Origin of the sequence: Halobacteriovorax marinus SJ (assembly GCF_000210915.2) — a bacterium.
Taxonomy (GTDB): domain Bacteria; phylum Bdellovibrionota; class Bacteriovoracia; order Bacteriovoracales; family Bacteriovoracaceae; genus Halobacteriovorax; species Halobacteriovorax marinus.
Map to the genome: position 1 here is coordinate 2,474,930 of NC_016620.1, position 230,686 is coordinate 2,705,615.

At 36.6% G+C, this 230,686-nt stretch carries 227 protein-coding genes, 5 tRNA genes and 1 pseudogene (2 of these 233 cut by a window edge); 85 read left to right on the plus strand and 148 right to left on the minus strand.

Features of this window, described 5'->3' with window-relative positions; genetic code table 11:
• Window positions 1-402, plus strand: the end of a protein-coding gene (locus BMS_RS11735; RefSeq protein ID WP_014245040.1) for a M14 family zinc carboxypeptidase. 951 nt of this gene lie to the left of the window's left edge; 402 of the gene's 1,353 nt are visible here — the last part of the coding sequence; its start codon lies beyond the left edge, outside the window; the stop codon is at window positions 400-402.
• A 102-nt stretch (window positions 403-504) separates the two neighbouring features.
• Window positions 505-1,416, plus strand: a complete 912-nt coding sequence (locus tag BMS_RS11740; protein WP_044557564.1) for an ATP-grasp domain-containing protein — start codon at window positions 505-507, stop codon at window positions 1,414-1,416.
• Between the two features lies 1 nt (window position 1,417).
• On the opposite strand, the gene BMS_RS11745 is transcribed toward BMS_RS11740, so the two are convergent.
• The gene (locus BMS_RS11745; protein ID WP_014245042.1) at window positions 1,418-1,957 is read right to left on the minus strand and encodes a YceI family protein; all 540 of its coding nucleotides are present in this window, start codon (window positions 1,955-1,957) and stop codon (window positions 1,418-1,420) included.
• 189 nt (window positions 1,958-2,146) lie between these two features.
• On the opposite strand from BMS_RS11745, the gene BMS_RS11750 reads away from it, so the two are divergent.
• Together BMS_RS11750 and BMS_RS11755 are read left to right on the plus strand one after the other, a co-directional pair.
• Window positions 2,147-3,637: a SulP family inorganic anion transporter gene (locus BMS_RS11750; RefSeq protein ID WP_044558113.1), complete on the plus strand. Its 1,491-nt coding sequence runs from the start codon at window positions 2,147-2,149 to the stop codon at window positions 3,635-3,637.
• Between the two features lie 195 nt (window positions 3,638-3,832).
• Window positions 3,833-4,120, plus strand: coding sequence for a hypothetical protein (locus BMS_RS11755; RefSeq protein ID WP_014245044.1), 288 nt, complete (start codon window positions 3,833-3,835; stop codon window positions 4,118-4,120).
• 4 nt (window positions 4,121-4,124) lie between these two features.
• Here BMS_RS11755 and BMS_RS11760 read toward each other — a convergent pair whose 3' ends face one another.
• Both BMS_RS11760 and BMS_RS11765 read right to left on the minus strand, forming a co-directional pair.
• A complete protein-coding gene (locus BMS_RS11760; RefSeq protein WP_014245045.1) occupies window positions 4,125-5,087 on the minus strand; it encodes a succinylglutamate desuccinylase/aspartoacylase family protein in 963 nt (320 codons plus the stop codon).
• A 9-nt stretch (window positions 5,088-5,096) separates the two neighbouring features.
• Window positions 5,097-6,014 carry a RimK family alpha-L-glutamate ligase gene (locus BMS_RS11765; protein WP_014245046.1) on the minus strand — a complete coding sequence of 306 codons (918 nt, stop codon included), beginning with the start codon at window positions 6,012-6,014 and terminating at the stop codon, window positions 5,097-5,099.
• Window positions 6,015-6,241: 227 nt separating this feature from the next.
• Here BMS_RS11765 and BMS_RS17075 point away from each other — a divergent pair, with 227 nt between their 5' ends.
• Both BMS_RS17075 and BMS_RS11775 read left to right on the plus strand, forming a co-directional pair.
• Window positions 6,242-6,697, plus strand: a complete 456-nt coding sequence (locus tag BMS_RS17075) for an SET domain-containing protein-lysine N-methyltransferase (protein ID WP_014245047.1) — start codon at window positions 6,242-6,244, stop codon at window positions 6,695-6,697.
• Entirely contained in the window at window positions 6,690-7,085 is a 396-nt protein-coding gene (locus BMS_RS11775; RefSeq protein WP_014245048.1) for an SET domain-containing protein-lysine N-methyltransferase, read from the plus strand. The genes BMS_RS17075 and BMS_RS11775 overlap by 8 nt, the downstream gene beginning before the upstream one ends.
• Here BMS_RS11775 and BMS_RS11780 read toward each other — a convergent pair whose 3' ends face one another.
• The 3 genes from BMS_RS11780 to BMS_RS11790 form a co-directional block, all read right to left on the minus strand.
• Window positions 7,086-7,796: a Bax inhibitor-1/YccA family protein gene (locus BMS_RS11780; protein ID WP_014245049.1), complete on the minus strand. Its 711-nt coding sequence runs from the start codon at window positions 7,794-7,796 to the stop codon at window positions 7,086-7,088. It abuts the gene before it with no gap.
• 16 nt (window positions 7,797-7,812) lie between these two features.
• Complete coding sequence (locus tag BMS_RS11785) at window positions 7,813-8,544, minus strand: YebC/PmpR family DNA-binding transcriptional regulator (protein ID WP_014245050.1); 732 nt, start codon at window positions 8,542-8,544, stop codon at window positions 7,813-7,815.
• A 75-nt stretch (window positions 8,545-8,619) separates the two neighbouring features.
• Window positions 8,620-9,159 carry a GNAT family N-acetyltransferase gene (locus BMS_RS11790; RefSeq protein WP_014245051.1) on the minus strand — a complete coding sequence of 180 codons (540 nt, stop codon included), beginning with the start codon at window positions 9,157-9,159 and terminating at the stop codon, window positions 8,620-8,622.
• A 166-nt stretch (window positions 9,160-9,325) separates the two neighbouring features.
• Between BMS_RS11790 and BMS_RS11795 the strand changes: the two genes are divergently transcribed.
• Window positions 9,326-9,610 carry a hypothetical protein gene (locus tag BMS_RS11795; RefSeq protein ID WP_014245052.1) on the plus strand — a complete coding sequence of 95 codons (285 nt, stop codon included), beginning with the start codon at window positions 9,326-9,328 and terminating at the stop codon, window positions 9,608-9,610.
• A gap of 21 nt (window positions 9,611-9,631) precedes the next feature.
• On the opposite strand, the gene hmpA is transcribed toward BMS_RS11795, so the two are convergent.
• Window positions 9,632-10,843: an NO-inducible flavohemoprotein gene (gene hmpA / locus BMS_RS11800; protein WP_044557566.1), complete on the minus strand. Its 1,212-nt coding sequence runs from the start codon at window positions 10,841-10,843 to the stop codon at window positions 9,632-9,634.
• Between the two features lie 136 nt (window positions 10,844-10,979).
• Between hmpA and BMS_RS11805 the strand changes: the two genes are divergently transcribed.
• A complete protein-coding gene (locus BMS_RS11805) occupies window positions 10,980-11,411 on the plus strand; it encodes an RrF2 family transcriptional regulator (protein WP_014245054.1) in 432 nt (143 codons plus the stop codon).
• Window position 11,412: 1 nt separating this feature from the next.
• Here BMS_RS11805 and BMS_RS17515 read toward each other — a convergent pair whose 3' ends face one another.
• Window positions 11,413-12,180: a DUF3703 domain-containing protein gene (locus tag BMS_RS17515; protein ID WP_162137850.1), complete on the minus strand. Its 768-nt coding sequence runs from the start codon at window positions 12,178-12,180 to the stop codon at window positions 11,413-11,415.
• Between the two features lie 137 nt (window positions 12,181-12,317).
• Between BMS_RS17515 and katG the strand changes: the two genes are divergently transcribed.
• Entirely contained in the window at window positions 12,318-14,435 is a 2,118-nt protein-coding gene (gene katG / locus BMS_RS11815) for a catalase/peroxidase HPI (RefSeq protein WP_014245056.1), read from the plus strand.
• A gap of 34 nt (window positions 14,436-14,469) precedes the next feature.
• Here katG and arsH read toward each other — a convergent pair whose 3' ends face one another.
• The 5 genes from arsH to BMS_RS11840 all read right to left on the minus strand — a co-directional run bounded on the left by arsH (window position 14,470) and on the right by BMS_RS11840 (window position 17,239).
• Window positions 14,470-15,162: an arsenical resistance protein ArsH gene (gene arsH / locus BMS_RS11820; protein ID WP_014245057.1), complete on the minus strand. Its 693-nt coding sequence runs from the start codon at window positions 15,160-15,162 to the stop codon at window positions 14,470-14,472.
• Window positions 15,150-16,181, minus strand: coding sequence for an ACR3 family arsenite efflux transporter (arsB, locus tag BMS_RS11825; protein WP_014245058.1), 1,032 nt, complete (start codon window positions 16,179-16,181; stop codon window positions 15,150-15,152). The genes arsH and arsB overlap by 13 nt, the downstream gene beginning before the upstream one ends.
• A complete protein-coding gene (locus tag BMS_RS11830) occupies window positions 16,178-16,609 on the minus strand; it encodes an arsenate reductase ArsC (protein ID WP_014245059.1) in 432 nt (143 codons plus the stop codon). Before BMS_RS11830 ends, arsB begins: the two co-directional genes overlap by 4 nt.
• A gap of 10 nt (window positions 16,610-16,619) precedes the next feature.
• Entirely contained in the window at window positions 16,620-17,015 is a 396-nt protein-coding gene (locus BMS_RS11835) for a MerR family transcriptional regulator (protein ID WP_044558117.1), read from the minus strand.
• Between the two features lie 148 nt (window positions 17,016-17,163).
• A tRNA-Gly gene (locus tag BMS_RS11840) sits at window positions 17,164-17,239 on the minus strand.
• Between the two features lie 186 nt (window positions 17,240-17,425).
• Between BMS_RS11840 and BMS_RS11845 the strand changes: the two genes are divergently transcribed.
• Both BMS_RS11845 and BMS_RS11850 read left to right on the plus strand, forming a co-directional pair.
• The gene (locus BMS_RS11845; RefSeq protein ID WP_044557568.1) at window positions 17,426-18,790 is read left to right on the plus strand and encodes a hypothetical protein; all 1,365 of its coding nucleotides are present in this window, start codon (window positions 17,426-17,428) and stop codon (window positions 18,788-18,790) included.
• 155 nt (window positions 18,791-18,945) lie between these two features.
• Window positions 18,946-20,142 (plus strand): hypothetical protein, encoded by a 1,197-nt coding sequence (locus BMS_RS11850; RefSeq protein ID WP_014245062.1) that lies wholly within the window; start codon window positions 18,946-18,948, stop codon window positions 20,140-20,142.
• A 66-nt stretch (window positions 20,143-20,208) separates the two neighbouring features.
• Here the strand turns inward: BMS_RS11850 and BMS_RS11855 are convergent, their stop codons facing one another.
• From BMS_RS11855 to BMS_RS11870, 4 genes are all read right to left on the minus strand, one after another.
• Window positions 20,209-20,580: a VOC family protein gene (locus BMS_RS11855; protein ID WP_014245063.1), complete on the minus strand. Its 372-nt coding sequence runs from the start codon at window positions 20,578-20,580 to the stop codon at window positions 20,209-20,211.
• 44 nt (window positions 20,581-20,624) lie between these two features.
• Entirely contained in the window at window positions 20,625-22,511 is a 1,887-nt protein-coding gene (locus BMS_RS17080) for a PAS domain-containing hybrid sensor histidine kinase/response regulator (RefSeq protein ID WP_014245064.1), read from the minus strand.
• Between the two features lie 279 nt (window positions 22,512-22,790).
• Window positions 22,791-23,168, minus strand: a complete 378-nt coding sequence (locus tag BMS_RS11865) for a cupin domain-containing protein (RefSeq protein WP_014245065.1) — start codon at window positions 23,166-23,168, stop codon at window positions 22,791-22,793.
• A 74-nt stretch (window positions 23,169-23,242) separates the two neighbouring features.
• Window positions 23,243-23,318 (minus strand) — tRNA-Phe (locus BMS_RS11870).
• Window positions 23,319-23,416: 98 nt separating this feature from the next.
• Here BMS_RS11870 and BMS_RS11875 point away from each other — a divergent pair.
• On the plus strand, window positions 23,417-24,208 hold the full coding sequence (locus tag BMS_RS11875) for an alpha/beta hydrolase (RefSeq protein ID WP_014245066.1): 792 nt from the start codon (window positions 23,417-23,419) through the stop codon (window positions 24,206-24,208).
• Here the strand turns inward: BMS_RS11875 and BMS_RS11880 are convergent.
• From BMS_RS11880 to BMS_RS11915, 8 genes are all read right to left on the minus strand, one after another.
• Window positions 24,201-25,547 carry a hybrid sensor histidine kinase/response regulator gene (locus tag BMS_RS11880; RefSeq protein WP_083885984.1) on the minus strand — a complete coding sequence of 449 codons (1,347 nt, stop codon included), beginning with the start codon at window positions 25,545-25,547 and terminating at the stop codon, window positions 24,201-24,203. The two genes, BMS_RS11875 and BMS_RS11880, sit on opposite strands and share 8 nt — an antisense overlap.
• Before the next feature lie 100 nt (window positions 25,548-25,647).
• The gene (locus BMS_RS11885) at window positions 25,648-26,055 is read right to left on the minus strand and encodes a hypothetical protein (protein ID WP_044557570.1); all 408 of its coding nucleotides are present in this window, start codon (window positions 26,053-26,055) and stop codon (window positions 25,648-25,650) included.
• 71 nt (window positions 26,056-26,126) lie between these two features.
• A complete protein-coding gene (locus BMS_RS11890) occupies window positions 26,127-27,146 on the minus strand; it encodes an epoxyqueuosine reductase (protein ID WP_014245067.1) in 1,020 nt (339 codons plus the stop codon).
• 2 nt (window positions 27,147-27,148) lie between these two features.
• Window positions 27,149-28,828, minus strand: a complete 1,680-nt coding sequence (gene pyk, locus BMS_RS11895) for a pyruvate kinase (protein WP_014245068.1) — start codon at window positions 28,826-28,828, stop codon at window positions 27,149-27,151.
• 73 nt (window positions 28,829-28,901) lie between these two features.
• On the minus strand, window positions 28,902-30,842 hold the full coding sequence (locus BMS_RS11900) for a hypothetical protein (RefSeq protein WP_014245069.1): 1,941 nt from the start codon (window positions 30,840-30,842) through the stop codon (window positions 28,902-28,904).
• A gap of 131 nt (window positions 30,843-30,973) precedes the next feature.
• Window positions 30,974-32,026 (minus strand): DsbA family protein, encoded by a 1,053-nt coding sequence (locus BMS_RS11905; protein ID WP_044557571.1) that lies wholly within the window; start codon window positions 32,024-32,026, stop codon window positions 30,974-30,976.
• 53 nt (window positions 32,027-32,079) lie between these two features.
• Window positions 32,080-33,843: an ATP-binding cassette domain-containing protein gene (locus BMS_RS11910; RefSeq protein ID WP_014245071.1), complete on the minus strand. Its 1,764-nt coding sequence runs from the start codon at window positions 33,841-33,843 to the stop codon at window positions 32,080-32,082.
• Complete coding sequence (locus tag BMS_RS11915; protein ID WP_014245072.1) at window positions 33,815-35,458, minus strand: ATP-binding cassette domain-containing protein; 1,644 nt, start codon at window positions 35,456-35,458, stop codon at window positions 33,815-33,817. The genes BMS_RS11910 and BMS_RS11915 overlap by 29 nt, the downstream gene beginning before the upstream one ends.
• Before the next feature lie 142 nt (window positions 35,459-35,600).
• Here BMS_RS11915 and BMS_RS11920 point away from each other — a divergent pair.
• Window positions 35,601-35,675, plus strand: a tRNA-Val gene (locus BMS_RS11920).
• Between the two features lie 20 nt (window positions 35,676-35,695).
• Window positions 35,696-36,556 (plus strand): hypothetical protein, encoded by an 861-nt coding sequence (locus BMS_RS11925; protein ID WP_014245073.1) that lies wholly within the window; start codon window positions 35,696-35,698, stop codon window positions 36,554-36,556.
• On the opposite strand, the gene BMS_RS11930 is transcribed toward BMS_RS11925, so the two are convergent.
• Window positions 36,546-37,667 carry a hypothetical protein gene (locus BMS_RS11930; protein ID WP_014245074.1) on the minus strand — a complete coding sequence of 374 codons (1,122 nt, stop codon included), beginning with the start codon at window positions 37,665-37,667 and terminating at the stop codon, window positions 36,546-36,548. The genes BMS_RS11925 and BMS_RS11930 overlap by 11 nt on opposite strands.
• Window positions 37,668-37,837: 170 nt before the next feature.
• Here BMS_RS11930 and BMS_RS11935 point away from each other — a divergent pair, with 170 nt between their 5' ends.
• Window positions 37,838-38,911 (plus strand): branched-chain amino acid aminotransferase, encoded by a 1,074-nt coding sequence (locus BMS_RS11935; RefSeq protein ID WP_044557574.1) that lies wholly within the window; start codon window positions 37,838-37,840, stop codon window positions 38,909-38,911.
• Between the two features lie 53 nt (window positions 38,912-38,964).
• Here the strand turns inward: BMS_RS11935 and BMS_RS11940 are convergent, their stop codons facing one another.
• Both BMS_RS11940 and BMS_RS11945 read right to left on the minus strand, forming a co-directional pair.
• Window positions 38,965-40,293: a putative Na+/H+ antiporter gene (locus tag BMS_RS11940; protein ID WP_014245076.1), complete on the minus strand. Its 1,329-nt coding sequence runs from the start codon at window positions 40,291-40,293 to the stop codon at window positions 38,965-38,967.
• A 146-nt stretch (window positions 40,294-40,439) separates the two neighbouring features.
• Complete coding sequence (locus BMS_RS11945) at window positions 40,440-40,688, minus strand: ferredoxin (RefSeq protein ID WP_014245077.1); 249 nt, start codon at window positions 40,686-40,688, stop codon at window positions 40,440-40,442.
• A 199-nt stretch (window positions 40,689-40,887) separates the two neighbouring features.
• On the opposite strand from BMS_RS11945, the gene BMS_RS11950 reads away from it, so the two are divergent.
• Together BMS_RS11950 and queC are read left to right on the plus strand one after the other, a co-directional pair.
• Window positions 40,888-42,657: a phospho-sugar mutase gene (locus BMS_RS11950; protein ID WP_014245078.1), complete on the plus strand. Its 1,770-nt coding sequence runs from the start codon at window positions 40,888-40,890 to the stop codon at window positions 42,655-42,657.
• A 16-nt stretch (window positions 42,658-42,673) separates the two neighbouring features.
• Window positions 42,674-43,375, plus strand: a complete 702-nt coding sequence (queC, locus tag BMS_RS11955; RefSeq protein WP_014245079.1) for a 7-cyano-7-deazaguanine synthase QueC — start codon at window positions 42,674-42,676, stop codon at window positions 43,373-43,375.
• On the opposite strand, the gene BMS_RS11960 is transcribed toward queC, so the two are convergent.
• The 5 genes from BMS_RS11960 to dnaE are packed head-to-tail and all read right to left on the minus strand — an operon-like array spanning window position 43,372 to window position 51,009.
• Window positions 43,372-43,938 (minus strand): tetratricopeptide repeat protein, encoded by a 567-nt coding sequence (locus BMS_RS11960; RefSeq protein WP_014245080.1) that lies wholly within the window; start codon window positions 43,936-43,938, stop codon window positions 43,372-43,374. The genes queC and BMS_RS11960 overlap by 4 nt on opposite strands.
• 1 nt (window position 43,939) lies before the next feature.
• Window positions 43,940-44,992, minus strand: a complete 1,053-nt coding sequence (locus tag BMS_RS11965) for a quinone-dependent dihydroorotate dehydrogenase (RefSeq protein WP_014245081.1) — start codon at window positions 44,990-44,992, stop codon at window positions 43,940-43,942.
• Between the two features lie 11 nt (window positions 44,993-45,003).
• Entirely contained in the window at window positions 45,004-45,936 is a 933-nt protein-coding gene (locus BMS_RS11970) for a hypothetical protein (RefSeq protein ID WP_014245082.1), read from the minus strand.
• 4 nt (window positions 45,937-45,940) lie between these two features.
• Window positions 45,941-47,362, minus strand: a complete 1,422-nt coding sequence (locus BMS_RS11975) for a hypothetical protein (protein WP_014245083.1) — start codon at window positions 47,360-47,362, stop codon at window positions 45,941-45,943.
• Window positions 47,363-47,382: 20 nt separating this feature from the next.
• Window positions 47,383-51,009, minus strand: coding sequence for a DNA polymerase III subunit alpha (gene dnaE / locus BMS_RS11980; protein ID WP_044557576.1), 3,627 nt, complete (start codon window positions 51,007-51,009; stop codon window positions 47,383-47,385).
• 214 nt (window positions 51,010-51,223) lie between these two features.
• Between dnaE and BMS_RS11985 the strand changes: the two genes are divergently transcribed.
• The 3 genes from BMS_RS11985 (at window position 51,224) to BMS_RS11995 (ending at window position 53,936) form a co-directional block, all read left to right on the plus strand.
• The gene (locus BMS_RS11985; protein ID WP_044557577.1) at window positions 51,224-51,676 is read left to right on the plus strand and encodes a hypothetical protein; all 453 of its coding nucleotides are present in this window, start codon (window positions 51,224-51,226) and stop codon (window positions 51,674-51,676) included.
• A gap of 193 nt (window positions 51,677-51,869) precedes the next feature.
• Window positions 51,870-52,763 (plus strand): hypothetical protein, encoded by an 894-nt coding sequence (locus BMS_RS11990; protein WP_014245086.1) that lies wholly within the window; start codon window positions 51,870-51,872, stop codon window positions 52,761-52,763.
• A 123-nt stretch (window positions 52,764-52,886) separates the two neighbouring features.
• Complete coding sequence (locus BMS_RS11995) at window positions 52,887-53,936, plus strand: DUF3943 domain-containing protein (RefSeq protein WP_014245087.1); 1,050 nt, start codon at window positions 52,887-52,889, stop codon at window positions 53,934-53,936.
• 32 nt (window positions 53,937-53,968) lie between these two features.
• Here BMS_RS11995 and guaA read toward each other — a convergent pair whose 3' ends face one another.
• The 5 genes from guaA to BMS_RS12020 all read right to left on the minus strand — a co-directional run bounded on the left by guaA (window position 53,969) and on the right by BMS_RS12020 (window position 59,884).
• Window positions 53,969-55,537, minus strand: coding sequence for a glutamine-hydrolyzing GMP synthase (gene guaA / locus BMS_RS12000; protein WP_014245088.1), 1,569 nt, complete (start codon window positions 55,535-55,537; stop codon window positions 53,969-53,971).
• A 7-nt stretch (window positions 55,538-55,544) separates the two neighbouring features.
• Window positions 55,545-57,014, minus strand: a complete 1,470-nt coding sequence (gene guaB / locus BMS_RS12005; protein ID WP_014245089.1) for an IMP dehydrogenase — start codon at window positions 57,012-57,014, stop codon at window positions 55,545-55,547.
• 156 nt (window positions 57,015-57,170) lie between these two features.
• Window positions 57,171-58,310, minus strand: a complete 1,140-nt coding sequence (locus BMS_RS12010) for a hypothetical protein (protein ID WP_044557578.1) — start codon at window positions 58,308-58,310, stop codon at window positions 57,171-57,173.
• Window positions 58,276-58,989: a tetratricopeptide repeat protein gene (locus tag BMS_RS12015; protein WP_014245091.1), complete on the minus strand. Its 714-nt coding sequence runs from the start codon at window positions 58,987-58,989 to the stop codon at window positions 58,276-58,278. Before BMS_RS12015 ends, BMS_RS12010 begins: the two co-directional genes overlap by 35 nt.
• 100 nt (window positions 58,990-59,089) lie before the next feature.
• Window positions 59,090-59,884, minus strand: coding sequence for an ABC transporter substrate-binding protein (locus BMS_RS12020; RefSeq protein WP_044557579.1), 795 nt, complete (start codon window positions 59,882-59,884; stop codon window positions 59,090-59,092).
• A 147-nt stretch (window positions 59,885-60,031) separates the two neighbouring features.
• On the opposite strand from BMS_RS12020, the gene BMS_RS12025 reads away from it, so the two are divergent.
• Window positions 60,032-62,284 (plus strand): cytochrome c biogenesis protein CcdA, encoded by a 2,253-nt coding sequence (locus tag BMS_RS12025; RefSeq protein WP_014245093.1) that lies wholly within the window; start codon window positions 60,032-60,034, stop codon window positions 62,282-62,284.
• On the opposite strand, the gene BMS_RS12030 is transcribed toward BMS_RS12025, so the two are convergent.
• Both BMS_RS12030 and BMS_RS12035 read right to left on the minus strand, forming a co-directional pair.
• Window positions 62,281-63,309, minus strand: coding sequence for an NAD(P)H-dependent glycerol-3-phosphate dehydrogenase (locus tag BMS_RS12030; protein ID WP_014245094.1), 1,029 nt, complete (start codon window positions 63,307-63,309; stop codon window positions 62,281-62,283). The genes BMS_RS12025 and BMS_RS12030 overlap by 4 nt on opposite strands.
• A 33-nt stretch (window positions 63,310-63,342) precedes the next feature.
• Window positions 63,343-63,603: a DUF493 family protein gene (locus BMS_RS12035; RefSeq protein ID WP_014245095.1), complete on the minus strand. Its 261-nt coding sequence runs from the start codon at window positions 63,601-63,603 to the stop codon at window positions 63,343-63,345.
• A 124-nt stretch (window positions 63,604-63,727) separates the two neighbouring features.
• Between BMS_RS12035 and BMS_RS12040 the strand changes: the two genes are divergently transcribed.
• Both BMS_RS12040 and BMS_RS12045 read left to right on the plus strand, forming a co-directional pair.
• The gene (locus tag BMS_RS12040) at window positions 63,728-64,813 is read left to right on the plus strand and encodes a substrate-binding domain-containing protein (protein WP_014245096.1); all 1,086 of its coding nucleotides are present in this window, start codon (window positions 63,728-63,730) and stop codon (window positions 64,811-64,813) included.
• On the plus strand, window positions 64,800-66,902 hold the full coding sequence (locus BMS_RS12045; protein ID WP_014245097.1) for a sensor histidine kinase: 2,103 nt from the start codon (window positions 64,800-64,802) through the stop codon (window positions 66,900-66,902). The genes BMS_RS12040 and BMS_RS12045 overlap by 14 nt, the downstream gene beginning before the upstream one ends.
• Here the strand turns inward: BMS_RS12045 and BMS_RS12050 are convergent, their stop codons facing one another.
• Genes BMS_RS12050 through kdsB form a run of 4 tightly spaced genes read right to left on the minus strand, consistent with a single transcriptional unit; the run spans window position 66,903 to window position 70,610 of the window.
• Window positions 66,903-67,463, minus strand: coding sequence for a KdsC family phosphatase (locus BMS_RS12050; protein ID WP_044557580.1), 561 nt, complete (start codon window positions 67,461-67,463; stop codon window positions 66,903-66,905).
• Entirely contained in the window at window positions 67,453-68,262 is an 810-nt protein-coding gene (gene kdsA, locus BMS_RS12055) for a 3-deoxy-8-phosphooctulonate synthase (protein WP_014245099.1), read from the minus strand. The genes BMS_RS12050 and kdsA overlap by 11 nt, the downstream gene beginning before the upstream one ends.
• Window positions 68,252-69,859, minus strand: a complete 1,608-nt coding sequence (locus tag BMS_RS12060; protein ID WP_014245100.1) for a CTP synthase — start codon at window positions 69,857-69,859, stop codon at window positions 68,252-68,254. The genes kdsA and BMS_RS12060 overlap by 11 nt, the downstream gene beginning before the upstream one ends.
• Window positions 69,837-70,610 (minus strand): 3-deoxy-manno-octulosonate cytidylyltransferase, encoded by a 774-nt coding sequence (gene kdsB / locus BMS_RS12065; RefSeq protein WP_014245101.1) that lies wholly within the window; start codon window positions 70,608-70,610, stop codon window positions 69,837-69,839. Before kdsB ends, BMS_RS12060 begins: the two co-directional genes overlap by 23 nt.
• A 74-nt stretch (window positions 70,611-70,684) precedes the next feature.
• On the opposite strand from kdsB, the gene BMS_RS12070 reads away from it, so the two are divergent.
• The 4 genes from BMS_RS12070 (at window position 70,685) to purB (ending at window position 74,724) form a co-directional block, all read left to right on the plus strand.
• On the plus strand, window positions 70,685-71,044 hold the full coding sequence (locus tag BMS_RS12070; RefSeq protein WP_014245102.1) for a hypothetical protein: 360 nt from the start codon (window positions 70,685-70,687) through the stop codon (window positions 71,042-71,044).
• 81 nt (window positions 71,045-71,125) lie between these two features.
• Window positions 71,126-72,589: a TolC family protein gene (locus BMS_RS12075; RefSeq protein WP_014245103.1), complete on the plus strand. Its 1,464-nt coding sequence runs from the start codon at window positions 71,126-71,128 to the stop codon at window positions 72,587-72,589.
• Window positions 72,589-73,350 (plus strand): hypothetical protein, encoded by a 762-nt coding sequence (locus BMS_RS12080; RefSeq protein ID WP_014245104.1) that lies wholly within the window; start codon window positions 72,589-72,591, stop codon window positions 73,348-73,350. Before BMS_RS12075 ends, BMS_RS12080 begins: the two co-directional genes overlap by 1 nt.
• Window positions 73,351-73,398: 48 nt before the next feature.
• Entirely contained in the window at window positions 73,399-74,724 is a 1,326-nt protein-coding gene (gene purB / locus BMS_RS12085; protein WP_014245105.1) for an adenylosuccinate lyase, read from the plus strand.
• On the opposite strand, the gene BMS_RS12090 is transcribed toward purB, so the two are convergent.
• Both BMS_RS12090 and BMS_RS12095 read right to left on the minus strand, forming a co-directional pair.
• Entirely contained in the window at window positions 74,719-75,792 is a 1,074-nt protein-coding gene (locus BMS_RS12090; RefSeq protein WP_014245106.1) for a mannose-1-phosphate guanylyltransferase, read from the minus strand. The genes purB and BMS_RS12090 overlap by 6 nt on opposite strands.
• 56 nt (window positions 75,793-75,848) lie before the next feature.
• On the minus strand, window positions 75,849-76,505 hold the full coding sequence (locus tag BMS_RS12095; protein ID WP_014245107.1) for an SPOR domain-containing protein: 657 nt from the start codon (window positions 76,503-76,505) through the stop codon (window positions 75,849-75,851).
• A 352-nt stretch (window positions 76,506-76,857) separates the two neighbouring features.
• Here BMS_RS12095 and BMS_RS12105 point away from each other — a divergent pair, with 352 nt between their 5' ends.
• From BMS_RS12105 to BMS_RS12120, 4 genes are all read left to right on the plus strand, one after another.
• A complete protein-coding gene (locus tag BMS_RS12105; protein WP_014245109.1) occupies window positions 76,858-77,097 on the plus strand; it encodes a hypothetical protein in 240 nt (79 codons plus the stop codon).
• Between the two features lie 2 nt (window positions 77,098-77,099).
• Complete coding sequence (locus BMS_RS12110) at window positions 77,100-77,687, plus strand: hypothetical protein (protein WP_044557582.1); 588 nt, start codon at window positions 77,100-77,102, stop codon at window positions 77,685-77,687.
• A gap of 117 nt (window positions 77,688-77,804) precedes the next feature.
• Window positions 77,805-78,266 carry a hypothetical protein gene (locus BMS_RS12115; protein ID WP_014245111.1) on the plus strand — a complete coding sequence of 154 codons (462 nt, stop codon included), beginning with the start codon at window positions 77,805-77,807 and terminating at the stop codon, window positions 78,264-78,266.
• Entirely contained in the window at window positions 78,250-78,555 is a 306-nt protein-coding gene (locus tag BMS_RS12120; RefSeq protein ID WP_044557583.1) for a hypothetical protein, read from the plus strand. Before BMS_RS12115 ends, BMS_RS12120 begins: the two co-directional genes overlap by 17 nt.
• 81 nt (window positions 78,556-78,636) lie before the next feature.
• Here the strand turns inward: BMS_RS12120 and BMS_RS17935 are convergent, their stop codons facing one another.
• A complete protein-coding gene (locus tag BMS_RS17935) occupies window positions 78,637-78,765 on the minus strand; it encodes a hypothetical protein (protein WP_267890245.1) in 129 nt (42 codons plus the stop codon).
• Window positions 78,766-78,841: 76 nt separating this feature from the next.
• Between BMS_RS17935 and BMS_RS12125 the strand changes: the two genes are divergently transcribed.
• Window positions 78,842-80,143, plus strand: a complete 1,302-nt coding sequence (locus tag BMS_RS12125) for a hypothetical protein (protein WP_157868282.1) — start codon at window positions 78,842-78,844, stop codon at window positions 80,141-80,143.
• The gene (locus tag BMS_RS17085) at window positions 80,140-81,249 is read left to right on the plus strand and encodes an ATPase, T2SS/T4P/T4SS family (protein ID WP_014245114.1); all 1,110 of its coding nucleotides are present in this window, start codon (window positions 80,140-80,142) and stop codon (window positions 81,247-81,249) included. The genes BMS_RS12125 and BMS_RS17085 overlap by 4 nt, the downstream gene beginning before the upstream one ends.
• Here BMS_RS17085 and BMS_RS12135 read toward each other — a convergent pair.
• From BMS_RS12135 to BMS_RS12145, 3 genes are all read right to left on the minus strand, one after another.
• On the minus strand, window positions 81,197-82,279 hold the full coding sequence (locus tag BMS_RS12135; protein ID WP_014245115.1) for an aspartate kinase: 1,083 nt from the start codon (window positions 82,277-82,279) through the stop codon (window positions 81,197-81,199). The genes BMS_RS17085 and BMS_RS12135 overlap by 53 nt on opposite strands.
• A gap of 3 nt (window positions 82,280-82,282) precedes the next feature.
• Window positions 82,283-83,968 carry an energy-dependent translational throttle protein EttA gene (gene ettA / locus BMS_RS12140; protein ID WP_014245116.1) on the minus strand — a complete coding sequence of 562 codons (1,686 nt, stop codon included), beginning with the start codon at window positions 83,966-83,968 and terminating at the stop codon, window positions 82,283-82,285.
• 97 nt (window positions 83,969-84,065) lie between these two features.
• Complete coding sequence (locus BMS_RS12145) at window positions 84,066-84,869, minus strand: hypothetical protein (protein ID WP_014245117.1); 804 nt, start codon at window positions 84,867-84,869, stop codon at window positions 84,066-84,068.
• Window positions 84,870-84,934: 65 nt separating this feature from the next.
• Between BMS_RS12145 and BMS_RS12150 the strand changes: the two genes are divergently transcribed.
• The 3 genes from BMS_RS12150 to BMS_RS12160 all read left to right on the plus strand — a co-directional run bounded on the left by BMS_RS12150 (window position 84,935) and on the right by BMS_RS12160 (window position 87,607).
• Window positions 84,935-85,216 (plus strand): hypothetical protein, encoded by a 282-nt coding sequence (locus tag BMS_RS12150; RefSeq protein WP_014245118.1) that lies wholly within the window; start codon window positions 84,935-84,937, stop codon window positions 85,214-85,216.
• Between the two features lie 4 nt (window positions 85,217-85,220).
• Window positions 85,221-86,438, plus strand: coding sequence for a class I SAM-dependent rRNA methyltransferase (locus BMS_RS12155; protein ID WP_014245119.1), 1,218 nt, complete (start codon window positions 85,221-85,223; stop codon window positions 86,436-86,438).
• Window positions 86,439-86,515: 77 nt separating this feature from the next.
• Window positions 86,516-87,607 (plus strand): porin family protein, encoded by a 1,092-nt coding sequence (locus BMS_RS12160; protein WP_014245120.1) that lies wholly within the window; start codon window positions 86,516-86,518, stop codon window positions 87,605-87,607.
• A gap of 34 nt (window positions 87,608-87,641) precedes the next feature.
• On the opposite strand, the gene BMS_RS12165 is transcribed toward BMS_RS12160, so the two are convergent.
• The 11 genes from BMS_RS12165 to BMS_RS12215 all read right to left on the minus strand — a co-directional run bounded on the left by BMS_RS12165 (window position 87,642) and on the right by BMS_RS12215 (window position 96,548).
• Window positions 87,642-87,947 (minus strand): hypothetical protein, encoded by a 306-nt coding sequence (locus tag BMS_RS12165; protein WP_014245121.1) that lies wholly within the window; start codon window positions 87,945-87,947, stop codon window positions 87,642-87,644.
• Window positions 87,948-88,076: 129 nt separating this feature from the next.
• Window positions 88,077-88,448 carry a hypothetical protein gene (locus BMS_RS12170; RefSeq protein WP_044557584.1) on the minus strand — a complete coding sequence of 124 codons (372 nt, stop codon included), beginning with the start codon at window positions 88,446-88,448 and terminating at the stop codon, window positions 88,077-88,079.
• Between the two features lie 151 nt (window positions 88,449-88,599).
• Complete coding sequence (locus BMS_RS12175) at window positions 88,600-89,124, minus strand: 4Fe-4S binding protein (protein WP_014245123.1); 525 nt, start codon at window positions 89,122-89,124, stop codon at window positions 88,600-88,602.
• Window positions 89,121-90,254 (minus strand): NADH-quinone oxidoreductase subunit D, encoded by a 1,134-nt coding sequence (locus BMS_RS12180; RefSeq protein ID WP_014245124.1) that lies wholly within the window; start codon window positions 90,252-90,254, stop codon window positions 89,121-89,123. The genes BMS_RS12175 and BMS_RS12180 overlap by 4 nt, the downstream gene beginning before the upstream one ends.
• A 1-nt stretch (window position 90,255) precedes the next feature.
• The gene (locus tag BMS_RS17940) at window positions 90,256-90,960 is read right to left on the minus strand and encodes an NADH-quinone oxidoreductase subunit C (protein WP_014245125.1); all 705 of its coding nucleotides are present in this window, start codon (window positions 90,958-90,960) and stop codon (window positions 90,256-90,258) included.
• Entirely contained in the window at window positions 90,953-91,459 is a 507-nt protein-coding gene (locus BMS_RS12190) for an NADH-quinone oxidoreductase subunit B (protein ID WP_014245126.1), read from the minus strand. Before BMS_RS12190 ends, BMS_RS17940 begins: the two co-directional genes overlap by 8 nt.
• Before the next feature lie 135 nt (window positions 91,460-91,594).
• The gene (locus tag BMS_RS12195) at window positions 91,595-92,563 is read right to left on the minus strand and encodes a hypothetical protein (protein WP_157868283.1); all 969 of its coding nucleotides are present in this window, start codon (window positions 92,561-92,563) and stop codon (window positions 91,595-91,597) included.
• 32 nt (window positions 92,564-92,595) lie between these two features.
• Complete coding sequence (locus tag BMS_RS12200) at window positions 92,596-94,287, minus strand: hypothetical protein (protein WP_014245128.1); 1,692 nt, start codon at window positions 94,285-94,287, stop codon at window positions 92,596-92,598.
• Entirely contained in the window at window positions 94,281-94,889 is a 609-nt protein-coding gene (locus BMS_RS12205; RefSeq protein WP_014245129.1) for a lipoprotein, read from the minus strand. The genes BMS_RS12200 and BMS_RS12205 overlap by 7 nt, the downstream gene beginning before the upstream one ends.
• A 15-nt stretch (window positions 94,890-94,904) precedes the next feature.
• Complete coding sequence (locus BMS_RS12210) at window positions 94,905-95,594, minus strand: hypothetical protein (protein WP_014245130.1); 690 nt, start codon at window positions 95,592-95,594, stop codon at window positions 94,905-94,907.
• Between the two features lie 9 nt (window positions 95,595-95,603).
• Window positions 95,604-96,548 carry an LPP20 family lipoprotein gene (locus tag BMS_RS12215; protein WP_014245131.1) on the minus strand — a complete coding sequence of 315 codons (945 nt, stop codon included), beginning with the start codon at window positions 96,546-96,548 and terminating at the stop codon, window positions 95,604-95,606.
• Between the two features lie 241 nt (window positions 96,549-96,789).
• On the opposite strand from BMS_RS12215, the gene BMS_RS12220 reads away from it, so the two are divergent.
• From BMS_RS12220 to BMS_RS12235, 4 genes are all read left to right on the plus strand, one after another.
• A complete protein-coding gene (locus tag BMS_RS12220; RefSeq protein ID WP_044557587.1) occupies window positions 96,790-98,286 on the plus strand; it encodes an OmpA family protein in 1,497 nt (498 codons plus the stop codon).
• A 162-nt stretch (window positions 98,287-98,448) separates the two neighbouring features.
• Window positions 98,449-99,237 carry a hypothetical protein gene (locus BMS_RS12225; RefSeq protein WP_014245133.1) on the plus strand — a complete coding sequence of 263 codons (789 nt, stop codon included), beginning with the start codon at window positions 98,449-98,451 and terminating at the stop codon, window positions 99,235-99,237.
• A gap of 12 nt (window positions 99,238-99,249) precedes the next feature.
• Window positions 99,250-99,744: a hypothetical protein gene (locus BMS_RS12230; protein ID WP_096910009.1), complete on the plus strand. Its 495-nt coding sequence runs from the start codon at window positions 99,250-99,252 to the stop codon at window positions 99,742-99,744.
• Window positions 99,745-99,799: 55 nt separating this feature from the next.
• On the plus strand, window positions 99,800-100,477 hold the full coding sequence (locus tag BMS_RS12235; RefSeq protein WP_014245135.1) for a PilZ domain-containing protein: 678 nt from the start codon (window positions 99,800-99,802) through the stop codon (window positions 100,475-100,477).
• Here the strand turns inward: BMS_RS12235 and BMS_RS12240 are convergent.
• From BMS_RS12240 to BMS_RS12255, 4 genes are all read right to left on the minus strand, one after another.
• On the minus strand, window positions 100,474-102,309 hold the full coding sequence (locus BMS_RS12240) for a DUF2341 domain-containing protein (RefSeq protein WP_162137852.1): 1,836 nt from the start codon (window positions 102,307-102,309) through the stop codon (window positions 100,474-100,476). The two genes, BMS_RS12235 and BMS_RS12240, sit on opposite strands and share 4 nt — an antisense overlap.
• A gap of 116 nt (window positions 102,310-102,425) precedes the next feature.
• Window positions 102,426-102,986 (minus strand): hypothetical protein, encoded by a 561-nt coding sequence (locus BMS_RS12245; RefSeq protein WP_014245137.1) that lies wholly within the window; start codon window positions 102,984-102,986, stop codon window positions 102,426-102,428.
• Window positions 102,987-102,989: 3 nt separating this feature from the next.
• Window positions 102,990-103,592: a pyridoxamine 5'-phosphate oxidase gene (gene pdxH / locus BMS_RS12250; protein WP_014245138.1), complete on the minus strand. Its 603-nt coding sequence runs from the start codon at window positions 103,590-103,592 to the stop codon at window positions 102,990-102,992.
• A gap of 62 nt (window positions 103,593-103,654) precedes the next feature.
• Window positions 103,655-105,616, minus strand: a complete 1,962-nt coding sequence (locus BMS_RS12255) for a hypothetical protein (RefSeq protein ID WP_014245139.1) — start codon at window positions 105,614-105,616, stop codon at window positions 103,655-103,657.
• A gap of 175 nt (window positions 105,617-105,791) precedes the next feature.
• Between BMS_RS12255 and BMS_RS12260 the strand changes: the two genes are divergently transcribed.
• The 3 genes from BMS_RS12260 (at window position 105,792) to BMS_RS12270 (ending at window position 108,156) form a co-directional block, all read left to right on the plus strand.
• Window positions 105,792-106,307 (plus strand): L,D-transpeptidase family protein, encoded by a 516-nt coding sequence (locus BMS_RS12260; RefSeq protein ID WP_014245140.1) that lies wholly within the window; start codon window positions 105,792-105,794, stop codon window positions 106,305-106,307.
• Window positions 106,304-107,524, plus strand: a complete 1,221-nt coding sequence (locus tag BMS_RS12265; protein ID WP_014245141.1) for a hypothetical protein — start codon at window positions 106,304-106,306, stop codon at window positions 107,522-107,524. Before BMS_RS12260 ends, BMS_RS12265 begins: the two co-directional genes overlap by 4 nt.
• 86 nt (window positions 107,525-107,610) lie before the next feature.
• Window positions 107,611-108,156, plus strand: coding sequence for a pentapeptide repeat-containing protein (locus BMS_RS12270; protein ID WP_014245142.1), 546 nt, complete (start codon window positions 107,611-107,613; stop codon window positions 108,154-108,156).
• Here the strand turns inward: BMS_RS12270 and BMS_RS12275 are convergent.
• The 9 genes from BMS_RS12275 to BMS_RS12315 all read right to left on the minus strand — a co-directional run bounded on the left by BMS_RS12275 (window position 108,153) and on the right by BMS_RS12315 (window position 117,836).
• Entirely contained in the window at window positions 108,153-110,132 is a 1,980-nt protein-coding gene (locus BMS_RS12275; protein ID WP_014245143.1) for an ATP-binding protein, read from the minus strand. The two genes, BMS_RS12270 and BMS_RS12275, sit on opposite strands and share 4 nt — an antisense overlap.
• Before the next feature lie 99 nt (window positions 110,133-110,231).
• Window positions 110,232-110,501, minus strand: coding sequence for a TMEM165/GDT1 family protein (locus BMS_RS12280; protein WP_014245144.1), 270 nt, complete (start codon window positions 110,499-110,501; stop codon window positions 110,232-110,234).
• 4 nt (window positions 110,502-110,505) lie between these two features.
• On the minus strand, window positions 110,506-110,856 hold the full coding sequence (locus tag BMS_RS12285; RefSeq protein ID WP_014245145.1) for a hypothetical protein: 351 nt from the start codon (window positions 110,854-110,856) through the stop codon (window positions 110,506-110,508).
• Entirely contained in the window at window positions 110,856-111,227 is a 372-nt protein-coding gene (locus BMS_RS12290) for a hypothetical protein (RefSeq protein WP_014245146.1), read from the minus strand. Before BMS_RS12290 ends, BMS_RS12285 begins: the two co-directional genes overlap by 1 nt.
• 36 nt (window positions 111,228-111,263) lie before the next feature.
• Window positions 111,264-111,340: transfer RNA gene (locus tag BMS_RS12295), tRNA-Arg, on the minus strand.
• Between the two features lie 5 nt (window positions 111,341-111,345).
• Complete coding sequence (locus tag BMS_RS12300) at window positions 111,346-112,317, minus strand: DUF368 domain-containing protein (protein ID WP_014245147.1); 972 nt, start codon at window positions 112,315-112,317, stop codon at window positions 111,346-111,348.
• Window positions 112,317-114,848 carry a type I DNA topoisomerase gene (topA, locus tag BMS_RS12305; protein ID WP_052590680.1) on the minus strand — a complete coding sequence of 844 codons (2,532 nt, stop codon included), beginning with the start codon at window positions 114,846-114,848 and terminating at the stop codon, window positions 112,317-112,319. The genes BMS_RS12300 and topA overlap by 1 nt, the downstream gene beginning before the upstream one ends.
• Window positions 114,849-114,930: 82 nt before the next feature.
• The gene (locus BMS_RS12310) at window positions 114,931-117,063 is read right to left on the minus strand and encodes a LysM peptidoglycan-binding domain-containing protein (protein ID WP_014245149.1); all 2,133 of its coding nucleotides are present in this window, start codon (window positions 117,061-117,063) and stop codon (window positions 114,931-114,933) included.
• On the minus strand, window positions 117,063-117,836 hold the full coding sequence (locus BMS_RS12315; RefSeq protein WP_014245150.1) for a tetratricopeptide repeat protein: 774 nt from the start codon (window positions 117,834-117,836) through the stop codon (window positions 117,063-117,065). Before BMS_RS12315 ends, BMS_RS12310 begins: the two co-directional genes overlap by 1 nt.
• A 68-nt stretch (window positions 117,837-117,904) precedes the next feature.
• Here BMS_RS12315 and BMS_RS12320 point away from each other — a divergent pair, with 68 nt between their 5' ends.
• Genes BMS_RS12320 through BMS_RS12330 form a run of 3 tightly spaced genes read left to right on the plus strand, consistent with a single transcriptional unit; the run spans window position 117,905 to window position 119,254 of the window.
• On the plus strand, window positions 117,905-118,174 hold the full coding sequence (locus BMS_RS12320) for a hypothetical protein (RefSeq protein ID WP_044557589.1): 270 nt from the start codon (window positions 117,905-117,907) through the stop codon (window positions 118,172-118,174).
• Complete coding sequence (locus tag BMS_RS12325; protein WP_014245151.1) at window positions 118,171-118,515, plus strand: hypothetical protein; 345 nt, start codon at window positions 118,171-118,173, stop codon at window positions 118,513-118,515. The genes BMS_RS12320 and BMS_RS12325 overlap by 4 nt, the downstream gene beginning before the upstream one ends.
• A 28-nt stretch (window positions 118,516-118,543) precedes the next feature.
• Window positions 118,544-119,254 carry a substrate-binding periplasmic protein gene (locus BMS_RS12330; protein WP_014245152.1) on the plus strand — a complete coding sequence of 237 codons (711 nt, stop codon included), beginning with the start codon at window positions 118,544-118,546 and terminating at the stop codon, window positions 119,252-119,254.
• On the opposite strand, the gene BMS_RS12335 is transcribed toward BMS_RS12330, so the two are convergent.
• From BMS_RS12335 to BMS_RS12350, 4 genes are all read right to left on the minus strand, one after another.
• Entirely contained in the window at window positions 119,255-121,015 is a 1,761-nt protein-coding gene (locus tag BMS_RS12335) for an ABC transporter ATP-binding protein (RefSeq protein WP_014245153.1), read from the minus strand.
• A 1-nt stretch (window position 121,016) separates the two neighbouring features.
• Entirely contained in the window at window positions 121,017-122,114 is a 1,098-nt protein-coding gene (locus BMS_RS12340; protein WP_014245154.1) for an endonuclease/exonuclease/phosphatase family protein, read from the minus strand.
• A gap of 134 nt (window positions 122,115-122,248) precedes the next feature.
• Window positions 122,249-122,725 (minus strand): thioredoxin-dependent thiol peroxidase, encoded by a 477-nt coding sequence (gene bcp / locus BMS_RS12345; RefSeq protein ID WP_014245155.1) that lies wholly within the window; start codon window positions 122,723-122,725, stop codon window positions 122,249-122,251.
• A 9-nt stretch (window positions 122,726-122,734) separates the two neighbouring features.
• Window positions 122,735-123,505 carry a hydroxyacylglutathione hydrolase gene (locus BMS_RS12350; protein WP_014245156.1) on the minus strand — a complete coding sequence of 257 codons (771 nt, stop codon included), beginning with the start codon at window positions 123,503-123,505 and terminating at the stop codon, window positions 122,735-122,737.
• Between the two features lie 70 nt (window positions 123,506-123,575).
• Here BMS_RS12350 and BMS_RS12355 point away from each other — a divergent pair, with 70 nt between their 5' ends.
• Entirely contained in the window at window positions 123,576-124,832 is a 1,257-nt protein-coding gene (locus tag BMS_RS12355) for a M48 family metallopeptidase (RefSeq protein WP_014245157.1), read from the plus strand.
• Between the two features lie 194 nt (window positions 124,833-125,026).
• On the plus strand, window positions 125,027-125,254 hold the full coding sequence (locus BMS_RS12360) for a hypothetical protein (protein WP_014245158.1): 228 nt from the start codon (window positions 125,027-125,029) through the stop codon (window positions 125,252-125,254).
• A gap of 4 nt (window positions 125,255-125,258) precedes the next feature.
• Here BMS_RS12360 and BMS_RS12365 read toward each other — a convergent pair whose 3' ends face one another.
• Window positions 125,259-125,720: a methylated-DNA--[protein]-cysteine S-methyltransferase gene (locus BMS_RS12365; RefSeq protein WP_014245159.1), complete on the minus strand. Its 462-nt coding sequence runs from the start codon at window positions 125,718-125,720 to the stop codon at window positions 125,259-125,261.
• Between BMS_RS12365 and BMS_RS12370 the strand changes: the two genes are divergently transcribed.
• Entirely contained in the window at window positions 125,719-126,357 is a 639-nt protein-coding gene (locus BMS_RS12370) for a type 1 glutamine amidotransferase (protein WP_014245160.1), read from the plus strand. The genes BMS_RS12365 and BMS_RS12370 overlap by 2 nt on opposite strands.
• Here BMS_RS12370 and BMS_RS17090 read toward each other — a convergent pair.
• The gene (locus BMS_RS17090) at window positions 126,349-127,095 is read right to left on the minus strand and encodes a GAF domain-containing protein (protein ID WP_052590683.1); all 747 of its coding nucleotides are present in this window, start codon (window positions 127,093-127,095) and stop codon (window positions 126,349-126,351) included. The genes BMS_RS12370 and BMS_RS17090 overlap by 9 nt on opposite strands.
• A gap of 9 nt (window positions 127,096-127,104) precedes the next feature.
• Window positions 127,105-127,959, minus strand: coding sequence for an alpha/beta fold hydrolase (locus BMS_RS12380; RefSeq protein ID WP_014245162.1), 855 nt, complete (start codon window positions 127,957-127,959; stop codon window positions 127,105-127,107).
• Window positions 127,960-128,047: 88 nt separating this feature from the next.
• Between BMS_RS12380 and BMS_RS12385 the strand changes: the two genes are divergently transcribed.
• The gene (locus BMS_RS12385; protein WP_014245163.1) at window positions 128,048-128,431 is read left to right on the plus strand and encodes a hypothetical protein; all 384 of its coding nucleotides are present in this window, start codon (window positions 128,048-128,050) and stop codon (window positions 128,429-128,431) included.
• Window positions 128,428-128,856 carry a gamma-glutamylcyclotransferase gene (locus BMS_RS12390; RefSeq protein WP_014245164.1) on the plus strand — a complete coding sequence of 143 codons (429 nt, stop codon included), beginning with the start codon at window positions 128,428-128,430 and terminating at the stop codon, window positions 128,854-128,856. The genes BMS_RS12385 and BMS_RS12390 overlap by 4 nt, the downstream gene beginning before the upstream one ends.
• Before the next feature lie 3 nt (window positions 128,857-128,859).
• Here BMS_RS12390 and BMS_RS17945 read toward each other — a convergent pair whose 3' ends face one another.
• Window positions 128,860-128,988, minus strand: coding sequence for a hypothetical protein (locus BMS_RS17945; protein ID WP_269448228.1), 129 nt, complete (start codon window positions 128,986-128,988; stop codon window positions 128,860-128,862).
• Window positions 128,989-129,316: 328 nt separating this feature from the next.
• On the opposite strand from BMS_RS17945, the gene BMS_RS12395 reads away from it, so the two are divergent.
• A complete protein-coding gene (locus BMS_RS12395) occupies window positions 129,317-129,757 on the plus strand; it encodes a Co(2+)/Mg(2+) efflux protein ApaG (protein WP_014245165.1) in 441 nt (146 codons plus the stop codon).
• On the opposite strand, the gene BMS_RS12400 is transcribed toward BMS_RS12395, so the two are convergent.
• From BMS_RS12400 to lipA, 5 genes are read right to left on the minus strand one after another with little or no spacing between them, the layout of a single operon-like run.
• The gene (locus BMS_RS12400) at window positions 129,741-130,511 is read right to left on the minus strand and encodes a DUF2797 domain-containing protein (protein ID WP_044558130.1); all 771 of its coding nucleotides are present in this window, start codon (window positions 130,509-130,511) and stop codon (window positions 129,741-129,743) included. The two genes, BMS_RS12395 and BMS_RS12400, sit on opposite strands and share 17 nt — an antisense overlap.
• Before the next feature lie 23 nt (window positions 130,512-130,534).
• Window positions 130,535-131,224, minus strand: coding sequence for an alpha/beta hydrolase (locus BMS_RS12405; protein ID WP_014245167.1), 690 nt, complete (start codon window positions 131,222-131,224; stop codon window positions 130,535-130,537).
• Window positions 131,225-131,881 carry an endonuclease III gene (gene nth / locus BMS_RS12410; RefSeq protein WP_014245168.1) on the minus strand — a complete coding sequence of 219 codons (657 nt, stop codon included), beginning with the start codon at window positions 131,879-131,881 and terminating at the stop codon, window positions 131,225-131,227.
• A gap of 32 nt (window positions 131,882-131,913) precedes the next feature.
• Entirely contained in the window at window positions 131,914-132,663 is a 750-nt protein-coding gene (locus tag BMS_RS12415) for a lipoyl(octanoyl) transferase LipB (protein WP_014245169.1), read from the minus strand.
• The gene (gene lipA, locus BMS_RS12420; RefSeq protein ID WP_014245170.1) at window positions 132,663-133,634 is read right to left on the minus strand and encodes a lipoyl synthase; all 972 of its coding nucleotides are present in this window, start codon (window positions 133,632-133,634) and stop codon (window positions 132,663-132,665) included. Before lipA ends, BMS_RS12415 begins: the two co-directional genes overlap by 1 nt.
• 246 nt (window positions 133,635-133,880) lie before the next feature.
• On the opposite strand from lipA, the gene BMS_RS12425 reads away from it, so the two are divergent.
• From BMS_RS12425 to BMS_RS12440, 4 genes are read left to right on the plus strand one after another with little or no spacing between them, the layout of a single operon-like run.
• On the plus strand, window positions 133,881-134,306 hold the full coding sequence (locus tag BMS_RS12425; RefSeq protein ID WP_014245171.1) for a hypothetical protein: 426 nt from the start codon (window positions 133,881-133,883) through the stop codon (window positions 134,304-134,306).
• Window positions 134,307-134,349: 43 nt separating this feature from the next.
• Window positions 134,350-134,565: a membrane protein insertion efficiency factor YidD gene (yidD, locus tag BMS_RS12430; protein WP_014245172.1), complete on the plus strand. Its 216-nt coding sequence runs from the start codon at window positions 134,350-134,352 to the stop codon at window positions 134,563-134,565.
• The gene (locus BMS_RS12435; RefSeq protein ID WP_014245173.1) at window positions 134,543-135,931 is read left to right on the plus strand and encodes a D-alanyl-D-alanine carboxypeptidase/D-alanyl-D-alanine-endopeptidase; all 1,389 of its coding nucleotides are present in this window, start codon (window positions 134,543-134,545) and stop codon (window positions 135,929-135,931) included. The genes yidD and BMS_RS12435 overlap by 23 nt, the downstream gene beginning before the upstream one ends.
• 9 nt (window positions 135,932-135,940) lie before the next feature.
• Window positions 135,941-136,384 (plus strand): 6-pyruvoyl trahydropterin synthase family protein, encoded by a 444-nt coding sequence (locus tag BMS_RS12440; RefSeq protein ID WP_014245174.1) that lies wholly within the window; start codon window positions 135,941-135,943, stop codon window positions 136,382-136,384.
• A gap of 6 nt (window positions 136,385-136,390) precedes the next feature.
• Here BMS_RS12440 and BMS_RS12445 read toward each other — a convergent pair whose 3' ends face one another.
• On the minus strand, window positions 136,391-137,317 hold the full coding sequence (locus BMS_RS12445) for a MerR family transcriptional regulator (protein ID WP_044557590.1): 927 nt from the start codon (window positions 137,315-137,317) through the stop codon (window positions 136,391-136,393).
• A gap of 86 nt (window positions 137,318-137,403) precedes the next feature.
• Between BMS_RS12445 and BMS_RS12450 the strand changes: the two genes are divergently transcribed.
• The 6 genes from BMS_RS12450 (at window position 137,404) to BMS_RS12475 (ending at window position 143,880) form a co-directional block, all read left to right on the plus strand.
• Window positions 137,404-138,777, plus strand: a complete 1,374-nt coding sequence (locus tag BMS_RS12450; RefSeq protein ID WP_014245176.1) for a TIGR01777 family oxidoreductase — start codon at window positions 137,404-137,406, stop codon at window positions 138,775-138,777.
• Window positions 138,778-138,794: 17 nt separating this feature from the next.
• Window positions 138,795-139,325 carry a lipocalin family protein gene (locus BMS_RS12455; RefSeq protein ID WP_014245177.1) on the plus strand — a complete coding sequence of 177 codons (531 nt, stop codon included), beginning with the start codon at window positions 138,795-138,797 and terminating at the stop codon, window positions 139,323-139,325.
• Between the two features lie 18 nt (window positions 139,326-139,343).
• Window positions 139,344-140,303 carry a YbgA family protein gene (locus BMS_RS12460; RefSeq protein ID WP_014245178.1) on the plus strand — a complete coding sequence of 320 codons (960 nt, stop codon included), beginning with the start codon at window positions 139,344-139,346 and terminating at the stop codon, window positions 140,301-140,303.
• The gene (locus tag BMS_RS12465) at window positions 140,300-141,604 is read left to right on the plus strand and encodes a cryptochrome/photolyase family protein (protein ID WP_014245179.1); all 1,305 of its coding nucleotides are present in this window, start codon (window positions 140,300-140,302) and stop codon (window positions 141,602-141,604) included. Before BMS_RS12460 ends, BMS_RS12465 begins: the two co-directional genes overlap by 4 nt.
• Window positions 141,605-142,231, plus strand: coding sequence for a flavin reductase family protein (locus tag BMS_RS12470; protein ID WP_014245180.1), 627 nt, complete (start codon window positions 141,605-141,607; stop codon window positions 142,229-142,231).
• 137 nt (window positions 142,232-142,368) lie between these two features.
• Window positions 142,369-143,880, plus strand: coding sequence for a S8/S53 family peptidase (locus tag BMS_RS12475; protein WP_014245181.1), 1,512 nt, complete (start codon window positions 142,369-142,371; stop codon window positions 143,878-143,880).
• A gap of 1 nt (window position 143,881) precedes the next feature.
• On the opposite strand, the gene BMS_RS17950 is transcribed toward BMS_RS12475, so the two are convergent.
• From BMS_RS17950 to cysS, 5 genes and pseudogenes are all read right to left on the minus strand, one after another.
• A complete protein-coding gene (locus BMS_RS17950) occupies window positions 143,882-144,451 on the minus strand; it encodes a bacteriohemerythrin (RefSeq protein WP_269448243.1) in 570 nt (189 codons plus the stop codon).
• A pseudogene (locus BMS_RS17850) lies at window positions 144,443-144,811 on the minus strand (methyl-accepting chemotaxis protein); the annotation flags it as partial. The gene BMS_RS17950 and the pseudogene BMS_RS17850, both read right to left, overlap by 9 nt.
• A 12-nt stretch (window positions 144,812-144,823) precedes the next feature.
• Window positions 144,824-145,387: a methyl-accepting chemotaxis protein gene (locus BMS_RS12485; protein WP_044557592.1), complete on the minus strand. Its 564-nt coding sequence runs from the start codon at window positions 145,385-145,387 to the stop codon at window positions 144,824-144,826.
• A gap of 73 nt (window positions 145,388-145,460) precedes the next feature.
• Window positions 145,461-147,482 carry a replication restart helicase PriA gene (gene priA, locus BMS_RS12490; protein WP_014245182.1) on the minus strand — a complete coding sequence of 674 codons (2,022 nt, stop codon included), beginning with the start codon at window positions 147,480-147,482 and terminating at the stop codon, window positions 145,461-145,463.
• 6 nt (window positions 147,483-147,488) lie between these two features.
• Complete coding sequence (gene cysS, locus BMS_RS12495) at window positions 147,489-148,952, minus strand: cysteine--tRNA ligase (protein ID WP_014245183.1); 1,464 nt, start codon at window positions 148,950-148,952, stop codon at window positions 147,489-147,491.
• A gap of 101 nt (window positions 148,953-149,053) precedes the next feature.
• Between cysS and BMS_RS12500 the strand changes: the two genes are divergently transcribed.
• Together BMS_RS12500 and cdd are read left to right on the plus strand one after the other, a co-directional pair.
• Entirely contained in the window at window positions 149,054-150,382 is a 1,329-nt protein-coding gene (locus BMS_RS12500; RefSeq protein ID WP_014245184.1) for a dihydroorotase, read from the plus strand.
• Window positions 150,382-150,786 carry a cytidine deaminase gene (gene cdd / locus BMS_RS12505; RefSeq protein ID WP_014245185.1) on the plus strand — a complete coding sequence of 135 codons (405 nt, stop codon included), beginning with the start codon at window positions 150,382-150,384 and terminating at the stop codon, window positions 150,784-150,786. The genes BMS_RS12500 and cdd overlap by 1 nt, the downstream gene beginning before the upstream one ends.
• A gap of 7 nt (window positions 150,787-150,793) precedes the next feature.
• Here the strand turns inward: cdd and BMS_RS12510 are convergent, their stop codons facing one another.
• Window positions 150,794-151,009 (minus strand): hypothetical protein, encoded by a 216-nt coding sequence (locus BMS_RS12510; protein WP_014245186.1) that lies wholly within the window; start codon window positions 151,007-151,009, stop codon window positions 150,794-150,796.
• Between the two features lie 252 nt (window positions 151,010-151,261).
• On the opposite strand from BMS_RS12510, the gene folE2 reads away from it, so the two are divergent.
• Together folE2 and BMS_RS12520 are read left to right on the plus strand one after the other, a co-directional pair.
• A complete protein-coding gene (gene folE2, locus BMS_RS12515) occupies window positions 151,262-152,182 on the plus strand; it encodes a GTP cyclohydrolase FolE2 (protein ID WP_014245187.1) in 921 nt (306 codons plus the stop codon).
• Between the two features lie 46 nt (window positions 152,183-152,228).
• Complete coding sequence (locus tag BMS_RS12520; RefSeq protein WP_044557593.1) at window positions 152,229-153,410, plus strand: endonuclease/exonuclease/phosphatase family protein; 1,182 nt, start codon at window positions 152,229-152,231, stop codon at window positions 153,408-153,410.
• A gap of 4 nt (window positions 153,411-153,414) precedes the next feature.
• On the opposite strand, the gene BMS_RS12525 is transcribed toward BMS_RS12520, so the two are convergent.
• The 11 genes from BMS_RS12525 to BMS_RS12575 all read right to left on the minus strand — a co-directional run bounded on the left by BMS_RS12525 (window position 153,415) and on the right by BMS_RS12575 (window position 167,897).
• Window positions 153,415-154,824, minus strand: coding sequence for a protein-glutamate methylesterase/protein-glutamine glutaminase (locus BMS_RS12525; protein ID WP_052590687.1), 1,410 nt, complete (start codon window positions 154,822-154,824; stop codon window positions 153,415-153,417).
• A 2-nt stretch (window positions 154,825-154,826) separates the two neighbouring features.
• The gene (locus BMS_RS12530; protein WP_014245190.1) at window positions 154,827-156,692 is read right to left on the minus strand and encodes a CheR family methyltransferase; all 1,866 of its coding nucleotides are present in this window, start codon (window positions 156,690-156,692) and stop codon (window positions 154,827-154,829) included.
• Window positions 156,693-156,706: 14 nt separating this feature from the next.
• Window positions 156,707-158,956, minus strand: coding sequence for a methyl-accepting chemotaxis protein (locus BMS_RS12535; protein WP_014245191.1), 2,250 nt, complete (start codon window positions 158,954-158,956; stop codon window positions 156,707-156,709).
• A gap of 28 nt (window positions 158,957-158,984) precedes the next feature.
• The gene (locus BMS_RS12540; protein WP_014245192.1) at window positions 158,985-159,434 is read right to left on the minus strand and encodes a cache domain-containing protein; all 450 of its coding nucleotides are present in this window, start codon (window positions 159,432-159,434) and stop codon (window positions 158,985-158,987) included.
• 156 nt (window positions 159,435-159,590) lie between these two features.
• A complete protein-coding gene (locus BMS_RS12545; protein ID WP_044557594.1) occupies window positions 159,591-160,097 on the minus strand; it encodes a chemotaxis protein CheW in 507 nt (168 codons plus the stop codon).
• Window positions 160,097-162,235 carry a chemotaxis protein CheA gene (locus BMS_RS17095; RefSeq protein WP_014245194.1) on the minus strand — a complete coding sequence of 713 codons (2,139 nt, stop codon included), beginning with the start codon at window positions 162,233-162,235 and terminating at the stop codon, window positions 160,097-160,099. The genes BMS_RS12545 and BMS_RS17095 overlap by 1 nt, the downstream gene beginning before the upstream one ends.
• A gap of 199 nt (window positions 162,236-162,434) precedes the next feature.
• Window positions 162,435-162,509 (minus strand) — tRNA-Val (locus BMS_RS12555).
• An 81-nt stretch (window positions 162,510-162,590) separates the two neighbouring features.
• A complete protein-coding gene (locus BMS_RS12560) occupies window positions 162,591-163,010 on the minus strand; it encodes a VOC family protein (protein WP_014245195.1) in 420 nt (139 codons plus the stop codon).
• Between the two features lie 162 nt (window positions 163,011-163,172).
• A complete protein-coding gene (gene lon / locus BMS_RS12565; protein ID WP_014245196.1) occupies window positions 163,173-165,593 on the minus strand; it encodes an endopeptidase La in 2,421 nt (806 codons plus the stop codon).
• Between the two features lie 368 nt (window positions 165,594-165,961).
• Window positions 165,962-167,272 (minus strand): ATP-dependent Clp protease ATP-binding subunit ClpX, encoded by a 1,311-nt coding sequence (clpX, locus tag BMS_RS12570; protein ID WP_014245197.1) that lies wholly within the window; start codon window positions 167,270-167,272, stop codon window positions 165,962-165,964.
• A 16-nt stretch (window positions 167,273-167,288) separates the two neighbouring features.
• The gene (locus BMS_RS12575; protein WP_014245198.1) at window positions 167,289-167,897 is read right to left on the minus strand and encodes an ATP-dependent Clp protease proteolytic subunit; all 609 of its coding nucleotides are present in this window, start codon (window positions 167,895-167,897) and stop codon (window positions 167,289-167,291) included.
• Window positions 167,898-168,202: 305 nt separating this feature from the next.
• Between BMS_RS12575 and BMS_RS12580 the strand changes: the two genes are divergently transcribed.
• From BMS_RS12580 to BMS_RS12590, 3 genes are all read left to right on the plus strand, one after another.
• Window positions 168,203-168,805: a peroxiredoxin gene (locus BMS_RS12580; RefSeq protein WP_014245199.1), complete on the plus strand. Its 603-nt coding sequence runs from the start codon at window positions 168,203-168,205 to the stop codon at window positions 168,803-168,805.
• 74 nt (window positions 168,806-168,879) lie between these two features.
• Window positions 168,880-169,488 (plus strand): DedA family protein, encoded by a 609-nt coding sequence (locus BMS_RS12585; RefSeq protein WP_014245200.1) that lies wholly within the window; start codon window positions 168,880-168,882, stop codon window positions 169,486-169,488.
• A 134-nt stretch (window positions 169,489-169,622) separates the two neighbouring features.
• Window positions 169,623-169,832, plus strand: a complete 210-nt coding sequence (locus tag BMS_RS12590) for a hypothetical protein (RefSeq protein WP_014245201.1) — start codon at window positions 169,623-169,625, stop codon at window positions 169,830-169,832.
• Between the two features lie 137 nt (window positions 169,833-169,969).
• Here the strand turns inward: BMS_RS12590 and BMS_RS12595 are convergent, their stop codons facing one another.
• The 8 genes from BMS_RS12595 to BMS_RS12630 form a co-directional block, all read right to left on the minus strand.
• Complete coding sequence (locus BMS_RS12595; RefSeq protein ID WP_407635797.1) at window positions 169,970-170,443, minus strand: hypothetical protein; 474 nt, start codon at window positions 170,441-170,443, stop codon at window positions 169,970-169,972.
• A gap of 102 nt (window positions 170,444-170,545) precedes the next feature.
• Window positions 170,546-171,856: a PhoH family protein gene (locus BMS_RS12600; protein WP_044557595.1), complete on the minus strand. Its 1,311-nt coding sequence runs from the start codon at window positions 171,854-171,856 to the stop codon at window positions 170,546-170,548.
• A 156-nt stretch (window positions 171,857-172,012) separates the two neighbouring features.
• Window positions 172,013-173,122 (minus strand): hypothetical protein, encoded by a 1,110-nt coding sequence (locus BMS_RS12605; protein ID WP_014245204.1) that lies wholly within the window; start codon window positions 173,120-173,122, stop codon window positions 172,013-172,015.
• Between the two features lie 6 nt (window positions 173,123-173,128).
• Window positions 173,129-174,094, minus strand: coding sequence for a hypothetical protein (locus BMS_RS12610; RefSeq protein WP_044557596.1), 966 nt, complete (start codon window positions 174,092-174,094; stop codon window positions 173,129-173,131).
• 87 nt (window positions 174,095-174,181) lie between these two features.
• On the minus strand, window positions 174,182-175,399 hold the full coding sequence (locus BMS_RS12615) for a pyridoxal phosphate-dependent aminotransferase (protein ID WP_014245206.1): 1,218 nt from the start codon (window positions 175,397-175,399) through the stop codon (window positions 174,182-174,184).
• A 7-nt stretch (window positions 175,400-175,406) separates the two neighbouring features.
• Window positions 175,407-175,880: a pantetheine-phosphate adenylyltransferase gene (gene coaD / locus BMS_RS12620; RefSeq protein WP_014245207.1), complete on the minus strand. Its 474-nt coding sequence runs from the start codon at window positions 175,878-175,880 to the stop codon at window positions 175,407-175,409.
• Between the two features lie 59 nt (window positions 175,881-175,939).
• On the minus strand, window positions 175,940-176,521 hold the full coding sequence (locus BMS_RS12625) for an RsmD family RNA methyltransferase (protein WP_014245208.1): 582 nt from the start codon (window positions 176,519-176,521) through the stop codon (window positions 175,940-175,942).
• 22 nt (window positions 176,522-176,543) lie between these two features.
• Window positions 176,544-177,143 carry a hypothetical protein gene (locus BMS_RS12630; protein WP_014245209.1) on the minus strand — a complete coding sequence of 200 codons (600 nt, stop codon included), beginning with the start codon at window positions 177,141-177,143 and terminating at the stop codon, window positions 176,544-176,546.
• A gap of 263 nt (window positions 177,144-177,406) precedes the next feature.
• Here BMS_RS12630 and BMS_RS12635 point away from each other — a divergent pair, with 263 nt between their 5' ends.
• A complete protein-coding gene (locus BMS_RS12635; RefSeq protein ID WP_044557597.1) occupies window positions 177,407-180,235 on the plus strand; it encodes a hypothetical protein in 2,829 nt (942 codons plus the stop codon).
• 48 nt (window positions 180,236-180,283) lie between these two features.
• Window positions 180,284-181,915: a ChaN family lipoprotein gene (locus BMS_RS12640; RefSeq protein WP_014245211.1), complete on the plus strand. Its 1,632-nt coding sequence runs from the start codon at window positions 180,284-180,286 to the stop codon at window positions 181,913-181,915.
• Here the strand turns inward: BMS_RS12640 and BMS_RS12645 are convergent.
• The gene (locus BMS_RS12645) at window positions 181,912-183,357 is read right to left on the minus strand and encodes an ATP-binding protein (RefSeq protein WP_014245212.1); all 1,446 of its coding nucleotides are present in this window, start codon (window positions 183,355-183,357) and stop codon (window positions 181,912-181,914) included. The two genes, BMS_RS12640 and BMS_RS12645, sit on opposite strands and share 4 nt — an antisense overlap.
• 195 nt (window positions 183,358-183,552) lie before the next feature.
• Here BMS_RS12645 and BMS_RS12650 point away from each other — a divergent pair, with 195 nt between their 5' ends.
• On the plus strand, window positions 183,553-184,443 hold the full coding sequence (locus tag BMS_RS12650) for a TonB C-terminal domain-containing protein (protein ID WP_014245213.1): 891 nt from the start codon (window positions 183,553-183,555) through the stop codon (window positions 184,441-184,443).
• Here BMS_RS12650 and BMS_RS12655 read toward each other — a convergent pair.
• Complete coding sequence (locus tag BMS_RS12655; RefSeq protein ID WP_014245214.1) at window positions 184,436-184,846, minus strand: hypothetical protein; 411 nt, start codon at window positions 184,844-184,846, stop codon at window positions 184,436-184,438. The two genes, BMS_RS12650 and BMS_RS12655, sit on opposite strands and share 8 nt — an antisense overlap.
• Before the next feature lie 4 nt (window positions 184,847-184,850).
• Window positions 184,851-185,324, minus strand: coding sequence for a hypothetical protein (locus BMS_RS12660; protein WP_044557598.1), 474 nt, complete (start codon window positions 185,322-185,324; stop codon window positions 184,851-184,853).
• Window positions 185,325-185,478: 154 nt separating this feature from the next.
• Here BMS_RS12660 and BMS_RS12665 point away from each other — a divergent pair, with 154 nt between their 5' ends.
• Window positions 185,479-186,249 carry a hypothetical protein gene (locus BMS_RS12665; protein WP_014245216.1) on the plus strand — a complete coding sequence of 257 codons (771 nt, stop codon included), beginning with the start codon at window positions 185,479-185,481 and terminating at the stop codon, window positions 186,247-186,249.
• Here the strand turns inward: BMS_RS12665 and BMS_RS12670 are convergent.
• The 8 genes from BMS_RS12670 to clpS all read right to left on the minus strand — a co-directional run bounded on the left by BMS_RS12670 (window position 186,246) and on the right by clpS (window position 196,876).
• Window positions 186,246-187,196, minus strand: coding sequence for an ATP-grasp domain-containing protein (locus BMS_RS12670; protein ID WP_014245217.1), 951 nt, complete (start codon window positions 187,194-187,196; stop codon window positions 186,246-186,248). The two genes, BMS_RS12665 and BMS_RS12670, sit on opposite strands and share 4 nt — an antisense overlap.
• Window positions 187,171-188,265, minus strand: a complete 1,095-nt coding sequence (locus BMS_RS17100; protein WP_014245218.1) for an aminopeptidase — start codon at window positions 188,263-188,265, stop codon at window positions 187,171-187,173. The genes BMS_RS12670 and BMS_RS17100 overlap by 26 nt, the downstream gene beginning before the upstream one ends.
• Window positions 188,253-188,870, minus strand: a complete 618-nt coding sequence (locus BMS_RS12680) for an autotransporter domain-containing protein (RefSeq protein WP_014245219.1) — start codon at window positions 188,868-188,870, stop codon at window positions 188,253-188,255. Before BMS_RS12680 ends, BMS_RS17100 begins: the two co-directional genes overlap by 13 nt.
• Window positions 188,871-188,964: 94 nt before the next feature.
• The gene (gene miaB / locus BMS_RS12685; RefSeq protein ID WP_014245220.1) at window positions 188,965-190,443 is read right to left on the minus strand and encodes a tRNA (N6-isopentenyl adenosine(37)-C2)-methylthiotransferase MiaB; all 1,479 of its coding nucleotides are present in this window, start codon (window positions 190,441-190,443) and stop codon (window positions 188,965-188,967) included.
• Between the two features lie 348 nt (window positions 190,444-190,791).
• On the minus strand, window positions 190,792-191,262 hold the full coding sequence (locus BMS_RS17520; protein WP_173390327.1) for a histidine biosynthesis protein HisIE: 471 nt from the start codon (window positions 191,260-191,262) through the stop codon (window positions 190,792-190,794).
• A gap of 426 nt (window positions 191,263-191,688) precedes the next feature.
• Window positions 191,689-194,034, minus strand: a complete 2,346-nt coding sequence (locus BMS_RS12695; protein WP_014245222.1) for a hypothetical protein — start codon at window positions 194,032-194,034, stop codon at window positions 191,689-191,691.
• 106 nt (window positions 194,035-194,140) lie between these two features.
• Complete coding sequence (gene clpA / locus BMS_RS12700; protein ID WP_014245223.1) at window positions 194,141-196,495, minus strand: ATP-dependent Clp protease ATP-binding subunit ClpA; 2,355 nt, start codon at window positions 196,493-196,495, stop codon at window positions 194,141-194,143.
• 9 nt (window positions 196,496-196,504) lie between these two features.
• Window positions 196,505-196,876: an ATP-dependent Clp protease adapter ClpS gene (gene clpS, locus BMS_RS12705; protein WP_014245224.1), complete on the minus strand. Its 372-nt coding sequence runs from the start codon at window positions 196,874-196,876 to the stop codon at window positions 196,505-196,507.
• A 110-nt stretch (window positions 196,877-196,986) separates the two neighbouring features.
• On the opposite strand from clpS, the gene BMS_RS12710 reads away from it, so the two are divergent.
• Window positions 196,987-197,490, plus strand: a complete 504-nt coding sequence (locus tag BMS_RS12710) for a tellurite resistance TerB family protein (protein ID WP_014245225.1) — start codon at window positions 196,987-196,989, stop codon at window positions 197,488-197,490.
• A gap of 1 nt (window position 197,491) precedes the next feature.
• Here BMS_RS12710 and BMS_RS12715 read toward each other — a convergent pair whose 3' ends face one another.
• The 5 genes from BMS_RS12715 to lptC form a co-directional block, all read right to left on the minus strand.
• Window positions 197,492-198,658: a hypothetical protein gene (locus BMS_RS12715; protein WP_014245226.1), complete on the minus strand. Its 1,167-nt coding sequence runs from the start codon at window positions 198,656-198,658 to the stop codon at window positions 197,492-197,494.
• Window positions 198,659-198,790: 132 nt separating this feature from the next.
• A complete protein-coding gene (hpf, locus tag BMS_RS17105) occupies window positions 198,791-199,159 on the minus strand; it encodes a ribosome hibernation-promoting factor, HPF/YfiA family (RefSeq protein ID WP_014245227.1) in 369 nt (122 codons plus the stop codon).
• A gap of 69 nt (window positions 199,160-199,228) precedes the next feature.
• Window positions 199,229-200,701 carry an RNA polymerase factor sigma-54 gene (gene rpoN / locus BMS_RS12725; RefSeq protein WP_014245228.1) on the minus strand — a complete coding sequence of 491 codons (1,473 nt, stop codon included), beginning with the start codon at window positions 200,699-200,701 and terminating at the stop codon, window positions 199,229-199,231.
• A 37-nt stretch (window positions 200,702-200,738) separates the two neighbouring features.
• Window positions 200,739-201,470 (minus strand): LPS export ABC transporter ATP-binding protein, encoded by a 732-nt coding sequence (gene lptB, locus BMS_RS12730; RefSeq protein ID WP_014245229.1) that lies wholly within the window; start codon window positions 201,468-201,470, stop codon window positions 200,739-200,741.
• Between the two features lie 3 nt (window positions 201,471-201,473).
• Window positions 201,474-202,481: an LPS export ABC transporter periplasmic protein LptC gene (gene lptC, locus BMS_RS12735; protein WP_014245230.1), complete on the minus strand. Its 1,008-nt coding sequence runs from the start codon at window positions 202,479-202,481 to the stop codon at window positions 201,474-201,476.
• Window positions 202,482-202,683: 202 nt separating this feature from the next.
• Here lptC and mutS point away from each other — a divergent pair, with 202 nt between their 5' ends.
• From mutS to BMS_RS12755, 4 genes are all read left to right on the plus strand, one after another.
• The gene (gene mutS / locus BMS_RS12740) at window positions 202,684-205,359 is read left to right on the plus strand and encodes a DNA mismatch repair protein MutS (protein ID WP_014245231.1); all 2,676 of its coding nucleotides are present in this window, start codon (window positions 202,684-202,686) and stop codon (window positions 205,357-205,359) included.
• A 55-nt stretch (window positions 205,360-205,414) separates the two neighbouring features.
• A complete protein-coding gene (locus BMS_RS12745) occupies window positions 205,415-206,107 on the plus strand; it encodes a murein L,D-transpeptidase catalytic domain-containing protein (RefSeq protein ID WP_014245232.1) in 693 nt (230 codons plus the stop codon).
• Between the two features lie 96 nt (window positions 206,108-206,203).
• A complete protein-coding gene (locus BMS_RS12750) occupies window positions 206,204-206,809 on the plus strand; it encodes an RDD family protein (protein WP_014245233.1) in 606 nt (201 codons plus the stop codon).
• A 46-nt stretch (window positions 206,810-206,855) separates the two neighbouring features.
• Complete coding sequence (locus BMS_RS12755) at window positions 206,856-207,608, plus strand: substrate-binding periplasmic protein (protein ID WP_014245234.1); 753 nt, start codon at window positions 206,856-206,858, stop codon at window positions 207,606-207,608.
• On the opposite strand, the gene BMS_RS12760 is transcribed toward BMS_RS12755, so the two are convergent.
• Together BMS_RS12760 and aspS are read right to left on the minus strand one after the other, a co-directional pair.
• Entirely contained in the window at window positions 207,600-207,890 is a 291-nt protein-coding gene (locus tag BMS_RS12760) for a hypothetical protein (protein WP_014245235.1), read from the minus strand. The genes BMS_RS12755 and BMS_RS12760 overlap by 9 nt on opposite strands.
• Before the next feature lie 92 nt (window positions 207,891-207,982).
• Window positions 207,983-209,773, minus strand: coding sequence for an aspartate--tRNA ligase (gene aspS / locus BMS_RS12765; protein WP_014245236.1), 1,791 nt, complete (start codon window positions 209,771-209,773; stop codon window positions 207,983-207,985).
• A gap of 35 nt (window positions 209,774-209,808) precedes the next feature.
• On the opposite strand from aspS, the gene BMS_RS12770 reads away from it, so the two are divergent.
• On the plus strand, window positions 209,809-210,348 hold the full coding sequence (locus BMS_RS12770; protein ID WP_014245237.1) for a DUF192 domain-containing protein: 540 nt from the start codon (window positions 209,809-209,811) through the stop codon (window positions 210,346-210,348).
• Here BMS_RS12770 and BMS_RS12775 read toward each other — a convergent pair.
• The 6 genes from BMS_RS12775 to BMS_RS12800 all read right to left on the minus strand — a co-directional run bounded on the left by BMS_RS12775 (window position 210,293) and on the right by BMS_RS12800 (window position 216,473).
• Window positions 210,293-211,171 carry an FtsB family cell division protein gene (locus BMS_RS12775; protein ID WP_157868285.1) on the minus strand — a complete coding sequence of 293 codons (879 nt, stop codon included), beginning with the start codon at window positions 211,169-211,171 and terminating at the stop codon, window positions 210,293-210,295. The genes BMS_RS12770 and BMS_RS12775 overlap by 56 nt on opposite strands.
• 96 nt (window positions 211,172-211,267) lie before the next feature.
• On the minus strand, window positions 211,268-212,311 hold the full coding sequence (locus BMS_RS12780) for a hypothetical protein (protein WP_014245239.1): 1,044 nt from the start codon (window positions 212,309-212,311) through the stop codon (window positions 211,268-211,270).
• 75 nt (window positions 212,312-212,386) lie between these two features.
• The gene (locus BMS_RS12785) at window positions 212,387-212,614 is read right to left on the minus strand and encodes a YggT family protein (RefSeq protein ID WP_014245240.1); all 228 of its coding nucleotides are present in this window, start codon (window positions 212,612-212,614) and stop codon (window positions 212,387-212,389) included.
• 41 nt (window positions 212,615-212,655) lie between these two features.
• Complete coding sequence (locus BMS_RS12790) at window positions 212,656-213,567, minus strand: YihY/virulence factor BrkB family protein (protein ID WP_014245241.1); 912 nt, start codon at window positions 213,565-213,567, stop codon at window positions 212,656-212,658.
• Between the two features lie 335 nt (window positions 213,568-213,902).
• Window positions 213,903-214,145 carry a hypothetical protein gene (locus tag BMS_RS12795; protein WP_014245242.1) on the minus strand — a complete coding sequence of 81 codons (243 nt, stop codon included), beginning with the start codon at window positions 214,143-214,145 and terminating at the stop codon, window positions 213,903-213,905.
• Window positions 214,146-214,151: 6 nt separating this feature from the next.
• Window positions 214,152-216,473, minus strand: a complete 2,322-nt coding sequence (locus BMS_RS12800) for a DNA polymerase II (protein ID WP_014245243.1) — start codon at window positions 216,471-216,473, stop codon at window positions 214,152-214,154.
• Window positions 216,474-216,670: 197 nt separating this feature from the next.
• Here BMS_RS12800 and BMS_RS12805 point away from each other — a divergent pair, with 197 nt between their 5' ends.
• The 5 genes from BMS_RS12805 (at window position 216,671) to pheA (ending at window position 221,472) form a co-directional block, all read left to right on the plus strand.
• On the plus strand, window positions 216,671-217,504 hold the full coding sequence (locus BMS_RS12805) for a D-Ala-D-Ala carboxypeptidase family metallohydrolase (protein ID WP_014245244.1): 834 nt from the start codon (window positions 216,671-216,673) through the stop codon (window positions 217,502-217,504).
• A gap of 154 nt (window positions 217,505-217,658) precedes the next feature.
• Complete coding sequence (locus BMS_RS12810; protein ID WP_014245245.1) at window positions 217,659-218,750, plus strand: chorismate mutase; 1,092 nt, start codon at window positions 217,659-217,661, stop codon at window positions 218,748-218,750.
• A 21-nt stretch (window positions 218,751-218,771) separates the two neighbouring features.
• On the plus strand, window positions 218,772-219,929 hold the full coding sequence (locus BMS_RS12815) for a pyridoxal phosphate-dependent aminotransferase (protein ID WP_044557600.1): 1,158 nt from the start codon (window positions 218,772-218,774) through the stop codon (window positions 219,927-219,929).
• Window positions 219,926-220,654: a prephenate dehydrogenase/arogenate dehydrogenase family protein gene (locus tag BMS_RS12820; RefSeq protein ID WP_014245247.1), complete on the plus strand. Its 729-nt coding sequence runs from the start codon at window positions 219,926-219,928 to the stop codon at window positions 220,652-220,654. Before BMS_RS12815 ends, BMS_RS12820 begins: the two co-directional genes overlap by 4 nt.
• Window positions 220,651-221,472, plus strand: a complete 822-nt coding sequence (gene pheA, locus BMS_RS12825; RefSeq protein ID WP_044557601.1) for a prephenate dehydratase — start codon at window positions 220,651-220,653, stop codon at window positions 221,470-221,472. Before BMS_RS12820 ends, pheA begins: the two co-directional genes overlap by 4 nt.
• Here the strand turns inward: pheA and BMS_RS12830 are convergent.
• Window positions 221,469-222,071, minus strand: a complete 603-nt coding sequence (locus BMS_RS12830) for a septation protein IspZ (RefSeq protein ID WP_014245249.1) — start codon at window positions 222,069-222,071, stop codon at window positions 221,469-221,471. The two genes, pheA and BMS_RS12830, sit on opposite strands and share 4 nt — an antisense overlap.
• 35 nt (window positions 222,072-222,106) lie before the next feature.
• Window positions 222,107-223,093: a WYL domain-containing protein gene (locus tag BMS_RS12835; protein WP_014245250.1), complete on the minus strand. Its 987-nt coding sequence runs from the start codon at window positions 223,091-223,093 to the stop codon at window positions 222,107-222,109.
• 106 nt (window positions 223,094-223,199) lie between these two features.
• Between BMS_RS12835 and BMS_RS12840 the strand changes: the two genes are divergently transcribed.
• On the plus strand, window positions 223,200-223,694 hold the full coding sequence (locus tag BMS_RS12840) for a hypothetical protein (protein ID WP_044557602.1): 495 nt from the start codon (window positions 223,200-223,202) through the stop codon (window positions 223,692-223,694).
• On the opposite strand, the gene BMS_RS12845 is transcribed toward BMS_RS12840, so the two are convergent.
• The 9 genes from BMS_RS12845 to BMS_RS12885 all read right to left on the minus strand — a co-directional run.
• Window positions 223,656-224,531 carry an RluA family pseudouridine synthase gene (locus BMS_RS12845; protein WP_014245252.1) on the minus strand — a complete coding sequence of 292 codons (876 nt, stop codon included), beginning with the start codon at window positions 224,529-224,531 and terminating at the stop codon, window positions 223,656-223,658. The two genes, BMS_RS12840 and BMS_RS12845, sit on opposite strands and share 39 nt — an antisense overlap.
• The gene (locus tag BMS_RS17110) at window positions 224,521-225,387 is read right to left on the minus strand and encodes an OmpA/MotB family protein (protein ID WP_014245253.1); all 867 of its coding nucleotides are present in this window, start codon (window positions 225,385-225,387) and stop codon (window positions 224,521-224,523) included. Before BMS_RS17110 ends, BMS_RS12845 begins: the two co-directional genes overlap by 11 nt.
• Before the next feature lie 30 nt (window positions 225,388-225,417).
• Window positions 225,418-226,191 (minus strand): motility protein A, encoded by a 774-nt coding sequence (locus tag BMS_RS12855; RefSeq protein ID WP_044557603.1) that lies wholly within the window; start codon window positions 226,189-226,191, stop codon window positions 225,418-225,420.
• A 186-nt stretch (window positions 226,192-226,377) separates the two neighbouring features.
• On the minus strand, window positions 226,378-227,835 hold the full coding sequence (locus BMS_RS12860; protein ID WP_014245255.1) for a TolB-like translocation protein: 1,458 nt from the start codon (window positions 227,833-227,835) through the stop codon (window positions 226,378-226,380).
• Window positions 227,835-228,530: a thioredoxin family protein gene (locus tag BMS_RS12865; protein ID WP_014245256.1), complete on the minus strand. Its 696-nt coding sequence runs from the start codon at window positions 228,528-228,530 to the stop codon at window positions 227,835-227,837. Before BMS_RS12865 ends, BMS_RS12860 begins: the two co-directional genes overlap by 1 nt.
• A gap of 61 nt (window positions 228,531-228,591) precedes the next feature.
• Window positions 228,592-228,924, minus strand: a complete 333-nt coding sequence (locus BMS_RS12870) for a hypothetical protein (RefSeq protein WP_157868286.1) — start codon at window positions 228,922-228,924, stop codon at window positions 228,592-228,594.
• A 193-nt stretch (window positions 228,925-229,117) separates the two neighbouring features.
• Window positions 229,118-229,708, minus strand: coding sequence for a hypothetical protein (locus BMS_RS12875; RefSeq protein ID WP_044557605.1), 591 nt, complete (start codon window positions 229,706-229,708; stop codon window positions 229,118-229,120).
• 132 nt (window positions 229,709-229,840) lie between these two features.
• The gene (locus BMS_RS12880) at window positions 229,841-230,572 is read right to left on the minus strand and encodes a hypothetical protein (RefSeq protein WP_014245259.1); all 732 of its coding nucleotides are present in this window, start codon (window positions 230,570-230,572) and stop codon (window positions 229,841-229,843) included.
• Between the two features lie 90 nt (window positions 230,573-230,662).
• A protein-coding gene (locus tag BMS_RS12885) for a hypothetical protein (RefSeq protein WP_157868287.1) crosses the window boundary here: on the minus strand, window positions 230,663-230,686 show its 3' portion. It continues 984 nt past the right edge of the window; only the last 24 of its 1,008 coding nucleotides appear in the window; its start codon lies off the right edge, out of view — the gene reads right to left on this strand; the stop codon is at window positions 230,663-230,665.

The window sequence follows — 230,686 nt, forward strand, 5'->3', positions numbered from 1 at the left end:
TGGTATGAGATTAACGGTGGTATGCAAGATTGGAGCTATCACTGGCACAATGACCTACAAGTTACAATTGAGCTCTCTCACTCTAAGTGGCCTACATATGACTTAGTTCAATCTTATTACGATAAGAATAGAGACTCTCTCTTTGATTATATGAAAAGTATCCACCAAGGCTTTGGTATAAAGTTTACAAAAGATGAGAAGTTTAAAGTAGAAATCTTTAAGAAGAATGAAAGCTCATTAACAAAAATTGATACTATATCTAAGAATGGCAGAGAGTTCTACAAAGTCCTCGCCGCTGGTAACTACAAAGTCAAAGTTACAACTTCAAAACTGAAAAAAGAGATTGATTTAGAAGTTAAGAAAAACTCAATTTCACCAAATGGAAATTATATATCTCTATAAATTTCCTCAAGTTCTCTTGGCCAATAATCTCTAGAAACATTTCTTAAGATTATTGGCTAACTATCCGAATAGATTAACAAATAAATTTTAGAGGTGGTAGAAATGGAAGGTTGGCTTCTCTATAAAGAAGATTCAAAATTCTTAAAGAAATCGTATGCTGTAACAAGACTAATGGAGACGGCTGAAAAAGAAGGTATTAACCTAAAAATCATTAGCCCCAAAGATATTGATATCACCGTTACTTGGGAAAATAGAAAATCTGTCTATCTCAAAGGAGAGCCGGTAAAGCTCCCCGACTTCATCATCCCGAGAATGGGTGCCTATACGACCTACTTCGATCTTGCAGTTATAAGACACTTAGAAAGACTAGGTGTTCGCTCTTATAATACATCTGAAAGTATAGAGATCGTTAAAGATAAATTATATTCTCATCAAATTCTAGCTGAATACAATATGCCTGTACCAAAAACAATGTTGGTGAAATTTCCAGTTGATATTGAATTCATCGAAAAGAATTTAGGCTTTCCAGTCATTGTAAAAACACTTAGTGGTTCCCAAGGAGTTGGAGTATTTCTCTGCGAAACAAAGAAGAACCTGGCCGATATGATGCAATTGGTGGAATCCACAAATATCAATGCAAATATTATTCTTCAAGAATTTATTAAATCAAGTAAGGGAAGAGATCTTAGAGTGTTTACTTTAGGAGGAAGAGTCCTTGGCTGTGTTGAGCGTATTGCAAAAGAGGGAGACTTCAAAGCAAACTTCTCTCAAGGCGGTGAAGTAAGGGCCTTTGAGTTAACTCCTGAAATTGAGTGGTTAGCACTTGAAGTATCTAGGGCCTTTAATTTAGATATTGCTGGAATTGACCTTCTCTTTGATGGTTCGCACTTCAAAGTTTGTGAAGCAAACTCTGCACCTGGGTTTGAGACAATTGAGCAATGTTTAGAGATTGATGTTGCGAAGGAAATTTTTCACTTCCTTCGCGTAAGATTAGGACTCTTTGGAAAGAAGTAACTTAGTTACACTTTCCAAAGTTAGCTTCTAGATTAACGGCAACATCATTCCAAGTTTTACCTTGATGAAGAGCTGCACACGCTTTATTAAGAGCGCTAAGTTCGTCGCTCATAGCAAAGTCAAATACGTCAACAACACCCTTTGCACTTAATTTTCCATTTTTATAATCATAGCTTAATGGAACATCTACAGTCTTAGCATTCATCGTAATTGCTACTGTAATAACTTTACCAGACACCTTTTTTACAACACCAGTAATTTTACTTCCGCCTTCTAATGTAGAGAAAAAGAACTTTGCAATCTTAGCATCTCTTCCCTTATCTTTTGTGAAGACTGTAGATGCATCAAGATTAAACGTTGCACCAGTAAGAATTTCTTTAATATCTTCACTCTTATTACTTGTGAATGAAACGCCCTTAAAAGTTCCACCTACTGCAGCTTTCGCTGGTGTCTTATAAGCACTCCAACCGATAGTCGCATCTTTGAAACAAGCAGCCTGAGCAATTGATGTAAATAAAAATAATGATAAAATAAATTTCATATAAACCTCTTTTTAATTTTCAGTGTCTTTATTCTAATTCATTTCATTTAAGAATGTCACACCCCCAAAGTTAATTTAAATGCTCTAAGTTAAACAGAAAACAACTCAGCGCAAAAGTCAAAATAGGTTTGAGTATTTACCAATTATTCGCTATCTTCTATATACAATTTTACAAAAGGAATAAACTTGATCTTCAAACTTATCTCTAATACGAGAGAAACATTAAAAAACGATCTTCTCTCAGGGCTAACTGTTGCCCTCGCTCTTGTACCGGAGGCTGTAGCCTTTTCATTTGTAGCAGGGGTTGATCCACTTGTTGGTCTCTATGCTGCTTTCATGGTGGGACTTGTTACTTCAATTTTTGGTGGTAGACCGGGAATGATTTCTGGAGCGACTGGAGCACTCGCTGTCGTTATGGTTAGCCTCGTTGCCGATCATGGTGTTGAATATCTATTTGCAACTGTAGTTTTAATGGGAATCATTCAAATGCTTGCAGGTGTATTTAAGCTTGGTAAGTTCGTACGTCTAATACCACACTCAGTTATGCTCGGTTTTGTTAATGGCCTAGCTATCATTATTTTTCTGGCCCAGTTATCACAATTTAAATTTACTGATGCTACAGGAGTTTCTCACTGGCTACATACGAATGATCTCTTAATTATGTTAGGACTAGTATTTTTAACAATGCTCATCATTCACTTCTTACCAAAGCTAACGAAGGCCATTCCATCATCATTGGCGGCGATTCTTACTGTAACAGGAATTGTTCACTTAATGGGAATAGACACTAGAACAGTAATTGATATGGCATCAGTTGGCGGAGGACTACCATCTCTACACATTCCAAATGTTCCATTTAATATGGAAACATTACAAATAATCTTCCCATACTCTTGTATCCTAGCCGCCATCGGCCTAATTGAGTCACTTATGACTTTACAGCTTGTAGATGAAGTAACTGAAACAAGAGGAAGTACTAATAGAGAATGTCTAGGACAAGGTCTTGCCAATATCTTAACAGGCTTCTTTGGCGGAATGGGCGGATGTGCCATGATTGGTCAAAGTATGATTAACGTTAACTCAGGAGGAAGAGGTAGAGCATCAGGAATCAGTGCCGCATTATTCCTACTCTTCTTCATTGTTATTGGATCAAAGTTTATAGAACTCATTCCACTAGCTGCACTTGTTGGTGTTATGTTTATGGTTGTTATTGGAACATTTGAATGGTCTAGCTTTAGAGTCTTAGGAAAAATCCCAAAATCAGATGCCTTTGTTATAGTTCTAGTATCGACAGTCACAATTTTTACAGATCTTGCAATCGCAGTATTCTGTGGTGTTATTGTTTCCGCATTAGTATTTGCATGGAAGAAATCTGAAAGAATCAAGGCCGAGATTTACACAGATGAAAATGGTGGTAAACACTATCAGCTTAATGGACCACTCTTCTTTGGTTCTGTTCAAAGCTTTCAGAGTCTTTTTAATCCAAAGGAAGACCCTAAGAATATTTATCTAGACTTTGAAAACTCAAGAGTTTGTGACTTCTCTAGTATCGAAGTTATTAATAATATAGTTGAGAAATATAGCAGGCTAGATAAAGAAGTCTATATTACAAATCTTAGCCCTGATTGCGCTAGTGTGATCAACAAGGCAGGCCATATCTCGAAGGCCAAGAGAATATAATAGTCTAATAAAGCCGCCTAGTTGCGGCTTTACTTTTTCACACTTTTCTCACAAAACCGCCATTTTATTCACAATACGAGTAATTTTTCTAAGCCTACCATCTTCATAGAATCCTAATTTGACTTTGATTTATCTTCTTGAGAGAAGAGCTAGAAATAAATCTATTAAAATCCATTTAGACAAAGGAAGAAACAAATGAAAGCTCTCGTTCTCTTAACTCTTTTATCAATGACTAACGTATTTGCCGACGAATGTAGAAATAGCGTGATGTACCAATCAATGGATATTTTATCTTACGAACTAGGTGTTCCATACGATGAAGTTGAAGGTGAATACCAGATTACACTTACAAAGACTTCTGATTTCGTAGACGGAATCGAAAAGTACGAAGCACTATATAATACATACTCTGGTGTTTACCTTATGAAGATGGATGTAAACTACTTCTGTGACATCACTTCTTCTCAAACATTTTTAAAATAAAATTTTAAATTCCCAAATGAAGAATTCTCGTCCCAGCATCACAGTTGGGGCGAATATTCTTACCTATAACAATACCTGAGTGAGAACTAAAGATCTCCTCTCTAACCTCTCCGAATACATCATAGACCTTGGCAATTAATTGACCTTTCTTCACTTTCTGAGCAATGGCAGGAAAGACGTCTACAATTCCACCCTTTGAAGAATATATCCAAAATGAGTGGTCACAAATAGTTGTGCTCTTCACGAGATTCTTAACTTTGCCATCAATCATCTTTAAGAATTTCATCGTATTCAAAACTCCCAAGAGAGTCTCGTCAATTAGCTTATGTTGAAAAGCATTAGGATTTCCAATCTCAATCGTTATGGCAGCAATTCCATTATCATTTGCCCAACCTCTAAGTGTCCCCTCTTCATCAAACTTTTGAACAATAATTTGTGGGTTCTGAAGATACGCAAGATTGCGACATTCAGGCTTCTCTAGATCTGCTCTAATATAGAGAGAATTTACCCTACCTAAACTAGCAGTATGTAAGTCTAAGAGATAATCAAATTTCTTAATTATTTTTTTAATAAAGTGATGAACATAAATACTACTTGATGCTCCACTATCTTTACCTGGCATTATTCTATTTAAGTCCACATTGTCGCTAAAGTATCTTTGGTTCTTCAAATATCCCGGAACATTACTAATAGGTACGAGTATTAAAGTTCCACTCATTTTCATTGGATCAATTTCATTTATGAGTTTGAAAATAGTAGAAATACCATTAAGTTCATTTCCATGGATTGCAGCCGTAATTCCAAGGACCTTTCCCTTATTCTTCCCCTGAACAATAATTACTGGAAGCTTCCAAGGAACACCAAGAGCATTGTCAGATAAATGCACCTGAAACCTATGTATATGTCCCCTCTTTAATCTTGAGAGAACAATGTTTTCTTTAACTTTAACATAGACTGTTTTTTCCATAACGACTCTTTAAAGCGGCACACGCTTATGGTAGGAGGGTTTATCTTTTAGTTCTTCAACTTGTTTTATTAGAAAATCAATTATTGTCGCAGCAATATTTTTGTCCATCGCCTTTTCAATTCCTTCAAGGCCAGGACAGGCATTCACCTCTAGAATTAGTGGACCATTATCACTACGTAGAATATCTATTCCGGCAACATTGAGTTTAAACTCCTTAGCGGCTTTTAGAGCAATTTCTCTTTCTCTGGGTGTGAGTTTTACTTTTTTTGCCTCACCACCGAGATGAAGGTTAGATCTAAAGTCTTCCCCATTAGAGCTTCTAATCATTGAACCCATGACTTTTCCACCAAGGATAAAAACTCTAATGTCTGTCCCCTTAGACTCTTTTATAAACTCTTGAAGAATAAGGTTAGTACTTGTAAGACCAAAAGCTTCAATTATAGATTTTGCGGACTGTTTAGTTTCGGCCAAAACAGTTCCCTTACCTTGTAGCCCTTCAGTTAATTTAATAATTACTGGAGTTCCTCCCACCTTATCAATAAGTTTAGCTCCATTTAAAGAGTCATTAGAGATGGAGGAATTTGGAAAAGGTAAATCCTTCCTTGATAAGATCTGTAACGTTCTAAGCTTATCTCTCGCTCTTGCAACACCAAGAGAAGAGTTTAATGAGTAAATTTCCATGGCCTCAAATTGTCTTAATACGGCCATCCCATATGTACTTTTTATGATTCCAACTCTTGGAACAATGGCATCTAAGGAGCTTAAGGATTTTCCTTTGTAAAGAATATCGGGCTTATTATTATTTAGAATAAGATCGCAATGAGTATAATCAATATGCTCGACTTCAATACCTTTCTTTATGGCCTCTTCATAAAGTCTAGTATTAGTGTAGTTATCAGGGTTCTTATTTAATAGACCTATTCTCACGCTTTCTCCTAAATTTATGTGATATGAGTCTTTGCCAATTATCGACTTAACTCATTTTTTTTAAAACTCGTTTTTAGTCCCAATATACTTCAGTTTTTCCTAATTATCCTAAAAAACAACACAACTAACTAAAATTAAAAACAATTAACTTAAAACTAATCATTATAGAAATAAAACGATTTTTCAAAAATATAACTTCGTTCATAAAATAGGCTAAAGGAGTAAGAATGTTACTGGTTAAAACGCTTATTAAATCTTCCCCTATTCATGGAAAAGGACTCTTTGCCAATCAAGACATTCCAGAGGGTACGCCTATTTGGAAGTATTCTCCGTCAACAACTCGGATTACAGCAATTGAAGAATTTATCTTCCAATGTCACTCCATGAGCCTAAAGGAGATAAGACGACACATGAATTATTCTTATCTAAGGGATGGAAACGTCTGGAGCGTCCTAGATAAGACAAGATATATAAACCACGGTCAAAGTGCTAATATTGGCTTCTTAGATAATTTCTTAGAAATCTCCACTAGAGATATTCTAAAAGGAGAAGAGCTTATTGAGAACTATCATAATTGCTATGACCTCTTTGATTTCTTCAACTTTGACTATTTCAAGATAAAGAAAAAAGATGACCTATTAGACCACTTACAATTGCACTTAGGAGTGGCCAGCTATGCTTAATATTAAGACCTACATTGCTCCTTCTAAAATTCAAGGACTAGGACTCTTCAGTTCACAAAAGATAAAGAAAGGACAGCTCGTTTGGAGCTTCGATGAGAGAATTGATATTAAATATACTATAGAGCAATGGGAAGAACTTAAAAGAGAACTCCATAGAGATTCATTCGATACACTTCAAAACTTTGCTTATAAAGAAAATGATTTCTATATCAATTGCATGGATAATGCTCAATATATGAACCATCATACATTCGACTTCAATATTGAAAACTCTAGCGACCTCTCCATGATGTTTGCCACTAGAGATATTAGTATCAATGAAGAGCTTCTATATAATTACTTCGAAAGCTCTGATGAAGATGATTATCATTTACAATTTTTAAAGTAATTACTTTCTTCTTCCCATTAACCTTAGTATTGATAGGAAGAGATTAATAAAATCTAAGTAAAGAGTGAGGGCTCCGTAAATAGTCTCTTTTCTATCCTCATCTGTTCCTTCATTACCAATGATATTAGAAGATTTAATCTTCTGAGTATCATAAGCAGTTAGTCCAGAAAAAATGAGCACTCCACATATACCGTATATTTTACTAGCACCAGAGGTCATTAGACTCGGAAAGAAGATTGTTAAGATTCCAAATCCAATCATTCCCCAAAGGGCCATATGACAGAAAGTTCCAATTGGGCCTAGGTCTCTTTTAGTCACATAGCCAAAGAGACTTAATCCAGCAAAAGAGAAAGCTGTCAGTATAAATGCAGACTGAATACTTTCACTTGTGTAAATGAGAAAGATTAAAGAGAGAGTTAGACCTGTCAATGCTGCATAAAGAAGATAAATGATTGTTGCGGCCATAGAAGAGATCGTTTTTACTTTCGCAGATAGATAAAATACGGCTCCTAGCTGAGCGATAAGTAGCCCATAGAATATAAACTTATTTCCAATTATAAGTGAGACTAGCTCCTTAGACTGAGATACGTAAAATGAAATAAATGATGTGAGGATTATTCCAAAACTCATCCACTTATAAACGCCACTCATAAAGCGCGCGTTCTCTTCGCTTATACTTTGCTCACTTCTAGTCATATTATACGTATTCATCTCGTACCCTTATTTTCTATAGATCATTAAAGTGTTCACTATATTCAATATTGTGATACACCTTTACGACATCATCATCAGACTCAAGTTTTTCAATTAACTTCATATTATTTAAGTATGTTTCATCTGAAACTTCTTTAAAAGTTGTAGGAATTTGCTCTAATCCTGCCTCTTCTGGCTCTAGGTTCATTTCTTCTAACTTCTTAGAGATAGCGCCAAAAACTTCCATTGGCCCACTAACTTCAAATATTCCATCTTCAAGCTCAATTTCCTCAGCTCCACAGTCGATCATCTCTAGAGTGAAATCATCTTCGTCTAAATCACCTTGTGGAATCTCAAAAACAGCTTTACGAGTAAAAATAAATTGCAATGTTCCTGTTGTCCCTAGAGAACCTCCGGCTTTGTTAAAGTAAGATCTTACATTGGCCACAGTTCTAGTTGTATTATTCGTAGAAGTTTCAACAAAGATAGCAACCCCATCTGGGCCATAACCTTCATAAGTAACTTCCTCGTATCCATCGTCATCACCACCAAGGCCTTTCTTGATAGCTCTATCAATATTATCTTTTGGAACGTTATTCTTCTTACACTTTTCTAAGGCAATTCTTAATAGGAAGTTAGTACTAGCATCATCTCCACCAGACTTAACCGCTCTTTGAACTTCAAAGAGAATCTTAGTATAAATTTGTCCTCTTAACTTATCTGCTGCACCTTTTTTCTTTTCAATATTGGCCCATTTTCTTCCCATAATTCCTCTTTCTATATACTTAATTTAAATTTATTTTATATTATCAGTAGTCAAATAGATTGACACCTATAAACTCTAGCCATTAACACTTCTCACTCGGAAAAGAACATGATCTTTAAGCTCTGAATCGTCCTCAACCATAGGGTGTTTAAAGTCCCCATCAGTATCTCTTACCATACCAATCTTTTCCATAACCCTAATTGAAGCGAGATTAAGTCTTGAGGTAAAAGAGACAACTTCCTCGAGCCCCAACTCTTCAAAAGCAAAATCGAGAACGGCCCTTGCACCTTCACTAGCATACCCTTTTCCCCAGAAGTCTTTATAGATCCTCCAACCGATTTCAGTACAAGGAGTGAAGTGAGTTTCATAACTTGGTCTTGCAAGACCAATAAAACCTATAAACTCTCCCGTTTCCTTTAACTCTACGGCCAATAATCCAATATCATCTTTGGAAATGCGCTCAATTTCTCTATTAATAAGCTTCTCACTTACGTCTCTAGCGTAAGTAGATGGAAAGAATTTCATGGTTTCCTCGTCAAGGTTAAGCTTCACGAAGGGATCAATATCGGAGTCTTTCCACTGTCTTAGTATTAATCTTTCTGTTTCTATAATCATGGGACTTCCATCTTATTGCTATATGTGTTATATTAAATCATTATGAATATCTAATCATACTCAATTTTACATTTCCAAAAAAGCTAAATTAACCTCGAGGTGATTATCATGAATACATTTCTCTACTTCTAAAACTCAATATTAAATTCTATTAGTAGAGGTATTTATGCGCCTGTCGACCATCATCTTTGTTGGTCTACTTAACTATGTTCTCTTTGATCTAAGAAAAGCAAGAGTAAGTCTATTGCAAAAAGCTCAAGCTACGTCTTATGAACTCTCTGACGAGAAGAACCAAAGAAGCGAGAAGAAACAACAAAGAAAATATAAGAATAAGAAATATAAGAAAAGAAAATTTTATCAATCTAAAAACTACTATGCTAGGAGCACGAGTTCTAAGGATAAGAGATATTCAAATCAAAGAACACTTAGAAGAATGTATAGGAATTGTTAGTTCCTATACATTCTTTTTTATTTAAATACTTTCGACTGGACCAAATAGCTCATAATGAATTTGATTTTCCTCTACTCCCAGAGCTAGTAAGTCATTCTTAATAGACTTCATAAATGCTTTAGGTCCACAAATATAGAAATCAGAACTCTTATCATTAGAGATGAACTCCGTTAAAAACTCTCTCGTAATAAAGCCTATATTTTCATTACTTCTCTTCTCCCTCTTTAGTTCATCGTAGAAAAAGAACGCTTTGAAATTAGGATTCAGCTCTTGAATGGACTCGACTTCACTTTTAAAAGCATGAACTTCATCATTCTTATTTGCATGGATTAATTTTAATGATTGAGTAGACTTTCTATTTTGATTTAAACAATGAATCATACTTAGAAGTGGAGTGATTCCTATTCCTCCAGCGATACAAACTATATTCTTATCCGTATTTTGTGGCTGTAATGTAAATATACCATTTGGATAGCCAACTTCGACAATATCACCCTCTTCAACTTGAGAGTGCATATAATTTGAAACATACCTTGCCGGAGTTTTATCCTCTAATGCGTCCTCTCTTTTTATACTTACTCTAAGAAAATTCTCATCCCCAAAACTAGATAAACTATAATTTCTCATTGTTGTCATTCCATCAAATGGAACACGAATAGTTATATATTGACCCGCCTTAAAGCTTGGAGCCGGTAGCCCATCTTCACTAGATAAATAAAAAGATGAAATGATTGAACTTTCTTGAACCTTCTTTACAACACGAAACTTTTTAAATTCATTGAAACCATTTTCTGATTTTAATTGTTCATTATAAAGATTTTTTTCTGCTTCTATAAGAATATCGGCAAGAAAGAAATAGGCTTTCTTCCAGGCTGAAATAATATCATCAGTTGCTCCATCTCCTAAAACTTCTTTGATAGATTCTAGTAAATTAACTCCCACAATTGGATAATGCTCTGGCTTTATTTTTAAAGAACTATGCTTATTGGCAATTAAAGAAACTGCTCCACTTAATGCTGAGAGATTATCAATATTTTTTGCATAAGCACAAATTGCGCCAGCAAGGGCCTCCTGTTGAGTTCCCATTTCTTGATGGGCACGATTAAAATATGGCATAACCTCAGGATTTTTTTCAAAAAGTTTCTTATAGAAATGCTTTGTAAGAAGTACTCCATGTTCTTCTAAAATTGGTGCAGTACTTTTAATAATTTCAATAGTCTTACTCTCTAGCATGATGCTCCCCTTAATATGTATCTTAAATATGTATTTTGAATACATATTTATTACGACAAGAGACTACCGTCAATACTGAAATATATATTTTATAGACATATTTGCATTTCTCTAATATTTCAACGATATATATAGTGTGAAACTAACAACTTATACCGATTATTCAATACGAGTTCTCATGTACTTGGGAATTAATAGCGAGAGACTTTGCACCTCTACTGAGATTTCTGCTGCCTATGGAATTTCGAGAAATCATCTTTCAAAGATCATTCATCAATTATCAAAACTTAAGTATATACAAAGTTATAAAGGGGCCTCGGGTGGAATAACACTGCTAGAAAAACCAAAGAATATCAACCTTAGAAAATTAATCGAGCAAGTTGAGCCTGACTTTGACATAGTAGAATGCTTCAATCAAGACTCAGTATTTCCTTGTAAAATTACACCATCTTGTAAATTAAAGTCAATTCTCAACTCTTCGCTAATAGAGTTTCTAAAAAATTTAGAAAAGTATACTTTGGCAGATATAATTGAAAATAAAGATGAACTTAAATCAAACCTTATTTAATTTAACTTCTCTTCTCTAAGTTTATTGAAAATAAGAGAAAGGCTCCAGCTGCTGCGGTAATAACGCTATAGTCGAGAGAACTCTTAACTCCAAATGAAATACTCATACTTAAAATAAAAGAAAGTAGTAAAAAGAAACTCGCAAGTGATGATTCTTTTAGTCTGAATCCTATTAATAAGAAAACAGATAAGATGACTTCTAGGAATGTTGCAATATATCCGCAGACATCAGAAAGAGCTCTTGGCATCCACGGAAGAAGAAGATGTGTATAATCTAAAAATGCTTTCATATTTCCCCAGACAACTCCAGGCTCCCCTGCATTCCCCCAAAGGCCAACCCTATCGGCTACAGCAGACAAAAAACATGCTGCCAGTGCAAATCTTAAAAAATATTGTGCGTTTCTATTCATTTTTTCTTCCATTGTTGCTGAATACTCAAGAGGACTCCTTAAGTCTTCACTAATATCCATTGGTTTAATTGCACTCACATTTCCACCACCAGTATTTCCCAAGGGAACAACTCCAAGGAACGACCCCACTATTCCAGATGGAATACGAATTGACTGAGCAAACATCTCCGCGAAGTCTTTTCTCTTAAGTGCGACTTTAAACATCCATATATGTGCTCTTGTATGAGCAATTACATTCATCTGCCCTAATACATGGGCCCTTTCTAAATGTTTGAAAGATAGGTCTAACTTAGTTGAGTGAAAAGCTTCCTTTGCCTTACTCATTTCTAATTCGAATGCGTATAATAAATCATCGTGCATACTCATATATTATATGACTCAATTCCTCGTGACTAGCCACAACTGACTGACAAACAAACTCAAATATAAATAACTTTATTTTTGTCCATTTGAAGTTACAATTAAACAAATTTTAATTCAATATTTAGGAGAAGTACATGTGGGGAACAAAGAATAATGATTGGTGGCCCAATTCATTGAAGCTTAATATTTTAAGGCAACACTCTAACCTTTCAAATCCAATGGATAGTGATTTTAATTACGCTAAAGAATTTAACTCTCTCGATCTAGATGTATTGAAAAAAGACATATGCGATCTAATGACTACTTCACAAGACTGGTGGCCTGCAGATTATGGTCACTATGGACCACTCTTTATCCGAATGGCATGGCACGCAGCTGGTACTTATAGAACTAGTGATGGTCGTGGTGGAGCTAATACTGGAAATCAAAGATTTGCTCCATTAAATAGTTGGCCTGACAACGGAAATCTAGATAAAGCGCGACGCTTACTTTGGCCAATAAAACAAAAGTATGGAAAGAAAATTTCTTGGGCGGATCTCTTTATACTCGCAGGAAACTGCGCTTTAGAGTCAATGGGATTCAAAACTTATGGCTTTGCAGGAGGAAGAGAAGATATTTGGCAAACAGAGGAAGATGTCTACTGGGGAGTAGAATCTGAATGGCTTGGAGACAAGAGATATAGCGGTGACAGAGAGCTTGAAAAACCACTTGCTGCCGTACAAATGGGTCTTATCTATGTAAACCCAGAAGGACCAAATGGAGAGCCAGACCCAGTCGCTTCAGGAAGAGATGTCAGAGATACATTCTCTAGAATGGCGATGACAGATGAAGAAACTGTGGCTCTAGTTGCAGGAGGACATACTTTTGGAAAATGCCATGGTGCCGCTTCCGACTCAAACCTTGGAAGGGAGCCAGAAGCTTCCCCTATTCAAGATATGGGACTAGGGTGGAAAAATAAATTTGGCAAAGGTAATGCTGAAGACACAATTACGAGTGGAATCGAGGGTGCATGGAAAGCGAATCCTACCAAGTGGGATAATGGTTACCTCACAACTCTATTTAAATATGAGTGGGAAAAAGTAAAAAGTCCGGCAGGTGCATGGCAATGGCTTGCAAAAGATGTCGAAGAAGAAGATATGCCTGTTGATGCACATGACTCGTCTAAGAAACATAGACCGATGATGACAACTGCCGACTTGTCACTCAGATTCGATAAGGGCTTTGAAAAAATAGCCTTACGTTTCAAAGATAATCCAGAAGAATTTAGAGAAGCTTTTGCTAGAGCATGGTTTAAACTCACTCACAGAGATATGGGACCTAAGGTTCGCTATCTTGGTAAAGAAGTTCCAAGTGAAGATTTAATATGGCAAGATCCTATCCCAACACTTAACCACGCTCTTATAAGTGAGCAAGACACAGAACAACTGAAGAAGCTCATTCTAGAGAGTGGATTGACGACGTCAGAGTTAGTTAAAGTTGCCTGGTCTTCAGCATCCACTTATAGAGGTAGTGATATGAGAGGTGGAGCCAATGGTGCAAGAATAAGACTTGCTCCTCAAAAAGATTGGGCTGCAAATGATCCAGTACTTTTAAAGAAAGTTCTTAGTAAGCTGGAGGGAATTAAAGATAGTTATTCGAAAGAAGTATCTCTTGCAGACCTTATTGTGCTTGCAGGGTGTGCGGCGATAGAAGCAGCCGCAAAAGATGCCGGTGTTCAAGCAAAAGTTCCATTCGCACCTGGAAGAATGGATGCAACTCAAGATCAAACTGATGAAGAGTCTTTCTCTGTGCTAGAGCCTGTCGCAGATGGTTTTAGAAATTACCTAAAGACAGAATTTACAATTCCAAGTGAGGAATTACTTTTAGATAAAGCGCAATTACTTACACTAAGTGCGCCAGAGATGACTGTACTTATTGGAGGTTTAAGAGTTCTAGGTAATAACCATGGAGACTCTAAGCATGGTGTTCTTACTCAAAAAGTTGGTTCACTAACAAATGACTTTTTTATTAACCTTCTCGATATGAATAATACTTGGGAAGAAAGTGGTGACCATTTCACAGCAAAAGATAGAAAAACTGGAAAAGAAACATGGAGCGCGACAAGAGTTGATTTAATTTTTGGATCAAATTCTGAACTCAGAGCGCTGGCAGAAGTCTATGCTTGCCATGATTCTCTAGAGAAATTTATCCATGACTTTATTAAAGCATGGGATAAAGTTATGAATCTCGATCGTTTTGAGTTAAGAAAATAAAATAAAATGGCCAGGGGAATATCCTGGCCATTTTTTATTTTATCTTGTCAAAAGTCTCATTCCTCTTTGCTTTTCTTTCACTATACCTATCGACTAAGAAATCTGCATGAACTCTCGTTAATAAAGTAAAGCGCATTAGCTCTTCCATAACATCAACTACTCTATCTCTATATGGGGATTCTTTCATTTGCCCATCTTCATCAAACTCGTTATATGCCTTGGCCACAGAGGATTGATTAGGAATGGTGATCATCCTCATCCAACGCCCAAGAATTCTCATATTATTTACAGCATTGAAGCTTTGCGAACCACCACTCACTTGCATGAGAGCTAAGGTTCTCCCCTGCGTAGGTCTAACTGCACCAATACTAAGTGGTATCCAATCAATTATTGTCTTCATTAAACCGGACATATTCCCATGTAATTCAGGGCTAGACCACAACTGTCCCTCAGACCAGAGACTTAACTCTCTAAGCTCTTGAACCTTTTCATGTTCAACCGATCGATCATTATCAAAGGTAGGAAGTCCATCAGGGTCAAAGAACTTTACATCAGCCCCCATAAACTCCAAGATTCGACCAGCTTCTTGCGCTAAAAGCCTAGAATAAGACCTCTCCCTAAGAGAGCCATAGAGAATGAGTATTCTCGGTTTGTGATTGATTTGACTATCACTTGTAGCCTTTAAGTTAAATTCTTCTTTAGATAGGTAATTCACTAGTACCTCCATTTATTTGAAAGATGCACAAGACTTAGCATAATTGGAACTTCTATTAATACACCCACAACTGTAACAAGTGCTGCACCAGAGTTTAATCCAAATAGTGCTATTGCAACTGCCACTGCAAGCTCAAAGAAATTACTGGCACCAATCATTGAGCCAGGACTTAATATACAATGAGGAAGAGTCATCTTCTTTCCTACGATCCATGCTGCAAAGAAGATGAAGTAAGTTTGAATAATTAATGGAATTGCAATTAATACTATATGGATTGGATTTTCAATAATCTTCTCTCCTTGAAAGGCAAAGAGTAAGATTAAAGTCGAAAGCAGAGCAATTATAGAAACAGGCTTAAGCTTTGGTAAAAAACTTTGTTCAAACCAATCTTTCCCATGTGTCTTGATTAATGCCTTATTCACAATAAAACCAGCAGCGAGTGGTATGACAACAAATATTACAACTGACGAAACAAGTGTATCAACAGGAATAACAACACTAGTGACTCCTAGAAGAAATTTAACAATTGGAATAAAAGCAACTAATAAAACGAGATCATTTATTGCAACTTGAACAAGCGTGTACTCTGGATCGCCTTTAGTAAGATAAGACCATACAAATACCATCGCTGTACACGGAGCGGCTCCTAGTAAAATAGCTCCTGCAATATACTCACTCGCAAGCTCAGGAGTTAAGTATGCTCCGTAAATCTTATCGAAAAAGATCCAAGCAAAGAAGGCCATTGAAAATGGCTTTATGAGCCAATTAACAACCAAAGTGAGAGCAAGTCCTCTAGGATTTCTCCCCACATCTTTTATAGAAGAGAAGTCTATTTGCACCATCATTGGAAAGATCATAAGCCAAACAAGAATCGCAACAGGTATATTAACTGTTGCCAGATTAAGTTCACTAAGAACACTTATAGAACTTCCAAGAAATTTTCCTAAAAGTATTCCTCCGACAATACAAAGCGCAACCCAAAGACTTAAATAGCGCTCAAAAAAACCCATTTGCTCAGATTCATTACTCATACTTCTTCCTCTATGTATTTTTCGATCGAATCAATCATTAATCTTATTTCATCCCTTACTCTTCTATAGACACTGAGAATCTCTTCTTCATCTTTCAAGTGACTTGTTAATCTCGGTGGATCATCAAATCCTGTATGAATAATCTTTCCACCAGGAAAGTAAGGACAGTTCTCAAAGGCATCTGAACAAACTGTAAAAACAAAGTCCATAGCAATATCTGGTAGCTCGTCTGTTGTATTAGACTCGTGAGCACTAATATCAACACCACCTTCATTCATCACTTTCACAGCATAAGGATTAAGGCCATGTTTCTTAGTTCCTGCTGAATAGAAATTATACTTATTCCCTTTAAGATGCTTTCCCCATCCCTCTGCCATCTGGGAGCGACATGAATTTCCGGTACATAGAAATAAAATATTCTTCTTCACTTTAACTCCTTTAGAAGCATTCTAGAATGGGACAGTCACTTAAAGGTTGATTCTTATCAACACAACAATCTGCTAAAGACTTTAAAGACTTCTTCATCTTTTTTAAGTCACTAATCTTCTCATCTATTTCTTTTATCTTGTTTTCGGTTTTCTCTAGGACATGACTACACTTGGCGTGATTTCTAACTTTTAAATCTAAGAGTTCTTTTGCCTCTTTTAAAGTAAACCCTAGTTCTCTCGATCTTTTAATAAACTGAATTCTAACGATATAGTCCTTGCTATAATATCTATACGCTCCAGTTTTCTTAGGCTGCTTAATAAGCTCTTTGCGTTCATAGAAGCGGATCGTTTCAATATTGACACCCGCCTCTTGTGCTAATTTTCCAATTGTAAAAAAATCTTTCATACTCATCTTATACACTCCGTACTATAGTACAGAGTCAAGATATCACACGAAGAAATTCTTTATCAATCTACGAAAGTAGTTATCCAGTACACAAGCAAGCGTTAGCGCAGCGTATATTCGATAGAATTTTTTTGAAAATAAGGGTAAATGGAGCGCGTGACAAGGTTCGAACTTGCGACATCTGCCATGGCAAGGCAGCTCTCTACCAACTGAGATACACGCGCTTATTTTGAGAAAATTCTTATATAATAAATCGAATTTTAAGACAATACCTTAGATGTCTTTATCATCTAAAAATCTAAACTGTCTGATCTTTGATCACCAAAGTGGTTAGATAGACAGTTTAAGCGCCCATAAGTCATTAGAATCACTGCCATCAGATGGCATACCTTTTGCTTTTTATACACTCAATGAATAAAATACTCTTTGCTCTAATATTTCTTAGCCTATCCTCATGGTCTGCTGATCTTTCTCTTTTTCTAGAGAATGGGAACTTTAATGAAGAGTTCGCTAAGCAAATTCTCTCGGGAGATTTAAAGGATGGTGAGAGCATTCACCTCATAGATAGAAGTCTTACTTTTAAGAAGATTCTTGGTAGCGGAAATACAACACTCATACTCAAAGTTCAAAATCCTGAAACGGGAGTAGACTTCGCTCTCAGACTTCCACATGGAAATACTGAGAAGCGCTACCATCTAAGTGATGGAATGAGATTTATCAATCATACATTTAATGGTTACGAAGAGCTAAATGATGCCGGTTTACCAATTCCTAAGATACATGACTACAATAAAGATCACTACCTTCTTGTAGATATTATTGAGCACGACTTTAGCCTTAGAACTTTCCTAGCGAGAAATAATACCTTTACTGAAGAGTCTAAGGAGAGGGCCTTAAAGTCGCTAATAGAATTTTCAAAAGAAACAGCACTCTTTGATTCAATAGGAGATTTTCATCTTGAACAAGCCGTATATTCTAAAGATAAAAATAAATGGTTCTTGCTAGACTGGGCTTCAGGCCATCAATTAGCGCGTCAGCCATCCTCACCTAATGTTTTTTCAAGCTTTCTCTTTTATGAGAACAATATTGCTCTCGACGGTAATGGAAATGAGATATATGAAATTAATAGAGATGGTCACAAAATAAAAGTTGCGAGAGAGATAAGTGAGTTTGAAAAGGCTGCACTAGCATCAATAACAAATGCTATTGAAGAACAGAGAAGAGTTCAAACAGAATTAGACAATCTTGAATTAGATAGAATTAAGCAAAAGCTTTCAACTCTTTCTGATCACAAGGAAGTTTTAGAAGTTTATAAGAATATTCACACTAAGCATTTAGCTTCTTTCTTCACTCTTTTACAAAAAGATTTTATCGCAAATCAATTAGAGAAGTTCCCAAGAGGAGCTCTAGGCGCAAGTGAGCTTGACTTACTAATGAATCACCTCGGAAAATTCACTCCTTACTTTTTCTCTCAATTTGCAGAAAAGATAATCGACAATATTTATGATCTTGAAACTTTCAATCATCTCTATGTAAAACTACAGACAATAGGCCTTGATGAAGAACTTGAAGATGATATCGCTGGAGCAATTGCTAGAAATATGGAGAGGCTTCTAAGAAATACAACTAACGATCCTAAAATCTTAGATAGTGTTGAAAAATTGAAAAATGACTATGGCCTTATCAACTATATGGCAAAAGAGCACTTGGCCAATGCAGCTCAGTACTTAAAGCCTGCTACAAGCTGTAGAGACGTGATCTCTAGCTTTCTCTAAAAGCTCAGTAAACTACTGAAATTAAATCATTTTACCTACACCTATCAACTACACAATGCACCACTAAAGCAATATAATTAGACTTCCTTAACAATTGTTTGACCCATCAACCAGACTCATCTATGATGCCTCCAAATTAGACCTTGGAGAACTAAATGAAATACTTATCGAGCATTGCTCTTTTATTAACTTGTATGATCTCAAGCGCACAAGCACTAGAGTATAATGCCCCTACTCTTATTTTTAACTCTTCTGCAGATAGCGGACACAATATGCCACCAAGAACTGTCTTCACAGATAGGGCCCCATCAATTAATGATCATGGTGAAATGGCCATTACTCTCACACTACTAGATGGTACATACGATACAGGAATTTGGGTTAAATCAAAATTTCAAGAGGGAATTCTGACTACAACAGGTGCTAGAGAATCATTCAATGACGTTCAAATAAATAATGATGGAGCACTCTTCTACACGCACCAAACTCTCAATGGTATAAAAGGTGTTTATACTGCCACAGGAAAAAAAGAAGGTGGATATAATTTTACAAATCATATGGATGATGAAGAGATTATGCCTTACGAATCTTTTAGTAACCTCTTTCTAACAAAGAGTGGTGAATTATTTTTTACGGCGAAAAACTTTAAAGGTGATCTAGCTATATTTAACTATCATGCTGAATTTGGTCTAGATTTAATTACGGCCCAGAATCAAAGATCTCGCACTCCATATTCATTTGTCTTCTCTCCAAGCTATAATGACAATTCCGAAGCTGCCTACAAAGTAAGAGTTGGTAAACGTGGAGAGCTTGATGACTCTCTACCTGATCAAATAATTTTAAGCAAAGGATCTAGTAAGAAGATCGTAGCTCAAGATCAAGATAGTGATCCAAATTCTAAATGGAAGAGTCTTAGAAATACAGTGGCCCTAAGTAATTCAGGAGCTGTTGCTTTTATAGCTCACGACGGAGTAGCTGAGAAATTAGTACTTATTGAAGCAAACGGAAACGAAAGAATTCTTGCGACAAAGGGAAAAGAACTAAAAGAATTTAGTTTCTTTTCAGTTATTATCAATGACAAAAACTGGGTTGCTTTTAGAGGTAAGGACTTAGAAGGAAACCATACGATCTTTATAGCAACAGAGAATGGTGTTCAGAAAGTTCTAACACAATTTGATAAAATTAAAGTTCCATGGGGTGAAGCTCTTATTGCGTACGGACCACATATTCCATTTGGTGGTAATATTGATATGAATAACCATGGTGATATTATTGTCAACACAGGACTAGCAAACTTAGAAAATACTCAAGACTACGGAAGTGGTGTTGTAGTTATTTACTCAAAGAAATAATCTTTCAATCAACTTTGGAGCTCCCCAGAGAGTTCCAAAGTTCGTCTACTTTCTTATTCCAAAAGACTAGTACTTCGCATTTTGAAGCTTAAGTACATTCCCATCTAAGTCTTCAAATATCAGCATATGTCCCCAAGACTCATCAACCTCACCTAGTATTTTTGCCCCTGCAGCTTCTAAAACTTTTCTATCTGAAGAAACATCATCACTTGATAAAGTAAGAGTCCCACCACAGTGAGCACCATGTGAATCTCTTGGAAAAGAAGGAATATCCTCTCCCTCTGTCCAGTGAAGTCCAACCATTACACCTCCACAGTCCATACTCGTCCAATGAGATGTTTCGTAGGAGATTTTCATATTCAATACTTCTGAGTAAAACTTAACAGCTCTACTCATGTCAGTAACATTATAATAAATATCATGAACACCTTGGATCATAAAAAAGCTCCTTATTTTATTTCTTTAATTATTTAATATTACAATTAATCACTAAGACTCTTTATGACTGAGGCGACATTAGCTATACGAACAGGCTTAGATACAAAATCCAACATTCCAGCATCCAAACACTTTTGCCTATCTTCTTCTAATACATTGGCCGTCATTGCAACAATCTTACTTTCTTTATTATTTTTTAAAATCTTTTTTGTAGCTGTTACTCCGTCCATGACAGGCATTTGCATATCCATAAAAATGAGTGAGTAATTTTCATTAGAACAAGCTTCTACAGCCACTTTTCCATTTTCTACTATGTCTACTTTATATCCGAGCTTAGCTAGAATCATTTCTCCAAGTTTTTGATTAACCCTATTGTCTTCAACTAGAATTATCTTGTGAGGATACTTCTTTTCAAATCCATCATAATTGACATCTTGCTCCTCACTTTGAAATTCATTTCCTTTCTCAAATTCTAACTCAAAACTGAACTTACTCCCTTCTCCTTTTCTACTCTCAACCTTTATCTTTCCGCCTAAAAGTTTGGCAAGCTTAGAACTAATAGATAACCCAAGTCCAGTTCCTCCAAACTTCCTTGTCACTCCCTCGTCTGCTTGAGTGAACTCTTGAAATAGTCTTGATTGCTCTTCTTCACTCATTCCAATTCCATTATCTTTTACCGAAAATAGGACTTTCACAATATTTCCGTTACACCCTGTAAGCTTAATATCTAGGAATACTTTCTCTTCATCGGGAGAGAATTTAACAGCATTACTTAGAAGATTTGTAATGATTTGCTTTAATCTTACAATATCTGATTTTAAAAATTGAGGTATAGAATTATCAATTTTACTATGTATTGTAATCCCTTTTTCAGAAGCAATATTTGCTATTAAAGATGTTACATCTTCGACAGACTTCTTTAAGTTAAAACTAACTTTTTCTATAGAGAGTTTACCTGATTCAATTTTCGAGAAACTCAAAATATCATTAATAATTGTTAGTAAACTGTCGCCACAACTATTAATAATAGATAGCATCTCTTCTTGAAGTGGATTTAAACTTGTATCTTTTAAAAGAGATGCCATCCCCAGAATTCCATTCATAGGAGTTCTTATTTCATGACTCATGTTTGCTAGAAATAAGGACTTCGCTTTTTCCGCGGCAAGAGCTTTATTTCTTGAATCCTCTAGCTCTCGCTGATATTTCTTTTGCTCACTAATGTCTCTTATGATTCCAGTTAAATATAAACCATCTTCAGTTCTTGCTTCTCCAACATTAATACTTATAGGTACAACTCTTCCGTCTTTGGAAGTAAATTCCAACTCTTCAGTTTCACCAACCAACTTTGTAACATCAACCTTTAGATACTTATCAATATTAGTTCCTAATAACTCTTTTTCACTAAGGCCAAATAACTTGATCAATTTATCGTTAACACTTTCTATTCTTCCACTAGAATCAATAACAAAGAAAGCATCTGGAGTTGTACGAAAAATAGATTGCAGCTTAGCATGATTTTTCCTATTAACCATTGCCTCTTTCTTTACACCTGTAATATCTCGAGATGAAGCATAAAGAAAAAAGTCCCCATCTAATTCAATTCCCCTAGCATTAATTTCAACATTGAATATCTCACCATTCTTTTTCTCATGCTTTGTTTCAAAGATTTTAGGATTTTCAATTAAGTCTTTAATTACAGGTATCATATCTTCTACAGGGAAGTGTCTGTCCCAATCTTTTACATTAAGTTCATGCGCTTCCTCTAATGAGTAGCCCAGAAGATCTGCAAAAGTAGTACTGCAATAAACTACGTCACCATTTTGAGTTAGTATATGTACCCCATCGGAAGCATTCATCACAAGAAGCTTGAGGAGGGATAACTCTTTCTTGGGAGTATCATACTTACTTAAAAGATTATTCAATTTTGACATGAAAATTTATCGGACTTCTAGGAGTAAACTATTAAATTAAATTTGTTCTCGCGGAATGACATTCCAGTGCTAAATCATCAACAATTACTAAAATAACGCTCTTATGATGTATTATTCTTTCTACTTCAATACTAAGAACCTTCCTCTTTTAGCTGACCATTTACATCCGTTTTCTTATCAACGATGTCTACACGCGACCTAAAACTTTAGGCTGAGGTTTATCAGATATTAAGTGGTGCCCCGAAGTGGACGATTATCGAACTGCAATCATCAATTTATCTAATCAAGCTCAAACTTAACATCATCATTCTTAGTATTTCTTCTAAAAATCAAAAATGTAGCTTCTGTACCAGTTCTATTCTCTAAATAATGTAGTAACTCTGAATTTGCTTTAAAAATGACAAAGTCACCACTTTCTAACTTAGTCTCTTTAGAACCTTCGACTGCAATGAGTTCCCCGTTAGTTACATAAATGATCTCGTCAATTGATCTATGATAGTGAGGAGCTGAAGCCTTTGTACCGGGCCTTACTTTCTCACTATATAAGAATAACTGATTCGTTTTAAAAACTTCTGCTGAAAGAGCAAATGGATAATCTTTTTCTGAGTTAGAAGTTGGCAACTTGTGATTAAGTTCACTAGAACGTTTTATTTCCATTCGCTAATTGTAGAAAATATTTTGAAGAAAAGGCAAAAAAAAACCAGATGTGGGTTAACATCTGGTTTTTTAAATGGTGCCCCGACGCGGATTCGAACCACGGACACAAGGATTTTCAGTCCTTTGCTCTACCGACTGAGCTATCGGGGCTTAAATTCTTTTTTGAAGTGAGGATTAAAATAATGGAATGTACTGATTTCGTCAAATTAATTCTTAATATAATTTAGATAATTTAGTATGTTATATGTATGAGTATTAAAATTATAAAAACCAAAATTTCTTATTTAGATCAAAACTTAAATGCATTAATCTTCCTTCCCGAAGCAAATAGCAGTGACACAAAGGCCATTGGAGCTTTTACGCATGGCTATACTTCCCATAAAGCAAGTATCCTTAGTTGGTCTACTCGCTTAGCGGAAGAAGGTATTGCCAATATCCTTTTTGACCAACCAGGTCATTATCTGGGAACTTTCAGCGAAGTAAATACCTTAGAGGAGTATCAGCAACACGCCCCTCACCTATTTAATATCGCCAGAAATGAGCTTATAAAGTCTTACGAATTAGAGTTTGATACTGAGTTAGAGGGGAATGTTAAAACCATTCTGGGCGGTCATTCTCTAGGTGCTCTATTATCCCTCTGTGCTCTTGAAACTGGCGACTTTGATGATATAGAAACACTATCACTATGTGTCGGCTTAGGACTTCCTCCTAAAGGAGTCACACATATTTTTGATACGCCATTTTATAAATCAACTCTCAATATCAGAAGACAATTGGTATCTGCAGCCATATCGCCCGATGTGATTTTTCCATGGATAAAAGAGAGGAAAGAAAATCTTCAAATAAGTTCTAGAAGAATCCACTTCATCACTGGTGCAGATGATATTGTCGTTGGAAAAGATGGGACTCAATTAATGGTTGATTCATTAAATTCTAATAATGAGGTTAGCTACGATCGCCCAACAAAACTTCCTCACCATACGCCTGAGCTTGCTGCTCCTCATATTAAGAAGTTTTTAAAAGATGAAGGAATTATATAGAGCTAATAACCTCTAATAATTCTTCCATATTTATAGGCTTGAGTAGAACTTCTTCAATATTGTATGAAGAGATATCATTCTCTGAAAGAACTTTCTCTTCATGTCCAGTTAGAAGTATAATTGGCTTCTCGCCCCCACTCTCAGAGTAGGCCTTCGCAAATTCAAAACCACTCATCTCAGGCATCGAGAGATCTGTAAGAATAACATCCACCTCAAGGCCAGTTTTTAGTGCAGCAAGAGCAGCTAAGGGTGAAGTGTAGCAAAGAACTTCTGCTCCTTGCTCCTCTACAAAATCCTTATGCATATTTGCTATTATCTCTTCATCATCAAGAATTAAAACTCTACGACCTTTTAATGTAATCTCACCAAGTCTTTGAGTAGGATTTAACTCATTGGCCAGAAGGTCTTCTCCCTCAGAGTATACAGGTAGAAAAATAATAAATTTTGCGCCCTCTCCAATTTCACTAATGAGCTCAATACGACCATTCATCTGTTCAATAATTGAATGAATAATCGACAGCCCCATACCTGTTCCCTTATTGATGGGTTTAGTTGAAAAGTAAGGTTCATAAATCTTTTCTTTCACCTCATCTGGTATCCCTGAACCATTGTCAGAAATAATGAGTTGGACTTCATTCTTTATATGGTTAACTTGTGTTCGAACTTTAATGTAGCCATTCTTCTTATCGATTGAGTCTCTAGAGTTAGTACAGAAATTCATAATAATCTGCTGCATCTGAGTGATATCTCCGAGAATGTCCACTTCTTGATCAAAGGTATAATCAATTTCTATATTTGCAGGAAGTGTTGATCTCATCATATCTAAACTAGTGCGAACAACATTCACTAAATTAATCTTTGAGTACTCTACTTTCTTTTGATGTGTATAAGTTAAGATTTGGCGAATAAGCTTATCCCCTCTTTCAGAGAACTCTACAATATTTCCAAGATACTTCTTAATCTTATCTAGTTTATTGGCCTCTAAATAATGTAAGCTCTGTTCTGCAGACCCTGAAATGAGATGAAGAATATTATTGAAGTCGTGAGCAATTCCACCAGAGAGCCTACCTAGGGCCTCCATTTTCTGTGATTGATTTAGCTTAACAATCAGTTCTTCCTTCTCCTGTCTATCTCTCTCAATTCTCTCAATATCGTGAATTAAGTTCCCCTTCATTTTATTAACTGAGTAGAGAACAATATCCAATTCATCAATGGTCTCCGAAGGCTTTCTATTGAGATCAATATCCTCTTTATCTAGGTTATCTATATTAAAGTCTTTAAGCTTAGTCGATAGAACATTTAAAGGAACCATCACATGACCTCTTAGAATATAGATCATCACAAAGGCCACAATAAAAGTTTTGATGAGATTCGCGGTAAGTATAAATAGAGCGGTATTAAGAACATGTTCAATATATGGCTCTAAATCTGTTACGACTCTATGGTTTCCAAGCTCTCTCTTCTCCTTTATAGGAGTACATTAATGGCCAAGTTTTTTCTTTCTTTTGAATAAATTGATCTTCTGTTCCTGAAGAGAGAGTCTGCCCGTCGTAGTTAATCTCAACATAAGTAAATTCACCTGTAGAAGATAGAGAATGTAGCTGCATCTTCAGTGCTTTTAAATCAAGGTGCCATAAGTTATATGAAAGTTCAGGAACAATAAGGTTTGAAACTCTTTTTATATCGTTATCTACTTTAGAAACGTTTTGCGAATAGTCACGGTAAAGTTGGATACCAGTTGAGATCACCGTAACTAAAGAACTAATAGCTATAATTTTTAATATAATTATTTTACTTAGAGATGAGAACGGCTTCTTCTCATTACTTAAAGTTGTATTTTCATTCATGTACTAACCCTATATGCATTTTTGACATTATATCTCGAATAAAAAAATAAAGAAATTAAGTTTGTTTTGGGTTACCTTTTTCCAGAGAAAAAACGTAGGTTTTTAAGAAGACCGACTCTTCCTGTTCGCTCTATTGGTGTAGACTTAAACTTTCTTTGAAATCCTCTATTGGACATGTTTTCTAGATCTAAAATAACATCCTCTGGCGCTCGCTCTAGAAAGAACTCCCTCATCTCCCTTTCTTTATCCGATATTTCATTCTCATTTATTGAAACTTTCCCTACCCTCAATAATCTTTTATTCCAAGGGCAGACCTCTTGGCATATATCACAGCCAAAAATTTCTCCATTACTATCTTCCATCCCCTTGGGAGCCTCTTGTACACCTTTGAAGTCTTCAATTGTATATGTACTTATACAGAGATTTGAATTTAAAGTTCTCGTTTCGATATCGATGGCAAGAGTTGGACAACTATCTGCACACCGTGTGCATTGACCACAGTGATCAACCTCAAGCTCTCTCTGCGAAAGTTCATAGTCCTTAGAAAGAAGTAATGAGCCTAGAATAAAAAAACTCCCCTCACTCTTACTTATAAACATACTATTTTTACCAAACCAACCTAATCCGGCCCTAAAGGCAAGGTCTCTCTCAAGAATGGGCTGTGTATCTAAAGATAGTTTATAATCTAAAGTAGGATCAATTGCTTTGATTTGATGTGCAATGTCCTCGAGCGCTTCTCTAAGCTTAAAGTGATAATCGACACCACCAAAGCCAAGTACATAACTAGCAATTTTAAGGCCATTACTTAGTGGAGACTTATAGAACTTGTCTAATTCGTATTTTTTATTTGCATAGGAAAATTGAAATACAATGGCAGACTTAAATTCGGGGTAGTACTTTCTGAGGTCCTCTCTCTTATCTCTTCTCTCACCTTCTAGATACTTTAGAATTCCGTTAAGACCTTTCTCTACCCAACTATAATAGTACTTCCATGTCTTAGGCCTAGACTCAGTTGTTACACCCCAGTCAACTATTCCATACTTCTTTAAGTTCTCTGAATTTAAAACTTCTTTAAGTAGGCGCTCTCTCATTCTTAAAATTTTGGAATAATTTCAATTGCACCAGTTGGACAAACCTTGATGCATTGTAAGTCCATATTACAGTAGTGAATCTGATCCTTATTTAAGTAGGTATCCTTTGTAATAGGATTAACTTTCCAAATTGCATGAGGACAGATCTCAACACACCTTTGGCAACTAGCACAGATATTATGGTCTAGAAGGATTTTTTTTTTATCATCTGAAATTTCTTCTAATGTATCTCCACCACTTCCAAGAACTTTAGGCACATCTTTTATAATGTCGACCTTTACTGAATTACTACTACCGGCCCTAAAGAATCGCCCATCCCCTCTAGTGATAACTAACTTATCCCCATTGACTAGGCCCAACTTCTTTTTCACTTTATTAATAACATGGTACTGAAAGTTGAAAGAATCTTCTCTGTAATTCTTCAATAGGAATGGTTCGATTCCCCAATAGAGACACATTCTTCTTGCTGTCTTCTCTGTAGTCGTCACCCCAAGACAAGGTGTCGTCGGTCTAAACTTAGCAAGCTTTAAACATGAGATTCCTGATTCAGTTACAGCTAGGATTCTCTTTGCATAAACTTTCTCACCAATAAGTGAAGCGGCCACCATAACCGAAGCTTGAACACTAGAGAGGTCCACATGTCTAAGTAGAGGTCTCTCCTTAGGTGTTTGCTCAGCATCCTCAATAATCTTTACCATCGTTTTTACTGCTTCAACTGGGTACGAGCCAGAAGCAGTTTCCCCAGATAACATCACAGCATCTGTTCCATCCCAAATTGCGTTGGCAACATCACTTGCCTCAGCTCTTGTTGGTGTTGGATTATTTGTCATACTCTCAAGCATCTGAGTCGCTGTAATAACAGGAATTCCCCTCTCGTTACAAAGACTAATTAATTTTTTCTGGATAGAAGGAACTAAGTGATTACCTACTTCTACCCCCATATCCCCTCTTGCAACCATTATGACATCAGTAACATCTAATATACCTTCAATGTTATCAATGGCCTGAGGTTTTTCAATTTTTGAAATAATAGGAATATCTACTTTTAAGTCGTGAAGGAGAACTTTAACCTTTTGAATATCTTCACCCTTTCTAACAAATGAGAGAGCGATATAATCAATATTTTGGGTCAAAGCAAACATCAAGTCTTCACGGTCTTTATCCGTGAAACTAGGGGCCGAGACATCGCAATCAGGGAGATTAATCCCCTTATTTGACTTGAGCACACCACCTACAGAGACTTTAATTTTATAAACATCGCGATCTCTACTTGTCGCTTCGGCCATAATAAGACCATCATCGAAGAGAATTCGTGCTCCATCAAAACAATCATCTACTAGGTTTTCATAAATTGTAGGAATGTACTTATCTTTATACTCTGGGTAGTCCCCCATAAGCTTAGTTGGACCAATTACCCACTCCTCACCATTTTCTAAATTGAGATTTTCTGTAAGTTTATCTACACGAATTTTTGGACCTTGTAAGTCTGCTAGAATTGCTACTTGTTTATCTACTTTGGTCGAGGCTTCCCTAATATTAGCAATCACTTCTTTGTGCGAATCATGAGTTCCGTGACTCATGTTAATTCGACAAACATTCATTCCCGCTTCAATTAGTTCTGATATTTTTTCAACTGTATTAGATGATGGGCCTAAAGTGGCCACAATTTTTGCCCTTCTCATTCAAGTGCTTCCTATAGATAAATTTTCATTTCCTATATTATAACATCTTGATGAGAAAGGAGACAATTCTATTTTATGCTAATGAGTTTTTCTCTCTAGACATTTCGTCTAATTGCATTTGATTGATCTTTTGCATCTCTTCAATTCTTCTTTCAAACTGATTTCTAATAAGATCTTTCTCTAACTCACTCTGATCTGCGAGTCTCTGATAGTTTGACTCTAATTCTTTAATCTTAGTCTTGAAGTTTCTTCTCGTTTCATTTCTCTCTAAATCAAGTTGTGATTCATATTTTTGAACGATTTCATTTACTTTTACATCATTTTTATGCTTTTCATCTAAGAATTTTCTATCCAGCTCATCTTTAAGAGCTATTTTTTCTTTTGTATGAGTATCAGTCATTTTACGCATCTGTCTCTTAAATTCTCTAAAGTCTTCAACTCTACGCTCTTCTTCAAAAGTTTTAATTTTGCTAATTTCAGCCTGCGATTCTGTCTCTAATTTAGCAAGTTTTTCTTCATATCTATTTACAGTCTGATTTAATTCTTTTTCTTTAGACTCAAGTCTTTGATTAAGACTTCCCTCTTTCTTTGACATACGAGAATTAAAATCATCCTTCAATTGCTCAACATTATTATGATGGGCCATACGAGTGTCATTAATAAACTTCGACTTTTCCTTAGCATGTTCATTTTGTAACTCTGAAATAGCTTCCTGATTCATAGTACTCATTTGATTTACAACACGACCAAATTCTTGTCTTTGGTTTTGCAATCTATTATTAGCACTTTGACGATCCTTAATAGATTGTTGTTCATTATCTAATTGAGCTTTTACTAGTTTTGACTTGTAATCACCAATCACGTTATCTGTACGCTCTTGATTTTCTTTTAAAGTTTTATTTTTAAAGTCTCTCGTTTCTTTTTCTAATGTATCAATTTGTTTGGCATGTGCAAGATTTCTCTCTTTTGCACTATTTTGAAATTGAGTAGACATTCTCTCTTTATCAAGCTGATCCTTATATCTCATATTATCAATGCTCTCATTGATATTTTTGATCTTAGTATCGAACTTTCTTGTTAATTCTGCAGACTTTAGCTCATCTCTATCAGCTTGAGATCCACCTTTAAGCTTTTCTTGCATTTCTCTTTTATTTTGATAACTAGTTTGAGCGTATTGTCTCTCTAGCTCAGTAATTCTCTCTCTATTGAGCTTGGCCATCTGATCATTATTTTTATTATTTCGATCATTAATATCATCAGTTAGCTTTTTAAAGTTCGCTGACATATTCTCAGCTTCTTTATTCTTTTGAGCATAAATAGAATCAACAGTTTTAGCATGGTGGTCATTTCTATTTCTCAACTCATCAGATTGAGTATTTCTAAGATTTTGTAAATCTCTTTGCTGCTTCTCTACCATTTTTGCTCTAGATGAATTTCCACTTTCAACAAAGTCAGCCAATTCATTCTTATGGCGTAACTCTTGCCCTTTCTTCTCAATATCTAGTGCAACTTTCTGCTCTCTAACAGCATCTTTCGTCGTTTTATCAAACTCTGAAATTTTATCTTGAAAGTCCTTAGTTGCATGGTCCATTCTCTCACTATATCTGAGCTCAGCCTGCGCCGTTTTGTCGTTATAGTTTTGTTCACGAGATGAAACATCTTTATTATAAGAATCTCTAAGGTAGTTTAATCTATCGTCAAAATTTCTCTTTATGTCTTGTCTGTTATTTTCGAAGTCTTCTTGCTGAGAGGCTATCTCATTTCTAAACTGCTCCGTTCTTTGGAGCATGGATTCTTTAACCTCTTTATTCTTTTGATCTATAGTACTCGCAACATTTTGCTCAATCTCTGACTTGCTTTTCTCGTAATTATTTCTCTGCTTCGCCTGAACATTTTCATGGTTCTTACTAAGCTCATCTACTTCAGAATTATAATGATCTTTCAGCTCATCTGCTGCGTCTCTAAAGTTACTTCTTGCTTGTGAAAGTCTTGTACTATAGTCGTTAATATCCATTGTGCCTCTACCTTCCTGGTTTTTTGGCGGTGATCCTGACCTTAATATTATACATGATAAGAAGAAATAAAAAGGCCTGGTAAGAATTTTCCAGGCCTAGTGATAAATATTTATTTTTGATTAAGTATTAACTACTTAGCAAGTTCTTGATCAATTAGCTCAGAGAAAGTCTCTACTGGGTGAGCTCCATTAATCATCTTCCCGTTAACAAAGAAAGTTGGAGTAGATTTTACACCTACATTCTTCCCCTCTTCCATAGTGGCCTCAACCTTAGCTGTGTACTTTCCAGAATCTAAGCATTGAGTAAATTTTGCTTCATCAATCTTCAAGCTCTTTGCTGAGTTTACTAGACCTTGACGATCAAGTTTCGTCTGATCAGCAAACATTGCATCGTGCATTTGCCAGAACTTAGCCTTATCTTGCTCGTGAACACAAAGTGCTGCTTCTGCTGCTTTCTTCGCATGGTTATGAAACGGAAGTGGAAAATTCTTAAAGACAACTTTGATTTTATTTCCATATTTCTTCTTTAGATCATTAATAATTCCCGCACCCTTTGAACAGAATGGACATTGAAAGTCAGAGAACTCAATGATCTCTACTTTTGCATCAGCACCACCCATGAATGGAGAATCTCCAGCAGGGACATTGAAAACAGGTCTCATTGGCTCATTAAAGTAAATTTCAACTGGAGTCTTCTTAGTCTTAGCGGCTAACCACTTGTCTATAGCAGTTTTCTTCTCTTCAATAAGAAGGAATTGCTTAATTCTCTGCTTCATCTGATCATTTAAGTGCTCTTTAGGAATATTCTTCTCTTTTACAAAAGCATCGATCTTCTTTTGAGAGATTTTCACATCGGCAGTAATAAACTTATCTAAATACTGGTCGTTTGTAAGACCTTTCTTCTTAGGGTCCTGCTCCATTAAAACTTCAAGAACAGTAGCCTTCATTTTATTCATTTTTAATTCAAAGACTTTCATCTCTGCTTCGTAGAGCTCACTTTCAATTCCTTTAAAAAGATCGTTCTTTGAAATGACCTTGTCGCCAATCTTAACTCCTGCACTTGAATCTGGTGCCGGTTTAAATAGAAATGTAGGCTTTGATTCTACTGAGTTTGTACAAGAGTAAAATAGAACTCCTGCTAAAACTGCAATTGATACAGTTGTAAGAAAATTACCTTTTTTCATCATGCGCTCCTTGCACTTATATATTTAGCGTTTCTAATTCTATCCCACTTGGCCTAATGGCTCAACTCATTCAGAAATTCTTTATATATTTCACAATTGTCTAACAATGAGTGGTGCGTTCCAGAGGAAACGAGTCTCCCCTTATCTAAAACAAGAATCTTATTTGACTCAATGACTGTCTCTAATCTATGGGCAACAATAAACGTTAAGGACTGCTCCTGGATCAGGAGAATGACTTTCCTTAAGGCCAACTCAAGCCTCGAATCTAGCCCTGATGAAACTTCATCAAAGAGAACAATTGGCTTTTTCAAATAGCATGACCTAATCGCTGCCAGAAGTTGCTTCTGTCCAATTGAAATAGATTTTTGATCTAAAATCGTATCAGGACCTACTCCCCAAATCTCGGTGATATATGGAATTTGCTCTTCTACCCACTTCCAAAAGGAGTAGAAACTCTCTGGAATGTCTTCACATAAGCAGATATTAAAAGCGATACTCTCCGAGAATATATGAGAGTCCTGAGAAACAATTCCTACCAACTCTCTATATCTAGTCACATCCTTAAACGAAGAGCCTGGAAAAGAAACTTGCTCACCATCGGTCCCACTAACTTTTATCTCTGCTCTTTGAGGAATGAGGTTTCCACTTAAGATTTTTAAAAGAGTAGATTTTCCACAACCAGATATTCCAACTATACCTACAAGCTCACCGCGCTTGGCCTCAAATGAAATATTATTTAAGCTAAAGGCCGGCTCACCTTCTCTACGAACTGGGTAAGAAAATTCTTCTACCTCCACACTCACTGACTCTAGACTCTCCTCTTTCTTTGTATAACTCTTAGGAGAAGAGATCGTTTGATCTAAGTCGTTCATAAATTCACTTATTCTATCGACTCCACTGGCAGCTCTTTGAACGTTCGCAATTTTACCTGCAATATCTTTTACTGGCCCAATTGATCTTTGAATTAAGTCTACAATAACAAGAATCACTGCAGCTTGAGTAATATGACTATAAGGGAAAATAAGTACAACAAGTGCTAATAACAGAGGATAAAGTGATTCAGCAATTGAGTAGTATCCCGAGTCCCATACATTTGATTTTAAAATCTTACCAAGGTAGTCATCAAAAACAACTTCTGCTTTCTTTGAAGCATATCTCTCGTGGTTAGTGAAATAAGTCTCCCCTACACCTCCAACGAGATTGGCCACCGTTTTATAAACATTTCCTCTAGAATGCCTTACTGAGAGAAAGATTTTTCTCATATACTTACTTCCATAAATAAGCAAAGAGGCCGCGAGTACTTCTGCAACGACGAGAGTGACACCTGTTACAGTATTGATTGAGATGAAGCTCAACATACAAGAAACAACAAAGAAGAGATCGATAAAGATTCCAAATGTCCCCGATGTAACAAGCTCACGAATACTTTCAGTATCATTTACAATACGGGAGAGGATTTCACCCTGAGGATACTTTTCTTCGTGCCCAGTATCACCTTCTTGAATTTCATAACTAAGAATCCACTTTTCAAAGCACCACGATCTCACATTTTGAACTAAGTACTTTACGTACTTATTAACTCCTAATTGATATAGTGATCGATTGGCATACACTCCCATAAAGAGATAGAGAAGATGCTCAATACTTTGATAGAAAATATTTTCATTCTCATAACTCTCTGCCAATTTCGCAACGAGCTTAGGAACCATGGCCCCAAGCCCCGCAGAGAGAACGAGACAAATAAAGATTAAGACTACATATCGATATGAGCCTTTAAAGAAGAAAATACTAGACCATTTGATTTTCGAAGTATTCATATGTCTTTGTCTCGCTAGCTAATAATTTACTTTGTTCCCCGTACTCCATAAGTCCGTTCTCCTTATCTAAGTAGAGGATATAATCAGAGAGTTTTACAGTGGTTAAACGATGAGAACTCAAAATAAAAGTCCTCCCTTTAGTAAACTCACTCTCCTTAAGTTGGTTGAAAATTTGTTTCTCTAAAATTAAGTCTACTGAAGAGAATGGATCATCCCAGATAATAATCTCGGCGTCAGACATAAGACTTCTAATTAAGCAAAGTCTCTTACACTGTCCCCCAGAAAGTCTCTTTCCATTCTCGCCAACTTCTAGGTCTAGTAATTTATCTAAACTTGACTCTAAATAATCGAGACCAAAGAGCTTCAATAGGTCGTGGGCCATCTTCTCTCTTTGCTCAGTGACTTCGGTTCCTAGAAAAATATTTCCTCTCACTGAATCGTTATATAAGTACGGATCTTGAGCGACATAAGAAATTTTCTTACCTCTACTCATTAAAATATTTGCCATCTGTTTGATGACCTCTGATTTACCACAACCAGTAGTACCAATTAATACATTCCATTTGGACTCAACAATCTTTAAGTCAATTTTTTCATCCCACAACTTTACTCTATAACCCTCGGACGAATCTTTATTATCGAGTAGAAGTTCTCTCTCCTCTTTACTCTCTGACTTAATGGCATTAATCAGTTCTTTTATTCTAGACCATGCTCCAGCAGATCTAGCAAAGACAACTCCAATCCAAGAGAGGAACATCATTGGTTCCAAGAAGAGAAATACAAAGCCAGAAAAAAGTACTAGTGACGAAGCACCAAGGGCCTCTACTTTGATTATATGAGCACCCCAAAGAAGAGACACTCCAACTCCAAAGGGTACGAGAGGAATAGAGAGAGCTATATTATTTCCTGCTTTATAGAAATTATATAACTCGGCCATAGAGTGCTTCTTAAATAATTTAATAAAAGAGTTCTCTACATGGTAATTCTTAATCGTCTTCTTTCCTGTATAGGCCTCCATAATAAAGTTCTGAACCTCACCCTGCAGGTCTTGAGTTTTCCTATAGTACTTTTTATTGCGACTCACTATAATCGTGAAGATCACAAAGCTGACAAATACAGGAGTCAAGGCCATAAGTAATTTAGGACTAAAGCCAGAGAGCTTTGGAACGAGAACACTCATTGCAATAACAATATTTGCCACTTGTAAAAGCGCAAAACCAATTAAGGCCCTAACCTCTTCAAGGTCATTACCTACAACTTGAAATAGCTGACCAGCAGAAAACTTCTTGTAGCGAATAGGGTTTGAACTCTCGATTCTCTCAATCGCTTCAACTCTCAAATACTTTTGTAAAATTCGTGCAGGATAGAAAAAGAGTAATCTGGACGAAGTTCTAAATACAATTATTCCAAGGGCCAAGTAAGCAAACTTAATAGTATTGAATTCATGAGCTTCATTCATGACAAAGTCTGCCAGCTCTTTGGCCATAAAAGGCAATTCACTTTGAATATAATGAGTACAGTACAGGGCAATAAATGCGCCAACATACCAGGGAAAGAATTCTATAAACTGATTTTTTAACAGCTGTAAGAGGGTGACATCTAAACGTTTTTTCATCCAGTATTTATAGCCTATTTATCACTAAGGGATAAGTTAAATTCTTGAATTTCTAGAATTTAATAAAGATGCTAGCGCTATGCAAGGTAATGAGAGATTGACACCTTTTTAAATCTCACCTATATTTTTTGAACACTTCAAAGCACCCGTAGCTCAGTGGGAGAGCATTCCGTTGACATCGGAAAGGTCACAAGTTCAATCCTTGTCGGGTGCACCATAATCAATTAATATTTAAGCATGAAATTTATTTTTACAATCCTTGTACTACTTAGCACTTCAGCCAATGCTACTGAAGAATTATTATTTTCAAACGAAGAAAAGCAGGTAAAGAAAATTACTCTAAGTGAATTGAAGAGTCGTTTTAAACCTCAGAAAGTCAGTGTGTTCAATCCCTATACTCTTAAACCTGAGATTTACAATGCTTTTGATATGAAAGAAATTTTCAACTTTATTTATGGCAAGAAATGGAGAGACTCCTTTGCATTTCGTGTCTCAACAAAAGATAAATATAGCCCACTCATTGAAACGTATAAATTCAATGAGAGAAAGTCCTTCCTCGCCTATTCCCGTAGTGACAATAAAGAGTTTGTAAGTCTAACTTTCTATAAAGAAAAAATAGTAGACCTAGCTCCGTTTTACTTAATCTGGAATGAGAATAAAGAAGAAGTCCCTTCAAGAAGAATGTCTCATTGGCCATATAAAGTGATAGGCTTTAATTTGGTTTCAAGTTTTCCAGAGTATCTAATTCCTCCTAAGGACTCTAACCAGAAACTCAAATGGGGATATGAAAACGTAAGAAAGCACTGTCTCGCCTGTCATAGTCTATACGGACATGGCTCAACAAAAGCAGGCGAATTAATCTCAAATAACTTGACCAAGAAGTTCTCAGATAAAGAGCTAAAAAGGTTTATCAATCAACCAAGAAAAGTAAATCCAAGAAGTAAAATGCCGATATTCTCTCCTAAGATCGATAACCGAGTCGACAGAATTAACAATATTGTAATCTATCTTAGGTACCTAGAAGAAAAATCAAAAGTAAAAAGAAAGAGTAAGACAGAAGCTCTTAATAAAGAGCTTCAAAAGAGAATTAAAAACTAGAGCCGATTGAAAATTTAAGTTCTTTCGTTCCTATATCATTAGACAAGCTAGACATAGCAAAGGATATTCTATCAATGAGATAGAGCTTTGTTTCATCAAACCTATAGCCACCACCAAAGGCCATAAAGTTTGCGTTCTCTGCGCCCTCACCATTCCACATCTGAAGGCCAAAACCAGCTTCGATATAGATATTAGTAAAGTTATAACTAGCATAAAGCCCGAGATCATAAATTAAAAAAGACTCTGAAGCCAGTAATTCCGTTTCAGGTGTCTTATAAGAGTGAAACCCTACTTCTCCTCTTAGACCAATACTGCTGCTAAAGAAATAATGAGGCGTCCACGCAAGTCCAAATGTAGTAAGAGAGTTGTCTTGATCATCAGAAATAGAGATATAGCTAAGTGAAAAGTCTAAGAGTTCATTTTCTCTTTTTGATGTAACTTGCTTAGCTCTACTTTCTTTTTTAGAACTGTTCTCACTCTGTTCAACAACCTCTTCTAGAGATTCTTCACTTTGAGATAATAACTTCTTTGATTCATCCTCTTTTAAGAAAGCTACTTCCTCTAGGTCTTCTTGCTTAGATTTATTTATAGTTTCTTTCTTTACTACTCTCTTACTTCTTTGAGCCTTAGCCCTTACTCTTTGTGGAGTAGGTTTACGAACTTTCTTCGCCTTTGCTACTCTAGGAGTACTTGCTGCTGCAGCGACAACCTTACTTCCATCAACTTTCTTTAGTATTTTCTTTTGATCATTTTGAATGAGAGCAATAGTATAATTTGCCTTAAGATGAGGAATAGACTTAAGCTTTGTTCTTAGTCTTCTTGATTCGGTCACTCTATTAAAGTTTTTATTTAAAAAGTGACAACTATACTCTAAACGACATGCACTAACTCTTGGTGCGCTACTCTTACAACTCCACTCCCCTTTGGGCTTTGGCATTTTCATACCACGACAAAGACGAGTACTACGGGCCATGGTTAACTCACCACTTGTTTTTATATACCCTAGCTGACTTCTGGTGCCTTCAACTTCTAGGTAGAAGCTTCCTTTATAATTCTGTGCCAAAGAGCATAGAGAAAATGTACTGAGTAAAATAATCCATAGTTTTTTCATAGATTTATTTTACTTCGAATTTTCAGGACTTTAATAGACCCTACAATTTTACCTAACAGGTAAACACCTAAAATCACATATTACTTGAGTCATACACCCTGATAACTTAGCGCTTCGTTACGTTTCAAAGATTTAGTGCTAATATCTCGAAAAATTTCGCGAGGACATATATGACTATAAAGATAAATCCATTGGCGCTTGAGGCCCTAAAGAACTTTGAACTTCCACAGGATATAGGTTTTGGTAGAACGATGGTTCCAATTATGGCGGTATGCGATTATGAGAATGGAAAATGGGGAGAGCTTGAACTTCTTCCTTATGGACCACTAGAGCTCGATCCTACAGCAAAAGTCCTACACTATGGACAAGAAATTTTTGAAGGAATGAAGGCCTATCACTTCGAAGGACATGGTCCTTACCTTTTTAGAGCAGATCAAAATGCTAAGAGATTCAATGAGTCCGCTAAGAGAATGGCAATGGCAGAAATTCCTGAGGAGATCTACCTTGAAGCAGTAAGAGCTATTGTTGGACACTCTAATGATTTTATTCCAACACAAACTGGTGAGTCACTTTATATAAGACCTTTTATGATTTCTACAGAAGAGCACTTGGGTATTAAACCAAGTGAGAAATTTAAATTCATGGTTATCGCCTCTCCTTCAGGAGCTTACTTCACAACGGGATATTTAAAAGTCCTAATAGAAAAAGAGTATGTAAGAGCGTGTCCAGGAGGAATGGGTGCAGCTAAAACAGGTGGCAATTATGCAGGAAGTTTAGTCTCGGCCCAAAAGGCCAAGTCACTAGGCTTTCAGCAAACACTTTGGCTGGATGCTCTAGAAAAATGCTATATCGAAGAAATGTCTGGAATGAATTTCTTTGCAGTGATCGATGGCAAACTTCATACACCAGAAATCCAAGATACTATTCTCGATGGAATTACAAGAAACTCACTGGTTCAACTTGCAAAAGACCTAGGTTACCAAGTGATCGAAGAGAAAATGAATATTAATAACCTACTCGATGCAATTTCTAGTGGTAAGTGTACGGAGTGTTTTGCTTGTGGAACAGCCGCTATCATTACTCCTATTGGAACTCTTGGTGATATAGAAGGTAATGAATGGAATGTTAAAAATCCTGAAGGTCCTGTTGCCAAAAAGTTACGTGAAACTCTACTCTCACTACAAGAAGGGAGAATTGAAGATATTCATGGATGGAGAGAGACTGTAAAGGTTGTCTGTCACTAATAAAAAAGGCCCAAGCATAACTTGGGCCTCTCTAAAAATCTTTTTAATTTCTTTTAATGTCCAGAACCAACAATAATTGATGGTAGAAGCTCTAAACAAAGCATTGCAATAAGCGTTGGTCCAATTGCACCTAGTAAAAGTCCTAGAGGACTAATTCCCTCTTTTCCAAAAGAACCTTTTAATATACCAAATCCAGCTGGGTTTGGAGCGTTAGCAATTACAGTTAAACCACCACCAGCAACGGCACCGGCAACAAGATTATACTTCGCTGAATCTGTTAACTCTACTAATGAACCAAGGTACGTTAGGGCCGCATTATCTGTAATTGCAGTTAGTGCTGTAGCACCAAAGAAGAGAACAATATCATTCATCTTTCCAAGTACTGGTTGTAGCCACCAAGCTTGTTGTGCACCTAATGTTACTAGACCCGCAAGGAAGAAACCAACAAGAAGAGATTCTTTTAACTTAATTGCATCTTGGTATTGCTGAGTAATTGTTGCAAAACCAAGGAAGAAAAGGAATAGACCTAGGAAGAAAACCATGTGGTGAGCTGTATAAACAACTAATCCCATGAAGATTAAGTGAGTTAAAGTCATCCACCAAGTTGGAACAAGAGCATTCTCTTGAGCTTCTTTAACTTGTAAACTTCCAGCTAGCTCTTTTCTAAATATTGCGACAACAACCGCTGTAGAAATAAGAATTGCTACAGTAGACTTATACCCAAAGTGAGTAATCATATGCATAAATCCCCAGTGCCACTTTCCTGCAACCATCAGAACAGGAGGAGCTGCAAAGTGAGAAAGTGTTCCACCAATTGAGATATTTACAAAGAGAAGTCCAAGCGTAGCGTACTTAAATTTATGACTCATTTCATTTGAGTAGAAGTATTGTAAAAGAATAAGTGCAGTCACAGTCATTGCCGCAGGCTCAGTAATAAAAGAACCAAGAAGTGGTCCAATCACAAGAGCAGAAACATAGAAAGCCATTTTTCCAGGTAGAGGAAGAACTTTAGATATTCCTAAAATGATCTTCTCAGCAAAGAGAATAACAGGTCTCGTACCAGCAATACACATAATGACAAAAACAAAAGCTGGCTCTGTATAATTAAGCCCTTCTAGATATTTAATCGCCCCACCTACAACAGTGTGACCATCTTCTCCAAAAACCATTAGTCCTTGAGTTACACTCATGTAGCCAATTAAGATCGCCGCCCACATTCCAAATACGGCTTCAACCTCACCTAGGAAGTGAAATATATTCTCTCCCATAGAACCTTTTGGATACTTGTGAGCAAGGTGCTCAAATTTTGAAACGAGAAACGTGTGGAGAACAGCGCATACGAAAAGAATTGTCCCCACTAATTGAACGTTAGTTGGATTCACTTAACACTCCTAGTTGTTATTCCGAGTTCCAAACTCGGATTTAAGATATAAAAAGATAACTACTTAAATTTTAACTCAGGATTGTAAACTTAGGAATGAATTTTTTTAAAAGTTTGGGCCAAGAGATTGGCCCATGAATTTAAACTTTAACCATCGTCTCCGATTGATGCCACTGGGCAAGCTTCCATTTGCTCAACGCAAAGTTCAACTTCCTCATCAGTGCTTGGTTGCTTAATGACGTAAGCATTTCCATCTTCATCTTCTGCGAAAAACTCTGGAGCACCTGTATAACAAACGTTACAAGCAATACACCCTTCTCCATTATCGTCATCTGGATCAGTACAGTACCAGGCACCAGCAATATTTTTCTCGTGCTTCATGTCCTTATTGGCCATTATTAATCTCCTTAATCTTATCAGTTCTCTAATTATTATATCAATATTTAGCGAAAGACTATACCTTATGCCCCTAAAATAGACTTCCTTTCTCAATCATTTCAAGTATATGCTCTACGTCATTCTTGTCACTTTTCTTTAATAATGGCACAATGGCGCTTCGAGTTTTATACGACTTTAGCAAACCGGAGAATAAATAATGGAGCAAAGCGCATTAGAAAGAGCTACTGCTTGGGCCAACAATAAATATTTCAGTGAAGAATCTCGCAAAGAAATTCAAAACCTCATCGATGAAAATAACGAGAAAGAATTAATAGAGAGATTCTATAAGGACCTTGAGTTTGGAACAGGTGGAATGAGAAGTATTATTGGTGCTGGTACAAATAGAATCAATACATACACTATTAGAAAGGCCACTCAGGCACTTGCGAATGAAGTTATTCGCTCTGGAAAAGAAGAAGGTCTGAGCGAACTTAAAGTCGCTATCTCTTACGATAATAGACGCTTCTCTTTTGAGTTCGCTAAAGAAGTTGCCAGTGTTATGGCAGCCAATGGAATTCACGCCTATATTTATAAAAGATTAAATCCAGTTCCTCTTCTTAGCTTTAGTGTAAGACACCACAATGCTCAAGCTGGAGTAATGGTTACGGCGTCTCACAACCCACCAGAGTACAACGGCTACAAAGTTTTTTGGAATGATGGTGCACAAGTCACTCCTCCAAACGATTCAAATATTATTAATAATTATAACTCTATCACTGACTTTGCGAGTGTAAAGACAATGGACTTCCAAGAGGGAGAGAGTAAAGGTCTTATCCACTGGGTTGGAGAAGATGTTGAAAATAAATATTTTGAATCAATTAACTCTAAGGCCATCAATCCAGAAATGTGTTCTGAAAACGGTGGAAAATTAAATATCGTCTACACTCCGATTCATGGAACGGGTTATATTCCATGTACTACAGCTCTAAGTAATTTAGGATTCTCTAATGTCCAAGTTGTAGAAGAACAAAAGCTACCAGATTCAGACTTCCCTACAGTTAGCTCTCCTAACCCTGAAAACCCAGAAGCTCTGGCCATGGCCGTTAAGCTCATGCAAGACACTAAAGCTGACGTAGCTTTTGGAACAGACCCTGATACTGATCGTGTTGGACTTGCTTTTGAAAAGAATGGAGAGATGGTTTACTTAAATGGAAACCAAATTGGAATTCTCATGGTTCACTACATGATGAATGGTTTAACTAAATCTGGAAAAATGCCAACGAATCCATACTTTGTAAAAACAATTGTAACGACTCCACTTCAAGATCAAATAGCGAAGAGCTTTGGAGTAGAGACATTTAATACTCTTACAGGGTTTAAATGGATCTGCGGAAAAATGAATCAATTAGAAAAGACCAATCCAGAGAAAAACTTCGTCTTTGCCACTGAAGAATCATTTGGATACCTCAATCATGAATTTGTTAGAGATAAAGACGGCGTGAGCTCAATTACTCTTTTAAGTGAAATTTGTCTTCACTATAAATTACAAGGAATGGATCTAGTTGATGGTCTAGATAAGATTTATGAAGAGTATGGATTCTCATCAGAAACACTACTCAACTTAAATTATTTTGGGAAAGAAGGCTCAGAGAAAATCTCTCGTATTATGGATAACTTCAGAGGATATAGTGAGAAGACGTTCTGTGGCGAAGAAATCAGTTACTTAGAAGACTACTCTACTGGTGAGTCTAAATCTTTTACAGACTCTAAGATCTCCAAACTTGACCTTCCAAGTAGTAATGTTCTAGGTTTCAATTTTACTAATGGTACTAAAGTCTATATGCGCCCTTCTGGAACAGAACCAAAGATTAAGTTCTACATCATGATTCAAGAAAAAGAAGGAAGCCTAGAAGAAAAGAAGCAAAAGGCCAATCAAAAAACACAAGAGTTCCTTGATTACATCAAAGAACAAGCTGATCAGGCCTAATAAATAGAGGAAAGAAATGTCAGAAAAGTCCAATGAGTTAGCAGTTGTATTAGTTAGTGGTGGAATGGACTCACTTGTTACCGCGGCCATGGCCAACGAAAAACATCAAAGAATGGCATTTCTTCACCTCAATTACGGTCAAAAAACTCAAGATCGTGAATTGAAATGCTTCAATGAAATTGCCGATCACTACAATGTTCCTAAGTCTCTTAGAAAGATCATCGATATCAGCTTCCTAAGCCAAATTGGAGGAAGCTCTCTAACTGATGACTCAATAGATGTAAAAGACTATAAAGGTGATAGCGAAGAAATTCCTGATAGCTATGTTCCCTTTAGAAATACGCACATAGTTGCCATGGCCGTTTCTTGGTCAGAAGTTGTGGGAGCAAAGAAGATTTATATCGGTGCAGTTTATGAAGACTCTTCTGGTTATCCAGACTGTAGACCTTCATACTATCAAGCACTCAATAATCTAATTAAAGAAGGAACTAAAGACGGTGATATCGAAGTTGTAACTCCCGTTATCCATATGAAGAAAGAAGAGATTGTTAAAAAGGCAATCTCACTCCAGGCTCCACTATCTTCATCTTACTCTTGCTATGCTAGAGGAGACAAGGCCTGTGGGATTTGTGACTCTTGTGCCTTGAGGCTTAGAGGTTTTCAAATCGCTGGTTTAGAAGACCCAATTGAATACGATCAAAGACCAAATTATCTTTAAGATTTCGCGAGACGATTAGTCACAACAGAAAGGGCCTTAGTCACATCATTGATGGCCCTTATATCTCCACTGACAACTCTAAGTTCTAAAGCTTCACTAAGAAATTCCTCGGCCATAGTAATGCTATGCTGATCGTACTTTGATTTTGCATAGCTCTCTAAAATAAGGGCCTTAAACTCCATTATTTTAGGCTCACTAGTTTCATTACAAATTTCTAGCGCCTGATTAAAGAATGAATCGGCCTTAGCAAACTTCCCCATCCAATGATACGTAATTGCGAGTTGAATTTTAGTACCAAAGCTAGAGAGCTTTTTCTTATGTTTATCAAAGAGTGCTATCGATTGTTCAAAGAAGTCATGAGATTCGTGGAGATCAGTAATAAGTCTTGAGTAGAATCCAATATGAGAATAGATTTTAGCTCTTATCAGTTCTTGCTCCTCTAAAAGAGCTGCATCTTTTAACTGCTTAACACCACTGCGCATCTGCTCCACATCTTCAGGAGCTTCACGCAAGTCATCAGCTAAGAAATAATTCATATTAAAAGAGATATCGGCTAAATCCATCTTACTTACAGTCTGAAATATTATTTAATAATTCGCTTAGAGTGAGCATCTCATTTTGCATGAGCTTTCTATCTATCCCCTCGCGAATATCGTGTAGAACTTGTGGCCCTTGAAAAATAAATGAAGAATAGATTTGGCAGGCCACTCCACCCTTCTTCCAATAATCCCAAACATCATCAAAGCTAGAAATTCCACCGACTCCAATAAAATCAAGTTCAGGAAATTCAGCGTTCACACTTAGGCATCTCTCACGAACAAGCTTCGCTCTTTGAGTAAGCAATTTCCCAGACACGCCTCCATTGCCTCTCTCTTCCATAATCGTTGTATTGGTCGCAATCACTCCACTCAAAGAGTACTCACTGGCCAAAGAGAAAATCCCCTCGATAGACTCTAGTGGTAAATCAGGAGATATTTTTATAAATAGCGGAGTTTTACAATTAGTACGCTCTTCTTTTAAGGCCTCAAATATCTCTCTCATACTCTCATGTCTTTGAAGGTCTCGAAGACCTGGTGTATTTGGAGAAGAGACATTGATAACGAGGTAGTCACAGTGATCTTTAAATGAATTATATAATTTCACATAGTCACTTGGAGCATTCTCCGCGCTAGTGTCTTTATTCTTTCCTAAGTTAACACCGAGAACTTTATTTCCTTTGTCACTTGAGAGAATATTCTTTAGAACTTTTTCAGAACCCTTATTATTAAAGCCCATGCAATTTCGAAGAGACTCTTCTTCAATATAGCGAAAAAGTCTGGGCCTAGGGTTTCCGGCTTGAGGTAAAGGTGTCACAGTTCCCACTTCAACTGCTCCAAATGGAATTCGTGAAAAGAAGTTGATTGCACTTGCGTTCTTATCTAATCCAGCAGCAAGTCCTACAGGAAAACACCAGCTCATTGAATTAAGATCCACTCGGTACTTTTCTAAATCTTCTAGATCGCCACCAAAAGAATCCGCCATTGTGCGTGGAAAGTTTGAAAGGGCGGCAATCGATAATTCATGGGCCTTTTCAGCGTCCATCTTAAAGGCCATAAATTTGAAAAAGTCATAGAGCACTTATAATAACCTTAGTAGAGTTGAACAAAATCATTTTCGTGAACGGATCCACCGGAATGTAGTACAGCAATTGATCCATCTTCTCCAAAGTAGTCAATGATCTCAATTGTTCCTTTAACAGTTCCCTTAGAGACTCCTATTAGAGCTCCTGTCTCAGGATCGAAAATCTCTTCCCCTTCTGACATAACCTTTAATATATCTCCAATATTGATTCCCGAACTTCTTCCAGCATTAATATAGATTTTAGTTCCAACGATCTTTGCAACCCTTCCTACCCAGTCAAGCTTTGAAGAAATCGCCAAAATATTTGGAATTGATTTTCTCACAGCAACTTGTACGACATAGCGAAGTAGCTCCCTTCTATACTGTAACTTGGACTCGCGATCACCTTGAAAGAATCTAAAACTACTATCATCGGCAGACGCTCTATGAGTCTCTGAATATATTTCTTTATTTCCATTAACATCAAAGATTCTCACTTCAACCTTTGACTCCGTATAAGACTTAGTTTCTCTAACGACACCAATCTCATCTACTTTCTCTCTAATTCTCGCATCAATAATTCGACCAAAGAGAACAAAATTAAGACCCGCAACTTTTGCTTTACGCGAGAGTTGAACAAGCTTCACTCCTCCTCCAGCGTAAATTTCTTTAGAAGAACCAAAGAGTCTCTTTGCCATTGGATCAACTACAAACTCACCTGTTCGAGATAGCTCTCTTCTAAACTCCTCAGTCGCAGTGATACCAAGATCCTCACCACCATAAGGAGACTCATTAAAGAATGTTAAGAGAGCAACTCTCTTCTTAACCCCGTTAAAGAACTTTCTAGGTTCTTGCCTAGGTCTACTTCCATGAGCAGAGCGATCAATTGTCCCTAACCCACAAGAGCTTAACAATATGCAAATACTAGCGAGTGATAGAATTCTTCTTTGAAAAATCTTCATTTATTTATCCTTGAGTACTCTCAGTCTTTTCAGAGACAGGAATTTCCTTATCAACTAAATTAATCATAAAAGGATTCTCTTCATCTTGAAAAAAGATTCTCTTCTGATTATCTACTTCTAAGTTCTTTGTTCTTAGGAGTGTCCCTTTTAAATCTTCAACACTCCCTTTAAAGAAAACTCTTAGTTGTGCTCTCTCTCTATTAAATGAATCGATCTTAACTTTTAAACTATAAGTTAGGCCCATAGAAGTTAAATACTTTTCTACCTCATCAATTTGTCTTACTGAGTTGGCACCTATGATATCAACACGAAAACTCTTTCTGCCTAAAGGAAAGTGTGAGATGTCTCTAATAAGAGAATCCCACTTTGCGATAGGCAACCTGTATACAAGACTAGCTGAATTACTAGAGAGATCTTTCACTGTAGAGTATGTGGCCTCTTCACTGATGAAATCATAGTGAGATGCTAGGCGGTTTGATTGAAGATCAAATAGTAAGTACTCTCCTCCAAAATCAAACGTTCTCTTTTTAAATGTCGTATCTTCTGAAACCTTTTTAATATTGACCTTAACTTTCATCCAAAGAGAATCTTTGAGCTGATCGTCGACAGAAAGTAGAGCACTCTCTTGGGACTGCTCAATCTCCCCTTCAATATTTGAAATTTTATTTAAGGACATACTCGCTTCAGACAACATCTTTAGATGTGACTGAAGTTTTTCTTCTTCATAGGAAGTTGTAATAATAACATTGCTCACCTTCCCCTTAAACTTATCCTCAAACCATCTCTTCCAATGCTCCTTAAGAACACTTGTAAAGTCGTTCTCTAACTCAACACCAAGGTCTTGCCATGACATATCTCTCATTGAAAAATCTACTGTTAAAAATAAATTCTTATAGAATCTCTTTTCACCGCCTCTAGTGTAGCCATAGAAGATTTCATTAATAAGCTTTCTATTTACTTTCGCCTGAATATTCATATAACGACTATTAGGAAATTGAGGTGACCTAGACATCTTCTTTACTGAATAAGAAGACAGGACTTTCTCAAGCTTTCCATATCTCGCCTTTAAAGTAAGCTTCTTTGATCTAAGTTCATTGTCATACTTCTCTTTCTTACTACCTGAGAGTTTTGTCTCTGGAGTTGTTAACCCGTATGACTTATCAAGTTTCTCTTTGATTGGTGCGAAGTAACTATCAAATTTTTCATTATACTTGGCCCAGAAAACCTCTGAGTTGTGGCCCATCTTAGAAAGTTCTTTTGAAATAATATCTCTCACAGAAGCGTAGAGTAATTGCTTTTTAACAAAAGTAAGAGAGTCTCCGTCTCTTGAGACAAATCTCCCCTCACCATTTGTTAATTCATCATTAGCCTGAATGTTATAGCTGAGCGCTAATAACATTAAAATCGTGATCATTCCCTTCATCACTACTTCTCCATCCTTGAAGTTTATTGCATGGCCGGATCTTCAACTCTCCCATCAACAATAAACTGAACTGAATTTCCATTAAATAATTCGTTCACTCTCGCTGCCATCTGCGGTGTTGGGTTCACTAGAAAGTCCTCACCGAGGGGCAGTCTAGCTCTTCCATCGTTCGCACTAAAAATAACATGCGCAGGAACGCTTCCTCTATAACTAAGGAGTACTTGCTTAAAACGATCAAGTTTCGTCTCCGTTAGCTCCTCCATTTTAACATTAATTCGAATTGAAGTAACCCTGTCCTCGGCCTGATCTTTCAATAATTTCACGTTAGTAGGGAAAAACTTCCTCGGCTCCTCGGCCAAATTAACATTTCCACTCATCAGAACCGGCTCGTCTCCAGAAAGAAGCTCCCCAAACTCGGCAAAAACCTTAGGAAATACAATACATTCAATCTTACCCGAGAGATCTTCAAGCTGAGCAAAGCACATACGATCACCCTTCTTCGTCATAATATCTCTCTTCTCAGATATTAGACCTGCGAGCATCATCTCTCTCTTATCTCCACCAGTTAAATCTCTAGCGGCAGCAATATCCATAGAGGCCAATTTCCCCATAATATCGCTATATCGATCTAGAGGATGACCAGAGACATAAATCCCCATCAACTGAGCTTCATAAGCAAGCTTCTCTCTATCATCAAAGTCATTTGTAATTTGAATATCGAGCATCTTCATCGGATCATTTGACCCGTCATCATCACTAGAGGAACCACCCATATCAAAGAGACTTACTTGACCAAGCTCTTTTTCATGTTGAAGTTTCTTAGCATAAGTCACAATGAGTTCAGCATTTTCAAGCATGGTCTTACGGTTAAGCTTTGTTTCGCACTCATCAAATGCACCAACTTTAATCAGAGACTCTATAACTCTATTGTTCACGATCTTAAGAGAGACACGAGTACAGAAATCAATAAACCCTTTGAAAGGTCCGTTCTCTTCTCTCTCTCGAACAAGTTCTTCTACAGCGTTTTCACCAACGTTCTTAATGGCACCCATTCCAAAACGTATATTCTGTCCAATAACATTGAAGAGCCAAAGCGATTCATTTACGTCTGGAGGTAGAACCTCGACTCCATGGTTTTTAGCGTCGTTAATATAAACTGTAACTTTATCCGTATTTGATAATTCTGTAGAAAGAAGTCCTGCAAAGAAGCACGCTGGATAATAGTATTTTAAAAATGCAGTTTGAAATGAGATATATGAATAAGCAACGGCGTGAGATTTATTGAAACCATATTCCGCAAAGCTGGCCATCAGTTGATAGAGCTCTCCCGCTTTTTCTACGTCAAAACCTCTTTCAGCTGCACCCTTTAAAAAGATCTCCCTATGCTCTTCAATCAAGGCAATCTTCTTCTTCCCCATCGCCTTTCTTAAAATATCCGCTTGACCAAGAGTATATCCGGCCAGCACTCGGGCAATATTCATAACCTGTTCTTGATAAACAATAATGCCGTAAGTATCTTTTAAAAGAGGTCTTAACTCTTCAAACGCGTAATGCTCTTTTTGTCTACCGTGCTTAATCTCCACGAATTGATCGTGCATCCCAGAACCCATTGGCCCCGGTCTATAGAGAGCGTTAATGGCGGTAATATCATCAATACTATCTGGCATAATTCTCTTACAGAGATCAATCATCCCAGATGATTCTAATTGGAAGACACCAATCGTATTACCGTCTCCAATGAAGTCATAAACTTTCTTATCTTCGTAATCAATTTCTTCAATATCAAAATCTTTAACATGATCTCTTTGAACAAACTTTGAAGCGTAATCAATAACTGTAAGTGTTTTTAGCCCTAAGAAGTCAAACTTAACCAGACCAATTTCTTCTGAGAAGTCTTTATCAAATTGAACAACCTTCTCGCCCTTCGCCCCTTTAAATAAAGGACAATATTCAACAAGTGGTTTACTGGTAATGATAACACCTGCAGCGTGAATCCCTGCGTGGCGGTAAAGACCCTCAAGTCTTCTAGAGATTGTAAAGATCTGTCTAATCTTTGAGTCTGTATCAATCAGCTCTTGAATCTTAGGCTCCATCTCAATGGCCTTCTCAAGATTGATTCCAAGTTCATCAGGAATAAGCTTTGATAACATATTTGCTTCGGCGAAAGAGAGGTCAAAAACGCGTGAGACGTCTTTAACTACGGCCTTGGCCTGTAACTTACCAAAGGTAATAATCTGACCAACTTTCTCTTCACCGTATTTCTCTGTTACATACTCAATCACTCTTTGGCGACCTGCCTGACAGAAGTCAACGTCAAAGTCAGGCATAGAGATACGTTCAGGGTTGATAAATCTTTCAAATAGAAGATTGTATGGAAGAGGGTCAATATTTGTAATAGTCATAGCGTAGGCCGCTAGAGATCCTGCACCGGAACCTCGACCTGGCCCAACTGGAATTCCATTATTCTTTGACCACTGAATAAAGTCCGCAACGATGAGAAAGTAACCAGGAAATCCCATCTCGATAATCATATCGACTTCGTACTTTAATCTCTCCCAATACTTTGGTTCAAGCTCAGCCTTCCAATTATCTTCACTCACTAATTTGGTAAAGTGCGGTCCTCTAAATCTTTCTTCAAGGCCTTCCTTACACATTCTTCTAAAGTAATCGTCTTCCGTCTCACCCGTATCAATCGGATAGTCAGGAAGGTGATAAATTTGATTACCTTGTTCATCTGTCCAGTTCAGCTCAACATTACATTTATCAGCAATCTCTAAAGTTGCATCACATGCTTCAGGTGCATAGTGAAATTGCTCACGCATTTTCTCTGGTGACTTGTAGTAGAACTCCTGTGAAGTCATCTTCATTCTATTTTCATCGGCAAAAGATTTTCCCGTCTGAATACAGAGTAAAACTTCTTGCGCTGTAGCGTCTTCCGGAGTCATATAGTGGGCATCATTAGTGGCCACAACTTTTACTTTCTTTTCCTTAGCGTACTCTAAAACCTTACGGTTTACATCAGCTTGCTCTGGGATTCCGTTTTCCTGAATCTCTAAGTAGAAGTCTTCATAACCAAATACTTCTTGCAGCTTTTCAATCGCACGCACGGCCTTCTCATCTTGCCCAGTAAAGAAGTTGTAGCCAACTTCACCTTTCAAGCAAGCAGTCGTACAAATAAGACCTTCAGAGTATTCTTTCAATAGTTCAATATCAGCGCGAGGCTTATAATAGAAACCTTCAAGGTAGGCCCTTGAAAGTAGCTTACATAAATTTTGATAACCTATATTATTCTTTGCCAAGAGAATAAGGTGATGAATGTGGTGATTAGACTCTTCTTCATCTTGGTTTGATACACGGGCAGATCTTCTTGCAGACTTTCGGTCAAATCTCGAACCAGGCGTGAAATAAATTTCAGAACCTAGGATCGGTTTGATTCCCGCAGACTTACAACGCTTATAAAAATCAATAGCTCCAAACATATTTCCATGATCGGTTTGAGCTATCGCTGGAACACCCATCTCCTTAGCCGCAGGAATTAAATCCTTCAATCTTATAGCACCGTCGAGTAGCGAGTACTGGGTGTGCAAATGAAGATGAACAAAGCTATTTGGATGTGTCTCTAGAAGCGATGAAGATTCGTTTTCACTCATATTGAATGCCTCGTGATACATGCGTCGTGTGTGTGGTGTCGCATTTAATTTCTATAATTCATTAAAGCAAATTCCTCATAAAATGTCAGTTGATTTCCCCTTTGACACGCGCATCATTCGGAGAAAATATCCTCCCAATGTCACACCGCGACTTCAAAGATTTTTCTGACTTTCTCTTGCTCTATTTCAGAAATCCATTATTATGTTCAATTGCATGATTAAAATAATTTTCGCCTATATTTTCTTTATATTTCAGTGCTTTGGAAACTACGTCGAGTTTCCAAAACTCTATACTAGGGCCGAGATGAAGCTCATCTCTAAAAATGAGTTTAAGCAGATCTTGACAGAAGCTTCTAACGCACTCCCCCTAAAAAAGAACTTCCCACCTCAAAAACCAGGTGAAGTTGCTACCATTCGTCACGAGTGGAAGGATGCTGGGGCCGCCCTTCATGAAATTGCACAAATAATCAAAGTAAATCAGCATCACACAACCAGTGGTCTAAAGTTTCTGAGAAACTGTGCCAAGAATAGAAGAATTAGAACTGAGTTTGCGGCCATTTGCCTAACTCACTATAGTGTCTTTTATAAAACCCATAATAAGGGTAAAATTAATAAGAGAGAGTTTCCACAGGAAGTGGTGAACCTCTCATCATTTATTACCGACTAACTGAGACATTCTACACACGATTAATGAGGTTAAATTTCAAATATGAAAGAAAGCCTCCCTATTTGAATCCTTATTTGCAGATCTAGCTATTCCATCTGTAAATGAAGTTACAAATAGTTACGTATAGCAATAGTGGCTATTTATTACAGACTAGCTTGCTTGCAATAAAGGAATAGTTATAGGTTATGTCATTATGGCCAAGAAAAAGAAGAAGATACCAGTCAGTACATCTCAGCTGGAGCTCTTTTCAGAGAGACCGACAGAGTTAGATAGAAATTTCCACTTAGGTGGAAAGAGTTTCTATTTCTTCGACTTTGATGACAATGTCGCAACCTTGGCAACAACAATTATTATCTTTCATAAGCAAACAGGTAGAGAGCTTCAACTCTCAAGTGCTGAGTTTGCGACTCATCATAGAAAGATAGGAATCGATGGAGTCTATAAAGACTTCTATATAGACTTCAATGACGAGAAAGGAAGTTTTAGAAACTTCAGAGACCAGAATTTCTCACTCAAAGATAAGAAACAGAGATTTATTCACGATATTGAAGAAGCTCTCTCAAAGAAAGATTTTAATTGGAAAGCGCCCTCTTGGAATTGCTTCTTCCATGCGGCCCATAATCAAAGACCTATTTCTGTTATTACGGCCAGAGGGCATGAGCCTGAAACAATTAAAAAAGGAATTGATCTTCTGGTTCAAGATGGTCACCTTACAAAGTCTCCGAACTACTTAAGTATCTACCCTGTTAGTAACCCTGATATCAGAGAGAAACTTTCAGCTGGTCAGGAGTCGGCCTCGATTGCAGATCTAAAAAGAGGGGCCATTAGAGAATCAGTAGAGAAGGCCATTGAAAAATATGGATATAGTGATCATCATAGATTTGGTATGAGTGATGATGATCCACATAACGTGGAGCTGATTACAGAAGAGATGAAATCACTAAAGCAGGACTATCCGCAAATGAGTTTCTTCGTGATCCAAACCTTCAGTGATTCGTTCACTAAAACAGAAGTTCTTCAGCATAGAACCCGAGATATTATTACGAAGAAAGAATCTACTGCTGATCAGATGAACTTATTCCTATAATAACAGTCACTTACCACTGCCTATATTTTTGACGGCCTTTGAAATCATTTCAAAAAGTAACTATTAAACCCAGAAACTCTCTAGAATTGTCTGAATAAGAGAATTTAATTTAACGAGGTTTCTATGTTTAAGTCGCTCCTACTTATCCCGGCCCTAGTGCTATCTATTTCTACGGCATCGGCCAATTCAGATAATGAAGTCCAATTAGATGATTGGATGTTCAATCCATTATCTAAATTTGTAACAGAAGATCAGTGGAAGAAAATTACTGACGATATGTACGAGGAAAAAATAAAGAAAGAGAAGCAAGCAAGAATGTTTGGTGAAGGGAAAATTATCACTGTTGATACTAGAGATCAAAAAGAGTGTAAGTCACTTCAAGAAACTTTAAAAAGAACAACTGCTGCTTCAAATAGTGAACTAGAGAAATTATGTCAACAAGACGAGAAGAAGCCATACACATCTTTTGTCGTTGTTGGAGATCAAAATAGAACTTACCTATCATTAAATGGTTTATCCGATAGACAAAGAAAACTAGCAGAGCAAACAAGAAACTTCACAGCGCTTGGTGCTGCTGCAATTGGTTTACTTTGGGTAATGCCAGAGTCTGTATCAAAGTGGGACAAAGATGAAATTACGAGTACAGGTCTTGGTAATAAGTGGAAAGAAAATGTTCAAGAAGGACCTGTTGTAGATAAAGATGACTGGATGATTAATTATATTGGTCACCCAATCTCAGGAGCTGCGTACTATACAGTTGCTAGACACGCAGGCTTTAATAAAATGGAATCATTTGGATATAGTGTAATGATGTCTACTTTCTTCTGGGAATATGGATTTGAAGCTTTCGCTGAAACACCTTCAATCCAAGATCTTCTCATTACTCCTATTATTGGATCACTTATGGGTGAAGCAATGTTCTCAATGGAGCAAAAAATTAAAGATAATGGAGGAAAGCTATTTGGATCAGAAAAAGTTGGTGGTTTTGCAATGGCGCTAATGAATCCAGCAGGAGCGATGCTAGATGGAATTAATGGCTTCTTTGAAACAGAAGTTATTAAGAGTTCAAGAACATATCTCTACACGCAAGGACCTTCACAGAATAGATTTGGATCAGATAATTTCGAGATTCAAGATTCTGTTATTGGTATAGGAATCGAATTAAAATTCTAAAAAATAAAAAGGAAGACTAGGTCTTCCTTTTTTTATTCCCACTCTATAGTTCCAGGCGGCTTAGAGGTTATATCATAGACAACTCTCGTAACACCCTTCACTTCATTTGTAATTCTCGAGGAAACTTTAGAAAGAAAATCTCTTGGCATATCAGACCATGTAGCCGTCATACCATCAGAACTATTTACCATTCTCAGGCAAATCACTTCCTCATACGCTCGTGAATCCCCTTTTACACCAACTGTTTTAATTGGAAGAAGAACAGTTAACGCCTGCCATGTCGATTCATATAGTCCACTTCGATGTAATTCTTCAAAGAGAATTTGATCGGACTCTTGAACCTTTGTTATAGATTCGGGAAAAATCTCTCCCAATATTCTAATTCCTAAACCAGGTCCTGGAAATGGATGTCTATAAACCCAATTATGTTCTAGGCTCAGTTCCTCACCAAGTTTTCGAACTTCGTCTTTAAACAAATGTCGAAGAGGCTCTAGTAATTTAAGTTTCATTCTCTCTGGAAGCCCACCCACATTATGATGAGATTTAATTGTAACAGACTTTCCATCCTCTTCATGAGGAGAAATAGATTCAATGACGTCGGGATAGAGAGTTCCCTGTAAGAGGTAATCAAAGTTTATCCCATGACTCTCTTCAAATTCATGAACCTTTTTTTCAAAGACTTCAATAAAAGTATTTCCAATCATCTTTCTCTTCTCTTCAGGATCAGAAAGACCTTTCAACTTTGAAAGAAATAAGTCTTTTACGTCAATAATTTCAATATTAAGAGGTAACTTCTCTTGCAGTAACTTAATGTGACCTAAGTCTTGTGGACGCAACAAACCGTGATCAACAAAGAAGCAATATAGATTATCTCCTAAAACTCTGTGGGAGAGCATCGCTGCCACTAATGAATCAACCCCTCCAGAAAAAGCACAGAGAACTTTCTTATCTCCAATAGCTCTGACCATTTCAGTGGCCTCTTCTAACATCTCACTTGCATTCCAGTCAGCATTGAGCTTAGCAATATTTTTATAGAAGTGATTTAAGATATCCTTTCCATGATCACTATGTTCAACTTCAGGGTGAAATTGAAGACCTAGAATCTTTCTCTTCTTATGTTCAATTCCTGCAATTAATCCATTCCCACTTTTAATTGCAACTTCAAAGTCTTTTGGCACAATAGAAATATGATCAGAGTGACTCATCCAAACGTTAATATTGTCTGGACAACTTTCAAACTCATGCCCCTTGGTAAATTCAATTGTGGCGTGTCCATACTCTCCGATCGTTCCCCTCTCTACATTTCCTTCAAAGAACTTTCCAAGTATCTGCATACCATAACAAATACCAAGAATTGGAAGGTCTTGATGGTTAAATATAAAAGAGTAATCATTCTCATCTTCAAAGACTGATTGTGGTCCCCCACTTAGAACAAGGGCATCTGGAAGCTGATCGTTTGCAAATAATTCACGACACTCTTTCAAAGTTATAATCTCACTAGAGTACCCTAGCTCTCTAGACTTTCTAGTTATGAGCTGAGTATATTGTGAACCAAAATCTACAATCCAAATTTTACGATCTATAAGTTTTTCGCTTTTCATTTCTTTCCTACGACTTTTGATAATTAGGTGCTTCTTTAGTGATCATCACATCGTGTGGATGTGACTCTTTTAAAGAAGCTTGAGTGATTTGTATAAACTCAGCTCTCTCTTGTAAAAGCTCAATTGTCTGCGCTCCAACATAACCCATTCCCGCTCGTAATCCTCCGAGCATTTGATAGATATTAGAAGCGAGAGATCCTCTATAAGGAACTTGCCCCTCTATTCCCTCTGGAACGAGTTTTTGAATTTCATCTACTGCGCCTTGACCATAACGATCTTTAGACCCAAGTGCCATAGCACCAAGAGACCCCATTCCTCTATAAACTTTATAATGTCTTCCTTGGTAAAGAATCATCTCTCCAGGAGATTCATCACAACCAGCAAAGAGAGAACCTAGCATGACACAGCTAGCTCCTGCCGCAATGGCCTTTACGATATCACCAGAATATTTGATTCCACCATCTGCAATCATAGGGATCTTTAATTTTTTACATTCGATAGCGCACTCTAAGATTGCGCCTAATTGAGGAACACCTATTCCCGCGACAACTCTCGTTGTACAAATTGAACCAGGTCCAATTCCAACTTTAACACCATCAGCCCCAGCTTTAGCCAAGTCTGCGCAGGCCTTTGCTGTCGCTACATTTCCTGCCACAATATCAACTTCAGCAAAAGTATCTTTCAACCTCTTAACCATTTCAACAACACCCTTTGAGTGTCCATGGGCAGTGTCTACAACTAAAGCATCAACTCCAGCCTCTACTAATCTAATTGCACGATCAAATTCCTTATCTCCAACACCCATTGCTGCTGCAACTCTTAGACGTCCATACTTATCTTGATTTGAGTTTGGAAAGTCACTTTTCTTCATAATATCTTTTATCGTTATTAAGCCCGCTAGCCTTCCCTTTTCATCTAAGACTGGAAGTTTTTCAATACGATGTTTATGAAGAAGGGCCTGTGCTTTATCAGGATCAATTCCCTTCTCTGCAGTGATAAGTCTATCACCAGTGGTCATAATATCTTTTACCTTTACAGATAAGTCTGATTCAAAACGAGTATCTCTACTCGTAATAATACCAACACAAATATTATCTCTATCTACTACTGGCATACCTGTAACCTTTCTCTCTCTAGCAAGTGAAAAGACATCAGATAGTGTTGCCTCAGGGGAAACAGTTACTGGATCTAAGACCATCCCCGCTTCAAACTTTTTAACTTTTCGCACTTCCTTTGCTTGATCCTCTGGTGAGAGATTCTTGTGAACCACACCTATTCCACCCTGTTGGGCCAAGACAATAGCTGCTCTTCCTTCGGTCACAGTATCCATTGCAGCAGAAACAATTGGGATATTGAGATCTATATTCTTTGAGAATTTTGATTTTAAATTTGCATCTGCAGGTAAGATTTCAGAGTAGCCAGGTTTGATTAAAACATCATCGTAAGTCAAAGCAAGCTTTGGTGTTAAATTGTTCATGAGGTCCCTCTTCATAGATAATTTAAGATGTTGAAATTATAACTTAAGTAGGGATAGAAAACGATACGAAATACTTGCTCATCGTGCCGTTAGGTCAAGCTAATTAGCGTTTACCTGAGGTAAACGCTAAGCTAATAAATAAAATGATTTTTTGAATTAATAAGATTGCTTATAGTCTTGATCGTAGCTTTTTAGCTCGTTAATTAAAGAGTTCACTTCTTTACTGTGACGCAGTTGCTTTTTGTATTCTCTTGTTAGAGATGACTCAAAAGCATCTTTCTTTATCTTTACAACTGGCTCAATACCTATTGAAGCTGGCTTTCTAGTTGTCTTTGTCTTAGTTGAAGCAATAGAGCGAGCTGCTTTATCTTTCTTTTGACCAAAGATATAAACCTTCACTCCCGATTTCTTACTATACTTAGAAACTTTCTTCACTTTAGGCTTTTTCATATTTACCGTCTGCATCTTCTTAGAATAGTAATCAGCGAGGGCACCATCAAGACTTTTTTCTGCACTATGGTCTCTTCTATAAATAATCTCGGCCTCAGACTTTTCTTTATCAAGCTCTACAATAGAAGCAATGGCCCTCTCCTTCTTCTGAGAAGGGGAAGATTTAAACATTCTTGTATCTTGAGCCGTTAGAATACTCTCTACAGGTTTAATATTCTTCTTTTGAACTTCTGACTTATCAAAGAGCGCTTGAAGCTTAGTAAAAGTATTACTTCCAACTGGTGTTGGGTTTCTAGGTGCTCCATTATTGTATTCCTTAGAAATAAAAGAGAACTTCCCAGATGAAACATCAAGCTTTAAATAATCTTCAAAGAGATTTGCAAATGAAAAGTTTCCATTTAGAACAAGGATTTGTGTCTTAACAATACTATTGTCAAAGTCAACAATGGCCTCTCCTTCAGAAAATGAAACTACACTATTTGGTGTTTGAATTTTATAGTGATCAGAATTTTTCTCATGAGATTGTACCCATAAATAACCATTTTGAAGTTCTAAAAAACCTTTTAAGATTTTTGCACTACTACCACCGGCAAAATGAAAAACTTGGTCTTTAAAGTTTTTTACAGTAAGTTGCCCCCCAACCTCTGTATATACTTCTTGGAAATCATAAATATGATCTCCTGGCTTAAGAGTTACAGTTTTACCTTTAGATACAAGAAAGGCATTTCCTTTTACAGAAGTCACCATCATCTCAGGCGAGTTTGCAAAAGTTAAACTCATTGAAATAAATGTAATAAAGAATGAGAGTAAACTAATTCTTTTTGTGTCTTTGTACAATTTTCTCATAGTGTGAACTCAGTATTTTCCATTCAGGAGTGTTTCTATATTTTTTTCTAAATTCCTCAGCTGCACTAAAGAATTTATCTTCATTACCTATTTTTAAATTGGCCAAAGCCATCCATAACTTAGAACCTCTATAGAATTCTGAAGTTGGGTAAGCTTCAACTAATTTTTCAAAATTAGTGATTGCCCAATCATAGTGATTTCCCGATTCAAATGCAGCAACTCCTGCTTGAAATAAGAATTGGTCATCCATTTTCTTTGTTGGAAATTGGTGCTTATATGTATCAAAGAACTGAGCAGACTTTTCAAAGTTCTTTAGAGAAAATTCTTTCTTAGCTACAGCCAGCATTTGCTCAGGTGTCCACTTATAAACATCAAACTTAACCATATCTCCAGTGTCATAAACTGGTGCAACAGAAGCAATTTTTCGAGCTGGTTTCTCACCCATTGACTCTTTTAATTGAACGCTTAAATATTGGTTCTTAGTTTCAAGTGCTGCAATCTCTGTCTTTAATTTAGAAATCTCATACTTTAATTCTCTCTTCTCTTTTGAGAGTTGGAGAATTGTATCCTCTTGATGATTAATTTGTGCCGATCTCTCTTCGATATGATTCATGAAACCACATGAAGTTACACTGGTGACTAGAGTTGCAAAAACTGTTAATTTTATGGCCTTATACATAGGTTATTCCTCTTAAAAACCTTAATCTTCTCTAAACTAATCGGACAAAACGCCAAAATATTTAGCAAAGTAGACTAAAATAAGAGAATTTTCTTAAAGATTATTTATAGAGCTCTTGATATTTTTCAAATATATCAAGTAGTTGATCAATTCCAGAGACTATTGGAGCTGGACCGGGTTGTAGGAAAATCTCAGGTTTCAATTCGAAAACTTGAGCATTTTTGACCGCTGAGATTTCTGTGTAACCCTCTCTTTCGTAAATATGATTAAAGACGACTTTCTTTCCACACCAGCAAGCGAAGATAATATCTGGATTGGCCGCCACAACTTCTTCATTAGTTATAAATCTATCTGTAGCAAGGGAGTTCATACTCTTATCCATATGTATAACTTCTCCACCACAAATTTCGACAATCTCACTAAACCATTGAATACCGCAAATGAGAGGGTTATCCCACTCCTCTATATAAACTTTGGGTCTATGTTTAAACTCAGACGCTCTTGCTCGGGCCATCGAAATTTTATTCTCAAGCTCTTCAATATAGCTTGAGGTCTTTTCCCCTTCGCCAATCATATGCCCAAGCATAGAAATATAGTTTAGAATCCCCTCCACAGAGCGATGATTTGCAATAAAGACATTTTGTCCCATAGCAATTAAATCCCTAGCTATGTCTTTTTGAATATCAGAAAAGCCCAGAATGAGATCAGCATTCATTGAGACAATCTTTTTGAGATTAGCACTAGTGAAAGCACAAACTCTCTTTTTCTTCTTCGCCTCTTTGGGCCTCTCAACAAAGGCCGAAACACCTACTATTAACTCACTTCTTCCCAGAGCGTAGAGAACCTCTACACTCTCTTCAGTTAGACAAACTATAGACTTTGGAAAATCTCTCACTACTACATTCCTTTTAATAAGGCTCAATCATAACATTTAAATTGTAAATTTTTAGTAATTTTTCGGTGATATCTCTCAACTTTAATAGGCATATAACGATAATTTGATAATATATATAAGATAGCAATTCTTTTAAGGAATCCACAAATGGGAACTTCTAAACTGCAACTCATTGTTGCACTTCTCCTAACTTTAACTTTTTCAACTTGGGTTAGTGCCTCTGGAGGAGAAGAAGATAAGATTCCAGATATTCCTGTAAAATTTGCGATATCGACTCTCAAAGTTGAAGATAATTATTACCTCGCACTCAATTATGAAAACTTTCCACATTGGCATACCTACTGGAAAAACCCTGGAGACGCAGGTCTTCCACTAAAATTTGATTTTCAAATTGATAATAAGAAAGAAAGTCTCACTGAATTAGAATGGCCAACACCTAAGAAATATATTGAAGAGGGAGATATGCTGGCCTTTGGATACGAGAAGCAGTATTCAATATTTTTCAAATTACCTAAGAACTTTTCTAATAGTACATTTAAAATTGATTCTAATTGGCTTGTTTGTAAGCATATATGTATTCCAGGTAAGGCCCATGTTGAAGGAAGCTTCAATGACTTTAAAGTTAATTTAAGTACTCCTGCTTCATTTGAGGTTTCAGAGGATCAATTAAAAGAGAGATTTGAGAAGCTTCCAAGAGAAAATTCAAATGCTCCCCATCTAGATCTAGTCCTTGCTAAAGATGGTAAAGAAGATAATAAGCTAGTTCTCTATTACAATCTCTCGAGCTTAGAAAATAAAGAAATTGATATAGCTAAGAATATTCTTACTCCATTTCCACACGAGCCATTTAATTTTATTAGAGAAAAGGTTTTTAAAGATAAGAAAGGAAATTACTACGCCAAGTATAATATTGAATGGGACGGCGAATATATGGAGCCAGAAATCCCTCTCCCTAAAGATGGTAAGTTCAAAACTCCGTATGAGCTTCGTTTTTTGTTTGCAAACCCTACAAGTGGTCAAACTGAGATTATTAAGCATAGCTTTCACTCTTTCTCACTAACTGCTAGTGAAAACTTTAATAAATTTACAGAACTGCTCACTCCTGTAGAAACAAACTTAAGAAATAATTTAAAAGACTCTAGTCCTACAACTCTAGATACAACGAAAGCAAGTGCTAATGAGTCCATTTTCTTTTACTTACTTCTAGCTTTTGTTGGAGGACTCATATTAAATTTCATGCCATGTGTTCTCCCGGTTATTTCCATAAAATTATTTGGGTTAATCCAACATAGATCAGAGAGTAAATCTAGAATTCTTAAACACAATTTAAGTTATACATTAGGGATTCTTACTACATTTGTTATGCTCACAGTTGCTATCATTGCTCTAAAGTCCGCTGGGGAACAAGTTGGCTGGGGCTTCCAGCTTCAATCGCCAGTTTTTGTCCTGGCAATGATCGTAGTTCTTTTTGTATTTGCACTAAATTTATTTGGACTCTTTGAGTTTAGAACACCTGGTGGATCAAAGCTTGGAGGACTAGAAACTAATGAAAGCTTCTTTGGAGATTTTTCTTCTGGTGTATTGGCAACCATTCTCTCCACACCTTGTTCCGCTCCATTTCTAGGAACGGCACTTACATTTGCATTCACTTCATCTAATTTTACAATATTGGCGATTTTCCTCTTTGTAGGACTTGGACTGGCCTTCCCATTTCTGATTACAGGCTTTTTTCCTGCCACTATTTCATTTCTCCCAAAGCCTGGAATGTGGATGGAGAATTTAAAGAAATTTCTAGGACTAACTCTACTCCTAACAATTATCTGGCTAATTGATGTCTTCTCATCGCTAACTGACCATATGGCAGGAGTAATGATAAAGCTCAATACGGCACTACTATTGTGCTTCTTTGCCTTTTATCTTGCTAAGAAAATCACTAAATCCAAGTTATGGATTGCAGTCTTTCACATCCTCTATATTGCTTTATTTGCGAATATTCTAATGACTCCTAAGAGTGATATTAGTAACAAGAGTCAATCAGCTCTTCTTCAAGAAAAGAACGCAAAAGGTCTACAGTGGGAAAAGTGGTCTGAAGATAAAATGAAACAATATGCAGGAGAGGGAAAGAAAGTATTTATCGACTTCACTGCAAAATGGTGTTTTACATGTAAAGTAAACGAAAGGCTTGTTATCGAAACGAGTGCATTTAAAAAGTTAGTAGACGAAAAAAATGTTCAACTCTTACTTGCTGACTGGACTAAGAGGGATGAAGTCATTGGCTCTTGGCTTAAAAAGAATGGTTACGTTGGAGTTCCCGCCTACTTTGTAATTAATTCAAAGGGAGAATTAATAGACTTAGGAGAAACAATTTCAATTAGTGAAATAAGTGAGAGCTTGAATTAATCAAGCTCAAACTTACTAGGTTGATTCATTAATTTTTTAAGAACATCTCCAGGTACAGCATTTTCATAAAGAACTTTATAAACACCTTGAAAAATATTTGCTCTAATCGCATATTTCTCACATAGTAGATGAACGGCTTTTGCCGTCTTATAGCCTTCTACAACAGTTCTTTGCGAGTTTATAATCTCCTCAGCACTTCTACCTTTTGCAATTTCAAGCCCGAATGTCTTATTCCTAGATAACTCTCCGGTAGTTGTTAAGATAAGATCACCCATTCCACTGAGTCCATAGAAAGTCTCTGGTCTAGCATTGAACACCTTTCCAAAGCGTAGCATCTCAGCAATACCTCGAGTAATCATGGCCGCACGAGTGTTGTGATTATAGCCAAGACCCTCAATAATACCACCAGCGATGGCCAATATATTCTTAAGTGCACCACCTAAGAGTACACCCTTTACATCATAGCTAGGTAGTACTTTAAAATATGTTGTATCTAGCATCTTAGAAATGCTTTCAAGATTATGTTTAGACCTTCCGGCAGCAGTAACAAGCGTAACTTGCTCTTGAAGTATTTCTTTAGCAAAGCTTGGACCTGAGAGAAAGATAAACTGCTCTTTATACTCATTCCATAAATCAAAGAAGAGATCATCGGCCATCTCTAAGGTTTGCGGGTCAATTCCCTTAGACAGAGAAACGAGAGGAATCTCTTGTTCAAAATACTTTGTAAAACGCTCGTAATTCTCTTTGAAGAAATCATTTATTCCAGCAGTAGGTAGTCCAGAAACGATAATCTCAACCTTCCCCTTTGCCTTCTCATCAACTTCTTCCCAAGTAAGAGCGGGAACAATATTATCAGCGAGATTAATCCCCGGAAGATAGACTTCATTTGAGCCCTTTAATAGACTCTCATATACATCCACTGATCTAACCTTAAGAATTACATTTTTGAAATTATTGGCCAATACCGAGGCTATTGATGTTCCAAACGCCCCTGCCCCAACAACTAGTGCATAATCATACTTCATTACATCTCCTATAATGGAATTAGTAATAGTGTACTACAGAGAGAGGATTCCTGGAATTGTTGAAACTTTTTGATACATCTGAATAACTTCATCAGAAGAGTTACAAACACTGGTAAAGCTAACAGAAGTATACTTGCCATTTTTAGATGGTTTTTCAGATAATTTATTACCCTCAACCATCCCCTCTAAAGTCTTTAATTCTGTACTTGGAACAATGAATTTAAATAAATATGGCGCAGGCCAAGTATATTGGTCATCTAATAATGCTTTAAATTTTTCTAATTCTGATATCATTTCTGCCTTATAGTCTGAATTTATATAGCATAATTAAAACAACCGCCCCTTTCAGTCAAGTACGAGCAAAAAACTATAGTAAAATCAATATCTTCCGATAAGTACCTTATAAAAAGGATTTATTTTGAGACTGATTTTATTATTTGCGCTGCTATTTAACTTCTCCAATATTCTCGGTGATGAGTATTGGCATTATAGAGAATACCTCGACAACTTCCCTATTCAAAAAACTAAGATTGCCAACTTAAAAAAACTGGTAGAAGAAGATGCAAAAAAGTTAAACCAAAAACAAAACAAAACTGCGCAAATCGTATTTATCTATCCAGGCAAACAGATCTCTGATTATTGGAGAAGAAATATTACTGCACTTGAAAAAAGACTTACCGACTCTGGAGTGAAGTTTAATATAAAACTTATTCCTGTTGAGACAGGTTCAAGTGTAAATGAAGAGACCAAAGATATTATAAGAGCAATTAAGAATAGGCCGGACTATTTAATCTTTACTCTAAATGTGAAAGATCATGCAAAATTAATAAATCAAATTCTATCATTCTCAAAGATTAAATTAATCTTACTCAATATAACGACACCGCTTAAAACACTTGGGAAGAATCAGCCGTTCTTCTATGTAGGCTTTGATCATGAGGAAGGTTCTAAGAAAATTATAGAGACAATTAAAGAGCGTTACCCAGATGGAGGAGATTATATGGTGCTTTACCACTCAGAGGGCTATGTCAGTCAGATGAGAGGAGACTATATGATCAAGGAACTTAGAGAAAGCAAAAAGTGGAATTTAAAAGCTAGATACTATACTAATGGTCAGGGTAAACGTGCAGAAATCGCAATTAATGACTTCTTTAAAAAGAATAAGAAAGTTGATCTCATTATTTCCTGCTCAACAGATATAAGTTTAGCCGCAGCTAAATATAAAAATAAGAAAGATTTTATATTAAATGGATGGGGAGGCAGAAGCTCTGAGATTGATAATATACAGAGTAAGAAAAGTGGTATTGATTTTACTGTCATGAGAATTAATGATGATAGTGCCATTGCTGTAGCAGAAGCTATAAAGCTTGATCTTCAAAATAAGTCCAATATGGTTCCTATGATTTTTTCAGGAGAGATGGTAATTATCGATAAAAATACCTCTAAAGAAAAACTCCGCTCTTTAGAGAAAAGGGCCTTTAGGTATTCTAATGAAGAAATCTAAAGATATTAAAATTTCTTATCTCTTAGGAATTATCATTATTGTCATAGTAACCCTAGTGACGATTCCTCTTTTCTATAATCAATTCAACTCCTCTATGCTCCTACTTAAAGATAAAACGATTGATGACTTTAAGGATGAAGAGAAGTTAACGGAAGTATTTATAACATCTCAACTAGAGGCCAAGAGAGTTCAGTTGCGAGAAGCTGCGAATAATTTTGAATTAAGAAAATTATTAGAGTCAAAGGGAAGTAGTGCCTTAACGAACGTTCTTAAGAAGGTAGTCACATCCCCTATTGACGCGGACTTTATTTTTCTATCATATGATGGGAGTGAGCAAATTACAGATGTTAGTCTCAATATTTTAAATACGAAGCAAATCATAAATGATTACTTAGAAAATCATTCCATTGAAAGAGACTTTGAACTCTATACGACAAAGACCTCTAACCTTATCGCATTTCTAAAAGAAGACATCATATCAAGAAAGACAGGTCGTATTCTTGCAACTATGCATACAGGATATATTCTAAATAATAGAGCAAGTTTCTTTAACAACTTATCTCTTAAAGTTTTAAAGACTAATTTCTACTTTATTATTAATGACAATGTTTATTCTAGTTCAGGAGTCATGAGCGTTGATGACGCAAAGGCCATTACTTCTGCTAAAGTAGGAAGCTTAATTCAATCAAATAAGAAATTATTCTATATAACAAAAGTAAAACTTGATGATATTTACAGTATCAAGGTCGCTTTTGAAACAAGCTCCAACTACGTTAAAAATCTTAAAAGTTCTTATATATACAACTTTCTGATTACAGTTCTAACCTCCATCTTACTTTGTATTATAGCTATCTATATCGCGAATAGATTGATCACTCCTCCATTAGAACATATCGTGAATACTATTAGTTTACTAATGATTCGAAACTTAAGGTCGACACCAAGAAGAAGTTTTATTAGAGAGTTTAATTTAATAGAAGATAACTTCATCTCCGTCTTTGATAAGTTTCAGCAAAAGAAGTCTCAACTTGCAAGTTTTGTGAGTTCTTCACCAATTTCAATTTTGATTTTAGATTACAAAGGTAAGATTATTCAAACTAATGATGCGAGTATAAACCTATTTGAGATCAGTGATAAGAATGGAAATATTTTAAAAGATAGCGCTCTAAAAAATTGCGATGACTTCAAAGAGATGCTCTCAACAATAAAAGATCGTAAGAAAATTTTTGAAGATGAATTCAACTTTAAGTCAGGTGAAAAGTGGAAGAATACTCTTTGGACAATTCACCAAGACAATAAAGAGAATTATATATTCATTCAATGTGTAGACAATACTGAAAAGCTTGAAACTCAATCTATCATTGAGGCCCAAAGATCAAAGTCAGTTCACAATCAAAAACTTGCTGCCATTGGGGAGATTGCAAGTAGTGTCGCTCATGAAATTAATAATCCAATGGGAATCGTATCACTCTCTCTAACAATGCTTGAAAACGAGCTTGAACAACTAGAGATCAACAGTGAAAAGAAAAAAGAGAATATAAGAAAGTCTATTTCCAATATTGAAAACTCTGTTGAGAGAACATCGCAGATCATCTCAAACTTACTGGATTTCTCTAGAGAAGGAAGTAAAGACCGCTTAGAGTCTAAAAACCTAGACCTCGTTTTAAATAAAACCCTTCTCTTTATTGAAGAGAAATTAAAAAAGAATAAGATTACTCTCAATACGCAGGGACTAGATAAAGATATAAATATTTACATAAAGGAAACACAATTCTCTCAAATACTTGTCAATCTCTTCAATAACTCAATTGATTCCCTAATTGGACAGGAGCGCAGAGAGATTGACCTCTCAACAAGAGTTGAAGACACAACTTGCTACCTTCACTTTAAAGACACCGGAAGAGGAATACCAAAAGAGCTGGAAGAGAAAATCTTCTCGCCATTTTTTACCACAAAATCAGTTGGTAGTGGAACAGGCCTTGGACTTAGTATTTCCAAAAACTTATTACTTGAAATGTCTGGTGATATAAAACTTGAGAGAGAAGATTCAGGAGCTCACTTTATTGTGAGCATCCCTATAAAAAATTAATTAGAACTTGACGAGATTACCATCGAGATCATGTATCTCAGGAGTTTTCCCGTGAGCATATCTCAAGATGTCTATCACTTCTCTAGCAGAACCAATTCCAGACATAGATGTGATATAGTCCGCTTTCTCTCTCACCTCTAAAGATGCACCAGGAACAGTTGCTGAAAAACCACTGGCCATCATTAGTGGAATATCAAAGAACTCATCTCCCATGTAGAGAATTTCTTCTCTTTCATATCCCTGTGCAAGAAGCTCTTTAAAAGACTCTCTCTTATCCTCATTACCGTAGTAAACAAAATCAAGTTTTAAGTTCTCTTTAAATCTTTTAAGTACACTTAGAGAGTCTCCACCAGTGATAACTCCAACTTTAAAACCAAAGCTCTTTAGCATCTTAAGTCCATAACCATCACGTGTATCGGTGAATCGATTCCACGCCATTTCATCCCCACTGTACCAAACTTTTCCATCAGTTAAGATTCCATCAACATCAAATGCAACGACTTTGATTTTGAGAAGTTTTTCTTCAAATTTCTTAGCAACTTCTTTTAGATTAATTTCCATCAACTACATCCTTAATTTGTATTAGCTTCCTTACAATGCTCTGAACTTTATCAATAGGTAGAGCCGTTGCCGAGTCAGAGAGTGCTTTTTCAGGGTTTGGATGACACTCCATAAAAATCCCGTCAGCTCCAGCAGCAACTGCTGCTTTGGCCAATGTAAATATCTGCTCTCTCTTCCCACCTGTCTGAGTACCTAAACCACCAGGTCTTTGTACGCAATGAGTAGCATCATGAATAGTCCTTACACCAAAGCTTTTCATAATCTGAAAGCTTGCCATATCTACGACAAGATTATTATATCCAAAGCTTGTCCCTCTCTCAGTAAGAAGAATCTTATCTTTTGAGAGGAAGTTGAGCGCTTTATCTACAATATTCTTTGTCTCTTCCGGGCTTAGGAATTGCCCCTTCTTCACTTTTAATTGTCCATTATATTTTGCACAAGCTTCTGCACCGGCCAAGATCATATCTGTCTGTCGACAAAGAAATGCTGGAACTTGTAATGTTTGAACGACGCTTGCAATTTTCTCAGCTTGTTCAGGATGATGAAAGTCCGTAATTGTTGGAAGAGAATAAGTCTTCGCAACTTTCTCTAAAATCTTTAGACCGTCATCGATCCCTGGTCCTCTATAAGAATCAATAGATGATCTATTGGCCTTATCGAAACTTCCTTTAAAGTGTAACTGAATTCTCCCCTCAAACTCTTTGAGGTCTTCAACTAACTTACCTGCAATATCCATTGCTAAAGTTTCACTTTCTAGAACACAAGGTCCAATAAAGAAGTCCATTTTTTTATTTTCCATACTGATCTGCCTTTTCAATAAATGCTTTAAATAGTGGGTGCGCCGAATAAGGTCGCGATTTAAACTCAGGATGATACTGACAAGCAATGAAGTGAGGATGCTCACTCAGCTCCACAACTTCTACCAAGTCCAATTCCTTATTAATACCAGAGATAACCATTCCTGCTTCGCTAATTTTAGAAGCATAAATATTATTCACTTCTAGCCTATGTCTATGTCTTTCACTAATAATTGAGGCGCCATATACCTTCTTAGCATATGATCCATCGAGAAGTTCACAGTCATAGGCACCAAGTCTCATTGACCCGCCCTTTGATCCCTCTTGGCTCTGACCTTCCATGAAATGGACGACTAAGTCGCCTCCACTTCCAAATTCTTCACTCGTAGCAGTTTCAAGTCCAACAATATTTCGAGCGTATTCAATCATTGCTAACTGCATTCCTAAACAGATACCAAAGAAAGGAAGCTTATTCTCTCTCGCATACTTTATCGCGGCAATTTTCCCCTCTGTTCCTCTTTGACCAAAGCCACCAGGAACGAGAATACCTTGCACATTAGAGAGAACTTCATCATTGCCTTTTTCTAACTCCTCAGCATCAATATAAACAGGTTCAAGCTCTAGCTGACATGAATTTGCTGCATGGTTGAGGGCCTCATCAAGAGATTTATATGATTCAACTAACTCCGTATACTTTCCAACGATTCCAATTTTTACTTTTCTCAGAGGGTTCTTAAAGTTAAACACAACTTTTTCCAAATCATCTATCTTCGGAGCTGCTGCCCAAATTCCAAGTAAGTTCGCAATTCTCTGGTCTAGTCCTTGAGCATGTAAGCTTAGTGGCACTTGATAAATTGTATCGACATCAATTGATTGAAAGACATTTTCTTTTTGAACATTGCAAAAGAGAGAGATTTTATCGACTAAAGAAGACTCTATTTCTCGATCTGATCTACAAATGATTATTTGCGGGAAGAGTCCCATCGAGCGAAGCTCTTTCACTGAGTGCTGGGCAGGTTTTGTTTTTAACTCACCTGCTGCGCCTAAGTATGGAACGAGTACTAAGTGAATAAATAGAACATTTTCTGGTCCAACATCATGAGCGAGCTGTCTAATTGATTCGACAAAAGGTTGTGATTCAATATCACCAACTGTTCCACCAATCTCACCAAGTAAGACCTCAGCGTCCTCTGCCGCAATATGAATTCTTCTCTTAATCTCTTCCGTTATATGAGGAACAACTTGAACAGTTTTTCCAAGGTACTTTCCTTCCCTTTCGTTCTCTATAACTTGTAAGTAAACTTGTCCCGTTGTGAAGTTACTCGTACGACTTAGAGTTAGAGAAGTAAATCTCTCATAGTGACCTAAATCTAGATCCGTCTCTGCACCATCATCAGTAACAAATACTTCTCCATGTTGTGTTGGACTCATTGTCCCAGGATCCACATTTATATAAGGATCCATCTTCAACATATTTACCTTAAGCCCTCTTCTCTCTAGAAGACCCGCAATACTAGCTGCAGCGAGACCCTTACCTAGTGAACTAGCAACTCCACCGGTAATAAAAATAAATTTCTTAGGACTTGATTTTCCTTTCACGGAGAACTCCTTCAAGTTTTTCTATATCTTCTGGAACATCGACTCCCATCAATGTCATATCTGTAGTAACAGCACCCATGGTAAAACCATTCTCAAGTGCCCTGAGTTGCTCTAACTTCTCAATTAATTCATAACGAGAAGGAGAGAGTTTACAAAATTTCTTTAAGACCTCAGGACGATAAGAGTAAATCCCAATATGCAAAAACCAGTCTTTAATATCGACACTATCTCTATAGAAAGGTAACTCCGCCCTAGAGAAGTAGAGGCACTGCCCATTAATTGGACTATAGATGGCCTTAACCTTATTCGCATCAATATGTTCAGCTTTATGACCGTGAAATGGTTTCACCACAGTGGCAATATCAAAGGAGCTCTGCTCGTGATAACTGGCCAATCTAGACAATAAGTCACTTTCAATTAGTGGCTCATCACCTTGAACATTTACAACAAAATCCCAATCTGTATCGCTATAGAATCTCTCCAAGGCCAGGGCTATTCTTTCGGAACCAGAGGCCACATCGTCATCGACACGAACAACCTCTCCTCCGAAATCTAGCACATGCTCTTCGATTCTCTCATCATCAGTAACAACACAAACAACAGAGTTTTTAAGTTGGTCTTTAATGCCCAAGCAGTTTTCATATACTCTTTGTATCATTGATTTTTTAGAGATTTTTGCAAGAGGTTTGCCTGGAAACCTTGACGACGCATAGCGAGCAGGAATGAGTATGAGAACTCTTAATTCATTCAAAAATCATCTCCGTGATCTTAAGGGTAGAATTTAACACTTTAGTTTAAATCTTCCAAGCTATGTTATTATAAATAATGAAAATGATAAGAAGAAAATATTTTTTCCACATATTTACGCTTTGCTTCCTATTCCTAAGTTCTTCGGTCGCACAGGATTATGAAAACACTGTTATTACAGACCCAAGTATTTCCAGAAGATGTGAAGAGCTTCTAAATAAGAGGAATCAAAAAGTTGCTCATAAACAAAAGCTCATGGAGCTCATTACTAGAAATAGAAGACTGCTCAAAAATGTCCCTAAAGAGAAGAAGACTGTTAAAGTTAAACTCATAGAAAATTACGGAAAACTCAAAAATGAGTTGAGGCTTTCTCTAATTAAGATCACCCACCTTGAAGAGAGTATTGTTCGTACAGGATGTCCGGGACTCACCCTATAAAGATTCTTTAAAAACTCCCCTTTTCAGGCCCAAATTTTTTGCGTATCATTTTCTCACACACACGAGAAAAAGAGACAGATAATGAACGGATTCATTAAATTAAATGTAGCAATGACAATTGCATTTGTAAGCACGACAACGTCTTACGCCCAACCAACACCTAAAGAACTTCACTCAGAAGGCTATGTTCAATCTTTAGATCAATCTGCTTCCAGCCGATTAAATACGAAGGCTCTCCATCTTAACGATGTCATAGAGCAGGGACTGCGAAAGAATTACGATCAACAAATAAGAAAGTATAATGACGAAATTCTCGATCTAAAGTGGGATGATACTTGGGAAGACTTCTGGCTACCAAAGGTAAATATTTCACTTATTTCGGATGAGCACAGACTGGGAACTGTTAAAGGTGGCAGCAATAACTCAAGTCCAAGAAATAAGCGACCAGATGGTGCTCTTTCTCTTAACTTTGGAGACTATACTCTTTTTAACTGGGGACGAGACTACCTTCCCTACTTAAATACTAAAGCAGATATAAAGAGATCAAAAGAACAGATTAAAGAGGACTCTAGAGAGTTAAAGCATGATTTAATAATTGCTTACTTTAGACTTAGCTTTTTTAACGAGCAAGAAAGAATAAAGAGAGACCAACTAAGACACGCATCTTTTATCTATCGTCTCAATCGTGAGAAAATTTCTCTAAAGAAAGTTAGTAAGCAAGACTACTATCTCGCACGCTCCGAGTACTTAAGGGCCCAGAATGAATTTCAAGAGGCCAAGAATGCTGTGCAACTCCAGAACGAGGTTGTAGCAAACTTAATTAATGATGAAGTGGGAACAAAGTATATTCTTCAAGACGCTCTTAAGTATGAGCTCTTAACTACTCCTCTAGATGAAATTATTAGAATTGCGAATGCAAATAATCCCGACACACTTGATGCACTCAAAGAAGTTGAAAACGCAAAGAGAAGCTACGAGCTTGCACTTAAGAATAATCTCCCTCTTCCAAAAATTAGTATGACTCTTGGTGCTTATGACTACCGTTTTGGACCAAATACAAATAGAACAACATTTTCTACTGGAGAGGGAAACTCTAATATTGATATTGTGGCATCAATCAATGCAACATGGTCACTAACGGGTTCTGGAGGATTACTTAACTCTAGAAGAACAAAGTCGTCTATGCTTTCTAAGCATTTAGCATTTGCCAAAAAAGCGCAGGCTCAAAGAGATTCTAAAGCACAAATTAAATCTCAGTACTTCACTGTTAAACACTTACAAAATCAAATTAATATTCTAGACGCAAGGATTCCAACTCTTCAAAAATCATTTGATACTATTTTAGAAAATTACATGAATAAAAGAACGCGCTATATTGATTTCAAAAATACTCTTATTGAATTGACCGATGCTCAGATACTTTTAGAACAAAGTAAATTTCTACATCTCTTAAACAAAATAGAGCTAGCAAAAGTTGCGGGAGTTGAAGACTTCCCGGGGCAGAATTTTGAAAATTTAAAGCAAAGCAAAAAGGGTTCTAAATAATGAAAGCACTTATAGCATTACTGACACTATTCATATTACTTAACCCAATAACATCGGCTCAAACGACACTGCCTCCGACTGATGATGAATTAGAGGGAGAATTAAAATACCTGAGATCTGGCAAAACTAAAGATCAGAAGAGCCTAGATGAAGAATTGCGTATTCAGAACTACGACCTAGAAGCTGGTCTATCTCTAGATAGCTATTCAACAAGTAAGGACAGCTCTAGAGTATCTCTACTGTATAACCTAAACACTAACCCTATGAAAGCAATGGATGTTTCAGGTTTTGAATTTCAATATGCAAGGAAACTAGACCGCGCATGGTGGGAGTTTTACGGGGCCCAAAGTAGTGCAAAATTTAGTCAAGTTGCAGACGCGAATGGACAATTTCCAACTTTTAGCAGCGATGAAATCTCAGAACAAACTCTAAAGACAACAACTCTTGGTACCGGTCTATCTTATAGAACAAGTTTAATACAAACTTTATTCTCAAGTGACAACCTCTTTGAAACTATTGGAGCATTTGTAAATTACAATAAGACTTCTACCGAACTTGGGGAGTCCTATAGTGGTCCAGGTATGAAAGCTGACTTTGGACTACATTATAGAACAAGTAACTCTTTTCACTGGGGGATGAGATTTAATTATAACCTCGCCCATGTTAAGAGAAGTAAGGTTACTGATACAGAAAAATCAAGTGAGAGAAGTCTTCTACTAAAGTGGACCTCTTTTGCAGCAGATCTATCTTTTTATTTTTAATTAAGCTCGAACGACCCTTTCGTCGAGCAATAACATGGAGCCCTTCGAATGATTAGTCGTTATGACAAGAAAGAAATTTCTGAAATTTGGACAGAGGAAAATAAGTTTAAAACTTATTTGGAAGTTGAACTCGCTATCTTAAAATCACTCGAAGGAAATAGAGTTCCTGTAGGAACGAGTGAAGAGATTCGAAAATTGGCCAAGATCGATGTAAATAGAATTACAGAGATCGAAAAAGAAACTCGCCACGACATCATCGCATTCTGTAGCTCAATTACAGAGAATCTCGATCCAAAAATTGGAAAGTTTTTTCACTTTGGAGTAACTTCCAGCGATATTATCGATTCAGCTCTTACACTACAAATTAAACAATCTCTCGAAAGAATTCTTCCTAGCTTCAAAAAACTTCTAGCTTCATTATCAAGCAAAGCAAAAGAAACAAAAGACCTTCCTACAATTGGACGCTCTCACGGAATGTATGCTGAGCCTATGAGTTTTGGACAAAAGATTCTAGGTCACTATGCAGAGTTTAGTCGCCGATACCTTGAGTTACTTGACTACTACAACGATGAACTAAGGGTTCAATTCTCAGGAGCTGTTGGGAATTATACAATCTTGACGCCAGAGCTTGAAGAGGTTGCAGCAAATGCCCTTGGACTTAAGCCAGAGGAACATAGCACTCAAGTTATTCCAAGAGATAGAATTGCAAAACTTATATCTATCTTCTCTTTGACTGCCTCTGCAATTGAGAGAATCTCAGTTGAAATTAGACACCTTCATAGATCAGATGTTGCTGAACTTTTTGAAGGTTTTGCTAAAGGTCAGAAGGGCTCATCTACAATGCCCCATAAGAAGAATCCTATAAGCGGAGAGAATCTCACTGGTATGGCGAGAATGCTTCGCTCTCATATGAGTGTCGCTCTCGATAATATAGTACTTTGGCACGAAAGAGATATCTCTCACTCTTCAACGGAGAGAATGTATCTTCCCGATGCCTTTGGAATCCTACTCTACTCTCTTGATAGACTTAGCTCGACGGTTGAGAATTTAGTTATTAATGATGATGTAATTTCAAATAGAGTTTTTGAAAATTGCACCTATCTATCAAGCTACTACCTTCATCATCTTATTGAGAAAACGAATTTCAAAAGAGATGATCTTTACTCTCTAGTGCAACAAGCAAGTTTTGAAGCAAGTAAAACTCAAAGTGCAGAAGTATTTCACCAAGCACTTCAAACTCTTCTAGAGAGCAAGCAGACAAAGCTAGAACTCCCAATTCCAACAAGGGACGAAATTAAAAATATCTTCTTAAAGTCTACAGATAAAGTATTTGAAAGGGTTGAGAAGAGTTATCCACATGGAAAAGAGCTATAAGAGCTCTTTTCCGTATTCTTGATCTTTGAGGTGACTCACAATATTTTTAACTTTTTGTGAGTCCTTCTTAGGTAGAACAACAACTGACTTACCATTGGCAATGACAATTAAATCTTCAATACCAATGAGTCCAACGAATTGATCGGGAGTATATACAATATTTCCTTTAGAATCTTCAAAGTAATGATTCTTAGCGCTCACAAGCGTATTACCTTCAGTTTCTTCAACAACAGTAGAGAGAGCATCCCAAGACCCTAAGTCATTCCAATCAAAGTTGGCCTTACATAGACCAATTCGAGATGACTTCTCCATGATAGCGTAGTCGATTGACTCAGCTGGAAGTTTCGCATACACCTCGGCTACATTCTTCTCATTGCCAAGGGCCGCATATAGCTCATCATAGAATTCAAAGATCTCAGGACAATGGGCCTGAAACTCTTCTAGTAGAACACCAATTTCCGCTACAAACATTCCTGCATTCCAAAGATACTTTCCAGATTCGAGATAACTAATGGCCGTCTCTTGATTTGGTTTCTCTTTGAAAGTTACGACGTCTAGAGATGTCTCAGTTAACTCCTCCCCTGTTTGGATATAACCAAAACCAGTGTGAGGAAAATGAGGAGGAATACCAATAGTAATAATTCTCTTCTGAGAAACAGCAACCTTAAGGGCGCTTTGGATCGTTTGTTGAAATCCATTCTTATTCAAAATAACGTGATCAGATGGAAGTATTGCAACAAGGTCAGACTTACTTGCACCATTTTTCATTAATGTTGCCAATGATAGCAAGATACATGGCGCCGTATTTCTTCCACTCGGCTCGAATACGACTTGACCTTGTCCTATTTTACCAGCTGATTCTTTGAGAACTAACTTCTCTTGCTCTTTGACTGTAACAATATATCTTTGTTCATTTTTAACTAATCCATCGAGACGGTCGAGGGTATCAGCTAAAAGACTTTGACTTGAAACTAGAGGTAAATACTGTTTAGGCTTTTTAGATGTGGACTCTGGCCAAAATCTTGTCCCCTGCCCACCGGCCATAACTAAACTATAAATATTTCCCATAAAATTACCTTTGTAAGTTATGGGAATATTATAGCAATAATTTCTAAGAATTGAAATTAATCAAATTGAGTGAATCTATACTCTGAAGAGCTAAAAAGAGATTTGTGCTCTATGACATAGTCCTTGGCTTCACTGATATTTTCAAAAACACCAATGCTCACTCTAAACCATGTACCTTTATGCTGAAGGTTTTTTTCGTTAATTATAGTTGTATAGCCTCTCGCCTTAAATCCCTTTGCGAAAACTTCTGCTTCATCGACAGAGGGAAATGATCCGACTTGAATCGTATACTTACCACTTAACTTATCTCTAGAAGACTCCTTAGGTGCTTCCATCTGAGGAACTTCTGAAACTTCACTGCTCGTAGGACTTGTCACGTCAGTGTTCATAGTTGAATCACTATTCGTGGCCGTGCCAGAAAACTCTTGCTCAACTTTCTTTTCTAGGGCCATATCAGTTTTTTCTTTGAGGGCCTTGTAAGTCTCATCATCAGAATTAACTGACTTTTCAATTTCATTAACCTTCTCTTCTGCTGGTGAGAGTATTTCAACTTTATTGACGTCCTCTTTACTATAGCCAGATTTTTCAAATGAATTGTTAACCCCTATCTTTACTCCCAAGAGAAAAGATGTGATTGAAATCAAAATCATGAAAACAAAGATTAAGAATACTTCTTTTTTTGCAAATACATAGAGTTTAGTTTTATCTTCCATAGCTCTATTTTAATCGCCTCTAAATTTGCATGCAATCGTAATAACCAGTAGTTATTTTTACCCACTAGTTCAAAAAGCGAACCTAAACACTCCTAAGCTCTAGAAAATTCGACGCCACAATTGGCAAGCTCCATGCACCCCTTAAACATTGAACTTTTCAAGGGGTAAATATGAAAGCGAGCAAGAAAATTTTAAAAAATCAGAAAGGCCAAGGACTTATGGAGTACATAATCATCTCTTCTTTGGTAGGTATATTTTGCCTAGTCGCTATGAAGCAATTTGGAGAAAGTGTCCATACACGTGTAGAAAAAATGAGAAAGGATATAGTGAAACATATCCCTGCGAGATAGATTTGTACCTTCTTAGAACACTCTCACTATTTAAAATAGCAACTCTCTCACTCTACTTCTCCTGGTCCATTGCCCAGGAGTCAGAGTGTCAATCACATAAACATCACCTAATTCTAAAGAAGATGACTAAGGCGATCGTTTTAAATAAGAAAATGAGAGTCTTTAAATGCAAACAATTAGTCACCATCAATATAAGAAACTCAAAAATTGAAACTAAGAATTACTTTTCTCTAAAAGAGTGAATATGAAACTAGATCAAAGAGGAAGTACTCAATTACTTCTATGTCTCTTTCTACTAATGGCCCTAAGTGGTATTAGCGCTATAACAGTTAAAAAGCTTATTTATCTTCATAAGAATAGACTAAGACTACACTCATTAATATGCATGAGAAAATCTCACTTCTTTCAAGCTAAGTTTATTAATCAAATAAATTCAACCAATAAACATATTAGAATCTCCTACTACGCATCTTTACTTCCTATTCCCAGTGTCTCTTCTGCAGCAAAAACATCTTTAACCATTCTAAAGGCCAAGCAACAAATAAATCTGATTAGCTTCTATAGAGATATTTATAAAGTAGAAGAGTGTTCAAAAGTAACGAAGATAAACATCTTTTCATCTTCTTTCTACCAACTTAAATCAAAATTCATATTCATGAGGAATATAGATCACACAACGAGAGTTTCAATAAAGAAACAAGTAAAGTTTCGCTATTTCACATCTGGAAAATTATCTTTTAAAACACCTCCCGTCATTTTCAAATCATCCTTTAAGCTGGATAACCGCTTTGACATAAGGCCTAAGGTCTTTACGAAGGTGTATGAGCTATGAGCAATAGAGGTTCTAGTGAACTTGAAGTTTCCATTTTTCTCTTTGCTCTGAGCTTAAGCTTTTTTTCATTCGTAAAAATAAGTACATATTTAAGAGATATAGAACAAAGAGATCTAAATGAGTTTGAAAGAAAATGGAATAAGTTCTCCTCTAGAACTATTCAAAGAGTCTACAAAGAGAAAGAATCAATCAGATAAGAAAAAGCTTTGTATTCAATTCTTGGTGATATTTATACTCTCTCATTTTGCGAGAACTCTACTACAGACTCCTGAAGTGGTCATAAAGTCAGAAGAAGTAATCAGCAAGCGAGATGGTTACACGAGATTAGAAATAAAAGCTTATTCAATCATCCCAAATGATCAAAAACTTGCAAACCTTATACATACAACGAGTGCAACTGAGATACAGGGTGTTCATATTCTCCAAAGAACTATTCACGAAGAAGGGCAATTCACTGTGTTGCTAGATATTCCAACCAAGTATTACTCAACATTTGTAATGAAGCCTAATAATTGGAAGCTAATTCCATTTAGAGAAATACCACTTAAAAGGAGAAAGAACTTTGAAATCATTTTTTAGATTAATGCTCTTTAGTACATTGAGCATATCTCAAGTCCAAGCCATGAAAGATACACCTTTAGTTCTTATAACTTATGAAGGCAGCGATATTGAATCATTTAATCAGATTCAGAAAATTATGAATGAGCACTTTCAAGTAAGTAAAGAACTCTACCAAGTTGAGTTAGGTCCATGTAAGAAGAAACACAGCTTGGCCACTCATGTTTGTATTGATAAAGATCTCAATGTGACAACTCTCTCGCGAAATAATGAAGTCATGGAAGATATGCTTGGAATTTATTGGAAATAAAAAAGCCCACAATGAGTGTGGGCAAAAAAATACGGGCCGCTAATAGGACCCGTGCATAATAATCTCGACGATTAATCTAGATTACTTATCTTGGTGAATCGCAAACTTAGGAGTTGTTCCCTTGTTTCTATTAGCAGCCTTTCTCTTAGCACCAGCTTTAACTTTCTTATTTGCTCTTCTAGTTTTAGTAATTCTTGTATTAGAAACCATGATTTCTCCCCTATATCTTAAAATCTTCAATTTTTATTTCATTTCTACCCATAGTAGAAACAAGTTTTTACCTACTTTGGGCCAAGTTGTCAAAGTTTTAATCCTTAACTACTTAATTATCGTATCACCAAAATCTCTAAGTAGCTGTAAAAACGATACTACGAATATCCATCATATAAATATTGCCGTGGGAGAATACTATAGAATCCCAACTCCAAACCTCGAAAACTACGCAGTGAGTAATAAAGAGCTCTTATCCGTGAGGCATAGAAAAGCGCAGGAAGGCCTCCTGATTCGTGGAAAACATCAAGGTTTTAGCACGATCAAGGTATGGAATAGTCATCAGGTAGAAAAGAAGTATCATATTTTTATTCAAACAAAGATAGGCTTGGCAAAGATGAAGCTCTTGGCCCTTAATTTTGAACAAATGGGAATTGATACTGAATTGTCTTCTTCTAAGTTGAAATTATGTTCAACAATAACAGAGCTCAATCAATTTAAAAGTATTTCCTCTCTTCTGAAGTCTAGTGAGAAATCAATCAATATAGATAATCAACTACTCATCTCAAAAGAACTTCAAAGAGAATTGGCGAACTTAATTTATCCAAAGTTTTTGAAAAATAAGGTTTCTGATATTATTTGCCAATTTCATCAGATGCCAATCCGTTGTAAAGTTCCTAAATCAAATCTTGATATTGATAGTCTTGTTAAATATTGGTTTCATGAAATTCCAATAGAAATACATCAATTTCAAGATGAACTAACATTAGATAATTTTAAACTTAAAACAAAATTGATTCTTCTTGAGTCTGCTTCCAGTGAGGTTCTAGCACTTGGTCTCGATAAGATTTCTAACAACCTCTATGCCTTAATAAGAAACGATCTCAACTCTTTTATCGGAGAGAATATAATCAACTTTGAAAATAAGAGAGTTAAGCTCTCATCAATTGCTACTCCTGAGATTATAACAAGAGTTAATAATGAAGGGGAAATTAGTATAGGTAGCGAGATCCCCTTTACTAGAAAATCTAAGGAAGAATATGTTACGAATTGGAAATTCGCCGGGCTCAAAATAAAAACAAAGTTAGAAAAAGAAAATAATGAATACTTTCTAAATATTGAAACTGAGCTCTCTAGGCCAATGCAAAGTTCGGGTGCCTCAACAATCAGTTCAAATAAAACAAAATCTAGAGTAAAAATCACTCAGGGGAAATCTCTTAAAATTACAGATATAGGGCACCAAGGTATACAACACCAAAACACCTCTCTTCCCTACTTATCGAAGATCCCTTTGCTGGGAAAGCTTTTCACTTCTAGCTCAGAAATTGAAACTTATAAGAATATACAGCTCTACGTACAACTTGAGAGAATGCCATGAATATAGCAGAAGATATTTATAGAATTTCGAGAGCATTTATTCGTGACTCCATCAATAGAGGAAAGTTTCCAGATGTGAATCAAATCATTGGTAACTTAAACCTACAATTCGGTGAAGACTGGGAAATTCTCTTACCAAAAGAGAGCTTACAAATATGGTACGACTCAATTGCAACGATGAACTTTTTAAAGCTAAAAGAAGGGCTTGAAGAGATTATTATTCACGATGAAGAAAATATTCAGTATTTCTACAAAGATAAAATTACGAAGAACTCTATTTCATTAGACTTCGAAGATTTAGATTTATCTTATAGGCTTCTCTGTCTACAAAATAAAGTCGACTGGAATATTACAAAGCCATTTGTGAGTTTTAGATCAAAGATCGGTTATACTAATATTAGGGTTTCTCTCACTCACTCCTCTCTCTCTCAAGTTCACTCACATAAATGTTCTATTCGAATAATCTCCACGGAGAGCTTTGCACTGGAGACTTTCTTTGAAGATAGAAGTGAATGTGAAGTTGTAAAAAGGCTTTTTAAAGAAAAGAATAATATAGTGATCTGTGGATCAACTGGTAGTGGTAAAACTTCATTTATCTCTTCACTCCTAAAAGAGGTGGGACAAAGTGAACACACTTTGATTATAGAAGACACACTTGAGATAAACTCTCCTAATAGAACGACAACCAGGCTAGTAGCGAAGGATCAAGAGAATTACTCTTTAAGAGACTATTGCTCTTACGCTCTTAGGTTAAGGCCAGATCGACTCATCCTTGGAGAGATCAGATCTAGTGAAGTTGTTCCGTTAATATTGAACTCCAATACTGGCCATAAGGGAATGCTAACAACGATTCATGCCAATAGTGCTATTGACTGTCCAGATCGAATATCTACCTTACTCTCACTCTATTCTGGAATTAAGGGAATGAATAACGACATGGCACTGACTCTAATTACAAAGGGAATAGATAATATAATTTTTCTAGAAAAGAAGAAGGTAAAGTCTGTAATAAAATTGCTGGGGCACGAGAGTGGGAAGGTAAATTACGAAGACGTTATAGAATCTTCGAATGAACCTCTCTTACAAAATCTTCAATATCTTCGCTAAGAATTCGTAGAGCAACATACTCATTTGTTTGCTTATAGATTTCATAATCACTGAGATTATTTAGGATAGAGACTTCTTCACTTAAGAGGTTTTCACCAATTATTGAGAGGATATCCCCCTCAAGGGCAAGACCTACGACACCATCTCTCTTTGGGAGGTCAAATATCCTTGAACCAACTTCACTTGGTAGTAGAGTTGACTTCACAACAACAGGAAACTTTGCTCTCATGGCCGGTTCAAGAGTTCTTTCAAATAGAACCTTCGCTCCAAATTGAGCAAGCCTAGAAGCGTGATCATAACTTAACTGCTCTATGAACTTTGCACTTGGTACAATTCGCGGATCACAGGTTGCGACTCCGGCAACATCTGTCCAAATAAAAACTTCACTTGCGCTAAAGGCTTCCCCTAAAAGAGTTGCACTATAGTCAGAACCTTCTCGTCCTAGAGTTGTTGTCTCACCACTTATAGTAGAACCTATAAAACCTTGTGTAACAATGAGGGCATCCTCAATTGCAGGCTTCCAAAGTTGGACTCTCTGTGAGATTTCACCGATCAGAGGAGAAGCGCAATTCCACGAATCGTTAGTAATCATAATCTCTCTAATGTCCTTTAGAAGAATTGCTCTGTCGTGCTGAATACTAAGGTATGAAGAAAGAATTAAGCTAGAGAAGCGCTCACCTAAACTATAGAGAGCATCCATTTTCTTTGGAAGAATCTCTCCATCACCGAGAATACTTTGCGAGCACATTTGTAGCTCACTCTCAAGTTCACTGAGAGAGAGACCAATATCAAGTTCCAAGTCGTCTGCAATGGCCCTATGTCTTAAGGTGAGGGATTCTAATTGCTTTTGCATTAGATTCACTTCATTCAAGGATGCGGACTTTGCAATTTGCTCTAACTCGTTTGTGGTATTCTTTGTCGCACTTACAACAACGATTCCACAATTTGAATGATTGAGAATAATTTCACTTACTCTTTTCATGGCAGTAGCATCTTGAACACTACTGCCACCAAACTTAAAGATCTTCAAAAATTAATCTCTAGTAAGCTTCTTATAAGTATGTCTCTTAGGATTAACGGCCGCGTCACCTAAACGCTTACGCTTGTCTTCTTCATAGTCAGCGAAATTCCCTTCAAACCAAATGCTCTCTCCATTACCTTCAAAAGCAAGGATATGAGTGGCGAGTCTATCTAAGAAAGCTCTATCGTGGGAAATAATTACGGCACAACCAGCAAAGTCCACAAGAGCTTTCTCGAGAGCTTGCAGAGTATTTACGTCAAGGTCGTTTGTAGGCTCATCCAGCAGTAAAACGTTTCCACCAGTGAGAAGAGTTGCTGCTAAATGCACTCTATTTCTCTCTCCACCAGAAAGCTCACTAACTTTCTTCTTTTGGTCTTCACCTGAGAAGTTAAACTTAGCAATATAGGCCCTTGAGTTTACTTCTTGCTCACCTAATTTAATAAATTCAGTTCCACCAGATACCGTTTCATAAATCGTCTTCTCAGGATCAAGAGCACGCCCTTGATCAACGTAACTTAACTTCACTGTATCACCTACTTTAAAAGTACCACTTGTAGGCTCTTGCTCACCAGTGATCATTCTAAAGAGAGTTGTCTTACCAGCACCGTTGGCACCGATAATACCTACAACACCACCAGGAGGTAGTTGGAAGTTTAAGTTATCGTAGAGAACTTTATCATCAAATGCTTTAGAAACATTTTCAGCTTCAATAACAGAGTTTCCAAGACGTGGCCCAGTAGGAATAAAGAGATCGTTAGTTTCGTTTCTCTTCTCTTGAGAAGACTTAAATCTCTCATCATAACTCTTGATTCTTGCTTTTGACTTTGCCTGTCTTGCCTTAGGAGAACTTCTAATCCACTCAAGTTCCTCTTTCATGGCCTTTTGCCTCTTAGACTCAGTTTTCTCTTCCTGAGCAAGACGCTTCGATTTCTGCTCTAGCCAATCAGTATAATTTCCTTCAAATGGAATTCCTTGTCCTCTATCGAGTTCTAGAATCCATCCTGCAACATTATCAAGGAAGTATCTATCGTGGGTTACAGCAATAACTGTACCTTTGTATTGTTGTAAGTGACGCTCTAACCACCAAACTGTTTCAGCATCAAGGTGGTTTGTTGGCTCATCTAGAAGGAGGATATCTGGCTTTTGTAAAAGAAGTCTACAAAGTGCAACCCTTCTCTTCTCACCACCTGAAAGGACACCACACTTTTGATCACTTGGAGGACATCTTAGTGCTTCCATCGCAAGGTCTAACTTGCTGTCTAGTTCCCAAGCCTCTGCGTGATCAAGCTTATCTTGAAGCTTGGCCTGCTTATCTAATAGTTCATTCATTTCATCATCGCTCATTGGCTCTGAGAATTTCATAGAAATCTCATCGAATTGAGCAAGCATATCTACAACTTCTTGGCACCCTTCCTGAACAATTTCCTTAACTGTTTTATCTGGATCTAGTGTAGGCTCCTGCTCTAGGTAACCAACAGTATATCCCTTTGCCATATGTGTTTCACCGAGGTGATCTTCATCAATACCAGCAAGAATCTTTAGTAGTGTGGACTTCCCCGCACCGTTAAGACCTAAAACACCAATCTTGGCCCCGTAAAAGTATGAAAGTGAAATATTTTTAAGGATGTGTTTGCTCTTAATTACCTTTCCAACTCTATTCATTGAATAGATGATTTGCTTATCATTTGTTTGGGCCACTTCTTACCTCTGCTTAGTGTCAAATTATTAAAAAATTCAATACTAAGCTATTACAGCTAGACCCAAATATCAATCTCTTAGAGCGTCAATTAGCCTTTTATAAAAGCATTGTTACAAAACTAAAGAGATAAACAAAATAGCTGAGAAAACCAGCGATAAGTAGAGAGATAAATTTGGCAGCATTCATAAATTCCTGAAACTTCTTCTGCCCCGTGGCCCTTAAAAACGAGAGTTCATCTTCTAGCTCCGGCAAAACTTCCACTAGACCATCCCCACTTTCTTGCCAATGCGAAAGAGTTTTAGCAAAGAGCTTATCCCAGCTATGGTAGCGCTTATTTGAAGTTTGACCAATTGAGTCCCAATCAATATTTTTAATAACTCTTCCCACCGAAAGCCCACTTGCAGAGAGAGTTTTAACAATCAATAGATTCTTTAGACGAATAATTCCTCCGCGAATAAAGATCCGGTTTAAAAGCACACCACTTATATGTAGAAAGCTTAGTCCAAATACTTGAAGGAAGATAATGACAAAGTAGGTCTCACTCTTAGTCTCAAACATTGACCTGGTAATGAGAATCATCATTAAAATAAGTATCCCCATAATGAACTGCTGAAAGTAAGCTCCGTGAAGAACACTTTTATTTTTCTTCTCTTCGCGCATAGAGCGAAAGGCTTCTTTCTTTAAAAGAAGTAAGGATTCATTGGCCTTAGCACCATAGAGTTTCCTGACTTCGAGTAAGAGTTTTGCCAATCTATAAAGCTCCCCCTCTACAGCCGGAGAAGATACTTCTGCTCCCTCAATTAAGCGCACAACTCCCTTATAATCCTCCCCTTTAGCTCGAAGAAGACTCTTAGGTCTTAGAAATAAAAATAAAGGAAGGAGTGCTACGAGATATTCCATACTTACCCTGTCTAATCGTTATTGACGATTGACGTTAAAAGGAATTTCTGGAATAAACAAACAACATGAAAACAATAGATCAAGATAATTCACAAGCGAAAAATCCTTCACTTTACTCCCCTACTCAGGTGAGTTTAGATATCATGAACTTGGAGATTCTCATCTCAAAGCTCAAAGGGATTTGTCACGAAATCGATCCCTACACAGAACTTACTCTTAGTATGAAAGAGAGACTTATTGACGTTGGGATTGAAGAATTCAACGACCCTTTTGCTCTCACAAATCAGCTTCTCTTCATGACTGAGAATGCTATTGAAGAGCTTGCAAAACTAAAAGAAGAAAATTAATTCCATGGCAACTAAAGTAAAGAAACATAAATTACCAAGGGTAAAACTTCACCCTGCAACTCTTAAACACGCAAAGAAGGGACACCCTTGGGTTACAGAAGACTCATACACTAAAGAATTCCCGAGAAAACAAAATCTTCTCATTGGGAAGAATCCTAAAGGTGATGAAAAACTCTTTCTGTTACACGACCCTACTCACAAGAAAGTAAAAGCAAGAATTTGGGAAATCGGAACTGAACTTCCAGAGTCTCCAAATGGTTTTCTAAGATCTTTTAATCATAGATTAGAAGAGTCGTTCTTAAAGAGAGTATCTGCTAGAGAGAAGTACCAAAGAGATAATTTCTATCTCTGCTTTGCAGAGGCCGATGGAATACCTGGATTAATGATTCAAAAATTTGGAAATGTAGCACTAATACAGATATATAGTGATTTCTGGTTCTTCTTTAAGAATGATATCAGACGAATTGTTAAGGCCCACTGCGCCTCTCACTTCCCAGAGGTTGATAAATTTATTTTTCAACAGAGAAAAACTTCAGACGCTGTTAACTTTGAAAACCTTGAAAAGAAATTAACAGAAATTACAATTCAAGAATTTGGTATTAACTATCATTTACGTTTTGATTATAGGTATGACATCGGTATCTATAGCGATATGTCTGCCATTAGAAAGAAACTTACTAATGAATTTAGAAATGCAAAATCTGTTCTAAACTTATATTCATATACTGGAGCCTTTAGTCTCTTCGCTCTCTCTAAAGGAGCAACAGATGTTCACAGTGTGGATCTTTCAAAAGATTATATCACTTGGCTAGAGAAAAATATTGAACTCAACCCACAGCTAAACTCTTCACATCATGAAAGTAAAATTACTTCTGTTGAAAAAGCCCTTAAGAGCTACGCGGATGAAGGAAAGAAGTTTGACCTTATCATTTGTGACCCTCCAAGCTTTTCAAGTGATGGAAGAAAGAGTCAAAGTGCACTAAAGAGTTATGACAAACTTATTCCTATGATTGAGAGTTGCTTATCTGATGAGGGTAAGGCAGTCGTATTCTTAAATACACATCATATTCTAAGAAAGAAATTTAATGAGAGAATCGAACAGCTTGCGAGTAAGAGTGGTATGCGTGTGGCAAAAGCTCTTAGAATGGAAGAAGACTGTGTCACACTAAGTGGTTTTCCTGAAGGGGATTATCTTAAAGGACTACTTCTCTCTAGAAAGTAATGTAAAGCTCAGAGTTAAACCTTTTCAATACTATTTTTTTTCTTCTATAATTAGTGAAAAGTTAAAATGGAGAAAAAATGAAAAAACTATCTTTAATTAGTCTCTTTGTACTACTTCAAGGTGCAAATGCTGAAGTTATCATTCCTGACCTTAGACCAGGAAGCTATGAGCTATCCCAAGGCCTCTCTTCCCTATCTTGGACAGATAGAAATGCCTTTAGAGTAAGTACTCAAGGGGATAAGAATAAGAATAGAGATAATAATGGCACTCTAAATTCTGATACATATACAAGCTATCAGGAAGGTAATTTATTTTACTCGACGGAGAGCTTTAATTTAGAGATAGGACTAGGTATTTACGATAGTGACCATGAAGCCTATGGCTCACTCTCTGACTATGACACTGACTTCTTAGCTTTCTCAGTTCACGCGGCCAAGAAGTTTAATAATTTTACACTTGCTGCAGGAATTGAAAAATCCGACGAAGATCTTCACAATACTCACTCAAGTGCAAATGAACAACATCGTGAACTTTCTTACTCAATTGCGGGAAGTTATAATTTCAACAAAAACTACTATGTAGGCGCACAGATTTCAAAGACAACAAGAAAGAATGAACTACACGCCTCAAATATTACATTAGAAACAGAGCTAGATTTCTACAATTACACTCTAGGTATTGGACATGTTTCTGATGACAAGAATCTAACTTCGGAATTATACCTAACAAAAGAAACTGATGATAAGACGGACACTGACTCTAAGGGAAGCTCTCTTGAAATTGGTTCAAATATTTTCTACCAAGTGAATAGATTCTTAGTAGATACTGCTATCTCTCATACAAGTGGAAAGAGTTATGATAAGAAAACTGAATCAAAGTTTTTCTTCCTAGAGCTAAACCCAGAATATGCTTTTAGTAATTATAACTTCTTCGCCGGTGTTATTGCGAATTTTGGAAAAGGCTCAAGTGAGAACACGACAAGTAACACAAATAATTTAGATGTTAAAACTAGAGAATACGGGGGTGAAATTGGTTATAGATCAGAGACATTTGAATCTACCTTGACTATGACTTCAGTAAAATCTGAAAACACTTATGATAATTCTCCTAGCTCTAATAATACAGATAGAGAACATATTTCAAAACTTGATGTTATCATTAAATTCTAAATCATAAAAAAAGGAGCTATATCAGCTCCTTTTTTTATCTACAAGTTACATTACCAAATGCGCCTACTAGTGGATCCATATAAGGATTATTTGCGTACACAAAGCCTCTCATACATTGACCAGGAAGTAGTACCTTAGTCTGAACCCCGTTAAAAGAATATCCATAACTAGTTCTTCCCTGCACATTCAATGTACATGTAAGTGGTCTGTATCCAGCAAAGTTACAGGCTTCACATTGAGCCTGAGCTCCGCTAACTAAGAAACAATTTGCAGCTGCTGTGTAATATGCATTTGAAGACACGCTCACAAGTGCTAACACTGCGATTAAGAATGCTCTCATAATTTCCCCTTTTCTTTTGGTCATATCAAAGAGGGGGCAATACCGTCAAAGAGGATGTAAATGAAGGTAATTTTTTTAGGATTAATCCCCCTCAAAGAGAGCTGAGGGGGTAAGAGTGTAGAATCTTAATTATTCGCAAAGAATATGCGCTTCAATTGACTCAATATCAGTCCACTTAATAGTTGGATTTGAACCAGCATACTTAGCACTTTTTACAACAACTTTTGCAGTATTTGGGTGATAGTCATATGTGTAAGTTGCTGAAAAAGTTGTCGTATAGTAGTAATCAACTACACCTTGATCAACACGATCAACAACAACCTCAGTGTTTAGTTCTCTTAATCCGTAAGCATTAATGCACTTGTAGTCTTCTAGAAGTACAGCTGCAATCTCTTTTTTAAGAGCTGGGTGTAGCTTTGATTCTGCACTATAAATTGATTCAACAGTGTTAGCACTTACTGATACGCAAGATAAGAATAGTAATGTCATTAGTGATTTCATAAAGTCTCCAAAGTTATGTTTTATTAATTGAAGCTTAAGTATCACCGTAGAAATGTGAAATACAGTTATGGTTTTGTTAGGAATCGTTTGGAAAATTTAATGAAGAAAGTTTGCACAAAAAAGGCCTTCAAACGAAGGCCTATACTTTTAATTACTTAACGATTCTATCACGCCAAGCTCTAATATCAGGAGCAAGGTAGTCATACTTCATTGAATCAAGCGTATATTGAGCAAACTCATAGTCAGTTGTGTGTGTTAGACATTCAGTAGGACAAACAGTCGTACAAAGTCCACAGTAACAACAAAGGGCCGTATCAATAGTGTATTGATGTAAATCTAATCTAATTGGATTTCCATTAGAGGCCTTTAACTTTGGAGCGTCCTTGTCTCTCTTAGTTGCTGTAATATAAATACAGTCAACAGGACAAGCAACTGCACATTGGTAACAACTAATGCAGTTTTCAGCGTCATTAAATAAACGAGATCTTGAATTCTCAGGAAGAATTTCTCTTACCTCTGGGTACTCAATAGTTACAGGCTTAACCCCGTAAACATACTTAAGTGTAATCCCCATTCCCTTACTAACAGTTTTTACTGCACGGAAGATATTTAATAACCATTTTTTAAAAGTTAACTCTTCTGGTTGTCTAGTTGTCGTAAGTGTTGTCGTATTCATCGGTCAACCTCTCCAAGTACAATATCAATAGAACCAATTGAAGCTACAAAGTCTGCTATCATCTGACCTGGGGCCATATCTGGTAACATTGAAACGTGTGTAAAACATGATGACTTAACTTTAACTCTATAAGGGTTCTTAGTTCCATCAGCTACAATGTGGTAACCAAGTTCACCTCTTGGGCACTCAGTTCTCATGTAAATTTCACCTTTAGGAACTTTTAGGACTTTAGGAACTTTCCCCATAATAGGTCCTTCCTCAATTCCTTCAAGACACTGGCGAACAATTTTAATTGATTCGAAGATCTCCATGATTCTTACATAGTAACGATCCCAGCAGTCACCGACTTGTCCTTTAAGACCTTCACCAACAACTGTATCAAAATCAAAGTCTTCATAGATTGAGTATGGTCTCTTCTTTCTTAGATCCCAATCAATTCCAGAACCTCTAAGTACAGGTCCAGTCGCTCCGTAATCGTATGCCATCTCTTTTGAAACAACACCTACGTTGGCTGTTCTTCCAATGAAGATTGAGTTCTCACCAACTAGGTTGTGGTATTTCTTTACGTTCTCTTCTAACTCAACTAAGAAGTTTTCAATTCTCTTAAGTTGGTCATCACTGATGTCGTTCCAAACTCCACCAATCCAAACATAATTATAAAGAAGTCTAGCTCCTGAAAGCTCTTCAAAAATTCTTAAGATAAATTCTCTATCTTGGAATGCATATAGAAATGGAGAGAAAGCTCCAAGGTCAATGGCATAAGTTCCAAAGAACATTAAGTGAGATGCAATTCTTTGAAGCTCTGCAACCATAACTCTTATATATTCAGCTCTCTTAGGAACCTCAGTTCCTAGCATTTTCTCAATGGCCAAACAGTAACCATGCTCCATGTTCATAGCAGCAAGGTAGTCCATTCTATCAGTGTAAGGAATAACCCCTCTATAATCTAGAAATTCAGAGTGCTTCTCTTTACATCTGTGTAGATAACCTAAGTGAGGAATTGCCTCAGCTACTGTTTCAGAATCTGTTTTAATCTCTACTCTAAGAACCCCGTGAGTAGCAGGGTGCTGAGGACCCATATTAAGAGTCAAAAGATCAGTGTGAAGTTTTTCTTGATTAGAAATATCCATCTTACTCTTCTCCCTTCTCTTGCGAAGACTTCTCAGCATCGGCCTTTGCTTTCTTAGCGGCCTTAATCTGTGCAACTCTATCTTTTGCTTTATTTGCTAAGTCTTGATCAATCCAAACGTGCTCATCAACCCATGAACCAGAAACCTGTGTTGGATCTTCGTGATCAATTCTCATTTTTGCAAAGAATTCAATATCGGCTTTGTTAATCTTGTCTTCAGGATTAACAACCATATCCATATACTTTTCTTGAACGACATAGTCTTTTCTTAGAGGGAAACCTTCCCAGTCATCTGGACAAAGGATTCTTCTAAAGTCTGGATGATTTTCAAAAACAACACCAAGCATGTCGTAAGTTTCACGCTCTTGAAAGTTAGCAGATTTCCAAATATCACAAACGCTCTCTAGCTTTGGAAGATTCTCTCCCTCACCTCTAGCAACTCTTGTCTTAAGGATTAGCTCTGTATTCTCAATGAAACTTGCTAAGATATAATTCACTTCAATTTGGTTTTCTTCTGGGTAATCAACACCAGAGATAACTTGAAGAACATTCATTTTAAATTTGTCACTTCCCTTAAGGGCCTGGCAAACTTGCTTTATGTAAGTAGGCTCAACTGTAACTGCACTATCACCAACTTCAGCGATATTTGCGACAGCATTACAACCTGAAACTTCCGCATTTAAAAACTCTACAACTTCACTATGCATGCTTCACCCACTTATCTCTAAGAAGTCTTTCGTTAGCAATTTTCTTTTGTAGTGTCATTAGACCTTCAATAAGAGCTTCTGGTCTAGGAGGACAACCTGGTACATAAACGTCTACAGGAACAATCTCATCTACACCTTTAAGAACGTGGTATCCGTGTTGCCAATAAGGTCCTCCCTTATTTGCACATGAACCCATTGAGATAACATACTTTGGTTCTGCCATTTGCTCATAAAGAGTCTTAATTCTTGGTGCCATTTTAAGTGTTACAGTTCCTGCAACAATCATTAAATCGGCTCTTCTTGGTGTGGCCATAAATGCCCCACAACCAAATCTTTCCAAGTCATACTTTGAAGCACCTGTTGCCATCATTTCGATTGCACAACAAGCTAAACCAAATGTCATTGGCCAAAGAGAATTCTTACGACCCCAATTAAAGAAGTCATCCAACTTCATCAAAACGACGCTGTCTTGCATTAGCGTTTTCCTTTCTTTATTCAATTTTAGATTTTTGAAATTATCCCATAATTTTTACCTTTCGCACAGGTTTTAGTCAATGTAAGGGCGTGAAAAAATACCGATTTAGTCAGACAAATGCTGTGCAACAAGTAACGACATCATTTGTCAAAATAAGATTTAAGGACGAAACTGAGAACAACGCGTCTTGTAAGAAGCGTAGAGATTCTTAAACTTTCCAAAGCTCAAAGAGGCCGGAGAACGAGAACTGGTGCCCATTCCCTCTCTCATCATAACGAGTCGGTTGTAATCATTTTCACAGGCCTTCCCCATTATGGTTGTAAACTCACTTAATGCGGCGACAGGATATGGGAGACCGTAGGCAGATGAGATATAGAGAGCCTCTCCCTTACCTAATTTAGGAAACTTTGACTTCTCCCAACCATATTTATTGATAATTTCTTCAAAATTTTCAGAGTACTCTCCAACATCATAAAAGCGAGCAACGCCTAGAGACTTTGAAAAATTTCCCGTTTGTGGGTCGACAACATTCTTACAATTAGAGCTAGTCTTAAAGTTACTAGGCCTCAACTCTTTTAGTACTCGACACTCAATTAAGTAAGCATCTACTTCGCCGCCTCTTCCCTCAATAACTGAGCTTACAAATTGATCCACTGTGAACTTTGTCACATAAGGATTAAATGGCTCACGATATGAGTAATGCGTTAGTTCGTGGGCAAGATCTAGAACCGCATCCTGAAAAGAGAGACCTTTATTTAAATATACTTTAGATTTAGTTTGATAATGAATTTCGCTAGGATTATCTGGTGAGAATTTTCTAATAAGAGTTGTGTCTGTAAGGGAGCTACTCCCTACATCAATCACATCTCTAAGACTTGCTCCTACACTCTTTGCCTTCTCTGTAGATCTGGCAATAATAAGTCTTCCAGTTTTTGATGTTGCAAGAGTTTGTAAAACCTTCTCAAGAGATTTCTCTTTTCCTTCTCGAGAATTGTACCAACTCTTATCCCAATTCTCCTGCACGTCAATGTGAATCACGCGCGCTCTTCTATTGAATGACTTTGCAGACACTGAGCTAATAAGCAGCGAAAAAGAAAATAAGATCAATGGTTTAAACAAAACACTCATTGATCTACTTTCGGAAAATTAAGGGGGCTTCTTTAGAAGTTTACTCTCTTTTGAATAAAGTACTTTTTCTTCTTACTTTCTACCATTACTTGACCAATTGACTTGGTACTATTTTCTAAACCTTCCACTCTAAGTTTTAGATTGTAAGTTCCAGGAAGTAAGTTTAATTCTGTCATTCTTATAGAGGCAGGAATTGTTGCCCACTGCCTTGTATCAGCTTGCTCAGAAGCCTCTATCCCCTTACTCGACGCCACATACTGTAAAACCGCTCCACTCTTAGCGAGGAATTCATTTTGATCTTTAAGACTCTTGTATGTTGCATAGGCCGCGAGAATTGCAATAACGTGCTTAGTGGCCAGTCTCGCTCCAAGCTTAGGGTATAACCAAGCAGATTGTTCAACTACAGCTTGTTCAGCAATATCACCCATCGGATTAACTAAAGGAATTATCTTCTCTTTAACCTTAGACTTATCACTCCAAACCTCAAGAACAAAACTTCCCTTAGCATGGTGCTCTTCAATAACTGGCAATTCAAATGAAATTGCCGCCTGTGTTGCAGCAACGTAGCCGACAACCATTCCAACATTGGCCCCAACTGGATCGTAAGTTCCGGCGGGAGGCATGAGCCCTAGAACGTCAGCAGCAAAACTACCTAAGAGCATGGCCATAGCAGGGCTTTCCTTAGTTAAGCTCTCACCAAGTCCAAAGAATTGCTTTGAAGGAATTTTAGCTGGAATAACACCCTCTTCAATAAGAATAGAAATATTTCCAGTTTCCTGAGTTTTGATTTTCTTTGTATCGATTTTAAATGGAGCAATTTCTCTTCTCCAAGTCCTTGGTCTAAGCTTTTTACTTAGACTTAGAACCTTTTCATCTAAAAAGTTTTTAAGTTCCTTTTGATGAGTCGACATTGAAATATAGTCTTTTACAACTTTCTCCATTCCCATCTTAGGGAACTTTTCAAAGCTTTTAACATAATCAACATTCTTCATATTAAACGCTTTATAGGCGTTATAATTTTTAATGAGAAGTATGCTTGCGTCTTTATAAAGTTGATAGGCAATTTCCCTATCTTGGGAGGTGCCAATTGTTTCATGAATTCGAGCTCCAAGTATTTTAGCAGAGAGATCATTTTTAAAGACTGGATTTCCACTTCTTTCATTCTTTAAATCTTTTAAAAAAGAATCCCATGCCAGAAGCTCGGCCCTTGCTCTAAAGAGCGATTGTCTTTTGTCATTATCACTTTGCTTCTTCCACTCGAGCTTTATCTCTCCTTTCTCGGCCAGCTTTTCATGATCAACTTCATCTTTATAAGATAGAATGAAATGATTAAGGGCTTGGTAATAGAAAAGAGTTGAGAGTTCATACTTCTCACCGTAGTAAATATCTGAACTCTCATTTGCAATATATGTCTTAAGTTTTTTAGAAATCCTTACAGTATATTGCTTACGTGCAAGAGTTTTCGCTTCTTCAAAGACTTCAATGGACTTCGCATATCTACCTAGTCCATGATAAATCAGGCCTTTCTCCATAAGATAAAGAAGCTTGGACTCAGGGTTCTTTTTGAAGAACTCCGAAGCTTCAAGAGACTTCAGAGCATTAGCATAATCCCCTTGCTTAACCATTGACCTCAACTCTCTTGAGATCTTACGGCCTCTACTGGCACAAGAGACCAGTAGAGTAATACAAAGAAAATAGAAGAGAAGTTTTTTAACTCTTACCATCCACTTCCACTTTGTTCAGAATACTTTGAAAGTTTTGCTCTTGTTCTTAAAACTTCTAAACCACTCTCAATATTTGTCATACGAATATTAACTGAGTATTGCTTAATTGTTTTACCTTTTCTCGTTTCAGGCTTCATGTAGACATTTCCAAATATCATAATATCTGCACCAACTTGTTTACCGATATTTTTTGCAGTATTTGGATCAACCATTCCATCATTTTGATAAGTAATTTCTTTTAAAATATTCTCTCTTGCAGAAGCGTCAACTAGAATAAAGTCACCACTTGCAGAGATCTCATTTAAAAACTCATCATTGATATCATTAATTGGAAAGTAAGCTTCTGAAGTTAAGTTTTTAACCTCACCGATGAAAACAGTTGGCGTTTTTCCAGATTTTCTTAAGTAACGTTTAAAGCCATTATGCTTAGAAATATTTTCTAAAATTTCTTGAACAACTCTTTCAGTATCTCCCTGAACCCATTGGTCAGTTATCTCCATTGCTCTCTCATCAGACTCAGCAGAGTCAACTCTCTTTGCTTGGAAGCTTCCACAACTTGTTACGAATAAAAGTGAAAGCATTAATGCTGTTATCTTAATCATTATAAATCTCCTAAATTAAATTTCGCCCCTCTTGGCCTTGTTAAAATTTTCCGCGGCATTATCAAGCGCTTTCTTCACATTAGACTTAGTCGCCTCGTCACCAGATTGATTTGCAACAAAATTTGCAGCTTGGTCAACAGCATCAGCTAACTTCTTAGAGTCCATTCTTACAAAGACAGCACAAGTAAAAGCATTAAAGTCTTTCTTTGCTCCAAGCTCCACTTGATATGATCTCTTCTCCCAATAAGTCTTCACAATCGCTGCTCCATGAATAAGAGCTTGAACCTTTTGTGCGAGAGTGCTTTCAACATATTGTCTAAGAGGTTGAATATTTGGATTATTCTCATCTACTGATGCATTCCCCTCTGTAGATGTTGCTAATTGCTTATCAATAAATGTTGCAATTTCACCACCGATATCTGCCTTCACATTTGCTTTGGCAATATCGCAAGCAATTCGTCTTGATACTTTCGGCTCAGTTTCAAAAGAAAAATATCTATACTTTGCAGTATCCTTTCCCTTATCTCTGGCCCAAATTTCAGGATCTTCAATCCATCCAGGTTTATAATTAGAGCTAGCATCCTTAACAACATAGTCTCTTTGAATTTCAGTATTCTCTCTTTCTTCAACTTCCCTTTCTTTGTCCGAAGAACCACATGAAGCAAGTAAGAGTAGAGAGAAAATAAATAAAAATGATCTTTTCATATAAACTCCTTAATCAATATTTAATTCGTTAAACTTTTCTTTTATATAATTATAAATACCAGGTAATGCATTTTCATAGGATTGCTTAAAGCTTCTTCCCGTTTGAATGATCTCATACTTAAGGGCTCCAATCTCTTCATTAGAGTTATTGAAACTCTTTGCACTTAGAATAAACTTATTCTTAACAAAACCCTTCACTTTCATATATTGAGGCTCTGATTGCAGCTTAACTTCAATTCGGTAGTCGCCCTTATCTGAGTTTATAATGAAATCATTCTCTATTAAGTTCTCTTTGACTGATTTTAGGATATCACTTGCTTGATCAAGTTCATTCACTCTTAGGGAGACCTTAACGCCCAATTCTCTTTTCTTTTTCTTTAAATCTAATAATGTCTTTAAGCTTATTGAACTCGTGTAGTCTGTATTCCTTAAAATTCGATATCTATCGTGAATAAAATTGCGGGTTTCATAAAGCTTTATGGCCTTATTAAGCGAGCTTCTTCTTCCATCTTTAATTAATGACTTCATTTCTGTATCGATTCGACTCATTCTATCTTCTAAAATCGTAGAGGTCTTTCTCTTGTGAAGTGCCGCTAACGAGAAGTAGCTATCTTCACTTTGAAATTTCTCTTTAATATAAGAACCCTCAACTATTTCTTCCGTCATTTCTTGAATACTATTATAAGTCTGCTCACTTACATCTCCAGCAATAACACCATCATTACTAGTAGACTCAGAAGTTGTAACTACAGAAGTATTAGACTTAATCTTTGTACTAAATATTTTTGCAATCTCATTTCTAGCAGCTGCATCTGCACCCATTGAGCCAGCTGCTTCTCCAACGGCACAGAGTTCAGTGGGAGGACAAAAACTCATCGGCGACGTGGCCCATTCAGGCAATGCATACGAGCTTAATTGAATTAAAAGAAATAGAGAGAGTGCTTTTTTAATCATTAGAAATATCCCAAAGAAATTAACTGCTAAATGCTAACTAATTGATACTAGAAATACAATTTTAAATATTGAGTTTTTTGAACATCAAGAAAAATTACTTTTGTGACTTAACTGAATAACTTCAGATACTTAGTATGTATCGAGAACTCTTAGTCTGCGACAAATTATCCGACAAAAGTGCTAAAGTTTAACGCTTTAATTCCGATAAAATCATAAGAACCTAATGATTAAAGGAAGCCATATGATTTCTAGAAAAATTATTAAACTAAGTCTCATCTATTCACTTACATGCTTTAGTACTGAATATGTAATGGCAAAGACTCAGTCACTTGAAAACAATGACTCCTTAAACCACTTAGAGACAAGTATTGATGGAGCAAAGGCCATTAGTGCTAAGCTATCTCCTCATGAAGAGACAATGAAATCCCTACTTCTCACTCATGGAGAAAAGAGCGCTGTTTTAAAAAATATAGATAAAGTATTAGCGCAAAAGAATAAAGCTATTTTTGAGTATATGAAGCTTACTAAATCTCTTTCCTCAAAAGTTGAGGAATTAACACTTTCACAAAAAATCAAAGGTGAATTTCAAAAAAGAGAGCTGAGTGGAAATATTGAAGACCATGACCAAACAATCTCTGATCTAAAAGGTATTATTGTTCAAAAAGATTTGAGAATTCAATATTTAAAAAAATCGATGAAGAATCAGAATATTCAACTGTCTCAGAAGATTAAAAAACTAAATTTCAAATTAAAAGATTTAACAAATGCTTTTAATGAAATGCCAGAAAAGATGGAGGCGATGGCCATACTGTCTCAGAGTAAGCATATTGAAGAAATTAGAAACTTACAAAATCAACTCCATATAAAGAATGCATCTATTCTTGAGTATCAGAAAAAGATAGATATGTATGAAAATGAAACAGAGCTATCTTCCGCTAGCTCACTCCTAGCGAATGAGCTAAAAAGATCGCAAGATCAACTTTCGAAATTTAAAATTTCTTATAATGAATTAGAGAAGAAGTACAACGATCAAGTTGAAGAGAATAAGCAATTAAGAACTTATGCTTCAAATATAAAAGAAGAGTACACTAATCATATTAGTATTCTTCAAGATAAGTACGCCGCTGCTATAAATACCAATAGTAAATTAGACAATAGTTACGACGGGAAAGTGAATCGTATGCCAGCAAGTGTTGTTAGCTATGAACCTATTCCTTCATCAGTAGATCTTGGTTATCTTGTAGAAGTTGATCCAAGACATCTAAAATTAATTCTAGATGAAAACTTCTTTTTTAACTCTGGTCAGTATGAGATGACAGAAACGACTAGAACGAAGCTTCAATCTATAATAGGTGCATATAGCAAAGAGATATTCTCTAAAGATGAACTTAAAGATAGATTAGAAAGAATTCATATTATTGGTCACTCTTCTCCTATTTATAAAGGTAAGTATGTAGACCCAATCGATGCAGACCCAAAGGCCTTCCAAGATAATATGGATATCAGTATTCAAAGAGCAAAATCAGTGGCGCGAGCTATCACCGATAATAACTTCGAGTTACCACATAGAAATGAAATACGCTCAAAGCTAGTTATCTCAGGAAAGTCATTTTCTGAGCCTAGAATGAAGCCTCGAGGACCAGCAAGTATTCAAGCACGAGAATGCGGAATATATGACTGTGAATCTTCACAAAGAGTTGAGATTATCTTCGAACTACAGAAGAAGGACTCTAAGTAAATACCAAGAAATACTGCCACCTCCAAGAAGACAATGCCTATTTTTAAAGGCATTGTCTCTTCTTCATTTTAGTTAAACCAATAACTTAAATCACCCTTCTCCAACTATTGCCCGAATCCCCTATTCCTTTATGCTGTAGGACAGAACTGGGGTATTAACGAGATGAAGAAGCTGTCCATATCTACATTTGGATTATTTGTATTCTGTCTATGCTTAAGGACATACTCATATCTTTCCTATAAGGACCTAAAAGATAAGGTCAACACTCACGAGTCTCTTCTTTCGGAAGATAAGAAGAAAACAATTGCTCTACTCAACACACTAAATGACCTAGAAGAATCAAAGAATAAATCAAACTCCCGTCAAGTTAGCTCAACTCCTCAGGAAAGAGATCTCAACAAAGAAAAGGATTCATTAGTGATCTCCTTTATTGAAGAATTCTATGCATCTAAAGATAATTTACTATTACTTAAAGATATTAAAAGAAATATTGGAAAGCTTAATAAGGAATTAAAGACACAAAGCACTCCCTTAGTCTACTTAGACCTAGAGCTTCTCTACTACTTTGTCATAAGAGAGAACTTTGAACTCAGAGACTTTCAAAAGGATATAGTCTTTGAAGATATTGGATTTGATAGGGACTCAATTGTTGCAATTACTAATTTTTCTAAGACAAGAGAATTTAAAAAAGAAATTTTAAGCTTCAAAAACGTTCTAACTCAAGAGAAAGAAGAAAAAGAAGATAAATTAGCAAGGCTTGAGAAGCTACATGAGAGCGAAAAAGAAATTGAGAAGAAGGCGCCAATGGAGTTTGAAGAGTTACCAGAGGATGCTCAATTAGAATTTCTTCAAGCAGCAGAAGACCAGAGCATTGATTTAGAAGAGAAGCTTCTTGAACTAGACTACACTCAAGAAGAAGTCGAAGAGATGCTCTCAGGCTTTGAACTATAAATGGAGTATGAAATGAATGAGAACTTAGAAAGAAATAAAGTTTATAAACTACTCTTTCAGGGAAGAAAGTTTCTAATAAACCCTCCTTTTCAAAAGAAGTTTATGGGCTTTATTTTAGCATCGGTCATACTCTCTATGGGAATCATGCATGGAGCAAACTGGGTTTTCTTCAATAAGTTTATGAATTACGGTGAAACTCTAAACCTTCCAAGTAATCACCCATTCTATCGTCTACTCATGGAACAACAAGAGTTCATGACACTAGTTTTTCTAATTAGTTCAACAATCCTATCAGTAGCATTATGCACTTTCGGGCTCTTTTTCTCTCATAGAATCGCTGGGCCAATCTACAGAATTGAAAAGGTCTTCAAAGATGCAAGTATAAGTGGTGAGCAAATAGAGTCCATCCGCTTTAGACATGATGACTTCTTTCAAGAAATTCCAAGCGCTATGAATGAATACTTTAAGAATCAAGAAAAAAAGGAGAAATTGAAAGAAGTTTCATAAATTCCCGATAGACCATTTTTCTCTTTTAAGCAATAATAGAGCTATAGGAGAAAAAATGATTCAAGATGGTGAATCCATTCACGATGAATTTGAGATTCACTCTTTCTTTAGAGTTCTCAATCAAAGTAAGGCCAAAATTTGGCTCTGGCAGCGAAAGGATGAAAAACGTGTTGTTCAATATGCTGTCGTGAGAAAGGTTGATTTGATTAAGCAAGTCGTTCACATCGCTCCTTGTAGCTCAAAGGGCTTCAAGTTTACTTCTATAGATGAGTTCTTCTTTTTTAACGCACAAAAATCGCTTGCCTTTAAGTTCAGCGCAAGAGACTTAACTAAAGATATGATTATCTTTCCAATTCCAAATCGCATCTTAAAAGTCTCCAATGATTTTCTAAAGAATATTGAATTGGTCGAAAAAGAAAATGAAGATAAATTCAAGCATCTAAGAAATGCTCCTAGAGTACAACCCCAGGGTCAACAGCAAGTTACGATTAAAAGACTTCTATTAAGTGGTGAATACGCTCACCAAGAAAGCTTCCCCCTCTACGATATGTCATCAGGAGGAATGGGTATTAAGGTCATTGACCCTTCAGAGTTTGACATCGGTGATCTTATCCAAGTCGTTGCAATAAATGCTAAAGAAGCTCCAAAGAAAATGTCTGGAGAGGTTGTAAGTATTAGACAAGCAGAAGATGATTCTTCAGTCTTTAAGGTCGGAATTAAGTTTTCAAATTAATCCCAACTCTGCTCTGCTCCTACACTAGTAGATACCGGAACAGGGGAATAGGACCTGGCCTGCTTCCACGAGACGACATTTGTTTCATCTTCATCTTCATACTCGTAGTACATGAAAAAGTTAGCATCCCCGGAAACTCTCGTTCCATCTTGAAAACTAACAACAGTTGCACTACCAAATGAAATAACTCCAGGGTTATTGCCACCAGCAGGTACACAAACTCCTGAGTTGTCATTTCCACCTGGATCAGTGAGGGTGATATTTACTGTTTCAGGACAAATGATGACTACATACTGCGAGCTTGCTGGAACAATATAGTCGTTATTTAATTCTTCAATTGGCCAAAATGATGCTGACTCAGAACCATCACTATCTGCTTGGGAAACTGCACTTACTCCCTTAGTGGCAATAACACGAAGTCCAGTTGCACTATTTTGACTTCCTCCACCAGAGAAGTCTATGACATCTCCCTTATCACCAGAGAATGCTTGAGTTGTTCCATTAGTGTAGTAGATCGTTCCATTTGTCCCGTCTTCCACAATAGCAATAGACCCACTTGTGGCAGCTGGACCAATTATATCTGTCGATGGCTTCATCATGACTACTGCATCATTTGAATTAGACTGATAATATAAACCTAGAAGAGGATAATCACTTTCAATTAATCCCATTTTTGATACGTCGTAATCGATATGAAGTTCAGCACCAGCTGCAAGTGAATAGCTATTAGAGTTCACTAAGTTTCCAGAGCTATCATAATTAGAAAGTGTAAAATTAGCAGTTACAGAGTTTGGATTATAAATATCCCAATCATCTGTTCCTCTCGACTTTGGATAGGCCAAAGTTGTTGAAGCAAAGCTTAGAGGGGCTACAGTATCAGCTCCATCATTGAATGTAAGAAACCTTCCAGAGATTGGTCCGTCAACACCGATCAGACCACTTATGACATTTGAGTATGTTGTCGCTGCAACCGGAGATATCGTTTGAGATGAGTAGCCTGCATTAGTGAGGACATCTACGTTATTATTACTAATATAAGACGAGATTCCATAATTTCTTGGACCCGCAACTTGAGAGAGTTCATAGTAAATATCTTTATTAACATCATATGAAAAAACACCTTCTCTACTAGATGCACTCGCAAGAGAATTATTTCCATACACTAAAAGTAATTTATCTGTTCCTGAGTTTTGGACCTTCACCCAGATTTTTGAGTCTCCAGTATTGTCCCAATTTTCAATCCAAAAATCTTGTTCATTAAAGTCTTCATCAAAAAATCTAATATCCTCACCTGCTGATTCAGCATTAGAGTAGTCAAAGTTTGAAGTTGTCAGGTTAACTTCAATTTGAAACTCATCTTGATCCGTAGAATTATCTAAATCAATTTCTCTATAGTAGTCACCGCTTATCACTTGTAATTGTAGGGGTTGTACAAAGATGAGAGTACTCCCCTCAACTTCTACTCTTATGGTATTCTTAGATCCATAATCAATTCCAGTTAGTGTAGCTTTATACACTCCATTTCCAGTATCTACAGTGGCCGAGAAAGTTCCTGTTGAAGTTCCATCTCCAACTAATGAGAAGTCCACATCAAGACCACCTTCATTTATGGCCACACCATCAGAGTCTCTTGCAGTAAAAGTTATAATGGCCTGATCACTGGGAGCAAGACGCTCCCTAGTTATTGCAACAAGAGAGTTTACAAGAGAAATATCATCATTTGTAGGATCATCGGGAGTAGAGACAGGCGGGCGATTAAACCTTCCTTGGTCAACAACTTCAACAGACTCCTTCGCCGAGTTACATGCAGCGAAGAGAGTTAGTAAACTCATTAATGTTAAAGCTTTTCTAAAATTCCAAACCATCACTTTTGATACCTTTATTTAAAGATTTCTAACAAGGTTCAATAACTGATCGGTCGATTATATTTTTTTAAGAAAAATTAACTTTAGAAACTATAAAAACTGTAGAATATGCCGGTTTCTAGGGCAAATATACCGAAAGAAGTGTTTCGGTGGTAATAATTGAGGTCAATGATCCACTTTAAATCTTGAATAAAGAGAGGACCAAAAAGACCTCCCCCCACAAAGAAACTTATTGCGCTACCATCAATTGAGGAAGTATTGAGTCTAGAACTAGCAGTAGTCGTATACTCCGTCTCAACACTGTGGCGAACAATACCAAAATTAATATGTGAAAATAAATTTAAATCATACCTGAGCCCAAGAGTCATCATTGAGTCTTTGACATCGACATCAAAAGTTCCACCAGAGGCCGTGTGTATATTATTTAAAGTAAGTGATCTATAAGAAAGCTCTAGTGCAAGTCTGTTAAATTTTGCTCCTAAAATAAAGAATGGATCTCCACCATCCCCACCATTCCAAAAGTCACTTTCGGCAGAGAGTATATTATAGCTATAGCCAACTCCCCCATAGAAGTTTACTGCCGACACATGAGTACTGAAAAGAAAGATAGAAATGAAAGCTAGTTTTTTAATCACATTTTTCATAGGTTAAGGCTGAAGTCTCTCTATATCCCAAGCGTTATTAGAATTTCGTTTAAATAAAATTCTATCATTTAACCTAAATTCTCCATAGATAAAAAACTCAATCTCTGTTGGATCAATAACATAACCACCCCAATTACTCGGATACGGAATGTCTTTTCCCTCTAGCTCTGATACTTTTTCACTATGTAACTTTAAGAGTTCTTCTCTACTCTCTATCCTTTTACTTTGATCAGATATATATGATGCGATTTGACTCTCTCTAGCACGTCCTTCAAAGTATTTCTTTGATTGCTCAAGAGTAGTTCTGCTGACATTACCTTTTACGCGAACTTGTCTAGCAAAGTTCTTCCAAAAGAATGCCATTGAGGCCCTAGGATTTTCCTCTAATTGCTCTGCCTTAGGACTATTATAATTTGTATAGAATGAGAATCCTCCATCTACAATACCTTTAAAGAGTAAGTAGCGAACACTCACATCCCCCTTTGAGTCAGAGGTAGCCAGAGAAAAAGCATCGGCGTAAGTATCAAGCTCTTTTGCCTTGTTGAACCAATTCTCAAATGTTTCTATAGGATCGTTTGATATATCGAATTTACTTAAGTTTTCCATATTTAAAATATGCCACTTTTAAAACTCAAGGACAAATAAAAAAGGGCCCTAAGGCCCTCAAGTTATTTTAATAAAAGTGCTTCTTCTTCCATTGATAAGTCTTGCTCGTTTGCAACCCTTAAGTCCCATGAGCGATCGTTTATAGCCCCATGAGCAAAGCGAAGTTCCTCATATATCTTAGAAAACTTCTGATCTCCATACTTCAATGTTACGTTCTCAGTTTCTCTAGCATGAAGATTTAATGTGATAAAAATCTTGTTTTCTAAACTGTCTTGAGGAAGAAGACTAATTAAAAAACCTATTCCCACTTTTTCAAAGAGATCGTTCTCTCTTATTGAAAGTAATTTTCTAACTCTCTCTTTTGCTCCTAGATCAACATCTGTCATTGCAGAGTGTAGAGCTTTAGCAACTTTTTTAATCGACATTCTCTCAGTTATTCCAAGAATTGTGATTGTTCTCCAAATTCTTCTCCAAACACCATGAACAGGTCCAGCAACAAGTCTCTTTCTATTCTTATAAAACTCTACAAGCTTACTATGTAAATCATCATATGAAATATTCTGTAATCCTTCAAAAGCTTCAGCTTTAAAGATAACTTGGAAAAATCCTCTCGCTGATTTGTGAGCTGTCGTCTCATCGAACTCCGCCCAATCAATATCATCGTAAATAGATGCTGGGATATTATCTCTAACAAGTTGCTTTAGCTTCACTTGTTCACTTTGTCTGAAGTACTTATCTTTAATATCGTAAGTCACTCCATAATCTGAAAAGTTTGAACCCATATCTTCTTTATTTTTCATTGGCACAAGACCAAAGTATGAAAGCTTAGTCTTTTCTTTATACTTGAAAGGACTGATTCCAATTTGCTGACTCTTTGATTTCGTATGAATTGGGTAGAAGAAGAAGTGCTTCTCACCATCATTAGCATCGTATGAAACAAGATTTTCTGTATACGATACATCTCTATCAAAGCTGGCCAATAACATTCCAAGCTTCAATTTACTATTATCGTAATCATAGTTATTTGTTCCTTTAAATACTCTTTCGACTCTCTTCTCTTTCAAATCAACATCTTCTTTAGATAGTTGATCTGCTTTTTCATAAGAAGATAGTAATCTAATTTCAAGCTCTCTTTCATTTGCAAATTCTTGGAAAATTGCAAGATCTTTAAACTTGTATGTCGAAGAGAGAATTGAGTTATAAGCCTCTTTAGCTTTTTCATCGTTTAAGTCAAAAATATAATCTATTAAGAATTGAGAACCTTTCCCTTTTCCCATTCCAATTTCAAGAGCGTCTAGCTCGAAAATCTTTTTAATTTGCTTATCTAAAATTGATACTCCGAAGAATTCGATATCAGCACCAATTGAAGCATCTCCTCCAATCCCATTCGACTTTTGAGCAATAAGCTTAACTCTTACCTTATTATCTTTCATTCTAAAGACGTGGATTAAGAACTTACCTTTTAAAACGTAATAGAGATTAGCATCTGCATCTAATCCATCAATATGATCTAAGAATCCAGCAGAAGCACCGAAAGCAATTGTCATATCAGACGGGATACTTACAAAGTCACCAGGAGCAAGGTAGTCTAGTGCTCTCTTCGCATTGATTGGTAATCTATTGAGTAAGTATGGAAGAGCTTTTGTCGCTTCCCACTTTGATTTGAATTGTCTTACGAAGTAAATACTTTGGTCTCTATCTATATTTAGATAAATTGGAGTATCAAGAGAATCCTTAATAATATCCCCTGCTCTTATATCTGTCTTAACTTCCCAACGATCAACACGTGTAAAGTAATTTGCAATATAAGACGGCTCAACTTCATATCTGTATCTAGATGAGATTCCTAGCCCTTCAAATAAATCGACATCAAAGAGTTCTAATCTAAAAGAAATATCTAGGTCAGCAACCTCTTCCTTTACTCTCTCTTGAATATTTGATGGTTTTAAAACATCGCTTAAGCCAGCATTAGCTGAAAAACTCACAACAGTAGCTAGTAGCGTGAGTAAGGCCCAATTCTTCATAGATTCTCCAAAGTATAGATTCGATCAACTATATAATAATTATTTTCAAAAGGTGATGATCATTGGAGATTTTACAGACCCTGTCAAGGCATAAGTCACTAATAATACGCCACTAGGCAGCGTAAAATATACAAGCTAACTTGTTTGGCCCACCATTTAGAGTTATATACTGCCCATGAGAAAAATAACACTATCCCTTACCCTACTCCTAAGCTTCCTCTTCACTAGTGCAGTGATGGCCAAAGTTGTGAGAGTTGAAGTTAGAAAATCAAATCGTGTGATGGAGCTTATCGACCATAAAGGCGAAGTTATTCGCACTTATGACGTTATGTTAGGTCAATCACCCATTGGGCCAAAGGTGCAAAGAGGAGATAATAAAACGCCAGAGGGAAAGTATAAAATCAATTGGAGAAATCCTAAGAGCTCATACTTTCTAAGCCTCCACATTTCTTACCCTAATAAAGAGGATCGTCAAAACTCAAGAGATTTGGGTGTTGATCCAGGAGATAATATATTTATCCATGGACTTCCAAATAAAATACAAAGGCTATCAAGCTTTGAGAGAAGAATTGCAGAATCCATTCTACTATCGACTGATTGGACTAATGGTTGTATAGCTGTCTCTAATAAAGATATGCAAGAAATATGGGACCTTGTTCCCAACGGTGCTGATATAGAAATACTTCCATGAAAATATTTTTACTACTAACTCTATTCATCTCTCCTTTATTACAGGCAAAAGTTTGGCACTCTCAATCTGCTTGGACGCAAGAGAGTAGTAAAGAGTTCTCAAATTGGATTGCCTCCGACGAGTATAACGTCAACCTATTTCAAGTCGGATCGAAGTGGGAAAATATAAAAACAGATTGTGCAGATGCCATCATTGCCGCGCAGGTGATTTTTGCATTTGAGAGAAGAATTCAATTTTCACTTCAGCTCTCTGAGGGAAGTGCTCATTCTATTACAAGTGATTCTCACAAATTTGACCAAATTCAAGATGATGTCCAGAGGGTGAAGAGCTTTATTCACTACCTTGGAGAGAGCATTGGTACAGAGGGACTCGCACGCTATAATTCCTATCCAATTGATCTAAGAGAAATCAGGCCAGGGGATTTCTATATTTCTCGCTGGAAAACCAATGGAAACTTTATTCGTCATGCGGCCATGATTAAAGAAGTCTTACCTACTGGTCACCTTGTCCTCTATAGCTCTACAACGCCAGTGAAAGTTAGAGAACTAGAGGTACGTGAAGGAATGCCTCTTCATGTCCTAAGTGGAAAACCGTGGGGCTTTAAAAGAATAAGGCCAGCAGCGATGAGTGCTCATGAATTAGAGGACTATTCACTAAATCAATACGACCTCTTAAATCAAGTTGGAGAAGATTCATTTTTTCCAAGAGTTATAGATCATTTAAAAGTTGAAGAGGATAGCCTCGAAGAAAATCTAAAAAGAAGAGTGAGAAACCTCTGCTCTCAACTAAAGCTTAGGAATAGAGAAATTAACTCTACACAGATCTACTTAGAAAGTATTGGACATCGCTGTATGAATTATAGTGAGTACGATGAACACTCAACCCCCTCAAGAGATAAGTCCCTACTCAATGGAATCAAGAGACTTCTCTACGGTTGGAAGAAAATTAGAAGATCTAATAGTGCAACAGAACTAAGCCATGAGCTCACAAGTGCATTGGACTCAATCCTTAGAAAGAACGATTCAGATGAAGCTCGCCTTGAGCTTAGAAAGATGTGTCATATTCGGCTTAACCTAAACGGTGAAAACCTATTATACGATCTTAAAAATTTCTTCGACCTTTCCATGAAGGGACAAATCTCTTCTCACCCCAACGACACAGTGGCCAAAAGGTGGGGAGCACCGGGTCAAAACACCTCTTGCAAGAGTTTTTATTAAGAAAAAACCGAATTCTAAAGAAAAATACTCGATAATCCTAAATTTTATTTGTACGATACCTCTGCATTCCACAGAAGGATTGACATATGGAAACAAAAACACAATGCATCAAAAACAAGAAGATTAACGCTTTTACTCTCGAAAATTTTGAGAACTTAGGAAGTATCAACAATTGCCACTTGGCAAAGTCTACTTTCCAAAATTCTAAAATGGATAAGATAAAAGTTAAACACTCACACCTTGCTAAGGCCAATTTACAAAAGTGCAATATTAAAAAGGCTTCTTTTCAAAATACAAATTTAGAAAAGTCTTCTTTTGCATGGTCTAACCTACAACAGAATAGATTTCTAAGTGATAATATTTCGAATGTTAACTTTCAATTTGTCGACTTATCTCACTCTACTCTAGTTAAGTGTAAGGCCCTAAACTCAGACTTTAGATGGTCTAAACTTACTAGTGCTACATTTATTGATTGTAATTTAAAAGGTGCGAACTTCTCTAATTCAGATCTTAGAAATGTAAATTTCGAAAGCTGTAATCTAAAAGGAGCAAAGTATAATATTAATACTCTTCTTCCTTTTTCAAGAGACAAGGCAAATAGCTTAGGTATGAATTTCGTAGGTGTTAACTAGGACTTCTTTGGAAGTTTAATTGTAAACTCTGCAAACTCACCGAGCTCACTATCAATATCAAGCTCACCTTGATGAACACCAACAATAATTTCATGACTGAGAGAGAGCCCTAAACCGGTTCCCTCTCCTGTTGGTTTTGTCGTATAGAATGGATCAAAGACATCTTTCAACTTTTCCTTTTCAATTCCAATTCCATTATCTCTAATCTTTATAATTATGAATTTAGAATCTTGCAGGGAAGTTATAATTAGCTCTGCCTCATAAGGGTCCTTCTCCTGCTCTTTTCTTAAGTTCATTGAATAGAAAGCATTAGTGAACATATTCAATAACACTCTACCAAACTCCCCCTTGGCCAGTTCTGCCTTTGGTAAAGAGTCTTCTAATCTTAGTGTGATCTTTGCATTAAAACCATGATACTTCGCCTTGATTGCATGAAAGGCAAAGTTAACATTCTCTTCAATTAAGTTATTCACTTCCTCTAAAGACTTTTCAGACTCTTTAGATCTTGAATGGTCTAGCATTGAGCGGATAATCGTCTCTGCTCTCTTTCCATGCATATGAATCATATTGCTAAATTCTTTTAATTCATCTAAAGACTCTTTGACCTCACTAAAGTCAGGGGTCTTTGACTCCAGCTCTTTTGCAATGTCCGAACAACTCTCCTGGCTTGCTTGAGAGAAATTGATAACAAAGTTCAATGGATTATTTAACTCGTGAGCAATCCCTGAAGTTAAGCTACCAAGTGATGCTAACTTCTCTTGAGCAACTAACCTAGTCTGCATATTCTTAAGCTCGTCTAGGTTTTCACTTAGCTCTACATTCTTCTGCTCAACTTCAGCAGTCCTCTTTTCAACTAATACCTCTAGTTGCTGTTGATATCTTTTTAGCTCTTTTTCAGCAAAGTGCTTCTGAGTAATATCAGATCCAAACCCAATAATCTCAATGATATCACCTTCAGCGTTTCTCCTTAAGAGAGTTGACCAATTTATGACAACCTCAGTTCCCCTCTTAGACTTAAGCGGAAGAATAAAGTCTTTTACCTCTGTAAATTTACTTTCATCTAAGAACTCTTTAACCCCTCTCTCATTACCTTCTATTCCAAGAGTTTTAAAAAAGTCACGACCGATAATTTCATTTCTCTTTACGCCTGTAATATTTAGCCCGACAGGGTTTAGAAAATTAACTATTCCTTTAGGTGTTAGGCCACAAATAATATAGGGACTTCCGTTTATTAGACCATTGGAATAATCTCTTTCCTCAATAATATTCTTTTCACTTCGCTTCATTTTATCGACAGAGAGTTTTAGATGCACCCTCATCTGATTCATTGATTTTGCCAACTCATCAATCTCATCCAATTTATTACTTTCTCTATCTATACTGATTGGCGCATCAAGGTTTTTAATTCTTAACTGCTTAGCGAAGGAGACCAGAGTCATAATTTTCTTGGAAACAAGAACATGAATGATATAGAGAATACAAAATGAAACGATAAATGTTTTAACTGTTTGAGTAATGAGAATCACTAAGATCTTATCAAAGAGTCTAGAAAAAAGACCATCTAATGTCGCTTGTACTTGTAGCTTACCAATTTTATTTACGTTATCACCATTTCGGTACTCGAGAGTATACTCCTGTTCAATTACATTCTTATCTTTATACTCACCGACTTCAGAGTAAACTTTGAAAGTATTATTTCTTCTCTCTGAAACCTTAATGTATTGAATATCTTTAAGCTTCTTTATCCCTTTAATTTGAATCGATATTTGCTCATCATCCAAGTTCCACAAACTATTAGACATAGATTGCACATAACTATCCTTAATTTGAGAGAGAGTAGAATTGATAACTCTTAGACCTGACTTATAGTCCGTATAGAGCTGTACACCGGCCCCAAGGAAGGTGAAGAAAGTTGAGCATATTAAAATCCACTTCAATAGCTCGAAGGATAAATGAGATCTAGGTTTTTCATTCATTGAATAACTATTCGGATTCTTTAAGAAAGATTGAAGAAATAAATGATATTTTTTGGTTCTTTAGATAAAATTAATGTAATCAAAACAGAGCTTTTTTATCTACTTCTTTAAAAGAATCCAAGCTCCCATTAAAATAAAAGCTGAACCTGAAGCATACTTCATCTTATTAGGATCTATATACTTACCAAGTACCGAACCAAATGCAACACCCATTGTCCCAGCAAGAGCTAAGGCGAGAATAGTTGCAAGTAAAACTGAGTAGGTCGATTTAGTTTGAGAGGCTGCTGCGAGGGCAGCAAATTGCGTCTTGTCTCCAATTTCTGCAATAAAAATTGTCATAAATGTTGCTGTAAAAACTGACCAATCCATTCTCTTACCTTTTTAGAAGTTTTCTGTGGAGAGCTCTTAAGATAAAGACAGTACAAACGCCAATAAATGAGCTCATTCCTAATAGTCCACCGACACCGCTAAAGTAGCGCTCCATCACTGAAAAAGCAAATAGATATATTATTGTAGCAATGACAAGCTCTATTCTATTAACTTTATTTGAACTACACATCCCAACAAAGGTTGCCCCAAAGAGTATACTTGAGTTTAGAAAGTCTAAATAAAGAGATATCAAATAAATAAGAATTCCAACAAGGGAGGAACTTCTTATAGGCCCAATAAAACTCACCTTAGATAATTCATATGTTAAGAGTGAAGCAAATAGAGAGTAAACCATTAGAAGATCTCCCTCAATAAAAGAACGGATAATAGACTTGTAAAGGCAACAGCTCCTAACTTACCGCCCATACCAATTAACCTCTTTCTAAAAATAAAGAGAATGACTCCTCCCAAAATACTTACGAGGATCATTTCTCCCCAATGTCCAAAGAACATCGGATCACTCATACCTGCAAATGAGCCACAATAAACAGATGCCTGAGCCTCTTTATTCTTATAGAAAATAAGTGATCCTAGTAATCCGACCAATGAAGAAGAGAGAACCATAGGAAGATCAAAACTTATATAGAGATAATTGCAAAGTAAGCACCCAACTAAGAAGGAGAGCGAGTAGCCGATAATATAATGTAGTAGTGTAGATTTAAACATATGAGGCTAGTCCTCTAGAAAATGAAGTCTTTAAAGTGGCGGGGCGTGAGGGATTCGAACCCCCGACCAAGAGGTTCGAAGCCTCCTACTCTATCCAGCTGAGCTAACACCCCGGTGATTAAATCACTTCATTTTTCTTAGAGCTATATCTCTCCATAATCAAGATTACAGTAAAGCAGATTATAATTAAAGCAAACGCTAAGAAAGTTTGAGAATCAAAATCACTTGGAAAAATATTGGCCTCTCTAAGGACTCTTACCTTTCCTCTAATAACTTTAGTTTCTAGAACTTCTTTCCACGGCCACACTTTCTTCATTGAACCAATAAGAATCCCTGTCAACAAGGCCATAGTCTGAGTTCTAAAGTGTTTCATGAAGTAATTTAAAATCTTTGAAAATCCTAAAAGTCCAGTTGCTGTCCCACATAGAAAAATTCCTATTGTAACCATGTTCTCAGGTAAGAAAGGATTCTTAATGGCCCCTGTGATAAATTCATACTTCCCTAAAATTAGGAGAAGAAATGAACCACTTAAACCAGGGAGAATCATTGCAGTGATGCCGATAATTCCACATAGATAGATAAACCACCAATCAAATGGCGTCGTCACGGGAATCAAACTAACTAAGACCCATGCTATGGCCGCACCAATGGCAATGAACATGAGATTCATCGGCTTTGTCGGCTTATCAATATCTTTCCAGATTACAATTATAGATGCAGCGATGAGACCAAAGAACGCAGACCAAGTTGGAATCGGTTGCTCTTTAATAAGATAGTGCATAACTCTTGCTAGAGAGAGGATCGCAAAAATCATCCCAAATGCCAGAGGAATTATAAATCTTAAGTGAACTGAGCTTAAGGCCTCTTTCCATCTTAAAGTCACGAGATCTACAAAGAAGTTTTTCTTTATAGAGGCTACAGCTTCTAATAGAGGTTCATATATACCAGTAATAAAAGCAACAGTTCCACCAGAAACCCCTGGAATCAGATCTGCTGTTCCCATACAGAAACCTTTTAGAGAGAGCATCAGGTATTCTTTCTTAGTCCTTGGACCGGGAGTTGCCTCCCACGATTCTTTCCAAGTTTTCATTAATGGCTACCCTTTAGAGCTTCCTCTTCTTGTCTCTGCTTCTCTAACTCTTCTTTGCCGTACTTAGTTTGTTCCCACTCTAATTTGAATTTACACTTGGCACATTCTAAATGCTTTCCGTCTCTCTTAGTTTCTTTGAATCCCATAATTCCGTAACCACAAGAAGGACAGTCTTGAACATATGGTTTAGTCCAAGAAGCATTTTCACAATTTGGATAATTAGAGCAACCATAGAAAATTTTCCCGTAGCGACTCTTCTTCTCAGCAAACTTTCCAACATTACATTCAGGACAAGTAATATCTAATGTATAAGGTAATGTTGTGTCACATTGAGGGTAATCTTCACAACGTACGAACCTACCATACTTACCTTTTTTAACTTCTAATCTCTTTTGGCAATTTGGACAATTATCATGGAACCAATTCTTAGGTAATATTTCATAGCTTCCATCTAAGTGCTTTTTGAAGTCCTGTGTCGAGTTACAGTCTGGATAATTTGAACAAGCAAAGAACTGTCCATTTCTCCCCCATTTAATATGGTACTCTCCGTCCTCACACTTCAAACAATTTATACCTGTTGGGATCAATTGCTTCTTAAGGTTCTTCATTTCTTCTTTGGCTTTTTCAAGAGTTACTTCAAACTCTTTCCAAAACTCTTTTAAAACTTTCTTATACTTAATTGTCCCGTCTTCAATTTGATCCAGCAGCTCTTCAACACCTGCTGTAAACTTGATATCCATTACGTTTGGAAAACTCTCTACCAGCATTCTACAAACGACAATTCCTAACTCAGTTGGAAGGAAGCGGTTTTCAGTTTTTTCAACATATCCTCTATCTTGAATATTTGAAATAATCGCAGCGTATGTAGATGGTCTACCAATACCAAACTCCTCTAATGATTTAACAAGTGAAGCTTCATTAAATCTTGGAGGTGGTGACGTCCAATGCTCTTGCTCAGTTGGACCTTCGATTGGAGTAAAACTCTCTCCCGTATTTATAACAGGTAATAGTCCACTCTTTACTTCACCTGCATCGTTATCATCCTCATCATCTCCGCCTTTTCGAGATCTCTTCTCTGCTGCGGCTTCTAGGTATACAGTTCTAAAACCAGGGAATTTAATAATAGACCCATTGGCCTTAAAGAAATGCCCTTCTCGCTCCATCATAACTGTAGTCTGATCTATAATCGCTTGACTCATTTGAGATGAAATAAATTTATTCCAAATAAGTTCATAGAGCTTCTGCTGATCAGGCTCAAGATCTCCTCTAACGGAGTCAGGTGTAAAAGCTAAGTTAGTTGGACGGATGGCCTCGTGAGCATCCTGAACTTTAGAGCTTCCCTTTTTCTTATACTCGATAGGCTCAACCGATAAATAATCTTTTCCGTACTTATCAAGAATAAACTCTCTCAGTGCTCCCATTGCTTCTGGAGCAGTTCTAACAGAGTCAGTTCTCATATATGTAATAAGACCTTGCATACCATGCTCAGTAAGCTGGATACCTTCGTAGAGCTTTTGAGCTGTCATCATCGTTCTCTTAGCAGTAAAGCCTAACTTATTAGCGGCTTCCTGTTGAAGCTTTGATGTTGTAAATGGAGGAGTTGGGTTTTGTTTCCTCTCCTTCTTCTTTACATCAATAACATCGAGGCTCTTTCCTTTAACATCAGAAAGAATTTTATCTACAAGATCTTTTTCAGTTAAGTCAGTTTTCTTTGTCGCTGACTCTCCGTAATATTTAACTTCAAATTTCTGGGCGTCTTTTTCGCAGACACCATGAATAGAAAACCACTGCTCAGGTTCAAAGGCATTGATCTCATCTTCTCTTTCAACAATAATTCTAAGGGCAACAGATTGAACTCTACCCGCAGAAATCCCTCGCTGAACCTTATCCCAAAGTATTGGTGAAATTTTATATCCCACCAGACGGTCTAGAATTCTTCTCGTTTGTTGAGACTCATACATAGACTTATTTAATTCTGTTGGATTTTCTATTGCATTATTTACTGCAGACTTTGTTACCGCATTAAAAACAACACGATACATTTTCTTCTTCTTTCCAATTTCTTCAGCTAAATGGTGAGCGATCGCCTCCCCCTCGCGGTCCATATCGGGAGCAAGATAGATAGCAGTCGCATCCTTGGCCAACTCTTGAATTCTTTCAATTTTATCTTTCTTTCCTGTTATTGGAACAAGGTCAATTTGAAAGTTCTCTTTAATGTCGACACCAAGCTTAGATTTTGGAAGATCTTTAATATGACCATTAGAGGCCACAACTTGATAACCTTTCCCAAGGTATTTCTTAATTGTCTTCGCTTTGGATGGTGATTCCACAATAACAAGACTATAGTCCCCAAGATCTCTTTTCTTAGTAGTCTTCTTCTTAGTAGTCTTTGCTGTTTTCTTTTTTGCAGTTTTCTTCTTAGAAGTTGTCGTTTTCTTCTTTGTCGTCTTCTTTTTAGAAGAAGCCTTGGCGGTCTTTTTTGCTGTTTTCTTTGAAGACTTTGTTTCTTCAACAGCTTCTGAGCTGGCCATAATAACATCCTTATTTAAATGAAAGGGTGAAGCACGCTTCACCCTAACTAACTAATTGCACAATTTCTTATTTAAGAGACTTCTATAATGTGTCAGTATTTAACAACTCGTCAATCTCTTCTAGATCAAATTCCGTTAGACCGTATGGATTCTCTTTAGAATTAATGTCTTCATCCATATACTTGAGTCCAGCTTCATTTTCAATATCATTTAATGACTCGAATGCGTCAGGATCTTGTTTCGCCTGAGCACCTTCAATTGAATCTAGGTCTTGCTGCTCTAAGTACTTATCTTCATCAACTCTCGCTTCATTTAGCGCTGTTTCAGCTTCAACGATTTCAGATTCAAGTCTTTCAAGCTCTAAGAGATCTTTCTCATGATCTTTAATAATAGATTTTTCTCTCTCTTGTCTCTCCAGCTCTTCAAGCTCATCATCCGTAAGTTGGACGCGGTCTGCTGCTTTGAGTAAATCTTCTGAAATATCATCTAGGTTTAACTCAACATCTAGCTCATCTAACGCATTTTGTTCAGTAACACTTACCTCAGCAAGATCTACACCTTTTCTAAGCATTGACGCTCGCGCTGCCTGCTCCTCTGTCTTAGAAAGAGCAAGTGTGGCCACTGGAATATCGAGCTTACTATTTGTAATTAATATGGTTGAAAAGTTATCGGTTAAAGTTATGACAACAGCTTCACCAATTTTATACGTTGGGTCAGGTGTAATTTTTCTCTCTGTCCCATAGTCTTTAAACGAGAAGAGCTCAAAGATATTTCCTAACTCAACTCCATCAGCTCGTCCTCTATCTAAATAGACTACGTCTCCAAATGAAATTCCATTAATTGTATCTTTGAAAGTATCAACAATTGCACCTTCAATATTTCTCTTATTAAATGTTCTCGTGATTCTATTAATCTTCGGAGTATAAACAGTCAGTCTATCTTTTCTTGAAACAAGACCTGTTAATTCGAAAATCTCACACTCCCATAGGTGATTAATTTTTCTAACCGCCTTAACCTGACCTGAAATATAGTACTTATAACCAGAACGATCTGATATTGGATGTGAACTCTTTCCCGCAGCTGAGTAAATCGAAAACTTATCGCCTGGTTTTACTTTCACAGAGTTATCAAATTTCACATAAACTTTATCAAACTTCTGAATGAAGATAGATTCTTTTTGAGTCGCCTCAATCTCTCCTAGGTCTTGAACAACGTTAGTCGTTATAAAAGTATTTAGGTAGAAACCTTCCTTTATATCAAAAGTTATTCTCGAACTTCTATCAAACCCAGAGCTATCATACTCATCCCCTGGTTCTTGAATGACAATATCTGGAACCGGTGGATCGTATTTCTTATACTCATTTCTAAGCTGTAGGTTTCCAATTTCAAATAAGTCTTCATAAGTCTCAACAGAAGCGTATTGAAAATATGCACCTTCAGAGATTAATTTATTTCTCTCTTTAATCCATGCAGGCTCTACATCTTCTCCAAATGAAGTGAAGTCTAACTTCTTAGACTTTACTCCATCATTCCCACCCTTCTTTGAAGGATTGAGGGCTTCATCAAAAGAGCTCACTTCAATAGAAGGCATCTCATCAGAGCTTCCTGTATCAAAGGCCAAGACCATACCGGGCTCAATTTCGTGAGGGTTAGTGATATGTGGGTTTAGTGACCAGATTTTAGAATAGTAGAAACCAGATCCAAAAAGTTTTTGAGAAATCTTCCAAAGCCAGTCACCTTCTTGAACTACGTACTTATCAAGGTTAGACCCTGTTGAGATCTCTTGCCATTCCTTTGCAGGAATTTTTGTCTCAACATACTTTGAAAGCTCTAATAACTTACTCTCCTCAGATCCCACATCAAAGATTTCTGTTTCATTATTTCTAGATGATTCTCTTGTATCACCATTAGTGAGCTTAACATTTTCTTTAATCAATATATCTGGATCTTCGTCCATAAGAGGGATTTCTGTATTCTTCTTTTTCTTATCGCCTACTGAAAAAACAGCTTCGCCAACATCTTCCTTCAGCGATTCTAAATCATCTATTTCCTCTAATGTAGATAGATCTAGCGAATTACTCGCTGGAGCTGCATCTTCTTTTAAAATGGAAATATCTGAATCATCCATTAACTCAAGACCGTCTAAGTCTTGCGCCATGGTCGAATGACCAATTACCAGAAGTATTAATAAATTTAGTAACTTCTTTTTCTTCATTATGCCTGCTCAAAAAAATCGTGAAGGATTGAATAATACTTTTGCTTCTTCTTAGAGAGTTTTAATTTCTCACTACAAACGATAAGTCTTCCTAAAACTTTTAGCACTACACCAGAGAAGGCTTCCTTATGAATGATCTCTTCAAAGACTTGCATCGCTAAGTCAAACTCCCCTTGAATGAAGAGTAGCTCGCCAATTTCAAACTTTGCTCTCACCTTAATCTGCCTTACATTAGACTTTTCCAGTTCTTTTAAAATAGTAAGTGATTGATCAAACTTATTTTGAGAACTCAATGCTCTCGCTCTTTCAAGACTTATAATCTGGGCCTCAATCTCCGATGGCGGAACAACCACAGGAGCTACCGTAGCTCTTGAGTCAATAGAGTTCACCTTCTTAGCAATTGGCTCTCCGGAAAAAACATCTACTGTCTCAACAAGATCACTACTCTCTTTAGCCTGGCTAAGTTGATTTACAATTTCTTCTGATGATAATTGAGGAGCCTGTTGCTCTACAGGGACTGGCGTACTCTTGGACTTTGCTAGTAGCTCGTTATACTTTCTTTGTAGTTGTTCGTATTGCTCTTTTGGAACTGATTGAAGCTTCTCACTTCTTTTCTCTTGAGCACTCTCTACAGTCTCATCTCCAAAGAGGCTGCGCTTACTGCTAATCCATGAACACGAAGTAAGTGAAAGAATAAATAATAAAGGTAGAAAACTTTGAATTCCTCGTGTGAATACACGTCTATTCAAGAATTTTTCAGAAATACTTTTCACTTTTCGTCCTCCATGACATATAAGCTCTTAATAATATAGTAATAGAAAATGAAATTGGTGGCAACGCAATGACCAACTTAGATAATAATACCCAAGTTATTCACTTAATTATTAGAGTCCCGAAAGCTGATGCAGCATTTACATACTTCCAATTGGAGGCAAATGAAGGCCTGTGTTTCTACTCGACACTAGAAGATTCGTTAAGGGAAAGCTACCGAGACATTACTATAAAGGCCCATCAGAGTCTTGAGAGCGAAATGCGCTCTGTACTTGACACGCTTAGCAAAAATGTTAGCTTTGAAGTACTACTGGATGAAACGAAAGAGGATTCGCTATGAAAAAACTATTTCTACTTACATTTGTTGCGGCAATATTTTCCGGATGCGGAAGTGTGACTAAGGGAATAGCTCCAGAACTTGAGATTATTCTTACTAAGAAAGGAAGAAATGTTGGTGGAACTGTTGTTTACAACCCTTATGGAATTGAACACCTTACAAAGATGAGAAGAAATAAGGCCATTGCTAGAATGCGCTCTGTATGTCACCCAGCTCCTTATAAAATAGTAAATGAAGAGACATTAGCTCCAGAAGAAAGAAAAGAGAAATACTCTGGAAATATGAAAGTTCTCATGGGCAAGAAGATCAGGTTTATTGATTTTGAGTGCTTTTACCCATACTAAATTCATGTTTTTATATTAATATATAAGTATGAATAAATTTATTTTACTCTATTTACTCCTCACTTTTTCCGCAAATGCACTAGTGGCAAACCTAGCCGTTGAAGACAGTTGGCCACCATACTCAGATGAAAATGGAAAAGGAATTTCAACCAATATTATAAAGGCAGCATTTAAGGCAGTTGATGTAGAAGCAAAGGTCAGTGTCTTCCCCTACGCTAGGGCCCTTCGAGTTGTACAAACTGGAGAATACGATGGCTGCTACAATGTTACCAAACAAGAGAGCACTAAGAAGCTCTTTCACTTTGGTGAAGAACCAATTTTAAAATCGCAAGCTTCTTTCTTTCAACATAGAGAAACTCCTTTGAAGTATGAAGCCATTCATGAGATTCCAAAAGGTACAACTTTAGTTTTAATTAGAGGTTATGAATACGGGGATAACTTCGATAAAATAAAAAATCACTTCAAGTTATTCTACGTTAATAACCAAAAGCAGATTATTAAAATGATTCTAAACAAGAGGGCAACTCTTACAATCATGTTTGATAATGTTGCGAAATATCACCTTAAAGGTAATCCTAGAGCAAAAGAAATCAAGAGAACAATTCCCAATCATATGAGCGATATCTATGTTGGATTTAATTTGAAATCTGCTAAGTCAAAAGCTCTTTCTAAGAAATTAGATGAAGGCCTTAGAATCATAAAGGCCAATGGTGTTTATAATAAACTAGCTCAATTCTAATTATTCACCAGTTTGAACACTCCACAGACTCTTATACATCCCACCTTTGGCAAGTAGCTCTTCGTGAGTTCCGTTTTCAGTGACGACACCTTTTTCTAAAACATAAATTTGATGAGCATGTCTAATTGTTGAAAGCCTATGGGCAATCATTATAGTAGTCTTTTCATTGGTGATCTTATTAAGTGACCTTTGAATCGCTGCTTCTGTTTCATTATCGACAGCGGAAGTCGCTTCATCAAAAATAAAGATTGGAGAATTCTTCATTACGGCCCTGGCAATAGAGATTCTCTGTCTCTGTCCACCAGAGAGCTTCTGCCCCCTCTCTCCTACTAGAGTTTGATAACCATTTGGAAGGGACATTATGAATTCATGAGCTTCTGCCGTTTTGGCCGCCTTAATAATCTCTTCTCTATTTGCATTTTCTATTCCGTAAGCAATATTCTCTTCGACTGTTCCGTGAAAGAGATAATTATCTTGCCCAACATAGGAAATTTTCTTTCTGAGGTCTTGTTGAGAAATTTCAGTCAGTCTATGACTTCCCAACTCGATTGCTCCTTTTGTGCAATCATAGAATCTAAGAAGTAGCTTTACGAGAGTACTTTTTCCAGATCCCGTTGAGCCAACGATAGCAATTGTTTTACCAGAATCAACTTTTATATCTATTCCATTTAAAACGTTAAATCCCTCTTCGTAAGCAAAGCTTATATTATTAAAGTGAATGCTCTCTACTTCCTCATCACTTATTGCATCGCCATCTTTAATACCTAGAGGTGTTTCCATAAGATCAAAAATTCTATTTGCCGAGGCCATCGCTCTTTGAAAGAGATCATATGTTTGACCTAATGAAGTTAAAGGCCAAAGAAGTCTCTGAGTTAAAAATATAAGTACACTATATGAACCAATCTCAAGTGCTCCACTTTGAACTTTATTAGCCCCAACGATCATCGTCATCAGAAATCCACAAAGAATAACCATTCGAATGAGAGGTGAAAAAAGAGAGCTTAACTTAATCGCAGAGAAGTTTGCCATAGCATAGCTAGTACTCTGCTCTTTAATGCGTTTTGCTTCAAAAACCTCAGCACAATAACTTTTAATTGTCGCAATTCCTGCCAAGTTATTATTCAATATACTATTTAAAAGTCCTGCATTATCTCTAACGCTTCGATACCTCTTTTCAATTCTCTTTTGAAAGAAATAAGAACCAAATAAAACCATTGGTACAGGTAGAAATGAGAGAGCTGCAATTAGTGGCGAAAAGTAAAAGAAGATGATTCCAATACTAATGACTGTCGTTGCGACTTGAATAAGAGAATTTGCTCCATCATCAAGAAACCTCTCCAGTTGATTAACATCATCATTCATAATTGAGATCAGATTCCCCGTACTCTTATTTTCGAAGTAACTTAGCTCTAACTTTTGAACATGATTATATGTATCTAGTCTTAAATCATTTTGAACGTTTTGTGCGAGACCTCTCCACTTTACTTTTAATAAATATTCAAAGAATGACTCTAGTACCCAGACCACAATCGTTAGTCCAGCAATAGCATAGATCTGCTCCATCATTGTATGAAAGCCAAAGCCTGCAACAAATGAGTCTTCTTTTTTTACAACAACATCTACAGTCATCCCAATAAGAAGCGGTGGGGCAATATCAAATATTTTATTTAGAATTGAATATATAGTTGCAAGCCAGACTGTTCCTCGTCTGGCCTTCATATATTTCAATAATCTCTTAAGTGGTGTGGTCTCTTCTTTCAAATTAATACTTCAAGTTAACAATTAGTGGAAAGTGATCAGAATATCCTGCTCTTCTATTTGAAGTAGAGTTATGCTCATATCTAAATGGAGTTCCTTTAATAGTTGATCCATAAAGGTATTTTCCCTTACTTCTATATTCATATGTTCTAGTAGCAAATGATGGTGCGTAAATCTGGTAAGAAGCAATATCAATTTCTAGACCAGAGTTATTTGTAAGGTTATTAGTAAAGAAAATTCTATCGAGTAGGTTCCAAGTCATTCCTCTTCCGTAGAAGTAACTTCCTGGAGCCATCTGATCTTTTACATTGTAGCTAATGGACTTATCTTTTTTGAAAGTTGTGTGTAAATCCTTATAGAGGTCGTCTTTATAGAGTACACTTTTGAATGGATGCGGGTAGTTTTCATCGATTGTATTGAAGTCACCCATTGCCATGATATTTTGATTTTTATTCTTCTTTAAAATCTCTTTCGTTCTCTTAGCCAGAGTCTTGGCTGCAATAATTCTTGCCTCTGTAGGGTTAGAAAGCGAAGGCCAGTGATTTACAAAGACAGTTAGCTTTTCTTTTTTACCAATTTGAAATTCCACCTCTAGAATATTTCTAGAAGGTCTGTCCTTAAAGTATTCTCCCTTAAGAACATGTTCTTTCTTAGAAAGAAACTTTACGTCTTCAGTCTCATTCCATAGTACCGCAAGATCAATCCCTCTCTTATCAGGTGAATCCGATACAGCGAACTTCTTATAACCAATGAACTTTGCTAATTGAGAGATAACTCGCTCATTTTCAATTTCAGAAAGTGCTAAGATTGCAGGAAGCTTTCCATCTCTTCTAACCATTTTTGTTATATTTTCAATTTTAACTTCTAAATTATCTTTGGCCCAATCAGTTTCGTGACACTCTTTTTTTCTGTAGCTAGACTTTACCTTATCACAAGCTTCCTTCTTACCTTTTGTTTTTGTTGGAAGAAAAGTCCAATCGTTCTTACCTTCATCGTGAACGATATCAAAAAGGTTTTCAACATTGTAAGACATGATCTCAATTGTCTTTCCAAGACATGGAAGAGAAATAAAAATGGCCATAGAAATTAAGAGTGATTTCAAAGTAAGTCTCCTTGAGGATAAGTTAGCTTCTTTTAGCAAAATCGAGACTCTTTTTCTAGAATTCTTATGTTAAAGTTTGATTATTCCGTAGAAAAAAATAGGAAAGAGGCGAAGAAATCGCCTCTTAATTTCAATTACTTAAGGTTTTCCTTAATCCAATTCATAACATCGTCATGGTGGGTCTTAGTCTTAACCTTGTCCATCACATGCTTAAGACGCCCGTCTTTACCAATAATGAATGTTGTTCTTAGAATCCCCATATATTCCTTGCCCATAAATTTCTTAAGTCCCCAGCAACCATATTTTTCAGCAAATTTGTGCTCAGGATCAGAAAGGAGATCAAAGTTTAGCTCATCTCTTTCAATAAACTTCACAAGTCTCTTTTCTTCGTCTGGAGAAACTCCAAGAACCACTGTATCAAGTTTCTTAAGTGGATTCTTACTATCGCGAATACCGCATGCCTGAACAGTACATCCAGGAGTCATTGCTTTTGGGTAAAAGTAAAGGACAACATTCTTTTTTCCCTTAAAGTCTTTTAGAGAAACTTTCTCTCCATCTTGATTTACCATTGTAAATGCTGGTGCTAAATTTCCTACTTTTGGAAATGACATAAACTCTCCTTACCATTTATTTCTAAGTTCTCGCAGTCGCAAGAACACTTCTTTTTCGGATTCTACATTACCACTAAGGCCACTGACAATTTCTTCGTTGCCTAGTCTAAAGAAAGCATTGAATGATTTTTCATCAGCGATATTGAAGACAAACTTTGTCGAGTCTCCCGCCTTAACTTTCTTAAGCCACTGACACGCACACTTATTTCCCGGCTCTCTATTCAGAGTAAACTCTAGATTATTTTCAATATAGTCATGCCCTGGATAAATAATAACATCGCCATCTAAAGTGTGAAATTGTTCGCTAATAGTTTTATAGAGAACTTCGGGATTTCCTCCATTGTGACAATTCCCAACCCCTGCATTAAAAAGCGTATCTCCAGTGAATACGGCCTTAACACTCTCACCTTGTATATACTTGAGACATAGGTGTGCAAATGTGTGCCCAGGAGTGTCCATTACTTCCAAAAAACCTCCGCGAACCTCTACCCTATCTCCCAAGGAGAGATAGGTGTCCACACCTGGAATTTTCCCCAACGCATTTTCGTGAGCATAGACTTTTGCCCCAGTCGCTTGGACAACTCCCTCGTTTCCACAGAAATGATCTAGGTGCTCATGAGTATTGATGATTGCGTCTATCTCCAAGTTCTTACTCGCCGCAAACTCAAGCATTTGATTCGCGTCAAAAGGGTCAACACAAATGGCCTTGCCATTTTCCTCTTCAATTAAATAAGAAAAATTTCTAAGGGGACTAAAAGTATAGATTTGATGGATATGCACTTTGACACCTATTTTTAAAATTGAGTAATATCTATAAGTTAATTCGTAAACACAATCACTGAGGACATCTATGCAAGCTGCTGAAGTCGTTACAAAAGCCTTCTTATTTTTCTTATTTACAAAATCTCTTATTGAATCTTACCTCGATAATAGAAATAGAAAACATATTTTGGCCAATAGAAATTCTGTACCAGAAAAGTTTCAGGATCAAATAACACTAGAAGATCATCAAAAGGCGGCCGATTACTCGATTGCTAAGATTAAAGTTTCAAAAGTTTTTAATTTTATAGAATTAGTCATTCTTCTTATTTGGACACTTGGTGGTGGTATCGAGGCACTAGACAAACTTTCAAAAACGCTAAACTATAGTGAGCTTACAACAGGAGTGATCTTCTTTGCCATCTATATGTTTATCAGCTTACTACTGGGACTTCCGCAGTCAATTTACTCTACATTTGTACTAGAAGAGAAGTTTGGCTTTAATAAGACGACACCAAAAACTTTTATCTTAGATCTAGTAAAAGGTTTAATCCTTGGTGCACTAATAGGAATGCCAATCATCTACGCTATTCTTTGGATCATGAATGCACTAGGAACTTACTGGTGGGTTTATGCCTGGGCATTTCTAACTCTTACGCAATTTGTAATCATCTGGGCCTACCCTCGCTTTATCGCTCCTCTCTTTAATAAGTTTTCAAAATTAGAAGACGGAGAAGTAAAGGATAAAGTTGAGCAACTTTTAAATAAGACTGGCTTTGAAAGTAATGGTCTCTTTGTCATGGATGCAAGTATTAGAAGCAGCCATGGAAATGCATACTTCACAGGCTTTGGAAAAAATAAGAGAATTGTTTTCTTTGATACACTTATTAAGAACCTAAGTGCTGATGAAGTGACAGCAGTTCTTGCTCATGAGTTAGGACACTTTAAGAAAAGACATATTATCAAAGGACTAGCGAAGTCTATTATTTTGAGCTTCATCGGCTTTTCAATTCTAGGTTACTTGGCAGACTGGCTTCCATTCTTTACTGGTCATGGTGTTCAAACACCAAGTACTCACGCTGCTCTACTTCTCTTTATGATGGTATCAGGAATTTATACTTTCATTCTCATTCCAATAAATGCAATGACTTCTAGAAAGTATGAATTTGAAGCAGATGAGTTTGCGAGCCAATACGCTAATGCAAAAGACTTAATCACTGCGCTGGTAAAACTCTATAAACACAACGCCAGCACTTTAACTCCAGACCCAGGGTACAGTAAATTCTATCACTCTCACCCTCCGGCACTAACTCGAGTTAAGCACTTAGAGTCCCTTATAAAAGGATAATAATCTCTAGGAGTTGGTCGACTTTTGACACCAGCTCCTATTTTTTCCTTGTCAGATTATTTCAATTTCTTACATCAAATCTCTAAGTTACCGAAACACCGTGTCAACAAATTATATCTACAAAAAAGTATTTTGACACGTTGAGATATCCATCGCATTTTAGGGGTATAGAATTATTTCTGTGAGAGGGAATTATGAAATTTTTAATGACTTGTTTTTTTCTATTAACTTTTATCTCTAACCTAAGTGCGGCAGAGAGTAACCAAAAGCAGAGACCATTTAACGATGAAGGTCCTATTTGCAAAGAAGGTTGCGGAAACCCTGATAGATTAAGAGCTGTGTCTCCGTATATTATTTTAACTAAAGATACTGCACCAAAGCCTCCATTTAATGATGAAGGACCAGGTGGAAAGAAAGGTTAATTTCTTACTTTAAGGCTACTCCTTCTATAGCGAGTAGCTTCTCTTTTAATTTCAATCCCCCAGCATATCCACCTAATTCACCATTTGCTCTTATTACTCTGTGACATGGAATAATAATTGGAATCTTATTTCTATTATTGGCACCACCCACGGCCCTTTGACCTCCGGCGACTTTTAACTTCTTTGCAATTTCTCCATAGCTTGTGACACTTCCGTGCTTAATCTTAAGAAGCTCTCTCCAAACTTTCTTTTGAAAGTCTGTTCCTACAATATCTAATTTAATATTGAACTCTCTTCTCTTGCCTTCAGAGAATTCATTTAATTGCTTTGTTAAATCTGCAAGAAAGGTCTTATCCTTTTGCTTATCATCTACTTTGCTAGGAATTGAAAATGAGAGTAGACTTAAGCCTTGATCACTATATTGAATATAGAATTTTCCAAGTTTTGTTTTTAGGATAGCTTCCATGAGTAAAATCTCCGTTATAGATTGTGCAGTCGAAACACTAACAAATAATTGCTTTAATAGACTAGTGGATAATTTAGAAATTGCCCTTAGATTTCACTGCCCCTCAATGTTTGGAATGGATAGCCTTAAAGGTGATGACTCCTCTGCCTATATTGTCTTTGGAAGTTATTCAAATATTGAAGATAGACTTGAGTGGCACAAAGACCTTGCCCAATTTCTAGATGAGAAGTTGAAGTCTGGCATTCCTGTCCTAGGCATCTGTTTTGGTCATCAACTTATGGCCGATTACTATGGCTCGGATATTGAGAGAAATGAAAACTCTCAATATTTTCAAGGAGTAAGAAAAGTCAGCTTAGAGAATAATCGCTCCATGTCTTTTTTCGTGGCTCACAATTTTCAAATCAAGAAAATTGCAAATTGCTTTAACACTCTTGGAAGCTCCAATGATTGTGCTCATGAAATTATTCAACACAAGGAATACCCTTTTACAGGAATTCAAGGCCATCCAGAGGCTTCCACGCACTTTGTAAATGATACTTTAAAAGATATTCATATAGAACAAATTGAGTCTAGAAAGGCTTCCCTCGATGGAATCACTTTTATTAAAGACTTTCTAGACCAATACAATTTACTTTAATGGAAAAGTTAAGCAGAACTCCTTAAGTTCTTCTTCAACTTCCTTACTAAAAGCATTCAACATATTAGAGTCAATATCTAACTCTGCAATAGAGTCGCCGTAAGAATTTTTCAATGGGATAATTAACTCTGACTTCGTCTTTAAGCTGCAAGCGATGTGACGACTATCTTCATTTACATCACCAATATTTACAACTCTCTCTTCTCTAAGAGCAAGGCCACATAATCCTTCAGATATAGGAATCTTCACATGATCGGTAGACTCACCAATATATGGCCCAAGTAGTAAGTCGCTAGACTTCTCTCCACTGATATACTCACTCTTATAGTAGATACCAATCCAATCAGCTAGTTTTGATATTTTATTTCTTGCCTCAATTATCCACTTATAAACTTCAATATTATAAATGAGCTCACGATCATCTGCTCCACCTCTTAAAACAGGAGCAAGCATCTTTGTGAGTTCATCCAAGATAAGAGATTCTCTCTCTTCAATCTTTACATTCATTGGCACCTTAAGTTGTAAGGCCCCAATAACTTTTCCAAGATACTCAATTGGAAGCATTAATTCTTTTTTCTTAACCGCTTTCTTTTCTTTAAAATTTAAAACACCGAGAGCGTTGTCAGTTGAAGAAATTAGCTTTAAATCATCTTCGATTTGTATGTAAACGGCTAGAGAGTAATCTACATCTAAAACTTGTAATAAGAAATGATTCTTAATTTCTGTATATATATCCATTGCTAGCCTCTAATTAAGTACTGATAATAAAGAATCTTTTAAGAACTTAAAGTATGGAGTCCTATACTTCTCTATTTCATTATGTGTTTCGTGGTAAGCACCTTCTATCTTCTCAACCTTAAAGCTTTTATCAACAAGTTCTAAGTAACTCTCAAGTTTAGGAATACTTACTACCCTGTCCTCTGTCCCATAAGAGATAAAAGACGGACAAGTAATTCTAAGAGGTCTTGAGAAGACTTCCTTTGAAGCCTTCACCATTTCAAAGAGAAGCTTGGAGTGTGGCTTTAAAATATTAAACTCGTCTTCAATATAATTTTCCTTCACTCTATTATCGTGAGAGAGATAGTCTAAATCAACCAAGCCTCCAAGCTTTAGAGAGAATGGAAGTGATGTTAACTTATTTACAAACCCCAAAGGAGATATATTCATAATCTCACCTAGGGCTCCAGGAAAACCAGCAGGAGGAGCATTTAAAAAGACTGCATCTGGATAATTTTCAGCATCTGCTAAATTTTGCATATATCCAGCTGTGATAAGAGCGCCCATCGAGTGACCAAAGAGACAGAAACTTTCCATCTTATATGACTTCTTTAAAAAGAGAATGACTTCCTTTAAATCACTAAAGAAATCAGAGAAGTTATCTACATAACCTTTCTTTAGCCCCTGACTTCTACCATGTCCTCTAATATCATATTTTAAAATATTAAAACTACTTCCAAATAATTCGTCGATATAACTATGACGATTTAAGTGCTCTCCAATTCCATGAGTTACAATCAACCACTTCTTCTTGCCACTTTCTGAGATTTCTAAATGCAGCTCTTTACCATCAATTGTCTTTAAAAACTTATAATCACGAATCACTTTAACTCCTTTAAAACTAAGGTAATGATAACTTATTTTATTCATAATTTCACTTTGAGATTTTTTCACTTTCGCTTAGAATAGTTGGATGTACTGTCCAAAATGTTTAAATAATACCCTAGCAATTAACTCTCGTGGAGTCGTTCATCTCATGATAAATGGGAAGAAAATGGATTCAGGAAGGTTTCTCTTTAACTTTGGAGAAATGACTTCTGCAGAGTTCTTACAGGCCTTCACAGAGAAGATCGAAAGTTTCTTCAAGTGGTATTCAAATTTTCAAAACCAAGATCCCATTGCTGTTGTTGAGCTCTACACAAGTGATCTAACCTGTGAAGACGGTTGCCCTATTCCAATTGAGCACTATGTCTCAGTTATTGATATTTTAATCAAAAAAGATACGCTCTTAAAAATTCTCTCTTCTCAAGCAGAGAAGTTTAATATGACTATCGAATTAAACCCTGAAGCCAATTGAATATCTTTATTTTCGGATCACTTTTAAGCCAGGAAGTTTTAGATATTGTAATAAACTCACAGGCCATTAATTTAGAGACGATTCCCTCCAAAATAATTAATAATTACAAAGCCCAATATGTACTTGGAGAAGACTACCCTCTTCTAATGAAAGAAACTGGATCACAGACAATTGGAAAAATAATCCAAATTCATGACGAACTTCAATTGCTACGTCTTAAATACTATGAAGGAGAAGAGAACCCTCTCCTTCTATTAGAAGGAGAGGAATCGCTCTATGCTTTTATTGCGGATGCCACTCTAGAGCCAAGCACAAGAGAGTGGTCCTTTATGGATTGGTATCAATCAAGTAAACATCAGGAATTTCTAATGAAGGTTGAATCCTTTATGAATACCTATAATTCTAAAACCAAAACCCCTTGGTAATAATTATTCTTTTGATGAATCTGCTGCGCTATCTAGTTGCTCAGAGTACTTTTCCAACTTCCTCTGCGCCATTTCTTCAAACTCTTTTTCCATATCTTCTGATAGCTCAATCTCGAGTTTAGTATTAGTCATATCTCCTCCCCAAAGTCAGACTAAAATCAATCTTTAAATTAAAATCAAGATTAGCACGATGCTAGATTTTACGGATTTTCGAGGCATTAGATCTACTAAGTTTTGGCCAACCTTCAGAAACAAATGCTATTTAAAAATGTTAAAATATGCTCACAATCCCTAGATTTTACACAGAAGTTCAAGCCCCTATAGTACATTAGTCCAGACTCAGAAAGTGGTCACTTTTAACCTTAAGAAGTCCTCTAAGTATCTTGAGTTTATATTAATTTTTCTAAATCTGAATTCAATATAAAATATTATTTAAGACATCATTTAGAAGAGAAATTATATGTTAGAGCTAAAAAGTAAGAATACTCATCCTATAAAAATTGAAGTCCTCCCTACCTATGTGGAAGAACTTTCTAGACCACTTAAGAATGACTTCGTCTTTAACTACTTTATTAAAATTTATAATATCCCCACTAGTGATATTCAATTACTAGCAAAGACTCTCTACTTTAGAGACGGAAAAAGATCAGAGACTTGTATGGAATTTGATGACGTCAATGAAGAGCAAGCATGGATTCCTGCCGGAGATACTTACGAATACTCCGAGTTTCATACGATGAGAACAACGACAGGAAATATGCGTGGAGAAATCATCTTAAGACTTATTGAGACTGATGAGATTATAAAAGTAAAGATACCTCTTACCTTCTTTAGAATTTTCAAAGCAGATGAAGTTTTAAAACTACAGAAGACGACTCAAGGGCCTAGGCTTCGAGAGTAATAAAATAACCTTGATGCTTTCTCATATTTAAAACGCCACAATCTAGAATAAGATATTGTCCTTTAATTCCATTTAAGACTCCTTCAATAACGGGGTTTTTATCAAAACCTAGAGACTTAATTTTCGTAGGGTATTCATTTACAGGATATTCAATTTCGATGACTTCTTCATCTAGGTCTTCTGCTTCAAAGTGATCCAATATATCAGCAAAATCTTCAAATATATTTTCTCTCTCCTGCTCTAGATCAACTTCTGTTACATCATTTTGTAACATCTTTCTCCAATTCGTTTTGTCAGAAAGTGATTTAGAAATTTCTTTTTCAATAAGACCTGATGTTAATCTATCTTCCACTCTAAGAATTGGAAGTGCAAACGAAGCACCCTGATCAATCCATCTTGTTGGAACTTGAGACTCTCTAGTTATACCAATCTTCAAATGGCTTGAGACTGAAAGATAGACGATATGAGGTTGAAAGCAATTTGCCTCTCCCCACTCTGGCTCACGACAAGTCCCATCAGCAAAGTGGCACAACTCAGGTTTCACAATACAAATATCACAAGCAGCTAATTTCTGAGATGCCCTAAATGAATAGCCCTGATTATAACTCTTCGATATTTTCTCACCAGTTGATATACAATTAATTTGTCCATCAAAAGAGAGCTTTATCTTCTTTCCAATAAATTCATTCATACCAATAAGCTCATCTCCTATTGGCAATTTATATTGTACAGGACTCTCAAGCGTTGATTTCATTTTTAAAATATTTCCACTAACCTTCACGCTTTAGACCCTCTTAGAAAGTTTTCTAATTCTCTTACGACTAGTGGAGGAACTTCGTGACCTCCAGAGAACTCAATAAACTCTGGCTCATTTTCAGTTCTTTTTAAAAAATCAATTAAATCTCTCGCTCCCGAAATTGGCAGGACGGGATCATTTGTTCCATGGCTTTGAAAAATTGGAAAAGGTAGTTGCTTCGTACAAGCACTTTCCCACTGTTTCTTTGCAACCATAGTAGAAGAGAGAAGAAAGAGTTTATCCACTAGAGTTGGATTATGGAAAGCTATATCAGCACTTACCATTGAGCCCTGAGAGAATCCTCCAAGATAAACCTCATCATATTTCTCTCTAAGGACTTTCAGAAAATTAGTCACACGACCTCTCGCCTCTTCAATCCCCTCAGGTTCATGCTCTTTGAAGAACTCTGAGAAAGTTCCATTATTAAGAGCTTTCTCTAACGCCATCATATCAATTGGAAACCAAGACCTACCGGTTTCATAAGGTCCCATTGTGACTGGACAAATTCCATTTAAAAAGAACCATGATGGATCGACATCTTGTAAGAGCATTTCTCCAAATGGTGCAAAGTCTTGATAACTGGCCCCATAGCCATGAAGTATAACAATGGCTATCTTAGACTTTCCTTTTTTGACAATGACATCAATATCTTCGATTCTTTCAACTTTCACTTAGGCCTTCTTATATTTTCGTGCTCTCTTTCTATCAGGAAAGCATGTTTGACATAATTCGCACTGAAGACCATCACATTGTCTGGCCGCACAGTACTTTCTTCCAAAGAATATGATTTGTAGATGAAGTTTATTCCATCTATCTTTTGGAAAGCATCTCTTTAAGTCTTTTTCCGTTTCAACAACGTTCTTACCACTTGTAAGTCCCCACTGCTGGGCAAGGCGGTGAATGTGAGTGTCTACTGGAAAGGCTGGAATTCCAAATGACTGGGCCAAGACAACTCCAGCAGTCTTATGACCTACACCTGGAAGTTCTTCTAGGTCTTCGAAGTTATCCGGAACTTCTCCACCATGCTTTTCAATTAGAATTTCACTTAACCTATGAATGGCCTTAGCTTTTCTTGGGGCCAGTCCACAAGGCTTAACAATGGCTTCAATTTCGTCCACAGTTAATTTAACCATATCTTCAGGACACGTTGCTTTTTCAAAAAGTGCAGGCGTCACCTTATTCACTCTCTCATCGGTACATTGAGCCGAGAGCAAGACAGCTATCAATAATGTGAAGGGATTTACATGATCTAAAGGTACAGGAGTCTCCGGAAAGAGCTCCTCTAGTCTCTCATCTATATACGCTGCGCGTTCTTTCTTTGTTTTCATGGGCTAAATTTAACAAATTAAAACTAGATTTTCTAGTCTAAGGAGATCTCCAAGCGACCTAAAAGGCTAGACTTTGAAATTAAATATTGAGTAATTTCATAAAAGAGATCGCTCTCAACTTTCATCACTTGCGAGAGACCCATATAAGTCTCACCTCTAAGTCCACACGGATAAATAGTTCCAAGCACTTTTCTCATTAGGTCATCTTCATATAAATTTAGGGCCAAGCCGTGATAAGTGATAAATTTATGAGAACACAATCCAATAGAGGCCAATTTGGACTCTTCTCTCCAAAGACCTAATAAGTCTTTTTCGCACTCTAGTTTATCAATTTGATAGAGCGACTCCAAAGCAGCTTTCACTTCACGCAGAACTTCATTAAGAAAGTCCATGACTTTCTTCTTATGTCTTTCCAAGCTCAAGATGGGATAGAAGACAAGTTGCCCAGGGTAATGAAATGTTATCCCACCTCCTCTTTTTACGTCGTAGAGAGGAATAGTCATTTCTTTTCTTAAGCTTTCATCAAAATCCACAAGTACTTCATCGGCTTTTGTTCTTCTTTGTAATCCTCTTCCTAGAGTCAAACAGTGGGGATGATTGCAAAAAATGAAAACACGAAGAGACTTATTCTTATAAACTCGCTGTACCATCTCCTCTTGAAAGCGAAGAGCACTTTCATAATTCCAAATATCTTTTATAACAATAAAAGTATTTTCATCTCTTTGATGAATATTACTTAAAGATAAAGAATATGTTGAAAGTTCACTCTCATTAAGAAGCATTAAATTTCATGTCCTTGTTCGCGAAGATGTTTCAGGTAGTCTGCGGCCTTATAGCTGCTTCTCACAAGAGGTCCACTGGCCACAAACTTAAACCCCTTCTCATAGGCGATATTCTTTAACTCTTCAAATTCGGCCGGAGTATAATAGCGCTCAACCGCAAGATGCCTCTGAGTAGGTCTTAAGTATTGACCAAAGGTGATGATGTCACAATTGACCGAGCGAAGATCATCCATACACTCAATCAACTCTTCCATCGTCTCTCCAAGCCCCACCATCAAAGATGTCTTAGTAGAAATATGAGGATAGTTATCTTTATAATATTTTAAACAATTCAAACTCTGTTCATATCCTGCTCTTCTATCTCGAACCACATGAGTGAGTCTTTTTACTGTTTCTACGTTCTGAGCAATAACAAAGGGATTAGATTTCGCCAATGTATCCATATGCTCTTCCACTGCATTAAAATCAGGCACGAGAACTTCAACTAAAGTCTTAGGGTGATTCTCTCTAACAGACTCCACCACATTGGCAAAGTGCGAGGCTCCAAAGTCAGGAAGATCATCTCTATCAACACTTGTAATGACGAGGTAATTAAGTGCCATCACCTTGGCCATATTAGCGGCATTGGCGATTTCCTCCTGATTAATAACCCCTTTAGGATTTCCCGTATCGACATGGCAGAAGCGACAGGCCCTAGTACAAGTACCACCTAGGATCATCATTGTTGCAGTCTTCGCCGCCCAACACTCTGTTAAGTTTGGACAACTCGCCTCTTCGCAAACAGTCCAAATTTTATTATCTCTAAGATTCTTTTTTAGCTCAGTATAATTATCTCCACCCGGAAGCTTAATCTTAAACCAATCAGGCTTTTTTTCTGGCGTTGATTTCTTTTTTGCACGCAAGAGCTCTTGCGCCTTCTCGCGCTTCTCTCTTATCTTCTTTCGCTGTTGTTCGTAGTCGTAGTCCTGCACGTTACTCTTCCTCTAATTTCTTATCAGTATCCCTAATATGCGATAGCGGAGAATAAGTGTAAAGAAACAATGTATACTCAGAATTCTGTCCCCAGCCCTAGGCATTTTATGCCCCCACTACTCCCATTCTTTGGACAAATTGCCACTGACAACTTCCAATTTCTAACAACTTAGCGTTGGCATAGGGATTGCTTTAACAATAGGTGTAAAGGTCATGAAGACCTGTAGTGAAGAAAAGGAGTTTCTATGAAAGTTAAAATGACAACGTTATTACTTATTAAGCCACTCGTCATACTTGCCCTAGTCTTTGCTTTTAAACCAAGTGGAGAGATTGCCAAAACAGAAACTATGACTGATGAAGTCCAAAGTATGAGAGGATACTTTCTTGAAGACCAGAGTATGAAATTGGTCATTACTCACAAGAGAGTTCAAATCTTAAAGGGAAAAATACTTCAATCATCAAATGATATCATCACCAAACATAAGACGAAATTTGTAAAAATGGTAAAAGATTTTAATTTGGCCATCGCAGAGTTTGAGAAATTAACAGAGTATAAGTCAAAGAACTGGAACGAGAGTCGAAAGAAATTCATCGTTCTTATGAAGAATGTTGAAGATCAACAGATGAACCTACACCAGATCTTAAGTCAACGAAAAATGGTCAGTATCTAAGCTCTATTGGCCAAGCTCTGGCTCTTAATGCTATAAAAGGGCCATGAGAAAGTTACTGATTTTTATAATCAAAATATATCAGGTGGCCATTTCACCTCTCTTTGGGAGCAAGTGTCGATTTCATCCAACTTGCTCTCACTACACTCAAGAAGCCCTGGCTACACTTCCTCTATATAAAGCATTCTACTTAAGTTCAAAAAGAATTCTTAAGTGTCATCCTTTTCATAGAGGCGGTTATGATCCAGTTCCTAAAAATTAGTATCGCTTCTATCATTTGTTCAATCACAATCGCTAAGCCCATTGATTTCAAATTAAATAAAGACGAGCTCGTATCTATTAGCTTTAATCCAATATCTAAAGGAAGTGCATTTAACCTCAGTGAAACGCAGGCGATTACACCAGCTTCAACCCTAAAGCTTCTTAGTATGATTTATGCACTAAATACACTTGGAGAGAGTTTTACCTTTAAAACAAAATTCTTCTATTCTGGTGAAATCAAAAATAACACTCTTATTGGAGATCTCTACATAGTTGGTGATGGAGACCCCTACTTTAATCATCCAAGTCTTATTAACTTGGCGATGGCACTTAAGAAATTACGAGTTGAAAAAGTTGAAGGTAATCTTTATTACGATAATACCCTCTTCGCACAAGCCGATTCTATTTCAACTATGGGACTTGGTGACCAAACCTATAATCCAAGCTTAGGAGCACTCAACTCTGAATTTAACCGCTTAAGTCTTTGGACGAGAGCTTCTGAAGTAGAGTCTATTATTCCAGGGCTTCCTGTTAAGATTACAAAAGCACAGCAAGGCTTCTTTCCTACACAAAATTTTAGAAGTAGCGAATCTTCTAATGAATCTTGGTTTTTGAAAAAGGGAGCGAAACTTAAAATCAGAGAAGACCTTCCGGTAAGGGATGCTGGTATGTGGAGTGCTCACTTACTTAACTTTCATCTAAATACGCTTGGGATAAAAGTTAAAAGTATTCAGTCTAAGAAAGCTCCTTCAAAGAATTTAACTCTCATCACTTCTCTTGAGAGCCTCCCTCTTTGGAACCTAGTCTCTCTAACAATGGAATACTCTAATAACCTAATGGCGGAAGCTATTACACTTAGAGCATGTGCTCATAGAAATGTAAGCCCTATAACAATTAAAAATTGTGCTAATGACTATATAAAGTCTCTTGGACTTCCAAAAGACTTAAAAATCTTCAACGCTTCTGGACTATCAGTTGATAACGAAATAAGTGCAAAAATCTTATCTGAATTATTAAAAAATCATTTTTTAAAAGCTTGGAAAAATCATACTTTTTTAAGTCTCTTATCATATTCTGGACAATCCGGATGGATTAGAAATAGACTTGCTTCTCCTGACTATAACTTAAGAGTCTATGCCAAGACAGGCTCTCTAGATTTTGTTAATAATATTGCGGGATATATTAGAACCAAAAGTGGCCTTTGGTATAGTTTTAGTGTTTTACATACACAAGATAAGAAGCGAAATGCTATTAGCCAATTAAATAGAAAGAACTATAAAGTACTAAAAGATCAAACTGATTCATGGAGAAGAAGTTCTCTGGATAGAGTTGATCAGCTATTAGAAAACTTTATTGATAATAATTAAGGATTTTATATGAGTGATTTTATTTCAACAAAGCATTTTATTGGCTTTCCATGTACACACCGTCAGTGGAAAGCAGACTCTCACTGCAAATATGTTCACGGATACTCGAGATCATTTTACTTCGAATTTAAGTCTACAGAACTTACAAAAGAAGGATGGGTCGTTGACTTTGGTGGACTTAAAGAAATTAAGAAGTGGCTAGATTATATGTTTGACCATACTTTTCTAGCCTCATCAGATGATCCATTCCTTGAAACATTTAAACAACTAGATAAGGATGGTGTCATTCAATTGAGAGTTCTCCCGAATGCAGGAATGGAGGGAACAGCTCAATACGTTTACGATGAGGTAAACCCAATGATTAAGAAACTAACTCATAATAGGGCCTGGATCTCAAGACTAGAAGTCAGAGAGAATGAGAAGAACTCGGCAATTCTCATACCAAAAGATTAATTCAATTTAGAGATAAGAATTCAAAAAGAAGTTAGGGTTTAGCATTAAATTGTCAAAAGACTCAAAGTCTTTCACAACTCTAACTTCTTTAATATTTTTAAATTTTGGAAACTCTAACTCACTTCCGCCACCGAGTATCACAGTTATTTTAATATCGAGATACTTATCTAACTCTTTTAGATATGAAATCATACTCTTTCCATAATCCCACTTATCAGATGAGACAACTCCCATAACTATCGTCTCAATCTTTAGGGCATTCGTGGCCTCGCCTAAGCACTGAGCAGGGTGAGAAGCTCCAAGGTAGCTAGTTGAAACCCTATTGCTTCTACAGAGGATATCGGCAATTAGAATTGAGAGTTCATGTAAGTTACCATCAGGTGTCGCCAAAATGACCTTACTATCAGAGTCCGTAAAATTAGGAAGATTGATTTGTGCAATCTGATCTCTAATAAGAGTTGAGATGATATGCTCCTGTGTAACTGAGAAATCATCTCTGGCAACTTTCATTCCTATCTCTTGCATAACAGGTAAGACTACTTTAAAGATGAAATCCTTTGAGCTTGTGTTCAATCGCAAGTGTTGTAATTCGGCCAATACTCCATCGATTTTATAATCCTGTAAGTTTGCAAAGAGATTCTTTACGGAGGCACTCACAAAGTCCTCACACTCTACCACTATCTCCTTAGTGGACTGAACCATCTCTTTAAGCTCATCTAGCGTAAGCGGAGATAGCTTTGAAATAGACACACCTTTGGACAAGAGAGAGCCTATGAGTTTGGCCCTTTCCAAATCCAAGCGAGAGTAAACCCTTTGACCATTAGAGGCGCGGTCAGGGCTAAACACCTGATATCTTGTTTCCCAAGTCCTTATTGAGTGAACTTTTACACCACAGGCCTTTGATATTACTGATATTCCGATATTTTCTTTCATAATTACAACTTTCTTCACATTTTGGTTGATTATTTATTGTATAGTATAATACATAAACAAAAGCTAATCAACCAAGGAGATATATCTTGAAAATTCTTATTACTGGAGCCACAGGGCTTGTCGGAAAGAGATTACTTGAGAAGTTATTTTTAAGTGGGTTTGATGACGTTAGAATTTTAAGCACTAATAAGAATAGGGCCCAGAACTCTATCCCCTTTCCGGTTGAAGTCTTTGAGTGGTCACCGCTAGAAAATAAAATTTCAGATGCTGCTCTTGAAAATATAGATATCGTCTTTCACCTCGCAGGCGAAAGTGTTGCTGATGGAAGATGGAGTAAGCAAAGAAAAGAGAGAATTCTAAACTCAAGAGTTAATGGAACAAGACTCTTATTAGATAGTATCCAAAAATCAAATAGCACTCCACAAAAGTTCATCACTGCCTCGGCAGTAGGAATCTATGGACAAGATTTGAGTGATAAAGTTATCACTGAAGAGTCTCCACTAGATGATGATTTCTTAGCCGACGTGTGTAGAAGGTGGGAAAGCACTTTATTTGAACGAGATATTGAAGGTATGAAGGTTCACTCTCTAAGAACAGGTATCGTTCTTAGTAATCAAGGAGGAGCTCTACAAAAAATGCTCCCTCCCTTTAAAATGGGTGCAGGTGGAATACTTGGAAGTGGAAAGCAATACATGAGCTGGATACATATTGATGACCTCGTTGATGCATATATATTTCTAATGAAGAATGACTGCAAAGAGAAGGCCTATAATGGCGTCTCACCTACACCTCTAACAAATTATAATTTTACTAAAGTACTTGGTGCGGCCCTAAAGAGACCAACTATTTTTCCAGTGCCTGCCTTTGTATTAAAAAGTATTTTTGGTGAAATGTCAGATATTCTTCTGAAAGGACAAAGAGTTATACCAAAAGCATTAGAGGCAGAGGGCTTTGAGTTTAAATATGAGAAACTAGGTGACGCCCTAGATGACATACTCAAATATGAAGTGAGCGGAGAAGTTCTCTTTAAAAGATACCAGTGGGTCGAATCATCAAAAGATAAAGTTTTTGATTTCTTTAAAGAGGCCAAGAATCTAGAAAAAATAACTCCAGAATACCTAAACTTCAAAATACTTCATATGAATACAGATAATATTCAAGCAGGCTCACTAATTGATTACAAGTTACAAGTTCACGGCATCCCAATGAAGTGGAAGACTAAAATAAGTGAATATGAAGAAGGTAAATACTTTATAGATGAGCAGCTTAAGGGGCCATACTCAAAATGGGTACATAGACATGAGTTTATTCCTCACAAAAATGGAACGCTTATTTCAGACAAGGTAGTTTACAAGATCCCACTAGGAATACTTGGTAAATTAGCTGCAGGATGGTTCGTTAAAAAAGATGTAAACAATATTTTCAACTATCGAAATAAAGCAATTAATAATTTTATTTAATTTATGGAGAATGAAGAATGAAGACACTTCTTATCACGCTACTGTTAGTTTCATGTTCTACCTCAAGCGCAAGACACCTCCCACTAGATACAGTGAATTATGTGGATTTAAGCAAGTACCTTGGAAAATGGTATGAAATTGCAAGGTATGAACAGAAATTCCAAAAAGATTGTACAGCCGTTACGGCAAATTATAGCCTAAAAGAGAATGGAGAAATTGAAGTTATCAACTCATGTCGAAAGTTCACTCCAACAGGAGAACTTAAAACAGCGAAGGCTCGAGCATGGATCACAGACGATGAAACAAATGCAAAACTGAAAGTTCAGTTCTTTTTAAGAAGTATTCGTATACCTTTATTTGCAGGTGATTACTGGATACTAGAGTTAGATGATGATTATCAATATGCAATTATAGGAGACCCTTCAAGGAAATATCTTTGGTTTTTAAGTAGAACCGAGAAAATAGATAGTGATCTTTATGAATATCTAATCAAGCGAGCTGAAGAAATGAGCTTTGATACGAGTAAGCTCATAAAGACAATACACTAATCTTTAAAAAGGATTATTATGGAAGCGAACCAAAAGCCTAAAATTGCAATTAGCTCATGTCTACTTGGCAACTTGGTACGATATGATAAGAACCATTGCAAGGATAATTGGATTGTAAACGAACTCTCAAAATACGTTGAACTAGTCCCTATTTGTCCAGAAATGAGAATGGGACTAGGTGTCCCAAGAGAGGAAATACATCTCTATCATAGACCTGGAGAAAAAGATAAGGTTAGACTAAAAAAGAAATTTGATGGACAAGACCTAACAAGGTTGGCTGAAGAAACCTACGCAATGATGAACGAAGATATTCGAGAAGTTGAATATGATGGAATGATACTTACTAAGAAGTCACCATCCTGTGGAATTGATAGAGTTAAAACGATTGAAGAAGGTAGGCCTGATAAAGTTACTTGGTCAACAGGTCTATTCGCTAAAAATATTTTAGAAAATTTTCCAAGCCTTCCTATTATTGATAGCGGCAGACTTTTAAATAAAGATTTAAGAGAAAACTTTCTAAAGTCAGTCTTCGCTCATTTTAGATTTAAACAAGTTGAAAAAAATCTTTCAAGCTTCCAAGACTTTCATAAAAGATATAAGTATATTCTAATGGATCATTCTCCTAGTTCTTTAAAATCACTTGGGCAGATTGTTGCAAATGCATCCCTAGAAACAATTGATAGAGACTTCAATAAGTACTACAAGTTATTTTTTAAAACAATGAGTACGCCTTCGACTTCTCAAAAGAGATGCAACACTCTTCAACACTTCATGGGTTATTTCAAAAAGCATATTGATACAGATGAGAAAAGAGAAATACTTATACTTTTAGAAGATCTTAGAAAGGATATTATTAAATACTCCGTAATCTTAAAGTACTTTGATCTACTTACTAAGAAGTATAAAGTTAACTACTTAGATATTCAGTACTACTTCTCCCCCTACCCTAAGGAATTAAAACTTTTAAAGGATATATGAAAAAGAATAAAGATAAAGTTAGTATTTTTTGGTTTAGAAGAGATCTGAGAGTTGAGGACAATATAGGCTTATATCATGCCCTGAATAGTTCTTTTCCAGTACTTCCAATATTTATATTCGATAAGAATATTTTAAATAAGCTAGAAAGAGATGATTCGAGAGTAAGCTTTATTCACGAATGCCTTCAAAACCTTAGCGAAAAGTTTAGAAAATATGATGGAGACCTACTCACTTTCTACAATTCCCCCAAAAATGCTTGGAAAGAAATTTTTGAATCCTTTGATGTTCAAGAAGTCTATACAAATGAAGACTATGAACCCTACGCTCTAAGTAGAGATAAGTCCATTGAAGACTATTTAACAAGGAAAGGTATAAAGTTTCAATCCTACAAGGATCAGTGTATTTTTTCAAAATTTGATATTCTAAAAAAAGATGGAACTCCCTATACGGTATATACACCCTATAAGAATAAGTGGCTTGAAACCTTGCAGCCAAGTGATCTAGCAAGTATCAAATCAGAAAAGAACCTAAGTAAAATATATAAATTTAAATCAGAAATTCATTCTCTAATGAGTCTTGGTTTTACAAAGAGTCATATCTCTTTTCCTAAAAGAATTATTAAAAAGAAAATAATAACGAATTATCACGAAACCAGAGATCTTCCATCTATAAACGGAACATCTTTACTAGGCGTACACTTGAGATTTGGGACTATTGGTCCAAGAAAGCTTGCTTCAATTGCCTATCATACAAATAAAACGTGGTTAAATGAACTAATCTGGAGAGAATTCTTTTCTCAAATACTCTTTCACTTCCCACATGTAGTGAACGCTCCTTTTAGAGAGAAGTATGAATCTATAGAGTGGAGAAATAACAAGGAAGAATTCAAACTATGGTGTGAAGGCAGAACAGGATTTCCCTTAGTAGATGCTGGAATGAGAGAGCTTAATCAAACGGGTCATATGCACAATCGAGTAAGAATGTTAGTGGCAAGTTTTCTAGTTAAAGACTTGCTCATTGACTGGAGATGGGGAGAGAAGTACTTTGCAAAAAAACTTCTCGATTTCGATTTGGCCTCAAATAATGGTAATTGGCAATGGGCTGCTGGAACGGGATGTGATGCTGCCCCCTACTTTAGAATTTTTAATCCAACAACTCAGATAAAGAAATTTGACCCTGACTTAATATACGTAAAAAAGTGGGTACCTGAATATGGAAGCGATAATTACACTGAAGAGATAGTTGACCATAAAGAAGCTTACCATAGAGCAATATTCACATATAACAAGGCCCTTAAATAAATGAAAGATACTGGACTAATAAATATAACTGAAGAGGATTTTATAAATTATGAAGAGAGAAAAAGAGCGCGCCTTATAAATTCATTGTCAGGATTTAAATCTGCAAACCTCTTGGGCACTATCTCTTCAGATAAGAAAACAAATCTAAGTATTGTCAGCTCTACTTTTCACCTAGGTGCTTCCCCTGCTTTAATGGGGATAATAATTAGACCCGATATTTCCCCGAGACATACACTAGAAAATATTAGATCAGAGAAATTCTTTACTTTAAATCATGTTAATGAACATATCTATAAGAAGGCCCATCAAACAAGCGCTAGATATCCTAGAGAAACGTCAGAGTTTGATTCATGTAACTTAACAGAAGAATATCTAGAAGAATTCCACGCCCCTTTTGTTAAGGAATCAAATATAAAAGTGGCCTTAAAGCTCATCAGAGAAATTAAAATTGAAGAAAATGGGACACACTTTTTGATTTCAAGCGTGAAAAGTATTTGGGCACCAAAGTCAGCTCTTAGTGAGGATGGTCATATCAATATTGAAAATGCCGGGAGTATTTGTGTAAGTGGCCTAGATAGCTACCACTCAACATCTATCATTGAAAGACTCCCCTATGCCAAACCCTAGGTGACTGGAATTACATTCTTAACAATTGGAGGGCCGTATACTTCAAAGACAGCTCTTGTAGAAATTTCAATACGACCTAAACCTATCAAGAATGATGTTAAAAATTAAGGACTTATATTATTTACCGGAGTCCTTAATTGATAAAACTTTTAATACCAGCACTCATTCTATCCTCAGTCGTCCAAGCAAGTGAGTGCAAACTTGTTGATAATAACTCAATTGAGCCCAATACTATTCTAGGAAAGAAGTTAAGTGTATTTTGGAGCAATGAATACACTGGAGCAGATCTAGTAAAAAAAGAACTTCGAACTATTAACTGGAAGAAGCGAGTAAAGGTCTCTGTCTACGATAGTGGTTTTGAAAAAGATTTTATAAATCTAAATGAAGATACTCTCGTAGAAGCAAGTTATATGAGAAGAAATAGACGTCTTACTGCTCATCACGGAACAAGTGTTACGAATATAATTAATGGCAATGAAAGCTACGGTGTTAGTGAGCTCGTTGATTACCTTGGTCTAAGGAATGTTAAATTCGCCTCAACTTATAACCAAGAGTTTAGACGCTATGAAGAATTGGATACGTATCCAAAGATAATCTCAAACTCCTATGGATGGAGCAATACTAAGTCTATTCAAGAACTCTCATTCAAGGCAAAAGAGAGAGATATTCTCTGGTTCTTGGCCGCAGGGAATGATCACCCTAATAAAATATCAAATATAGAACAAGACTCTGGTGCCATTCTCATAGGCTCTTACGCCCCTAGTGGCCTACAGTCCTCATTTTCACAAGTATCGAATAAAGTCGTGACTCTTGCTGGAGGAGATGACTATCAAGCATCAATTGATGGGAAGGGAGTACATACTAATTTTGGAGGTACTAGTGGAGCGACACCTTTAGTTGCGGCTAGCATTGCAAATATAGCTGCCCTCATACCAAATATAACCTATGAACAAGTTGTAGAACTCATTAGAGCAACAAATCTAACGAGCTTTGAACAAAATAATCGACTACAATTCAAGCCTGGTTTATTTAATGCTTATAAAGCATTTCATGTTGCTAAGAAAATAGCTAAGAAATGTCATTATCATATTGATTCTAACGATACACTCTGTGTAACAAGTGAACTTAAGAATAGAGAAAATTTTAACTTTGCCCACCTTATTGATGAAGCACCTTTGGCCACAACAATTCTTTCTAAAGATTTAAGCTGTGAGAATAGAAAGCAAGATTTAGAGATCCTAAGAGGTCACGCTCTTTTAATAGATTCACCAATTCTTTGGGAAAGATTAGAGTCCGTTTACACTAATCTCTCTTATACAAAGAATGCTGAATTTTACGGGAACCTCAAAACGAGATTTGAACTCACTAGAATACAGATTAGACAGATGGAAATTGCAGCGATTAACGCATTAAAAGAAGAGAAGTTCTTTGAATCCTATTTTAGATACCAAGGTTTTTATACAGAGAAGTACCAGCTTGAATTAGTTGAGTTACTTATTGGTGAAAATAATTACAGCAAGTACTGGATCGCTCACTACTTATCTGAAATGAAAAAATCTCTTACAGAAGATGTTATAAGTAAACTTAAGTCCTCACTTGAAGATCGCTCAAGTGAGGTTAAAGAATATATTAGAAAGATTTTAGAATAGATTATGCCGCTCTATGATGGTGAGACTCTCCGTACTCACCTGCATACTTAGTATCCACTCCCATAATATGACTGATAAGCCAATTCTTTAAGAAGGCCACAAGTTTTTGCTTATCAACACTTCCATTTTTAATATCTACTTCATGACTTCTTAATACACCAAGTAGATTATCATGAATTTTCTTATGAGCATCGTACTCACTGTAGCTAAAGCTTCTCATAAACTCTTCTTCATGAGTGAAATGCTCTACTGTGTAGTCACACATATCATTAAATCTTTCGAGCGTATCTTTACAGCCATCAGTATTTAGACTTTCTACTAGAAGGTTAATTTTCTCTACTAGAATTTGATGCTCATTATCCATATCATCAACATGAATAAGGTAAGAGTCATTCCACTCAAATAGCTCAGCGTCAGTATTTGTAGATCTTGGTCTACCTGTAGTAGAGAGAACAATACTATCGACGATTTCATCTAGTCTTTCAGATTCTTTGGAAACACTATAAGCAACTTGCTTAGACTGACCAACAACCAGATTAATTTTCTGATTAACTTGATTAAGTAAATTCACTGCACTAGTAATTTCCTCTACCCCTTGTCTCTGTTCACTAGAGGCAGAAGCAATTTCATAAACAGACTTATTCACTTCATCGATACACTTTGATATTTCATCTAGTGAATCTGCGCAAAGATTAACCGCCTCTTCTCCCTGAGAAATACTATTCACACTATCAGATGAAATTCTCTCCACAGCGTGCTGACTCTCTTCAACAATACTGTCTACTCTAGTCGTACTCTCCTCTAGCATAGAGGATATTTCATCTGCTGCGCTTCCACTTAAGTTAGCGAGGTTTCCAATTTCCTCTGCTACAACAGAGAACCCTTTCCCATGCTCACCAGCTCTTGCCGCTTCTACCGAAGCATTAAACGAGAGAAGCTTTGTTTAAAAGACGATATCGTTAATAACTTTTGTTTTAGCATTAATCTCTTTTATCACATTACTGATTTCTAAAATCTTATTATTTGACTCCGAAATATAATTTGAAAAAGTAATATTACCTTCTTTCATTTTGGAAAAACTTGATCTGAGATTTAATACGGCTTCTTTTCCTTTTCCCGCTGCACTTACACACTCTCTTGAAAGCTCCGTAGAATTCTCACAATTCGCAGAACTTCTCTGCGCCATAGCATTGATCTCATCAAGAGCTGTTGCTGTCTCATGTAAAGACTCTGATTGCTCAAGAGAGCCCTCTTCTAACTCTCTATTGGTATTTAAAATTTGATCCGATGTTCCCAGAATAACTCTATTAGACTTTTCTAGATCCTTTAGGATTTCTTCAATAAATGTAATTGTTCTTCCCTTACTATAGAGCAGATAGAGTAATGAGAAATTAAACCCAACCACAATGGTTGCCCAAATGACCTTCGAGAATTCTAAATAAAATCCTACTCCAGCAAGTGTAGCACTCACAATTCCTAGTCCTACTAATATCAAATTACTTCTCATATCTAACTCCTTACATAGAATCATAACGGAGTTAAGTTATTGGAAGTGAGTTAATTTTTGGTTAAGAAAAACTTCAGTAAATCTGATATGGATCAACATCAATCTTATAACTTATTGAATTTGATCGGTTATAGGAGCGTTCAAAAAAACTTAATACCTTATGAAGATGATTAATATCATGTGATTTGAGAGCAATATACCACGTATATTGGTTAAGTCTCTTTTCTATCATGGCCGGAGATGGGCCAAGAATATCCACCTCTAAATGGTTTTTAGCGATGACATCTTTTAAGGTTGCAGCAACAGAGACGACATTATCGGCCAATTTACTTCTAAATCTTGAGTTAAAGTAGATGGCCGCCATCTTTGCAAAAGGAGGAAATTTAGAAATCTCTCTAATCATAAGCTCATCTTCATAGAACTCAGAGAATGAGTGATCTTTTATATAATCAAAGACTTTATTTCCTGGGGTTAGAGTTTGAATAAGAACCTTGGCATCAGGGGAATATCTTCCAGCGCGACCATTGATCTGAGTAATTAACTGATATGCTTTTTCTATGGCCCTAAAGTCAGGGAAGTTCATAATAGAATCAACACCTAGAACAAGCACTAAATTTACTTTTTCAAAGTTATGGCCTTTAGAGAGCATCTGAGTTCCAACAAAGACATCAATTTCTTTATTGTGAAATCTTGTTAACTTATCCTCTAGTTGCTTTACATTCTTTATTTCATCTCGGTCAAATCTCTCAATATTGTAACCTTCTAAATGCTTTTGAAGTACCTCTTGGATCTTCTCCGTTCCAAAGCCTTGCTGTAATAAACTCATATTCCCACATTCGGGACAAACATCTGGAGTAGGAATCTCGTAATCACTATGGGCACTTTTTAGAATATTTTTACCCTTAAAATAGCGAAGAGGAGTATTTGTATTTGGGTCTTCGAATTTAAATCCACAACTTCGACATTGTAGATAATTTGCAAAGCCTAAGCGGTTCACAAAGACGAGAACTTGCTCCCCTTTTGCTAGCTTATCTTTTATTGCTAATAAAGACTTTGAATGAATAGGCCAAAGCTCATTCTCTTTAAAGCTTCCTCTGTTAAGTCTCTTCTCCTCCCTACAATCAATCAACTCAACTTCAGGGAATCCACCTGCGGCCCTCTTTTTTAGTGAGAAATAATTCTCACTCTTACTACTATAGCTGTGATAATTTTCTACTGTTGGAGTTGCCGAGCCAAGGACCACTGGTGCATTTGCAAGCTGGGCCTTTTTAATCGCCACATCTCTTCCATTGTATGGACAACGATCACTCTGCTTAAAAGATTGATCATGCTCTTCATCGACAATAACTAAACCTAAGTCTTCAATTGGTAGAAAAACGGAACTTCTCACCCCCATAACAAGTACAGGAGATTTATTTTCCTTTAACTCTTTCCATATGGCATTCTTTTCAGAGTCTCCCACTCCACTGTGGTAGGGAAAGACTTTACAACTTAAATACTTAGCAAATGTTTGAGTGAATTGAGGTGTTAAATTTATTTCAGGTAAGAGAAAGAGAACGGACTTTCCGCTCTCTAAGACTTTCTTCATTAACTTTAAGTAAATAGATGTTTTTCCAGAACCTGTTACACCATGAATATAGAAGCGCTCAAAGCCACCGCTTACATTACTGTAAATACTTTCAAAGCTTAGGCTCTGCTCAGGATTTAACTCATGAGGAAGTTCTTCACCAAGGCCTTCAACAAACTCTACTGCTCGCGGCCTTTTTAAAATCTTAGGCATACATTCAATAATAGTCATGCCTAAATTATAGTGATAATAGCGAGACATCCACTCATAGAGCTTTAGCTCATTCTCACTAAGACTAAAGAGCTCATTTTCCTTAGAACTCACCGGCTTTAATTTATATTTTTCTAATTCTTCTTTGACTGAATCTTGGCCAAGGCCAGTTGCCACAACACAACCAGCAGCTTTTCTTCTACCAAGAGGGACTTCTACTAAGTCCCCTCTTTTGACTTCAAAATCAGTAGGGCATTCATAGGTTAAAATACCCTCTGGACCTGGATACTTAACTGCGACTTTGCAATAAGTTTTCACCGACTCTTATACCTTAACATTCCACTTTACTCCCTCTGGAGTATCGCTAAAGTCAATTCCCATAGCGTGAAGAGCATCTCTCGCCTCATCGGCTTTATCCCAATCTTTATTTTCTCTGGCCTCTTCTCTCATTTTCACTAACTCAAGAATTTTTTCTCTATCTAAGTTTTTCTCTTTGATCATAATGTCATCAATAGAACTTAGAAATTGAACTGGCTCCTCTTGAAAGAGTGCCATCATTTGTCCGTATCTTTGAATCCAATCTTTAAAGGCCTTGGCTGTTGTCCATGAATTTACATCTTTCTTTTTCTTTAAAAGATTTAAACCGTTAAATGTTCTAACAACTTCAAATATTGTTGCCACAACTTCAGCCGTACTGAAGTCATCATCTAGAGATTTTTTAATCTTTGCATCAGAGTTTGTTAACGTTGTTTGGAAATTCTTATTTACCTTTCCCGATTCACTTTTTTCAAATGTATCTAAGATCGTATCCACAGTGGCCAATGTTTCGTAGACTCTTCTAAGTCCTGATATCACTTGATGAATTTTCTCATCTGTTACATTGAAGTTACTTCTGTAATGAGCAGAGAGCATAAGAAACTTTAATACTTCTGGATGATATTGATCCATAAAGGCCCTACCAGTAATAACATTACCTAGAGACTTAGACATCTTCTCATCTTTTAGATTAATAAACTCATTGTGCATCCAATAGTTACAATACTTAGTGCAATTACATCCTTCACCTTGAGCAATTTCATTTTCGTGGTGTGGGAAAATTAAATCTATTCCCCCACCATGAATATCAATTGTTTCTCCGAGTATTGCTTTTATCATTGCTGAACACTCAATATGCCAGCCAGGTCTTCCCTCTCCCCAAGGAGATGTCCAATGTGGCTCACCTTCTTTAGATGGTTTCCAAAGAACGAAGTCATATGGATTTCTCTTTCTTGAATCAACTTCAACTCTTTGACCCGCATTGAGTTCATCTAAGTTCTTCTTAGATAATTTTCCGTAATCAGTGTAATTATCTATAGCGTAGAAAACCTCACCATCAATTTCATAGGCCTTATCATTCTTAATTAGAGTTTCAACATAATTAATAATCTCATCCATAAACTCTGTTACTTTTGGATTGTGAGTATGTTTTTTCAGTCCAAGACGATTGAAATCTTTTTCAAACTCTGCAATATATTTCTCAGAGATAACGATTGGCTCAACACCTTCGTCATTCGCTCTTTTAATAATTTTATCGTCAACATCTGTATAGTTGTAAACGAAAGTCACGTCGTATCCACTAAGCTCTAACCAATTGCGAACTAAGTTGAAAGTAATAGCACCTCTAAAGTTTCCAATGTGAAGAAGATCGTAAACAGTTGGACCGCATAGATAGAGCTTAACCTTGCCCTCAACTAATGGTTTAAATTCTTCCTTTGACCTACTCAGCGTGTTATAAATTTTCAATGACATCTAATACTCCGTTTCCTTCTTTTTTAGCACAGCGTTTTCTATTTTCAAAAGTCCAATGTACTATAAAGCATAAATTTTAAACGATTAAGGACCTAAGAACTATGGAAAAATTTGATCTAATTATTAAAGGTGGGACTTGTATCCTAGAATCTGGCCCAAAGAAGAGAGATTTAGCCGTTAAAGACGGTAAGATTCATGTCTTAGACAAAAGTGAAGACCTTAGCGCGACTAAAATTATTGATGCAAATGGAAAGCATATCTTTCCGGGATTAATTGACACTCAGGTTCATTTCAGAGAGCCTGGCCTCACTCACAAAGAAGATCTCGCCTCAGGCTCTCTAGCAGCGGTACTTGGAGGCGTTACAACATATCTAGAAATGCCCAACACTACTCCACCAACAACAACTAAAGAAGCTATTCTTGAGAAGATTTCTCTAGCAAAGAGTAAGTCTTTGGCCAACTTTGGTTTCTATATGGGCGGAACAGCGGAGAATCTTGAAGAGCTCAAGAAGGCCAAAGATATTGAAGGCTGTTGTGGTATAAAAATTTTTCTTGGCAGTTCAACAGGAAATCTTCTTCTCTATAAAAGGGATAAGCTTGAAGAAATTTTTAAAAATACTACAGGTATCATTGCCCTACACTCTGAGAATGAAGAAATGCTCGTGCAAAGAAAAAGTGTTAGAGATAATGCAACATCAGCTCATGAACACGCCAACTGGAGAAACGTAGAGACGGCGCTCACTTCTACAAAGAGAGTTATTGAAATAGCTAAGGAGTGTAAGAGAAAAGTGCACGTATTACACATTACCTCTAAAGACGAGATCGACTTTCTCGCAGAAAATAAAGAACACTGTACAGTAGAAGTTACTCCTCAACATCTCACTTTATCTTCGCCCGAGTGCTACGATAAGCTTGGTACATACGCGCAAATGAACCCTCCCATTAGAACTGCAGATCACACTGCTGGTCTTTGGGGAGCATTAAAAAAAGGAGTGGTTGACGTTATCGGCTCTGACCACGCTCCTCATACTAAAGAAGAAAAGGACCAAGGCTACCCGAACTCACCTAGTGGAATGCCTGGAGTGCAAACCATATTCCCTATCCTTCTTCACCATGTAGAAATGGGAAATCTCACGATTCTAGAAGTTGCAAAGTACTTATGCTTCAATCCAGCGAAGCTCTATGGTTTAAATAAAGGTCACCTTGAAGAGGGCTTTGATGCTGACATAACAATTGTTGACATGAATAAAACTGTCGAAATAAAAAATGAAGATATGGCCTCAAAATGTGGCTGGACACCTTTTAATGGATATACATATAAAGGCGAGATCAATTACACTATTGTAGGTGGAAATATAGTTGTGGATCATGGACAAGTCTCTAAAGAGAAGTTTGGAAAGCCCATCTCTATTAATCAAAGGAAGTTTTAATGAATCAAGAAATAGAAAAAGCTTATAAAGTTGCACTAGCAGCAAGAGAAAACGCTCATGCTCCCTACTCTAAATTTCTGGTCGGATCGGCAATCAAAGTCAAAGGACACGACGAAATCTTTCCAGGATGTAATGTAGAAAACGCCAGCTATGGTGCAACTATCTGTGCCGAGAGAAACTCACTCATAGGAGCAGTAGCAAGACTTGGAAAAATAGAAGTTGAGTATGTTGTTGTGGCCTGTGATACTAAGCCAGTAACAGTTCCTTGTGCCCTATGTCTTCAGGTTCTAAGCGAGTTTGCAAAGCCTGAAACCCCTATTCATCTCGGGGATCTAGAGTCAGTAAAAAAGACGGTTCTCTTTGGAGACCTCTTACCTATGCCATTTAATACATTAGATTGTTAAAAAGAGATTAATTCATAGAGTGTATTGTTTTGCGACTTCCAAAGTCGCACTCAATACACTGGGCCGATTCTTCCATTAAGAGCGTCGTGCAATCTGCCCAATGAGTGATGATGAGTTTCTTGCCACAATCTGGACAGTCTTCCATTGTCTTTGTCACCTCATCAACATCGCCGTGATATTTTTCTAGATGTTCAAATTCAAAATTTCTCTGTCTGGCACTCATTAAACTTCCTCATTGCTGTAACCTTTAATCTATCGGTGCCGACTCCCAAATACTGAGATCTTTTCACTGGAGTAAATCACTTAAAATACTGGAAGAAATCAGTAAAAAATATAGGTTTTAACCCCTATAACCGACCGTTTTCAGGGGACTTTGGAAATGTCTAATCTTTTGCCGGACATAATTTGATATAATTTGCTAAAGCGTCAAAAAATAGGTAGTTTTTTGACCTAATTAACAAGTAAGGGAAATAAGATGGATTTACACACTTTAAGAAGTAACCATTCAGATATTATGGACTGCGAAATCAAAGATTCGACAGGTCTAAATGACTTTCAAAAACTATCAAATGAGTTTGGTGTCGCTATCCCTAAAGTTGGGATAGAGAGATTTAGAATCCCACTCAAGTTTAAGCATGAAGATGGCTCGATCATGAGCCACGACTGTGAAGCCTCAATGTTTGTCTATTGTGACGCTCATAAAAACGGTGTGAATATGAGTCGCTTCTGCGCCATTCTACAAGAAGAGTCGGAAATGGCAGCAGTAGACAATAACTTCTTTAAAAAGGTTCTAAGACGCTATAGAGCGGACCTCAGAGACGCTTCTACTGAAGACCTTATTCCTGAGTCTTTTTTAAAACTAAACTTTAAATATCCAGTAAAGCAGAAGTCTCTAAAGTCTGATAACTGGGGTTGGCAATATTACAACTGCTCCCTTGAAGGTAAGGAAAATAGAGACGGTAAAGTTATTATGAGTATGACAGTTAATTTTGAGTACTCATCAACTTGTCCTTGCTCCCTCTCAATGGCAAAGCAATATGAAAAAGGTTATGCTGAGGGAGAGATCACAGAAGGAAATGGAATAGCAACGGCTCATAGCCAGCGCTCAAACGCCACTGTAACAATAGACTACGATCTTGAAAGCCCTATTTCACTCCTACGTCTTATTGAATTACTACGTGTGGCACTTCCGACAGAGACTCAGAGTTTAGTAAAGAGATTAGATGAACAAGCTTTTGCAATTTTAAATGGAGAAAATCCTATGTTTGTAGAGCACTCTTCTAGAAGAATTAGTGCTGTATTAAATGCTGAGGAATCTATTCTAGATTGGAGGGCCAAGGTTGAGCACTTTGAATCTCTCCATAGTCACAACGCGGTTGCGTATATCTCAAAATAAATGATAAAAAGGTCTCTAACTGAGACCTTTTTTTTTGGGAATTTTTATGAAGTTTATTACTTTAATCGCACTTCTTCTCCTCACTTCTTGTATTAAGGAAAAGAACCAAATCAACCTACTCCACTATAATATAAAAGAACTAGACTCACTTAAGCTAAGATCTAAAGAAGACTCTCAGATTAATGCAGTAAAAGAAGTAATTCAAAATTTCAGTTTCGATATTCTCTCTATTAATGAAATGCAATACGACCTTCCAATGGTTCCAGTAAAAGGACTGGAGACGACGGGACAGAATATAAATATCCTTGCAAAGAGACTGGGCTTAGAAAACTTCAGCGGAGTTTTCTATCCTGCAAATACAGGGATGAAGGCCAAGAGAGATGAAAGTGGTAACTATGCTACAAACTTCAAATCTACCGATACTAGAAAGCTGGCAGACCCAGAGGACTTTGGAATTTTTCCAGGACAATATTCAAGTGGAGCCTTAATTAAGAATAACCTTAAAATTATAAGCTCAAAGAATATACAAAATCTAACATGGAAAGAGTTCAACCCTGCAATAGATTTAACAAAGTTTAGTGACAATAATGGTAACCCACTAAGTGAGAGAGTGAAATTATTTGATAAGAACCTTACTGATATCTTAGTTGAAAAAGATGGGTTTCAATTTCATATTATCATCCTTCACACAGTACCTGCCTTTCACTTTGGCAATAAGAAGAGCCCTAACTACCAGAGAAATGCAGATCAATTAAAATTTCTTGAATGGTATCTCACGAGACAAACAAGCTTGAATATTCCAGGTATTGAAATAGAGCCTCTGGCAGAAAATACTCCATTTGTAGCCCTTGGGGATTGGAATACTGAGCTCTCAAATACAAGTAATCCAGGAAGTGAAGTTCTAAGAAGTTTAAGCAAGAAGGTTCAACTCTACCCAACTGATCCGAAACTTATTACAAATGAATCCCCTTCTTTTGCACCAAAGAGGCTACAACTTCAACTTGATTATATAGCAGTGAGTGAGCACTTTAAAATCTTGGACGCCGGAGTCTATAGACCAGAAGAAATGAGAAAAGATCTTGGGTGTGAGAATATTGTTAAAAAAGATTCTATAAGAAGTTATAAAGAAAATGAAAAATCTTGTTACGCTGAGTTTAGTGAAGATTTTTTGAGAGCGAAAGAGGCATCAGATCACTTCCCAGTATGGGCAAAGCTAGAGGTTAAGTAATACTCTAGCTCGCTTGCTTTCTTTTAAAGCTCTGTGAGAACTCTACCATTTTTTCTGCGATATTCTCTTTGTGGACGACTTCAGTTGCACCACCAAGAGCAATTGCTTCCTTAGGCATACCAAAGACAACACAACTCTCTTCACTTTGAGCAATTGTAAGAGCACCTAAGTCCTTAAGCTTTCTAATACCCTTAGCTCCGTCTTTTCCCATTCCTGTTAGAATGACAGCAATTAGGTTTTCTTTAGAGGCAGCATTTTCAAAGGATTGAAACATATAGTCTACAGATGGCTTAAATCGATTTACTGGGGCATCATCGGTAATCTGGATAATCTTCTTTCCACTTCTCTCTTTGATCTTCATTTGTTGTCCACCAGGGGCAATATAGACATGATTACTTTCAACCACATCTCCATCTATCGCCTCAGAGACAGTAAAAGGACAAAGCCCATTTAATCTATCCGCAAAGGCCTTTGAAAAAACGGCCGGAATATGCTGAACAATTAGGACAGGTGGAATATCACTTGGAAGTCCACATAGTATATCCTTTAGAGCTGTAGTTCCACCTGTAGAGGAGCCAATAACAATAGTGCAGTCTTTATTAAAAACATTATTTGAACGATTAATTATACTAGAAGAGCTACGCCTATTTGTTTTAAATTTAGAAGCCTCAATAACCTTATCTATCATCAAAGGGCCAACTACAGAGAGCTCCTCTATTTTAGGCTTTTGAATATAGTCAAAGGCACCACTTTCGAGTGCTTCGAGTACGAGAGGACCTTCTTCAATACTAATAGAAGTGATCATTATTGTAGGTATTTTATACTTTGGATAAATCGTCTTTAATAGATCGACACCGTTCATCTCCGGCATATGAATATCTAAGGTGATCACATCTGGCTTATGCTCTTTAATAAGTGCTTCTACTTCGCTTGGCTTTTCAGCTGTGGCGACAATATTTATTCTTTCAGATTTAGATAGAACTTTTGTAAGAAGATTTCGAATAGTTTTTGAGTCATCAACGATAAGAACATTGATTACTTTATTATCATCTTTCTTAGCTTCTTCCTTACTTACCCTTAACTTACCTTCATTAGGATAGAAGACAACTTCAAACTTATCATCTCTTTGTACATACTTCTGATCCTTAAAGGTAAGCTCCTCAACTTCACTTTTAACTTCCCTCAGAAAGCTTGAGCTACCAACTACTTTGAGTGTCATCATACTCTTTATAGTATTGAGTTCTTTTTCAGCATCTTTTAAGAATTGGGAGAACTTCCCTTTCTTAAAATCAAGGTTACTAAGAAGAGTTCCACAAGACTTCCCATTATTTGCTTCTACACAAATAAAACACTCGAAGCTAACCTTCAAATAGTATTCATTTTGAGTTTTTGAAGTAAAGAATTTATTGTCCACAATTACTTCCTACTCAAATACTCTGACGACATATAGGCAAAGCTTGTTACAGGCACAACATCTGTTGCGGCTTCACTTAAGCTTGAATTAACTCCGATATCTTCTAAGAGAAGTTGAGCATTCCCCCAATTAAGAATTTGCTCCCCTCCATGCTTAGAACATTGGCCAAAAACCATCACTGAAGTTTTTGCATCTTGATGGTGCTGATGTGCCTGATCAAATACTTTCTTAAAGTCTGCTAAGTAAACTTTCCCCGGCTCGAACTTTGAACTTATCTGATCAACGACCTCAATAGGATACTTAATTTTATCACTCATATCTTCTTTTAGAGCTTCAAGTAAATTATCCTGCCCCTCAAAGAGCATTAAAGTCGCAGGCTGTGGTCCATGAAGTTCATGGAAGAACTTAACAACCTTCTTTTGATCCGAGATCGACGAAACCACAATTCTAAACTTATCTTCTGGTCTATCAATAGTGACTTCTTTTTCAAACTCTTTATCAATAGAGCTAATATGTTGTTTCGTTAAGCTTCTATCAATATAAGAGACACGTGCCTTTGTTCTAATTTCCTCACCACGCTCTAGTAAATTATTTAGAGCTGGCTTTTCAATAAAGTCTGATGCCCCTGCTCTTAAACATCTCATGGCTGCATCAGAGTCTTCTCTAGATGCAGAAGAGATCACAACAACAGGAGGATGTGACTCATCATAGTATGTCTCAAGATAAGTTACACCATCCATTTCCGGCATATGAATATCTAAAGTCACAACATCAACCTTGCCATTCAGATCTTTAAGCTGATTGCGAGCATCAATACCGTTAGAAGCTGTTCCAACGACTTCAAATTGATCTTCTGCAAAGACTTTCTTTAATAGAGTTAAAATACTCGAAGAGTCATCAATACAGAAAACTCTCAACTTATCTGGTACAGATGTAACAGACTTAATAAGCTCAGGAGCTGGAGTGATAGTAGGTCTAATATCACTTACAGTCATTGCTGGAGTAACTTCTTCTACAACTTTATGTCCATAAACAGATGGTCCACAATTTCTTAAATCTAACTTCAAAGCACTCAAAGACTCTGAGATACCTGAATATAGGAAGCCATCTGTGTAGAGATGATCTAAAAAATTCTTTGTAATTTCAAAAATTTGCTCTGTTTTAAAATAAATAAATACATTTCGACAGAAGATAATATCAAACTTCTCTCTTCTCATTTCTTTTTGAAAAGTTAAAAGATTATAAACCTTGAATTCACATGAATCAGAAATACTCTTCTTGGCCTTAACAAAATCTGAAATATCCCCAGTCCCTCTGGCCCAGTGGCTTCCTAGATAATTCATAGGGACAGATTTAATCTCTCTTCTATGATAAACTCCGTTCTCTGCAATTCGTACAGACTCAGGGTCAATATCACTTCCTAAGATTTTAAATTTCATTGTTGGGTCAATCTTAGGTAGATAAAAATTCATAAACATTGAAAGTGAGTACACTTCTTGTCCACGACTACAGGCAGCTGACCAAATCTTAATTGTATTATCTCCCCTAGCTCTTATTTTTTTTACAAGCTCAGGTAGATTTGCCTTTAAATGTTCAAAGTGAGTAAATTCTCTAAAAAAGAATGTATGGTGTGTAGTTAACAAAGAAACGAGTACTCCAGACTCTTTTTCTCTATGCTTATCAATATAGCTGACATATTCAGCAGCCGTTCTAAGACCCAACTCACTCATTCTCTTCTTGATTCGAGTCTGAACCATTAAAGCCTGCTTTTCTCCAAGAACATTACCGGAGATTCTAGCAACAATAGTACTTACTTTCTCAACGAGAAAATCATATGAATCTTCTTCTACTTTCTTTGCAACGCTCATGTTCTATCCCTTCTTTAGATATCTTCAAAACGACTATCGTCACGACTAGGTAAGTCCTGAGTTAATTTAACATCATTTTTTTCATATTCAGTTGAAGTGTCTTTAACTTCGTCTTCACCACTCTCTGACTCATCGGTATTTTCCACTGGTGATGTTAAAGATTTATCATGAACTTCTTCATTTTTTTCTGCTAATTTTTCCTGCTTCTGAACTTCTTGTTTATCAATTTTCTCAACTTCTTTGCCAATTCCTCCTGAGACTAAAATACTCAAGCTATCAGCTACACTTGCAAGCTTATTTGCCTGAGAATTAAGTCCCTCAGAGGACTCCAGAGCTTCTGTAGATATGAGTGTCGTCTGATGTGTCATCTCATCTAACTGACTCATGGCCTTAGAGACTTCATTGATTCCTATGGCCTGTTCATTCGATGCATTTGTAATCTCAGATACCTTATCGTTAACCTCAAGTACATTAACTAATATTTGATCTAGAACCTGTTCACATTCGTTTGCAGTCTTAGTTCCAATATCTACTTTCTCTTTTCCCACACTTGAGAGAGCAGATAACTTTGATTTTGAATCAGCAACGATGGCCTCAACTTTCTTAACACTCTCCCCTAGCATTTCACTAATCTCAGTTGCAGCGCTACCACTGGCAGTAGCAAGAGAGCCCACTTCTTCAGCAACGACAGCAAAGCCCTTACCATGTTCACCAGCTCTTGCCGCCTCAACTGAAGCATTAAATGAAAGTAACTTTGTTTGAAAGACAATATCGTTAATAATATCTGTCTTACTACCAATTTCATTTATGACATCAATTATTTCGTTCATCTTGTGACTTATATTATCCATCTCACTGACGATATCAGAGTTTGAATTATTAATTTCCCCCATCGCCGCAATCATATTAGTTACAGATTGTTTACCTGATTCGGCCACAACCTTTGACTCTCCAGACTTCTTACTTGAGAGTTCAACATTTTCTAAATTTCTACTAACCATAGAAGATAACTCATCAAGAGTAGAGACAGTCTCTTGAATAGCCGACGCTATTTTTGTAGAACCATCACTTAGATCTACAGAGTTGGACTTCATCTTATCAGCATTACTACTTACTTCATGTGTGACATCACTTAATATTTTATTAGCATCAACAATTGGCTTTACAAGTAGCTTCGTTACATATGCGCCGATGAGAATAATAATAAAAAGAGCAACGACTGATGAGATTGTAACAAAAATCATCATTGATCTTACAGGAGCGAACATTTCACTAGTTTGTATTTCAGCAATAAGACCCCAAGTTCTCCCGAACATGGAAATACTTGAATAGTAACTTAGAACTTCTTCCCCATTGGGGTCTACAATAAAATGTGTTCCCGTTTTCTTTGCGACTGCAGCGTCAATTGATGGTGAATGAACTTCCGCTTTATTTTTAAATGAATTTACAGTATTGAATTTCTCTTTATTTACAAAGAAGTCAGTACGAAGAAGATTGTCATCCCCGACAAGATAAACTTGTCCCGTTTCTCCCATACCAACTCTACTCGATACAATAGAATTTAGTTCACTTATATTAACCTGGGAGATTACGACTCCCATATTATCACCCTTACTTATTCCTTCTGACAGATGATCAAATTCAGCAAGTTGTCTTATACAATAGAAAGCCACCACAGAATTAGTAATTTGATTATATTCATAGCCACTAAAGTGAAGTCCAGCTTTTTCATCATCTAGAGCCTTTTGAAAACATTTTGCAAGAGAAGACTTACTATAGGCTCCATTAGTTAAGCTTCTTCCGAGTAAATTTGCTTTTGGGTCTTCTTTAGAAGACATAATAACTTGTCCATCTAATGATACGAGCAGGATATTCTCCAATGAGTAATCACTCACTAACTCGAGGGCCCTCTCTCCGTATATTTTATGAACAGACTTATACTGATCTGTATTAATATTTTGATCTTCACCAGGGAAGAGACTCGCACCATAGAATGCACTTTCATAAGCTAAGAATAAACCTTCAATCAAGCGATTTTGCCCTAGTCTTTCCGAAAAAGTCTTTGTTTGTTTTTCAAAATGGGAGAGGCGATTTTTCATCATCTCTCCCATACTTGAAAATTGATTTATTGATTGTGCTTGAAGAGCATTTTTAGATTTAAAATAGGAAATGCTAGCAACGATAGTAATACAAACAAATGCCACCGTTACAATGGTCAAAAGTAGTTTAAACTGAAAACTTGATTTCTTTTTAGATATACTCACTCTATATATTCCCTATATAAGTTTAAATTTATTTCCAAACACCTGCACCAGCAATCCATCCCAGATCACCACCACATACTTTTACGTAAGAAACTTTTGGTGTTGCTTTTTCTGCTCCAGGCTTTGCCCAAACATAGTCAACCCATCCACCAGCAGCTGCTGACTTGGCCATCTTATCAAACTCTACAAAGAGAGCTTTTCCATTTTCATCTTTATTGGCCTTTAGAGACTTCCCATTAAGTCTTCTCTTAATTGGGTGAAGAACCATCTTCACGTCCTTATCTTGAATCCAAACATAATTAGATCCACAAAATCTATACTTTCCAATCTCAGCTAATGCACCTTTTCCTTTAGAGGCAATAAGACCACACATTTTCTCAACAGACTCTTTTGCCTGTTCCTTTGTACAATCAGCAGCTGAAACATTAATAAACGAAAGACCTAGAACGCTGGCCACGAGCATTTTTTTAACATTCATATATTCTCCTTTTATATTAAGTAGTTCGGGATATTTTCCCTCAAAATGAATGAAAAATTATTAAAGATTTATAAATTAAAGATTTCTTAAGGTAAAAAAAAGGCCATCTGTACTAGATGGCCCGTAAATTATTATAAATCGAATTATATTCCTATGTTACGCTGCTCTCTTGGCCATAGCGTTCACATCTTTAATGTCTAAAACTTTAGCAACATTAAGTAGAACTGTGAGTGAGTCCTCTTTTCTATAGACTCCATAGATATATTCTGCATTCACTTGAGTTTCAATCTCTGGAACTTCATTGATATCTTTTAGAGTAAATGCAAGAACCTTATTAATAGAATCGACAACGATCCCAAGGTTCATTCCATCAAGATCGACAATGATAACACTCTCTTCAGAATTGTTTTCTTTTGCCTTTATCTTTAACTTAGTTCTCATATCAACGACAGAGATAACTTGCCCTCTAAGGTTCATAATACCTAGAAAGTGGCTTGGAGCTTTTGGAATAGGTGTTGTCTCAGGTACAGAGATAACCTCTCTTACAGATAGAAGAGGTATCGCATACTCTTCATCTCCCAAACTAAACTCTAAGAATCTTTGTAGTTCTGAGTTTTCTTCATCTACAATTGATAAGTTTTGATTCATTTTTTCTTCGTTCATTAGGCTACCCTTCCCATTAAGTCTTCTTTTATACTTGAGTTCTTTTTCATTTTTCCGCTATAGAGTTCATTTAAATCAAGAATAAATGATGGCTTACCATCTCCTAAGATGGAGCTTCCCATAAATCCTTTATTATTTTTAATTTCATTTCCTAAGTTTTTAATTACAACTTGCTGTTGATGTAAAATATCATCAACAAGTACTGCGAAAGGATGTTCAGCAGCTTGAATGATAATAGCAATCTTATCTAGAGAACTTCCCTCATCCATTTTTACAGATAGAGTATTTCCAATATTAAAGAGTGGAAGTATTTGTCCTCTTAGATTTAAGCACTCACCCCAACCTGTGACTTTACTTACCATTTCCTTTGTTGGCTTTAACGACTCATGTACCTGTGATAGAGGAAGGATAAACTTATCCCCACCTGCTCTAATCACCATACCTTCAATAATTGCCATAGTGAGTGGAAGAACAACTTTAAACACACTTCCTTTTCCAAGCTCTGTTTTTACTCTAACTTCTCCAGAGAGTTTTTCAATATTAGTTTTTACAACATCCATTCCAACTCCACGGCCAGAAACTTCTGTTACCTCTTCTTTCGTCGAGAAACCAGGATGGAAAATATATTGAATCATATCTTCATCAGAGATTTGTTGATTTTCTCTGATAAGCCCTTTCTCAAGCGCTTTCTTTCTGATGACATTTGCAGGAATTCCCTTACCATCATCTGTTATCTCAATAACAAGGTTATTACCTTCGTGATAGGCACTAATTCCAACATTTCCAAATTCACTCTTACCTGAAGCTATTCGTTCCTCAGTACTTTCTAATCCATGGTCAACTGCATTTCGAACAATATGAACTAAAGGATCAGCAAGATGCTCTAGAACTGTTTTATCAATTTCAGTTTCCTCTCCGCTTAATTTTAATTTAACTTTCTTATCGAGAGTCTTAGAAGTGTCTCTTACAATTCTATTCATCTTTTGCAGAGTAGACTTAACAGGAACCATTCTAAGTGACATTGAGATTTCTTGAATCTCTTTAGAAAGCTTTCCTAATTGTGAAATAGATTTATTCATTAATTGATCTTGAGCCGCACTAAAGCGCCCCTGATCTAAAACTGTTTGAAGAATTACTAATTCTCCTACAACGTTATTTAATTTTTCAACTCTAGAAAGTGAGACTCTAATACTTTCATCTTCAGAAACTTTCTTTACTGCAGCAGCTTTCTTTGCGGCAAGTGGAGCAACGTTTTCAGGTGTTGTTGTTGACTTCTCTATTGGAGTTACCGACGGAGTATCATCTTTTGCATTATTAAACTTAAGGCCATCAGTAACGTTCGAGCTCTTTTCAAGGTCTGCAATAACACTTGAGTCACAAGTTCCTAATTCTTTAAGCGCCTCTAGAGCGGCAGCTGAAATTTCTGTTTCTTCCTCTACAGGCTCATCCTTTGCAACAACTGGGTCAGACTTTCCTTCGAGTTCCGCGATAATTGAGTCATCGCAATTTCCTAACTCTTTTAAAGCTTCTAGAGCGGCCGCAGATACTTCTGGCTCATTAGAGCTTGCCTCTTCACCAGAGCTCTCCATAATTGCATCATCTAAGATATCGTCGATCTCCTCATCACTTTCCCAATTATCATCATTGGCAATGAGCTCTTCAGATGGAACTTCAGGCTCAGGCTCTACTACCTCGTCCGCAACTTCTTCACTCATAGATGCAGACTCTCCACCTAGAGCACTTTGAATATTAGCAACGATCTGGGCACTATCAAAGTCGGCCTCCATATCGTCTTTTAGTGTATGAATCATATGTGTTATGTGGTCATTACATTCGAGTAGAAGAGAAACAATCCCATCAGTAACTTCTAGCTCGCCAGTCTTTAGCTTTAAGATTAAATTCTCCATCTCGTGAGTGAACTCTGCTACGTTACCAAAGCCAACTGCACGGGAAGTCCCCTTTAAGTTGTGGGCAAGCCTAAAGATCTGATCCAAGATCTCTGTACTTTCTTTGTCATTTTCCAGCGCTAGAAAAGATTGCTCTGTGTCTTCCAATAACTGTAAAGACTCGTCGAGGAAATCTTCTTTTAATTCTCTTTCAAAATCATCCATCTCATAACCTATCTTTGTGAACTTCAATGTTCCAATTCAAGTACTTTTCGACATTTTAAACTTTAAGTTTAAATGAAATTCGAGCATTAAGAATAAATTAAGGTCTATGTACTTTCAGTAAGTTGGATAAGGAAAAGAGGGTAAAAGTGAGTTATTTAGAGGAATTTTATTGGTCTATAAACAAAAAAACCCTTCACTAGGAAGGGTTTTTTTATATTTAAAAATCTGGTGGGCGTGGCAGGGATTGAACCTGCGACATCTGCCTTGTAAGGGCAGCGCTCTCCCACTGAGCTACACGCCCAGATCTGTTTGATTTGATTCGTGGGCTAGAATATATATCTGCACCATTATTGTCAATTTCTTTTTTATTATTTTTTAAGTTTTACCAGCTCCCCGTATTCTCCATAGATGCAAAAGGTTCAACTGGCGCCATTGGCTCACCTGCTTGTAGTAACTCAATAGAGATACCATCAGGACACTTTATAAAGGCCATATAGCCATCTCTAGGCGGTCTCAGTATTGTCACGCCAGCATTCATAAGCTCTAGACATTTTTCATTGATATTATCTACTCTAAAAGCAAGGTGACCAAAGTTTCTACCACTGCTATAGCTCTCAGTCTCACCCCAATTGTGAGTAAGCTCTACTTCCGGCTCACCTTTTTCAGTGGCCAAGTAAACAAGAGTAAACTCTCCCTGTGGGTAATCATTCCTTCTAATTTCTTTTAAGCCTAATTTATTAACATAGAAATCGAGTGACTTCTCAAGATCTAGAACTCTTATCATTGAGTGCAAAAATTTCATAAACTCCTCCCTTATCTACACAAGAGATTAAGTGCAAAATGAATTAAAGTCATGGAAAGATTTTAATGTCTAAGAAAAAAGAAAAGGGAGAACTTAGTTCTCCCTTTTCACCCCAATACCATCAAGCAAAAAAATACCACTTTTTAAGCTGATTAAATTTTATTAATTTGCAACTTCTAAACCACCAGCATCTGAATCGATAACTTTTAGTTGAGGAGCTACATGTTGCATGAACTGCTCAGGATTCTGAAGTTCAAGCGCATTCTTAAGAACATTATCCACTTGGTAGCAAGGAATAATTGTTAAACCGCTTTTTACTTCTGATGGAATCTCTGGAAGGTCTTTCTCATTCTTTATTGGAATGATTACCGTTTCAATTCCTGATTGCTTAGCAGCTAATAGCTTTTCTTTTAATCCACCAATTGGAAGAACTCGCCCTCTAATTGTTACTTCACCAGTCATTGCAACATTTTGCTTAACAGGAATTCCTGTGATCGCAGATGTAAGAGCTGTTACCATTGTAATACCAGCACTTGGACCATCTTTTGGTGTTGCTCCTTCTGGAACATGTACGTGAATATCATTCTTATCATACCAGCTAGCATCAATTCCTAACTGAGCACTAATTGATCTTACGTAGCTTAGGGCCGCTGAAGCAGACTCTTGCATCACTTCGCCAAGCTTACCTGTAATCTTAACTTGCCCCTTTCCTGGTACAGTAACAACTTCAATATGAAGTAATTCACCACCAACAGAAGTCCAGGCCAGTCCATTTACAAGTCCTACTTGAGGCTCAACTTCTACAGCTGTTCTATCAAATCTCTTTGGACCTAAGTACTTAGTAAGTTGCTTAGGAGTTACGCTAAACTTCTTACCTTCTTTGTGATCTTTTGCAACAACTTCAGTAGCAATTTTTCTACAAACAGTGTTAAGTAGTCTTTGGAACTCTCTAACACCAGCTTCTTTTGTATAACCTCTAACTACTTCTAGTACAGAGTTATCACTCATTGCCACATCATAATTATCAAGACCATTATTCTTAATTGCTTTCTTTAGTAAGTATCTCTTACCAATTTGAAGTTTTTCCTGTGGTGTATACCCAGAGACATTGATGATTTCCATTCTATCTCTAAGAGGACCTGGGATTCTTCCAAGATCATTCGCCGTCATAACAAACATTACTTGTGAAAGATCATACTCACACTCAATGTAATGATCAGCAAAGTTCTTATTCTGTTCTGGATCTAGAACTTCTAACATTGCAGCAGCTGGGTCACCTCTCATATCAGAGCTCATTTTATCGATCTCATCTAAAAGAATAACTGGATTACTTGTTCCCGCTTTCTTAAGAGCAGAAATAATTTTACCAGGCATTGCCCCAACATATGTTCTTCTATGTCCTCTTATCTCAGACTCATCTCTAACTCCACCTAGAGAAATTCTTACAAAATTTCTATCAAGTGATTCAGCTAGTGACTTTGCAATCGAAGTCTTCCCTACACCTGGAGGACCAGCAAGACAAAGAATCGTTCCTTTACCTTCGTCTTTAACTAAAGATCTAACAGAAAGATATTCTACAATTCTCTCTTTAACATCTTTCATTCCATAGTGGTGGCTATCTAGGATTTCCCAAGCCTTCTTAATATCGTTATCGTCAGTCGTATACTCATCCCATGGAAGATTAGTCATCCAATCGATGTAGTTTCTCACAACAGCAGCTTCAGCTGACATTGGAGACATTGACTTTAATTTCTTGATTTCTTTTAAAGTTTTTTCACGAGCTTCTTCAGGCATTTTCTTTTTAGCTAGCTTCTCTTCCATCTCATTGATGTCAGACTTACCATCATCTTTTTGCCCAAGCTCTTTTTGAATAGCATTCATTTGCTCATTCAAATAATATTCTTTCTGAGATTTTTCCATTTGCTGCTTAACGCGAGTTTTGATTCTTCTCTCAACGTTAATAACCTCAATCTCCCCTTGCATTTTCTCAAGTAAAAGGTGAAGTCTATCTTCAACATTTACTGCTTCTAGAATTTCTTGCTTCTCAGGGATCTTCATACTTAAGTGAGCAACAATAATATCAGCTAATCTTGATGGATCAGTGATAGAAGAGATACTCATAAGTAGTTCAGGTGGAATTCTCTTATTTAATTTTACGTATTGTTCAAAAGTGCTTTTGATACTTCTCATTGTTGCTTCAAGATTTACAACGTCTACAACCTCAGATTGTGACTTTGTAACTTCTGCCCAATAACCTTCAGGCTTTGCAACAAATTCATTGATATTTGCTCTATACTTACCTTCGATTAATACCTTTACAGTATTGTCAGGTAATCTGAGCATTTGAATAATGTTTACAACTGTTCCCACATCGTAGACATCTCCCCTCTCAGGATTGAGAACGTTGGCGTCTTTCTGTGTTACAAGGAATAATTCATTGTTGTTCTTTGCCGCTTCCTCTAGCGCCGCAATCGACTTTTCTCTACCTACGAAGAGAGGTACCACCATGTGTGGAAAAATAATAACGTCTCTTAGTGGAAGAAGAGGAAATCTCTTTGAATCAACAGACTTGTTGTCTGACATAGTACCTCCTGCACTACTGGTATTGGTTGGGAAAACATATTTGTGACCTCATGTCGCTTAAAATATGTCTTGTATAAATTGTCTCGTAAAATCAAATCTGGGTCAAAAAAAAAGTTAAGGCATCCTTTTCCTCTAAAAAAATTTTATACCCAGTGATATTGCCTCTCTAGAGGCTTTTTTCCCTCTAAAGTACTGAAAACTAGTTGCAATAAATAAATGTCAGAAAATGTTAATTGAAAAAAAAATGATCACATTTTTAAAGAAGTGACTAAATGTTAGATAAGCTTCAATCACTGGTTCTAAGTGGCCCTAAAATAAAAAAGGCCACATAAAATGCGGCCTTTAATACTATTTATTTATCTAAATATTTAAGATGCAGACTCTATATCACTCTTAGCTTTTAGAGTGCTTCCTCCACCACCTCTTGGAGTTCTCTCTCCCTCGATAGTTTTAGGTGACTCTGTACCAAGAATAGATTCTTTTGTTACAACAATCTTACAAATCTTATCGTTAGAAGGTACTTCATACATAACATCTAACATTGTTTGCTCTAGAATTGCTCTAAGTCCTCTCGCACCAGTCTTCTTTCTAAGAGCAGTTGCCGCAACTTCTTTCAGCGCTTCCTCTTCGAACTCAACTTCAATTCCGTCGTACTCAAAAAGTTTTTCGTATTGTTTAGTAATTGCATTCTTAGGCTCAGTTAAAATTTTAACTAACGCCTCTTCATCTAGTTCTTGTAAAAGAGCATTTACAGGAAGACGTCCGATAAATTCAGGAATAAGTCCAAACTTAGATAAATCTTCCGCTTCAATTCCACCGAGTTTTTCAACTACAGATTGCTCTACTTTTTCTTCTTTTGTTACAAGCCCCATTGGACGCTTTGTTAATCTCTTTTCGATAATTTTATCAAGACCAACAAATGCACCAGCAACAATGAAGAGAATATTCTTTGTATCAACTTGAATAAACTCTTGCTGAGGATGCTTTCTTCCACCCTTAGGAGGTACCGCCGCAACAGTTCCTTCAACTAATTTTAGAAGTGCTTGCTGAACACCTTCACCCGAAACATCTCTCGTAATCGAAGGGTTCTCACTCTTTCTAGCAATTTTATCAATCTCATCAATATAGACAATTCCGCGCTGAGCTCTCTCAACATCGTAATCGCATGATTGTAGTAAATTAAGAATAATATTCTCAACGTCCTCACCTACATATCCAGCTTCTGTTAAAGAAGTTGCATCTGCAATAGCGAAAGGTACATTTAAATACTTTGCTAAAGACTGAGCGATTAACGTCTTACCTGAACCAGTTGGACCTGCAAGAAGAATATTCGACTTCGCTAATTCAACTTCGTCTTTGCGACCTTTGTTTACACTACCGTGAGAAATTCTCTTGTAGTGATTATGAACCGCAACAGAGATAATCTTCTTTGCTCTATCTTGCCCAATAACATAGTTATCAAGGTGTAATTTAATTTCATGAGGCTTTGGAACATTATCTAAAGAGGCCTTACTCGTAGACTTTACTGAGTCCTCATAAATAATATCGTTACAAAGCTCAATACACTCATCACAAATATAGGTTCCAGGACCTGCAATTAATTTCTTAACTTCCTTTTGCGACTTTCCACAAAAGTTACATTCTAGAGTGCTATTGTAGCTACCATTTTTCTTCGTCATAAGGGTGGTCCTTTATCTATTTCTTTTTCTCAATAATGTGATCAATAATTCCAAGCTCAATTGCTTCAGTTGGAGAGAGGTAGTTATCTCTATCCGTTGCTGCAACAATCTTATCCATACTCATCTCTTTAGCTGAGTGCTTAATATAAATACCATTTAACTGGTCTTTTAAATCTTGAATTTCTTTTGCTTGAATTTGAATATCAGAACATTGTCCTTGAGCTCCACCAAGTGGTTGGTGAATCATAATTCTAGAGTGCGGCATAGAGTATCTATGTCCCTCGGCTCCAGCAGTCAGAAGTAGTGACCCCATTGAAGCAGCAAGACCTACACAATAAGTATGAACAGGACAAGAGATGTATTGCATTACATCGTAAATCCCAAGACCAGCATATACAGATCCACCTGGACTATTAATATAAAAGTGAATTGGTGCATCTGGATCGTCAGTTTCTAAAAATAACATTTGGGCCATAATTAAATTGGCCACAGTATCATTCACCTGCGTTCCTAAGAAAACAATTCTATCTAATAATAGTCTTGAATAAATATCGTATTGTCTTTCCCCACGCGCCGTTTGTTCGATAACAATTGGATTTGGAATGTGCATTTTGGGATTACTCATGGTTCTCTACCCTCTGTTTGATTAAGTAAATGATCGTATTCTTTAGTACTTGTCGTACCGTTTCAAGAAATACTTTAATCAAAAGACTAAACTTTCACGAATAATGTCACAACTAAAAACAACATTTATTTTCAATTATTTCAATACTTTAGTTGAACAAAAGACTCCATTGACTCCCCTTTGATCTCACCTCCTCTCAAACACACTGCACTACTTGGTGACTTTTATCCGCTAAGTCTTGAATTTGCCTCCCCAAGAGCTTAAAGTCTTAGCAAATATTTTTACATAAATATAAGGAGACTTTCATGACTACAGAAACTGTTTATCCAACTTCACTTGTTGGTAAAGAAGCACCAGAATTCAAAGGTCAAGCTGTTGTAAACGGTGAGATCAAAGAAATCGCACTTTCAGACTTCAAAGGTAAGTGGAAAGTTCTTTTCTTCTACCCACTAGATTTCACATTTGTTTGTCCTACAGAAATCACTGCATTCTCTGACAAGATTCAAATGTTCAAAGACCTTAACTGTGAAGTTATTGGTTGTTCAGTTGATTCTGAATTCTCTCACCTTGCTTGGACTCAACAACCAAGAAACAAGGGTGGACTTGGAGAAATTGCTTACCCACTTCTTTCTGACTTAACTAAAGAAGTAGCTAGAAGCTACGGTGTATTAATGGATGACGCTGTTGCATTCCGTGGAACATTCGTTATTGATGATAACAATGTTGTACAACACTGTTCAATCAACAACCTATCTGTTGGTAGAAACGTTGAAGAAATCGCTCGTCTAGTAGACGGTTACCAATATACAGCTAAGCACGGAGAAGTTTGTCCAGCTGGTTGGAATAACGGTGCAGATACTATGAAGCCAGATCCAACAGGATCTCAAGAGTACTTCAACAAGTTATAAGAATAATTTAAAAATTATTTTTTATATGGGGCCACTCTTTATAGGGTGGCCCTCTTTAATTCAAGGCAATAAAAATGGAAATGATTCTTGAGTATATACAGGCCAACGTGGCCATTGCTCCATACTTAATTTTTGGACTGCTCTTCCTTGCTGGTTTTAATCTTCCAGTCTCAGAAGATATTATGCTCTTTGTCTCTGCTCTTATTGCTTCAAAGAATCCAGAGTATACTTACCAACTCTTTGCTGCTGTTTTTCTAGGCGCCTATGTTAGTGATCTCATTTGCTACGGCTTTATGGGTAGATTTCTTGGTAATAAAATATTTAAACTCAAATTCTTTGCCTCTATAGCCTCCCCTGAGAAAATAGAGAAAGTTAATAACTTCTACAATAAGTACGGAATTATGACTCTTCTCATTGGTCGCTTTATTCCCTTCGGCGTGAGAAACGCTCTCTTTCTAACTGCTGGGCTTGGAAAGATGAATGCGTGGAAATTTGCAATTAGTGATCTTATCGCTTGTACTATTTCGTGCGTAAGCTTCTTTGCTCTCTATTATAATTATGGTGAGACAGTTATCGAGTACGTGAAAAAAGGAAATATCATTCTCTTTTCCATCGCACTTATTGGGGTCGTTATCTTCTTTATCAAGAAGAAAAAGGATCAAAAAGCACTTAACTCTCTATAATTACAGAGTTTTCACAAAAGTTGTGTAAATTATATAATCGCTGTGCGTTCTCGTTGTTTTTACGATTTCGATCTGTCATAAAGGGTTTCACAAAATATGTGAAACACAAAAAAACACTAAAACATGAGAATTGAATGACAGCAGTAAATAATAAAATAGTCTCTCTAAAGAACTGGAAGGATAAGAAACTTGAAACAAGTGAGGAAACTTCCCTTCTCAATTACCTGAAGGCCCTTAGCTTTCACGATCTAATGAGTGAGGCTGAGAACACGAGAAACGAACTCAACTCTGGTGAATTAAATAGTCAAACGACTCTAAAATATAAAACAATCCTAGTTATTTAAGAATTTAAAAAGTGAATATTTTTTCAACTCATAAAGTCTATTCGTAATTCAAGAAAAATTAAAGAAAGAATAACGATAAAATAGAAAATTAATAAAAAATTAATATAAAAAAGAAATTAAATTACAAAGGGAATAATTTAAAGAGATTCGAGAGACTGATAGTCGTGTAAGACCTTCTGCCTAAGGATTGCAAGCTTTTGATCTTGATCGTAGCCCAAGAGTTTTGCAACATGTCTAAGCAGCTTTATTCGAGATTCATCATTAGCATGGGACTCGAAGAGGTTTAATAAGAAGATTGTATTCTTAGCAAAATTTGAAACATAACTCTTTATGGCCGCTTTTGCTTCATCACTGGCCAAAACAAATTCGCAGCCGATTCTCGTCACAAAGATTTGATCAATTTCACTAAGGCCTTCAAATTGCCTTACAGTTCTGGCCTTTACTCTAATAATTCTTCCCTCTAAGTCATCCACTTCAATCTCATTTAATCTCGCTGCACTCACAGAGTGAAACTCAGGAAATTGAGGTAGACACAACATTAGAGGAATTGCATTTATTTCGGGAACACTTGGCAAGTTTTCAAGGAGAACTCCCCCTTCAGAAATATTCAAACACTTTGCCCTAAAAACATAACAATCGCTCTGATAGAGAGCGATTGTTTTTAAGGGTGAACGTAAATGTTTTCGTTTAAATTTTGCCTCTGTCATAACGCCCTATAGAAGCTTACTTGCAACCTCAGAAAGCGCTGATCTCTCACCAACTTTTAACGTCGTGTGAGCGACAATATCTTCAACTTTTAATCTCTCAACACAGTAAGAAAGCCCATTGTTGATTTCATCTAGGTATGGACTATCAATCTGCTGAGGGTCACCAGTTAAGATGATTTTTGTTCCCTCACCTGCTCTTGTAATAATTGTTTTTACTTCATGAGGTGAAAGGTTTTGTGCCTCATCAACTATTAAGTACTGTCCAGGAATTGAACGACCTCTAATATATGTTAGAGGCTCAACGTGTAATAATCCATGCTCAATAAGATCATCATAAGAAGAGTTACCACCCTTGTGCTGATTAAAGAGAAAGTCCATATTATCAAAAATTGGCTGCATCCATGGTGCAAGCTTTTCATTTACATCACCAGGTAGGAAACCAAGATCTTTTCCCATTGGTTGTACTGGTCTCGATACGAGTAGCCTTGAGTACTTCTCTTGATTAATAGTCATTTCAAGGCCAGCGGCAATTGCTAAAAGGGTCTTTCCCGTTCCGGCCTTACCTACTAGAGTAACCAATTTAACATCATCATTTAATAGTGCATCTAGAGCAAATTGTTGCTCCATATTCTTTGGATAAATTCCCCAAATACCTTCTCTCATTGGGATAAGAGGAACAATCCCCTTCTTAGAGAGAGAATATCTTCCTAGAGCGCGCTTTCTCTCATTCCCCTTTTCTTGAAGAATGAGATATTCATTTGGATAAATCTCTTGTTCATCAGCATCTTCAAAAGGAAGGTGACGATTCTTTTCAAACTCAGATAGCTCAGAAGCATCAACCTCTAAAACTCTATGACCATGGTAAATCTCATCTAATGAAATATTCTTCTTACCGTAGTCCTCAGCATCAACTCCTAAAATATCTGCTTTTAACCTTAGGTTAATATCTTTTGTAATGAGGATAACATCTTCACCTTCTTCCTTAAGCGCTAGCGCCGAAGAGAGGATGAGGTTGTCATTCACTTTTAGATCAATAACTTTATCGTACTTATCTTTAACTTTCTTATCGACGGTAATGATTAATTGACCACCATTATCTAGGGAAACCCCTTTAGTTAGAGAGCCTTGCTTTCTTAAGTCATCTACTAATCTTGAGAAGTGTCTCGCGTTTCGACCATTCTCATTTTGATCTTTTTTAAATCTGTCTACTTCTTCAACAACTACTAGCGGGATAAAGACATTATTGTCTGCAAATTGAAAAATTGCAGTTGGATCAAATAGGATAACATTAGTGTCTAGGACAAAAGTCTTTTTCAAAAGAAACCTCCACAAAGAGTGTTAAAAACCCTCTTAGTTATATAAGTATGTGTGTGTAAAAATTGATTCGTTAGATATGAAAATGAAATAGTATCATCCTTGATTATTTTCATTCTCTATAATTGTAGATAAAAGACTTGAAAGTTGCAAAATAAATTAGATATCTATATCGATATCAAAGAGATTTAGCTGAAATACTGCTCTTTTGGCCTCAAATTCCTTAAATTCGACACCTAACTCATTACTATAGAACCCTGCAATAAACTTAAATGGCCATAGCCTCAACTCAAGCCCATAACTCAGATACCCCTCAGAGAATCCTCCAAGTAGAGATACAAAAGGAAGGTCTACCTCTAGTCCTAAGTGAATTTTTCTAGAAAACGGCATATAGACATTGATAGGATGAAGATCAGCAGATAGAGAGTAAGCAATAATTCCAAAGTTCTGCTTCCAATTCACACCTGCATTTATATACATTTCTTGCTCAGGTATATCGACATCACCAGAAACTTTTCTAAACTTAGTCCCACCAACATCTAAAATACTAGCTCCCCATGAAAGCTCACTAAAACTAGTTCTAAGTGATTGCTCAAATCCAAGATCTACTCCCCAAGCTTTTCCTTTCGACCACCCTAGGGCATTTCGAATATCATCAATATCTTCGACGTCATTTTGAATCTTACTTAAGAGCTCTGTTCCAAATAAATCAAATTGCCCAGCAAGTCCCTCTCTCTGGATGTGCTTGAGAGAAATACCTATTGAGCTTCTCAGTCTTTGTTTTGATTTTGAGCTCTTTCCAAAGTTATAGGCAAAGCCCGCTACAAAACCTCTATCAACTCTATAATCAATATCTAAAAGAGGATGAACTGTATTCTCAAGTAAGAGACTCGTCCTAGTTCGAGCAAAGAGATTAAAGCCAAAGCTCGCCATTTTTAGACCGGGGTATGCCCCTGCTTGTACAAAGACAGGAAAACCTAGGAGTCGATCAGATATAGCTGCGGCATCACTACTTGGAAAGTCTTTAAAGCGATCCACTTCATCAAGAGCATTTGTCACACCTATTTGAGGATTTAGTGGAGAGATCTCTACTCCACTATTTCTGCCAAGAGCAGCTGGATTATAGAATAGAGTATATTCATCATCCGCCCTAGCTGTATAGGCGTCCCCTAGCAGTAGTGCCTTAGAACTTCTTCCCATATGCACAACTTCCTGCCCTAAAGCTGTGGAAGAAATAATGAATGTGATTAAGAAGAAAATCTTATTCAAAAAATACTACCTATGAAGTGTTTCAAATACTGCGGCGTAAAAGTACATGATATCTTCATCGTTTCCAGCAAAGAGATTTTCACATCTCTGTTGTGATGTTGTATCAAAAATGCGCGTATCAAAAGTTGGTTTAACGACAGTGATTCCAAGCTTGGCCACTTCTACCGCGGTAGAAATATTTGCAAACTCTGAAAAATCATCTCCCGTAAATGTTCCAATAAAACTATCTAATGTATCTACGAAATTATTAAAGAGTGTGATTCCCTTACAGGCATTCTCAACATTCACAAGATCAACTCCATCAACTAAGTCGGGATGCCCTTCATCTGATCCATTTACGCAATTGCCAGTATCCCCTAGCGTATCTAGGAAAGCGTTCACATTAGCATTGTAGTCGAGATAACAAGGATTCGTGCTCGTATCATTTCCAGCTCCTTTGATACCTGTTACAAAAGAGGCGTTACCAAAGTAAAAAGAAAAGTTACCAAGTTGAGCAAGTGAGAGATAGAATGCAAACGAATTCAAATCCATCCCTTTAGAGCCAAAGATTGCACTTCTATCTGCAGAGGTAGGATTAACAGCTGTTGAAATTCCTCCCGCATAGAGAAGATTCTCTAATCCTCTTTGCAAGAAGAGATATGCAGAATTATCTAAAGAGTCCATTGTACTTGTTGTAAACGTACTCATGTCTCTTAAAATCATATCTGGATCTGATACTTTTGGTAGGTCTGTTCCAAAGAGAACAGTTGTCTTGTACCCTGCCTTACACGCATAAGCCGAAGAGAGAGTTTTAATATAGTCCGCGTTCTTAGCTTGATAACCTTCTAACTCTAAAATTGAGATTGCACTATCACAGTCCCCTCTCGTCAGGGCCAAATTCGCTCTAAGAATTGCATTATCAACTTTTTCTTCTTTTTTTCCACAAGAAGCAAATTGAGCGCAAAGAGCTAAAATAAGTAAAAATCTAAGCATGAGTATTCTCCGTGGACACACTTGTCCAAGCTTCCCCTATTATCTCCCAAAGGAGACAATAGGTGGTAGAGAGAAAAAAACTCTAACTTAGCTCTGTTTTACAAACTTAATAATCTTTTCAAAGGCTTCAGTGAATAGCTCCTTAGTACTTACAAGAGATAACCTTGCAGTATTAGGTGCACCAAAAGCTTCACCAGGAACAATGGCAACGCCAGTTTCAGTAAGAAGCTTCTCACATATCTGAGCAGAATAATCAGTTAAGTCTTCATCATTCTTTCTGAACTGATCAATAATTGGCGTATTTGAGAAATCTATCAGGAAATAGAAAGCTGACTTCGTTTGATACCAACACTGAGAGAGTTGATTCTCTCTAAGCTTATCTTGAACGACTCGAGCATTTTCTCTTAAGTGAGATTTAATTGGCTCTAGATAAGTTGGAATTAAATTGAAATTGAAACCAACTAAGGCCTTTTGAGTAAGGCTATTTGCTCCCGAAGCAGTTTGGCCTTGTAACCTAGACATGGCAGAGATTAATTTCTTTGGACCAATTGTGAATCCAATTCTTAAACCAGTTAAGGCCATATTCTTTGAAACACCATCGACAATAATAGTTCTCTCTAGAAGAGACTTATCTATTTGGTAGAAGTATGTTGGTTTTGGATCAAAGTAGCTTAGTTCAAAATAAATTTCATCACTAATAATCAGTAAGTCAGGGTATTCCTTCATAAGCTCAGCAAAGCCCTGCATCCACTCTTGCGAGTAGTGAATACCTGAAGGATTATTTGGACTATTGATAATAATCGCTTTTGTCTTCTTATTTATTTTTGATTTAATATCATCCAGACTCGGTTGAAAATCATTATAGATGGAAGATGAAACAATCTGAGTCTTACCTTCATATAAATTTATGATCTCTGGATACGATAGCCAAAATGGAGCAAGTACGATGACTTCATCATTCGGATCTAAAATTGAAGCAAAAATATTTGAAAGAGAATGCTTTCCCCCATTTGAAACAATAACGTCATGAGTTTCGGACGCATCAACAGCTCTAGACTCATTAAAGTAGTCCATAACCTTTTCGCGTAATTCTTTTAACCCCGGTACTGGTGAGTACTGAAAACTATTTAAGAAAACTAATTCATTTCTTAAGCTCTCTGTAAACTCAACCGCTGGTCTAAACGGCAATTGTCCCGCCGTTAAGTTCCAAACCTTCTTCCCTTCACTCTCCATACTCACGGCTAGAGAATTTAACTTAAGGGTAATACTTTCAGAAATTCCATTTACTCTTTTACTTATTTTCATTCAAACCTCAGGCCTTCACTAGCCACTTATTTATTACCGCTGGAACGAATTCACTCACATCACCATCGTGCTTATATATCTCTTTAATGAGCGATGATGAAATATAATAATTCTGTCCCTCAGTCATGAGAAAGACTGTTTCAATTTCTGGATAAAGTTTATTATTCATAGACGCCATTTGAAACTCAACCTCAAAATCTCCAGTAGGTCTCAGTCCTCTAATAATCGTATTAATATTATTTTTCTTGGCGTAATCAACAAGCAGTCCACTCCAAGAATCAACTCTAACCTGAGTATCATCTTTAAAATGTTCCTCGAGCATCTTCACTCTTTGCTCTGCAGAGAAGAGAGGTGTTTTACTAGGAGAAACGGCAACTAAAACAGTGACTTCATCAAAGAGATTCAAAGCTCTTTTTAAAATATCATCATGTCCATTTGTAAAAGGATCAAATGTTCCAGCATAGACAGCTTTCTTCTTCATTTCTGCTCCAAGGCTTAAGACTTGCTTTGTGTTATTTTAACTTAGGAAAGTAAAATTGCCTAGCGAACCATGAGAATAAAACTTGTTCCCTGGCGATAGACTTTAGAATCAGGAAACATCTTTTCCAGCTCACTGAGCTTTACCCCTTTTTGCTGATCAGATTCTATCCAAACTTCCCCACAGTAACCCGAGCTTAAAATTAACTCTAAGCAATCAAAATAAACTTGATGGAGTTCATAGGGAGGATCTAAAAAGAGTATAGTTGATTCCTGAGTCTCTTGATCAAAGTTCTTATAGGAAATTAAAAAGCTCTGCAAAAACTTAAATGCATCAGACCTAATTAACTCCCCCGTTCCAAGATCTTTCGAGAATTTTAAAATAGAAGACAAATTCTTCTTAGTTAACGCAAAGACTTTTGCATTGGGCTCAATTAATTTAAGAGAACTTGCTCCCCTAGAAAGTGCCTCAAGTCCCATGGCACCACTACCTGCACAGAGATCGACAAAGTGAAAACCACTTAGGTCTTGCCTAGCATCAAAAATTTTTCTCCTGAGCATTACAGAGGTCGGGCGAATAAGGTCACCCTTAGGAACTAAAAGGGCCTGTCCTTTGACGAGCCCCCCTAATATTTTAATCGACATTTCTTATGGCCATTTGTGAAGGTTACGCAGCCTTCTTTGTAGCGGCATTTGAAGTTGTGGTCAAAGGAATATTAAAATTCACTCCACCGTCCATTGTAACAGTGCAACCGCTTTCTTCAGTTATCGCTATCGTGACTCCACCCATTTCAACCGAGAGACCTTTGTCTCCATCGACTTTGAGCGTCGCACTCTCTTCACCAATCTTAAAGTTTAAATTGAAGTTCATAGTTCCTTCACCAGCGAAGCCCATGGCAGCTCCTGTTGAAGTCGTTGCTGGCTTTTCCGCAGTTGGAAGAGAGACAACATTGTCCACAACCTCTGACTCACTAACAAAGTCATCTTCAATTTCATTCGAAGCTTCGGCCACAATCTCCTGAGTCTGCTCCATCGTTTCCTCTGGCGACATCTCCTGAGCTATAGATTCCACTTCTTCATCAATAGCACTTTGTAGGTCAGTTTTCTTAGCACTTACAATGGCCAACTCTTCTGGAGTTCTCTCACCATCTTCTACAAACTCTTTTTCAAGACTCTCAATTTCACTCATAATATCTTCGAGCTCTGAGTCATTAAAACTCTGCTCTGCCGTTTCCTCAATTGCCTCGTCTAGTTTTGTATCTTCCATGCTTTTCTCCTACAATTTCTAGCCATTTTTTGCGTAACAATAATTTACATAGACTCATCGACCTCAGATGTAAGAAACTTTAATATTTTGAAAAAAATCAATAATAACAATACCCTACATAAGTAATCCACTATTACTCACAAAAGATAAAAAGGGATTGTGAATGACTTTTGACCCCCAATATAGTAAAAAGCCCTACCCACTTAAGTATAGAGATAGAATAAGAATGCACTACGCAATAAAAGATATTTACGGTGTTCAAATTGAGCAATAAATTTTTCAAGGCCCAGTCTTGGCTCAATTCAACATCATCACAGAATGGACTTCTTTCTGAGGAGCTAGAAGCTTCTCTACAAGAGAGTCTAGCTCTTGAGTTTCCTGAAGAAGCTAGTGCAAAGAACTATCCGTTTAAGCCTCAGAACTTTTTAGTTCCAGGTTGGAATGGTGAGGGTCTCTTCTCTAAACCAGGCTTTGTGGTCAAACGTGCTCACAAGCAACTCCTTATTGATGCAAAATCTCAGTTCAAAGAGATTATCAATAGAAATATTACTCAACATAAAATCATTTATAACGAATTCGCTATTTATTTAGATGTAAAAGGAATTGAGAACTACCCACTCAATAGTCCTACTAAATTTTCTCAATATATTGCGAACTCAAATCAATACGATGAAGTTGTAGATGAATTTATTGACCTCTACTGCTTTAGAACTGTTACAGTTTACCTTTATAAAGCAAGATTTCTCTTAGTTCTTGCTAAGAGAATGGATATAAGTTTTGATAAAATTGATCTTCACAATCCAAACTCTATTCTAAGTAGAATTTTTAAGACAGGCTCAAGCTCTGAGCTTAAATGTGAATCATTTAAAATACATCAATTTAGCTGGTATAGACCATCACACTTTGTCAGCGAGAGCATCTCAGAGATAAAGTCTTGTCTATCTCTAATATCGACTACTGAGATGATTAAACTCTCAACATACGACCTAAGTAAGTTGGAATATTCTCACTCATACTCTCACAAGTCTTTTGGACTCTTCGTCAACAAGCTCTTAGTTCACTTTCCTAAGTGGCTTAAGAACTCAAAGGACTCAAGAACAAATGGTTTCCATGGACTTTTAAGTGCTAAGAGTACAGAAAAGCTAAGCGCTCTAACAACTAAGTTTTCAGGAAATAACCTCTCCTCTCTAAGCCTATCTCACTGGATGGCCCAAGAGAATAATGTTATCCAAAACTGGGATGAAGTGATTTGCCCAGAATTTATTGGGGATGAATTCTATCAAGGTAAGTTCACACAAATTTGCCAAGAGATACAATTTCTTACCTTCCTAGTTGATCTCGCAACCTATCAAGGGCACGACCTACTAGGACTTATTTGTAAGGTTATGAATGAGAGACATAATAAATCACTCTCCAATGAAGTTGGACAAATGTCTATCTTCTCGGGAGAGGATATCAAAACTTCTCACCAATCTTACGACCGAGTTGTTTTAAACCTCACTGAGTTACCAAAGAAGAACCCACATCACTTTCTTATGGGTCAGGTCTCAAATGAGCTTAAGAATTTAAATAAAGATGGTTACCTCTTCGTATTTAGTAATCAAAAATTCTTCGTTCCTTCTCACAGTGACAAGGTTGAACAATTTTTAAAAGATGTAAAATTAGAGGCCCTCTTCAACCTCGACCAACTAGGTGGTCGTGGAGAAATTGCAAGCTTTCTCTATGTATTTAAGAAGAGAGTTCAATTTTCAAAACCAGCTTTCATCACACCAATTGCAAGCTCAGAAAAAGAAGCATGCTTAAGCTTTAGATGGAGTGGAAATTTAGAAATATTCAATAAGTTTGAGCTTATGGTCGATGAATTCCAAGGCTTCATGGATTCAAAGCAAGCTCATTCAACGCCTGTATACCAAGCGGAACCTCTTGAGAATCTCTCTTTTGACTTTCATCAAGATGCAATTCTAGACGGTTTACTTCTAAGTTCAACAAGTAAAGACTCGTCAAATATTACGCACCCAAGTTTCTTTAAAAACTTAACAAAGTCATGCGTTCCTTTTGATTCATTTTTTCAAATAGAGAGTTTTAACCACGATGCCCATGGACAGAAGAAGAGCAGATTAACTTCTGATCTCTTAGGCATCTCTCTTAGACATGAAGAGAGATTCCCATTACTCCTTATTGTAAATTACACTAATCAAAAGAATATTACTCTTGAACTCACTAGCTCTGACGTATATCAAGCGAAGCTAGAAGAGTATGGGATGGCCTACTTCCAATACTTCGGTCTAATTCCTAAGAGAAATGAAATAAACCTCAATGTTTTTAGAGAGTATTTTAATACTCAACTTGGAAAGCAGATTATTCAACTCTTCCTAAATGGAGGAGATACAAAAGTAAAAGCGAAGCTTAGGTCTCTGTTAATTCCAAAGTTCTTCCTTGAGAATAATCAAATTCCAAGTCATATAATAGACGCATTCAAAGTCTTTAATATGAACTCTCAAGAGATTTTAAACTCTCACCCAACAGAGCTGAGTCAAGAGTTCTCTAAATCTTCAGAGCTTCTAGACTCAATTGAGAAGAAGTACCCATGGCACACTCTTGGAATGCTTTCTCACTATAAGCTATCTCTAAGCTCGTCTCTAGAAAAGCTAGACCATACTCCAACAGAGATTTTCAAGAATCCTGTTATTATTGAGCAACTTGTAAATTCTTCTTCTCAAAGTGTTTACCCAAAGAATTCTGATATCTTTGTGAGAATGCCACTAAGAAACCCAAGTGATATTCACCTTCCACTGACTAATGTTGAAATTGGTCTTGAGGGAGATAATCACTATGTTGAACTATTAAGTGGTGATCAAGTTATTATTCAACTCTATACTTCGAATAACTTAGTTCATTTTATAAAGTTCATTCTTTCAAATGCTTTAGAAATGAAAATATCTACGATCCTTCAAAATCTCAAGGTTCCAAGTGCAACAGATATTGACGATATTCTATCAAATCACTCTAGTCTCAAGGATGCCCTTGAGGAAGTTAAGTCGAAGTGTTCAAAGAGAATTCTCTCAATCTTAACTACAAATATAAATTCTTAATCTTTTCAAGACTTCGTTTTCGTTTATAATGAACTAAGAGCTTTAGTTATGAAGACGAATATACAAAAAGTAAGAAAGAATATTTATAATTATATGAAGAATAAGGCCCACGCCTTAGAGGGAAACCTATCCCCAGAGCTGATCTCTTATCAGAGAAGTCAGAATAGATATTCTAATAGAGACTTCCTTATCTCGAGCTTTCAAAACTTGGTCAAATCTTTAAAGAAGTCCAAGGTCATCTACCTCGGTGACTTCCACTCTTTTGATCAGAGCTCTAGAAACTTCCAAAGAATCATGCGACCTCTATCTAAGTCAAAGCTTCCCCTCACACTTGGGGTTGAGTTCGTCCATATCGAACACCAAAAGCATATAGATAATTACCTCGCTAATAATATTACCGAAATTGAATTTCTAGAGAATATCAACTATTACGAATCATGGCGCTTTCCATGGGCACAATATAAAGTCTTCTTTGAACTGGCGCGCGAGAGTGGCCATAGAATACTCGCACTTAACTCTATAGGTTCTCTCTCAGCTAGAGACAAGAGAGCAGCTAAAATTCTAGTCCAATATATGAAGGATCATCCTAAGGATAAACTTCTTGTTCTCTTTGGTGAGTACCATATCACTCCTAGTAAACTCCCTAAGCAGGTTCTCACTCGCTCAAAAGAGAAGTTTACTCAGACTATCGTTCACCAAAACCTAGACAAGGTCTATTGGAAGTTAGAGGACACCCAAATGGGGAGAAAGAAGACTCAAGTCATTGAGTTTGATGAGAACGAATTCTCAATTCAATCTTCTGCTCCATGGGTTAAGTATGAAAGTATGATCTACTGGTATGAAAACTTACTCGAAGACCCCGATTTTGATATTCATCAATATATGATGGAGTCAGGGCTTAAGTCCTTTACAGAAAATGCCAACGACACTTTTCTTTTTTTGACAGAGAAAATGCTGGGGGCCCTTAACTTTAAAATACCTAGCTCATATATCGAAGACTTTAACTTACACGATCATCAAAAGATGAGTTTTATTTTAAAGAAGGCCGAGGCCATAAAGTCAAAGTCGGTCTCAAAATACTTTAAAAATCTCGTCATAAAGGGTCGAAGTTTTAAGGTTCCAAATACAAATGATTACTACTGCTCAAACTATTCTATTAATAGACTCTCCTATCTAGGAGGAGTTCATATTTGGCATCTAAAGAGAAAGCTAGATAAGCTTCAGACTGTCGCGACACTTTCTTCAAACTCTCAAGAAAAGAGATTCACCTTCTTAGTCTATCAATTTTGTTACGCCTACTTCTGTTCTAAAATAATTAACCCTTATAGAAAGTGTGATCTCTATGCTGATATTTTTGAAAAATCACGCATGAAAGAAAATAAAGATACTCACTACTATAAGCTCTGCCTTGAGCTTATAGAGTATGATCATATTGAGATTGATATAAATAAAACTATAAAGGGACTATCTCTAGATAAGGTTTATAAGATTGCAAAGATAATTGGCTATATGTTTGGAGACCTCTTCTTTGACTTTCACTTTGAAAAGAACTCCAAGAAGTACTTATCAATAAATGAGATACTTTGTGAAAAAGAAATTGAAGAAGAGAATTATATAGATTTATGTAAGGCCTTGCTTCCGAAGAGAAAGTACAAGGCCTATAAGAAAAGATTTTTTTAGATCGTTTGTTGCTTCATTGCTTCGAGAATTTCTTTCTTAGTTCCCGATTGAACACTCGCAACTCTCTTGCTTTGGGCCTCTGCAGATCTCATCACAATTTGAACTTTTGATCCACAAACTTCACCTGCTCTATAAGTATTTTCAAATGAGATATCCCCACCAGCATCTTCTAGTAACTCTCTTGAAATTTGAAGAGAAAGTGGCATATGCTCATCTAAATCAGCAAGTCCATTTACTGCACTTAGAAAGTCTTTACTAAATCCTAATCCAGAATCTGTTAGATTAATAATAACACTAGTTCCTACTCTCTTGGCCGATATAGATACTCTTCCAGTCTCATCATTTTGCTGACAATTTTTAACAGCATTCATAATAACATTATAAACAACTTGCTCAAGCGCCTCATCCTCACCTCTTACAGTTAAGTCTTCAGCGATATCAAGATCAATAATGACACCTTCAGCAAGTAATTTATTACTTAGATGGTTAACTACTTTAGTTAAGCTCTTATCAATTTGAGCGACAGCACCGCTATATGATTCTTCCTCAACTCTTGTCTCCCCTTCTGCACTAAGAACAAGAGAGTCATCTGATTCTGATTGATTCCAGATATCATCTATCGCTTGCTCAGTTAAATTCTCAGGTGTAACCATCGCTTGAATTCGAGTAGAGTCTTCCTTCAATGGATTAAGTGCACTTAGAGTATGATATTGAGTAAATAACTTTGAGCAGTAAACTAACTTATTTTGTTCTAGTGCATCCTTAATAATAGTTGCAACTTCATTGTGAGCAATGGCCTCTGTACTTTCCATTCTCTTTCTAGCTTCATCTTCAGCATACTTATTTCTTTGCTCAAGCGTTCTCCTTTGAGCAAAATCCCAAAGTAGAAGAAGAGGAGCAATAAAACAGAGTGTAATTAAGAAAATAGTCAGATTACTTTTTGAAAGAGATATACTTCCCTCTTTACTGATTAGCTCTCCATCAACATTGTCATATTTCATTTCAAGCTTTTCAAATCTGTCAGAAAGATTACTTAAGATGACTTCTGCATCCTTATCTGAGAATGAACTAGAGCTCTCCTCTACTCTTTCATGAAACCAATGAATATCTGAAATCAGTGCATTCAAAGCCTGTCCAAGCTTAACCGCACTACTAGCAAAGACTTCTTGTGAGAATGTATTTACTTCTGAAAGACACTCTTCTGTTGTCTTCATAAATCCAGTTTCTAAATACATTGAGTTTGCATCGCCAATGACTTTGGCCGTGTAACTTTGATTAACTCTTGAAAAGCATGTTGCGAGATTACTCTTTAAATATGAAATATTAGAAATTTTAACATTTAACTTATGCTGGAACACACCTGTTGTAATCAACAATGCCGTGGCTCCAATTCCTATGACGGCTTTTTTACTTCTTAGCCAATTCTTAATTTCATGCTTCATTTTTTCCTATCCTTGGAAAATTATTTTAGACAAAAATAAATTAAATCCTTTAACTTATTGAAATTTTGTAGCAACACAAAAGTTGCTACTACTATTTTTGCAATTAGAGATTGGCCAGTCAAGCAGTGGTGAAAAATGCCTCGATAAATTAATAATCCCTATCTAAACACTTGTTATCTGGTATACATTATTAATATGAATTCTTGGGCTAAAATTCAAATGGACAATTATGGAACTTCACTAGTTCTATCCATCCTTATTAATATTATTTTAATGGCCCTCACCTCACTACTTTTCAATATCAAACCTTCAGTTCCCGACTCAAGTGCTCAACTTATTAATGGAAGACCTGTTATAAAGGTGAAGTCCTTTAGAACTGTTGGAGTAAAAAATGGTAATAAGAAAACCTTCTCTGTTCCAACAAAGTCTCCTTCTAAGAAAAGCTCTAATAAAACTCAAAGCTCAAGTTCTTCTCAGTCTCTAGACCTAAGTCAGCTTGGTTCTATTTCAAAAGAGCAGACGGCTCCCTCACCTGCTCCAACTCAGGGAATGACTAAGTACAAAAGTGATGACTCAAGGTTTAAGTTCGAGGCGAAGGCCCCTTTAAAACAAAGACTCCACAAACAACAGCAACAATTACAGGGCGATGTTCTCAAGCAACTAGCAGCAAATCCAAGCTTTGCCAGCGCTCTTAGTAATAAAGGCTTCAATGTTCAATTTGATCCACCAGAGGGAATTCCAGAGGATGAGCTCAATAGTGTAGAGAAAATCTTCTATAGTTTTCAAAAAAGGACATACGAGACTTACCTCAATTCTTTTCTTAAGACTTATTACAATAACCTGACGGCAAACCCTAACTTAAGGAATGACCTCTCTTCTCAAAGACATAGGCTCAATGCGAGAGTTCAATTCGATAAGAATGGACATATTCTTTCCGTAAAAATATTAAAGTCTTCTAATAGTGATAGTGTGCACGACTTATTTGAAACAACACTTGATGCTATGAGATCTATTCCCAATCCTCCAAAAGACCTTCTGGGTAAAGATGGAAATTTTACGATTTATTATTCTCTATATATTAATTAAAAATTTTTAAATAACTCCACACTGTGGAAACTAAGCAAATACTAATAACGACAGGCTTACTAAGTAGTGCCTCTTTCAAATCTGCGAAAAAGACCATTGCCTTCTCACTTGTTTCACCCATTTTCTTTCTTTTAAGCGAAACAACTCTCTTCTTCACTTTTAAAGTCATCTCTCTAGATTCAGCTTCAAAAATATCTTTAACTTCAACAGGAGCCGTCACAAATGGAATCTGTTTTAAAAAGAGCTTTCTATCACTCTTTAATTTCTTCAACTTTAGATTGCAGACTTCACAACTTTCAAAGTGTCTCGAAAGAAACTCTCCCGCGAGTTCTCCATTTTCTAAAATTAATGAAGCTTTATGAGAATGAGGACATCCATATTCCTCTTTACTTACCACGTCCATGTAATCAATTTACCTCTGTTGGTTTTCCAAGATATTCATATACTGAATTTACACCTAAATGATATTTCTCAATGGCCTCAATTCTACTCTTACCAGTGATTTCAGAAATTCTCTCCCATGAAAATGAGAGCTTCTCTCTTAAGAAGATCACCCCTCTCGACTCAATAGGCGTTCTATAAAATGGTCCAAAGTTTCTTGGTATTGTAAAACTTCCACTCAACTGCCCTACTCTTCTCTTGGCCAATCTATAGATATGTGAATAGAGAGTTGTGGACAATACTCCTAAATCCCTTCTTAACTCATCTTCAGACTCAAAGTATTCTGGAAACTTCGATGAGAAATCTCTATCCACTAAGATAAGATCAATAGCATCGAGCACTAGCTGTCCTGCCTGTAAATCATCCGGCAATAAGCTATATGCAAAAGGATAAAGTTCATTGGATTTAATTTTAAAGAATTGTTCTAAGTGTTCGCTCATCAATAATATTTTACTCTTGCCTCTTTAGGAGTGCAATAGCCTAATCCTCTATTATTTCAACACTTTAAATATCAAACGAAACTACTCAACATAAAAACTAAAGTTTTATTAACTTTAAGTCGATAAAACTAAGGAATAGCTATAAGGGCAAATTATGAAATGGAATAACTTAAAATTTATCGCACTCATTATCGCTTCACTCATGCTCACGGCTTGTGTTGAGCAAAAGAGTAATAAGAAAAGTAGTTCTGATACATCTACAACACAGTCTACAATCCTACTTCCAGATGAAAGTGGTGGTGACGGTGATGATGATGGATACGTAGATGATACAGACCTACCTGATTATTATAGTATCCCGACAACATCTGGTGGTGGAGTCAGAGCAATAATTGTTCATGGTAGAAATCACCCAGATAGAAATCCACCACCTAATGGAATTTTTTGGTCTTCTAATAGAGATATAAATATGCCTGAAGAAAATAGACAAATTCTAGTGACCGACTCTAGGTTTGAAATGCGACTTCAAGCTATTCCTCATTACGATATCCCGCAAAACTCTGTGGATTCTAACGGAATAACATGCTCGCAAGTTGCTATGAAATATACCAAGTTAAATATTGACGTTTGTGTAAGAAGACAAGGTGGAAATTGTCTTTATAATCACTATTTTCAAAATGTGGAAGTAAATAAATGGTCGCTGGTAAAAGAATTTGACATTCCAACTAATACAAATGATCCACTAGTTATAGAGGTAAAGTATGTTTCATGGGATGGCAGCTGTATTGAAAACCAGAAGTCTGGCTACGGATCAGGTTACGAATATACTTGTCCATATGACGGAGTTTGGGATTCTCAATGCGTTGGTTTTCAAATGGAAGTATCCACTGATGGAACAAAGAGACTCCCTGGTGGAAGATACTAGAGTAGATCAATAATATCTTCACAGAGGTTTCTTTTATATGCACTAGAAACCTCTACAACCAGTCCTGGACAAGTAATATTTACTTCAGAAATTGAATCTCCTAAGATATCAAATGCAATCCAATGAACTCCATAACCAGCAAGTTCATTACAAATCTTTTCGCACTCTCTTCTTTGATTTTCATTTAAGTCGTAACGTGAATAACTCGCCCCCTGAGCAATATTGGCCAAGTACTCACCCTTCTTAGGAACTTTTAAAATAGAGCCTAGCTCCTTCCCCTTAAAGTAGAAGCTTCTCACTTCTCCTTGCTCAACAACTTTCGCAAATGGTTGTGCTACAACAGGGCCTTGATATTGCTTAACCTTATCTTCAAAAATAGCAGCATAATCATCATCAAGAGATATCTTCTGTACTCCAATTCCTTGATAAAGGTCTAAGGGCTTCAGAATTAGCTCTCTATGGCCTTCTGCCATTATTTCCTGAGCAAACCCTAAAAAACCTTCCTTAGAGCTTCCTACGTACGTTTTAAGGCTAGATTCTTGTTCGTATGCATAAAGCTTTTCATTAAAGAGTAAAACACCATCAGGATCATTTAAAACTTCTACACCTAATGACTTATAATAACGAAGCATCCATAGGAATCTTAGATATCTTCCATCAAAAGGAGGATCTAATCTCATATGCATTAATGTATTTTTATCAATCTGATAGTCCAGAGACTCTGTGAGCTTAAAATCTTTTAAATAGCAATTATCATCTTCAAAGCTTCCTTCAAAACTATGTACCTTGAGTTTAGGAGCATCTCCATTTGATACGAAGAAGTCTTCTTCAAAAATAAGATAAGTTTCGATTCCTCTCTTTTGCAATGTTAGGGCAAACATAAGAGTTGAGTCTTTCTTTATGACGAGTTTTTCAAGGGGATCAATTAATAATATGTGCTTTTTCATTTTCCGACCTACTTTTCCCAAAGAGCCATTTTGTAAAGCTCTCATCTTGGTTAGATTCTTCAAACCTTTTGAATTCCTCTTCAATATAGTTAAAAAAATCTTTTAGGTCACCTGATATTCGGTTTCGTAGGGCCAATAATTGATCCCCTTTATTTTCATAGGTCATAAATGCAGCGAGTGAAGCTTGATTCCATTTGCGATTTAAGTAATAGCACTTCCCCTCTTCGACAGAGTGCTTCTTACAAATACTTCTAACCTTAGGAAGTATCTTACTTTCTCTAAATTCATGAACAACTTTAGAGGCCATCTCTTTTGATGTGTGTTTAGCATTTCGAAGTTTTTGATCTAACTCTCTAGCAAGCTTCACTAACTCTTGTCGCATTTGCTGATTAAATACTTTTTCCTCTTCAATTCGCTTTCCAAGCCTTAAATCATCTTTGAAATATTCAATGGCCATTTGCTTTCCAAAGTAATTTGCTAAATTCTCGTTTAGTTCAACCTCATCTTTGACAAAGAAGACAGTATGAAAGAGTTCGTGAAAAATAAGCTCAGCTAATTCAAAGTCATCAAAGTAAAAGAATGATGAGAGTATTGTATCTGTAAAATAGCCAAGAGTAGAATAAGCATAGACAGGCCTTGTGTAAGTCACTAAACCTTTTTTCTCCAAATCTTCAGCATAGTCTTTGGCCGAAGACTTTTTAAAAAATCCAAGATATGGAAAGCAGCCCATTATAGGAAAGCACTCCTTGCGTGCTTCAATTTTATTAAAATCTGAGGAGATTACAAGATAAGTGACGGCCGGATCATGAAGAATAGTTGTCTTAGAGTAGATACTCGTTTCATCTCTTTGCCAATATTCGTAGAAATACTTCTTATAAGTTTCAATTTTTCTTATTTTATCCTTATCTTTTTTGGATATACGAACATCATTTAGGACATCTTCATTCTTCTTCGCACTCGTTAGCAATTTAACCTGACCAGTTCCCTGTTCAACGAGATAGCCAAGTTTTGCACATGAGCAAAGAGAGAGAATAATAGTGAGAGTTAAACTTAATCTTAAAGTAGCCACGTAAACCCAGCGGTGTACCTTAGATCATCCTTAGCACTATTCCACTCAAAGGCCCTTATATAAGTCTGAACAGAACCGCGAAGACTCAATCTCTTAGTTAATCTAAACTTCAAACTAAATGTACCAAACATAGAATCTTGCCTCTCCTTCTTCATTGGAGAGACAGAGGTGAAGCTGTTGCCAGAAATATCACTTCGGATTGTATAATTCGTTTGCGACTCTTTAAATGTTCTCGCATAACCCAAACTAATTGAGGGTTGTATTAGAGATTTTCTCGATGCAAAAGACTGCCTAAGACCAACTCCATAAGACTTTGTTTCTATATTTGTCTGTTGCCCCAAAACTGTAATATCTAAATCAGTGTAGGTTACAGATTCATTAATCACAGTCTTGTCACTATTTTCCATATAATTCAATTCAAGAGCGGTGTATTCCCAAAGATAAGTCGCAATAGACCCTGACCAAGTTCGCGATGTATTCTTGCTATCACGATTTGTTCCGAAAACATCTTTGTCGTAACTAAAGTCCATACCAAGCTCAATAAGAGCATGTGAATTAAGTGAAAGAAGGAATATTAAAGAAATAACTGAAATTTTAAAGCGCATAAGGATACCTCATTCACTTTAATTCTACTATTTTCTACGGGCAATTGCCTGTGGTGGCACTATTTGCACGCCACCACCAGCTATCTATCTAAAATTATTGAATTGTAGGAATCCTCTTCCCTATAACATCAAGGAGTTCTCCCTGACATGAAAGAGCTGTGGTTTCGATAACCTTAACATCAACCCAATTCCATTGAAGATTTTCTTCAGGATCTCTAGGAAGAAAGTGAACAATGCGATTACAATTTGTTCTCCCCTTCCACTTCGTTTCACCTTTAAAAGTATTCTTTCCTTCAACTAGAATTCTAAAGCTCTTACCTTCCATCTCTTTTCTGATTTCAGCTTGAAGCTTTAATTGATGGGCCTGAATCTCTCTGAGTCTTGCGCCTCTAATATCATCAGTAAGATGATCTTCCATACGAGCAGCTCTTGTCTTATTTCTCTTTGAGTAAGCATATGAGTAAATAAAATCAAATCTAGCGTCATCTAATAACTTCAATGTCGCCTCATGCTCTTCATTTGTTTCATTAACAAATCCAGCAATAATATCCGTAGATATAATAATCTCCGGTTGCACTTCTCTTAGCTTATTCACTCGATCAAGGTAATGTTCAACCGTGTACTCTCTATTCATTCTCTTTAAAACAGTATTTGAACCAGACTGAATTGGAAGGTGTAAATGCTTAGATAATTTCTTAGAAACTCCATGAGTCATGATCAACTCATCTGAAATATCGTAAGGATGACTTGTCGTATATCTGATAATCTCAAGTCCCTCTAGATTCTCAAGCTCTAAAATAAGCTGAGCGAGTGATTCACCATTTTCTTTTCCATAGGAATTCACGTTTTGTCCAAGAAGAGTTACTTCTTGAATCCCTTGGTACTTAACTAGTCTTCTAATATCCTCTACTACTTCGGCAACTTTTCTTGATCGCTCTTTTCCACGAGTATAAGGAACAATACAGTACGTACAATACTTATTACATCCCTTAATAATATTGACGAAAGCTTGAGGTGTTCCGTGAGAAATTTTTGTCTCAATTGAAAAATTCTCAGACCTATCCCAACTATTAATAAAGAACTTAGAGTCTCCTGCATAAGTTCTATAAACCATGTCGTTAATTGAATCGATTGTATCGGGGCCAAAGGCGAAATCGAGATGTCTATACTTCTTAATTAACTCCTTCCCTTCAGTCTGCGCAACACAACCACCAACACCAACAACTAGATTATCTTTCTTGATGGCCTTTTGATGTTTTAAATTACCTAAGTGAGAATAGAATTTATTATTAGCAAGATCTCTTACCGCACAAGTATTAAAGAGAACAAGATCTGCATCTTCTACTTCTTCAGTTTGTGTGAAGTTTAGACTCTTTAAATGTGACATTATCCTATCAGTGTCGTGGTAATTCATCTGACAACCATAGGTTTTCATCCAAACTTTTCTTGGTGGAAATACAACTTCCCCCATTTTTACCAAACGCTGACCAGACACTTCATCTGTGAACCACTCTTCTCTTGGTCCATCTGTCGTACGTAAACCTAAACCCGTTGGGTTTTCAGTTGTATCCATAAGTAATCTCCGAATCAATTAGGGAATCTACAGTAGAGATCTACCTCAATTTCCTACACAGTTGTTAAGCCTGCTGATTAAGTTTTAAATTTGGCGCAAGTTACCAATAACACGTTTGAAAGTAAATATTCATTTTAGAAAATGTCATAATTACCTATCTCAAGTCATTGATATTTCGAAATACCATTTCAAAAATTCTTCATTTCTGACTGCTAATAGCACAGGCAATTTCACCAAAAGCAAAATCACATCGAAGGGTAAATATTTGAAAATATAGGGAAAGTCTTTAAGGATAAAAAAAGGGCCACTTCAAAAGCGGCCCCTCTTTAAGTATTTGAATATTACAAATTACTTTTTCTTAGCTGGCGCTTTCTTAGTTGCTTTCTTAGCAGCTACTTTCTTAGTCGCCTTTTTAGCAGTTGTTTTCTTAGCTGCTGTTTTCTTTGTAGCTTTCTTAGCAGCTGTCTTCTTAGTTGCTTTCTTTGCTACTTTCTTAGTCGCTTTTTTAGCAACTTTTTTCTTTGTTGCTTTCTTAGCTACTTTCTTCTTAGTCGCTTTCTTAGCAACTTTCTTCTTAGTTGCTTTCTTAGCTACTTTCTTCTTTGTAGCTTTCTTTGCAACTTTCTTCTTAGTTGCTTTCTTTGCTACTTTCTTAGTCGCTTTCTTAGCAACTTTTTTCTTTGTTGCTTTCTTAGCTACTTTCTTAGCTGCTTTTTTCTTAGTTGCTTTCTTAGCTGTTTTCTTAGCAACTTTCTTTGCAGCTGTCTTTTTTGTGGCCTTCTTAGCTACTTTTTTAGTAGCTTTCTTTTTTACTGCCATTGACATCCTCCTGGCTTTTTAACACTTATAGATTCAGAATAAACATAATTTTATTTTAACGCAAATAAAAAAGTACGCTTTTATTATGAATCTGTTAAAAAAAAATTTAAACAGTTTATAAACTGATTTCGGTTTTAATTTAGAATTACTTTACAAAAAAATACATCACTAGTGAAACACACGATGAACATTAGTGTTTCACGTTTCGTTTTTTTGTTCATTACTAATTTTCAATAGAAATTTCATGTTTTTCTAAATTTCAGATTACATTTTTAAGAGGTGATTTTTTTTTAGAAAATATCTACTCTCACCAAGAGAAAATGCGCAAAATATGCCCCTAAAGAGCACTAATAAGCACATATAGTTGGCATATTTTTAACTTTTTCTATCAAAATTATGCAGAAAATCTCATGAACTTAAAGATTTTTATTCATCAGAAGAAGCGAGATCACTAATATATGGATATCCATGCCAAACTTCTTTAAATGATTCATTAAAATAATGCTCTTCTCTCCCTCTATCACTCTCACTAACAGCAATAAATGGATCTATAGTTTTAGCACTTTTAAAGTTTAACATTATTGGGTTATAAGCTCTTCTTCCCAACTCACAAGAGACGAAATTTGGAGATTTTGTAGTACTTAAAGAGACATCATTCTTAAATTTCATACATTGATCTAGACATTCTCTTTCATTCTTAACATTAACCTTTTTTGTACCTATATATTTTGAAGTTCTACCACCAATTCTTGATAAATTTCCCATCGTACATTGAGGATTAGAGCTAAATCGAAGAAGTGTTTTATTATTGACCCTTACTTCAATATCATAGAGTTCATCTTTCTTAAGGCGAAATCCATAATGATCAGCATATGCCTTCGCCCCACCTTTTTTACTATTCATTCCAATTGATAAACAATCTTCCTCACTTTCAACAATAAACTCTCTTATAGGTTTTCTTGACCAATGATAGTTAAAGTAAGAACAATTTAAGTATGTTTTCTCTTCTTCTGAGTAGATTAAACTCTTAAATCCAAACATTGGATTAGCTATCATATTCGGTAACTCTCGACATTTGAAATTAGAGAGCTTCTTCTTCCCAAGCTTAGCTCTCTGCTCTTTACAGACATCTAAGCAATCTCTTGCACCCGAAGGTAAATCAAACTCTCTTACAGATCTCTTATGCCCACTTCTCTCATAAGATATTTCACATTTTGGAGCTGAAATATCATACGGCTGTGGATACTTGGCAAATTTAGAAATAGTTAGTCTATGAGGAAGGGCCTTCGAAGACATTCTAGTGAAGGGAACATTTCCTAAGTAGAAGATATACTCTTGCCATTTACTCGGATCCAATTCATATATATCTCTATTGGCCATAAAGCGGCATTCATTTCTGGTTTTACTCTTATAGCTCTTGCTCTTAAAAACTCTCTTATTTGAGCTTTGTAAATCCTTTAAGTTTGGATTTCTACGATCACTCGATGGAGTATATATAATGGAGTGACACTCCCCTCTTATATACTCCAAGATAGGAGGTGGAAGTTGTCCTCCTCGACCTAATTCTTCAAAACCAAAAGACTTCCTTGCTGGATAATTACCAAGTTCAACCAAACGTGCCTTATAGGCCTGCTCAAACTTTGTCATTCTTTCGAGACACTCTAGTTTCGTTGCAGCGCTAAATGGATATGGATTAAAGCTCTCAAAATAGTAACTATCTTTTTGAACTCCAATAACTTGCTCTTTAAATGGAGTTCTTCCTTTTGGAAGTTTATTAAAACCTATATTACAGAGTATTTGGTGAGGAGTTGTATACTTTAATTTATAAATACTCTCCGCAAGTGCAAATCCAGCATCTCTATCATTAAAGTAATTCCTAATAGCTGATATCCACTGATCATTCTCTTTTGCATATGAGCAATCCACTTCCCTGTAACGACTACAATTAAAATAATCTTTTCTATAATTATATTTAGATAAACTTAATTCTGATGAGTTTGATTTAAAGTGCTGAATCATTGCGGGAGAGAAGGGACCATCAGTTAAATATATCCTTACGATCTTAGATGGAATATGAGCAAACCTTTCATCCTGAACAATGTTTTCAATACTAACCTTATCAGCAGGACTCAACTTAGCATAAACTCTCTCCATCTCCATCAAGCATTCCTTACTCTGACACTTATCTTCATTTGCCTTTTGAGAGAGGTTCATCATTTCTTTTTGTGTATCAACTTTGTCTAATGAAGTTACTGAGCTGCTTGCAGAAGTTGTTATGCTCTTTGGTGCTGAAACTCTTGCGACACTCACTCCAGATGATGTGCTTTTTGGATATGTTTTTTTAACGCCATTTGTATTTATTATTTTAGAATACTTTCTAATATTTTTAATTCTTCCTTTCTTTAATTCAGTTGGACTAATCTCTTTCTTAATTTCTTCACTAATATCTCTTATACAATCAAGATCTGAACACATGGCCGATCTAAAGGTAATTTGCCCAATACATCCTGAAAAGTTTTTTGACTTAGAACACTTCCATGCACTAAGTTCTTCAAATTCAACAAAACTCCCCATACAGGCCTTATCTGAACAAGCTTCAAACTTTCTCTTTTTTAAATTTAAGCAATCTTCATCAGAGCATGATCGCTCAATGAAATCATTGTAGAAATCACTTAATTGTTCAGAGGATAAGTCTTCTAAGCTAGATGAATATACTAGTGAAGTCTTTATAATTAAAATAAGAGTAACAAGTGGATATAGATAAATTTTCATCTACTTAGCTTAACATAATATCATTATTCCAATGAATAATTTCCATTTATTAAGCTAAGTATTTAAATATAAAAAACCTCAAATTAAAGCATCAGTGCCCTAGAAATTACTCGTATTTAAAAGTAATTTCCTCGCCATCATAGTCAACAATAACCTTTCCACCTTTGGCCAATTCCCCAAAGAGAACTTCATTGGATAGAGGCTTTTTAATTTGTTGATCAATAATTCTTCCAATCGGTCTAGCACCCATTTTTGGATCATAACCCGTATCGGCCAACCAAAGTTTTGCTTTTTGCGTAACTTCTATCTCAACATTCTTTGCTGCTAATCTCGTTTCTAAATCAAGTAAGAACTTATCAACGATCTTCACAATGAATTCACTACCAAGCTTATTGAAGTGAATAATTCCATCTAATCTATTTCTAAATTCAGGGCTAAAGAAATTCTTTAAGGTCTGATCTCTCTTTGCTGTATTGCCTTCAAATTTAGCTTGCCCAAGACCAATTGAGCCCGCATCCATTTGCTTTGCCCCAGCATTAGTTGTCATGATAATCACTGTATTTCTAAAATCAGTGGTTCTACCTTGAGAGTCTGTTAATGAACCATGATCCATTACCTGTAAAAGAATATTATAAATATCAGGATGGGCCTTTTCAATTTCATCTAAAAGAAGAATACAATGTGGATTCTTTTTTACAGCATCTGTAAGTAGACCTCCATTATCATAACCAACATAACCAGGAGGAGCCCCTATAAGTTTAGCCACAGAGTGTTTTTCCATATACTCCGACATATCAAAACGCTCTAAGTGGGAACCTAAATTATGGGCCAATTGTCTAGCAAGCTCTGTTTTCCCAACACCAGTTGGACCGGCAAAGAGAAAGTTCGCCATTGGCTTATTCTCATGCCCTAACCCTGATCTTGAAAGAATTATGGCATCACTTACCTTCTCTACTGCTTCATCTTGACCATAGATTACGAGATGAAGATTAGACTTTAAATTCTTTAAGCGATCCTTATCGCTTCCTGTCACACTAATCTCAGGAATTTTAGCGAGCTTAGAAATGATCGCCTCAACATCTTTTTTAGAGATATTCTTCTTTCTCTTATTCTTTGGAAGTAAGTGCACTCTTGCTCCAACTTCATCTACAACATCAATCGATTTATCTGGGTTCTTTCTATCTCCCAGAAACTTATCTGAAAGATCGACTGCCGCTCTAAGAACAGCATTTGAATATTTAACACCGTGATGCTCTTCAAACTTAGGCTTTAATCCCTTTAGGATTTGATAAGTATCATCTAGTGATGGCTCATCCACATCAATTTTTTGAAACCTGCGACTAAAAGCATGATCTTTTTCAATAAATTTTCTGAATTCATCGTGAGTGGTACTTCCCACACAGCGTACTCTTCCAGAAGATAGAGCTGGCTTTAAAAGATTAGAAGCATCCATACTTCCTCCATTCGTTGCCCCAGCTCCCATGACGGTATGAATCTCATCGATAAAGAGGATTGCTTTCTCTCCTTTATCTTGAATAGTGTCTAAATCTTTTAAAACGTTCTTTAGTCTCTTTTCAAAATCCCCTCTAAATTTTGCTCCAGCAAGTAGTGCGGCCATATCAAGACTAAAAATTGTTGTGCCTTCTAAAACTTCAGGAACATTTCCCTCTACTATACTTTTTGCCAATCCTTCTACGATTGCAGTTTTACCTACTCCGGCTTCTCCAACGAGAAGAGGGTTATTCTTTCTTCTACGACATAGTATTTCAACTATTCTCTCTAGTTCATCTTCTCTTCCAATGAGAGGATCTATTTTATTTTTCTTTGCTAAAGAATTTAGGTTCACACAGAACTCATTAAGTGCTGCATTCTCTTTCTTCTCTTTATTAATTCTACTAGGAGTTATTCCACCCTCAAGCTCTGAGTCACTAATAAACTCTTCATCACTATTTGCAGGTTCATCTGCTCCATGAGCAATATATCTAACGACATCAAATCTTTCGATACCGTGCTTTTGAATAGAGTACAGAGCGAAGCTTTCTTTTTCTTGAAACATAGAAACCAAAATATTGATTCCCATAATGTGTCTTTTACCAGAGGACTGAACATGAATCGCGGCCCTTTGAATAACTCTTTGTAGGGATAGAGAAATCTCTGGTTGATACTTAATTCCATTCTCACTAGCGAGCTTTCTTAGCTCTTCATCGACAAATTGTTGTTCACTTAAATTTTGAACTTGTTCGTCTGTGAGAATACTAAAATTATCTTTATCATTTAGAAACTCTACGAGATCAGTTTGTATTTGATCAACATCTGCGCCTAGGTCATTTAAAACTTCTATAACCTGATCGTCATCTAGCATAGAGATAAGAACTGTCTCCAGTGTGAGATATTCATGCTTCTTCTCATTCGCGATCTGAATGGCTTGATTTATAATTTCTTCTAGTTTCTTTGACATCATAAAAACCTCTTAGGCCTCGGGCTCAATGGTACATTTTAAGGGATGTCCATTCTCCTTGGCTTCTTGATTGACTTTCTCTGACTTGGTTTCTGCAATCTCATAGCTATAAACCCCACACACTCCTATTCCTTCATTGTGCACTTTAAGCATAATTGCTTGGGCCTCTTCTAAGTTCTTTGCAAAAACTTTTTGCAGAATATAAATGACAAACTCCATCGTGGTATAGTCATCATTATGAATGAGTACCTTATACTTTCTCGGTTTTTTCACCTTGATTTTCTTTATGGTGGCGACACCTCCTTCGCCATACTCATCCTCTTCACTTAAGATGGGATTGAATCTGTAGTCGTCAAGGTTATATTTTTTTTCGTAATTAGACATATTTAACTCTCATTTGCCTTTAGTATCTATTATTATTATCCTTTTATTGAATACTCTTTTCAACTAAACAAAGCTGAATTGATAAAAATTTAAACAAAAAGGTCGTAACTATGAGTTTTTGGGACATATTTATAGCAAAAGAAGAAGCTAAGCCTAAGTCTGTGCTTCAATCTAAAGTCCAAGAGCAATTTCCCAATTATCCTGAATCAAAAAGGATTCTCATATCGTGCTTAGCTGGTCTATGCGCACGTATAGCCTATGTTGACTTTGATATTTCCCCAAAAGAAAAAGACGCTATAAAAGGCGCTCTAAGTAAGTGGATGAACCTCAGTGAGGAAGAAGCTGACTTTGTTGCAACCTCAGCTCTTGATGAAGTTAAAGAGCTATCTGGCATTGAACCAAGAAAGTACTGTACTGCACTTAATGACTTACTCGACAACGATGATAAGTTGCATATTCTAGAGTCTCTCTTTCAAGTTTCTGCCGCAGATGGAAATGTTGAAGAACTAGAGAGCGAAGAAATAAGAATTATTGCAACGGCATTACTTCTAGAGCATAAACACTTTATCGCCGCTCGTGCGACAGTGGCCAAGTACCTTGGAGCCCTCAAGTAATTTAATGACAATATTGGCTGATAATTTTATCTAAGTATTTATCTGGAATCTTATGCCCGTATTCTAAAGAGCACATAAGGTTCCCCTCGTCTCTTTCTAATTCATAGTAAATAAGCTCTTGTGACCTAGAATCATAATACTCAACATAGCAGTCTTTAAAGCCTAGAGAGTGACCAAATTCGTGAGCAATGGTTTTAACTCTCTCCATTCCCACGACATTAGAATTTAGATAGATTGTCTGTAATTCATTGATGGCCACACGAGATGGCCCACTACTTATATTTACAACCCTTACACCGTCTACAGAGTTTACAAACTTAAGTTCAATATCATCTCTTTTCCAATACTGAGAAATAGCATTGATGACTTCCGCACTAGCTTGGTCTGAATATATTGGAATGGTAATTTCATATTTTTCATTTTTCTGACACTCTATATTCAATGGACCTTCACTCATTCCAAAAATATTCTTTTGAAAAAAAACTTTTGCACTCTTTAAATTTTCTTTTATAAATTCATCTTCACCATCAAAAATAGTGGCAATATCGTAGTGAACTTTACAATAATTTCGCCTTTGAAAAAGTGAGCAAATATTAACTGTTTTCTCTCTCTTTTCTTCAGCAGTAAGAGTCTTTGAAAGTCTCTCTTTGACAAAGCAGTCCTCTGTACAAAATGATGCTTCTAGCTCAATGAAGTCATTCAACTCTTGGGCGCTATTATCAATTAATGATGTTAAGTGACATTGGTGGAATGACCAACGATCGAAGTTAATTCTCAGCTTCTTTATTCGTTGAGAATAAAGTTGATAGTCATTAGTTGAGAGAGTTAGCTCTTGATTTGAATCTCGAAACTCCTCTAATTCATCAAGCTCCCCAGTCATACTCTTTTCACTCAAAATAAGAGGACTAATAAGACTTGAATTTCCACTTTCAGAACTCTTATCAAATTTCGTTATCATATTGCTAGAGATTGAAAGTCTAGACAGATATTCCTCTAGGGCAATAATTCTTCCCTCAATTTTCTCTCTCTGCTCTTCATTACAAGTTCTTGAGCTTAGACTTGCTTCTATATAAGCAGTACCAAGATCGGACTCACTTCTAGAGTTCTTCTTTACCCCACAAGAAATGAGAGTGAATAGACAAATGAATACTGTCCAAAATTTAGACACTAAAATCTCCTAAATAACTAAAAGGTGGATAATAAACTCCACACCCTATTTAAGAGTTCAAATTCAGTGCCAAGAAATAAAAAAACGCCTCATTAGAAGAGGCGCTTTTTTTAATTTAAATTTAGTGATCTCTTAAGCGACGTAATCTTCGTCGTACTCGGCCCAGGCCATCTCAGGATCATTAATTTTCATCTCTTTAACAGCAACTCTGTGTTTGCTATTCTTCCATTTCCCTTTCTTCTTTTGAAGCTGCTTCTCAAGCTTATCAACAACAACATCAATAGTCTTATAAAGACTATCAGAGTGTCCCGTAGCATGATAATGGAAAGTAGGCCCATTTAAGTCTACTTCAGCATAGTGATTTCCCTCTTTCACATAACAGCTCCACTTCAAATTAATTTCTCCGTCAATAAACTTTTTAAGCTTAGCTGACTTTTCATGGATTCTGTCATCAAGTGCTTGAGTGTGCTCTAAATGAAGAAATGTGATAGTCACTTTCATAAACGTCCTACTCCTGTCGTTATGTTTTTCTACACTTTGCTAGTGTATGAAACTTATCGTAATAAATTATTAAGATTTTACTTTTCTTTTCGAAGAAGATTCAATTCCCAGCATCTCTCGATACTTAGCTACTGTTCTCCTCGCAACTTTTACGTCATCTCGACTTAAAAGGTCGGCGATTTTCTGATCAGAAAGAGGTTTCTTAGGGCTTTCGTTGGCCACTAATTCTTTAATCTTAAGCTTTAAAACTTCACTTGAGATATCGTCTCCACCATTCTTTCCACCAATACCAGTATTAAAGAAATACTTTAGTTCAAAGAGACCAATTGGCGTGTGCATATACTTATTCGTTGTCACTCTCGATACTGTTGACTCATGCATTCCAATTTCATTGGCAACATCTTTTAAGATCATTGGCTTTAAATATTTTGGACCCTTTTTAAAGAATTCTTGTTGCTGCCTTACGATTGCTTTAGAAACTTTATAAATAGTTTGTTGTCTAGTTTGAATAGACTTTAACAACCACTTTGCAGATTTTAATTTATCTAAAACATACTCACTTGCTTCACTCTTCTCACCTTTAGCACTCGTTAAAAGTTCTTGATAGAGCTTTGAAATTCTAAGACGAGGAATTCCTTCATCGTTCACTTGTACAACAAATTCTCCACCCACTTCAACGACATAAATATCAGGTGTGATATAGTGAGTATCTTGATCAGAGACAAGACGTCCTGGCTTTGGATGAAATTGATGTAGAAGCTTCGCAGTCTCCATTATAATTTCAGAAGACGCTCCCGTTTCCTTACTAATTTTTGCATAGTCTTTTCTATGTAGATCTTCTAAGTGGAAGCTAATAATCTTTTCTAACAAAGGAGATCTCTCCTCTGCGATTCTCGCCTGAGCAAGAAGACAGTCAGTTAGATTAGCTGCTCCACAACCTACAGGATCAAAGCGCTGAACCATTTCAAAGACATCAAATGCATGATCTCTCTCTAGCTCAGTCTTTGCAATGATTTCATCATAAGATGTACTTAGGTAACCATCATCATTAATGTTGTGAATAATCTCTAGACCAAGAGCGAGTTCCTCGTTTGTAAGGTCTTCCATTCTTAGCTGCCACTCAAGGTGATCAGCAAGAGACATCCCCTTAGAGATTATATTTTCATAATTAGGTGTTTCATCACTTGAGGCCGGACCAACCATTGATGGAGTCGAAGACGAGTTATTATATGTCTCGACATATTTCTGCCAATCAAAGTCATCATCTTTTGAAATAACTGGTGCTTCATCAAAGTTTTCACTCTTTGCTTCCGCCCCCTGGCTCTCTAATTTTTCTACATTGTAATCGTCTTCTGATTTCTTATCTGGAACTTCATTACCATTGCCAAATTCTTCGAGCATTGGATTTTCAACCATCTCTTCAGCAATAACAGAAGTCATTTCAAGGTGAGTTAAAGTCAAGAGTTTGATCGCCTGCTGCAATTGCGGCGTCATCATCAAGTTCTGAGATTGTTTAAGACTTTGTGAGATCTTAACTGCCATAGTTCCACCTTTTATTTTTTAAAAGCTGGGTGACATTTTACATCTTAAATTCGTCACCCAAATAGAACTTCCGTGCTCTTTCGTTATTTACAATTTCGTCTGGTGTTCCACTAACAAGTAGTTCACCACTATTCATAATATAGGCCCTATCTACAATTCCCAATGTTTCTCTCACATTGTGGTCTGTAATTAAGACGCCAATATTTCTATTCTTCAAACTGCGGATCACCCCTTGAATATCGCTTACAGCGAGAGGATCAACCCCAGCGAATGGTTCATCGAGAAGAACAAATCTTGGCTCCAATGCCAAGGCCCTCGCAATTTCCACTCTTCTTCTCTCCCCACCGGAAAGAGCTGAACCTAGAGACTTTCTTATATGTCCCAGTCCAAAATCTTCTAAAAGAGACTCCAATAGATTTTGCCTTTTAACTTTTGGCAACTTTCTATTTTCTAAGACAGCATAGATATTTTCTTCTACTGTCAGGTCTCTAAAAACAGAAGCCTCTTGGGGTAAGTAGCCCACACCTTTAAGTGCGCGAACGTGAATGGGAAACTCCGTAAGCTCATCTCCAGAAAGTTCTATCCTTCCTTCGTCTGCTCTTACCAAACCAACGATCATATAAAATGATGTGGTTTTTCCTGCTCCGTTTGGTCCCAAGAGACCGACAACTTCACCTTGCTCTACTCTTAGACTAACGTCTTTAACAACTGTTCTTCCCGAGTAGGTTTTCTTGAGGTTTGTAGCCTCTAGAAAGCTTCTTTCTTCCATAAATTACCTTAATATAAAATTAGTGTTCGCATCATCTACTTCAACAACTTCGTTATTCTCACGGAGCACAATTTTATTTCCAGTAATTACATCGTTTTGTTGAAAAACCTTCGGGTATCCAGTGAGAATAATTTTACTCTCACTCATCATACCTTCCAGTTTTTCTCCAAAAGCACGTCTTTCAAAGGAGGAAACACGACCATCCTTTTCCAGTTTTACTTTCTCTACAACCTTCACATCGTCATAAAGAACGAAATACTTGAGCTTTTTATTATAGTTTTCGAGAAATATTTCTCCGCGGTGAGAATCCGCCTTAAGTTGTTGTTTTTCCAAGTGTACTTTTTCAAGTAAATCTATTTGAAGCGTCAGCATATTTACGTCTACTTGCTGGGCCTTAAAGCTGACGCTTTCTTCATAAACTCGCTTTCTCTTAATCACGCCCCTAACATCTCCCTCGTAGCGACTCTTGTCTTTTGAGGGCCAAGTAATGGCGGAGTTTGACCATACTTTTATATTTTCTTTGGTCTTATTCTTTTCACTAATACTTATTGTCTCAACATTGCCCTCTGAGACAATCTCATCAATATTCATAAAGTAAGTTGTTTTATCTGCACTAAGAGTTGAAGTCTCCATTTTAAACTTAACTTCATTCTCAAAAATAACTTGATCCTGGGCCCTAAAGAGAAATCCGTTGCGGGCAGAATATTGAACAGGCTCACCATTGCCAGTAAAGGCAACACCTTCTGGCTCAGCAAAGAGTGATTTACCGGTCGCAGAGTTCATAGACAATTCTTTTGCGTCTAGATGAAGAACTGGTTTTTCATTTTTAACACGATAGAAAGAGACTGTTTCAAAGTAACTTTCTTGATCATAGCTCTGACTCTCATCTTCCGCCTCATTTTTCAGGGCCTGCGAGCGCTTCCACTCCACACTCTCACCCCAAATAGTGATGCCTCCCAAAATCAGGAGAAAACTAAAGAAAACAAATGATTTTTTAAAACTATTGATCAAATTACGCTCCGCGCCTCTAAGTGAAGATTATATCACTCTTCCCTTCACCAAGCACATAGCAAATATAGTCTCGTTTTTTTTATTATTTTTCAATAACTTATTAATTTGACAGGGAAAATCAGAGCTTTTATTTTGCGAAGAAATTGCCCCTATGCTACTGTTGCCCCCACAATAAAAAACCAATTTTATCAGGGATTTAACTTTGTCCACACACACTCTCGACACCTTGAATGAAATCGTTGAACACGGTGTAAAACTCACACCAATGATGGCCCAATTCTACGACGTAAAAAAAGAATACGCAGACCATCTCGTTCTCTTTCGAATGGGAGACTTCTATGAAGTCTTCTTCGATGATGCAAAGAAAGCTTCAAAACTTTTAAATATTACTCTTACCCACCGAGGTAAGCTTGGCGACTTCCCTATTCCGATGGCCGGAATTCCTCACCATGCCGCTGCAGTTTACATTGATAGACTCAGTGCTTTTGGTCTCAAGGTTGCCATCTGTGAACAAGTTGAAGATCCTAAAGAAGCAAAAGGAATTGTAAAAAGGGCCGTTACTCAAGTGGTCTCCCCTGGCCTTCCATTTGATTTGGAAAAAGCAGACTCACAAGATCATAAATTCATAGCCTCTGCCATCAAGCTAGAAGACGCTTATTATTTAGCAGCAATTGATTTCACAACAGGTGAGTTCAGTGGACATAAACTCACTACCATTGAGGACTTCTTAGACAAGCTCAGAATGCTTGCTCCTAAAGAGTTTATTTGCGCTATGGGAGATTGGGACGAAGTCAAAGAGCTCGACAACCTCCTAAATGCATTAGGTGTATTAAAGACTCACCTTTCAAAAGAATACTTTGAACAGAAATATACTGAAATCTATATTGAAAAGCTTATACCTGCCTTTAAAAGAGACAAGGTCATAGCAACTTGTCATGAGATATTAGGACCTATTGGTGCACTCTCCTACTATATCTGTTCTACTCAAAATGCAGAGAACTTCTGCCATATAAGACCATTTCAAATGATTAGTGAAAAAGGTCATATGAAAGTTACTGCTCCCACACTAATTGGGCTTGAGATTTTACCTAAGTCTAGAGAGACTTATAAAGATTCACTACTAGGATTCTTAGATAAAACAAAAACAGCAATGGGCTCTAGAAACTTAAAGCAAGTTTTCACTAACCCTCTCAATGATCTCGTTGCCATTAGCGATAGACAGAACTTTGTCTCATACTTTCTGGATGAGAGTGATATCCTTGAATCTGTTAGAGAGAAATTAAGTGATGTTAGAGACCTTGAAAGAATTATGGCAAAGGTCTCAACGAATAAATCTACTGCTGGAGATCTCATTAACCTAGCGAAAGCAGTTAGAACATACGAAGAGCTTGGGGATGTTTTTTCACACCCAAGTGCAAAATTTCTAAGCACACTTAAAAAGAAAGAACTCACTTCACTTAGAGCACTCTCAAAGAGAGTTGAAAATACGATTAATGATGAAATTGGTGCTGCCCTAGAGAAAGGGAATTTAATTAAAGAAGGTTGCGATCAAGAGAGAGACCGCTTGGCCAAACTAAGCACAAATACGGCCAACGAACTCTTAGAGCTTGAAGCCCGCTACAGAGAAGAGACGGGAATTCAAAAATTAAGAGTGAAGTCAAATAATGTTGCAGGCTACTTTATTGAAGTTTCAAAAACTCATACTGATAAAGTTCCAGATAACTTCAAGAGAAGACAAACATTAGTAAACTCTGAAAGATACACTACAGAGGAACTCACTGCTTTTGAAAAAGAAATCTTCTCTGCAAAAGAAAAGCTAGAGAGACTTGAGAGAGAAATCTTCAAAGCACTTATAAGTGAAGTTGCCGAAAATAATAATGCGATCATGATGCTTTCAAAGTCACTTGGTCTATTAGATGTATTCCAAAGTTTTGCCTGGGTTGCAGCACAAGAAGACTTCACTAAGCCAAACTTAAATGAAAAGAGAAAGCTCACTCACCTAGAAGGAGCTTGGCACCCACTAATTAAATCTATTATTAAAGATCAATTTGTGGCCCACGACCTTATGCTTAATGAAGAGTGTTTCTTTGGTCTAATCACTGGTCCAAACATGGCCGGTAAAACAACCGTTATGCGTGAAGTGGCCATAGTACAACTCTTGGCCCAAGTAGGTTCATATGTTCCTGCCGAAAGTGCTAACCTTGGACTATGCGACTACCTCTTTAGTAGACTTGGGGCGAGTGATGATATCTTAAAGGGTCAATCAACATTTATGGTTGAAATGGCCGAGACTGCAGAAATTCTTCGCCATGCAACTGAAAACTCACTTATCATTCTAGATGAAGTTGGAAGAGGGACATCAACATATGATGGGCTCAGTATTGCGTGGTCCCTAGTAGAGCACTTTGTAAATCAAACAAAAGCGCTTACTCTCTTTGCTACTCACTATCATGAACTTATTGAGATGGTAGAGCAATTACCTGGAGCAAAGAACTTAACAGTTGAAACTTTTAACAAAGATGGCGATGTTCAATTTCTTTATCGTCTCATTGAAGAAGGTGCATCTCAGAGTTTTGGTATCTACGTTGCTAAATTAGCGGGTCTTCCACAATCAATTCTAGAGCGCTCAACTCACCTCTTAAAAACTCTAGAGAGTGAAAATGGAAATAGCTCGGCGACAAGTCTTGATGTAAATACGAATGATATTTCATCTCCCCAGTTAAGCTTTTTTGGAGAGCCTGAAATTATTGTAGAGAGAGAAATTCCTGAACATCTTCAAAAGCTAGAAGTAGACCTAAGCTCTGTTGATGTTATGAACATGACTCCTCTTGAGGCCCTTAATAAGCTTAACCAACTTAAAGAGTCTCTTAGACAATAGATCTGCTCAAGTATAAAGTTCTAAAATATTCATAACTTACTCCGAGGAGTAAGTTATGAAAAATCTACTACTACTTACACTTTTTATTTCTTTTAATACTCTTGCCTTTGATGGATATCACATCGAGGGAACTAACGAGACCATTGAGCACTTTATTGCCCAAGGAGTTCCAGAAACACCTCTCGTTGAAGCAATGGATTTCTACGAGAACAACTCACACCTTCTAAGCAATAGAAGATATATAACAATTGGAGATTTCTCTCAAAGTTCAAAAGAAAAGAGACTCTACATTCTCGATTTAAAAACTGGAGAATTGCAAAGAGAGTTTGTTGCTCATGGAAGTGGCCGCAATAGACTTGGTTTCCCTAATGGAGACAGAAATCACGATGGCTACTTAGATAAGTGTATGCACTCTAAATTTAGTAGAAGAATTAGACTTGTAAAACATAGACGCTACGGTATGACGAGACCGGGCTTTATGCGAGTGGATAGTACTTACTTCTCTAGCAAATTTAATTACAACTCTATGCCTGGTCACAATGCAATTAGACTTACTGGACTAGAGAGCTCAAGTAGTGATGTACGAAGAAATGCTGTCGTCTTTCATGAAGCAAGCTACGTTAAAAATTATTCAAAAATTCAAGGTAGAACTCTTGGTTGCCCAGCAATTGCAGTAGGTCGAATGAAGGATGTCCTTCCAAAAATTAAGGGTGGAAGCCTCTACTACTCCTATGTACCACAATGCTAATCTTTCCGAGTAAAAGACTCGGGAATCTTTTGCTACATAGAGATATTCCAAACATTACCATTTAAGGAATGAGAACGAAGAGACGATAAGACAAGCATGTGGAAGAATAAGAACAACGTCACACATTTATCAAGCTTTAAGAATACGAGAAAGAGTCTCCTAAAAGATCGCCTCTATGCTTTCACTATGGACCTCTTCCTTATAAGTATTATAAATAAGGCCATAATGTTTACTTACGTAAATTTCGTAAAAGCATTCTTCTATCAATTACCATTAGTCACAAGAGAGAACGTTGCGGATAAATTGTCAGCAGTAAACTTACTTAACTTTCTTGTAGTTTTCTGCGGATATTTTCTTCTCTCATACTATCTTTCTGAGGGAAAAACTCCTGGGAAAATTATTTTCAATCTTAAAGTTCAATGCCCACATACCCATAGTGATCAACTAAGTTTAAAAACTTCTGTTCTTAGAACTCTAGGGTACTTCATCACAATTCCAACAGGTTTTACCCTTCTTCTTATTCCTTACTTTAGAAGGGATGCTAAAGGTATTCCTGATTGGTTATCAGACTCTTTTGTCATGAATGCAGATGAAGAGTACCTCATTGAAAGTTTAGAGGATACTGGATCTGCAAAAGTAACTCCTCTCTTTCCAGAGGACCCAGTCGCCAAGAAAATTTCAAAAGATAGAAAAGTTTCCTAATATCTATTAGCTTGCTAGAAATTGACTTGCCCTTTACTATAAATAAATGAAACTTTTATCAAAAACTTTCCTATTATTTATCATAAATCTTAGTATTTGCGCCAAGCCGTTTCTAGTTTGTTACGAAGATACAAATTTCTTTCCTTACGACGCTAAGGATGGAAAAAAGCAAGTACTCACTCCTGTAATAAAAACAATAAGTGAAGCTGTAAGTAATATTGGATTTGAAGCGGACTTCATAAGAACTTCTTGGTCTAGATGCCTAAAAGATATTAAAGATAATAAAGTCGATGCAATTCTTACTTCCCTTTGGAGCAAGGAGCGTGATGAGATCGCAGTCTTCCCTAAGAAAAGTCCGCAACAAGCAGATAGTGAATATAGAATTCTACAAGCAAATTACAAAGTCTATACTTTAAAGAACTCCTCACTAAAATGGGACGGAAAAACTTTTAGTGGAGTAAAGCAAGGAATTGGAGCGCCTAAGAATTATGTTGCCGCAAAGATGTTGCAAGATATGAAACTTCTCAAGGAAACCAATCTGAAAGTAAAACAATCTTTTGAGTTAATGATTATGGGAAGATTAGATGCCTATATTGTTCTAGAAGAGGTTGGCAATATTATACTTAGAGATTTCAAAGAGAGAGATTCTATTAAAACCTTAGATAAGAATTTTCTAGAAGACTTTCTCTATATTCCTGTAAGCCATAAATTTAATAATGAGTACCCTGAAAAGACTCAGCAATTTTTTAAGGAGCTGGCCAAGGCAAGAGAGAAGTATATGCCAAATGGTCTACTGTAGAAAATCTGAAATATTTTGAAAGAGCTCTTTTGCTCTTTCTTGAATTTTTAACCCCATCAATTCATCTTCACTGAGAGACTGACTCTTTTCAAATGGAGACATAACACGACTATTCTTTTGAGGCTCTTGTGCTCTTTCTTGCGAACTCTCCCAAGGACGTAGTACTCTCTTCTTTCGAGTCTTTCCCGAGAGTTTCTCTTCTTTTCTCTCCAGAATAACATCTAGAATAGACTTCACTCCCCTAGTGGCTTTCTTATTAATGTCGTTTAGTCCAATGGCCATAAAAATCCTATAAGTAATAGGATAGCAGAATTCGAATTTTTTTAAAGAATTTAATAGGCCCTAGATTCTAGGGCCCATAAAATGAAGTGAATTTATTTTTTATTCCAATTAAAGTGAAGCTCGTCTAGCTGGGCCTGTGCTGGGACAGATGGAGCTTTTGACATAAGATCACTTGCTGAAGTTGTCTTTGGAAATGCGATGACGTCTCTAATAGAGTCTGTTTTGGCCAGTAACATAATGATTCTATCTAGACCAAATGCCAGTCCCCCGTGTGGAGGAACACCATACTTAAGGGCCTCAACAAAGAAACCAAATTGAGATTGAATTTCTTCTTCACCCATTCCTAAAACTTCAAACATTTTCTTTTGAATTGGTTGCTCATGGATTCTAATAGATCCACCACCTAGCTCATATCCATTACAAACTACGTCATAGGCCTGAGCAGGCATATCTTTTAGAGACTCCGAATCCTTAGGATCAGCAGCAATGAACGTATCTTTTTGATCTACATTGATCATAGTGAATGGATGGTGACGAGCAATATATCTCTTATCATCAGGGTTCCACTCAAGAAGTGGGAAGTCATAAACCCATAAGAATTTATATCCGTCTTCAATAATATCTAACTTCTTACCAAGGTGTCTTCTAAGGGCATCAGCACAACCATGAGTTGTATCGTGATCAGCATCAGCACAGAAGAGCCAAGTTCCATTTCCAGACTCTTCACCCGTTGCCACAAGTGCTTGGTAGATTTCATCTGTAATAAACTTAGAGATACCACCAGTTCTCTCTTCACCAGAAACTTTAAAGAACGCTACACCTTTTCCACCGTGAGGTTTAACAACTTCTGTTAGAGCGTCTGTATCCTTACGAGAGAAGCTTCCCATTGCTTCAGGTACGAAAATAGCTTTAATTAAACCATTCGCTCCGGCTACACTTGAGAAAACAGAAAAGTCAGAATCTTTAAAAATATTTGTTACGATTCTATGCTCTAATCCAAATCTTAAATCTGGCTTATCTGAACCAAAGCGCGCTAGAGCTTCGTTATAAGACATCATTGGAAGAGTAAACCCGTCTTCTAAATCAAAGAGCTCCCCTAAGATTTTTTCAACTAAGTTTTTAATATACTCAGGTGTTGCAAATGAGATTTCCATATCAATCTGAGTAAACTCAGGCTGTCTGTCAGCTCTTAAGTCTTCATCGCGAAAACATCTACAGATTTGAAAGTACTTATCTGTTGATCCAATCATTAATAACTGCTTTAGGGTTTGTGGCGACTGAGGAAGAGCATAGACTTTTCCAGGGTGAACTCTTGAAGGAACAACATAATCTCTAGCACCCTCAGGTGTTGATTTATAGAGAATTGGAGTTTCTACTTCAATGAACTTTTGCTCTTGTAGAATTCTTCTTACAGTATTTGTAGCTTTTGATCTTAGGGCCAAAATATCTTGTAACTTCTTAGTTCTTAACTCTAAGTAGCGGTACTTTAGCTTGAGATCTTCAGTAGCCTCAATCTGACCAAATGGTAGAAATGGAATATTGTCGATATCATTTCTAGAGAGAACTTCAATTTCCTTTACTTGAACTTCGACTAGTCCAGTATCCATTTTCTTATTCTGTGCGGCCTCTGGTCGCTTAGCAACTTCACCAGTAACTTTAATCACTGACTCAAGAGCACAGTCCTTTAATATAGCTAGATCACCAGTAAAGGCCTCAAAGCCAAGCTGTGTGAGTCCATACTTATCTCTAATATCAATGAAGTGAAGAGCGCCAAGATCTCGGTACTTATTTACCCAACCACAAAGTGTTACTGTTTGTCCTACATGTTCTTCGCGAAGCTCACCACAATTGTGAGTCCTCATTAGTCCCTTAATTTCGGCCATTTGATTTATCTCCCCTCATAAATTAGAGTTAAGTTATGAAGACATTTATAGCGCATTTTACACCGATGCTCATTAAAAATATTTCTCAAATCCTAATAATATCCTTAACTTTGTTAAGTTGTAATTCTCCTAGTGCGGCCTTTAAAGAGCGCAAGAGAACAAAGATTTTCATTCAAAAGAAAGAAGCGGTGGAAGTCATACTCTCGACTACTAGTGAGCAAATGAGCTTAGGGCTCAGCGGAACTAAAGAAAGTGAATTTAGAAAAGATCAGGCCATGCTCTTTTGGTATTCAAAAGACGGTGCGCGTAAATTTTGGATGCCCAATACTCTCTTTGACTTAGATATCTTCTTTATCGACTCTCAGATGAAAATCATTGCAGTGGAGAGAAATGTTCCCCACCATCCGGGAGTTCAAGAGCCTCCGGCGATTTATAGAACGAAGCTCTACCATTGTCGTCATGTTTTAGAAATGAGAAGTGATTCACCTTTAGCTAAGAAACTAAAGGTGGGCGATAAGATTACCTTTGAGAAAGGCTTTTCTCTCTTGGAAAAAGAATTAAGTACTCGTCCTTAGCGATAAAACCTAAATTATCTCTAACAAGTTTCTTTTGATACATTGAATTGCTTCCAATTTTCTTGATCTCTTCTGCGAGGTCTTTATTCTCTTGAATGATTCTCTTGTGTTCATATTGCTTGTCTTCTAAGAGGTTTAGTGATGAGTAATAATCCATAACTCCACCACCAGAGAATACCAATCTAAAGAGTAGAAATGTGCAAAAGGCCCAACCAAACTTTACAAGGTAGCCTACAAAATTAGTTTCAGACTTCTTCTTTGATTTTGTATTAACTTTTCTCTTAGCGCTTGTATAACCAACTTTCGCAGGTGCTTTTGAAACTGCTTTTCTAACTGGTGTTAAAAACTCTGCTTCATCAGGTTTTCCAACTGTTCTTCTTGTCGCCATTGTAGAAGATTGATCTGCCGCTCTTGTTTGAGTCTCGCTCTTTTTCTTTAATAGACCACTGCCCCAACTTCTCGAGCTAGTTTCTTCACTTTCTCTAGAAGATGCACTCATCTCAGGCTTTGGTGTTGAAGGCGATGATGAAAATCTAGATGCTGGTCTTCTTGGGATTGAAGATCCTGGAGTTCCTGACGCTTGCGCCGCTCTCAGTCTTTCAGAAATATTTCTTGAACTCGCCCCCGCTGGTCTAGGACCTGTGGAGCTAGAAAATAACGGTCCATCACTTGGTCCATTATTAACTTGTTTTTGAATATTATCTCTCTTTGCTTGTTTTGCGCGATTGCGCTCAATTGCTTTTCTTAGACGATCACTTGCGACATCACCAGCAGCTGGCGCGCTTTGGGCTCCCCTTTGTTGGGAGTCGAACGAAAATTCCAATTTAAACATCCTGTTTAAAGTTTAGTATTCACAAAATAATCCTAATTTTGTGACAACATCCTGTTATTACTATTTTAAGTGAACTCTGCGTTCTTCTCAAGGCTTATTATTAAGAATTTCTTCCACTGAAATCCAAAAACCACGTACAGCAGCTATTTCTTGAAGAAATATCACCAAACGTTGCTGCTCGAGAGTTAATTCAGAGCTTGAGAATTCAAAGTTGAACTCTCCCTTTTCAAATATGTCTTTAAAGTTTAAGTAATTATTGTCTTTCGAGTTAATCGGTCTAACCTCAAAACTCTTTTCTGTAGTGCTATACTCAGATATTGAAAATAGCCTTCTAAGCATTGATTCACATTTTAAAAACTTTAGTGAAGCAATTCCTCTATCTCCAATTGGACCAAGGCGAGTGAATTGAGTGTCCCTCTCTACAGACTGGGCCTTGAAGTAGATTTTCATTCCCTCATCGTTAGACTCGAGCCACCAACTAAATCCAGGATCACTTAAGTTGCAGACCATCTCCTCTTGCAGAGGAAATCTCTTATTTAAAATATACTCGGCGATCATCTCTGACTGCTCTATTGAAGCAGTTTCAAAGTAATGAATTCCAGAGAGTTCTTCGCGCTCTCTTATCTTTAATTTCTTCCAACTATCATTCTCGTTATTCATGACCCCATGAACTGATTCGTTGATATTGTGACAGAGGACTCCTCGAACACAGAAAGTTGAAATTCCAGCATCTATTTTAAAAATAAGTCCTGGTGACATGGGAAAGAGCTCTTCTTGCTCGTCTACAATTTCTTCCTCTTCTTCAAGAACTGAAGAGAATTCAATATCGACATCCTGAGGCAGTTGAACTTCAAAGAGAGAATCACAAAGTGCAGTGTCGTCTTCCACCTCTTGTGCGGATGATTCTTTTACTTTTACTTCTATTTCTATTTCTTCTTTGCGAGAAGTCTTGTCTTCAGAACTTTGATCTACAGAGCGATCAGACCTTAAAAGAAAGTCCTCACCTCTTTCAAATTGAAAATCACCATCAAAGAGTGATGGCTGTCCAAAATCTTCACTTCCCTTAAGAGCTTCGCTTAAGGCCAGTGTTTCTTTTGCTAAAAAATCTATATCAATATTTGGCGAATCCATTCGATCCCTTTTTCATCCATGAAAAAAAGTACAGTTATTAAAATTGTGAACTAAATAGATTAAAAAGACAAGTTTTTACCACAAGGCTTTTAAGATCGTGAGGATTACGACAACAATCAGAGGAGAGAAATCAAATGGCAAATCATTTGGAAGATATCTTCTTACGGGCGCACAAGTATAGTTTGCTAATTTATGAATTCTTACCACCCAAATATTTCTACGGTACTGAGGAAGATATGACAGAATTACATCTACAAAGAGTAATAAAATATATAATTCAATAAGAGTTCTAATTAATCCCACAATTTTCTCCTAATAAAAATATATCTTGTTTCAATAATAATTCAAGTCGCATTATGTTCAACATTTCTTCTATCCTTTAACAAAGTCGTACAAACACAAGCACCGAAATAGAAGAAACTCATTGTGAAGTATATCCAAATTACACCGACGATCAACGTATAGTAGTCACCGTAGTTCTTTATTAAATTATCGCGAACATATATAAAATAAATCCAAAAAAGATTCTTCCCAACTATAACGAGACAGCTAAAGATCAGTGAAGAGATAAAGGCCTCTTTTAAACTTAGTCTCCATGAAAAGAACCAGCGGTATAAGAATGCGAAGAAGAAGGTAAAGATAATCGCATGAAAGATATTCGATTTTAAAATATAGGAGAATCCATAATTAAAACCTGAGAAATAATCACTAACGCTTAAGAGCGAGGGAAAGTTCGTGGCCAAATAATCGACTACAGTATTATTGGTGAATAATTGTCCTGAGTAAAAGAATAAAGAAGGGAGAAAGAAGAAGAGAGTTAAACACATAATTGTCACCCCTATCACAAATATTCCTTTCAGATGCTTTGTAAATCTTAAATAGCTTCTATCCTCAGTTATTAAAAATAAACCGTTCCAAATAGAATTAAAGAATGAGAGTGAGGAGATCAAAAGAATTGCAAAGTTGATAACTGTAAACTCTCCACCTGCAAAGAGTGGCCCTTTAACTATCCCTTGCACTTGAGTCAGAATCTCTGGTGCAACATCTGGAAAAAAGCTCTCTACCAAATTGAAGATCTTTAATTGAGTTGAATTTATATCACCAATAAAAATACCAACAACTCTAATAAGTAATAAAAAGAATGGAACAATTGTAAGTAAGATATAGAAAGTTGAAGATGAAGCTAAAGTCGTTCCTCTTTTATGATTGAATAATAGAATTGAAGATTTAAATAAGTGATAGGTTTCTTGAATCATAGAAATCTATTCTACTCAAAAAAAATAATTTGTGAGGAAAACTTAAAGGCCCTCCCGGATCCAGCTAAAAATCCAGGAGGGAAAACTTACAAAGACCAGGAGAATGTCAATGGATTTGTAAGTCTTTGTAAATCAAAATAACCCTTAAATTTCAAACACTTAAGTTATAACTCAAGAGGCTATCTCATTTATTGATAAATCACTTTCGACTTTTTTGCAAAAGATTTTAGAGGGGATTCTAGAAATATTTCATCATTTTTTACCGCGTCGCGCACTCCCCGCGTGATTCTGGGAGCTTGGAAAAATGGGGTAAAACGGTTGTCTAAGGGGTGGAACTATTTTTTATTGAGTTCATCACAGGCCATCTCATACTTGAGCTTACAGCTTCGATCTAAGTAGCGTTTAGCCGCCTCAGGGCTCTTATCCCCTTGATGGAGTTTATGAGTCACATAGCAAGCCGCTCCATTCTCTTCGTTCTCACAGAACCAAGTATAGACCTCTAATTCGTATCTATTGTAGAGCAGGGCCACGAGGAAAATTGTAAAGACAACTGTTGCCATTTTATATTGATACTTCATGCGTCCTCAGAAAAAAGATAATTGATCTCCACAAATTATATCATCAAAGCTCTTATCAAAAATATAGAGAACAGAGTCCGCCAATGGCTTAATTTGTTTTTCAATATAATGTTCATAATCCACGTTTGGAAAATCCAACTCACTTGGGTATGGACCAGAACTAGTCATAATATATTCAATACTCTTTAAATTAGTCTGACCAGTTTTTTCTGCATAAATCTTGGCCGCCTTAACATGAGGAGGAATCGATTTCGTATACTCAGAGATATCCTTAGTTAATCTCTTTCTATAGATGAGAAGATCGTCAAACTCCCCATTCTTAAGTCTATCAACATAACCTTTTATAAAGTTCTCATAGTCTTCACCTTGAAAGATTTTCTTAAAGAGTGTGTATTGAAAATTCTTAGCTAGCTTAGTCCAGTCAGAGCGAACAAACTCCATGCCAGAGAAATAGAGTTTATCTTCTCCCTCACCTTGCAAGAGTCCTACATATCTCTTCTTAGCTCCACCCTCGCCCCCGCGAGCACTCGGTAGAAAGAGCTTCTTAAAGACTTTCTCAAACTCCATCTCCAAATGAGACTCAACACCAAAGCGAGTCTCTAGCTTTTTAGTTAAAAACTCATTCGCTCGTCTTACTAACTCATTTGACCGCTCTTTTATTTTATAAATATCTTCAGACTTAAGTTTTACAAATACTGAGTCCGTATCTCCATAAAGAACTTCATAACCAAGGCTTTTAAAGAATTCAATCGACTCTAGTAATATCCACTGACCAGTTCCAGTAATAGCACTTGGAAGGTCTGCATGATAGAAACGACACCCCGGAGAACCCATCACACCGTAGAAAGAGTTCATTAAAATTTTAATTGCCATTGAAAGATGCTCATCTCCCACTGACTTTGCTCTTACTCTCTTCTCGAATAACTCAGTAATAAAATCTGGTAAAATATTTTCAGTCTTAGAGAACTTATGCCCTGTTGGAGTCGTCACAGTATCTATGTCAGACATTACTCTTGAATAAGGATCAATTCCAAATGTTTTTATAATTGAAGGATAGAGACTTCTAAAATCTAAAACAACTACATTCTCATAGAGGCCTACTTTAGGCTCCATTACATAACCGCCAGCAGCGTGAGCATCCCTTTGAATATCTAAAACGTTGGGAGCAACAAAGCCTTTTCTATGAATGTGAGGTAATAAGAAATGATCAAAGGCCGCAGTTGAAATTCCAATTCGATCAAGTTGTAATCCAGAGATTTTAGATCTCGTAATATAGAGTTCGATTAACTCTGTTTTCTTAAATATATCACTAACGAGTGTACAGTCTAAGAGATTATACTTAGCAAGAGACTCCTTATCTTCTCTAAATCTTCTCTCTATTTCTTCTACTTTCGTTGATCCAGTTGCACTAATATCTTTCTGAGCCCCAAGTAACTCTGAAGCAACAGTATCAAGCTTGAAATTCTCAAAGCTATAGAAAGCTCCTCTTAAAGTTGGTGGACCATCGAGAACGACTCTCCCACCGATGGCACAAGTATATGTCCCACTCTTTCTTTGATGAATTTTAACTTTTTCACCATCTCTTCCAAGTTCAAAAGGAATTGAATACTGAGTAAATTTTCTCTGTAGGAAATCGAGATCAAATCCAATTACGTGCCATCCGATTAATATATCAGGGTCCTTTTGAAGAATATTATCTTTAAAGGCCAATAGAACTTCTTTCTCGGAGGGGTAATATGTCAGTTCTTCATTAACTTCTTTATACTCATTAGCAACCATGAAGACTTTTTTAAATTCTCTATGGTCCTCAAATTGGTAGTGAACACCAATAGAGTAAAGATCATTGCCAAAACTTGTTTCAATATCAAGAGAGAGAATATTTAATCTCACTTGATAACTAGACTTCTTTAGCTTGGGATTTATAAAGACTTTTAACTTCCCTCTCTCGTGGGACTCACCTTGTAATTCCACATCTCCATTAATGAATCTCTCCATGAGAAAACGCTCATTTGGTCTAACATCAGATTCATAAGTTCTTATTCCATTATCTGCAAGAAAGTCCCTCGCTTCAAATAGGTCTACTTGTTTTGAAAAATAAATGGCATCGAGAGGTTCTTTTGCAAAACTTTTTAAGCCTACACTTTTTCTTTCAAAGAGCTTAGGTATCTTCACTCCGCTAACTTTAGACTCAATAAAGAAAACAGGTCTAAAATTTGAAATGATAACCTTGGCAGGACCCTGATCAGTCTTTAAATAGAAATTAAGCTCAATACCACTAGAGGTGTCGCTATAAGATGATGAGAGGATAAAGCCCTTTATATTTTCCATGAAGTACTACTATCGTTAGAGGTGAATTCGCCTCAGTATATAACGAATAAACTCTTTAGCCAAATACTAGTCGCTCAAAAAAGGCTGTAATTACAACGAGATACCACATTTCAATCAGTGACCAAAATATGGACACCCAGTGAAGTTATTACAATCTCACTCTCCTCGGTGCCTCTTTATTTTAGAATAGAATTACTATGAAAGTTAAATCAATACTTCTACTTACACTGCTCATAGCTGTGAGCTGCGGGAAGAAAGAGCCCGATCAAAGCTACATCATTCATGATGAGAGATCCTCTATTGAATCAGTGAGTGTGACTGATGGAAGTTCAAGCGCACAGGACAACTTATCCAAGCAAGAAGTAAGTGAACTTCTAAAAGACATTACATTTGGTGAAGATAGTTGTACCAAGAATAACATCCTAAGAGATGTACTTCTTCTAGAGTCAAAGATTCAAACTCTAGGTGGCAATATCTTGGATCTAGAAAACTACAAGCACGACGAAGTCGACTTTCAAAGATTTCTAGTTGACTCTGGAGCACAGGCCACAAATGCCATTGCGATCTCAAGAGCAGGTTCGACTCAAACAATGAAGTCTTGCAATATTTCTAATATGATTCCACCTAAGTCTTGTTGGTATAGAAGCCTTAGCCTTGCCCTACTTAAAGAAGAAATTGAAGATCAAACTGGAATATCGACAACTTTAACAAGTCACTACAGAGGCTCATGCTATAACGAAAAGTTAGGAGGAGCAAAAGAGAGTGATCACATCTCCGCCAAGGCGATGGATATTTCAATGGGTAGCCAAGAGAACCGCTACGCCATTGAGAAATTTGTTTGCGATAATTTATGGAAAGAAAATTACTTTATTCAAGATGAATCGAATAAGCTCTCAAATATTTCTATTGGGCTAGGACAAACATATATTCATCTAGGACTTGAGAGTAATCATGGTAGAAGGCATTGGATATATAACGATTACGCCAAGAAGAACTCTATGCCTTCGACTTGTTGGAAAGTTAAGATATAAAATTATTTTATATAAACCATGACAACTATTAATTATATTTTACACCCTCTAACCGCTATAATAGCTAGACAATGGGCGGGGAAGAGATTTTAGCCTTGATAATATACTAAAGAAAACTATAGTAAGTAGATTGAATACAGATAGCGGAGAAATTATGGACTTTTTACCTTTAAACAAATGGCTACCAAACCTTAAAAGGCCTTTGGTGATTGCAGGCCCTTGCTCTGCTGAAAGTCATGACCAAATGCTATCGACAGCAAGGGAAATTGCTAAAATACCAGACGTAAGAATATTTAGAGCAGGAATTTGGAAGCCAAGAACAAGACCTAATTGTTTTGAAGGTGTTGGTGAAGAAGGACTAAAGTGGCTCTCTGATGTTAAGGCCGAGACAGGTCTACTTACAACTACAGAAGTTGCAAATACTCAACACGTAGAACTTGCTCTTAAGCATGGAGTTGATATTCTATGGATTGGTGCTCGTACGACAGTTTCTCCATTTGCAGTTCAAGAAATTGCCGATGCACTTAAAGGGACTAATATCCCCGTTATGGTAAAAAATCCAGTTAACCAAGATCTGGCCCTTTGGATTGGAGCGCTAGAAAGAATTGCTGGTTCAGGAATTAATAAAATTGCGGCCATTCATAGAGGTTTTTCAACTGGAGATACTTCAAAGTATAGAAACCTCCCTCTTTGGAAAATTCCAATCGAACTTAAGAGTAAGTTTCAAGATCTTCCAATCATTTGTGACCCAAGTCATATCGCAGGAAAAAGAGACCTTATAGCTTATGTATGTCAAAAGGCCATGGATGCTGATATGGAAGGTCTAATGGTAGAGACTCATATCGATCCAACAAAAGCACTCTCGGACGCTGCTCAACAAGTAACTCCAGAAGCTCTTGGAGCTATCATCGAAGGACTTTCACTTAGAACTGAGTTTGGAGTCGATAGAACATTTGAACAAGAACTAGATGCCTTACGAGGACAAGTTGATAGAGTTGATCAAGAAATTTTAGAGGCCTTAAAAACTCGAACTGAAATTATCAAGAAGATTGGTGAAGCCAAGAAAGAAAAGAATATCATGCCTCTTCAAATTCAGAGAATGGATGAACTTATGAAGAAGAGAATCGACCTTGGTAAAGACTTAGGTCTAACTGAAACATTTGTAAAAGATATTTATGACACTATTCACAGTGAAAGTGTGAGAATTCAAAGCCAAATTGTTAATGACTTTGACAGCAAAAAATAAAAACTTGTGTATAATAAACACATGGAAAATTCGAATAGAGTAAAAAGCATTGAACCATCAAAAAGTATTTCTCTCTCAGCAAAGATAGCAGAGCTAAAAGAGCAGGGAGAGGATATCATAGGCCTAAATGTTGGAGAGCCTGACTTTGCAACACCTGCTCCTATAATAGAAGCTACAATCAAGGCCCTAAAAGAAAATAAAACCCGTTACTCCCTAGTCCAAGGACTAGATCAATTAAGAGATGGTATCGCCTACTATCTCAATAAGAAATATAATTTAAATGCAAATAAAGACCATATTCTTTTAGGAAATGGTTCTAAGCATATCTTATACCTCATTTTTCAAACACTCCTTAACGATGGTGACGAAGTTATTATCCCCTCTCCTTATTGGGTAACATTTCCAGAATCAGTCAAACTCGCTGGAGGAGTTCCAAAGTTTGTTGAAACATTGGATAACTTCCAACTCGATTTAAATGCAATTGAGAGTGCGATCACTGATAAGACAAAGGTCATCTTAATTAATACCCCTAATAATCCAACAGGTGCTGTATATAATGAAGAGAGCTTAAATAAAGTTGTAGAGCTTGCTGTTAAATATGATTTAAAGATAGTCTCTGATGAAGCCTACGAAATTCTTACTTACAATAAAGTAAAGCACGTCAATATATCCTCTCTAAGTGAAGAGGCATTCAATAGAACGCTCACGGTACAATCATTCTCAAAGAGTTTTTGTATGACAGGCTTTAGAATCGGATACCTCTGTGCAGAGAAATCATTTATTGATGATGTAAATAAATTACAAGGTCACTTATCTGGTAATAATTGTACCTTTGCTCAATACGGTGCTCTAGAGGCGCTAAGGCTAGATGCTGGACTCATAAGAATTTTAACAAAAGAGCTAGAATCTAGAATGAAGCTGGCCCACCAACTCTTTAGCGAGTTCTTCCCAATAGAAAAGCCAGATGGAGCATTCTATCTCTTTCCAAATGTAACGGAGACAATTGAGAAATTAGGTCTTAAAAACTCTGAGGAATTGTCTCTCTACATCTTAGAAAAGGCCAAAGTTGCTATTCTCCCAGGTATTGCCTTTGGAAAAGAAAATCATTTAAGAATCTCATTTGCTCAAAGTAGAGAAGAAATTATTGAAGCCCATAAAAGGATGAAAGAAGTTTTATGAAAGTAGGAATTATCGGTTTCGGTAGGCTTGGTAAGCTGTTAACTAAGAATCTATCAAAAGATGCCACCACTATTTGCTACGATATAAATATCTCCAAAGAAGAAGTAGAGAGCCTTGGCTCAAAGGTTGGGACTTTAGAAGAAGTTTGTAAAAGTACTATTCTTATCCTTTGTGTTCCCATTTCAGCAATTGAGTCAATTGCCGATCAAATAGCACCACTCGTTTCAAAAGAAACTTTAGTTGTAGATGTTTGTTCAGTAAAAATTCACCCGATGAAAATTTTAGAAGAGAAGTTGCCACAGGATACTCAAATTCTTGGAACTCATCCTATGTTTGGTCCAGACTCTGCGGCCAAAAGTCTTTATGGATGTAAAATCGTTCTGTGCCAACAGCGAGTGAGCGATGAGAGATATAGAAATATAAAAGGTTATTTAGAGTCACACGGTCTTAAAGTTATTGAGGCGACAGCTGATGAGCATGATCAACAAATAGCTAATACCTTAATCCTCACTCATACCATTGGTAGAACACTTATGGAGATGAATGCCACAGAAATGGAAATAGATACAAAAGGATATCGCAGACTCTTAAAAATTTTAGAGACTGTTGAAAATGATAGTGTTCAACTTTTCAAAGATATGAATAAATACAATCCTCACGCAAAAAACATGCGCACTTCCCTATCGAGCGCTCTTGAAGAAACATTGGCGAGTGTCCAGTCGTGAAAGTAGCTTTTCAAGGAAAAAAAGGTGCCTATAGTGAAATGGCCATTAGAGAGTACTTCAAAAAGGATGTAGAGCCCAAAGGCTTTGATCTCAGTGAAGAAGTTTGTAACGCTCTTGAAGATGATGACGTGGCCATTGGTGTACTTCCAGTTGAAAATAGTATTGTTGGAAATGTCGCAGTAAATGTAGACCTATTACTTAAACACCACTTCTTTATTATTGGAGAAATCTATCTTCCCATTAATCACTGTCTACTGGCAAAGAAGGGAGTAAAGCTCAAAGATATAAAGTATGTTAAATCTCATCCTATCGCACTTGCACAATGCCATGATTTTCTAACTAAGAATAAAATTAAGGGTATTCCTGAATTTGATACTGCTGGATCAAGTGAGCTACTTTCTAAAAGTAATATTTTAGATGAGGCCACAATAAGTTCCTCACTAAGTGCACAGTACTATGATTTAGAAATCATCAGTGAAGATATTCAAAAGGTGAATACAAACTTCACTCGCTTTGTAGTATTTGTAAAAGAGAAAAATATCCCAGAGGGACTTAAGCTAGAAAAGACAAGTATTGCTTTTTCCACTAATCACAAGCCTGGTGCACTTCTTGGATGTCTGCAAGAGTTTGCAACCTTTGGACTGAATTTAACGAAGATTGAATCGCGCCCTATTCCCGAGAATCCTTTTATGTACACATTCTTTGTAGATTTCCTAGGCTCTATTCACGATGATAAAGTGAGAGACTGTCTGGTTAAGCTCAAAGATCACACGAGCTCAATAAAAATCTTAGGAAGTTACCCTAAGGCGAAATTCTAAGGTTTAGTTGAAGTGAGAACTTCTTTTTCTCGCTTGGCTCTAGCATAGTCTTTCGCCAACTTTCTGCTCCAAAAGATTTCGAAAATATAGAAGACTCCAAAGAGTATGTAATTGCCAATCGTTTTGAAAAAGATCCAAGTATCGACACTCTCAAAGATTGCAACATAGGCCATAAAGAGACCTGTTACAAAGAAGTAATATGTTAAATGCCTCTCCATCGAAGTCACGAAGAAAAGTGGAGGCTTGGACTTTAAAGGTAATCCCTCTAGAAATTCTTCTAGTAAACCTCTCCCAACTTTTATTCTATAAAACATAAAGCTAGAGATACCAATACCTGTGAGAGCCGGCTGTAATCGAAACCATACACCTTCCTCACCTAATAGGCTCAAACCACCTAAGAAAAGAATTAAGAAGAAATTTGCTTTTGAGATTGTATGTACGTGTTTAAATAAAATTTTCTCTGCTGCAATCTCAAGTATTGCCAGAGCAAGTCCACCTGTAATGGCCACGCGAACGGGGTAATATTCATCTAAATACCAATAAGCAATCGCTGGAAGAAATGAAATGAGAAAGAAGCTCTTAGAGAATTGTTTATCCATATTTTAGAACTAACATGGATAAACTCTCTTTGTCATTATCCTGCTTTCTTATAGTCGTCTTCTAAGTATTCAAGCTTAGCTTCACAGTACTCCAAATATTTTTTCTTTAAACTACTTGGGTCTAGAATTTCAACATGATCCTTAATACTTAGAATCCATTCAAAAAGCTCATCACAAGGCTCTACAGAGGCAGCCCATATAAGATCACCATTTAAGTTAGTCGTGACATATGGATTACCTAAGAATTGATAGGCAGGTCTAAGATCCACCGATTCCGATGAGATTATCTTTAGAACAAGCCTCTCTTCTTGTCCCGTAATAGCTCGCACGGCAGAGATAAAGTCATTGATCTCTATAGAACTAAAATTGGGACAATAATTTGTATCAATATCTACATTTATTTTCTTTATTTCTAATATATTAAAATAGATTAAACAGCGATCATTGCAGTCTTCGCCAACGAGACATAACTCTCCCTCAAGGAATACGGCCTTACGAGGAAAGAAATCTATAATGCGTTTATCATGAAGTTGAATATTCAAACAGAATTCCCTACTCATGGCCTCTTCTGTTTTTCTTAGAAAGTCCTTATGCTTTAAATCTAAGTTTTCTAAAAGTTGAAATCTCTTCTCTTCATCGTCAATCGCTTTAAAAAGATCATGACCAGAGTATTCATTTTCAACTTCACACAATTTCAAACTCAAGACTTCATGGTGAGCAGTTCCCTGCTCCTCTTGCATTTTTGGAAAGTGTGCCTGGAACGCAAGCCACTCTTTGAAAGTTAATTGCATTGAGATCATCTGATCGGCCTTAACAGGATGAATATAATTTCTTCCAGCAACCTCAGATACTTCTACAAAGTAATTTAAGTTTTGTAAGAATGAGACAGCATCAGTGAAGAGGTTCTCATCTATTTCTGATAAATCTAAAAATTGTTTTAAAGGCATGGGCTCATTGAGGTTTTCCAGACATGTTAGAAATGTCCAAAATTGTTCCTTTAAAATCAGTGAGTTATTGTGCATTAACGTTTCCTTAATAAAAGATAATCTAAATAACTTACTTTTCTTGTCGGATATTTTCCCAAACCTCTTTAGTGATTTTTATTAAAAAAGAGTGCATAATAGGTCTATGGCATCGAAATTACTGACAAAGTACCCTATTTTAATGGTTGGCCTCCTACTCATGGCCCTCTTTCTTTTTCAACTAAGAGATAAGGGAATTTTTCAATCTCGAAAAGAGAGTATGACTGCAAGCTCCTGTAAAGCGGTTAGAGTCATGCTTGATAAGAGAATACCTTCCAATTGGAATTCAAAGTGCGAGGGGAATAACCTCGCCCTCTCCATTAATATGATGATTGAGCAGTCCAAATATAAGAGTTTTGAAAACCTACGTGCCATTATGTACCGAGAACTGGCCAACGATCTTATCTTAACTGCTAAGAACTCACCGAGTGATAGTCTTGAGAGAACTGATATAGTTCGCGTTCGCCTGAATCACGATAAGCTTGAGATTAATGCAATTACTGAGGGAAGGTTTATTGTTAAATTAGCGACAATTAAATCGAGTCAACTTATTAAAGAGCACCTAAAGGCCACTGTTCAAGTTAAAGAGAGTAAGAAATAAATCTGTGACCTCTGCCTTTGCACTAAATTGAATATCATCGACTTCAATTCTATATTCATATGCATGAAGAAAGAGTCTACTACTCTCACATCCACCATAGAGAGTATCACCAACTATAGGAAAGCCAATTTCACTTAACTGACAACGAATTTGATGACGAACTCCTTGTCCCAATTCAATCCTTATAAGAGAGAGACCTCGCTGCTCATTATATTCAACGAGAGAGGTCTTAATAGAAACTCTCTCTTCTCCTGAGCTGGCAGCACGCATTTGAGCTCCCTTCTTACCAAAGCTCTCCAAGTAATGACTGTGGACTCCCTCTTGATTAAATTCTCCTTCAACCACTGCGAGATACACCTTCTCTTTAACCATATGATTAAAGTTTTGTCTGATACTCTCATAGATTGAATTCTTCTTTGCAAAAATCATAAGACCGCTAGTCTCTCTATCAATTCTATAGAGTAAATTGGACTCACCCCTCTTACTCTCATCTAAGAAAGCACTTAAGCAGAACTGATTTCTAAGAAAATTTACGACCGTATTTCTCTCGCTATAATTTAGAGGATGTCCGTGTATTCCATGCTGCTTATTAATAGCAATAAAATTATCATCTTCCTTTATAACCATCATTGACTCCCCTTCATAAGAAGGATTCACCCATTGATAATTTAATAAATCGAGAGGTAAACTTAGCTCATCGCCTTTATTCACACCACGTTTTAAAAAATTTTTGCTTAGGAGCCTCTTTACTATAGATTTAGAAAAAGAGAGCTCCTTAGTTAGGAGCTCTTCAATCGAATTATATGAATTTAATGTACAGAATTTACTATCTTGCATCGACCTTATGACCCTCAGTATTTAGATCTCTCTTTCTGAGGATAAAGTCAACTCGCCTAGAGGCCCTTTCAATTTCAGTCTGACTTCTCCCTGGAATATTCTCAGGTCTAATATCACCATAGAAGACTGTCGATATCTGATCTGGCTTCACACCTCTTCTTATAAGTGATCTGGTTACAGCACTAGCTCGCGCTGCTGATAACTCAAAGGCGTCCATATTTTTACCATCTTCAGTTGAGACTTCTCCTCTACTTGAATAACCTTGAACAAAGACAGACCAATCCTTATTTGTAAGTAAACGAACTAGTCTTGTATAAACTTCAATAGAAACTTGCTCATTTGCTATCCTAAGTGAACCGTATCTAAAGAGTATTTTATCTTTTACTTTAACCTTTATTCCCTCTGGCATTTCGTAGATATTTACAGAGTCAGAGAGGTTGTATTCATAGAGATCATTTTTCATAGTCTTTAATTCTTCGTCTGACTCTCTATTGATTTCATGCTTATCTAATATCCCCTCCATAGTGAGAAAATCAATTGGAAAAGGTCTAACAGGCTCTTGTGAGTCAATCATTGTAGGAGAATCATCAGGAGACTTTCCTCTTTGAATAACTTCACCGTGCTTTAAAACATTTCCACCAAAGGCATCTCTAATAGAACCTAGGGCCGCTTCATATTTTGCAGTTTCAGTTTTTGCAAATGAAAGAAGTAAAACAAAGAATGTCAGTAGTAGTGTTACAAGGTCAGAGAATGTGGCCATCCAACCGGGAAGACCGGGAGGACACTCAGGACATTTCGTTTCTTCGGCTTGAGGAGACTCTTCTCCTCCACCAATATTTTCAGCTTCTTCTGCCATAAAATTCCTCGTCTTCCATAACGATTATTCTTATTCTGCCTGCGCCTCTTCATTTCCACCATCTCTCTGAGCAGGAGGAAGAAAGGCATTTAACTTCTCTTTAATTAGTCGAGGGTTCTCACCTGCAACAATCCCAAGAGTACCGGCGATAATAATATTCATTTTCGTGGCCTCAAGACTCGATCTAAAAGCGATCTTATTCTTCATTGGGTTACAAAATACGTTGGCAATAATCGCACCATAGAATGTCGTTAAGAGTGCAACCGCCATGGCCGGACCAATAGCTGATGGATCGGATAAGTTCTGAAGCATCTGTACAAGACCAATCAGTGTCCCGATCATCCCCATCGCAGGACCGTCATCGGCCATACCTTGGAAAACATCTGCACCTACTTTATGTCTCTCCACCATGGCATCAATTTCTAATTGTAGAATCGAAGCAATAACTTCAGGTGGTCTATTATCTGCTGCTAATGTCATTGCTTTCTTTAAGAAAGGATCATCAATTGGTACTTTTTCTAGAGCGAAAACTGATTCCCTTCTCGCAGTCTCAGCTAAGTTTCCAATTTCTTCAATAGTATCTTTAGGGTCACTAGGAGAGAAAAAGAATCCCTTCATTGCAAAGGCGACAATATTCTTTATAACTTCCATTGGCCATTTAAAGAAGGTCACACCAATCAGCCCCAGCCCAACAACAAGTGTGGACGGTACATCAATGAAAATACCAAGATCCCCACCGACGAGAATCGAACCTAGGATTGCAGCGGTTGCTACAACCAAACCAATAATGGATGCTATATCCATAATCATCTTCCTTGTGATTGTATTTATACCCTAACTATCGGAAAATAAGAGAGTTTCTTTAAAATTAATTGAATCCGCTCTCCGAGATTCTAAAATAGCTCGATAATTCTATTATAAGTAAATTTCTATGTATTTTCGCTATGATAGGATTTACCTAGTGAGGACCGAGCAAAAAGCTCGGCTTTCCTAGAGAGATTTGAAGTATTCAGTGAATTCCTTCTTCTCTTCCTTAGTCAACTCTCCCCCTAGAGGCATTCTATAACTAGGGTCATTAGAGTTTATCCTCTTAAGAATTTCATCTTTGTGAGACTTTACTTTTTCTTTATCAAAGAATGGAATGTTCTCTTGATGGCAAATCATGCACTTCACCTTTACCATCTTTTTGAACTTATCTTTTGTATTTGAAACTCTAGGTCTTTTAATTTCAGACTTCTTTAGAGCGTCACACATAAGAGACACTTCTCTATCCCCTGTGGCCTTGGCAATCTGTCTACATAGCTCATCAGGCATATTAAGCATCATAACTTTACTTCCACCTGAGTTATTACCAGTCCAATCAGTACAAACACTCTTCCAAAGATCTGCAAGGTTTTCTAGAGAGCGATCAAAGTCATCCCCTTCAAAACAGCTTCTTGCAACCTCAATAGATTTTGGAACAACCTTAGGAACTTCCTTGATTACAAAAGATAACTTCCCACTTGTTTGATCAAGATAAACGACTTTATCGTCTTCTAAGAATACAGGGTAATAAGAATTCCCTCTTTGATTTTGAGTTACTGGGGTAATAGACTTTGTCTCCCTATCATAGACAAAGACATTTCTAACTTCATGTCTATTATCAAATGTAGGTGGCATTTGAACTTCTGAAGACCTTGGACCAGAACGTGAAACCTTCTCCGTCACGTGAAAGACTAGCTTCTTTCGATCATTACTAAAATCAACTTTTCCAGAAGGGAAATCTAATCTTTCAATTTCCTTTGCCCCTGTTCCATCATCATTAATTCTGTAGATAACAGTTTGATTTGTTTCTATATCAAGACTCGCAAATTCCTTACCATCTTTGGATATCATAGGAAGTCTCATATTAGGAAATTTCTGTTGGTTATCATTACGATTTGCACTAAAGCTTCCATTACTGGTAAGAGTGTAGTCTTTAAGACTAATACTTGCAGCTCTCTCATCATAGCTTAAGACACGGTATTTATTTCCACCTAACGTTCCAACACTTTGATACGTTCTTTCAGTATTAGTATCTACAGTTACTTTTTCATAATTAATCTTTCCAAAGAATCCCCTGGAAATATCCCAGTTCTCCATTGGCATAAGGTTCAAGCTCCAATTTTTCCTACCTGAAACTCTCCAATTAATTGACGTCATAATCTTCCCATCAATACTTGGAACAGGGTCAGCTGAACCTGGCAATAGAAGCTCTTCTCCATTTGTAGTGTCTAATCTCCAATTCTTATGACCTCCAATATAATAAATATATCTTCCATCAGGTGAAGTCTTAAAGAAGTAATTGGGAGTATACATAGGAGTGATTCTTCTAATTATTTTATCTTCATTTAAATTACATAAATTCTTATCTACTTGGGCCATTGAATTAAATGAAAGCAGGAGAATTGGAACTAAAGCTATTTTCATTAAATCTCTCCCAAGTATTTCTTAATTAAGTCCTGCAGTGACTTCTTCCCATTGAAGCCCGGAACACGTTTAACCAACTCACCATCCTTATAAAAAATTGTACTTGGATAATGGATCGTGGCCCCAAAGTTTTCCAATTTGCGTGAATTCATTCTCTTTAAGTACTCAAGCGGGAGATCATATTTTTGAAGTGATTTATTAGCGAAATCAATATCAGCATTGAGGTCCAATAAAATTGTCACCGGAATTTTCAGAGAAGAGAGGTATTTCTTCATTTCCACTAGCTCGTAGACAGAAAGAGACATGTGGGGAGACCATAGATAAATAACTCCCCTCTTTTCTTTCTTAAGAAGCTGATCTAAGTCTCGGTCTAAGAAGCCTCCGCTAGACGAAGATATCTTCAAGACTTTCATCTTACAATCAGGCTCAGAGAACTCTAGTTTAAGGAGGAGCCCATTTTGGTTAGACGTCAAAGTCGACTTACTCTTCTCGACATCAATTGTAACACTTCCTCCGCCTTCAAAGTCAGAGCTAACACTTGCATCTAAGTTCTTCTTCCATTCCTTTGGCTCTCCCAATGAGGAGACGGCTCCCAGAACGCTATTAGTGCATCTTAATTTATTTAAAAAAGGTGCCTTTTTTTGAGCAAAAATAGGCATAGATATTAGAAATGACAGGGCGATAATTATCTTCATTTGATAATTATAGACGATCTCGTTGCAGTTCTCTAGGTAGGTTAAAACCTACCCATTAGCTCTAGATACTACAATTTGCCGTTTCAAAGTTCACGTCAAACGCATTAGCAGTCTGAGATAACTCTATAGAATCACTAACAGAAGCCAACTTTAACAAGTTCCCCTTCTGTGTTTTAAAGAAGATTCCATCTCTAGACTTAGAAACAACTTCTAGCAAATGAGAAGTCTGGCTCTCCTTAGTCGTCACTGTTGCCTTAGCATCAGTTCCGCTTAAAAACTCCAACTTGATTTTACTTCCATTTGCATGGGCATTTTCACACTCTACAACACTCCCCTTTGCGGCCATCGCATTAAAAGAAGTCATTACAAAAAATACCCAAATTAACTTTTTCATACTATCTCCAAAAAAGTCATGATTACAGGGGCGCTTTAAACCACCACCTGCGCCCATTATAAACCCATTAGGAATTTTTTATAGGTTAAAAAAGCTTAATTTTTAGTAAAATAAATGAAGTTTATACGAGTGTTACTCGTCAAGGAATTGAAGAAGGCAGGAGAAAATTGAGTATTAGTAGGCTTGAAGCAATCTATTCATCTACGAAGTCATAGAGAAGTAAATGTTTAGGAGGTGAATAACAACCATAATCAGGATTCTTTTTTAAAATCCGAGGATTTATAGTTCCATACTTAAAGTAATTTTTAATTTTAATATAATAAGGTAAGAAGATATTATAGTAATTCACCTTATTAAATCTAAATCGAACTACTCTATCTCCGCTCTTAAAAATAACGTCAGGATAGTTCTTAAAGTATTCACTACGGCTACGACCTTCCAGAAGATTCCCTGCGAGTCTCTTCATACTTAAGCTCCTTCTATCGAGAAACCCTACTGAGGTTTTATATTGATAAGCAGTAATATCAGAATTGTGATCCCAACCTCCCCCTAGCGTCCAACCATCTGCTGGGATAAATTGTAAGTCACTTCCTTTAGGATCAAAAAATAAATTAAACTTTTCAAAGTCTGATAAAACACTGTAGACGTCAATTATCTTTACACTCTCTGGTATCTTTCCCAATAGAACAGTACCTGAGAAGTAATCCTCCTGGCAGTCATAAACAGGACCAAAACCAAAACTGTTAGAACAAAGTATCAGTAAAAATAAGGCGAGTTTCTTCACTTTGGTAACTCCCAAGCTTTAAGGTTCCAACTATTAAGGGAAAACCAATAACACTTCCCTTTAAACATTTTTCTAAAACTGCAAATTCAAATCTTTAAATAGGATTAATTATCGAGATAATCTATATCTTTGTTAGTTAAGATATTTTTCATATAAATATCTTTTATCTTTCCCGTACTCATCCTCATACATTTTCAAATAATTAAAAATTTGATATTTTTTATAACCCTTAAATCTATATTCTAACAACTTTGTGCTAATTTTTTTAGATTGATCTTCGGTAAAGCCACAAAATTCACTTAGGCTAATCTCTAGGTCAAAGCTTCTTAAACTTCCAGTTACAAGCCCACTCCACATATGAAAATTATTATCAAATGTATTCAACGTATTACTTCTTAAAGCTGTATTATGGACCTTATCTCGCACCTTTTTACTCACTTCATAAATTTCTCGCGACTTTAAAATATTGTTCGGAAAAGACCTTGAGTAAGCGGAAGTACACTCAACTAAAATATTTAAGTCATACCAATACTTCTTTAAATACTCCTCGGAAGGGTTGTGAATTAATGCCGACTGAGAATGCACAGCTGCATTATAAATCATTATCAATTCGCTCTCATTTAGATCTTTGAACTCATTATTAATATAAATCTCCACATCATCACGTATTCCATTCTTATTTCTATCTGGCCCTTTTAACGACCACATAACTTCGAACCAATTGGGAAATGATGGCTCCATATTTCCCATAAAAGTTTTTGGCTCATAAGTTAGCCACATCCTCGTGTAGTAGATAAAGTCTCTACATCGGTAAAGAGTGATCAAAAGAATGAATATAGAAAAACTAATTAGAGTTTTCTTCAATTAAAATTCCAGTTAAATATGCTTCACTAAAATTATAAACGAAGTTGATTCGAAAAATTTAAGATCAAGAAAAATTAAGGATAAGGTAGGCTATCTCCATAATTCATAATCAAC

Coding starts and splice junctions, on each gene's coding strand:
- BMS_RS12230 (WP_096910009.1), top strand. CDS start 99,250: ATGAATGAGAACTTAGAAAGAAATAAAGTTTATAAACTACTCTTTCAG.
- BMS_RS12615 (WP_014245206.1), bottom strand. CDS start 175,399: ATGAAAATAAGTAAAAGAGTAAATGGAATTTCTGAAAGTATTACCCTT.
- BMS_RS11780 (WP_014245049.1), bottom strand. CDS start 7,796: ATGAATACGTATAATATGACTAGAAGTGAGCAAAGTATAAGCGAAGAG.
- arsB (WP_014245058.1), bottom strand. CDS start 16,181: ATGAGTAATGAATCTGAGCAAATGGGTTTTTTTGAGCGCTATTTAAGT.
- bcp (WP_014245155.1), bottom strand. CDS start 122,725: ATGTCATTTCCAAAAGTAGGAAATTTAGCACCAGCATTTACAATGGTA.
- BMS_RS12530 (WP_014245190.1), bottom strand. CDS start 156,692: ATGAGCGTTGCAAAGAAAGTAGAAGAAGATTCATATGATTTTCTCGTT.
- BMS_RS12845 (WP_014245252.1), bottom strand. CDS start 224,531: ATGCAAGATAGTAAATTCTGTACATTAAATTCATATAATTCGATTGAA.
- BMS_RS12320 (WP_044557589.1), top strand. CDS start 117,905: ATGACCAACTTAGATAATAATACCCAAGTTATTCACTTAATTATTAGA.
- BMS_RS12220 (WP_044557587.1), top strand. CDS start 96,790: ATGATTTCTAGAAAAATTATTAAACTAAGTCTCATCTATTCACTTACA.
- BMS_RS12370 (WP_014245160.1), top strand. CDS start 125,719: ATGAGTAAAATCTCCGTTATAGATTGTGCAGTCGAAACACTAACAAAT.
- BMS_RS11935 (WP_044557574.1), top strand. CDS start 37,838: ATGACTATAAAGATAAATCCATTGGCGCTTGAGGCCCTAAAGAACTTT.
- BMS_RS11915 (WP_014245072.1), bottom strand. CDS start 35,458: ATGAAAAAACGTTTAGATGTCACCCTCTTACAGCTGTTAAAAAATCAG.
- BMS_RS12710 (WP_014245225.1), top strand. CDS start 196,987: ATGAGTTTTTGGGACATATTTATAGCAAAAGAAGAAGCTAAGCCTAAG.
- BMS_RS12645 (WP_014245212.1), bottom strand. CDS start 183,357: ATGAAGCATGAAATTAAGAATTGGCTAAGAAGTAAAAAAGCCGTCATA.
- BMS_RS12665 (WP_014245216.1), top strand. CDS start 185,479: ATGAAATGGAATAACTTAAAATTTATCGCACTCATTATCGCTTCACTC.
- BMS_RS17520 (WP_173390327.1), bottom strand. CDS start 191,262: ATGGCAGTAAAAAAGAAAGCTACTAAAAAAGTAGCTAAGAAGGCCACA.
- BMS_RS12385 (WP_014245163.1), top strand. CDS start 128,048: ATGTACTGTCCAAAATGTTTAAATAATACCCTAGCAATTAACTCTCGT.
- BMS_RS12795 (WP_014245242.1), bottom strand. CDS start 214,145: ATGAAGTATCAATATAAAATGGCAACAGTTGTCTTTACAATTTTCCTC.
- kdsA (WP_014245099.1), bottom strand. CDS start 68,262: ATGGAAAATAAAAAAATGGACTTCTTTATTGGACCTTGTGTTCTAGAA.
- BMS_RS11990 (WP_014245086.1), top strand. CDS start 51,870: ATGGCCAAGAAAAAGAAGAAGATACCAGTCAGTACATCTCAGCTGGAG.
- lptB (WP_014245229.1), bottom strand. CDS start 201,470: ATGGAAGAAAGAAGCTTTCTAGAGGCTACAAACCTCAAGAAAACCTAC.
- BMS_RS12170 (WP_044557584.1), bottom strand. CDS start 88,448: ATGAAATCACTAATGACATTACTATTCTTATCTTGCGTATCAGTAAGT.
- BMS_RS12150 (WP_014245118.1), top strand. CDS start 84,935: ATGAAAACAATAGATCAAGATAATTCACAAGCGAAAAATCCTTCACTT.
- BMS_RS11905 (WP_044557571.1), bottom strand. CDS start 32,026: ATGAAAAAAGGTAATTTTCTTACAACTGTATCAATTGCAGTTTTAGCA.
- BMS_RS12640 (WP_014245211.1), top strand. CDS start 180,284: ATGAAGACGAATATACAAAAAGTAAGAAAGAATATTTATAATTATATG.
- BMS_RS12465 (WP_014245179.1), top strand. CDS start 140,300: ATGAAAAAGAATAAAGATAAAGTTAGTATTTTTTGGTTTAGAAGAGAT.
- BMS_RS12330 (WP_014245152.1), top strand. CDS start 118,544: ATGAATAAATTTATTTTACTCTATTTACTCCTCACTTTTTCCGCAAAT.
- hmpA (WP_044557566.1), bottom strand. CDS start 10,843: ATGCTAGAGAGTAAGACTATTGAAATTATTAAAAGTACTGCACCAATT.
- BMS_RS12510 (WP_014245186.1), bottom strand. CDS start 151,009: ATGAGTGCCAGACAGAGAAATTTTGAATTTGAACATCTAGAAAAATAT.
- BMS_RS12035 (WP_014245095.1), bottom strand. CDS start 63,603: ATGATATCAGAATTAGAAAAATTTAAAGCATTATTAGATGACCAATAT.
- BMS_RS11985 (WP_044557577.1), top strand. CDS start 51,224: ATGATTAAAATAATTTTCGCCTATATTTTCTTTATATTTCAGTGCTTT.
- BMS_RS12110 (WP_044557582.1), top strand. CDS start 77,100: ATGAAACTAGATCAAAGAGGAAGTACTCAATTACTTCTATGTCTCTTT.
- BMS_RS12435 (WP_014245173.1), top strand. CDS start 134,543: ATGATCCAGTTCCTAAAAATTAGTATCGCTTCTATCATTTGTTCAATC.
- BMS_RS12745 (WP_014245232.1), top strand. CDS start 205,415: ATGAAAAATCTACTACTACTTACACTTTTTATTTCTTTTAATACTCTT.
- pyk (WP_014245068.1), bottom strand. CDS start 28,828: ATGAGAAGGGCAAAAATTGTGGCCACTTTAGGCCCATCATCTAATACA.
- cdd (WP_014245185.1), top strand. CDS start 150,382: ATGAATCAAGAAATAGAAAAAGCTTATAAAGTTGCACTAGCAGCAAGA.
- purB (WP_014245105.1), top strand. CDS start 73,399: ATGATTAGTCGTTATGACAAGAAAGAAATTTCTGAAATTTGGACAGAG.
- BMS_RS12820 (WP_014245247.1), top strand. CDS start 219,926: ATGAAAGTAGGAATTATCGGTTTCGGTAGGCTTGGTAAGCTGTTAACT.
- cysS (WP_014245183.1), bottom strand. CDS start 148,952: ATGTCATTGAAAATTTATAACACGCTGAGTAGGTCAAAGGAAGAATTT.
- lon (WP_014245196.1), bottom strand. CDS start 165,593: ATGTCAGACAACAAGTCTGTTGATTCAAAGAGATTTCCTCTTCTTCCA.
- BMS_RS11775 (WP_014245048.1), top strand. CDS start 6,690: ATGCTTAATATTAAGACCTACATTGCTCCTTCTAAAATTCAAGGACTA.
- BMS_RS11900 (WP_014245069.1), bottom strand. CDS start 30,842: ATGGATATTAACGACTATAGTACAAGACTTTCACAAGCAAGAAGTAAC.
- topA (WP_052590680.1), bottom strand. CDS start 114,848: ATGGCCAGCTCAGAAGCTGTTGAAGAAACAAAGTCTTCAAAGAAAACA.
- BMS_RS12355 (WP_014245157.1), top strand. CDS start 123,576: ATGCAAGCTGCTGAAGTCGTTACAAAAGCCTTCTTATTTTTCTTATTT.
- BMS_RS12145 (WP_014245117.1), bottom strand. CDS start 84,869: ATGGAATATCTCGTAGCACTCCTTCCTTTATTTTTATTTCTAAGACCT.
- BMS_RS12540 (WP_014245192.1), bottom strand. CDS start 159,434: ATGAATGTTAAAAAAATGCTCGTGGCCAGCGTTCTAGGTCTTTCGTTT.
- BMS_RS12075 (WP_014245103.1), top strand. CDS start 71,126: ATGAACGGATTCATTAAATTAAATGTAGCAATGACAATTGCATTTGTA.
- BMS_RS12865 (WP_014245256.1), bottom strand. CDS start 228,530: ATGAAGATAATTATCGCCCTGTCATTTCTAATATCTATGCCTATTTTT.
- BMS_RS12310 (WP_014245149.1), bottom strand. CDS start 117,063: ATGAAGAAAAAGAAGTTACTAAATTTATTAATACTTCTGGTAATTGGT.
- BMS_RS12830 (WP_014245249.1), bottom strand. CDS start 222,071: ATGGATAAACAATTCTCTAAGAGCTTCTTTCTCATTTCATTTCTTCCA.
- pdxH (WP_014245138.1), bottom strand. CDS start 103,592: ATGGAAAACTTAAGTAAATTCGATATATCAAACGATCCTATAGAAACA.
- BMS_RS11795 (WP_014245052.1), top strand. CDS start 9,326: ATGCGCCTGTCGACCATCATCTTTGTTGGTCTACTTAACTATGTTCTC.
- BMS_RS11995 (WP_014245087.1), top strand. CDS start 52,887: ATGTTTAAGTCGCTCCTACTTATCCCGGCCCTAGTGCTATCTATTTCT.
- BMS_RS11745 (WP_014245042.1), bottom strand. CDS start 1,957: ATGAAATTTATTTTATCATTATTTTTATTTACATCAATTGCTCAGGCT.
- BMS_RS11865 (WP_014245065.1), bottom strand. CDS start 23,168: ATGGAAATAAAACGTTCTAGTGAACTTAATCACAAGTTGCCAACTTCT.
- BMS_RS12545 (WP_044557594.1), bottom strand. CDS start 160,097: ATGAACGAAGAAAAAATGAATCAAAACTTATCAATTGTAGATGAAGAA.
- BMS_RS11740 (WP_044557564.1), top strand. CDS start 505: ATGGAAGGTTGGCTTCTCTATAAAGAAGATTCAAAATTCTTAAAGAAA.
- BMS_RS12090 (WP_014245106.1), bottom strand. CDS start 75,792: ATGGGAAATATTTATAGTTTAGTTATGGCCGGTGGGCAGGGGACAAGA.
- BMS_RS12285 (WP_014245145.1), bottom strand. CDS start 110,856: ATGGTTTACTCTCTATTTGCTTCACTCTTAACATATGAATTATCTAAG.
- BMS_RS12260 (WP_014245140.1), top strand. CDS start 105,792: ATGAGAAAAATAACACTATCCCTTACCCTACTCCTAAGCTTCCTCTTC.
- BMS_RS12760 (WP_014245235.1), bottom strand. CDS start 207,890: ATGGCCATTGGACTAAACGACATTAATAAGAAAGCCACTAGGGGAGTG.
- BMS_RS17080 (WP_014245064.1), bottom strand. CDS start 22,511: ATGTCAAAATTGAATAATCTTTTAAGTAAGTATGATACTCCCAAGAAA.
- BMS_RS12070 (WP_014245102.1), top strand. CDS start 70,685: ATGAAAATGATAAGAAGAAAATATTTTTTCCACATATTTACGCTTTGC.
- BMS_RS12290 (WP_014245146.1), bottom strand. CDS start 111,227: ATGTTTAAATCTACACTACTACATTATATTATCGGCTACTCGCTCTCC.
- clpX (WP_014245197.1), bottom strand. CDS start 167,272: ATGACGAAGAAAAATGGTAGCTACAATAGCACTCTAGAATGTAACTTT.
- clpA (WP_014245223.1), bottom strand. CDS start 196,495: ATGATGTCAAAGAAACTAGAAGAAATTATAAATCAAGCCATTCAGATC.
- BMS_RS12655 (WP_014245214.1), bottom strand. CDS start 184,846: ATGGACGTGGTAAGTAAAGAGGAATATGGATGTCCTCATTCTCATAAA.
- katG (WP_014245056.1), top strand. CDS start 12,318: ATGTGGGGAACAAAGAATAATGATTGGTGGCCCAATTCATTGAAGCTT.
- BMS_RS17935 (WP_267890245.1), bottom strand. CDS start 78,765: ATGGTTTCTAATACAAGAATTACTAAAACTAGAAGAGCAAATAAGAAA.
- BMS_RS12205 (WP_014245129.1), bottom strand. CDS start 94,889: ATGATTAAGATAACAGCATTAATGCTTTCACTTTTATTCGTAACAAGT.
- BMS_RS12750 (WP_014245233.1), top strand. CDS start 206,204: ATGTGGAAGAATAAGAACAACGTCACACATTTATCAAGCTTTAAGAAT.
- BMS_RS12800 (WP_014245243.1), bottom strand. CDS start 216,473: ATGGAAAATATAAAGGGCTTTATCCTCTCATCATCTTATAGCGACACC.
- BMS_RS11755 (WP_014245044.1), top strand. CDS start 3,833: ATGAAAGCTCTCGTTCTCTTAACTCTTTTATCAATGACTAACGTATTT.
- BMS_RS17075 (WP_014245047.1), top strand. CDS start 6,242: ATGTTACTGGTTAAAACGCTTATTAAATCTTCCCCTATTCATGGAAAA.
- BMS_RS12155 (WP_014245119.1), top strand. CDS start 85,221: ATGGCAACTAAAGTAAAGAAACATAAATTACCAAGGGTAAAACTTCAC.
- BMS_RS11835 (WP_044558117.1), bottom strand. CDS start 17,015: ATGAAAGATTTTTTTACAATTGGAAAATTAGCACAAGAGGCGGGTGTC.
- BMS_RS12025 (WP_014245093.1), top strand. CDS start 60,032: ATGGGAACTTCTAAACTGCAACTCATTGTTGCACTTCTCCTAACTTTA.
- BMS_RS12810 (WP_014245245.1), top strand. CDS start 217,659: ATGGACTTTTTACCTTTAAACAAATGGCTACCAAACCTTAAAAGGCCT.
- BMS_RS12680 (WP_014245219.1), bottom strand. CDS start 188,870: ATGCGCTTTAAAATTTCAGTTATTTCTTTAATATTCCTTCTTTCACTT.
- BMS_RS12575 (WP_014245198.1), bottom strand. CDS start 167,897: ATGAGTAATCCCAAAATGCACATTCCAAATCCAATTGTTATCGAACAA.
- BMS_RS12270 (WP_014245142.1), top strand. CDS start 107,611: ATGGAAACAAAAACACAATGCATCAAAAACAAGAAGATTAACGCTTTT.
- BMS_RS12560 (WP_014245195.1), bottom strand. CDS start 163,010: ATGAAATTTTTGCACTCAATGATAAGAGTTCTAGATCTTGAGAAGTCA.
- BMS_RS12695 (WP_014245222.1), bottom strand. CDS start 194,034: ATGAAAATTTATCTATATCCACTTGTTACTCTTATTTTAATTATAAAG.
- BMS_RS12215 (WP_014245131.1), bottom strand. CDS start 96,548: ATGATTAAAAAAGCACTCTCTCTATTTCTTTTAATTCAATTAAGCTCG.
- BMS_RS12520 (WP_044557593.1), top strand. CDS start 152,229: ATGAAGTTTATTACTTTAATCGCACTTCTTCTCCTCACTTCTTGTATT.
- BMS_RS12840 (WP_044557602.1), top strand. CDS start 223,200: ATGGCATCGAAATTACTGACAAAGTACCCTATTTTAATGGTTGGCCTC.
- BMS_RS12280 (WP_014245144.1), bottom strand. CDS start 110,501: ATGGATTGGTCAGTTTTTACAGCAACATTTATGACAATTTTTATTGCA.
- BMS_RS12225 (WP_014245133.1), top strand. CDS start 98,449: ATGAAGAAGCTGTCCATATCTACATTTGGATTATTTGTATTCTGTCTA.
- BMS_RS12325 (WP_014245151.1), top strand. CDS start 118,171: ATGAAAAAACTATTTCTACTTACATTTGTTGCGGCAATATTTTCCGGA.
- BMS_RS11930 (WP_014245074.1), bottom strand. CDS start 37,667: ATGAAAAAACTATGGATTATTTTACTCAGTACATTTTCTCTATGCTCT.
- nth (WP_014245168.1), bottom strand. CDS start 131,881: ATGAAAACAAAGAAAGAACGCGCAGCGTATATAGATGAGAGACTAGAG.
- BMS_RS17515 (WP_162137850.1), bottom strand. CDS start 12,180: ATGCACGATGATTTATTATACGCATTCGAATTAGAAATGAGTAAGGCA.
- BMS_RS12360 (WP_014245158.1), top strand. CDS start 125,027: ATGAAATTTTTAATGACTTGTTTTTTTCTATTAACTTTTATCTCTAAC.
- miaB (WP_014245220.1), bottom strand. CDS start 190,443: ATGGATACAACTGAAAACCCAACGGGTTTAGGTTTACGTACGACAGAT.
- BMS_RS12300 (WP_014245147.1), bottom strand. CDS start 112,317: ATGAAAACTTGGAAAGAATCGTGGGAGGCAACTCCCGGTCCAAGGACT.
- BMS_RS11850 (WP_014245062.1), top strand. CDS start 18,946: ATGAAATACTTATCGAGCATTGCTCTTTTATTAACTTGTATGATCTCA.
- BMS_RS12045 (WP_014245097.1), top strand. CDS start 64,800: ATGAAGAAATCTAAAGATATTAAAATTTCTTATCTCTTAGGAATTATC.
- BMS_RS11785 (WP_014245050.1), bottom strand. CDS start 8,544: ATGGGAAGAAAATGGGCCAATATTGAAAAGAAAAAAGGTGCAGCAGAT.
- BMS_RS11855 (WP_014245063.1), bottom strand. CDS start 20,580: ATGATCCAAGGTGTTCATGATATTTATTATAATGTTACTGACATGAGT.
- BMS_RS12255 (WP_014245139.1), bottom strand. CDS start 105,616: ATGAAGAATTGGGCCTTACTCACGCTACTAGCTACTGTTGTGAGTTTT.
- BMS_RS12755 (WP_014245234.1), top strand. CDS start 206,856: ATGAAACTTTTATCAAAAACTTTCCTATTATTTATCATAAATCTTAGT.
- BMS_RS12660 (WP_044557598.1), bottom strand. CDS start 185,324: ATGAGCGAACACTTAGAACAATTCTTTAAAATTAAATCCAATGAACTT.
- BMS_RS11910 (WP_014245071.1), bottom strand. CDS start 33,843: ATGAATACTTCGAAAATCAAATGGTCTAGTATTTTCTTCTTTAAAGGC.
- BMS_RS11950 (WP_014245078.1), top strand. CDS start 40,888: ATGGAGCAAAGCGCATTAGAAAGAGCTACTGCTTGGGCCAACAATAAA.
- BMS_RS12195 (WP_157868283.1), bottom strand. CDS start 92,563: ATGAGTGTTTTGTTTAAACCATTGATCTTATTTTCTTTTTCGCTGCTT.
- BMS_RS12095 (WP_014245107.1), bottom strand. CDS start 76,505: ATGGAAGATAAAACTAAACTCTATGTATTTGCAAAAAAAGAAGTATTC.
- aspS (WP_014245236.1), bottom strand. CDS start 209,773: ATGGCCGAAATTAAGGGACTAATGAGGACTCACAATTGTGGTGAGCTT.
- BMS_RS17085 (WP_014245114.1), top strand. CDS start 80,140: ATGAATATAGCAGAAGATATTTATAGAATTTCGAGAGCATTTATTCGT.
- BMS_RS17090 (WP_052590683.1), bottom strand. CDS start 127,095: ATGGATATATATACAGAAATTAAGAATCATTTCTTATTACAAGTTTTA.
- BMS_RS12395 (WP_014245165.1), top strand. CDS start 129,317: ATGTTAGAGCTAAAAAGTAAGAATACTCATCCTATAAAAATTGAAGTC.
- BMS_RS12175 (WP_014245123.1), bottom strand. CDS start 89,124: ATGAATACGACAACACTTACGACAACTAGACAACCAGAAGAGTTAACT.
- BMS_RS11890 (WP_014245067.1), bottom strand. CDS start 27,146: ATGAGAGAGCGCCTACTTAAAGAAGTTTTAAATTCAGAGAACTTAAAG.
- BMS_RS12245 (WP_014245137.1), bottom strand. CDS start 102,986: ATGAAAAATGTGATTAAAAAACTAGCTTTCATTTCTATCTTTCTTTTC.
- yidD (WP_014245172.1), top strand. CDS start 134,350: ATGAGAAAGTTACTGATTTTTATAATCAAAATATATCAGGTGGCCATT.
- BMS_RS12610 (WP_044557596.1), bottom strand. CDS start 174,094: ATGCTTAGATTTTTACTTATTTTAGCTCTTTGCGCTCAATTTGCTTCT.
- BMS_RS11885 (WP_044557570.1), bottom strand. CDS start 26,055: ATGAATGAAAATACAACTTTAAGTAATGAGAAGAAGCCGTTCTCATCT.
- arsH (WP_014245057.1), bottom strand. CDS start 15,162: ATGGAGGTACTAGTGAATTACCTATCTAAAGAAGAATTTAACTTAAAG.
- BMS_RS11760 (WP_014245045.1), bottom strand. CDS start 5,087: ATGGAAAAAACAGTCTATGTTAAAGTTAAAGAAAACATTGTTCTCTCA.
- BMS_RS12870 (WP_157868286.1), bottom strand. CDS start 228,924: ATGAAAAAGTTAATTTGGGTATTTTTTGTAATGACTTCTTTTAATGCG.
- BMS_RS12500 (WP_014245184.1), top strand. CDS start 149,054: ATGGAAAAATTTGATCTAATTATTAAAGGTGGGACTTGTATCCTAGAA.
- guaA (WP_014245088.1), bottom strand. CDS start 55,537: ATGAAAAGCGAAAAACTTATAGATCGTAAAATTTGGATTGTAGATTTT.
- BMS_RS12485 (WP_044557592.1), bottom strand. CDS start 145,387: ATGAGAAGTAATTTGATATTAGTAGGACTAGGAATTGTGAGTGCTACA.
- BMS_RS12200 (WP_014245128.1), bottom strand. CDS start 94,287: ATGGTAAGAGTTAAAAAACTTCTCTTCTATTTTCTTTGTATTACTCTA.
- BMS_RS12470 (WP_014245180.1), top strand. CDS start 141,605: ATGAAAGATACTGGACTAATAAATATAACTGAAGAGGATTTTATAAAT.
- BMS_RS12080 (WP_014245104.1), top strand. CDS start 72,589: ATGAAAGCACTTATAGCATTACTGACACTATTCATATTACTTAACCCA.
- BMS_RS12010 (WP_044557578.1), bottom strand. CDS start 58,310: ATGAGAAAATTGTACAAAGACACAAAAAGAATTAGTTTACTCTCATTC.
- hpf (WP_014245227.1), bottom strand. CDS start 199,159: ATGAAAGTGACTATCACATTTCTTCATTTAGAGCACACTCAAGCACTT.
- BMS_RS12015 (WP_014245091.1), bottom strand. CDS start 58,989: ATGTATAAGGCCATAAAATTAACAGTTTTTGCAACTCTAGTCACCAGT.
- BMS_RS12180 (WP_014245124.1), bottom strand. CDS start 90,254: ATGGATATTTCTAATCAAGAAAAACTTCACACTGATCTTTTGACTCTT.
- BMS_RS12240 (WP_162137852.1), bottom strand. CDS start 102,309: ATGAGTTTACTAACTCTCTTCGCTGCATGTAACTCGGCGAAGGAGTCT.
- BMS_RS12160 (WP_014245120.1), top strand. CDS start 86,516: ATGAAAAAACTATCTTTAATTAGTCTCTTTGTACTACTTCAAGGTGCA.
- BMS_RS12210 (WP_014245130.1), bottom strand. CDS start 95,594: ATGAAAAGATCATTTTTATTTATTTTCTCTCTACTCTTACTTGCTTCA.
- BMS_RS12630 (WP_014245209.1), bottom strand. CDS start 177,143: ATGGAAGATACAAAACTAGACGAGGCAATTGAGGAAACGGCAGAGCAG.
- BMS_RS12235 (WP_014245135.1), top strand. CDS start 99,800: ATGATTCAAGATGGTGAATCCATTCACGATGAATTTGAGATTCACTCT.
- BMS_RS12650 (WP_014245213.1), top strand. CDS start 183,553: ATGAATTCTTGGGCTAAAATTCAAATGGACAATTATGGAACTTCACTA.
- BMS_RS11970 (WP_014245082.1), bottom strand. CDS start 45,936: ATGAAGATTTTTCAAAGAAGAATTCTATCACTCGCTAGTATTTGCATA.
- folE2 (WP_014245187.1), top strand. CDS start 151,262: ATGGATTTACACACTTTAAGAAGTAACCATTCAGATATTATGGACTGC.
- BMS_RS11790 (WP_014245051.1), bottom strand. CDS start 9,159: ATGATTATAGAAACAGAAAGATTAATACTAAGACAGTGGAAAGACTCC.
- BMS_RS12625 (WP_014245208.1), bottom strand. CDS start 176,521: ATGTCGATTAAAATATTAGGGGGGCTCGTCAAAGGACAGGCCCTTTTA.
- BMS_RS12585 (WP_014245200.1), top strand. CDS start 168,880: ATGGAAATGATTCTTGAGTATATACAGGCCAACGTGGCCATTGCTCCA.
- BMS_RS12670 (WP_014245217.1), bottom strand. CDS start 187,196: ATGAAAAAGCACATATTATTAATTGATCCCCTTGAAAAACTCGTCATA.
- BMS_RS11845 (WP_044557568.1), top strand. CDS start 17,426: ATGAATAAAATACTCTTTGCTCTAATATTTCTTAGCCTATCCTCATGG.
- BMS_RS11925 (WP_014245073.1), top strand. CDS start 35,696: ATGAAATTTATTTTTACAATCCTTGTACTACTTAGCACTTCAGCCAAT.
- BMS_RS17110 (WP_014245253.1), bottom strand. CDS start 225,387: ATGGCAGAAGAAGCTGAAAATATTGGTGGAGGAGAAGAGTCTCCTCAA.
- BMS_RS12365 (WP_014245159.1), bottom strand. CDS start 125,720: ATGGAAGCTATCCTAAAAACAAAACTTGGAAAATTCTATATTCAATAT.
- BMS_RS12790 (WP_014245241.1), bottom strand. CDS start 213,567: ATGATTCAAGAAACCTATCACTTATTTAAATCTTCAATTCTATTATTC.
- coaD (WP_014245207.1), bottom strand. CDS start 175,880: ATGAAGAAGAAAGCTGTCTATGCTGGAACATTTGATCCTTTTACAAAT.
- BMS_RS11875 (WP_014245066.1), top strand. CDS start 23,417: ATGAGTATTAAAATTATAAAAACCAAAATTTCTTATTTAGATCAAAAC.
- BMS_RS12780 (WP_014245239.1), bottom strand. CDS start 212,311: ATGGATTCGCCAAATATTGATATAGATTTTTTAGCAAAAGAAACACTG.
- dnaE (WP_044557576.1), bottom strand. CDS start 51,009: ATGAGTGAAAACGAATCTTCATCGCTTCTAGAGACACATCCAAATAGC.
- queC (WP_014245079.1), top strand. CDS start 42,674: ATGTCAGAAAAGTCCAATGAGTTAGCAGTTGTATTAGTTAGTGGTGGA.
- BMS_RS12855 (WP_044557603.1), bottom strand. CDS start 226,191: ATGGATATAGCATCCATTATTGGTTTGGTTGTAGCAACCGCTGCAATC.
- guaB (WP_014245089.1), bottom strand. CDS start 57,014: ATGAACAATTTAACACCAAAGCTTGCTTTGACTTACGATGATGTTTTA.
- BMS_RS11945 (WP_014245077.1), bottom strand. CDS start 40,688: ATGGCCAATAAGGACATGAAGCACGAGAAAAATATTGCTGGTGCCTGG.
- BMS_RS12440 (WP_014245174.1), top strand. CDS start 135,941: ATGAGTGATTTTATTTCAACAAAGCATTTTATTGGCTTTCCATGTACA.
- BMS_RS12400 (WP_044558130.1), bottom strand. CDS start 130,511: ATGAAATCAACGCTTGAGAGTCCTGTACAATATAAATTGCCAATAGGA.
- BMS_RS12455 (WP_014245177.1), top strand. CDS start 138,795: ATGAAGACACTTCTTATCACGCTACTGTTAGTTTCATGTTCTACCTCA.
- BMS_RS12815 (WP_044557600.1), top strand. CDS start 218,772: ATGGAAAATTCGAATAGAGTAAAAAGCATTGAACCATCAAAAAGTATT.
- BMS_RS11960 (WP_014245080.1), bottom strand. CDS start 43,938: ATGGATTTAGCCGATATCTCTTTTAATATGAATTATTTCTTAGCTGAT.
- BMS_RS12165 (WP_014245121.1), bottom strand. CDS start 87,947: ATGAGAGCATTCTTAATCGCAGTGTTAGCACTTGTGAGCGTGTCTTCA.
- BMS_RS12770 (WP_014245237.1), top strand. CDS start 209,809: ATGAAGACATTTATAGCGCATTTTACACCGATGCTCATTAAAAATATT.
- BMS_RS12050 (WP_044557580.1), bottom strand. CDS start 67,463: ATGGAAATTAATCTAAAAGAAGTTGCTAAGAAATTTGAAGAAAAACTT.
- BMS_RS12030 (WP_014245094.1), bottom strand. CDS start 63,309: ATGAAGTATGATTATGCACTAGTTGTTGGGGCAGGGGCGTTTGGAACA.
- BMS_RS12805 (WP_014245244.1), top strand. CDS start 216,671: ATGAAAGTTAAATCAATACTTCTACTTACACTGCTCATAGCTGTGAGC.
- BMS_RS12275 (WP_014245143.1), bottom strand. CDS start 110,132: ATGAATGAAAAACCTAGATCTCATTTATCCTTCGAGCTATTGAAGTGG.
- BMS_RS12265 (WP_014245141.1), top strand. CDS start 106,304: ATGAAAATATTTTTACTACTAACTCTATTCATCTCTCCTTTATTACAG.
- BMS_RS12835 (WP_014245250.1), bottom strand. CDS start 223,093: ATGCACAATAACTCACTGATTTTAAAGGAACAATTTTGGACATTTCTA.
- BMS_RS12590 (WP_014245201.1), top strand. CDS start 169,623: ATGACAGCAGTAAATAATAAAATAGTCTCTCTAAAGAACTGGAAGGAT.
- BMS_RS12115 (WP_014245111.1), top strand. CDS start 77,805: ATGAGTTTGAAAGAAAATGGAATAAGTTCTCCTCTAGAACTATTCAAA.
- BMS_RS12580 (WP_014245199.1), top strand. CDS start 168,203: ATGACTACAGAAACTGTTTATCCAACTTCACTTGTTGGTAAAGAAGCA.
- BMS_RS12425 (WP_014245171.1), top strand. CDS start 133,881: ATGAAAGTTAAAATGACAACGTTATTACTTATTAAGCCACTCGTCATA.
- BMS_RS12445 (WP_044557590.1), bottom strand. CDS start 137,317: ATGAAAGAAAATATCGGAATATCAGTAATATCAAAGGCCTGTGGTGTA.
- BMS_RS17940 (WP_014245125.1), bottom strand. CDS start 90,960: ATGCATAGTGAAGTTGTAGAGTTTTTAAATGCGGAAGTTTCAGGTTGT.
- BMS_RS11880 (WP_083885984.1), bottom strand. CDS start 25,547: ATGATCTATATTCTAAGAGGTCATGTGATGGTTCCTTTAAATGTTCTA.
- rpoN (WP_014245228.1), bottom strand. CDS start 200,701: ATGGCAGTTAAGATCTCACAAAGTCTTAAACAATCTCAGAACTTGATG.
- BMS_RS12460 (WP_014245178.1), top strand. CDS start 139,344: ATGGAAGCGAACCAAAAGCCTAAAATTGCAATTAGCTCATGTCTACTT.
- BMS_RS12860 (WP_014245255.1), bottom strand. CDS start 227,835: ATGAAAATAGCTTTAGTTCCAATTCTCCTGCTTTCATTTAATTCAATG.
- clpS (WP_014245224.1), bottom strand. CDS start 196,876: ATGTCTAATTACGAAAAAAAATATAACCTTGACGACTACAGATTCAAT.
- BMS_RS17945 (WP_269448228.1), bottom strand. CDS start 128,988: ATGACTAATACTAAACTCGAGATTGAGCTATCAGAAGATATGGAAAAA.
- BMS_RS12415 (WP_014245169.1), bottom strand. CDS start 132,663: ATGCTTCTTAATGAGAGTGAACTTTCAACATATTCTTTATCTTTAAGT.